Source organism: Staphylococcus caseorum (assembly GCF_049943195.1).
In the GTDB taxonomy this organism is placed as follows: Bacteria; Bacillota; Bacilli; order Staphylococcales; family Staphylococcaceae; genus Staphylococcus; species Staphylococcus equorum_A.
This window is the reverse complement of record NZ_JBNFUA010000001.1, coordinates 634,388-865,073: the sequence shown is the minus strand read 5'-3', so window position 1 is coordinate 865,073 and position 230,686 is coordinate 634,388. Positions and strand designations below refer to the sequence as shown.

Sequence of the window (230,686 nt, the reverse complement as noted above, 5' to 3'; positions counted from 1 at the left end):
TATCTTATATATCCGCTTCAGTATTGTTAGTCTGTCTATTGGTTTACTTACAGCCTTTATATACACTTACTTATTATTAACTCCCTTTAGGTTTACTGTAATCAGTATTAGGCTTATTGATACCAATGTTTTCTTTTAAATAAAGGCTTGGATCTTTAGCGATTTTAACAGCGACAGCTGCTACACTTTTTCTAGATACTTCTGTACCTTTGAAGGATTCATTTTTTTGAGTGATTTCATAATCAATCTCGTTCGTATGAGTTAACCACGCTGGTCTAAAAATAGTATAATCTAGCCCTGAATTTTCAATAATGTCAGCTGCTTCTTTATATACAGGTAGTCTATCACCTATTTGTTGTTGGACCCATTCCCCAAATTCTCCTGGTACTTCATTATATATACCTAAAGAAGTTACGAAGATTAAACGTTTCACATCATTTGTTTGCATTGCTTTTACAATAGTCGATGCTTCTTTATCAAGATCACCTGATAGACTAGCTATAACGATATCTACATCGTCCATTGCACTATTAACATCATCAAAGTTAGTAGCGTCACCTTCACGCACACGAATTCTATCTGATGCAAAGTCAGGTAATCTATTCGCATCTCTTAAAAATAATCTTAAGGTATAGGATGTGTTTTCTAAAAAAGAATTAATAGCTGCTTTAGAAACTGCACCATTTGCCCCTAGAATTAATACTCTTGTCATCCAATCACTCCAATATCATTTTATCGTTACAATAATTTTACTATATAATCAAAAATGTTTTAAGTCTCTTTTTATCTCCTAAATCTGAAGTACGTTTGTTACATATAATCTGTTTATACTCACAGTACTATAGTTAACCTCTTTACCCCCATATTAAACTTAAAACATACTTGATTACAATCTGATTGCTTAATTGATTACTATAATGTATTGAATTGAAAAATCCCTAGATATGTTAAACAGTTCTTAAGTATCAACTTAATACAGTTTTCAACATCTAGAGATCTAATTGTAATGATAAACTTAAATTACTAACGAATTACAGGGGTTTTATCTTTCTTAATTTTAAAGTACTGTGAAATGCTATAGACAATAATACCAATCCATATAAAAATGAACGTTACTAACTGGTCAATATTAAATGGTTCTTTAAATAAGAATATCCCTAATATAAACATCAACGTTGGAGCAATGTATTGTATGAAGCCAGTTAAAGACAATGGAATTCTACGTGCGCCTGCTGAAAACAGTATTAGCGGTATCGCTGTAATCGCCCCTGAGAATAATAGCCAAAATGATGAACTATTGACTCCTAGAGAAGAACTCCCTTGTTGCCATATATACCACAGATATATAAAGCCTGCTGGAGCAGTAGCAATACATTCTATAGTGATACTGCTAATGGCATCTATCGGCACTAGTTTTTTAATTAATCCGTACAAGCCAAACGAACTTGCTAATAATAAGGAAATACCTGGGAATACACCCATTTTCAATGTCATGTAGAGCACACCTATAACTGCTAATGCAATTGCGATCCACTCTAATTTATTAAAACGTTCTTTCAAGAAAATAAGCGCAAGTATTATACTTACGAGTGGATTAATATAATATCCTAAACTCGTTTGCAGTACATGACCATTTGCTACAGCCCATATGAATGTGCCCCAGTTAATTGTAATTACATAACCTGCTGCAATAATAGCAATGAGTTGAATTGGATTTGTAAAGAGTTGATGAACATCTCGTTTAAAGGGTCCAGTATTTTTAGTGAACACTACAACAAATAGCATAAATATCATCGAAAGCACAATTCTATATGCTAAAATTTCAAATGCGCCTAAATCTCTAATTAAATCCCAATATATGGGTAGAACGCCCCATAATATATAAGCAGCAAAAGCGAATACGATACCCTTTTTAAATTCAGTGTTCAAAAGATGCACCTCTTTCTACTTTTTCAATCTATTAAATTTTAATTTTGAGGTTTTCTTTTACCCCAATACTGATAATACGTACATTCAATATATCCATTAAATAACTTCCTACGCTTAGTTGCCTTTTGGTTAACTAAATGTTCAAATTCTGTACTACTTGTCAAAATATAAGTAGATAGATGAGGATGTTGTTGCATTAGTTCACCAATATAGCGATACATAACTTCTACTTCATCACGGTCACCGATACGTTCACCATATGGCGGGTTACCTATAAGTGCGAGTGGCTCCTCTGTATCTATTGTAAGTGTATTAACATCTTTCACGCTAAATTGAATAATATCAGCTAATCCAACTTCTTCAGCGTTTCTGCGTGCAATATCTATCATTTCTGGATCGATATCCGAAGCATAGATTTCAAGTTTTCTATCGTAATTAGCTTGTTGATCTGCCTCGTCTCTCATTTCGTCATATAAATTGTCAGGCATCATGTCCCATTTTTCAGAAACAAAATCACGATTAAATCCAGGGGCAATGTTTTGCGCGATTAAGCAAGCCTCTATTGCTATTGTGCCTGAACCACAGAATGGATCTATTAACGGCGTATCACCTGTCCAATTCGCTAAACGAATTAAACTTGCTGCAAGTGTTTCTTTAATTGGTGCTTCACCCTGAGCTAAACGATAACCACGTTTATTCAATCCTGAACCAGAAGTGTCTATTGTAAGAAGTGCATTATCTTTTAATATTGAAACTTCCACTGGGTATTTTGCACCTGTTTCATTTAACCAACCACGTTCTTGGTACGCGCGTCTTAAACGTTCAACAATTGCTTTTTTTACAATTGCTTGGCAATCAGGAACACTAAACAACGTCGATTTCACACTCCGACCTTGTACTGGGAAGTTACCATCTTGTTCAACAATTGCCTCCCATGGTAAAGCCTTTGTTTTTTCAAATAACTCATCAAATGTAGTGGCTTTAAATTGACCTACTACAATTTTAATTCTGTCGGCTGTACGTAACCATAAATTACACTTAACAATTGCAGATTCGTCACCTTCAAAAAATATTCTGCCATTTTCGACAGTTGTTTCATAACCTAATTCTTGAACTTCTTTTGCCACAACTGCTTCTAATCCCATAGGACATACGGCTAATAATTGATACATTAGTTTGCTCCTTCTTTAATAAAGATTTACTTATATTTTATCAAAAAAATTTTTAAATAGATATGACATTGTACTAAGTTCTAATGCAACTCAGTTTAATGAATATCTTCTATAACTTTAGAAATTAAAAAAGCTCTCCTATGTGGGAGAGCTTGGATCTAGTGATGATATTTCTGTAAGCCATGTTTTGTACCGTTGTACTGCTATCGTGTACTAGATACACTCGTACGCTGGTGGTAACCATCTGTCTACATGCTTTTAAAAGCATGTCCTATTTATACGTTGAATTCCGTTAAATAAGTGCTCCTACCTAATTTGGATTGCTCACTCGAGGGGTTTACCGCGTTCCACCTTTTATATTTCTATAAAAGCTACGTCACTGTGGCACTTTCAAACTATTTTAACCGTATCTATAAGACTTAGGTTATTTCATTGCCGTCAAATTAATGCCTTGACTTATTTTTTCATCAAGCACGAACACTACAATCATCTCAGATTGTGTGAGCATGGACTTTCCTCTATATTGCTATAGCGATCACCCAAAACACCATCTTTGAAAGTATACCATGCTTTAGACGGCTAAACAAACAAAATAAACCAAGTTTTGAATGAAATCAAAACTTGGTTTTATGTAGATGAAGCTATATCTACGATTTGCACACACTATAATCATTCATTAGCGTGTTATTTTCCAAATACCGCTTTTTCTAAGTTAGAAATTCTTTTTAGAATATCAACATTATTATTATTATTATTATTGTTGTTATTACTCTTAGTTGCAGCATTACTATTGGAAGAGAAATTCTTATTTTCTTGTGGTCTTGACGTTGCTACACGTAATCTAAGTTCTTCAAGTTCTTTTTTTAGTTTATTGTTTTCTTCGGAAAGCTTAACAACTTCACTATCTAAGTCTGACATTTTTTGATAATCCGCTATGATGTCGTCTAAGAAGGCATCGACTTCTTCCCTTCTATAACCACGTGTCATAGTTTTTTCAAAATCTTTTTCATAAATATCCTTTGCTGATAATTTCAATGAAATATCTGCCATTTTTTCCCACCTCATTCGAAACTTTGTTCTTGAGACCACTGTAAATCATTGATGAACTCAGTTAATTCATCGAACGTCACAATGTCACAAGTATAATTTGTTTTTTCCATAAAATCAACTAACATCTGCTTGAAGAATTTTGGACTTGCTTCTTGCTCCTCATCATATATTAATAATGTTTGATCTGTGTGATCTAACATGAACTGATCTGTCTGTTTAAATTGATGAGGTCCTTCGTATGGTGAATGAAACACACTATCTACAAAATCAGCCTTTTGTGTGATATTTTGATATTTAGCTTGATTTTGTTCGTTCCATCTATCGCTGTGACCATAAAACGGCGTTATAATACCCAATTTAAGTTCTGGATATGTTGCTTTCAAATCAAGTACTACTTCTGCTGTCCATAACTCTATACCCATCTGTCCTTGTATTAATACCCATTCTAAGCCTTCTTCAATCAATTGATTTAATTTATGAGCTATAAATTTTTTTAAATAGGAAACTTCTGGAGCATCATCTTTGAAAATATTAAGTTCATAAGATTTATAGCCTGTGACATAAACTGTTTTTATCATAGATACAACTCACTTCTTTGAATATAGCTTAAATCATATTGAACAGCCTTTATTTTTTCTGTGAATAACTTTCTACTTGAGCGCTTAAAGTGGCACTCCACAGATAATTCTTCGATATTAGAAACTAATAAATCAAATTTTTGTTTGTTCATATATTGCAATTGAAGTATTTGAGTTTCATATTGAATAAAGGATGTGAGCAATTCATCAATATTATTCGTGAATGGGACGACAACAGAATAAAAATCATAATCTTCGCCAGATGCTTTTACGGATTCATATTTATCTTGCATAAGCTGTACATCATCTAATAATTGCGTAATTAACTGTTGCATGAAGTTTCCTCCTACACAATAAATTTACCATAAAAGACAATGTGCGTCATTTCTAAAGCGTCGTCTTACAATTATGTTATAATAGCGCCTTATTTAGTTCCAAATATTGTTTAATTATGCAAAGCACGTTAAAATGTACTTGATGTATTTGTAAATACATTGATTCATATTTCAAGGTTTGGAAAAATTTGCCAAAGTCGGGTATAATGGAAAAAGTTTTTGATTTCCAAACTAAAGTGGTGAAAAACAATGAATTACCCTAATGGGAAACCATTTAATAGAAATAAGTCTCAAGTCGGACGAACTCATAAGGGTCAAACGGGTAAAATAGACTATGGTGGCAGAGGTATGTCGCTTGAAAACGATATCGAACTGTCGAACACTTACTATTTGAACCATGGAATGGCGGTTATACATAAAAAACCAACGCCTGTTCAAATCGTAAATGTTCATTACCCTATGCGAAGTAAGGCTGTAATTAATGAGGCTTATTTCCGAACGCCGTCTACAACTGATTATAATGGTATTTATAATGGACATTACCTTGACTTTGAAGCGAAAGAAACGAAAAATAAAACTTCTTTCCCATTGAGTAATATGCATGAACACCAAGTTTCACATATGGCGTCTTGTTTCAAACAAAATGGAATAGTATTTTTATTAATTCGATTTAAAACGCTTGATGAAGTATATCTACTTCCCTATTCTAAGTTTGAACACTTTTGGGAAAGACATACGAATAACATTAAAAAGTCGGTAACGGTTGAAGAAGTAAGAAAAAATGGTTACTATATTCCTTATCAGTATCAACCACGATTGAATTACCTCAAAGCTGTTGATAAGTTGATATTAGATGAAAGTGAGGACCGCGTATGACGGAGAAAAAAAGGACTTCCCAATCTAAAAAGAAAGGTAAGTCCGAGCAAAAAAAGAATAGGAATATTAAACGAACGATAATCAAGATAATTGGCTTTCTTATCATTGCCTTCATTGTCTTAGCGTTAATAGGTATCTTGTTATTTGCTTATTATGCTTGGAAAGCTCCAGCATTTACTGAGTCAAAATTACAAGATCCAATCCCAGCTAAGATTTATGATAAAGATGGAGAATTGGTGAAAACAATTGATAACGGACAACGACGTGAACATGTTGAATTAGATGAAGTACCTAAAGCAATGAAGGATGCTGTTTTGGCTACAGAAGATAATCGCTTCTACAGTCATGGTGCACTTGACTATAAACGTCTGTTCGGCGCTGTTGCCAAAAATATTACTGGTGGATTTGGTTCACAAGGTGCATCGACTTTAACACAACAAGTTGTTAAACGATCATTCTTGACAGATAAAAAATCTATCGCACGTAAGGCACAGGAAGCATACTTGTCATACAGATTAGAACAAGAGTACAGTAAAGATGAAATATTCGAAATGTACTTGAATAAGATTTATTATTCTGATGGTGTTTATGGTGTGAAAGCGGCAGCTAAATATTACTTTGATAAAGAATTGAAAGATTTAACTTTAACTGAGGAAGCATACCTTGCTGGGTTACCACAAGTACCAAATACGTATAATGTTTATGATAATCCTGAAGAAGCGGAATCACGTAAAAATACTGTGCTATATCTCATGGAATATCATGATAGGATTTCTAAAGAAGAGAAAGAAAAAGCACAAGATACTAAAATTCAAGATACACTTGTTCAACGAACTAATGAAGAACGACAAGTAAGCAATGATGATTCTAAAAAAGAATATGATTCATATATTAATTTTGTGAAATCAGAGCTTATGAATAATAAAGCGTTCAAAGGTGAAGATTTAGGATCTGTATTAAATAGTGGCATTAAGATTCATACGAATATGGACAAAGATGTTCAAGATACATTGCAAGAACGTATAGATAATGGTAGCTACTATAAAAATGATGATCAACAAGTTGGTTCATCTATCGTAGATAGTGAAACTGGTGAACTTGTTGCAATATCTGGTGGTAGAAATTATAAAGACGTCGTTGATAGAAACTTAGCAACAGATGCACACCCTACCGGATCGTCATTAAAACCATTCTTATCTTATGGTCCAGCAATTGAAAACATGTCTTGGGCAACAGACCATGCCATGAAAGATGAAGAAGAATATCAAGTTGATGGTGTTACATTTAGAAACTATGACTTGGAAAGCCACGGAACGGTTAAACTTTATGATGCATTACGTCAAAGTTTCAACATCCCTGCCTTAAAAGCTTGGCAATCAACAAAAGAAAATGCTGGAAACGATGCACCGAAGAAATTCGCTGAAAAAGTAGGATTAGAATACGAAGGAGAGATTGGACCTTCTGAAGTATTAGGTGGTTCTGCATCTGAGTTCTCTCCTACACAATTAGCATCAGCATTTGCTGCAATAGCAAATGGTGGCGAGTACAACAATGCACATTCAATTGAAAAAGTTGAAAAACAAGATGGCGAAGTCATTGAATATGACCATACAAGCAAAAAAGCTATGAAAGATTCTACTGCTTATATGCTAGCCGAAACACTTAAAGGTACATTTGAGGCTTATGGCTCTGCATATGGACATGGCATTTCTGGATTAAACATAGGTGCTAAGACAGGTACAGGTACTTATGGTCAACAAACTCAGCAACAGTATAATCTACCTGATGATGCTGCTAAAGATGTTTGGGTTAATGGTTTCACTCCTAAATACAGTATGTCTGTATGGATGGGATTCAATGAAGTTAAACAAGGCGGAACAAACTCATTTGTAGGAAGTGATGAACAAGAATATCCTCAATTCCTATTAGAAGATGTAATGTCTAATATTTCACCGCGCGATGGTGAAGACTTCACGAAACCAGACTCTGTTAGCGGAGACAGTAAAGATAATTTATCAGTTAAAGGTGAACCTGATGACAATACAACTGATAATGATCCTAAAGGTCAAGGCAGTAACAGTGATTCAGACAGTGACTCAAACAGTAATTCTGAGAGTGATTCAGACAGTAATAGTTCAAGTAGTAACAATACTGGTAGCACAAATACCAATAATACAAGTGGCACAAACACTACCAATGCAAATAGAAGTGGAACAGCTACTTCAAATAGTACACAATAATAAGACTTCAGTTTTAAAAGACTCGGTTTCCATATTAATTGGAATCGGGTCTTTGTTTTTAGTTAAAGTATATTTATACATATTAATTCATCAAACAGATACAAACATGAATAAAAAAACAGCGTAAGTCTCCTAATTTTGAGAGCTTACGCTGTTTTTATTGTTTAACGTTTGTTTTTTAGACGAATTTGATAAGATGCGTTCATTTTAATAAGTTCTGATTTTAATGTTTTCATTTGGCTGTAACCCATAAAATGATATTTACGTGCTATCATATAATGATATCTTTCTTCAAAGTTCATTGGAACGATAGCATATTCATCTAAGCATTTAAAATCAATCATTTCAATATCATTAATTTGTTGAAAGTAAAGTTGAATCAGATTAAAGTATTGATCTAACAATATTTTTGCTTCTGGTGATTTTAGTTTTTTTACTTTCGCGTATGAATCCAATTCCAGTTCTAACTTTGTAAAGTCTTCTTTTGTAATCATTTTATTCATGCCTCTTTCAAACTTGCTTTATAGCGCTTTTGACCTTCCCTACATTCTTCGAATAATGGACAAACATCGCATTTTGGTTTACGAGCTAAGCAATGATAGCGACCGAAAAATATGAGTTGATGATGTGTTTTGTTCCATCTTTCTCTAGGAACTACTTTACACAATTTATCCTCTACTTGACGTACATTATCTTTCCATCGGCATATCCCTAAACGTTTTGAGATACGTTCTACATGTGTATCTACAGCTAATGAAGGTTCTCCAAAAGCTACGCTCATAACGACGTTGGCCGTTTTTCTACCCACACCTGCTAAGCTTTCTAACTCATCATGTGTTTGAGGAATCTTACCATCAAATTTATCTAAAAGCGATTGACTTAATTTTTGAATATTTTTGGCTTTATTTCTATATAAACCAATAGTACGTATATCATTTTCTAATTCTGAAATATCCACACTTAAATAATCTTCGGGTGTTTTATATTTTTCAAATAAAGGTTTCGTGAGTTTATTTACAGAAATATCAGTTGTTTGTGCAGATAAGAGTACAGCAATTGTAAGTTCAAACGCATTGTCATGGACAAGTTCACATTCAGCATTTGGAAACATTTCAGCTATGACATCAACCATTTCAAGTGCTTTTTTATTACTTACCATTTGGATTCTCCCCATTCAGCCAATCAAATTTAGGGACCTTGCTAACTGTATGTTTCATTTTAGGTTGGTTAAATTGGCGGCTAATTTTTTTTGAGTCTTCAATCGTTTTCACATTATTCTTTTTCCAATTCAGTAAAATACGATCGATATATTTAAAGCTCATTTTATTTTGGCTCTCTGCTTCATTTAAAGCAGCTTGAATGACACTTAAATCATGTTTATCTATATCTAACCATTGATTTAATGTTTCTATCTCGTATGGAGATAAAGGCCTGCCAAACGCTTGTTCAATTTTTTGAAATAGTGTATTGAACTCTAGTTCAGATTCGTGTTCATCTTGTTTTACATTCATTTGTTGCATAATTTCACTTAATCGATCATAGAACTGATTAAGGTTCATATATTCAGTAAACTTGCCTTCTTCGTCTTTATTGACATTAAGCTCTAGTAAATCATGTTGTATTAGAGTTTGAATGATTGAAGTGATTTCTCTTGAATCTAATGCAGAGCCTTGCTGTAAAGATTCAATTGAAGGTTGTTTATTAGAGGTTTCTGATGCATGTAATAATTTGATTAAAATAACTAACTCTGTTTCATTTAAACCTAATTCATTGTAATGATCAAGTAGTTCTTTTCGAATTACGACTGGTCTCGTTTTTAATTGTTCTCTATCCAAAGTAGCCCCTCCCATCTTTGATATTGCTATAAAAACGTCCAGCCATTATTTGTGGACTGGACGCTTATTGTGAATCTTATTTTAAATATTATGGATATAATCGATTAAGTAAGCGTGGGAATGGTGCAGTTTCACGGACATGGTCTACACCCGATAACCAAGCTACAGTTCTTTCTAATCCTAAACCGAAACCACTATGAGGTACACTGCCATAACGACGTAAATCTAAATAATAACTATAACTCTCAGCGTCTAAGCCATATTCGTTAATACGTTGCTCTAGTAAGTCAAGGTCATTTATACGTTCAGACCCACCTATAATTTCGCCATAACCTTCAGGTGCAATGAGGTCTGCACACAGTACAGTATCTTCATTTTCTGGATTTGGTTGCATATAGAAAGGTTTGATTTTTGTTGGATAGTTAGTGATAAATACTGGTAAATCATAATGATTAGCGATAGCCGTTTCATGTGGAGAACCGAAATCTTCGCCCCATTCTATATCGTCAAAACCTTGTTCTTTTAAGAATACTACAGCATCATCGTATGTGATACGTGGGAATGGTGTAGTTACTTTTTCAAGTTTAGATGTATCACGCTCTAATATATTAAGTTCAAGTTTACAATTATTTAATACAGATTGAATCACATGTGTCACATATTGTTCTTGGATTTCTAAACTTTGTGCATGTTCACAAAAAGCCATTTCAGGTTCAATCATCCAGAATTCAATTAAATGACGACGTGTTTTAGATTTTTCAGCACGGAATGTTGGACCAAATGAGAACACTCTACCGTGAGCCATTGCAGCAGCTTCCATATAAAGCTGTCCACTTTGAGATAAGAATGCGTCTTCATCAAAGTATTTTGTATGGAATAGTTCGCTTGTGCCTTCAGGTGCACTTGCTGTTAAAATAGGTGGATCAATTTTTGTGAAACCATTGTCATTAAAGAAGGCATAAGTTGCACGAATAATCTCATTTCTAATTTTCATTACAGCATGTTGTTTTTTAGAACGTAACCATAAATGACGATGATCCATTAAAAATTCTGTACCATGGTCTTTAGGTGTAATTGGGTAATCATGAGCTTCTGAGATTACTTCTATAGATTTCACTTGCATTTCGTAACCAATATCTGAGCGATTATCTTCAGATATAATGCCAGTAATATAAATAGATGATTCTTGTGTTAATTCTTTAGCTAATTTAAATATTTCCTCAGTTACTTCTGCTTTTGCTACGACACCTTGCATAAAGCCCGTACCATCTCTTAATTGTAGGAATGCTATTTTCCCACTTGAACGTTTATTAGTTAACCAAGCGCCAATAGTCACTTCTTGGTTTAGATATTTTTTAGCTTCTTTAATTGTTGTCTTCATAGCCAGTCTCCTAATAATATTGTAGTCTTCTTTTCTTTATCCTTATATATTTTAACAAAATCGATGTATAAGTTCTAGTTGCGCGTGCTAAGTTTATTGATTGCGTTGGTCTTCTTTTTTTAATTTTTTGAGTATGCTTGAAAATTGTTTGATATCGCCTTTATTTTGACGATAACTTTCTAATGATTGTTCAAAAAATTGCTTGTAATTACTGCGAATTAAGCGATCATCAAAGGATACGATAATCCCTTTATCATTTTCGCTACGTATCAATCTACCAAGACCCTGTCTAAAACGCGTTACAGCATCAGGTAATACATAATCTTTGAATGTAGAAGTAAACTCAGACTCCATTAGCCAATATTTTGTATTGTTTTGATTCATAAAAGGCAACTTAGCAATCATTACACATTTGATACCATTAGATTGAAAGTCAAAGCCTTCAAAGAATGTACCTGTACCTAGTAAAATGGCTTTATTAAAACTATTAAATTGTTGAACAATCTTATAGTTTTGATTTTGCTGTTGTGTCAAAACGACATAGTCTTCAAATTCTGGCAATTCATTTAATAACTCTTGAACCATATGCATCATTTTATAACTTGTAAATAGTATTAAACATTTAGACTCTACAATGTTAATATACTCAATTACGTAATTAACGATAGAACTCACATAATCATCAATACTTTTATAATTATATGAAGCTACATCATTAGGTATGAATACAGTAGTTTGGTTTGGTGACATCACCTTCGAATCAATCTCATACGTGTTAAATACGATATCTTTATTAAACCAATGTTTGAAGTTTTCAAATGAATGGTTAAACGTTAATGTACCTGAAATAAATGTAAGTGATTTAAATTTATCTAATACTTGTGTGGTCAATATTTCTTTAACATCATAGTCTTTAACATTAAGTCTAATTGTTGATTTTTGATTTATATTTTTAATTGATAAATAACTTGTGTGATTATTTTTTAAACTGTGTTCAATTTCTTTAAAACGATCATTAATATAAAGGATTTGTTTACGCACCGACTTGATTGTTTTATGACTCATACCATTGAAGAATTCTAATGTCATATTGAGTTTATGAATAATTGAATGTAAATCGTTCAAAATTGGTGCAACGTCAAAATGATAGACAAAATGGAGCTTGTGAACTTCATCATCATGCACTTCAGAACTTTGAATGATGTCAAAAATAGTAGTGAATAATTGCTCATTTAAATCATGTATCTCATTGACTGTTGTTTTTAATCCGAAAACATCTATAGGCGGTATATCTAATTTTTCAAGAATTCTTTGTTGTTCTAAATGATCGATAGATTTAAGTAGCTTTTCATTTTCTGTCTTACCAATTAAGCCAAGTTGATATTTAATATCAGAATAACTCAATTCATTAGTCACTTGGCTTAAAGCATAGTCAGGCAAACGATGTGCTTCGTCGATAATACAATCATCAAATAATTGATATATAGAATTATCATGAGCAGCATGTATTAAATGAGCATGATTTGTAATACCAATTTGAATATTTTGAGCATTTCGTTTAATGAAATTGAAGTAATGTATATCGTTGCGAACAGGCACATAAGTCTCTAGCTTTTGTTCGAAATACATTTTTTGCCCGCCTTTTAAATCTAGTTCTTGAATATCACCTGTATCTGTTTCGGTAATCCAAATTAATAATTGCATTTTTAATATGCCGACTTCGTAATTACTGGCTTCTTCTTTCAAAATTTGGCTGATTAAACCTAATGAGATATAATCACGTTTACTTTTTATTAAAGTAGCATTTATTTTGAAATCTAAAGCTTGTTTAAGCGCAGGTATATCTTTTTCCAACAATTGGTTTTGTAATAATTTAGTATTAGTTGAAATCATTACGTGTTTACCAGTTTCAATATTATACATTAATGATGCGAGTAAATATGCAAATGACTTGCCACTACCAAGTGGTGCTTCAATCATTGCTTTTTCACTATTCATTAATTGTTCTAAAATAATCTCAGATAGATACAATTGTTGTGGTCGATAGGTCAAACTAAGTTCCTTAGTAATCAAGGTATATAAATCTTTCAAAGTACCATCAAAATCTACTGTAGGTGCCTTGAAATCTTTTTGTTTTTTATAAATAATTTGTTCGAATTGGTCATAAACATCTTCTAGTGGTTTATCTTCATGATTACGCACCATTTCAAATAAAATATCATGTAAGTCATATTTTAAATTCTTACTTAAATAATATAGTTGTTTCAAAGTATCTAAAGGTAACGTTTCGAATTTCTCAAATGCGAGTATCATAAGTTGCGCTGTTGTTGCGGCATCTTCGTCAGCGCGGTGTGCGTTGTTTAGAACAATACCATGTGCTTCTGCTAACTCACTTAACTGATAACTTTTATCTGTTGGAAAAGCGACTTTAAATAATTCTAACGTATCCATTACTTTTTTTGGACGATATTTGATATCACAATTTTTAAAAGATTTTTTTATGAAATTCAAATCGAAAGCAACGTTGTGTGCCACAAAGATACACCCATCTATTTGCTTATAAATATCTTCAGCTATTTCATGGAAATATGGTGCTTGATTTAACATTGCTTCTTCTATTGATGTTAATGCTTGTATAAAAGGAGGAATTTCTAAATCTGTTTTAATCATTGAATGGTACGTGCCGATTATTTTATTTTCTCGAACAAAAGTAATACCTATTTGAATAATTTCATCATAGTCTAATTGATTTCCTGTTGTTTCTAAATCCATAACGGCATAACACGGTTTTGTCATTCTCATTCCTCCTTTCAACGAGGTTAAAATTCTATATCTGCACTGATTAAACGATGTTGATTGTTTGCTTCATCCAAAACAAGTAAAAACCCATCTTCATCAATATCAACTGCTTCTCCGTGGAATTGTCTACCATTTTCTGTAAATCTTAATGTTTTGTTCCAAATATTCGAGGCTACTATGTATTCTTCTCGAATAGTTGAAAATGGTTCTGTAAGAAATTGTTTATATCGGTATTCAATATTACTTACAAGCGATTGTAAAAAATAGTAACGGTTAATTTTTTCGTCAGCATGAATGCGGACACTTGTGGCTTTTTGTTGCAGTTCTTCACTGAAATCTTCTTGTAAGTGATTCATATTAATACCAATGCCACAAATCACCGCTTCAATACCATCACTATTCGCAACCATTTCTGTCAAAAAGCCGCAAACTTTTTGTTTGTTTATATAAATATCATTTGGCCATTTAATGGTAACCGGATCGATACTGAACTGTTGTATCGCATCTCTTATCCCTAGAGCCATAAATAAATTGAATTTTGTTATCATTTCAAAAGGTACATCAGGGCGTAGCACAATCGACATCCACAAGCCTTTTCCTTTGGAGGATGACCAAGGTCTATTGAATCGACCTTTACCTTGTGTTTGTTCATCACTTAAAATAAGAAACGTATTTGTATTACCTACTAATTTTTGCTTAGCCAATAATTGAGTTGAATTAATACTTTCCAATATTTCAACTTGATCAAATACATTTTGTGCTTTTAGCATTGGTAGGACAATGCCACTATACCATTTATCAGGTAATTGGATTAAGCGATGCCCTTTATGATTCACTGAATCAATCTGACATCCTTCCAGCTTAAGTTGATCTATTACTTTCTTTACGGCTGTACGTGAAATGCTTAATTGTTCTGCTATAAACTGACCCGATATATAATCAGGTTGGTGTTGATACAATATTTGAACAACATCTTTACTATACTTGGACATGTGTTTTCACCCACTTTAGCAGTTCTGGTTTAAAGTTTTTGACCTCATCTGATATGATGGCACATTCAACCTGACGTAATATGGATTTAAGCCATGCGCCACTCGGTTTATCTAATGCTTGTAATATATCTTTGCCATTTATATCCATTTCTTTTCTTGAGGAAATCGGTAATTTTTGGCTAACTTCATTGATGGAAGCAGCGTTAAAAATAAATGGAGATACCTTCATAATATTGTTGTCATTGAGCATGCGTTCATAACTTAATACTTGTAGTATATCTTCTTTGCCATAATCATAAACAAATAACTTCAAACTTTGTTTACTTTGGATTTCTGGCATTTGTTGTAACATGCGTTCGAGTCTGGTGATATATTTCTTTTCATTGTTGCTAATTTTCAAATCCGAGAGCTGTGTGTCAACATCAGGTTGTTGTGCTTTTAAGAATGCAATTAACATTGATAATGATATTGGTTCTTCTAATATGAATTTTGATAAGTCAAAACGGTTAAAAAATGGTATATAATTAAATGCATTAAAATACTTTAAATTATTGAAACTTTGAGCAACATATTGACCTAATGTTAATTTTTTAAGTTCAATTACGATACGTTCAATAGATAAATGCGCAATATCTGCTATATGGGCATGCATACCATTAAATGTGGCTTTCTCTAACGTAAAGCCAAGTTGTGATTGAAAGCGCAATCCTCTAATAATACGTAACGCATCTTCGTTAAATCGTTCTGCAGGATTGCCAACTGTCTTGATTAATCGCTGTTCTATATCTTTTAGACCATCAAAGTAATCATGGATTTGATAATTCACATCCATAGCAATGGCATTCATTGTAAAATCTCTTCGTTTTACGTCTTCGTATAAGTCTCTTACGAAAAAGACTTCATTAGGTCTACGATGGTCATCATATTCTCCTTCTGCACGAAAGGTTGTCACTTCATATTGATCGCCATTATAGACGACATTAATCGTACCATGCTCCCTACCAATAGGAATGGTCTTATCAAATACTGCTTCAATTTCATCTGGTGTGGCACTAGTCGTAATATCGATATCATGAATTGGTTTTTGCATTAAGTAATCTCTAACTGCCCCACCAACATAAAATGCTTGGTACTGATGTTTTTGTAAAGTTTCTAAAATCGGCTTTGCCGCTTCGAATAATGTTTTAGTCATTGTTACCCTCTAACATTTTTTTGTAGTAATACTCATATTGATCTGCAATTAAGTCAGACGAAAAGCGTTCTGAGACATCTGCTAGCATTCGTGTTTGCATTGTTTTATAAAGCTTTGCATCTGTGAGTAATTTCAAGGCATACTGGCTTGCGCTTGTACTATCACCTACATCAACTAAAAAACCGGTATCTTCATGTTTAATGACTTCTTTAATTCCACCAGCCGTAGAACCAATGGGCACTACTCCGGATTTCATTGCTTCAAGTAGTGTTAGGCCAAAACTTTCTTTTTCACTTAGTAGTAAGACTAAGTCTGAAATTTGATAAAATTCACTAACCCAATTTTGTTTTCCTAAAAAAAGAACTTCATCTTCAATATTTAGATCACGTGCTTTTTGTTTCATATCCATTAATTCTGGACCATCGCCTAATAATAATAATTTTGATGGCATAGATTTATGTACTTTTGCAAATGTATCGATAATAGTATCGATACGTTTTACGCTTCTGAAGTTTGAAACATGAATTAAAACCTTCTCTTCTGGTTTAATACCATAACAAGCTTTTAATTGTTCATTTTCTTCAGTTTGTACATCAGGTTTTGTTGGGAATTCATTTTCTCGAACAAAATTATATATTGGAACAATTTCTTTATCTGTCTCAATGATATCATTAGTTTGTTTCGCAAGTGACTGGCTTACGCTCGTCACAATATCACTTTCTTCTATACCAAACTTAATTGCATTTTTTAAAGAATGATCATAACCTAGAACAGTTATATCAGTCCCGTGCAATGTAGTCATAATTTTAATGTCTTTTTTGGACATATGTTTTGCTAAGATACCACAAACTGCATGAGGCACTGCATAGTGCATATGTAACAAATCTAAATCATACTCATTGATAACCTCAGCAATTTTAGTACTTAAAGTTATGTCATAAGGAGCATACTGAAAAACAGCATACTGATTGACTTCAACTTGGTGAAATGTGATGTTTGGTAATGGTTTTCGTATTCTAAAAGGTATATTAGATGTAATAAAATGGATGTCATGCCCACGTTCAGCAAGCTTTATGCCTAATTCAGTGGCGATGATTCCAGAACCACCCATAGATGGGTAACAAGTAATGCCTATTTTCATAAGGTGGGACACCCTTTCTATTTCAAATTAATTTATTTGCGTTCAAAACGATCTTTATCACGTGTATTAAATTTATTCATTGTTTCATCAAAGCTTTCTGTCATATCAATATCTAAAGAATTGGCAATACATAATAAAACGAATAAATTATCGCCTAGTTCTGCTTTAATTGTATTTTCAGCTTCTGTCTCTTTTTTCTTTTTCTCACCGTGGTAGTGATTAATCTCTCTTGCCAGTTCTCCAACTTCTTCAGTTAATCGCGCAAGATTAGCTAAGGGAGAGAAATACCCTGTTTTAAATTGACCAATATAGTCGTCCACTTCAGTTTGCATACTTTTCATAGTCTTCATCATATACGCCTCACATTCTAACGGTTTCTTATATAGTATAGACTAATTTTAGGCTTCATGCATTATTCCTGCAATAGTTAACCGTTATATTATTTACTATTTGACTATGATCTTTTTAATTTGTTTATTTCATTATTACACGTAATTAAGTAGTGCATGCTTCTTTTTTTAAAATAGGTAAATTAATGTTTTTGCTTTGATGTGTTTTTAATATGAGATTTAACTTTGTAATGAGAGGAATGTCTTTTAAATAAAAAATGGGAGCGAGACAGAAATCTAATTTTTGTAATAAGATTTCACCGTCCGCTCCGGCAAAGGTGACTATAAAAAATGAGATTGAGACATGTAATTATGTCTCAATCTCATTTATATTATTATTCACTTGATCTAGCAATAAGAATAAATCTTGCAAGTTCTGCTAATGCAACTGCAGTTGATGCAACGTAAGTCATTGCTGCTGCTGTAAGTACTTTTTTAGCATGGCGGTGTTCTTTTTCATTAACAATGTCTAAGCTTTTTATTTGTTTCATCGCTCTACTACTTGCGTTAAATTCAACTGGTAGTGTAACGATTGAGAATAATACTGCAAGAGACATGAATGCAATACCAATCCATAATGCTGTAGAACCTAAAGTGCTTTGCATAGTAGTTAAAATAATACCCGCAAATACTGCTAAGTAACCAATTGAACTACCTACGTTAGCCAGTGGCACTAAAGATGTTCTGAATCTTAAGAAGAAATAACCTTCTGCGTGTTGTATCGCATGTCCAACTTCGTGAGCTGCGATTGCTGTACCAGCAACTGAAGGTCTACTGAAGTTAGCTGGTGATAACACAAGGACTTTCTTTTTAGGATCATAATGATCTGTTAAGAACCCTTTTCCTTCGACGACATCGACATCATAAATGCCATTTGCATGAAGTATTTCTATAGCAACTTCTTGACCAGTCTTACCACTTGTCGATCTTACTTGTGAATATTTTTCATAATTAGACTTAACTTTGTGTTGCGCCCATAAAGGCAATACCATTAGAATAACAAAGTATATAATCATATAGATAAAAGACAAAAATCCTCACTCCTTTATAAACATTTTACTGTGAACGTTAATGATGGTCAAATATTTTATCCTTTTTAAATCGAGTTAAATTTAAATATAGCACTAAAGGTATGACACTTAACCAAAACGCGAGATAAGCAACACCTTCAATATGGCTAGCAATAAAATCATAGTAAGGATATTGCATAAATACATAATCAATAATGTCATTATGGAATACCCATATCACAGCAATAGTAAAAGCAGGTATAGTGATTTTAAACCTTGGATAAAAGAAAAATGCCTCTATAGCCATTATACCGTGAGAAAGGATAAGCATACAGCCAATGATTGTAACCGAGTCATATTGGATAAACATAATAATGTTCATAATAACAGCCCATACACCGTATTTTATCAACGATACAAAAGCCAAAGCTTCTATAATTGGTAAGTTCTTACCTGCGATGAGTCCAATGAGTGCAATACATAAAAATAATGAAGCTGTTGGGCTATCTGGTACAAACGGTACGAACTGCCAACTGGACACGCTCAGTTGACTGCCATACCATATATAACCATATATCGTGCCTAATAAATTACAAATAAGCAGAAAGTAAAGTACACCTTTATTATAAATGAGTAAATGCCATAAATATTTTATATTCATAAGGTCAATCCTTCATTGTTTTATTTACATTTCTTAACTCAAAAGTGTTAAGAATTTGAGTTAATTGATAAAACAGTGCTTTATCATGCAATTGTAAACTTAAATCAATATTATCTTGTAAATGTGTGATTATAGAGGACTCGCTTTGTTTTGATAGTGGGATACTATAGATGTCTTGCATATACATAGCATAGTATGGTGAATGTAACAATTGCATTAATAATAATTCATCTAAACGAGATTCTCTTGATAGTGTTTTATTAAAATGCAGTTTGATATCAAAAGACACAGCATCGTTTGCTATATAATTGAAGATTTCGTCACTATTAATCAACTGTTGATTTTTAAGTGTAAATCTAATACCTTGTTGATCAGTATCTTCCATAGCAATTTCCAATATATGATGATCGGAAATGAGTTCATCCACAAAATGGATTTGTTGCAATAACTCAGGTGAAGACTTAATTAAGTTTAATACCCACACACTAATCCTAGATTTAAACTGATATTGAAAAAGCAGATATTCAATGAAATTAGCTTTCACTTGTTGTAGGGTATTGCTCATCTTAATCACCTTCCTTGACTAGAAAGATAATAATCTTTCTGCTTCATCATGCCATGTTTCATTGCTTGGATCTAATTCAAGTAATTGATTTAGCATTGCTTTTGCTTGTTCAATTTGTCCGATTTCAACTAGATAGAAATAATAATCACTTAGAAACGCAGACTGCGTGTGCAATGTTGGATATGCTAATTCAAAGAAATGTTGTGCTTCTTTGTCACGTTCCTCTTGTCCTAATGCAAATGCTAAATGCCACATAAAGACGGGATCTAAATCTTCTTCGTCAACATATTTCAATAATGCTATAAGTGCCTCGTAGTCTTCTTCTTGTCTATATAAATCACTTAGGATTAAAAGTGGTTCTTGGTAAGCATTATCAACTTCTAAGGCTTGCAGTAATAATTGTACACCTTCATTAGCATCGCCATGTTCAATTGCTATACTGCCTGTTGATACCATCAACTCTTTATAAAATTGACTTAATCTCAAGCCTTCTTTACCAATTTCAATGGCTTCTGCATGGTTATGTTCATTTTCATAAAGTTGTTGCAGATAAAAATAGCCTTGTAAGAAGTCTGGATCTTTAGATAATAGTGTTTGAACTAAATTAATCGCTTCTTGAGAGAGCTCATTTTTTTCATAAGCAATCGCTTTTTTAAAGTAATCTTCAGACACCATTTCTTCTTCATTAATTTCATCGAACATTTTAATCGCATCACTGTAGTTTCCACTTTGCAAACTACAATCTGCTAAGCGAGAAAATAAATTTGTGCCATTCACTTGATATTCGCCTGTTTCAAGCACAGTTTCGTATTCAGAAACTGCACGTAGGTATTGTCCGTCAAAATACAATAATTCAGCAAGTGCATAGTGTATGATTGGATCATTTGGTTCTATATCTATGGCGTCAACCAATTTATCTATCGCAACTTCTAACATATTTAATTGTTGATATAAATCAGCTTCTAACATTAAACGTTCAGTTGATAATTCAACTTGGTTTAAATATTCTAAAGCTTCATCAGTTTGATTCTCAGCCATTAAACCTTCGATGAAGTAAATAAGCAATTCACTTTCATCAGGATATTTATGGTATAACGTACGGAATACTTCAAGCCCTTGAGGCATTAAACCGTAATTATATAACGTTTCACCAAGTATAAAAAGTGCATCGTCCTTTGGAGAACTTAATGCTTCATTCACACGAGTGTCTAAGTTATCTAATTTTTGTAAGTTGATATCGTCTATGAGTTTATAGATATCTTCCATACTTTTATCCCTCTTTTTCTAATTGTTTTAACTTCGTTAAGAAACCTGGGAAAGAAACATTTACAGCATCAAATTGATTAATAGTTAACGATTCATCTGTTAATAATGATGCAATTGCAAGCATCATACCTATACGATGATCAGTAAAACTATCGACTGTTGCTGTTTGCTTTAAAGTAGAAGGATGAATAACCATACCATCACTTGTTGGTTGTAACATAAATCCTAATAAATTTAGCATATTCGCAGTTGTATCAATACGATTTGTTTCTTTAACTTTCAATTCTTCTGCATCTTTTACAATACTTGTACCTTCAGCTTGTGAACATAGTAATGCTACAATTGGGATTTCGTCAATTGCTCTTGGTACTAAATCGCCATCAATTTGAATCGGCTTCATATCAGGAGAATATTGTATGCGAATTGAAGCAGTTGGTTCTGGACCATCTGTTTGGTTGAATAGCGTAATGTTCCCTTCCATTTGTTTCACGATATCTATAATACCTGAACGTGTTGGGTTTATGCCAACATTGTGAATTGTAATATCACTGTCTTTTGTTATCAAGCCCGCCACTATAAAATATGCTGCTGAAGAAATATCGCCTGGCACATGGAAATCTACGGGTTGAATGTGTTCGATTCCTCGTTTTGGCATGTCTATCGTTTTCCCATCAGTAGTAACAGGAATATGGAAATGTTGGAACATTGTTTCTGTATGATTACGTGTCGTGCCTAATTCTTTAACAGTTGTCGCCTCTTCTGCAAATAAACTTGCGAATAAAATTGCACTTTTTACTTGTGCACTCGCAACTTCCATTTGATAAGACATGCCGTTAATTTGTGCAGGTTTAATGATTAGCGGTGTGTAATTATTATCCACGCCTGTTATATTAGCGTTCATTAAGCTTAAAGGTTTCATAATTCTGTCCATCGGTCTTTTACCAATAGATTCATCACCTGATATAACAGTTTCAATACCTAAACCACTTAACAGACCAGCGACCAAACGTGTCGTTGTACCAGAATTACCTGTATACAGTACTTGATGAGGCGTTTTGAAGTGTTTATAACCAGGCGAATTAATTTCTATTTTATCTTCGCCAACAGTAATTTCAACACCTAATTGTTGGAAAATTTCCACTGTATTCAGACAATCTTCACCAAGAAGCGGTTTATATATTGTAGAGGCGCCAGATGCAAGAGAACCTAACATAATGGCTCTATGTGTCATAGATTTATCTCCTGGCACTTCTATTTCACCAATCAATGGTCCGTTAATGTCAATTGTTTTACTGTTTGTCAAAAAATCCACCTACTTTTTAAAATATGTTAGGAAATCTGTGAATGCATGTAGAAGTGTTGGCTTATCTATGTGTTTTACCACAGGATTGCCAATGCCATCCAATAATACCATTTGGACGCCTTGTTGATCATTTTTCTTATCTTTTAACATGAGCTGATATAAGGCTTCAAACTCAAATTCATTAATGATATCTAATGGATAATTTAATGAAACTAAATAATTAATATAATGAGATATATCAAAATCTCTATTTAAGACTTTATTAGCAACCATAAATTGATAAATAATGCCTATCATCACTGCATGGCCATGAGGAATTTTAAAATTGTATTCAACTGCATGTCCAAATGTGTGACCTAAATTTAAAAATTTACGGACATTGGATTCTTTTTCATCTTTGACGATAATATTTAATTTCGTTTGGATACCTTTAAATAAATAATATTCAATTTCATTTAACGAAGCGAGTGCTGGCTGATCAGGGTATTGTGTTTCAATATTTTGCACAGCTTCCATGTCACTCAATAAGGCATGTTTATAAACTTCTGCATACCCACTTAAAATTTCTCTATAAGGTAAAGTTGTTAGAAAGTTCAAATCATAAATGACAGCATTAGGTCTATAAAAGGCACCTATTAAATTCTTACCATGTTTAGAATTAATACCTACCTTGCCTCCTACACTTGAATCATGTGCAAGAATTGTCGTTGGTACTTGAATAAAATCTACACCTCTTAATAAGGTTGCAGCAAGGAATCCTGTGAAATCACCGGTAGCGCCACCGCCAACTGCGATTAAACATGTATCACGCGTCAATTGTTTACTGAGTAATACTTCAATCGTTTCTTCATAAAAGGCTAACGATTTGGTCGCTTCACCAGAAGGGATGGTAAGTTTATGTGCGCCATATTCAGAAGTGATAAAATCTATCGTTTCATTCCAATTATTATTTACCGTTTCATCAACTACCAACACAACATCTTTATAATCATTAATATATTGATGTAATTGATCTAATGCATGGTGTTCTACAATAATTGGATAGTTATTGGATGTATAAGTAGTTTCTAATTTCATATGCTCACCTAGTTACTTCATAAATTTTAAATTGCTACTTAGTATTCTATATTTAATAAACGACGTTCGTCTATTTGTGATTTTAATTGCTCTATATGATTACTTTGGAATTCTTCAAGTAATGCTTTTGCAATTTCAAATGCTACGACATTCTCAACTACAACACTTGCTGCAGGTACAGCACAGCTGTCGGAACGCTCAATAGAAGCTTTAAATGATTCTTTTGTATTAATATCAACGGAGTTTAGCGGCTTGTAAAGTGTTGGGATGGGTTTCATTACACCATTAACCACAATAGGCATACCATTAGACATACCACCTTCAAAGCCACCTAAGTGATTGGAACCTCTGTAGTAACCATTCGAAGTATCATACAAGATTTCATCTTGAATTTCACTGCCTGGTTTTTCAGCTGCTTTAAAACCTTCACCAAAGCTTACACCTTTAAATGCATTAATACTTACAACGCCTTGAGCAATTCTACCATCAAGTTTACGATCGTAATGTACATAGCTACCAATACCCACTGGTAAGCCTTCAACAATTGTTTGGACTACACCGCCGATTGTATCACCTGCTTTTTTAGCTGAGTCAATTTTATCGCGAATTTCTTGAGCTATCTCATCATTTACAACGCGAACATCATTTTTATCGATATTAGCTTTAATTGTTTCAAGATCATATTCAATATCATCTTTGATGCCACCAATTTCAACCACTCTACTATAAAAATTAATATCTAATTGTTTTAACAAAATTTTAGAAACTGCACCAACTGCAACACGTGCAGCAGTTTCTCTTGCTGAAGAACGTTCTAACACGTTTCTTAAGTCTCTATGATTGTATTTCATACCACCAATTAAATCAGCGTGGCCAGGACGTGGTTTGGTAATTACACGTTTCATATTGTCTTGATCTTCTTCACTAATTGGATCAGCACCCATAATTTTCTTCCAATGTGTGAAGTCATCATTTGTAACAATCAATGTAATTGGACTACCTAAAGTATATCCATTACGCACTCCTGAAACAATTTCAACTGCATCCTTTTCAATTTGCATGCGACGACCTCTACCGTATCCACCTTGTCGTTTAAACATTTCTTCATTAATATCTGCTACGTTGATTTCTAGATTTGCTGGTACACCTTCAATAATTACAGTTAACTGTGGTCCATGTGATTCACCAGAAGTTAAATATCTCATACTTTTCCCACTCCGTTCCTTTAGTACTTTAAATTATAATATTCTCTATATCTTATCACATTCAATTGTTCAAATTAACAGAAAAATTTACAAATATTGAATCTTATGAAAACTTCCATGTTTTAAGTGTAACATTTGAATATTTTTTATAGTAAGAACTTTAGATTTTATATAGAAACATTATCATTTTCCAATATTATCTATTACTTAGGGTGGAAAAGAAAGTAAAGGTTAAAATTTGATTTCGTTCTTTCCATCTATAAGGCTATTTAGATATCAGAAGGTTATTTTATACTCTATACTCACTTTAGGGTTTCACTAAATGTTACACGTAAAATAAAAAAGCTAACTGAATTTTAAATTTCAGTTAGCTTTTTATATTTTAAAAATTCATCATCATAAAGCCTAATATTTATTGAAGTTAATATTATTCGTATAACCATGCTTCACGTGATCCAGTATAATCACTTAATTCTTCATCTTTAAACCAGAGATTAATTTCTTTTTTAGCTGAGTCTACTGAGTCTGAACCATGAATAATGTTTCTACCTACAGTTAAACCTAAGTCTCCTCTAATTGTGCCTGGTGTAGCTTCAGACGGATTAGTTTTACCTATAATATGACGCGAAATATTTACGGCATCTTCACCTTCAACTACCATAGCGAATACTGGTGCAGAAGTGATGAAGTCAATCAATTTGTTATAGAACGGTTTATCTGTGTGTTCTGCATAATGTTCTTCTGCAAGTGACTGTGGTACAGTCATAAATTTACCGCCTACAAGTTTTAGTCCTTTTCGTTCAATACGAGAAATGATTTCTCCTACCAAATTGCGTTGTACCGCATCTGGTTTAATCATTAGAAATGTTCTTTCCATAATGTGTGAATCCCCCTGTTTGTTATGTATCAATTGTACAGTAATAATGTACATGACTATGTATCAATAAAAGATTATGTTTTGAGATACATTAATATATTAACAGGTAATTAAAGCGCTTTCAATGCTTTTCATGTAACTTATAAATTTCTTTTTCCAACTTTTTTAATTAATTTCTTAAACAAGGGTTTAGCAGCTTCGCTTTCCAATTGATCAAGTAGGTTTAACGCTTTATCTAAATATTTATCACTAATTACTTGTGATTGTTGTATAACATCAGATGATTGAATGCGTTGAATACAGTAGTCAAACGTTTCTTGATCTGAGTCTGGAGTAAGTTGTTGTATCTGCGCTTTGAATTCTGGGTGCTTTCTCATTTCTAATAATACAGGTAAAGTGATATGACCATTCATCAAATCACTACCAACTGGTTTTCCTAATTTTTTTTCTGTACTTGTAAAATCGAGGATATCATCCACAATTTGAAAACTCATGCCAATATAATGGCCAATCATTTTTAAATTGTGAACTGTTTTCAAATCGGCACCAGAAGCAATCGCACCTGCTTCAGTAGATAATTGTATCAGTAATGCTGTTTTGCGATTAATTCTACGCAAATAACTCGTGATTGTTTGATAACCATTAAATTGATCTTGGAATTGAAATAGCTCCCCCATACATACTTCAACGATTGCATTTGAAATCACCGAATGAATACGATTATCTTCAATGTTTGAAATATGTTCAAGTGCTGACGCAAGTAAAAAGTTACCGGCAAGAATAGCAGTATTTTGATCCCACTTTTTAACTATAGTTAAGCTTCCTCGACGTTTATCACTCTTATCTACGACGTCATCGTGAACTAAAGTTGCCATATGGATTAATTCAAGCGCAACAGCTACACGATAAACATCCTCATTCATTTCTTTACCAAATTGGCTACTTAAAATTACAAAGGCAGGTCTAACGCGTTTACCACCTGAAGAAAACAAATGATAAGAAGCATCTTCTAGTACTTTATTATTGCTTATAAGAGATTGTTCTAATCGCTTTTCGATTTTCTTTATTTCACTATTCATGTTTAACTTTGACACGTTAATCACCTTTGGTTGATTCATTTTTATTTATAGCCAAGGTGCATCGCTGCAACGCCACCTGTAAAGCTACGTATTTTTATGTTACTGAAACCTGCTTGACCAAACAGACGTTTTAATTTTTCTTTATCTGGAAAATCAAAAGTAGATTGTTGCAACCATTCATACTCATCTTTAGATTTTGCAAAAACTTTACCGAAAATAGGCATTATAAATTTAAAATAAAGTTTATAACCTTGTTTGAATACTGGTGTTGTGGGTTGGCTAGTTTCTAAACAGACAACCATACCACCTGGTTTAAGCACTCTGTATAATTCTTTAAGTGTAGCTAGATAGTCAGGTACATTACGTAAACCAAACCCAATAGTTACATAATCAAATTCATTGTCTTCAAATGGTAGATTCATTGCATCGCCATGTACAAGTTGTATATTATGCATATCTTGTGTTTTACCTTTGCCCACTTCGAGCATGTTTTCACTGAAATCTACACCAATGACTTCACCTGTAGGTCCTACAGCCTTACTGAGTGAAATAGACCAATCAGCAGTACCACAACATACGTCTAAAGCTTTACTACCAGGTTTAACGTTCATTTCTTTCATAACACGTTTTCTCCAAGTCTTATGTTGCTCGAAGCTAATAATATTATTTAGGCGATCGTACTTGCCAGAAATATTTTGAAAAACGTCATGTACTTGTTCTTTTTTTGCTTTATTATCTGCCATATTTAATTACCTCTTTTTTGAATGTATTTCAGACTTTATTTCACCTAAAAATGTAATTAATTCATCTTTAGAAAATTTACTTAAATAAGAAGGATGCTTTTCAGCTAAGTTCGCTAATAATTTATCATTGATTGATTCAAGATTGGCATCAGGGGCAAAATGTTGAATTGTAATACGTGGAAATAGGTTTTCAACTTTTAATATATATTGACTGATGTTCTCTTTAGTAAGTGCATCGTGATGTATGGATGACTTCATTTCATTCACTTCAACGATTGCTGCACTTATTTCTTTTTGATAAGTTGGAGCGTTTAACTTTGCTAATAATGTATAAAAATGTGCGCTCAATAAGTCACCAATTAAAATAGACTTTTTAGACGATAACGTTGTAGAAACTTCGTCTAAATGACGCATCGCAGTATCTATTGTGAGGCAAGCTAATCTAGCTTCTTCAGGAATATCATATGAATCGAGAATTTGCGCTAAGTTTTCATCAATAGCTATAGATTCATAATAATGTATACCTTTAAGTCGATGTACAATTTGTTTTTCTAATATGCTTAATGTCGTTTCCATGTTCACACCTCACGTTATTATCCATATACATATTAACATTATATAGAGAAAAAAAAAATCAACGATAGCTAAAGCGGTAAATATTTATGTATGATGTATTTGTACAAATACATTTTTAGTGTAATGAAACGTTTAATTTTTCTGATTTATGTATGTATAATTTAATTTATATTAAGCGCTATGACAATTACAATATTTAATTTATATCATCGTTATATCGAATGATATCATATTAAGTATAAATAAATGCAAATTGTTTAACGTTCTTAGATTAAAAGTGTATAAAAAAAGAAAAAGCCCCTTATAAAAGGGCTTTAGTTTTAGTAAAGAATTATTTAACTGCGTCTTTTAATGCTTTACCAGCTTTGAATGCTGGAACTTTGCTTGCAGGGATATCAATTTCTTTACCTGTTTGTGGGTTACGGCCTTTACGAGCAGCGCGTTCGCGTACTTCGAAGTTACCGAATCCAATTAATTGTACTTTTTCACCTTTAGAAAGTGATGATTGAATTGATTCGAATACTGCATCTACAGCTAAACCAGCCTCTTTTTTAGTTAAATCAGCTTGTTCTGCAACAGCATTGATTAAATCTGTCTTGTTCATTATGAATTCACCTCCCCTAGGGTTTATAATGATACTTAATATCATTATGGTATGACTTTAACACAACGAATACTGCAACTGCAATGATTTATGCGCAGAAAACGTTGAAATAATAGGATTTTAACAACAAATTGCTATATATTTGTTAAAAAGTGTAATAATGCTTCTTTATTCAGATTTTTTTCCACGTTCCATAAGGTCTTTAACACTCTCATCTACAGGTCTGTTTTCAAATAAAACACTATAAAGTGCGTTAGTTATTGGCATGTCAACATTTTGCGATTTTGCTAAATGATAAACTGATTTTGTGGTATATACACCTTCGACAACCATATCCATCTCATCTAACGCTGTGTCTAATGATTTTCCTTCACCCAATTTAAAGCCTAATGTGTAGTTTCTAGAATGCGTAGATGTACATGTAACGATTAAGTCGCCAATGCCACCTAAACCTAAGAAAGTAATAGGATCAGCACCTAGTTTTTCACCTAATCGGCTAATTTCTGCTAAACCTCTAGTCATGAGTGCAGCTTTAGCGTTGTCTCCGAAGCCCATGCCTGAGATTACACCACTTGCTACAGCGATGATATTTTTTAACGCGCCACCTAATTCAACGCCTACAAGATCCTCATTTGTATAAACGCGTAAGTAATCATTCATGAATAAGTCTTGTGTTAATTTACTTACTTCAGGTGACTTAGAAGATGCAGCAACTGTCGTTGGTTGTTTGATGACAACTTCTTCTGCATGACTTGGACCTGATAATACACCGATACCTGCATTATGTTCTGCTGAAATAGAATCCTCTAACATTTCAGAAACACGTTTATAAGTATCGTTTTCTATTCCTTTTGCTACATGTATAAATGTTTTTGGAGTTGATAAAAGTGAATCAATTTCGCTTGCTACCGATCTCATAGCTTTTGTAGGCAATGCCATTAAAAAGACTTCAGAAAAATTTACAGCAGCTTTTATATCTAATGTTGCTTTGATTGAATCATTGATCTTAGCTGTTTTTAAATATTTACTATTGATGTGTTGTTCATTAATTTCATTGATTGTTTGTTCGTTTTTACCCCACATCAATACTTGGTGTCCATTTTCAGCTAAAACATTTGCTAAAGCTGTACCGAAACTTCCTGTACCAAAGACTGTTACTTTAGACATGAATATCTCCTCCGATAATTAATTTCTCTTTCTAGGTATAATATGCACAGGTGTACCTTCAAAACCGAATGCTGCTCTGATTTGATTTTCCAAATAACGTTTATAAGAAAAGTGCATTAATTCTACATCATTTACAAATACGATAAAGGTTGGTGGTTCAATCGCTACTTGCGTAGTATAGAATACGTTCAATCTACGACCTTTATCAGTCGGAGTTGGGTTCATAGAAATAGCGTCAGTGATTACTTCATTTAAAGTTGAACTCTTCACGCGTTTTTTATGGTTTTCACTAGCTAGTGTAATATATGGGAATAACGTTCTAAGTCTTTGACTTTCTTTTGCAGAAACAAATGCAACTTCAGCGTAATCTAAGAATTGGAATTCTTTGCGAACTTCATCTTTGAATTTTTTCATTGTATTCGTTTCTTTATCAACTGTATCCCATTTGTTTACCACGATTACAATAGCTTTACCTTCTTCATGAGCATATCCTGCCACGCGTTTATCTTGTTCGATGATGCCTTGGTCAGCATCAATAACAACTAAAATAACGTTTGAACGTTCGATAGCTTTTAGGGCACGTAATACAGAATATTTTTCTGTATTTTCATATACTTTCCCTTTTTTACGCATACCAGCTGTATCAATTAAGACATAGTCTTGGTCCTCATAAGTATATTGAGTATCGACCGCATCACGTGTTGTTCCTGCTACGTTAGAAACGATAACACGTTCTTCACCTAGTATTGCGTTAACTAAGCTAGATTTACCAACATTTGGACGTCCGATAATTGATAAGCGAATTGTATCGTCATCATATGGATCAGGTTCTTCTTCTTTAAAGTGTTTGACAACCTCATCTAAAAGATCACCTAGACCTAAGCCATGCGAACCAGAAATTGGATAAGGATCGCCAAAACCAAGCGCATAGAAATCATAGATTTCATTTCTCATTTCTGGATTATCTACTTTATTTACTGCTAAAACAACAGGTTTTTTTGATTTATACAACATTTGAGCAACAACTTGATCACTTTGTGTTAAACCCTCTCGTACGTTGACCATAAAAATAATGACATCAGATTCATCAATTGCAATTTCTGCTTGTGCTCTTATTTGTGTTTGGAATGGTGCGTCACCAATTTCAATACCACCTGTATCAATGACGTTAAAATCATGTGTTAACCATTCGCCTGATGAATAAATTCTGTCTCGAGTCACACCGGGTGTATCTTCTACTATAGATACACGTTCACCTACGACTCTATTGAAAATTGTAGATTTGCCTACATTGGGCCTGCCTACAATTGCTACTATAGGTTTAGTCATAACTAACTTCCTCTCTTTTTTAATCTCTATAATTCTATCATAAGGGGTAACCAAATCAAAAGAAATATTTAATCTGTACTAATATTATTAGGTTAGTTTTAAAAAATTTGTTTTTAGAGATTACATAAAAATAAATCTTGTCCTAAATAGATGTTAGGACAAGATTTAAAATTGGTGTTAAATTTATACGTTAAAACTTGAAGTCTTTTAATTTATCTCCGAAAACATCACCTAAAGTAGGATTGTCATCATCGTCAGAACCACTTTCTAAGTAAGATTTCGTAGTGGCACTATCACTTTCAACGACATTTTCCGATTCTAATGTTGCTTTAATAGATAATGAAATGCGTTCTTTTTCTACGTCAACACCTAGTACTTTAACACTTACGACTTCCCCAGGCTCTAATACTTCACTTGGTGAACCGATGTGAGTATGTCTTATTTCAGAAATGTGTACTAAACCTTGAACGCCTGGTTTAATTTCAACAAAGGCACCGAAGTTAGTTAGTCTAACAACTGTTCCTTCGATGAAATCACCTTCGTTAAACTCACCTTTTATTGATTCAAATGGACTTGGTAAAGTATCTTTAATTGATAATGAGATACGTTCTGAATCTCTATCAACTGATTTTACTTTTACATTAACTGTATCTCCAATAGATACTACATCTTCTGGAGATTTAACGTGTTCATGAGATAATTCAGAAACGTGAACAAGTCCGTCTACGCCACCAATATCTACAAAAGCGCCAAAGTTAGTTAAGCGTGCAACTTTACCTTCAATCACATCGCCTTCATTAAGTGAATTTAATAAATCGTCTTTTTTCTCTGCATTTTCTAATGCCTCTACAGCTTTACGACTAAGAATGACACGATTATTAGCAGGATCCAGTTCTTCCACTTTTAGTTTAAGAACTTGTCCTTCGAAATCAGAGAAATCTTCAATGAAGTCTGTTGAAATTAATGAAGCCGGAACAAACCCTCTTTGGCCAACATCGACTACTAAACCACCTTTTACTACTTCAGTGACTTTAGCTTCAATCGTTTTATTGTTGTCTAATTGTTCTTGTAAAAATTCATATGATTTTTCTGTTTCAAGTTGACGTTTAGAAAGTATATAAGCACCTGTCTCATTTTCTTCGTCATACTCTACTTTTGTAACATATGCACCAATTTCATCACCAACTTTGACAGCATCACTTGGATTGTCTATATGATGCGTAGAAAGTTGACTAATAGGGATGATACCATTAAATTTAGCACCATTAATGTTTACAATTACTTGTTTTTCATCAATTTCTTGAATCTCACCAGTAACTGTATCCCCTTCTTTAATCTCTTTGATCATTGATTCGTTGAATTCTTCAGTCATCTTGTCTGCCTCCTTATTACACTACATAATTATAACATCTTATAAACTGACAGAATTGTCAAGAAATTCCCCTTTATTATAGGAATTCAAATTCTATTTGTTAAAAAGTTGTAAAATCAGGGTTTCTAGCTAACAAAAGCTTTGAAATGTTCACCTAAAATTTACATTTATTTATATATATGCAGATCTAATTGATATAAAAATGTACCTTATTTATATACCCTATATTTGTTATTATATAACCTTTTTACACAATTTAAAAAGAAACGGCATTATAATACGCTGTATTTAAGAAAAAGATTAATATTTTATTTAATTTGAGTAACTAAGGATAAAATTTCTTCAGTTACTTTTTCAATACTTTTACCTGTAGTATCTACTGTAATTGCATCATCCGCTTTTTTCAAAGGTGAAATTTCACGTGTCATGTCATAATTATCTCGATCGGCAATTTCTTGTTTTAATTGTTCAACATTAGAGTCGATGCCTCTTTGTTCATTATCTTTTTGTCTACGCATTGCGCGTTCTTCAACAGAGGCAATCATATAAACTTTTAAATCTGCATCTGGCAATACAACTGTTCCAATGTCTCTACCATCCATAACAATACCCTTTTGAGCTGCTAATTCTTGTTGCTTTTTAACTGCAAAAGTGCGCACAGCTTCTTTAGATGCTACAAAGGAAACATTGTTTGTCACATCATTTTCTCTTAAAAAATCAGTAACATCATGGTTATCTAAAATGACTCTCTGACCCTTTTCTTCATCATACGTCAATGATAATTCAGATGAATCTATCAATTGCGAGAAGTCTTCAGTCTTATTTTGTTGTAAATATTTATAAGTTATAGCGCGATACATTGCGCCAGTATCTACATAAATCATTGATAATTGTGCAGCAACGCGTTTAGCTATTGTACTTTTCCCTGCAGCAGCAGGTCCATCAAGTGCGATATTAATTAATTTCATTTTAGTAAACCTTCCTTGTTGTTTTATGTATAATATTTTATCATAAATATGTAAGTTATAAATAGGAGGAATGCCCATATGAAAAAACTTCTTCTCATACATACTGGTGGGACGATTAGCATGTCACAAGATGAAACTGATAAAGTAGTAACAAATTCAGACAATCCAATATCCAACCATCAAGACATTATTGAACAATATGCTGATGTAACAGAAATTACGCCATTTAACGTTCCATCCCCACATATGAATATAAAATATGTAGAAACATTAAAGCGTATTATTGAGGATGCTAGTAGGAATGAAAATTATGATGGGTTTGTTATTACACATGGTACAGATACGTTAGAAGAAACAGCATACTTACTAGATCTTACTATAAATGTTTCAAAACCGATAACAATTACGGGTGCTATGCGTTCTTCAAATGAAATTGGTTCAGATGGGTTATATAATTTCATCTCAGCTATTAGAGTGGCTTCAAGTGATAATGCAGCAGATATGGGTGTTATGGTCGCATTTAATGATGAAATTCATACTGCACGAAACGTGACTAAAACACATACCTCCAATACAAATACATTTCAGAGTCCTAATCATGGCCCATTGGGTGTAGTGACAAAAAATAGTGTTCAATTTCACCATAAACCATACGAACATTTAGTTTTAAATGATATTAACCATGATTTAAATATTCCTTTAGTAAAAGCTTATATGGGAATGAATAATGATGTATTAAACTTTTATAGTAAGCATCAAGTTGATGGCATCATTATCGAAGGCCTAGGCCAAGGCAATTTGCCACCTACATGTTTAGAGGGTCTAGATAAGTGTTTGGATAAAGCAATACCTGTTGTACTTGTCTCACGATCGTTTAATGGTATTGTTGGTCCAATTTATGGCTATGAAGGTGGCGGTGCTACCTTAGCTGAAAAAGGCGTTGTTTTTTCAAACGGATTAAATGGACCTAAAGCAAGACTTAAACTTTTAGTAGGTTTAAGTAATCAATTAAGTGCTAATCAGTTAAAAAAATATTTCGAATCACAGTTATAATGATTTAAAAAACTGAGGCTGGGACATATCACATGTCTCAGCCTCAGTTTTTTATATTGGTAGTGACCGACGGAATTGAAAATACGCTTATATCAAGCTTGCATTCCATTTTATAGTCAGCCACTGCCGGGATGGAACGACGAAATCTCATTAGAAAAATTTCTGTCTCATGCCCTAGTTTATTATATTATTATGATTCAAGTGGTGTTTGTTTTTTAGATAATATACTTTGAGTGATAATACCGCCGTGGTATTTGCCGTTTTCAATAAAAATTGTATTTGCATCATTGCCTGCCGCAATGACACCAGCGATATAGCAGTTTTCGACATTTGTTTCATAAGTTTCTCTGTTATAAACTGGTGCAGTACCAAACTCATTACTGTTGATATCTATACCAATTGATTGTAGGAAATCATAGTCTGGATGATAACCAATCATAGCGAAGACATAATCATTAGGAATTTCAATTGTTTGATTTCCTTGCTCATAAAATACACTATCTTCTGTTATTTTAGTAACATTTGAGTTAAATGCCATGTTAATTTTTTCATGGCGTACTAGAGATTCAAAATTCGGTAGAATCCATGGTTTAATTGCCTTTGGATAATCTTCTCCACGATAAATAACTGTTACGTTAGCCCCAGCTTTTTCTAACTCTAAAGCTGCATCTACAGCTGAGTTTTTACCTCCGACAATTACAACATTTTGGTCAAAGTAAGGATGTGCTTCTTTAAAATAATGCATTACTTTCGGAAGCTCAGCTCCATCTACTTCAAGATGATTATGATGACCATAATAGCCAGTTGCTACAGTAAGGAATCTACATTGGTAGACATCTTTAGTTGTTGTAATCGTAAAACGGTTATTAATTTTTTTCACTGTGAGGACTTCTTCGAAAGCATTAACTCGCAATTGATGATGCTTAACCACTGCTCTGTAATATACTAGAGCTTGATTTCTATGTGGTTTGCTTTCTTCAACAATAAATGGAATATCCCCAATACTTAATTTATCACTTGATGAAAAGAAAGTTTGATGTGTAGGATAATTATAGATTGCATCTACAACATTTCCTTTTTCAATAACTAAAGTATCAATACCTTTTTTCTTTTGTTCAATAGCAGCACTTAATCCGCAAGGACCGCCACCAATAATTATACTTTCAACTGTTTGCATAGTTTATTTGTCCTCCTTATACCACCAATATATTATACCAGTAGTTTAGAAAAAACCAAATGATAGAAATCGAATATTTTTGCACAAATGATATTGACGCTTTATTAAACTTAAAAAATTAATAAAAAACGACCAAACTCACTAATTTAAGGAGTTTGGTCGTTTGATTGGTTTTTACTTATAAGGTGATGAACTATTGTGGAATAACAAGGCGTTGTCCATTATGGATTTCATTTCCTTGTAGATTATTTGCTTGTCTGATTTTTTCAACGTTTTCAGGAGAACCACTACCATAATATTGAATAGCAATTCTATATAGGTTTTGACCATTGACTACATGTGATTGTTGGCCAGAGTTACTATTTGCTTGTTCGCTATCTTGGTTGTTAGTTGCTTGTGATTGATCTGAAGATGAATTGCTTTGAGCGTTAGATTGATCACTTTGTTGATCTTGACCGCTCTGACTGTTTTGGTCGCTTTGACCTTGACTGTCTTGCGTACTATTTGTTGCATCTTGTGAACCATTGCTAGCTGAATCAGAATTAGCATCGTTACTTGATTGATCAGAATTTGCATCACTGTTTGCTTGGTCAGTGTTTTCGCTATCAGAATTGGCAGAATCTGAACCGCTATTGCTGTCTTCTGAGTTTGCAGATGAGTTATCTTTGTCTTCATCTTTATTGGCTTTATCATCTTCTGATTTTTTATCTTCATCTTCATCTTTTTCAGAATCAGACTTACTATCTTTATTATCAGCTACTTTTTTGTCATCGCTATTTTTGTCACCATCGTCATCGCCAGTTAAAGCCATGCCACCGAAAATAGCAATTGCAGCTAATATTAATATCGCAGCTAATATTGGTAATAATTTACCTAATAAACCGCCTTTTTTCTTTTTCTTATTATCGTCATCATTGTTATCACCATTATTACCATTGCCGCCATTACCATTACCGCCGTTGCCATTGCCGCCAGCTTTAGAATGTGCCGCTGCGGCAGCACCTGTTCCGGCAGCAGCGCCACCAGCTACAGCAGCGCCTTTTTTCTTAGAGTTATCTTTATCTTGCTCTTTTTTATCTTGATCTTCTATATCTTTTTCATTTTTATTCTGCTCGGTTGCTTTATTGTTATTATCTTGGTTGTTATCTTGCTTATGTTCATCTTTGTTATCACTATGCTTGCCAGCAGCATAAGCACCTGCACCGGTTGCGGCAGCGGCGCCTCCAGCTACAGCAGCACCTTTTTTCTTAGAACTATTATTATCATTTTCTGAATGCGAAGCATCATCTGATTTGTCTGCTTGTTCGTTATCAGAGTTGTTGATATTTTGTTCATTATCATTTAAGTCATTTTCTGAATCTTTATTATCATTGTGCTTTCCAGCAGCATAAGCACCTGCACCAGTTGCAGCAGTGCCACCAGTTACAGCAGCACCTTTCTTATTAGATTCATTATCTTTTTGTGATTCAATATTTTCATTGGAATCATTTTGGTTTTCTTTTGTATTTTGATTGTTTGTAGATCCAGGGCTTAAATCATTATTCTTCGAAGGATCTTTTGTTGAGTTATTATTATCTTGTGGTGATTGATTTTCGCCTTGAACTTCATCATTGTCATGTTCAGGCTGATTATCTGAATTTTGATTTGTTGCTGTGTCACGTCTGCGCTGTCTTCTTTGAGCGTTTCTAGGAGGGAATTGTTCGTCTGTCTTATCAGAAACTTCCTCTTTTACGTTGTCAACTGAACCGTTAACGGAATCCTTTGCATTGTCTTGATGTTCTTTTGGATCAATGGATTGACGATTTTTTTCAAAATCATCTTTAAAATTGTTGTTAGACAAATTCATCATCCTTCCTCGTTTTAATTTAAGTATATACTGTTATACCCTAAAAATAAGTAAATATGTATAACTTTTTATGCAAAAAATCACTATTAAACTAGTATATATGTAGTATTATAGCTTGTTTGAAAAAGTGAAGTAAAGTATTTGTCTATTATTTAAACAAATTTTGTATTTTTTCATTAAAATCCATTTTTCTTTTTACTTTTTTTCTATTAATTAAATTAATTACATTTAAATCAGAATCATTATCACAGCATTGATCAGGTCTTTTACTTAACGTTTCACCAAAGAATTCCATCATATAAGTACGTCGACATTGGTCTAGGTTTTTGTATCCTAGCATACGTATATAACCTTGGCGTTTTCGTTGATAGGTCCTGTCGAATATCGTACGCAACTCAGTAAATGAGTAATAGCTATTTAATATTTCTAATATTTCAAATTTATCCGGAGTTACAAAGGCACCTACTTCAAAGGCATCTACATCCTCAGTGGTCATCATATCCGTAAATAATAGTGTTTCTAGTAAAAAACTATCATCAGGTTGAAATAGACTAATTGCTTGACTGTCAGCCCCATCACGACCAGCACGACCAATTTCTTGCATGTAGTTTGATGGACTTGTTGATAAATGGTAATGAAAAATAGAACGTATATCTTTTTTATTAATGCCCATACCAAATGCACTGGTTGCCACGATGATAGGTATTTCATTATTCAAAAATTGATGCTGAACTGTGTGCCGTTCTTGATAAGATAAATCTCCATGATAAATCCCTGTTAAAAACCCATAGTTATATATTTCTTTTGCTAAGGTTAGGCACACTTTTTTGGAAGAAACATATATAATTGTAGGTCCTGAATTTTCTAATGCTGGAAGTAACCATTTTAATTTAGCTTCATCGTCTGCGAAATTTTTATGAGTTAAAGAAATATTGTCTCTATTCATACTCGTTTTAATGACATGAAAAGATTTTTTTAACATAGCATTTAAATCATAAGTTAAATAATTCGGTGCTGTGGCAGTCAGAGCAAGCACGGTTGCTGTCGGAAAACGTGCGATAATTTTACCTATAAGTGCATAGTGCGGTCTGAAATCATATCCCCATTCAGATAAGCAATGTGCTTCATCTAATACGACCATGCCGATATTCAAATTTTTAATGAGTTTGAAATTTTGCGGTTGGAGTATAAATTCTGGACTTAAATAGATAAATCGACTATTTGTTAGTGATTCAATGTTTCTTTTTCTCTCATTTTCATCCATGCCTGAATGAATACAACAGACATGATGTTCACCATGTAATTTGAGTTGCATGACTTGATCATCCATCAAAGAAATGAGTGGTGAAATGATGAGAGTCGGTTGTTGACGTATGTATGTTGGTAATTGATAACAAAGACTTTTACCACTTCCTGTAGGTAAAATACCTAATGTATCTTCATTGTTCAATACACTTTCTATAATCTCTTGTTGACCAGGTTTAAAAGTCTCAAACCCGAACCACTTTTTTAGCTCATGTTGTAACATTGATTTCACCTCTCTCAATTCCAACGATAATCAATTTCAATTCAAAATAGCTGAGATCAGAAAATATTTCTTTATAATTGCGTAACCTCTCACTACGATGTGAAATGTAATAAGTCATGAAATCAGTATAAGTTGAATGTGTTAAATAATCTTCATAATTCGATATGTAGCCTTTTATAAATAGCTCTAAAATATGATCATCTATCGTATTAGGTTTAACATTTTGTTGTGCAGCCAGTTGTTCGAAGTTTAATCCATTTTGTAAACCTACGTAAGTTTGCTCTGTTTTATTTAATAATGATGGTAGCACAATCAGTTTATTTAACAGTGGATAGTTAGATTCGTGCTCAATCTCGTACATTAATGTGACTAAATCTGTAAATTCTAATTCAAATAAGTGTTCTTGTGGTATGTCTTCTATTAAACTAATTTGTTGTCGTGTATACATACTTTCTTCAAAACCTTGTAGGTAATAGTGAATATATATTGTGTTGTTTTTATTCAACATAGATTGGAATAATGTCGTAAGTTCTGCAATGAATTGGTCCTGTAATTGATTGCTTATAATTTCTTTATATACAAATTTAACTTGTTGGTGTACAGTACTATGTTGAGTAATAGGTACGAATTGATAGACCTTATGTTTAGTATTAGATAGGGTCTGAGTTAATAATTGTATGGCTTTAAATGTGTTAGTTAAACTATCAAACGTATGTCTCGGATGATTAGCGATATTTTGATAGCTATTATCTTGAGCATTAAATTGATTGAAATATCGCTCAAACGACTGATATTTCAAGTTAGGCATGCTGTGATATAATGACAAGAGTTGTTGACTACAGGCATCAAAAAAGGTTTGATGTGACTTTTTCCCTGTGATAATATTAAATATACTTTTTTCAGTTTTGTAATTGTGTGCATGTGTTTGTGCAAATTGGATTATATTATACATGTTTACTCCCTCATTCTATAAAACGAAAACATTTGAAAAATCTTAAAACAGTGACTACAATAATAATTGTGCTATTAGTGTAGCATTTTTGTCAAAGGAGGCGAAGAAATTGGCTAAATATACAATTGTTGATATGGATACATGCATTGCATGTGGTGCTTGTGGTGCCGCTGCCCCTGATATATATGACTATGATGATGAAGGTATTGCTTATGTGATACTAGATGACAACAAAGGTACAGCAGAGGTGCCGGAAGAATTATATGAGGATATGGAAGATGCGTTAGATGGTTGTCCTACTGATTCAATTAAAATTGAAGAAGAATCATTTGATGGAGATGCGTTAAAGTTTGAATAAAAGCAAGTTTAGTACCATAAAAGTAAGTATGCGGTTTATACTTAATAATATATAATAAGCGTTTGTCTAAATATAGTGATTACTAATTATATTTACTAATGGCTACGTTTAAGGTTAGCGTGTTCACATTGCATGGAGCATGCTAATTTTTATGTCTAAAATGATTTTAAATTATGAATGGTTGATTTAAAATATAAAAACAGAGCGATTTCTGTATTACTTCAATAGAAATCACCCTGTTTTTCTTTATCTGAGTGTTAATCTCTCAGATGTTTTTATATTTATTTTGGTAATACATTTTTTAAACGTTTAAATAAAAGAATGAACACTATAGAAATAATAGCGCCTTTAATAATGTTGAATGGAATAACACCAGATACAATGACAATCTTAACGTTTTCTACAACATTAGATAAATTCATAATCATGCCATATAAAGGTAACAACACAAAGTAGTTCAAGATACTTAGAATAATTGTCATTACAATAGTTGCTACAGTAAAACCTATAATCTGTGATTTAAGGTTATATTTGTTTTTAGTAACATAATAAGCTGTTAGTAAAAAACTGGATGCTGCTAAAAAGTTAGCAACTGGACCTACTGGATCTCCAAGATTAAATAAAAATTTTAATAAATTTTTTATAAATTCTACAATGATACCAGCGAGCGGTCCGAGTGTGAATGTAGCTAATAATGCGGGCACATCACTAAAGTCTAAAGTTAAATAAGGCGGTAAAAATGGTATTGGAAATTTTATAAACATCAATATAAAAGAAACCGCACTTAACATACTTATCGTAATAAGTCGTTTTGTTTGTTGTTGCATATTAAATTATCTCCTTCCATTCATCATTCATCGAATAGGAGGATTTAATAGCACAACAAATAACCCTCCATCTTCTCCCATCCAGACTTTACTGTCGGCTCTAGATTTTCACTAGATCAGCCATTTATTTAAATGAAAATAAATGGGTCGCAGGCTTTAATTACTGCCGGTTGGGAATTACACCCTACCCCGAAGATGAATATCTTAAATTTTTATAAATATATCATAGCTTATTACTCAGGTAAAAACAATACTATTGCTCTAAATATGCTAAAAAGGGAGTAAAAGCGACTAAATTAAAGAAAACCTACACTTTTTAGTGAGTCTGCAAGCATAATTGATAATAAAGACCGGCGAAATCACAATAATGATTTCGCCGGTCTTTATATTAATGTTTGATTAGTTTAATTGAAGCAGTAACCACTCAACTATTTTCTATAACATCTCATTATTAGTTAACTTTGGTAATTTGACAATAAATGTTGTTCCTTTACCTAGTTTACTTTTAACGTCAATACTGCCACCATGTTCATCTATAATCATTCGACATATAAATAAACCTAGACCTGTACCTTGTTTACCACGTTTACGCGAGGAATCAACTTTATAAAAACGTTCAAATACTTGTTGTAGATGCTCTGGCGCAATACCAGAGCCCGTGTCTGTAATATATAATATATTTTCTGTCTCTGTTTCCCCATAACTGATAGTGATGGCATCTCCTGCTTCGGTATACCTTGTTGCATTGTCTATCAAATTAGTTAAGACTTGTTCAATTCGATCTAAATCATAATACCACAGCTGTTCGTGCGTATTTGGATTTAAATTGATGCTTAAACCTAAACTCTCTGCATGACTTTGATATTTTTGTTGCATTTTATTTAGCAATGTATCAATAGGCTGAACAGATTTTTCTACCGTTAGCCCCTCAGCATCCATACGTGCAACACTGAGAAGCTCATTTACAAGTCGATTTAAGCGTTTAGTTTCATCTAGTACAATAGATAGTGATTCATGTATTTCATCGGGCTCTGTGACGATGCCGTCCACTATAGACTCAGTATAGCCTTGTAGTAATGAAATAGGCGTACGTAATTCATGTGAAACATTAGCAATAAAATCTTTTTTCATTTGGTCTATGTTATGTTCGTTTGTCATATCACGAATAATAGCTACGATACCACTACGACCATCTGGTTGAATTTGATCAATATAACTCGTTATTATTACTAAATAACGCGTATTTATTTCATATTCTTCAAATTGTGTTTGCTTGTTTTTGAAAGTACGTTCATTTTGTTTATCAAGCTTTTTGAGTTCATGATCACCAAGTATTTGAAGTGTGTTTTGAGCCATTTTATTAGAAATTATAATTTCTTTTTTATCATTGTATCCCAATACACCTTCAATCATAGAATTGATTAAACTATCACGAATATTTTTTGAAGATGACAAGGCATCTATATGTTGTTGAATTTCAGAACTCATCGTATTAAACGTACGAGATAATTCACCAATTTCATCGCGCGTATTGACAGGTACGACTTGAGCATAATCTCCTTTAGAAACTTTCAAGGCCTGTGTCCGTAAATTTCGTAACGGTTTTGTTATACGAGATGATAAGAAAAAGGCAAAAACGGTTGTAATAGCTAAGAAGATAATAGCGATAATTAAAATAATAACTGTAATTACGTTATTGGTTTCTTCAATCGTTTTTAAATCTTGATAGATAAATACGCCACTGTAGTTATTATTTCGATTATTATCTTGCTCAGTCAAGTTTTTAGCAGGATAACCAATTAACACATAAGTCCGCTGTTGCCCATTGATTTTGACAGTAACGTGTTCTGAAATTTGTTTTCCTTTATCAAACACTTGGTTATAATCTTTATTGTTTTTAATTTCTTTAAACATCTTGTCTTTAATTTTATCTTTATGTTGGCTCACCATATGCTTATCATTCATAATAATAAGTCCATCTGGGTTTTCTATCAATTTACGACTGTATTCAATAGCTGTAGTTTTATCATCTGCACTTTCCACCAATTGACTGATACGCTGTGCATCTTTGAGTAATGAATCTTCGGTTTCTTGCGTAAAATAGGACTGAATAAATGTTATGAGTGCAGCACTTAGTAAAATTAAAACTGTCGTTACTATTAAAATAATAGTTAACCACAGTTTTATTACTACATTATTTAGCCGATTCATCATTGGACTTAACCTCGAATTTATAACCAACACCCCAAACAGTTTGAATCATTTGAGCTGCTGCGTCAGATACTCGATTTAATTTTTCTCTTAAACGTTTAACGTGAGTATCTACAGTACGCAAGTCGCCGTAGAATTCATAATGCCATACTTCTTTTAGAAGCTGTTCTCGATCAAAGACTTTGTTAGGTGTTTTAGCTAGAAATATTAACAACTCATATTCTTTTGGTGTTAAATTAACTTGGTTATTATCTGCTAATACTCTGTGTGCATCGTTGTCAATGACAAGGTGGTCAAATTCAATTAAATCACGCGCATGAGGTTCACTTTGTTCTGTATGCGCTACTTGTGTACGTCTTAACAACGCTTTGACGCGCAATACCACTTCACGAGGAGAAAATGGTTTCACGATATAATCATCTGCACCAGATTCGAATCCTTCTACCCTATTTGTTTCTTCACCTTTAGCAGTCAACATAATAATTGGTGTTTCTTTGTGTTCTCTGAGACGTGAAGCAACAGTGATACCATCCATTTCTGGAAGCATAAGGTCTAATAAAATACATGAATAATCATGTTCCATCGCCATTTTATACGCTTCATTACCATCACTTGCTTCATGTATCTCAAAAGATTCTCTTTCAAGGTATAATTTTAATAATCTTCTGATTCGATCTTCATCATCTACGATAAGTATTTCATTTGACATACATATGTACCTCCCACACTGCTAACTTTCAATTTAATCACATTATATCATACGTTTAATAGGAAAAGTGATTACGAAGAAAAAGATTGTGAAACTTTTCTCATGATTTAAATTAAATTAAACGTAATAACAATTAGTTACCATGTTCTGCAAGTTGACGCATCACTTTTACTTCATGAGGTGTTAAGACTCTACCTTCACCTGCATTAAGCCCTTTTAGGTTAAGTGGACCAACTTCAATGCGTTGTAATTTTGTAACTTCGTGACCAAAATGTTCAAACATGCGACGGACTTGTCTATTGCGTCCTTCTGTAATTGTAATTTCAACAAGTGTTGAATTTTTATCTTTATCTTGGTTCTTTACTTTTACAGTAGCTGGTTGTGTATGGCCATCTTCTAGTTCAACACCATGTTCTAAAGCTTTAACTTCTTCACGCATTAAATAGCCTTTTAATTTAACAACATATTTTTTCTTAATTTTATAACTCGGATGTGTCATTAAATTAGTGAATTCGCCGTCGTTAGTTAATAAAAGTAAACCTGAAGTATCATAATCTAAACGACCCACTGGATAAATTCTTGTTTTAATTTGTTTAAAGTAATCTGTAACCACTTTTCTACCTCTATCGTCCGATACGCTAGTGATAACTTGTGCTGGTTTATAAAATAAAATATATAGTTTATCTTGTTGTTCTAATTTAATGCCCTCAACTTCAATTGTATCCGAAGGTTTAACTTTCGTACCTAGCTCTGTTACTACTGAGCCATTAACTAAGACTTTGCCCTCTGTGATTAATGTTTCTGCTTTTCTACGTGACGTGTGACCACTGTTTGCAATACGTTTTTGTAATCTTTCTGTCTCTTTATTCATTATTTTCTCCTTTTTGATTTACTAAGTTACTGAAAAAAGCTTCTATTTCTTCATCTTCCTCATCAGTTGTTGGTAAATCATCTAAATGTTCAATGCCAAATACGTTTAAAAATAGTTCTGTGGTATAGAGTTGTTGACTTCTGGAATCCGCTTCGTCTTTCGCTTCTATTAGCCCACGAGCGATTAAAGTTTTAACAGCGCCGTCAGAATTTATACCTCTAATCATCTCAATATCGCTTCGTGATAAAGGTTGATTGTAGGCAATAATAGACAATGATTCCATTGCTGCTTGCGATAACTTCATTTTTGATTTTTGTTCTATTAATTTTTCAATATAATTTGCTGCATCTTTTTTTGTTGTAAGTACATAAGTTTGACCAAAATGTTGAATTTCTAAGCCATCTGATATGTATTCAGAAACGAGTAGCGACAATTGTGTTTGGTCAATGTCTAAAATTTCGAGTAATTGTTTTTCATCTAAACCCTCGTCACCTGCTGTATAAAGTAATGCTTCTAGTATACCCTTATCGTTCAATGCCATAGTTTACCCCTCTTATAATGTTAATATCGTCGAAATTTTTGAGTTGTTCTATATTTACAATGCCCGATTTAGACATTTCAAGTATTGCTAGAAAATGTGTAACTACCATTTCAACAGGTTCTGTAAAATTAAACAAACTAAAAAAATTAAACGAATCATGTTGTTGTAAACGCGCATTAACTTGAGAAGTTGCTTGTTGAATCGTAAATGTTTCTTTACGTATATCTACAGTTTTTGGCGTGTTGAATTCAACGCGATTTTTAACTTTTTGATAAGCGATGATTAATTCTGTTAAATCAATTGTATTACTTGAATCCCATGTTTCATTAGATTCTAGGTGTGTTAAATCAGTTGGATGCTTTGAAAAGTAAAAAGCACGTTCAGATTTCTTTTCATTTAATATCTCAGTATATTCTTTATAATTTTGATATTCAATTAATCGTCCTACTAAATCTTCACGTGGATCCTCTTCTAATTCGTCGACTTCTTCTGATTGTGGTAACAGCATTTTACTTTTAATCATAAGCAGTTCAGAAGCCATAACTAAATATTCACTAGCAACATTAATCTCTAATTGATTCATTGCATGTATATATTGCATATATTGTTCTGTTAATGATTTCATGGGAATATCATAAATATCAATTTCAATTTTTTGAATGAGATGCAATAATAAATCTAAAGGACCATTAAAAGCATCTAGTTTTACTTCATACATAGTATCTACCTCATATAGCAAGTTATGTGCGTATTTCACTAAAATATTATAGCATGTTTAATGAAAACATTTAAATTTGGAGCGGTTTTAATTATGGAAAATGCATTGCAAGATTTTTATTATCAATTTCATACGGAACAACATTACTTTTTGTGTCATGACATTTTAGAAGAAGCTTGGAAAGAAAATCCGCAATTTAGTAAAGATGATGCGATTGTAAGTTTGATTTTGTTAGCAACAGGTTGCTATCATTATCGCAGACATAACAATGTTGGTGCGTTACGATCATTTAAAAAAGCATTAAGTGTTATAGAACAAAGTGAACAATCCATTGATTTAGGCATCTATACAGATGAATATAAAAAAATCATTATAGAATTAATTCAGTCTGTGGCTAATGCTAAGCAATTTGTGCCAATTCAATTACCAATAACAAAAGAAATGGAACAGGATATTTTTAAAAAATACCCTAATTTTGTTAGAACACCACATATGATAGAAGATAGTTATATTGTAAATCATCATTTAGAAAGAGATCGTTCAGAAGTTGACAAAGCGCGACAACAAGCACTTGATATACGCCGTGCAAAAAAAGAATAAACTTAAGTTAAATGAAAAAACAAGTCATATTAAAATGGCGACGCAAACAAAAAAACACAAGCTAGCTATTCAACGAATAAACTGGTTTGTGTTTATGCACGTGGATGAAATTCATTATACATTTTGCGAATTTGTGATTTTGAGACATGTGTGTAAAGTTGTGTTGTCGAAATATCAGAATGTCCTAACATTTCTTGTACAGCACGTAAATCAGCACCATTTTCAAGTAAATGTGTAGCAAATGAATGTCTCAATGTATGTGGTGTCAACGTCTTATTGATATTCGCTTTTACACCATTTTGTTTAATCATTTTCCAAATAGCTTGTCTTGATAAAGGTTTACCATGCATATTTAAAAACAATACATTTGTCACAGTACGCTTCAATAATTGAGGGCGTGTTGTATCTAAATATGTATTTAAATATTCTATTACTGCATCACCTAATGGGATAATGCGTTCTTTGTTTCCTTTACCAAATACTTTGACGAAGCCCATGATTAAATTGATATCCTCAAGTTCAATGTGTATAAGTTCAGAAACGCGCATGCCTGTAGCATATAACAATTCTAACATTGTACGATCTCTATAGCCGTTAATTTTTGATAAGTTCGGAGTCTCAAGCAAAGCAAGTACTTCATCTACTTCTAAGACATCAGGTAATTTCCTATCATATTTCGGTGTTTCGATTAATACAGTTGGATCTTTTGCAGCATATTTTTCTCGTAATGCGAACTGATGAAAACTGCGTACTGTAGATATGAAACGCGCCAATGATTTTGCGGAAGCACCCTCGTCGTGTAAATAGCCGAGGCATTGATTGATTAATTGTCTATCTACAAAATCTATATGCCCTATTTTTTGTTCTTCTAAAAAAGTGGCATATTTTTTTAAGTCTCTTCTATATGCGCCAATTGTATTCGAACTCAACCCTTTTTCTAGTTGGATAAATCTCAAATACTCTTCAATTATCGTATCCAATGGTACCACCTCTATTTATAAAATAGTGTATGATGTTGAGCTTACTTACCTTGAGCTTGGCAATCTGAGCATACACCATGGAATGTTAAGCGATGGTCTGAAATTCTAAAGTTAAAATCTTGCTCTACTTTTTCTTCCACTTGAGGCAATAAATCTTCTTCGATTTCTTCTACTTTACCGCATTCCATACAAACAAGGTGATGGTGGAAATGCTTCGCGCCTTCTTTACGTAAATCAAAACGGGCAACACCATCACCAAAATTAATTTTATCCACAACTTTTAATTCTGCTAATAATTCTAACGTACGATAGACAGTCGCAAGTCCTATTTCAGGTGCTTTATCTTTAACTTTTAAATAAACGTCTTCAGCGCTTAAATGATCTTTCTCATTTTCAATTAAAACTCTTAACGTTGCTTCGCGCTGCGGAGTTAATTTATAAGATGATTGTTGTAATTGTTGCTTCACGCGATTTAATCGTTCTTCCACGGAAGCCTCACTCCCCTACTAATAATTATAATCATTTCAATTTACATAATGATTTATATATATAAAATACCAATAATTGATAAAATACGCAAGTCTGTAGGCAAGTTATTTGGAATGATTATAATTAAGTAATAGATATTGTAAAGCAATAATTGTTTTAGCATCCTCGATTTCTTGGTTTTGGAGCATGGATGTTATTTCATCAATATTATATGTTTCGATTTCAATAAATTCGTCATCATCTAAATTCATTTCACCTATTTTAAGGTCTTTGGCAAGATAAATTGAAATCTTTTCATTAGAGAAGCCAGGAGATCCGTACATTTCAGTAATCAATTCTAAATTTTCAGCAATATAGCCCGTTTCTTCTTCTAATTCTCTTTTGGCAGCTGATTCTCTTTCTTCATTTAATTCTAATTTTCCAGCTGGTATTTCTAATAATGTTTTTTCAGCGGGTTTACGATACTGTCTGACGAGAATAACTTGGTTATCTGGATTGATTGCACATACTGCAACTGCCCCGTTATGATAGACTAATTCACGTTTTGACGTTTGTCCATCGGGTAGTTCTATATCATGGACTTCTAAATCAATAATTGCACCTTTGTAGATGGACTCTTTATGTAATGTTTTCTCGAATAGATTCATTATAATCACGTTCCTTTTATTTGAATTAAGTTATTGTTAAGATTAACACGTTAGTATTTCAGGGAATAGCAAAAGCGATAAAAGCGATATTTGTAGAAATCTAAGTATTTCGATTTCATTTATATCAAAATTTTTGCGCAATGCATAAAAGTAATTCATAACGACTTATTTTGTTACGTCTATGCCCTATCATCAAGTGTATCGAAAGGAGAAACGACATGCAAAAAAATATTTTAAAAAGTGGTATTGAAATCTCAGAATTAGGTTTAGGCTGTATGAGTTTAGGCACTGACTATGAACAAGCAGAACCAATTATAGAACGTGCAATTGAACAAGGCATCACATATTTTGATACGGCTGATATTTATGATAAAGGTGTAAACGAAGATATTGTAGGTAAAGCCTTGAAAAAATATCAAAATCGAGATGATATTGTGATTGGCACAAAAGTAGGTAATCATTTAGCTGATGATGGTACTACATTTTGGGATCCTTCTAAAAAATATATCAAAGCTGCTGTGAAGGACTCTTTACAAAGACTAGGATTAGATCACTTAGATTTATATCAATTACATGGTGGTACGATTGATGATCCACTAGATGAAACAATTAGTGCATTTGATGAATTGAAAAAAGAAGGTGTTGTGCGCGCGTATGGCATATCTTCAATTCGACCTAATGTCATTGATTATTATTTAAAACACAGCGACATCGAAACTTTAATGTCTCAATTTAACTTAATTGATAATAGACCAGAAGTATTATTAGATGATGTGCATGCTAAGAAGGTTAAAGTACTTGCACGTGGCCCTGTTTTTAAAGGATTGTTAACTACCAATAGTAATCAAGCGTTAGATTCTAAATTTGCAGAAGGTATATTTGATTATACTTACCAAGAATTAGGAGAAACGATAGCCTCTATTAAAGAGGTTGAAAATAATTTAACTGGTTTAACATTTAACTATCTTACGTCACATGATGCTCTAGGTTCTATTATTATGGGGGCAAGCAGCGTTGACCAATTAGATGAAAATGTGAAGAATTACGAATTATCAAAAGAAATTAGTTTAGAAAAACTAAAAGTTGCACGTAATCGTGTTAAGAATCTGGAATATACACAGCATTTAAAATAATAAATCACAACACTAAAAAAGAGTTAGTTTGATACTTGTGAAAGTAGATGTCATGTTCCTCATCTATTATCTTTTAAGTTCAACTAACTCTTTTTATATTGCCATTTAAGTTCAATAATACATAAACAGAATAGTAGCAATTAAGCTTTATTTTTAAAAAATATCGTGAAATGTTTTTCAATAAAACGTGGTGCAAGTTGATAAATCTTTAATATAAAATGCATCCATTTAGGTTCATTGATTTCTGTTTTGTTCATAAGTATCCCTTTTACGACTTGCTGTGCTAATTTATCTGAATCTAACATAATACTTTTATATTTTTGTGCAAATGCTAACGATGGATCTGCTTTTTCATGAAATGGTGTAGCGATGGGGCCAGTATTTACAGTTAGGACATGATAGTTAGGTCTTTCAATGCGAAGTGCATTCAAGACTTGGTTAAAAGCAGCTTTGCTTGCCCCGTAATGTGCAGCATAAGCTTGTGTTAAAAAAGCAGACTGGCTACCAATACCAACGATAGATGGATTAGTACTTAAAAATGGTTGAATAGTAGTCAAAAGTATATTGAAGTTCACTATATTTAAAGTATAAGTTTCTAACATTTCATCAATACTATGTTGCTCTATTGCTTTAAAATAACCTAACCCAGATGAATAAATTAAACCATCGATTGATTGGTCTTGAAAATGATGCTTAAGCTTTAGAATTTGAGCTTGTGATTGTAAGTCGCATTGTATGATAGATAAATGCTCTGTACCATACTGCGCAATAATATCATCTAATTTTTGTGGATTACGTACGATTACTGTCACAAACACCCTTTTCTTTAATAGTATCTTTAATATTGCTTTACCTAAACCACTCGTTCCTCCAGTTAAAATATAATGTTTGCCAATCATAATTATCCCTACCCTTTGTCAATGTACAGTTAGTATAATTGAAATGGCTATGATATGTCATCTATATAATATAAATATTAGTTATATTATAAATCTATGTTAGTATAGAAACATAAAAACTAAGAGGAAGTGAAATATTCACATGAAACTAGTATTTTATGGTGCTGGTAACATGGCTCATGCCATTTTTACAGGTATCGTTAATTCAAAAGTGATTGATTCTAACAATATTTATTTAACAAATCGTTCTAACGAAGTTGCACTTAAAGATTATGCAGAAAAATTAGGTGTGAATTATAGTTATGATGATGAAGCATTATTAAAAGATGCTGATTATGTATTTTTAGGTACAAAACCTTATGATTTTGATGTATTATCTGAGCGTATTAGACCTAATGTAACAGAAAATAATAAATTCATTTCTATTATGGCTGGTTTACCAATAAGCTATATTCGCGAAAAAATTGGTGCTGATAATCCAATTGCTCGTATTATGCCAAATACAAATGCGCATGTAGGTCATTCTGTAACAGGTATCAGTTTTTCTAATAATTTTGGACCAAAATCTAAAGAAGAAGTTGATGATTTGATCAATGCATTTGGTTCAGCAATAGAAGTTTCTGAAGATAACTTGCATCAAGTTACTGCAATTACAGGAAGCGGTCCAGCCTTTTTATATCACGTATTCGAACAATATGTGACAGCGGGCACGCAACTAGGTTTAGAGAAATCTCAAGTTGAAGAATCTATCCGTAATTTAATTATAGGCACAAGTAAAATGATTGAACGATCTGAATTGAGTATGGAGCAATTGAGAAAAAATATAACTTCTAAAGGTGGCACTACCCAAGCAGGGTTAAATGCTTTATCAGAACATGATATAGAAGGCATATTTGAAGATTGTTTACGTGCCGCGGTTAATAGAAGTATTGAATTATCAAGTCGAGATGACGATTAGTTAATTTAAATTTAAGATACAAATGCTACTTTAACTAACTTATAAATATAAAATAATAACACTAATTCATTGCATGTTGCATTTGAATTAGTGTTATTTTAATTTCGAAATATTTCATCACTTTATATTACAACTAAACTCGCGGAAAGCGTGCACAAAATATGAAGTAACATATTGTCAATCTATATTAAAAGCACTGTTAATAGCTTGAAAGCGCAAGTTCCTAGATTAAGAACTTACGCTTTCGTTAGATATCTATATTACTATTTTGAATTAGCTGTAACTAAAATGACCACGAATCAAAATCGTTAACAAACATGAATGGTGGTGTTGTGTCTCGAGACTTTAATGATTCACTAATCGTTTCCACTTCTTCTTTTGTATAGCGATTACTTATGTGTGTAATTAAACTATATTCAACTTGAGCTTCATCAATTAACTCAAACACATCGTCAATATGACTGTGGTGATAATTGTTTGCTAACATTTTATCCCCTTCTATATAAGTACTTTCATGTACCATTACTGTTGCATCTTGAGCAATTAACAACTCATTTTTACAAGGCATCGTGTCGCCAAATATAGCGATAACAGGACCTTTAACAGCATCGCCTTTAAATTGATTAGAATCATAAATTAATCCATTATGTTCAAAAGTTTCATTAATTTTAATATCTTGATACTTAGGTCCCGGTTCCAAACCAATATCCTTTAAAGCTTGAACATCAATTTTCCCTGGGGTATAGGGCGCTTCAATTCTGTAGCCATAAGATGTAATACCATGGTTTAATAGATGTGCGTTCACATTAAAACCATTATGATGATAGTTTAATTGATCTTCAATTTCTATGTATGTGATTGGATAATTTAATCTGGATTCAGATAGTTGTAAGGCCGTTTCTATAAATTGTTGAATACCCTTTGGTCCAACTACTGTGAGTGGCTTACCTTCTCCACCCTGAAATGAACGACTCGTTAATAGTCCGGGCAAACCAAATATATGATCCCCGTGCATATGCGTAATAAAAATATGATCAACTTTACCCAATTTGATTGAATGATGCAGTATTTGATGTTGAGTCCCTTCACCCACATCAAATAACCAAACATTATTTGAGTATGGTTCTAAATTTAATGCAATTGCTTGGGTGTTTCTTTCTTTGGTTGGTAGACCTGCACTCGTGCCAAAAAATGTGATTTCCATGCATATGCCTCCTCTTCTTGTTCACATTTTATCACACAAAAGAATAAAAAATATATTAAAATTAAATACTTCCAAGCAAAATTGTAGGAATAATACTGAATGTTGGTCTATAATAAATAGAGATTTATAAAAAGAATTGAGGTTTTGATCTTGAATACTAGAAACAAAGATATTCCATGCTTAATAACAATTTTTGGAGCAACTGGTGATCTTAGTCACAGAAAATTATTTCCATCATTATTCCATTTGTATCAACAAGAAAACTTAAATGAACAAGTTGCAATCATTGGGATAGGTAGAAGAGACTTAACAAACGATGATTTCCGTAGTCAAGTGAAATCATCAATTCAAGAACATGTTAAAGATACAAAACATCTTGATAAATTTATGGAACACGTGTTTTATCATAAACATGATGTCAGTGATGAAGCAAGTTATCAATCACTACTAGAAGTGAGTAATAAATTAGATACTGAGTTCCAACTTCAGGGTAATAGATTATTCTACCTAGCTATGGCTCCTAATTTCTTCGGTGTGATTTCTGATTATTTGAAATCATCTGGATTAACCGAGACTACTGGTTTCAAACGTTTAGTTATTGAAAAACCATTCGGTACTGATTTAGAGTCAGCAGAGCAACTTAATGAACAATTACGTCGTTCATTTAAAGAAGAAGAAATTTATCGTATTGACCATTACTTAGGTAAAGACATGGTACAAAATATAGAAGTACTTCGTTTCGCTAATGCGATGTTCGAACCATTATGGAATAATAAATACATTTCTAACATTCAAGTAACATCTTCAGAAGTATTAGGTGTTGAAGATAGAGGTGGTTACTATGAATCAAGTGGTGCTTTAAAAGATATGGTTCAAAACCATATGTTACAAATGGTTGCATTATTAGCAATGGAAGCACCAATTAGTTTACACAGTGAAGATATACGAGCTGAGAAAGTTAAAGCACTTAAATCATTGCGTAAATTAGAATCAGAAGAAGTTCGTCAAAACTTTGTTCGCGGACAATATGATGAAGGTACAATTGATGGTCAAAAAGTAAGACGTTACAGAGATGAAGACCGTGTTGCTGAAGACTCAACAACCCCTACTTTCGTTTCAGGTAAATTGACTGTCGATAACTTTAGATGGGCTGGCGTGCCATTTTATATTAGAACAGGTAAACGAATGAAGAGTAAAACGATTCAAGTCGTTGTTGAATTTAAAGAAGTGCCTATGAATTTATATTATGAAACAGATAAGAAATTAGATTCAAATTTACTTGTCATCAACATCCAACCTAATGAAGGTGTATCATTACATTTAAATGCGAAGAAAAATGTTCAAGGTATTGAAACAGAACCTGTTCAATTATCTTATGCGATGAGCGCACAAGATAAAATGAATACTGTCGATGCTTATGAAAATTTATTATTTGATTGTTTAAATGGTGATGCTACTAACTTTACCCATTGGGAAGAGTTAAAATCTACTTGGAAATTTGTCGATGCAATACAAGAAGAATGGGACCAAAATGAACCTGAATTCCCTAACTATGAATCAGGATCAAATGGTCCATTAGAAAGTGAATTACTCTTAAGTAGAGATGGTTTCCATTGGTGGGACGATATTCATTAATATGTTTATCTTTCTATAACATAAGGCAACAACACAAGTGTAAAAAATCACTTGTGTTGTTGCTTTTTTCTTAACCTTTTTTTGTGTTATGATTTAATCTATTGAGCAAATTACATAAAGTTTATACCTTTACTTATTTACATTTTACTCTATTTAATATTTTTGAGATGTAAGTATAAGTAAAATGATGTAGAATATAATTAATTAGGTAAACGATGCTAACGTTTTCCAACAATAAATTTAAAAGCAATGATGGCGCATGAGTCATTTGAAAATTAGGAGTGAAAGTTTTGGACGTTATCAAGCAAATACAACAGGCAATTGTTTATATAGAAGATCATTTGCTAGAGCCTTTTCATTTGCAAGAACTCAGTGATTACGTTGGTCTTTCACCTTATCATCTTGATCAATCATTTAAAATGATTGTTAGTCAGTCTCCAAGTGAATATGCGAGGTCACGTAGAATGACTTTAGCAGCAAAAGAGATTATTAGTGGTTCAAGTCGTTTAATGGATGTAGCTAAAAAATACAATTATAGTGATACAAACGCGTTCGCAAATGATTTCAGTGATTTTCACGGGGTGTCACCCATCCAAGTGAATACCAAACGCGATGAACTTAAAATGCAGCCAAGACTTTATATAAAACTGACAACAACTGAAACTGCACCTTATAATTACAGATTAGAAGATACACAGGGCCTGTCATTAGTAGGTTACAATCGATTTTTAGATGCAGATGAATTAGAAAATCCATATAAAGTACCTGACTTTTTAGAAGATTTATTAGTCGATGGAAAAATTAAAGAGCTTCAACGTTATAATGATGTAAGTCCACATGAATTATTTGTAGTCAATTGTCCATTAGATCAAGGTATGGAAATATTTGTGGGTGTACCAAGTGAAAGATACCCTGCACACTTAGAAAGCCGTTTCCTACCTGAAAGACAATATGCTAAATTTAACTTACAAGGTGATTTAGACTATGTCATTAACGAAGCTTGGTATTACATCGAAACAAGCCTTCAAATGACCCTGCCATATGAGCATAACAGCCTGTATGTGGAAGTTTATCCCTTAGAATTATCTTTTGATGATGCTGTCACTAAAGTCCAGCTATGGATGCCTGTAGATCAAGAACAATATCATGACAACGAACTATAAAAAACCTCAGACATAATTTGAATTCAAAACAATTCAAATATCGTTAGAGGTTTTTTGTAGACTTAAATATATTAATTTTTTATAAAGCTATTACAAAAGCTTCAAATGGACGTAAGGCAGTTAAATTCAATTTGTTATCTTTGTAATTGTGCAGTTTAATATTATTTTCATTTATCGTTTCATTGAATTCCAACGAGGCAGACTTATCAGTTAAATTTCCTACTACAAGTACACGTTCTCCTTCTAATTCTCTAATATAAGCAAATACACGGTCATTTTCAGCATCTATCAGATTAAAAGTGCCATATGTAAAAATATCATGTGATTTTTTTACTTGAATCAGAGATTTGTAAAAATTTAAAATTGAATCAGAATCTTGTAGCTGTGATGATACATTAATCTCAGTGTAATTAGGATTAACTGGGAACCAAGGCTCATGTTCAGAAAATCCACCGTTTATAGCATTAGTCCATTGCATTGGTGTACGAGAGTTATCTCTATTTTCCATTTTGTGTTTGTTTAACAGTTCTGTTAAATCACCACCCTGAGCCTTAACGATATTATATTCGTTCACTACAGCAACATCATTAAATGTTTCCACACTTTCAAATGGATAATTGGTCATACCGATTTCTTGTCCTTGATATATGAATGGTGTGCCTTGTTGTAAGAAATATACAACCGCATGACTTGTAGCTGACTCATACCAAAATCTTTCATCATCACCCCATGTAGATACACGTCTAGGTTGATCATGATTTTCTATAAACAATGCATTCCATCCTACATCTTCAAGTTTCTTTTGCCATCTATTTAACACATCTTTATATGCTTTAACATCAAATTTAATATCGCCAGTATTCCATAAACCTAAGTGCTCAAATTGGAAAATCATATTAAACTTACCTTTGTCTTCACCGACCCATTCATCAGCATTATCAGGATTCACACCATTTGCTTCTCCTACTGTCATAATATCGTAATGACTTAAGGATTCATCCTTCATTTCTTGTAACCAATCATGTATGCCTGGTTGGTTCATATCTACATCAAATGCAGGCGCGTATGTTTTGCCTTCAGGAACTGGTAAATCTCCAGCTTCAAATGTTTTCTTAATATGGGTGATTGCATCCACTCTGAAGCCATCAATCCCTTTTTCAAACCACCAGTTCATCATGTTAAAGACAGCTGCTTTAACGTCTTTATTTTCCCAATTTAAATCAGGTTGTTTTTCACTAAATAAATGGAAATAATATTGACCTGTTGTTTTATCATACTCCCATGTAGAACCATTAAATATACTTTCCCAATTATTAGGTTCAGATCCATCAGCTTTTGGATCTTTCCAGATATACCAGTCTCGTTTTGGATTATCTTTACTCGATTTAGATTCTATAAACCATGGATGTTCATCTGATGTATGATTGACTACTAAATCTAAAATGAGTTTCATACCACGTTGGTGTACACCATCTAATAATTGATTGAAATCATCCATCGTTCCAAATTCATCCATGATATCTTGATAATCACTAATATCATAACCATTATCATCATTTGGTGATTTATACATCGGGCTTAACCAAATGATATCGATACCTAAATCTTGTATATAATCTAATTTTTCAATAACCCCTTGTAAATCTCCAATGCCATCGTTATTTGAATCGTTAAAGCTTCGAGGATAAACTTGATATGCTACTGCCTCTTTCCACCACTGTTTATTCATATTATTGCTCCTTTTTTAAATGTTGAGTTGAGACTCTTTTAATAATATCTGTTGGAATAACTTTATTAAAATCGACAATATGCTCTCCACTAATTAATTGAATGATAGCGTCGCCTGCTGCTTCACCTAATAAGTCAGGATGAATATTGACCGCAGTTTGTGGTGGCGCTGCAAATTCAGTTAAGTAAGAATCATTGAAGGTTGCTGTTTGTAAATCTGTTGGTACGCGAAGTTGTAGTTCATACAATACGCTAAGCACAATATGATTGAGCATCGTATCTGATGTAATAATGACTGAAGGTAGTTCGTTATGTGTGAGTAAATAATGAAAATAAGATTTTATGCTTTGGTAGTTCATATCAAAATATTCGATATGACCTACTTGTGCATGTTGTTTAAGGACATTAGTAAATCCTTTGATTCGATCTTTAACAACTTCATAATTTCCTCGTTCAGCTAAAAATAAAAACTTACTATGACCAAGACTTATGAGATAGCGTGTTAATTGCTCTGCTGCTTCAACATTATTATTATCTATATGAACGACTTGTTGATTAGATAAGGGCTTCCCAACGACGACGTACGGCATATTATGTTGAGCGAGTATTTGTTCTATCATATCGTTTTCTTTTGAGTATAATAAAATAAAGCCATCTACTGCATGATAAGAAATCATGTGACTTACTTCTAATTCTATATTTTCATATTGCTCATTTGTGGTAGATATTGTTGCATAACCATGTGCTTTGCATGATTTATATATACCTGAAAGGACATCTATGATAAATGGATTTTGCCTTGTTTCATTACGCCCGCTTTTTTGAATAACACCTATTGTTTTAGATTTTTTTGTAACTAATGTTCGAGCTGCATGATTTGGTTGGTAACCTAATGCTTCCATCACCGCTAATACTTTAACTCTAGTAGTATCGCTTATACGATTGTTACCGCTAATGACACGTGAAACTGTCGATGGTGCTACATTTGCTGCTTTTGCAACATCCTTTATAGTTACCAAGTTGAGTCATCCTTTGCTAATGTATATAATTAAAGCGTTTTCAAAACTATAATTATAATGATAATTAAGTATAAAGGGAAAGTCAAAGGATTTGTGCAAACGATTGCACAAAGTTTATATTTTTTTGTAACCATGGGTCAGTTTTTTTTGAAATGCCATTACTTGGTAATTTAATGTAATACTAAATCTGTTATTGAAAATTTACATAAAAAAACTACTAGCAAAGTCTGTAGACTTTGCTAGTAGTTTCAAACGCGAAGTAGTTTCACGTCTTTTATAATGTTATATAAAGATGATTATTAGTCTTCAATCCATTGTGTATGGAATACGCCTTCACGATCTTTACGTTCGTAAGTGTGTGCACCAAAATAATCACGTTGCGCTTGAATTAAGTTAGCTGGTAAGTTTTCTGAACGATAACTATCATAATAGTTAATACTTGCAGAGAAACCTGGCGTTGGAACACCATTTTGTACACCAGTAGCTACAACATCACGTAATGCATCTTGATAGTTTGTTACGATATCTTTGAAGTATGGGTCTAATAATAGATTTTGTAATTCTGTATCATTATCATATGCTTCTTTAATTTTTTGTAAGAATTGCGCACGGATAATACAACCTTCACGCCAAATCATAGCAAGCTCTCCAAGTTTTAAATTCCATTCATTGTCGTCACTAGCTTTTCTCATTTGAGCAAAGCCTTGTGCGTATGAACAAATCTTACTCATATACAGCGCTTTACGGATTTTTTCAAGGAATTCTTCTTTGTTACCTTCAAATTTAGTACTTGGTCCATTTAATTGTTTAGAAGCATTCACACGTTCTTCTTTGATTGAAGATATAAAGCGTGCAAATACTGATTCAGTAATAATTGTTAATGGAATACCTAATTCTAAAGCGTTAATAGAAGTCCATTTACCTGTACCTTTTTGGCCAGCTGTATCCATGATTTTTTCAACTAATGGACCATTACCATCATCATCTAATTTAGTGAAGATGTCACCAGTGATTTCAATCAAGTAACTTGAAAGTTCGCCAGCGTTCCAGTCTTTGAATGTTTGTGAAATTTCTTCATGAGACATACCAAGTAAGTCTTTCATCATTGCGTAACTTTCAGCAATTAACTGCATATCTGCATATTCAATACCATTGTGCACCATTTTAACGTAGTGACCGGCACCATTAGGTCCAATATAAGCTACACATGCAGCGCCATCTTCAGCTTTAGCAGAGATTGCTTCTACAATGTCTTTAACTTTATCAAATGCTTCTTGTTGTCCACCAGGCATTAATGAAGGACCAGTAAGCGCGCCAACTTCACCACCAGAAACGCCCATTCCGATGAAGTTAACACCACTTTCAGCTAGTGCTTTATTACGTCTGATTGTATCTTGATAATTAGTGTTACCACCATCGATTAAAATATCATCATTATCTAGTAATGGTAATAAGCTATCGATTGTTGCATCTGTTGCTGGTCCTGCCTTCACCATTAATAAAATCTTACGGGGTTTTTCTAGAGAATTCACAAACTCCTCTATAGAGTACGTCGGATGTATATTTTTACCTTCAGATTCTGTTACCATTTCATCTGTTTTAGAAGATGAACGGTTAAAAACTGAAACGCTATATCCTCGTGATTCAATATTCCAAGCAAGGTTTTTACCCATTACGGCTAAACCTACTACACCAATTTGTTGTGTCATTTAACTAACCTCTCTTATTAAAGTTTTCTCATATATTGTATCACAAAGCATCACTCATATTCACTTAATCAGTTTTCAGATTTTTGAGTAATTATTTCAACTATTTTTATAAGCTGTTCTGCTAGAAGATTTAAAGCATCAATTGACATACGTTCTTCAGTTGTATGGATGCGTTCGTAACCCACGCCTAAGATGACAGTAGGTATGCCTAATTGGTTAATTATATTACCATCAGAACCCCCGCCAGCCATAACTGTGTTCGGTGTTAACCCTAATGCAATTGCGCTGGCTTTAGCTACGTTAGTAACTGTGGCATCTTGTGCAATTTTAAAGCCGGGATAACTATTAATAATTTCAACTGTAGCTGAGCAACCATATTTTTCTGCTGTTTCTTCAAAAACAGATTTCATATGAGTTACTTGAGCATTTATACTTTCATCTGAGTGTGATCGGGCTTCAGCCATAAGTGTTACTTTGTCAGCTACAATGTTAGTTGCAGACCCGCCTTCAAAACGGCCTATATTTGCTGTGGTATATTCGTCTATCTGACCTAATTTCATCGCACTTATAGCTTTAGCGGCAATATTAATCGCACTTACACCTTTGTTAGGTACACTCGCGTGAGCTTTTTTACCATGAATTGTAGTATTAATTTTCATTTGTGTGGGTGCATTAATAACAGTTGTCCCAACGTCTACACTTGCATCGATAGCGTAGCCATATTTGGCATCGAGTAAAGATGTATCTAATGCTTTCGCACCTTCTAAACCAGATTCTTCCGAAACAGTAAGTACAAATTGAATCTTACCATGTGCTATGTCTTGTTCATTTAATATGTAAATTAATTCTAAAATAGTAGCTAATCCAGCTTTATCATCAGCACCTAAAATTGTAGTTCCATCTGAATAGATGTAACCATCATCTTTAACTATCGGCTTTACATTAACACCAGGCACAACTGTATCCATATGACTCGTGAAATAGATATTATCTATATTTTCATCATTTGTCGTCGCCTCTAATGTGCAAATTAAATTATTTGCTCCTAAATTTTCATGTTGACCAGCATTGTCTTCAACTACCTTTAATCCCAATTTTTCAAACTTAGATTTAAGTAACCGTTGAATTTCAATCTCATTGCCACTCTCAGAATCAATTTGCACTAATTCCAAAAAAGTATCTAGGAGTCGTTGTTTATTTATCATTTAAAAATCCCCATTCCATTATTTATATGCCATACGTTTAAGTGTAACGAAATGTGTACATAAGCAAAACTAATATGTTTCAATTCTAGAGGGTGCGTATGATATAATAAACTTATAAAGTAGTTTGAAATTGAATGTGTTGTAATTGAATTATATTGATATATACAGTGTATTTTATCTATGTTTTAATTCCATATTCTAGATTTGGAGGAATCATCTTTGGGTAACAACAAAGTTCTAAGAGTCATTATTATAGTCATGTTAGTAGCTATTATACTTGCATTGGTATTGACAAGTGTCGTTCCATTAGTGAATTAATTATAATGGTTTTTGAAAGTATCAATTTTTAATTAAAAGTTATTTTATTATTAAAAGCGATGAATCACTAATATATGTATAGTTAATAAGTACAGTAGAAATATGAATAAAGCCATACAAAATTCTTAAATCAAAAGAATTTTGTATGGCTTTATTATTTAGGATGTTGCGATTTTAGAATCATTATGTAATCTTAATGATCCAAATTGTGATTTTAGTAATAAATATGATTCAAGTTCATTTAAAAGTTGTAATAAGTTTGCACGTGTTCGAAAAGCTTCATGTGACGTAGGCAACTCTAATTCATTTAATTCTATTCGAATTTCATATAACGAATGCAATCGTAATGCAGTATAATCATTACTATTTACGTTTGTTCCTACTTCAGCAAATAAATTAGATATTTTGGATAATAAGCAATCTTTTGTTTCAATATTTTGAAGGATTAGAGCCATTCTTCGTAACAGTTCTAACTGTTCTTCCCGCATATCAAAATAATGATAATAAGAATTTTCATTTCTAACATAGTGATTCTTAACATCTCTAAATGCGATTGATTTAGCTTTGCGAATCGTAACTTTTAACTTCTCAAAGGATATATCTAAGCTTGGATTTGGACTTGTACAAGCCTTACTGAACATTTGAAAAATTTCAGTAAATTGATTTTCAATTTGTTGTTTATACTGTTTTAAATTACTATCTAAGCTTGGCATAATAACATTCATTAAGAATGCAATGCCGAGTCCAACAATTAATAAGATAATTTCATTGAAAAATAAATCCATATCAATCGTTTTAGCATTGAAAACATGAAGTAAGATAACACAACTTGTAACAACACCTTCTTGAACTTTAAATACAACAGTTAAAGGAATAAAAAGTAGCACAATGATACCTAAAACAATTGCGTTTTGTCCTAATAAATTAAAAACAATAGAACCAAGTGCGAGTATCATAAGACAAGATACAAAACGAGATACAATTGCTTGTAGTGAATGCACTTTTGTATGTTTAATACAAAGAACCACTAAAATGGCACTAGATGCAAAATTATCTAAACCAATTAATTTTGCAATAATAATACCTAGTGCCATTCCAATTGCAGTCTTTATCGTTCTAAATCCGATGCGGTATGGATTCAAACGTGTCATGTGTTAGTCCCTCTATTTTTCGTCACAATAAGTGTCGAATGTGTTTTGTAATTGAGTAATGACATCCATTACGTCATGACCTTCAATTTGGTGACGTTCTACCATTTGGGCAACTTTACCATCTTTGATTAATGCAAACGATGGACTTGATGGTGCATAACCTTCAAAATAATCTCTTGCTTGTTGTGTTGCTTCTTTATCTTGACCAGCAAATACAGTTACAAGGCGGTCAGGTGTTTTATCGTAATGTAAAGCATGCGTTGCTGCTGGTCTAGCAATACCGCCAGCACAACCACATACTGAGTTAACCATCACAAGTGTCGTCCCATCTTGTTGTAATACTTTATCGACTTCTTCTGGAGATGTTAATTGCTCATATCCAGCCTGTTCTATTTCATTTCTTGCTTGATTAACAACATCAGTCATATATAAATCAAAATTTAAATCCATAATAACGTCACCTTTCATTTCTGAATTATTACTTTTATTCTACTAATATATGCGCAATACTTCAACATGTGTGATTATAATATATAATAATATTGCTTAAATTCATAAAAATTATATCGCGGACGGTTGATAAAACACATGTTAAACCAAAAAATTAAATGAAAAATGAGTGTGAAACTTTTGTCTCACACTCATTTTTTAAACTTGAAAATTAATTAGTCTACAAAGTTAAATATATTAATATATACTTGTATGTTTAATTGAATATTGTTCAATACGTGTTTTTACAAAATTCATAAATCTACCTGCTTGAAGACCATCTAATATACGATGATCAATCGATAGACATAAATTAACCATATTGCGAATTGCAATCATATCATCAATAACGACAGGTTTTTTAATAATAGATTCAATCTGTAATATTGCTGCTTGAGGATGGTTGATGATACCCATAGATGAAACAGAACCAAATGTTCCTGTATTATTCACAGTAAACGTACCACCTTGCATATCCTCAGAACGTAATTTTTTGTTACGCGCTTTATTTGCAAGCTCATTAATTTCACGGGCAATACCTTTAATTGATTTTTCGTCTGCATTTTTAATTACAGGGACATATAATTTGTCTTCATCTGCGACAGCGATAGAAATATTAATATCCTTATGCATAACAATTTCTGAATCTGACCAGCTACTATTTAACAGTGGATACGCTTTTAGCCCTTCTGCAACAGCTTTTACGAAAAATGCAAAGAAAGTTAAATTATATCCTTCACTTTCTTTGAAGCTTTGCTTATGATAGTTACGTGTTTTTACTAGATTTGAAGCGTCCGATTCTACCATCATCCATGCATGAGGTATTTCATTGACACTATTTACCATGTTTTGAGCGATTTGCTTACGAACACCATTAACTGGAATTGCTGACCCTGGAGAAGGTTCATTGTAATACGCTTGTTTTGTAACTTTAGGTGAATCTTTAGGTGCTACAACTGTTGAAGGTGTTTTGTTCGTACCTTCTTTAATTACTTTTTCAATATCTTTTTTCGTAACTCGACCTTCAAAACCAGTACCAATCACTTCAGATAACTCGATTTGATTTTCTGAAGCAAGTTTAAATACCACTGGTGAAAAGCGACCATTGTTTTTGGGTTTATCTTCATGTGAAGCACTATTAACATTATCATCTATATCATTTGAAGCAACCTCTTGAGGTTCATTAGATTCTGTTGTTTGTTGTGTATTTGAATTGTTTGTTTCTTGCGATTCATCACCAATATCAACAAGGCATATGACTTCATTTACCGCTACTGTTGTGCCTTCTTCTACTATAATTTCTTTAATTGTTCCTGAAAATGAAGATGGCACTTCTGCTGTCACTTTATCAGTGATAACTTCGCATAATGGATCATATTCTTCAACAGTATCTCCTACAGATACAAGCCATTGTTCTATTGTACCTTCATGCACACTTTCACCGAGTTTAGGCATTTTGATTTCCATGATTGTGCCTCCTTAAAATTCTGCGAGTTCTCGCATTTTAATTTTTATCTTATCTGGATTGATCATAAACTCGTCTTCGAGAGTTGGTGCAAATGGCATTGATGGAACATCAGGTCCCGCAAGTCTCATTATAGGTGCATCTAAATCAAATAAACAGTTTTCAGATATAATCGCAGATACTTCAGAAATAATACTACCTTCTAAGTTATCTTCTGTAACTAATAATACTTTACCAGTCAATTTAGCACGTTCAATAATTGTTTCTTTATCTAAAGGATAAACTGTACGTAAATCAACAACTTCTACATTAATACCATCTTCAGATAACATATCTGCTGCTTGGATACAGTAATTCACACATAAACCATAAGTGAAAACAGTTATATCATCACCTTCACGTTTTACATCAGCTTTACCGATAGGCACAGTATAATAGTCTTCTGGTACTTCTTCTTTTAATAATCGATATGCTTTTTTATGTTCAAAGAAGAGCACTGGATCATTCGTCTCAATTGATGACAATAATAAACCTTTTGCATCATAAGGTGTAGACGGTATAACAATAGTCAATCCAGGTGTCGATGCAAATATCGCTTCAACACTTTGTGAATGATAAAGCGCACCATGAATTCCGCCACCAAACGGCGCACGAATTGTAATGGGACATTGCCAATCATTATTGGAACGGTACCTCATCTTAGCAGCTTCACTAATGATTTGGTTTGTAGCAGGTAAAATATAATCAGCGAACTGAATTTCAGCAACAGGACGTTTACCTAACATTGCAGCGCCTATACTTGTACCAACTATATTAGATTCTGCTAATGGCGTGTCTAATACACGTGCCTCACCATATTTTTCTTGTAATCCTAAAGTGACTCCAAATACGCCACCTTTTATACCGACATCTTCTCCTAATACGAAAACGTCATTATCTTTTTCCATTGATTGGTCTAGTCCTTGGTGGATAGCTTCTAAATAGGATAATTTAGCCATTGTTTGAGCCTCCTTCTTCGTAAACGTGTGTATAAGTTTCTTCTGCTGATGGATAAGGTGCTTGCTCAGCTTCCTTAGTTGCTTGGTTGACTATTTCTTTATGTTCTTTTTCTAAATCATCTAACCAGCCTTCATCAATAAAACCTTCTTCAAGTAAAAATGCTTTGAATTTAAGGTTACAATCTAAAGATTTAAGTTCATCGCGTTCTTCTTTTGAACGGTATTTATCATCATCATCAGATGAATGAGCAGTCATTCTCGTACACATAGCTTCTATTAGTGTTGATCCACCGCCATTTAAAGCACGTTCTCTAGCTTCTTTCATTACTTTATACATAGCTATTGGATCATTTCCATCCACATGCTCGCCATGTATTCCATAGCCAATAGCACGGTCAGAAAGTTTTTCAGCACCATATTGAAGTGAATCAGGAACTGAAATTGCATATTTATTGTTTTCAATTAAACAAATAAACGGTAATTTATGTACTCCTGCAAAGTTTAATCCTTCGTGAAAATCACCCTGGTTGGAACTACCTTCACCGACAGTTGTCATTGCTATGTTTGCTTTGTTATCCATTTTCAAAGCTAAAGCAGCACCAACAGCGTGTAAAATTTGAGTTCCTACCGGAGAACCTTGAGAAAGCATCCCTATGTCACTTTGACCAAAATGAGAAGGCATTTGTTTTCCACCTGAGTTGATATCATCACGTTTACCAAAAGCGGCTAACATAGAATTCAGAGGTGTCATACCTAAATAAGTTACAAGCGCTAAATCTCTATAATAAGGTGAAGAAATATCACCTTTTTGCATAGCATAAGCCATACCTATTTGTGTTGCTTCTTGTCCTTGGCAGCTAATGACAAAGGGGATTTTGCCTGCACGGTTTAATAGCCACATACGTTCATCTATTTTACGACCTAAGTCCATCCATTTGTACATTGCTTGTAGGTCTTCTTTTTCTAAGCCTACAGATTTATAATCAAACATTTTATTGCCTCCTTATTAAACGTGAATCGATCTATTCTCAACTTTTAATCCTAATTCCATTAACACTTCAGAAAGAGAAGGATGTGCATGGGTTGTTAAACCAAGTTCTAATGTTGAGCCATTCATAAATTGGAATAACGACACTTCATTAATCAGTTCTGTGACATGAGGTCCAATCATATTCAGCCCTAATACAGTATCATTTTCTTGATCGATTACGACTTCACAAAAACCACTTTGATTTTGTGTGTCTTCAATTACAGCTTTACCAATTGCTTTAAACGGCACTTTTACTGTGCGTGCTTTAATATTTTCTGCTTTGGCTTCTTCTATATTTTTGCCAATACTCGCTACTTCGGGTTGACTATAAACGCATCTTGGCATTTTTTGATAATCTATCGGTAATGGCGATGCATCAAACATATGATCAATCGCAATCATTCCTTCTTTTGAGCCTACGTGTGCAAGTTGCAATTTACCGATACAATCACCCGCAGCGTAAATATGCTTATCTTCAGTTTGTTGGTATTCATTGACGATGATGTGCTTTTTATCAGTCAACTTGATTTTAGTATTGTTTAGGCCGATATCATCAGTGTTCGGTTTACGACCTATCGAAACGAGTGCTTTGTCAAATGTAACCGACTTTTCATTTATTGTTATTGTTATCTTATTTTCATCAATTACAATATTTTCTTCACCTAGTTGCGTGTTTTCATAAAACGTTACACCACGCTTAGATAATTCTTGTTTTAATACTTTTGCTACTGATTTACTTTCAGTTGGTAGAATACGATCTCCAGCTTCAATCACTGATACCTCGACACCAAAATCTACTAGTAATGATGCAAATTCTAAACCAATTACACCGCCTCCAACAATTGCGATAGAATTTGGTAGTTGCTCAAGATTTAAAATGTCATCACTAGAAAGAACGATATTATGATCAAATGGCAAAAATGGTAGTTCCATTGGTTGAGAACCAGTACAAATTAGCACGTTATTATTCGGAATTAATTCTGACTCACCATCTTCAAATTCTACTGAAACTGTACCACTTTGCGGTGAAAAAATGGAAGGCCCTAATAAGCGACCAGTACCATTAAATACATCGATTTTATTATGGTCCATCAAATGTTTCACACCGTTAAACATCTGATTAACGACTTCATGTTTACGTTCTTGAACGCGCGAAAAGTTCAATTTAAAATCATTTATATCAACACCATATTCACTTGAGTTTTTAACTGTATGCATAACCTCAGCTGATTTTAAAAGTGCTTTTGTTGGGATACATCCTTTATGTAAACAAGTGCCTCCAAGTAAAGACTTTTCTACAAGTGCAACTTTTTTTCCTAGTTGAGATGCTCGGATTGCCGAGACATAACCGGCTGTACCTCCGCCTAATATTACTAAATCATATTTTTCTTCTGACATGCTTGCACTCCTAACTATAAACTTTAGCACTTTCTATACCTTCTAAAACAAGCGATGTGCGAGTCGCTAAAGCGTCCATTTCTTTTTCACCGGGGTAGATTGTCACCGGTGCTATCCAATCGACATAAGATTGGATTAAGGATGTTAATATTTTATTATAACTCAGTCCGCCAGTGAGGATAACTTGATCAACGTTTCCTTTAAAAACGATTGCGCGTTCACCAATCGCTTTCGCGACTTGATATGCTAATGCATCAAACGCTAGTTTTACATCACTATCTGATTCATATTTACGTGATAACATTTTTAAATCATTTGTTTTAAACATATTAACAAAACCACCTTCTTTGCTCAAAAAGTGATTCATTTCTTGTGGTGTAAAATTGCGTTTATAACCATATTCATATAACAAATCATTTGGTATAGAACCTGCCCGTTCAGGACTAAAAGGACCTTCGCCTAGCAAGCCTTCGTTCACATCAACGACAAGACCCTGTTTATGTGCGCCAACAGTTATACCGCCACCCATATGAGCAACAATAACGTTAACTTGTTTATATGTTTTACTGGATGAATTTGCAAATAAGCTTGCAACAGCTTTTTGGTTTAATGCATGAAAAATACACCTTCGCTTAATATCTTTGATACCTGTAACTCTAGCAATATCCATTAATTCATCTACAACTACAGGGTCAATTGTAAAAACAGGTATTTGAAGATCTTGACTTAATTCGTAACCGATAACCCCACTTAAATTAGATGCATGGTCACCGTATTTAAATGTTCGAAGTTCATTATACATCGTTTCGTTGATTGTATAAACGCCACCACGTATGGGTTTCAATAATCCCCCTCTACACGCAATGCCATCAAAGGCACTAAAATTCACACCAGCTATATTTTTTACAAAACGTTCAATTTCAAATCGTCGATGTTTGATTTGTTCTATCAAATTTAAGGAAGTAATTTCGAGGTCATGCCGTATTGTTTCGTTATAATTGCAATACGCATCTGTATAAATAGCAACCTTAGAAGATGTGCTTCCTAAATTAAGCACTAAAATTTGAGACATTGCCCCACCTTCTTTATTGAAAATAAAATAGAAAGTTATTAGCTTTAACTGCTCAAGGAACATAGCTTTTATTATTATGCAACGGCTAGATTACCAGCTTCAAAGTTGAAATAAATAGTCAACTTTGAAAAAGTCATCGCACATAAAAGGATTATATTAAACTATTTATAATATCCACTTATATTTTACATCAAATAGACAAAATATAAAATTAATAACCTATTTTATATGGCAACAAGTAAAATGAGCCTTTCATAGCAAGGTCAATTTAAAACTTTTAGGGCTAACAATAATGAATCAAGTTTGTTTTGTTTATTATCAGCTCTAGAAGTAAGTACAATTGGAAATTTTGCGCCTAAAACTAGGCTTGCTACACGTGCACCACCAAAGTATGTGAATGACTTGTATAACGCGTTGCCAACATCAATATGTGATACAAGCAAAGCATCGACATCACCAGCTACAGTAGACTTTATATTCTTTTTAATAACGCTTTCCATACTGATTGCATTATCAAAAGCTAGAGGACCGTCAACAATTAAATAATCATCCACATCTCTATTAAAAATATTTTTGATTTTTTCAGAATCCGTAGAAGATGGGATTTTCCTTGTAACTTTTTCGACAGATGATAATAAACCTACTTTAAATTGTTCATAACCTAATGTCTTACTAAATACTGACAAATTTTTAATAATTTGTCTTTTTTCCTCTACTGAAGGTGAAATGTTTAAAGCAACATCACTCATCATTAATGTTTTATGATAATTTGGTATATCGAAACATGCGACATGACTGAGAAAACCATGATTTTCTATAAAATTTTTATTACTTAAAACAAAAGATAGTAATGATGAAGACGTTAAATTACCTTTCATTAACATCGAAACTTTACCGCGTGATAAATCTTGTGCACATTGTTTAAATAATTCATTTTCATCATCAAATGTATAAATGTGAATTCTGTTTAATAATCGTGCATCTATATTAAAAGATCTAATGATTTCAGTAGGATCATGTGTATCATATAAAAACACTTCTATATCTGTTAAAGTAAGTGCTTCTATCACGACTGAAAGCATCTTTTCATCATTTGCATATAAAATGGCTATATTACCTTTTAAAGTTGTAGTCGGATCAATTAAATGTTGATATTGCATGAAAACCAACACCTTTCCCTATAAGTAAAGTAGTATTTATACGTTCGCATTATTAATCATTAAGGTGATTTTGTTCTATCATTTCTTTAGCATTCTGACGTGTAAGCTCAGTAACACTTGCTCCAGAAATCATTCTTGCTACTTCATCAATACGTTCTTCACCGGTTAATTCTTTAACATGAGTAGTTGTTCTGTCATCTTTAGAAGCTTTACTAATAAATAAATGTTGATCACTCATTGTCGCTACTTGTGGTAAATGAGAAATGCAGATTACTTGTATATGTTGTGCTAAGTCTTTCATTTTCTGAGCCATCTTCTGTGCTGCTTGACCTGAAACACCAGAATCTACTTCATCAAATAAAATCGCTGTTTGCCCTCTTGTTTTTACAAAGATTGTTTTGAGCGCCAACATAATTCTAGATAATTCTCCTCCAGAAGCGATTTTATTTAAGCTTTTAAGCGGTTCACCTTTATTAGGGCTTATTAGAAATTCTACAAATTCAATGCTTTCACGGTTAGGTGTATCTAATGGTTTAAAGGAAATTTCTAAGTTCGCGTCTTTCATTTGTAAGTTTTGAATTTCATCCACAATATTGTCTCGCAGTGATTGAGCTACAACACGACGTTCTTGAGATAATTTTTCACCTAACTTGAAAACTTTATCATAAAGTGATTCTATTTCTTCACGCAATTGTGACGTACTCTCTTCATAGTTCTCAATTTTGTTGATTTCATTATCCAATTTATCTTGGTAAACAATAAGCTCACTAATATCTTTGCCATATTTGCGTTTCAAGCTATTTAATACGTTCATTCTAGCTTCTAGTTCATTAAGATATTGTTCATCAAATTCAGTGTTTGTGAGTTCATCATATAGCTGATGTTTCGCATCGTCTAATGTGTAGTAAAATTGATCTACCTCTTCTTTAAGGCGATCATATTTATCAGGCAAAATATCACTAATTGACTGAAGTTGGTTACTTAATTCATACAAACGATCGGTAATTGCATGTTCATCAGTTAATGTTAGATGTGCATTGTTTAGTGCTAGGCTTAAATTTTCAGAGTTTTGAATGCGTTTAATATCTGTTTCAAGTTGTGAAACTTCTCCATCAGTTAATTGAGCTTCCTGTAATTCCTCATATTGAAATTTAAGTAAATCCAATCGCTGAAGCAGTGCTTGATCTGCAGTTTCCAAATCTTCAAGTTCTTTCTTTTTAGCTTTATATTGATCAAAAGTAGACACATAATCATCAAGCAAAGATTTATATGTATCCTCTGCATAATTATCTAATAATTGTAAATGATATTTTTGCTTTAATAATGATTGCGTTTCATGCTGGCCATGTATATCTAACAATTCTTGCATTATTTTTCGCAAGTCTTGTAATGTAACAATTTGATTATTAACTCTACACATACTTTTTCCAGAACTAAAGATTTCTCTTTTAACTAATAAAAAATCTTCGTCTATATCAATTGATAAATCACGTAATATGGAAATAGCTTCTTTACTCTCATCAATGTCGAAGATACCTTCAATAATTGATTTCTTTTCCCCATGTCTTACATAATTTGAAGAAGCACGCATGCCAATGAGTTGACCAATTGCATCAATGATAATTGATTTGCCTGCACCTGTTTCACCGCTTAATACTGTTAAGCCCTCACCAAAATGCACTTCTAATTCATCAATGATTGCAAATTGCTTAATAGATAAAGTTTGTAGCATCCTTATATCACTTCCTTATACTTATAATAAATTAAAGATGCGTGTCTTAATTTTTTCGCTCGCAGAATCATCTCTACAGATAATTAAACAAGTATCATCACCGCAAATAGTTCCTAAAACTTCTTCCCAATCAATTTGGTCTAAAATTGCACCGATTGATTGAGCATTACCAGGTAATGTTTTTAGAACTAATAAATTGCCTGTTCCATCAATGTTTACAAAAGAATCCATTAAATAGCGACCTAATTTTTCTAAAGGATGATATTTTCGATCATTTGGCAAACTATAGACATATTGTCCTGCAGGAGTCGGTACCTTTATAAGTTGCAACTCTTTAATGTCTCTTGAAACAGTTGCTTGAGTGACGTTCAATTCGTACTCATTTAAACGCTTTACTAATTCATCTTGTGTTTCTATCTTTTCATTTGAAATAATTTCTCGTATTTTTATATGTCTCACTGATTTTTTAGCCATGTATAGCACCTCTGTAAACGAATATTTATACATTTATTTTACCACAAGCATAAGAATTCTACTACTAAAGTTAATTTGAAATATCACTAAATATATCACGTTAATTATGCTATATATCAGTAAAATGTCACTATAAGGTATACAAATATGAATTGTAAAATTTCAGCAAATTATGTAAAGAATCATTAAATTGATGAATAATTATTGAATAATATATTTTCACTCAATAAAAAATCACACTACATATACGTAGCATGATTCTTTGAGCTATTAAGTATTTTATTAACTGAACATTATTTAAAGATGGAAAAAGTTATAAATAATGTTCTAAAGCATCGTATTATGATTCACGATTATTAAATAATTCAATAATACCTTCAAGGTCTTGAGTATTATATGATTCCGGTAATTCATTTAAGCACTGATAAGCGGCATCAGCGTGAAACTTCAACTTCTCTTCTGCACCAGTTTGGCCTAATAAAGATACGTAAGTACTTTTATCATTTTCGATATCACTACCTACTGCTTTTCCTAATTTTGCTTCATCGCCATAGATATCTAGCAAATCATCTTTAATTTGAAACATTAAACCTAAATGTTCACTGTATGTTTCTAACAGATCTGCCACAGATTGTTCTGGTTCAGCAATATCAACTGCAGCCATAACTGCAAATTTAAGTAGCGCACCCGTTTTAGCGTTATGAATTTTTTCAAGTGTATTTAAATCTATTGATGAGCCTTCACTTTGCATATCTAAAGCTTGGCCACCTACCATACCTAAGTGTCCGCTCGCATATGATAAACGTTTAACCAGCTTAATTTTAACAGTATCAGTTAGATCTGAGTCATTGGTAATGATTTCAAAAGCTTTGGTAAGTAGTGCATCTCCAGCAAGTATCGCTTTCCATTCACCAAAAACTTTATGATTTGTAAGTTTACCTCTACGATAATCATCATTGTCTAACGGTGGCAAATCATCGTGAATTAATGAATATGTGTGGACTATTTCTAATCCTAAGGCAGATGATAATCCGGATTTATATTCATTTGATAACATATCTAAAGTTAATAATAATAAGACAGGTCTTATTCGTTTACCGCCTGCTTCTAAAGAATAACGCATACTCTCTTCTATATTAGTGTTGAGTGAAGACTCTGGAACAGTTGTAGATAACTTTTGATTAATTTCTTCTATTAAATTATTCATCTTGTTATTCGCCATCGTTATCAATCGTCTCCTCATTTTCAACATTTTCATCAGTCATGAGCTCATTAACTTTCTTTTCAGCATCTTTCAATGTTTCATCACAAGTTGCAGATAATTTCATACCACGTTGATATAAATTTAAAGATTCTTCTAATGATACATTTTCATTATCAAGTTTTTGAACGATACCTTCGAGTTCTTTCATCATTTCTTCAAAACTTTGTGTATTACTATTACTCATCTTTACACCTTACTTTCTTAACTTGTGCATCAACAACGCCATCTTTCATTGTTAATACAATGTTATCATTTTCAGCTAAGTCATTCGTACTCGTTATTACATCATCATCTTTATTCACAATTGTATAGCCACGTAACATTGTGTTTGTTGGACTTAGATTATTTAAGCTTTCTAGTTTACTAGCAAGTTTATTTTGTTGATTGGTAATAAAATTATTCATGACTTTATTTAAATCTGTACGCTTTTGATTATTTGTTAATTGTTCTCTATTAATATTTTGTTTGAAATTTTTCAAGTTAAACTTATTAGTTAATAGTTGTAATTGTTGCTGTTCATTTTTAATTCTTAAATTCATTGATAGGCTTAACTGCTTTTCTAAATCATCACGTTTTTGAATTTGTTGGTCATATAACAAAGTTGGTGTTTGGAACTTGTAATATGAAGATACATGTTCCAAGTGTTTTCTTTGTTGTTGCATATGTTGTTTAATAAAACGAGTGAGTGAAAGGTTCGTTTGCTTTAAATATTGACGTAATTCATATTGATCGGGTGTTGCCATTACTGCTGCTTGTGTTGGTGTAGCAGCACGTACATCAGCTACGAAGTCACTTAATGTAAAATCAGTTTCATGTCCAACTGCGGATATGATTGGTGTTTCACAAAAATATATTGCTTTTACTACATCTTCTTCGTTAAAGTTCCATAAATCTTCTATAGAACCACCACCACGACCTATGATAATTGTATCAACATTTAATTGATCAGCCTGTTGTATCTTTTCGACGATATCATTTTTAGCTTGTTCACCCTGTACTAAAGTATTAATTTGAACTTGTTCAGCTAGTGGATATCGACTATTTATCGTCGTATGAATATCTCTAATTGCCGCTCCAGTACCTGCAGTTAACACTGCTATTTTTTTGGGGAATTTAGGAATTAACTTTTTATGATTTTGATCAAAAAAACCATCTTTAGTTAATTTCTTTTTCAATTGTTCTAATTTTTGGTATAAATTACCTACCCCATCAATATGCATTTTATTAACATAGATTTGATAATTCCCTCTACGCTCATAAACAGAAACGCGTGCTTCTAGTAATACTTCGTCACCTTCTTTAGGATCAAAATCAATTTTAGAAGCATTGCCTTTAAACATCATTGCACTAATGACACTGTTTTTATCTTTCACATTAAAATAAAGATGACCACTGCTATGCTTTTTAAAGTTAGACAGTTCCCCTTTAATCAATACAGATTGTAAATGGGGATCTTGGTCAAATTTGTATTTAATATATTTAGTTAATGCGGAAACACTTAAATAGTCTGCCATTTTATATCACTCTTTTATTCAATATTGCTCAATACACCATTGATGAATTTATAATGATCATCATCGCTGAATTGTTTCGCTAATTCAACAGCTTCATTTATAATTACTTTTTGTGGCGTTGAACTATGTAACAATTCAAAAGTAGACATTCTTAAAATAATGCGATCTGTTTTCAATAAACGGTCTAGTGTCCAATCTTTTAAATGTGGTCGGATTTTTTCATCTAAAATCGTTTCATGATCTTTTACTCCAGTTACTAACCAGTTGATAAAATCGAATTCTAAGTCTGGGTTTTCATCTGTAATAAAACTAATTGCTTCTTCAATTGTTAATTCGCTATTTTTCATTTCAAGTTGAAAAAGAGTTTGAAAGGCTTGTGTTCTGGATTCTTTTCGACTCATTATAAACTCCTTCAAGCATTGTATTTTTGTAAATCATTTGAGAAACGTAATAACAAATACATTGAAATATTCGTTATTACATATCTACAAAATGTATTTAAAAGTAAATTTGCTTATATAATTTTAATTGGTTGGTTCAATATGTGTAATATGAACATTGATTTGGCTAGGTTCAATTGTGGTCATCGTTGTTACAGAATTAAAAATAGTACTTTGGATTGTTTTCGCTGTTTCTGAAATATTGATACCGTAGGACAATGAACAATAGACATCAATATAGATACCATCTTCTCTTGTATCAACTTTAACACCTTTACTCAGTTGCTTTCTAGTAAACCTTTCAATACTACTATCCTTTAATTCTTTAAAATGACCTTGTATCCCTTTTATTTCAGCTGTTGCAATACTTGCTATAACTGTTAATACCTCAGGTGCAATTTCTATTTTTCCTAAATTGGAATGTGAGGTTTCTGATACTTTGACCATTTCACATACCTCCTATTTAGTTTGATCATCCATGATATTATATTTTTCAAGAAACTTAGTATTAAACTCTCCGCTTCTGAAAATCTCATTATTTAACAAACGAATATGGAATGGAATCGTAGTATCTATACCTAAAACGAGATACTCACTTAACGCGCGTATACCTGTCATAATCGTTTCTTCTCTAGTTGGCTCATGCACAATGAGCTTAGCAACCATAGAATCATAATATGGTGGAATCGTATAATTAGTATAACATGCTGATTCAATTCTTACGCCGAAGCCACCTGGTGCTAAATACTGGGTGATTTGACCTGGTGAAGGCATGAAGTTTTTATATGGATTTTCAGCATTGATACGGAATTCCATCGCATGACCTTCTATTTTGATATCTTTTTGTTTGAATGGCAATTTTTCGCCCATTGCAACTTTCAATTGTAATTTAACTAAATCTACACCTGTAACCATTTCTGTTACTGGGTGCTCAACTTGGATTCGTGTGTTCATTTCCATGAAGTAAAAATCATTAGAATCTAAATCATATATAAATTCAATTGTACCTGCGTTTTCATAATTAACAGCTTTTGCTGCTCTGACTGCAGCATTACCCATTTCTTGACGTTTCTCTTCAGATAAAATTGGAGATGGCACTTCTTCAACAAGTTTTTGCATTCTACGTTGTATTGTACAATCGCGTTCACCTAAATGGACAACGTTACCAAAACTATCACCCATGATTTGAATCTCTATATGTCTGAAATTCTCAATGAATTTTTCAAGATATAGACCACCATTACCGAACGCAGTTTCCGCTTCTTGTTGTGTCATTTTAAAGCCAGTTTCCAATTCTTTTTCATCACGAGCCACACGGATACCTTTACCGCCACCGCCAGCAGTTGCTTTAATAATAACTGGATAACCAATTTTATCGGCAATGCCTTTTGCATCGTCGATATCCTTTACAAGACCTTCGCTGCCTGGGACAACAGGCACTTCCGCGCGTTTCATTTCTTCTTTAGCAACGTCTTTAATACCCATCTTTTGGATAGATTCGTAACTTGGTCCAATGAATTTCAGTTGGCAGGCCTCGCATAGTTCAGCGAAATCACCATTTTCCGCTAAAAATCCGTAGCCAGGGTGTATACCGTCACAACCTGTTGATGTTGCGATAGATAAAATGTTTGGGATATTTAAATAAGAATCTTTAGATTGTGTTGGGCCAACGCAATATGCTTCATCAGCAATTTGAGTATGTAAAGCGTCTTTATCTCCTTCAGAGTATATAGCCACAGTTTGTAATCCTAAATCATGACATGCACGAATGATTCTTACCGCAATCTCTCCTCTATTTGCAATTAATATTTTATTCATTATTTCACCTTGAATAACGGTTGGCCATACTCTACCATTTGACCGTCTTCTACTAGAATTTCAGCAATTTCTCCAGTTACTTCAGCTTGTATTTCATTAAACAATTTCATTGCTTCTAATATACACACTGTTGATTCGTTTGTAACTGAATCTCCAACTTGTACATATGCACTTTCTTCAGGTGATGGTGATTTATAAAATGTCCCTACCATTGGTGCATTAATTGTTTGTAAGTTGTCTTCCACTGCGTTTGTATTTACTTCCTCTGAACTTTGCGTGTTTACAGGAGCTGACATTACACCTTGTTGCGGTGAAACTTGTTGCATTGGTTGTTGTGAAATTTGAGGTGTAATGATTTCAGTTTCTTTTTCTTTTTTTAAATTAACAACGTTGCCTTTATCTTCTATATTGATTTCAGTCAAGCTAGATTGATCAAGAATTTCTATTAATTCTTTAATTTCTTTAAAATTCATAAGTACTGACTCCTTCAGATTGTTTTCATTTACCTAGTTTATTTTACTTTAGTGAAATGTTCAATTCAAGCATATACATGCTTTCAATAATAAAGTGTTTATTCTTTATAAAGTTCTATATAGATATAATTTAATGATAATTCTATTTATTATAACGTTTTTTTAATGGAATGGGGCCATGTTATTGTAATTAATTGATATAAAGTTTAAATTCTTTTGAATAATACTACTATAACAGTCGTTTGTTTATTATAAAATGAAAAAATAAAATAACCTTTCCAACGTTTCGTGAATTGGAAAGGTTATTAATAAATATGGCTAAACTAAAAATAATAAATATGATTATTTTTATAAGTGTTAACCTCTTGAAATATAACTACCATCGCCTGTGTTAATTATAAGTGTGTCGCCTTCATTTACAAATAACGGCACATTTAGTGTATAACCAGTTTCTACTGTAGCTGATTTTGTTGCTCCGTTAGCAGTATCACCTTTTATACCAGGTTCTGTTTCTGTTACTGTAAGTTCAACAGTTTTTGGCAATTCAACGCCAAGTGTTTCACTTTCGTAAGTTTGAATTTGAACTTCCATATTAGCTTTTAAGAAATTCAATTCATTTTCTAAATAATCGGCTGCTAATTCTGTTTGCTCAAAAGTTTGATTATCCATGAAAACATGTGTATCACCATCTGCATATAAATATTGCATGCGGTGATTTTCAATCATAGCAGTTTCGACTTTTTCGCCGCCTCTGAATGTTTTCTCTTGAATAGCACCAGTTCTTAAATTACGTAATTTTGAACGCACAAATGCAGATCCTTTACCTGGTTTTACGTGTTGGAAATCTAATACTTTCCATATACCATTATCTACTGCAATTGTTAAGCCTGTCTTAAAATCATTAACCGAAATCATTCAGTTTCCTCCTCAATTATAAGGTCTTCTATAAAATAATAAGGTTTTTAGCGCATTTAGTAAAGCATTCACAACCATTTTCTGTAATTAAAACGTCATCTTCAATGCGAACGCCACCTAATCCGTCTAAATAAATACCAGGTTCAATTGTAACACAGTTATTTATCTCTAATTTAGCTTCAGATTTTCTAGATAGATTGGGTCCTTCGTGTACATCTAACCCTATCCCATGTCCAAGAGAATGGCCAAACGCTTCACCATATCCTTGTTCAGTAATATAATCCCTAGCGATAGCATCTAAAGCTTTGCCTGTAATACCTTGTTTAGCGGCTTCAATGCCTTTTATATTAGCTTCTAAGACAATATTGTATATTTCTTTGAGTTTAGCATCTGGTTCGCCTATAGCAAACGTACGTGTGATATCAGAAGAATAACCTTTATAATATGCACCGAAATCTAAAGTAATCAGTTCACCTTGATTAATAACTTTTTCACTTGCGACACCGTGTGGCAACGCACCTCTGACTCCTGAGGCAACAATTGTATCAAATGAAGTACCTTCTGAGCCTAGTTCTAACATTTTACTTTCTAATTTAGCTTTTAATTGCTGTTCAGTCATACCTGCTTTTGCAACAGTTAAGATATACTCATACGTCTCATCAACAATTTCAGCAGCTTTTTGAATAAGTTTAATTTCACTATCATCTTTTACTTCTCTGATTTTTTCAATTAAACCAGAAACACTGATTAAGCTAATGTAGGATTTGCTTAATTGTAAGTATATATCATAGCTGACTAAATCACCTTCAAAGCCTACATTCTGGACGTTTAACTTTTCCAATTGTGCTTTCACTTCTTCTATGAGACCGCCTTTTTGTTTAATGATCTCAAATTGAGTAGCTTGGGAAGTTGCTTGCTCTATGTACCTAAAGTCTGTAATCAATAAGTTTTTATCTTTTGTAATAACAAGCGCGCCACTTGTACCTGTAAATCCTGATAAATACCTTCTATTAAAATCGGTTAATACAACAATCGCTTCCAAATGTTTTGTTTCTAAGGCAGAATTCAGTTTTTCTATTCTAGTCATCTGTCTTCCTCCTATTCAATAAATTTGTACATTTTCTTTTTATACATTAAAATGATAGCATAATTATTATGTGAATATATAGTTTTTGAATTAGGAGAGAGTTATGAAGAAAAAAATTGTAGCTATATTAAGTGCTTCATGTTTACTAGTAGGTTGTGGTAGTCAAAATTTAGGCCCTTTGGAAGAAAAGACCACACAACTTCGTGATGAAAATCATAAATTAAAAAGTAATATTCAAGAATTAGAACAAACTATCGACAATGAAAAAACAAACGTTGCTTCACTAAAGAAAGACAAAGAAAACATTAAACAGGCTAAAAATAATAAAAAGAAAGTAACAAATTTAAAAGCATCATCCAAATATTATCAAAATATAGCAAAAGCAATTGATCAATATAATGATATTGAAAGTGATGTAACAAAAAATAAAAATGATAAAAAGATTCTTGGCAAGTTGACTGACATAACGAATAAAATCGATTCTGCGCACTCTACATATGATAATGATATTGATAAAGATAAAATGAGTGATGAAGATAAGAGTAAAAAGAAAAACATCACTAAATTAAATAAGGACCTTAGTTCGGCAATAAATGACATTAGAGATGGTTATAGCGAGAAAGATAAGAAGAAACTTAAAAAAGGACAAAAAGCCCTATCAACCATTAGTATCGATAATAAACAGAGTTAACAACTAAATAGGAGTGTTATAAATTGAAACGAGCAATATTTTATATAATAATCGCAATCGCAGCAATTGGGTTAATCCTCAATTTAGATTCGTTTATATTCAGTTTTGTTAGTATGGCAATTAGTTTTGCTGTATTTGCAGGGATTATATATGCGATATATTACTTCTTCTTTTTAACAGAAGATCAACGAAAGTATAAACGCGCACAAAGAAAATATAAAAGACGCAATAGAAAAAAATAATTTTATTGCGCTATCTTACTCTTAAAACTTTTATTTAAATCTATCTAACTTTATATGTAACAAAAAATGTGAGGATACAGTCATTAAAGACTGTATCCTCACATTTTTTGATTTCGATAATTTTATTTACGATAATTCCATTCGTCAGCTTTATATTTTTCAATAAGTTCATTCACTTCTTCTTGTTGTTTATGCGTTAAGTTTAGTGGTTTAAAATCAATATTCAACCCTTTCTTGAAACCTATTTCAAAAGCCTCTTCCATTTCAGGTATTGTAATATGTCGGTCTGAAATATCATTAATCGCCACTGCTTTTTCTACGAAAGATTGTTTCATTTTATCTTTTAAACGCTCGTTTTTAAAAATGAACATATCGAATAAATCATCAATGTCGACGTCTTGTAACAATGAACCATGTTGTAAAATAACGCCTTTTTGACGTATCTGCGCACTACCCGCTATTTTACGCCCTTCTACAACTAACTCATACCAACTAGGAGCATCAAAACATACAGCACTTCTTGGTTGTTTTAATTTCTCACGTTCTTCTTTTGAACGAGGGATTGAAAAGGATGCTTCAAAGCCTAAAGCTTGAAATCCTTCTAACAAACCTTCAGATATCACTCTGTATGCCTCTGTTACGGTCGAGGGCATCTCCGGATGAGATTCTGGTACAATAACACTATATGTAAGTTCTTTGTCATGTAGCACGCCTCTGCCACCTGTTTGACGTCTGACTAAACCATATCCCTTTTCTTGTACTTTTTCTATATCTATTTCTTTAGTCAGTCTTTGGAAATAACCAACAGATAATGTTGCTGGATTCCACGTGTAAAATCTAATAACTGGATCAATTTCTCCCCTAGAAACAAAATTAAGCAGCGCTTCGTCCATTGCCATATTGAAATATGGATCGTTACTTCCTGTATTTATAAAATTCCAAGATTCAGTCACACTAAAAACCCCAATCAATAAATTAAATTGTTTTAATATTCATTTTATGTTATCGTTTGCACTAATTGTCTAAGTTTGTCAGCATTATCCAATAAATTAAATAAAAAATTTTGATAAATTGTGCTAACAGTCTTATAATATATAATATCGGTTAATTAGGGAGGATGCAAGATGAGTAATTTTTGGTTTATAGCGTTAGCAGCATTAATAATAATCATCGCTTACATGCTAATCAATTATCTTCTTAACAAGAGAGCAGTCACAGAATTAAGCCAAAATGAATTTCATAATGGTCTGCGCAAAGCTCAAGTTATTGATGTAAGAGAAAAAGTGGATTATGATTACGGACACATAAACGGTGCACGTAACATTCCAATTACAACGTTTAAGCAAAGATATCAGGGATTGAGAACAGATCAACCTATATATCTATGTGATGCAAACGGCATTGCGGGTTATCGTGCTGCTAGAACATTAAAGAAGAATGGTTATAAAGATATCTACATGTTAAAAGGTGGATATAAAAAGTGGACTGGTAAGATTAAGTCAAAAAAATAAATGTATAAATAAGTATTGTGTTTATAAAACTTGATTTACATTAGCTTAACTCTACATACTCATTTTTATAGCGGATTATTGACCTTAATGGGTGAATAATTCGCTATTTTTTATATCTACAAATGTATCCAAATATTTAGTCACGGTTTCCTTACTGGATTTATTGCTTTTTAAAATGACTATGGTTATTTGATATAAGATACGTTGACATAATGAAACAATTTTGATTAATCATAAGAATTTAATATAAAAAAGTACTACTCCGATTATAATTTCAACGGAGTAGTACTTTTGTTATGAGAATGAGTATTCATTATTCAAATGTTTTATTCTTTTTCTGAACGTAGATTTTCAAATTTCAATACTGGATGACGTGCAGCTTTCGTTTCATCCAATCTATCTATAATTGTAGTATGAGGTGCTTCCAATACTTTGTCTGGATCTTCTTTAGCTTCATTAGCTATTTCAATCATTTTATCACAGAAATAATCTAAAGTTTCTTTTGACTCAGTTTCTGTCGGTTCAATCATCATACCTTCATCCACGTTAAGTGGGAAATAAATTGTAGGTGGATGAACACCAAAGTCTAGCAAACGTTTAGCCATATCTAATGTACGCACACCGTGTTCTTTTTGTTTAGAACCACTTAGCACAAATTCGTGTTTACAATATTGTTCATATGGTATTTCAAAGTGGTCTTTTAATCGAGCCTTAATATAGTTAGCATTTAACACAGCAGCTTCTGAAACTTCTTCAAGACCTTTATTACCCATTGTACGAATGTAAGTATATGCTCTTAAATAAATTCCAAAGTTACCGTAGAACGGTTTAACGCGACCGATTGAATTTTCAATATCATTATCATATTTATATTCGTTATCTTCTTTAATAACCATAGGTTTTGGTAAGAAACTAGCAAGTTCTTTCTTAACACCTACTGGACCTGAACCTGGTCCACCGCCACCGTGAGGACCTGTGAATGTTTTGTGTAAGTTTAAGTGTACAGCGTCAAATCCCATATCACCTGGTCTTACTTTATCCATAATTGCATTTAAATTTGCACCATCGTAGTATAATAGGCCGCCTGCTTCATGAACGATATTTCTGATGTCCATAATATTCTTTTCAAAAATCCCTAAAGTATTAGGATTAGTTAGCATAATTGCTGCCGTTTTTTCATTAACTAAACGTTTCAAATCATCAATATCAACTTCACCGCGCTCATTTGATTTAACAGTAACTGCTTTGAATCCTGCAAATGCAGCTGAAGCTGGATTGGTACCATGAGCCGAATCAGGAACAATAACTTCGTCACGGTGACCTTCGCCATTTTTTTGATGATAGGCTTTGAAAATCATTAGTGCAGTCCATTCACCATGTGCACCGGCGGCTGGTTGTAATGTAACTTCATCCATACCTGTAATTTCTTTTAACTCTTCTTGCAAGCTATGAATAATTTCTAATGAGCCTTGTACTTGTGATTCATCTTGTAATGGATGTGATTCTGCAAATCCTGGTATTCTTGCAATTTTCTCATTAATTTTAGGGTTATATTTCATCGTACATGAACCTAATGGATAAAATCCTGAATCAACGCCAAAGTTTTTGTTTGAGAGTTCGGTATAATGGCGAACCAAATCTAATTCTGCAACTTCTGGTAATTCTGCTTTGTTTTTTCTGATGAATTTATCATCTAGTAATTTATCTACATCACCATTATCAATTTCTTTCTGAGGTAACGAGTATGCATAACGATCCTTTTTAGAACGTTCAAAAATTAGTGGACTAGATTTACTTACTACCATTTAATTCACCCGCTTTCTTAACAAATGTGTCTATTTCATCTTTCATTCTTAATTCTGTTACCGCAATTAACATATGATTATTAAAGTCTTCAGAAGCTTCACTTAAATCAAATCCTCCAATAATTCCTTCTTCAATTAAAGCATCATTAACTTCTTTAACTGGTTTGTCGAATTTAACTACAAACTCATTAAAAGATGTGCCATTAGCAACTTCAAAACCAGCTTGTTTGAATTGATCTTTTGCATAGTTAGCATTTTCAAAGTTTCGTACCGCGATATCATAAATACCTTGTTTACCTAAAGCTGACATACAAATTGAGGAAGCCAAAGCATTTAATGCTTGGTTTGAACATATATTTGATGTCGCTTTATCACGACGAATATGTTGTTCACGTGCTTGTAAAGTTAATACAAAACCACGATTGCCATCTCCATCTTCGGTTTGTCCTACCAAACGGCCAGGTATTTTTCTCATTAATTTTTTAGTTGTTGCGAAGAACCCACAATGAGGCCCACCAAATTGGGAAGGTATACCAAATGGTTGTGTATCTCCGACAACTATGTCTGCTCCGAAACTACCTGGAGGTGTTAATAAACCTAATGCAAGTGGGTTTGCGTATACAATCATTAAAGCCTTTTTGTCTTCAATAAATGAATTGATTTTTTCTAAATCTTCAACAGAACCATAGAAGTTTGGATATTGTACAGCAACAGCTGCTGTATCATCATCAACCGCTGCTTCAAGCTTTTCTAAATCTGTAATCGTGCCATCTAAATCAACTTCAACGATTTCAAATTCTTCACGTGTTTTAACATAAGTTCTTAATACCTGTAAAGCTTGATAATGTAGTCCCTTTGATACAACAACTTTGTTTTTACGTGTTTGGTTGAAAGCTAAAATACATGCTTCTGCAAAACTTGTAATACCATCATACATTGACGAGTTTGCTATATCCATATCAGTTAATTCACAAATTAACGTTTGAAATTCGAAAATCGCTTGTAATTCACCTTGAGAAATTTCTGGTTGATAAGGTGTATAAGCAGTATAAAATTCTGAACGTGAAATCATTGAATCAACAACAGCTGGAGCATAGTGATCATATACCCCTGCACCTAAAAATGATGAATGCGTTTCTTTGGTGATATTTTTGTTTGCGATTCTGCTCAATCGCTTACTTAATGTTGTTTCTGATTCAGCATCAGGTATAGCTAATTCTCTTCCCAGTAAAATATCTTTTGGAACGTCTCCAAAAAGTTCTTTAATAGAATTAGCTCCAATAGTATCTAACATTTCCTTTTTATCTTGCTCTGTTAATGGAATATAACGATGACTCATAGTAACACCCCTTTGGATTATTTAGTAATTTGGTTTTTCTTAACAATTTTAGCCTTAAGTTGTCTTTTTCTAACTTGTACAATCACTTCTTTACCCATTTCAAAAGCATCGCGATTGATTAAAGCTAACCCAATTGATTTACCACTCAATGGCGACTGTGTACCAGAAGTGATTTCACCAATTTCATGGCCATCTAAATCATAGACTGTGTAACCAGTTCTTGGAATACCTTTGTCTATCATTTCTAAACCAACAGTTCTGCGTTTAGAACCATTTTCTTTTTGATCTTTTAGTACACTTTTACCAATAAAGTCAGCTTCAATCAATGGTTTTGCAGCAAATGCGATACCAGCTTCATATGGAGTTATAGACTCTGTTAAGTCTTGACCATGTAGCGGCAGTCCAGCTTCAAGTCTTAATGTATCTCTTGCACCTAGTCCACAAGGTTGTACATCGAATTCAAGAATTTTTTCCCACAAGTCAGGTGTATCTTCTGCATTACAATAAATTTCGAAGCCATCTTCACCTGTATAACCTGACTGTGAAAGAATTACATTCTTTCCAAAGAATTCAACGTTTTGTTTAAAATCAAAAGGTTTCATTTCTGTGACGTCAACGTTAACATGTTGTTTAACCAAATCACGTGCTTTTGGGCCTTGAATTGCTAATTGACCATAGTCATTTGATGCATTAATTACTTCTGCATCAAAATTTATAGCATTTTCTTTCATCCATTCAAAATCTTTATCTGTATTTCCAGCATTTACTACTAATAGATAAACTTTTTCATCTAATTTATAAGTAATTAAATCATCAATAATCCCACCATTTTCATTACATAGCGCGGTATATTGAGCTTTAGTAGTAGTTAAGTTTTCAATATCATTTGAAAGAAGATATTGTACTAATTTATCTGCTTCAGAACCTTTAATAATAATTTCTCCCATATGACTTACATCAAACAAGCCAATTTCAGTTCTTACTGCATTATGTTCTTCTTTTATACTTGAAAACTGAACTGGCATTGCCCAGCCACCAAATTCCACAATTTTAGCCCCGCTATCAACAAAATTTTGGTAAAGCGGTGTATGTTTAAGTTCGTTAGACATGAAGAAACCTCCTAAAAATTTTATAAAAAAAACAGAGTAGACTAATCTACCCTGTTTATGACACTCCAGGAATGCGTCACAGTATTATCCTTTTGCCTGAGAGTTTCGTTAAACTTGCACCTTCGGCGATGGTCTAATGTTATAAATAATATAACCTGCCATTCTCTCTAATACTGGTCATTCGCATGTTAACTCTTTCTTGATTTCTTTGTGTAAATCTGAAAGAGAATTACTACTATTCACTTTTATGAATGCGATTTCATTATATCTTGAAACCCTAGATGAATACAAGCTTTTTAAATCAAAAAGTGATTTATTATTAGCATTTGGTCTATTGCTATAATTCTTGATTCTATTGTAAACAATTGTCAAATCACAATCTAACCAAATAATTTTGGTTTGTTGTTTTAAAAAGTCAAATGACTTATCACTTTCTATAATGCCACCACCAGTAGAAATGATATCAAAACGATCCATACACTGTTTTAAATACTTATATTCTAGTGCTCGAAAACCACTTTCACCTAGTTGGTTAAAAATATTAGGAATTGTTTTGTTCTCTTGTTGAACGATATAGGCATCTAAATCGACATAAGTGAGGTGTTCAGCTTTAGCAAGATATTTACCTAAAGTTGTTTTGCCAGTACCCATAAATCCTATAAGGATTATTGGCTCTAAATTGTTATTTTTCAAAAATATCTTCCTTTTTTATAAATAAGTTAATTTGCTTTTCATAATAAGCTTCAATATTATCTAACGTTTTTAGCTGAACGCTAAATTGGAACGTGTAGTTTGTTATTAAAGATAAATATAGCATAAATATGACCATCACAAAAGGATATATATAGCCCGATATATTAAAAAAGTATTTGTTTTTCAAATGTCTTATCCTTATCAAATATTTTCAAGTTAACAAGTAAAGATTTATTTTTTAGTATTCGAAATTTTATCGCCTTTACGTTATTAAGTATTGTGATATTTCCCTTTCCATTAATAGACTTAATAATTTTATTATTTTTAAAGTTATAAGATATAAGTTTATTTTCCTCTTTAATCAAAAGTTGAGTCTCTTTTGATTTATCTATGATTATATTTGCCTTTTTATTCATTAAGTCTTGAGTTAAATCTCTCGCAAAAAATTCACTTTCTATATTTAGATGATCATTTGCTAGAAAACCCAAGGCTGTAGTCGATTTAAATATTCCAGGAATTATAGTTAGTAACAATACAGTTATCATTAATGCAAAAAGCATCTCGATATAAGTGAAAGCACTAATCTTTTTTATAATAGCAAATTTCATTTTTTGTTTCCTTTTTTATTATACAAATTTTATTCGCTTTGAGAGTTAAACTATAGCCATCCAAAATCAAACCTTTTTCAATTCAGATTTACTGTAGTTATGCATTGAAAGAAGTAGGATTCTTTTCATTTCTATTTCTGACAGTTTTTCTTTTGTAGATTGATTTAATTGTAATAACATTGGTAAAAACAATACACAGACCGTAGTGATAATTGAGAAAGAAATAATAGCATCTAAAAATAAAGAAGCAGTGACATTATATTTTTTCAAATCTCATCCTTCCTTTTTCAATATGGAAAACAATTTTATATAAACGGTTATTTCTTGATAGGTAAAGTGTTCCAAATTTATTAGTATCACCATTTTTATCAAAGGTTAAATAATTCACATTTGTTCTAGGATGAATATAAGTATTATGAGTTAACTTTACAGGAGGATTTTCATGTTGGGGTTCTCTAACAATAATTTTTGATGAAAAAGTGTTGAATATTAAAGTAATTGGTTTATTATCTTTAATTGCTTTCGATTTTAAATAGTTAAATTGCATAATAAGATTCGTCATAGAATGATTATTTGATTGGAATGAGGAATCATTTAAAGAGATGTGTCTTACTTGCAAAAATAATAACAAACTTGCTATACCTAAAACCAATAGCATTTCTATATAAGTAAATGCCTTACTAGTTAGCAACTGCTTCACCATTATTTATTGAAATCGTGGAACCAGTTTTACAATGCTTTTGACTTTCATTAATATATCCTTCTGATACAAGATCATCAATTGATGTTGGCTTTTTATTGTATTTTAATGAATAAGCTTCAATTTGGCTGTCTACCATTTTTAGTTGAGCTTCACAACCAGTAGCTTGTATATGTGATGACTGTTTTGCAATGTTAGGCAGGATTAAGATAAGCAATAAACTTATGATTAATAAAACAAGCAACATTTCAATAAGTGTAAACGCTTCTTTATTAAACTGTTTTTTTAAGGTTTTTCAAAAAGTGTATATACCCCTTTCCTTTTCATTTTATTGTTTGCATTAAATCAAACATTGGTAACATAATAACGAGATATAAAGATACGATGAGAAAAGCTAATAATGTGAATATACAAGGTTGAATGAATTTTATGAGTTGTTGCAAATAACGTTCTATTTGTGCAATGACTATCTCGCTATATAATTTTAATTCTATTTCAACTCTACCTTTTTTCTCACCTTCTTCTATAAATTCTGTTAATCCTTTTTCAAAACAAGCGATGCTAGTTAAAATTTCACTGAGTGTTAATCCATTTTGTGTTCCGCGTGTTATTTGATCAGCTAAAAATTTTAAATATTTATCATTCTGTTGTTGAGCATAAATCCCCACTATTTTTTGTAAGTTCACACCATTTTTATAAAACAATGAGAATTCAGAGGCAATTCGATACGTTTTATAAAGTTTGAAAAATTTACGTATGATAGGTACTACTAAAACAAACTTATGTTTATGCTGTATTGATAAAGTATTGTAATAAAGGATAAAGGCTATTGAAGTAATAAATAGAAATATAATGAGGTAAGTAATGAAGGTAGGAAAATAAATAATAAATGTCGATAAAAATAGTTGTAAAGTCGATATTTGGACATCCATATTGTTATATAAATTTTGAAATTCTGGAATAATAGTGTGATTTAGAACGATTAACATTGTTATAAAGATTGTTAATAATAGTAAAGGATATTGAAGTGTTTTAAATAACGCTTTTTTAGCATTATAATTTCTCGATAAATAATCATGTGCATGCGCTAAACTCATAGGTAAATCACTAAATAGCTCTGAGAAATAAATAAGCATCACAACTGGTTGCGGGTATTTTAATATGTGAAGTATTTGATGGCAGTTTGCACCATTTTTTAATTCTTCTTCAATTAATGCGGTTACTCTAGGTGAGTTAACTTTAATATGTTTTAATAAAAAGCTAAAGGCTTCAGAAAGTGTGAATCCATGTTCTAGTAAATCTTTTAATCTTATTAAAAGTTCTATTTGATTTTTCTCGGTTATTATCTTATATTTAGGTGTTTTAAATATAGCGATCAACTGTTTCTTCACATATCACACCTTCTTTAGACATTTGGTTTAAATGAAAGGATAAATTATGAAAATGCTTCGGTAATGTGTAATCATTATTAAAAAAATAACTTATATCATGTTGTAGTAACTGTTCATAAATCAATTTTCTTTCACTGTTATACGTTGTAATCAATCTTTGGTTTAATACACTCAAAATAGATTGATTAATTTCTTGTTTGGTTATGCCCATTTCTAATAATCTTAATAACGCGCCCTTACAATTGTTAGCATGTATTGTAGTAAGTACCAAATGGCCACTTAAACTTGCTTGTATTACATATTTTGCTATTGTAGCATCTCTAACTTCACCAATAAGTATGATGTCTGGATCACACCTTAGTATCGCTTTAAAAGAACTCTCATAATTAATACCTGCTTTTTCATTGATAGAAACTTGAGTAATACCCTCAACTAACTGTTCTACGGGATCTTCCACTGTTATGATATTTAAGCCTAACTTTTCTTTTGCATACATAACCATATGATACATTAACGTGCTTTTACCAGATCCAGTTGGACCACTAAACAATATTAAACCTTGCTTTTTATTCATTAATGTATACAATTTTTCAATATTATGGGAGATACTTTGCTTTTGAAAGTATTGAGGAATGATTCTAACGACACAACTTTCATTACCGAGAGACAATGGTAACGTTGAGATTCTTAAATAAAATATTTGTTTTAGTTTATATATGTATCTTCCACTTTGTGCCGAATTATGTTTTGATACATCTAATCCAGCTTGATATTTCATATAAGTAAGCAGTTTTCTATAAACATGTATCTGAATCGACTCAATAAAAGTTAGATCATCCTGAATTCTAAATTTGATATGCACTTCCTTTTCAGAAGGTATAAAGTGTATATCAGTAGTATTGCTCTGAATTGCTTTCTCAAGTATGTTATTAAATAATAACTTCAAAAAATCACCTCCTACTTATAAACACGTAGGAGGTGATAGAATTACTTTACTTATTTTATTTTTCAATCTTTTTTATAATCTTAATTGATATGACGATATATTAACCGTGTAGATATGGGTTTAATTGCTCATCCTCTACTGTAGTGTGCGGCCCATGACCTGGGAATAATGGTAAATCATCATCTAGTTTGAACAATTTATCTAATATTGAATTAACTAAAGTTTCATAATCACCTTTATATAAATCAGTTCTGCCTATACCTTGATTGAATAATGTATCACCAACAACTGCAAATTCATTAAAGACGAATGACAAACTACCTGGAGAATGTCCTGGTGTGTGAAGGACTTCGAAATTAAAGTCAGCGATTTGCATTTTACCTTCTTTAAGTTCTATTGGTGTTGCTTTGCTTTTTATAATTGGCATGCCATATTGTTTGAACTTTTCAGAACCATTTTTTTCTGTATTTGTTAAAAAATCAAATTCTGATTTATGCATATAAACTGGCACATCATATTTTTTTACAATATCATCTAAAGCACCAATATGATCAAAATGTGCATGTGTTAACAATACTGCTTTTAGTGATTTATTAATTTGATTTAGTTTTTTAATAATTAACTCGCTATCACTAGCAGGATCTACTAAAATGACTTGCTTATCATTTTCAATAAAATATGCATTTGTATCTACTAAACCTAAACTTAAACTCGAAATCCTCACCCTAGTTGCCTCCATTTTCCAAATGATTTTGGACAGCTTTCACTTTATCATTCATTTTGCGAGACTTATCACGACGATCATCAATCCTTATATTCGTACAGACACGGTCTAAGCCTTTATCAAAAGGTAATTCATGAATTGCTTGAACAACCTCAAATAAATCTTTTAAGTCACCTTCGATTAAAGTGTTCATAGGAGTCAATTGATAATCTATTTTGCCTTGCGCTTTAAATTCTTTTAATTTTGTTTGTATTTCTGCAATATATTTACTAACACTCGGACCATCTGTACCAACTGGTATAACAACTACATCAACAATAGCCATTATTTAACACCATCCTTTTCAATTATATAAGTATAAATTAACCCGGCTGCTCCGGTAATACCAGCATCATTTCCAAGTTGTGCTTGAACGATTTCTGTACCTTGTTGTGCGGGTGTAAATGTTAAATTATGATACTCTGTTTTAATATTTTCAATTAATATCAAACCAGCTGTGGACATGCCGCCACCTAAAACAATATATTTAGGATTACTTGTAACGCTAATAATACTACATAGGTAGGCAATATAATTTGCTACACGTTCAGTAATGAAAATACAGAATTGATCTCCAGCCTTAGCCGCATCGAATACTGCTTTTGCACTTACTTCATTATCTTTAATTAACTGCAAGATTGATGATTTAAACGTTAATTTAGGATAATAAAAATTGACTAAATTAACTACACCGGTTGCAGAGGCTACGGTTTCAATACAACCTGACTTGCCGCAATTACAACGGAAACGCTGATCATGATCTACTCTAAAGTGTCCAATCTCTGCACCAGAACCGTTATGACCGTGTACTATCTCTCCATTAGAAATAATACCGCCACCTAATCCGGTTCCTAGTGTTATAGCCACAACATCATCTGAGCCATTTCCAGCGCCTTTATGTTTTTCACCTAAGGCTGCAACGTTCGCATCATTATCAACGTAAACTGGACAATCTACAAATTGTTGGAATATATGTCGTACATTAACACTTTCAGTCCAATATAAATTAACTGCTCCATTTACTTCGCCCGTTTCGAAATTCACTGGACCAGGGACACCTATGCCGACACCAATGACGTTTGAAAAAGCATATTCAGATTCATCTATGTAATTTACGAAAGAATCATAAACTTTTTTTAGTAGTAAATAGCCAGTAGCATCAGACGTATCAGTATCAATTGACCATTTTGCTAAGCGATCAAGATTTTCGTCAAAAGCACCTAATTTACATGTTGTTCCACCAATATCTGCTGCTAATATGATTTTATTCATTAATTTATTCATCCTTCTCTATTTTTTTGAAAGGGTTTGCTGTCTTTCACTGTAGTTCAAAAATGCTTATATATCAAGGGTTTTGGAGATTTTACACCAATATATAATTTATGTTTTTTTACCGTTTTTAAAATAACCCGCCCTTTTTGCCCTTAAAATATTACAAGATATTTCCTTATATACATTTTAATCTTAATCAATTCTCAATTGCAATTATAACGAACAAAACCTATCTCTCTAAATAAGACTTCCTAATATATATCATTCCTTATAAACAAAATAGTTGCTGATATGCATTTCCATTCGTATATAACCTTTTACAAAATAACTATCTTCTATTGCTCAATATGAGTCTCTCTTTCATATTCTAATACTGTATTTGTTAAATCTCATACGTTGATTTAGCATTGTAGTAAATCTATGCAAGAACTTTAACATAAAAAAGATAGACACTTAAAGTGCCTACCTCTTTGTTAAATGTATGACAAGTACAATTCATATTAATCAAAAATTATTTTTTGAATTTATCAACGATATCATTAACTTTATCTTTTGCATTTTCTGCGACTTCTTTGACCTTACCAGAAGCTTTATCTTCTTTACCTTCTTTTTCTAACTCATCATTTCCAATTGCGTTTCCAGCCGTTTCTTTCACATTTCCTTTAAATTGATCAAACTTACTTTCGTCTGCCATGAGACGCACCTCCATTAAATAATTTAACCAAACATCACTACTATTATAATATTATTTTATCTTATTTTCTGCAACTAATTTAAATAAAAATAGTAGACACAATGTACTGTACTACTTTATAAATTATAACAAGGGCAACACACATAGGTGCACCACTAATATGTCTGAAGTATTTGTCATATTATAAGTTACAATCCATGGTACGCCTACCACTTACTATTAATAAAATAGCTCATTAACGGTTGAGCCGCGAAGAACTTATATTGAATCATCTGGTTTTTTAAGGAGAAAATAGGAATGTCGACAGAAAAAATCCAAGTATAAACAAGACGATATAAAATATCGCTATTACGAGAAACTTAAAGCCCCATACGTAGACAAATGGCAACATATGAGTATTGTTTTAAATAAAAATACTAAAGCCTCTCAAAAAGAGGATGTGTTGAAATTAGGAATACGTAAGAAGTTACATTATCTACATTCAACCCACTTATATTAATTCACTTGTAGAAACGCACATTTCACTTTAAACATTATGGAACGTGTTGGGTTTGCAGACGAAATACAACGTCATAAATATATACTTCTATTTCATGAAAAATAGACAAACCTTTGATTAACAAACATATCTCGTTAGAAAATCCGCACTTTTCTATCCTTTTTAATACTTAAAACAAAATATCCCCCTGTAAACACAATAGTTACAGGGGGATATTTTGTTTTATTTATTTATTCATTCTTCTTTGATTAATAATTAATATGCATTTCAAATATTCATCATTTGTTAATAATTTATAATCGTACAATGATTTTATTTCTTGTTCCATCATTTCATACATATCATTTTTGTCTTTAAAATATATAATAAAGCCAAACTTTTTTAAAAGCTGAAGTACATCATAAAAATTATTAATCTTTTGATTCACTATTATCGCTCAATTCTTTATTTAAATTAATATAATCATTATTGCTTGGATCTGCCTTTAGTGCAGCTTTTATATATTCTTTTGCTTTATCTTCATCTTCAAGAGACCTACTTGCAATCGCTAATTGATAATTTAATAGACCGGAATCAGGAAAATACCTTAAGCCTCTTTTCCAACTTGCGACACCTTCAGATTTTGAGTTTAGAGTTGCATTGATGAGTCCATGCAGATAATACGTTTCATCATCTGCATAGTTCTTATCTATCGTATCTTCAACCATATCTTTGGCTTCATTATATTGTCCTTGCTTCATTTCATTCGAAATAATTGTATTATATATGTTATCTTCATTAATCGTAAAAATACGAATTTGTGCTGCAATAAATAATACAAGCATAAGAATTAATAAAAACCAAAAACGATTTTGATTTGTTTTATAATAGTAGCCAATTAATGTAATTAATAGACCACCTGCAAAGCCCCCTATGTGTGCGACAATGTTAATATTTTGCATAAATAAGGATAACCCTATCATTATTACAAGAACAATAAGCAACTGACCGATAAGCTTACGATTAAACTGTTTACCTACATACATAAATCCAAATATAGCACCAATCAATCCGAATATTGCACCACTTGCACCTGCAGAAACAGTGTCAATATTGAATGACAATGATGCAAAGTTACCAAATAGTCCAGCAACAATGTAGATGACAAACATTCGCCAATGACCTACGATTGATTCTACAATTTTACCAAAAATGAACAAACTTAGCATATTCATTAAAATATGTTCAAAATCGTAATGTAAAAATATAGATGAAATCAATCTATACCATTCACCATGCACAACATTAAAGTGCACAAGTCCACCTACATCTAACATTTTCAAATCTGAAAAACGATTTAAAAACAGTACCATTGCAAGCCAGATAATAATATTGATTGCAATTAATGTGTAGGTCACAGGAGAAAACTTCAACATATGTTTTTCAATGGGATTATTATTTAACGCTCGTTGTTTATATTGATATTTTGTAAGTTTAGTATCTCTATTATAAATTTTCTTCATTATGAAATTCGGCATAATTCTTTCAGCGTGACTTGCTTCTCTAATAATTTTCACTTTAAATTTAAGTGGTTGTAATTCATTTAAATTTTCATCAGTAAAAGCTTTATCCGTGAATATGTATAATTCATAATTTTTAGGTGAAAAATCTAAAAATGAAACGATATTCTCTTCGTTTTCTTGAATCCTACTTTTAGCAAACCTAACTTCTTGAGTGGAATTAGCACCAAATTCAAAGATAGCAACAGACTTTTTTTTCTTGTTTGCTAACCAAATTTCACTATCATCTTGATTACGATGAACAACATGATAATTAAAATATTTAATCCAAGTGTAGATACACTTCCAATAATGTTTTTCTGTAATCATTTCTGCCTCCATAATTAAGTTGTTGCTATTATTAATTTTTCAACGGGCTGATCATGTGATTCAACCTCAAAGTCACCAAGTTGGAAGTCATAAAGCAAACTTATCGTTGGTTGTGTATTTTGACTTAAAAACTTATCAAAATATCCACCACCGTATCCAATGCGATATCCACTATGATTAAATACCACGCCAGGTACAATTAATAAATCTAATTGATTTGAAATTTCCGTATCAGCTTCCACATGATTAATACCTTTATCATCTGGTCCGATATGGTCAAGTTTATCTACATGTTTAAATGTCATTTCTTTACTTTGATAATTTGTTTCAGGTACAAAAACAGTCTTACCTTCAGTAAGCATTTGCTCAATGATAGCATATGTATTTACTTCATGTGGCATAGATAATACAATGCCTACACGCTTAGCTGATTTATATTCACTCGTATCAAATAAATGGTGAGCAAGATATTCATCTGAAACTTGTTTATGGTCATTAGACATAAAAGATTTCATTAATTCAATTTTATCTTGGCGTAATACTTTTTTACTCATAACATACACCTTCCCGTTAATTATACTTCTGTTATTATAACGTTAATGAATTACAATGTCATTAAACTGCAATTTTTTTAAAATAATTAATGTAGTCTTCCAAAAAAAATAACCAGATTCTATTAATAGAATCTGGTTCAAAATATAAATTATTTTGTTTCACGGTGCATAGTGTGTTTGTTGTCACGAGCACAATGTTTTTTCATTTCTATACGTTCAGGATTAGTACGTTTATTTTTTGTAGTAATGTAGTTTCTTTCTCCACATTCAGTACAAGCTAGAGTTACGTTTACGCGCATGCTAATTCCTCCTTACCTTTTCAAAATACGACCTACTAATCATACCATTTAGTTATAAAATTGAAAAGTATTAATTTTTCAATAAACACCACTATGTCGGTATTTTTAATAAATTGTGTCTTAAAATGATTTAATTTTTGTCTTTTTCTTTAAAATAATAGTTTATAACATCTCTACCTAAATCTCCGCCATTTAACCAAGGTTCAGGTACGGGTTGATTGGTATATACGATTGAAAATGCTAATTGTGGATTTTCAATTGGTGCATAGCCAACATATGTTGCGTTTACTTTAGGATCGCCATCTTGGAATACTTCGGCTGTTCCTGTTTTACCTGCAGAAGGCACTTCAGTATCATTAAAGCTTTCATATCCTGTTCCTTCTTCTTCATTAAAGGCCATTTCAAATCCTTCTTGCACTTGGTTAACTTCCTCTTCAGTGTTATTAACCTTGTTAAGTACATCGCCTTTGAATTTCTCTTTTACTGGACCAAGTGTGTCTTTATTAGTAGCATCTCTTACTTCTAATCCGATATGTGGTTGTACTCTATAACCATCGTTAGCAATGGTAGAAACGTATTGTGATAATTGTAACGGTGTATATGTGTCGTACTGACCAATTGCTAAATCTAAGAAGTTACCTGGATTATCAGTTAAAGGTTCAATTTGTCCACTTGTCTCATTAGGTAAATCAATACCTGTTTTAACTCCTAAACCAACTTGGTTTAAACCTTTACGCAATTTTTGACCCGCTTCTGAAATATCTGAAGGCAATGTCATGTTTGGTGTATATGCAGATCCAGCGATTTTCAATGCTGTTTTAAACATATAAACGTTTGAAGAATGCATCAATGCTTCTTTATCATTAATAGTCACTTTACCATCTTGGTTAAAGTAAGAACTTTTCTTAAGTCCGCCAGCAAATTCTAATGGTTGGTCGACCATCTCATCGCCTACATCAATTGCATTGTTTTGGTATCCGGCTAACAGTGTACCACCTTTTATAGAAGAACCTACTGCATATTGTGAAGTGAATGTTCCGATATCATAATCTGTTAAATCGCCATTCTTATCAATTTGTTTACCTGCCATTGCTAAGACATCGCCATTGTTTGGATTTTGGACTACAATCATTGCATTATCCATATCTTTAGCACCTTCACTGCGCAATTTGTCAATTTGTTTTTCTAAATACTCTTCAGTTTTTTTCTGGAGTTCTATATCGATACTAAGAACTAAATCATCACCACGTGAGCCTGGATTTATAACTTTCGAGTCAATAACATCTCCAGATTTATCTGTAGTATATTTCATTTCTTTCTTCTTACCTTTTAGAATGTCATCATATTGATATTCTAAATAAGATTTACCTACTCGATCATTACGTGAATACCCTTTAGATAAATACTTTTCTGTTAATTCTTTTGGTATACCTTCTTCACTTGTAGAAACATCACCAAATATACCTCTCAACGTATCATCATATGGGTATTTTCTATCCCAATCCATCGTAGTATTAACTCCTGGTAATTCTGATAATTTTTGAGATACTGCTGCATATTCTTCGTCACTAACGTCTTCATTTTTAATCATTTGTGGATCTAAAGCCGATCCAGACATCATTTCTCGATAAATAGATAGTATCTGCAAATCTTCATCAGTTAATGTATCGGTTTGTTTAGCACCAATCTTTTTATACAATGATTCATCATAATCATCTTGAGAAATACTGCCATCTTCTAATAATGCTTGTTCTTCTTTCATCAAATCTTCAGCTTTATTAGGGTGAATTTGAATCCAATAATCTTGCTTATCTCTGTCTGTAATTTTATCTGTATCCATTTCTATTAAGCGAGACAAGTCTTTAGCAATTTTTAAAACTTCTGATTGGGATGTTTTTCTGCCTCTTGCATATGTAATCGCCTTTTTAGATGCATTATCAACGAGAACTTTACCGTTTCTATCTAAAATTCGGCCTCTTGGCACAGCTTCATTAACAGTTAAATTTTCACTGTTTTTAATAAGCTGTTCATAATGAGATCCTTCAGCAATTTGTAAATAACCCAATCTTAAAACAATTACTGCGAAAATGAATACAATAACACCAAAAATAAAACTAATTCTTTTATTCATTGTATTTCTAATCTTTTCATCATTTGATTTTTCTTTTAGTCTTTTTAGCAAAACAACATACCTCTATTCAAAAGTTCTCACTACAAATGATATATGAAATCAGACAATATTTCTATTATTTTAGTTAAAAAAAATGACGACCTTTGAAAAGGCCGTCATAATCGCCTGCTTAATTATTTAGCAGCGTTATATAATTCGTCAACTTTTTCCCAATTTACAACGTTCCAGAATGCACTAATATAGTCTGGACGTTTGTTTTGGTATTTAAGGTAATAAGCATGTTCCCAAACATCTAAGCCTAGGATAGGTGTTTTACCTTCAGTTAATGGGTTGTCTTGGTTAGGCGTAGTAACGATTTCTAATTTGCCATCGTTTACAACTAGCCATGCCCAACCTGAACCGAAACGTGCTGCAGCTTGGTTAGCAAACTCTTCTTTGAATGCATCTAAAGAACCCCATTGTTCTTTAATTTTATCAACAACAGTACCTTTTTCTTCAGAGTTTGGAGTTAATAATTCCCAGAATAATGAATGGTTTAAGTGTCCTCCACCATTATTACGAACAGCTGTTTGAATGTTTTCTGGTACACTGTCTAAGTTTGCAACAATTTCTTCGATTGATTTAGATTCTAAATCAGTTCCTTCAACTGCAGCGTTTAATTTAGTTACATAAGTGTTATGGTGTTTGTCATGGTGAATCTCCATTGTTTGTTGATCAATGTGTGGTTCCAATGCATCAAAACCATAAGGTAAGTTTGGTAATTCAAAAGCCATAAATAATCATCCTCCTAATTAATCTTAAATAAAGCATAACAAGTTATATTAATGACAACAATTAATATGCTTGTGAAAGCAATACATATAGTCATAAAATACTATTTGTCATCTTTAGTTCCTTTATTAGTATATCTCAAATCAGACCTATTTAAACATCTTTGACGAACTATTTTAAAAATTCAATTTAATTCATACTAACGGCCTATGTTTAATCAACTCATTTTTAGTAGAAAGAATTATTTTGTGATTTTTTACAAGTTATAGAATAATGTTTTTTTGTATGCTGTTCTATTATGCTCGTTTACCTAGTACATAAATGATGTTAATTCAATATAGAGACCGTTACGGCCGTTATAAATCAACTTATCATATTTATTTAAAACTTAAAAAATAAGCCAAACGTCTTTATTAACGTCGGCTCATTTTTTATATTCTGCGCTTAGTTTAAACAACTTAAGCTTTTTGACAAAGTTCACAAACACCGTAAACTTCTAATTTATGTGTATGAATATTAACTTGTGGTAGAAAAGCTTTAATTTGTTCAATTGGGCAAAAATCTATCACTTTAGTGTCACCACATGATTCGCAAATAAAATGGTGATGGTGATGATCTGTACAAGCAATTCTAAATTTCATCTCTCCATCAAGTTCTGTACCTTCTACAATATCTAAATCTTTAAAAAGATGTAAGTTTCGATATATGGTATCAAAAGAAATGCCAGGATAATTTTCATCCATTTTTTGTTGAATATGCTTTGCATTAATATATTTATCTTCTGCAACGAAGATATCTACCATTTCTCGTCTTTTATTTGTATATTTATGACCGTTTGCTTTGATTATATCAATGGCTTCCTCAGTTTTCATTTTTAACAGCCCCTTTTACCATTCTTATTTTAAATTTTTGGTACATCATCGTTATTGCAAGGATAAGTACAAGTAATACTACAATCACACCACCAGGAGAAATGTTCATATAAAACGCTAAAACTAATCCACCGATAACTGACAGTTCTCCAATAACAACACTTAGGATTATTAACTGCTTGAAACCTTTCGTCGTGCGCATAGCAATAGCTACAGGTAGTGTGATTAATGCACTTACCAATAAGATGCCTACAACACGCATAGAAGCTGATATGACCATAGCTACAATAATAATAAATAGGTATTGTATCCAATTAGGAATGCCGATGACTTTACTGTATTCCTCATCAAATGACAATATAAATAATTCTTTATAAAAGGATAATATAAAGACAATTACAATAATTACAATAGCAATAATAGTAATTAAATCACTTTCAGTTACTGCACTAATTGAACCAAAGAGTAAACCAACAATCTCTTGATTAAAACCATCCGCAAGAGAAATAAAAATCGCACTCAGTGCTATACCTGCACTCATAATAATAGGAATCGCAATCTCTTGATAATTACTGTAAGAAGTTCTAAGATTTTCAATTAATAGTGCTCCTATAATAGCAAAAAGAATACCAAACCACATAGAATTTATAAATGCTAAAGTTGGCATAATAGTAACGACAAACATGCCAAATGAAATACCACCTAAAGTGACGTGACTTAATGCATCAGCAATAAGTGATAACCTGCGTACAACAATAAAAGCACCGATTAATGGTGCAATAAGACCAATAAGCACACCGCTAATTAAGGAGTACCGCATGAAATCAAAATTAAGTAATGCTTCTATCATGATGAACAACACTCCCTACTATGCTGGTGATCTACAAATTGAATAGGGTGTCCATATATTTTCGATATTTCAACTTCATCCAACGATTTGAAATCTTCAGTAGAACCGTGAAAATGTAAATGTTTATTCAGACACGCTACTTCGGTAGCTGTATCAGCAACAACACCAATATCATGGGTTACTAAAATGATTGTTACACCTTCATGTTTAAGGGTCTCTAGTGTTTCATAAAACTCACTTACATGTTTGGCATCGATACCACTTGTAGGTTCATCTAAAATCAATACCGATGGCTCGCTAATTAAGGCTCTAGCTATTAATACACGTTGCTGTTGTCCTCCTGAGAGTTCAGCTATGTTTTTATCTATCAAGTGTTCTATATTCAGCCTTTTCAATACTTCTTTCACTTTGCTTTCATCAGTTTTATTAAACCATTGCAGCAATTTTTTACGTTTAGTCAGACCACTAATTACGACTTCTTTAACGCTCGCTGGGAACCCGGCTTTAAAAGCTTGTGCTTTCTGGGAAACATAACTGATTTTAAGCATAGACTGTTTACCATTGTAATTTTTACCATCAACATAAATTTGTCCCTTTTGTATAGGTAATAACCCGAGTATAATTTTTAGCAAAGTTGATTTCCCTGCTCCATTTGGGCCGACAATTGCTAGAAACTCTCCACGATTAATTTTAATATTTATATTTTCTAGTACTTGTTTATTGTCAAAATAATAATCAATATTTTTTAATTCGAATACTGGCGTAGACATGTTTTCACCTCGTTTTATACTATACAACGTAGATGTCATTATGTAAATAGTAATCTTTACGACTTATCAAAAAACACGAACACTTTTGTTAAATGAAAGTGTTCGTGTTTTATATTTATTTTATTGATTTAAAAGTTTGTTTTGTAATTCAGGATCAAATTGTTGTTGTTTCAACATTTCAATTTCTAGTTTGTAGGGTGGCTTTTTACTTTTTTTGTCTTCACCTACGAAAGGCGTTTCTAAAATCTTAGGTACATCTTTAAAGGCATCATGATGAACGATATAATTTAAAGCGTCAAAGCCGATATAACCAAAGCCAATGTTTTCGTGTCTATCTTTATGAGCACCAATATCGTTTTTACTATCATTCACATGTACAACTTTAATTCTATCCACACCAACGATTTTATCAAATTCGTTTAATACGCCATCAAAATCTTCTTTAACATTGTAACCTGCATCGTGCGTATGGCACGTGTCAAAACACACTGATAATCTTTCATTATGATTAACACCATCGATAATTCGAGCTATTTCTTCAAAATTTCTTCCAACTTCTGAACCCTTACCAGCCATTGTTTCCAAAGCAATTCTTACATTATTGTCATTAGTTAGCACTTCGTTAAGGCCTTCAATGATTTTTTTAATACCTACATCAGCGCCTTCACCTACATGTGATCCAGGGTGAAGTACGATATCTTTTGCACCTAGCGCTTGTGTACGTTCAATTTCACTTTGTAAGAATTCCACACCTAAGTCAAAAACATGTGGTTTTATAGTATTAGCAATATTAATAATATATGGTGCATGAACAACAATATTTGAAAGACCATGTTGCTCCATAATTTCATGCCCTTTTTCAATATTTAATTCTTCGATGGGTTTTCTTCTAGTATTTTGAGGCGCACCTGTGTAAATCATAAAAGTTGATTCGCCCAATTTATGTGCTTCTTCTGCTGAACCTTCTAACATTTTTTTACCATTCATAGATACATGAGATCCCAATAACATAGTAGTCACCTATCCTTTTTTATTTTTCCTCTGTTGTCGACTTTGTTGTTTACTAAATTGTTTACGTTCTTTAAGTTTTAAATCATCTAAATCACGTTTGAATTTCTTTTTATAACCAGGTTTAACTTTTTTCTTATTACTTTTTACTTTATGTTTTAATTCGTTTGTTAAGTGATCATCTTTATTTTTGCGTTTTCGACGGGTATTATGGGCTTTTACTGCTTTTAATTCACCATCTTTGATGTCAACATTTTCAAATTCATAGCCACGTTGTTCAATCAAAGTAACATTTTCTTCTTCATCTGGGCTATATAATGTAATTGCGACACCTTTATATTGGCCACGTCCAGTACGTCCAACACGGTGAGTAAAGAAATCAATATCTCTTGGTACATCAAAGTTAATTACATGGCTCACGCCGTCAATGTCTATACCACGTGAAGCTAAGTCACTCGCAATAACAAATTGGAATTCTAAGTTTCTAACACGTTTCATTTGTTGTTTACGTTCTCTCGGTGTTAATCCACCGTGAATCATACCTAATTTCAAACCAGACGCAGCTAATTGTTTTGCTAATTCGTCCGCACTATCACGACTATTACAAAAAATAATACATAGATAAGGATTTAAAATATCAATTAGCTTTAAAGTTTTTTCAACTTTCGCTTCACCTTTTGTTGGAATTAAATAGAATTCTATATTCTTTTTATTTTTCTGAGTATTTTCGATTTCGACATACTCGGGATTTTCTAGGTATTTGTTTAAAAATGGGTGCAGTGATTTTGGTATAGTGGCACTGAAAACTGCAATATGCGCATTTTCATCTAATCTTGTAGCCACATAATCTACTTCTTCAATTAAACCTAAATCAATCATTAAATCTGCTTCATCAATAACCAAATAAGAAGCTAAATGAACATGTAAATCCCCATTTTTAGCTAAATCATTTATACGTGTTGGCGTACCAATAATAAGTTGTGGTTGGTTTTTTGCTCGATTACGGTCTTTTTCTATATCTGTACCACCAATAAATAGCTTTACAGAGACTTCATTTTTAAATTTGGCTAAGTGACTAGCTACATCAAATAATTGTTGTGCTAGCTCTCTTGTAGGGGCTACGATAATTGCTTGTGGTTCTTTATATTCTGTATTGATTGAATTCATTAATGGTAATAAAAATGCATGTGATTTTCCTGTACCAGTCTGTGATTGACCTATTAAATTTACCTGTTTCATTATTTTTGGTATTACTCGACTTTGTATTTCAGTTGGTTGAGTAAAATTCAAATCCTTCACAGCGTCTAATAGACTTGGTTCTAAATTAAATTTCTCAAATGGGTGATTCGCCATGTCTTGGCCTCCTTAAATCTTCATCTTATCTATTATAAAGCATTAGCTTATAATTTTGAACTAAATTATTTAATCATATTGCATATGTTATTCACTCATTGTACATAATAATAACTCGAACCTACCTGTCATAAGTAAATTCGAGTTATTCACGTATTATATATATTCAAATGGATCTGTATTTAATTGGGATGCGTTTATATTAAAATCAAATTCTTCGTCGTTTAACCATGTTATTAAAAGTTGACGCAATCCATCTTTCATCACATATTCACTATAATGGTTAATATCTAATAAATTAACACCTGCAATTTTAGCGTCTAAAGCATCATGATGTTTAATATCTCCAGTCACAAATATATCTGCACCTTTTTTAGCTGCAGTATACTCAAAACCAATACCAGAACCACCAATAACAGCAACTGTTTTGATCTGTGCGTTTTTGTCACCAGTAAATCGGACACTAGGCATTTGCAATTGTGTTTTAACGTGCTTCACAAATGATTCTGCTGACATAGATGCTTTAAGTTCACCGATCATACCTAAACCATAATTTGCTTCTTTTTCCATTTTTATAAAATCATAAACAGGTGTTTCATATGGATGATGTTGTGTGATTAATTGTTGTGCTAAAGCGCGTTGATTGGCTTCAATCATAAATTCTAATTTATACTCTTCCACATGTTCTACAGAACCTAATTCACCAATATGTGGATTTGCATGACCTACAGGTTTAAATTGTCCGTTACCAGGGCTTTCAAAGAAGCAATATTCATATTCGCCTTCTTGTGCTAAACCTGCTTCACTCAGATGTTTTTTGAAAGTTTCTAAATTTACTTTTGGAATAAACACTTGGACTTTAAAATATGGAATTGTTTCTGGATTTAGAATATGTTGATTGTGTAATTCGATTTTATTAGCCAGCATCGCATTAACACCTTTTGGATAAACGTCTAAATTTGTATGCAAGGCGATAAGGTTAATACTATTTTGAATTAGCTTCCGTATGATAGCACCATAGCCATCTTGCTGTGTAATGTTTTTAACCCCTTTAAATATTAGCGGGTGATGACAAACTATTGTATTACATTGATTCGTCATTGCTTCCTCAACTACATCATCAGTACAGTCAAGCGCAGTCAGAACCCCTGTAACTGTAGAAGATGTATCGCCAATAAGTAAGCCTACGTTATCCCATGATTCAGCCGTATTCAATGGTACATGCTGATTAATAATGCGAAGAAATTGTTCAACGTTCATTTATATCACCTCATTGATTAAATTAATTTCATTATTGATTTCATTTAAGCGTTCGGCGTGCTGTTGTGGATTTAAATTCTGTTGTATTTTATATAATGCATCTCGTTCGCGTTCCCATTTTTTGAAAAACAAATTGTTTTTATTTTTCAATAATTCAGGGCCAAATTTTAATGCTTGTGATGATAAAGGTTCAACACTTTCTAAATAATCTGCAACAATAATTTCATATATATGACCTTTTTCTTCTAATATATCCTCAGCTATAATACTGTAATTCATCTTCACAAGTTGTTTTCGTATGGCACTAGATTGGATGTTGCTTTGCAAAATCAATCTCGGTTGATTTGTTAATTTTTCAGAACCTTCATCTAGTATTTTAGCAATTAAAGGCCCACCCATACCACAAATCGTAATCGATGAAATATCGTCACTCTTTTGTATGACAGATAAACCGTCACCGAGTCTAACATCAATAACTGAATGTAGTTGTTGTTCAATGACATTGCGCTTTGATGCTTCAAACGGTCCTTTGATCACTTCACCAGCAATTGCCTTTTGCGTTAAGTTGTTTTCAATTGCAAAAATTGGTAAATATGCATGGTCCGAACCGATGTCCGCTAGACAATCGCCTTGTATATAAGTACTTACTTTTTTTAATCTTTGATTTAATGGAATCATAAAAAGTTCTCCTCTATGTATATGTAAAAAGCTCTTTTGTACATCGTTGTACAAAAGAGCTAAAAAGTTAGTCCATAAAGTCTTTTAGACGTTTACTTCTGCTTGGGTGTCTTAATTTTCTAAGTGCCTTAGCTTCGATTTGACGAATTCGTTCTCTAGTTACACCAAACACTTTACCAACTTCTTCTAATGTACGAGTTCTACCGTCATCTAATCCAAAACGTAAGCGTAATACATTTTCTTCACGGTCAGTTAGTGTATCTAATACATCTTCTAACTGTTCTTTTAACAACTCATAAGCTGCATGATCCGAAGGGCTTTGGGCTTCTTGGTCTTCTATGAAGTCACCTAAATGACTGTCATCTTCTTCACCTATTGGTGTTTCTAAAGAAACTGGCTCTTGAGCTATTTTCAGTATTTCTCTTACTTTTTCAGGTGGTAAATCCATTTCTTCACCAATTTCTTCTGGTGCTGGATCACGGCCTAAATCTTGTAATAATTGTCTTTGTACACGGATTAATTTATTAATTGTTTCAACCATGTGAACCGGTATACGAATCGTACGTGCTTGGTCAGCAATCGCACGCGTGATAGCTTGACGTATCCACCATGTTGCATATGTGGAGAATTTGAAACCTTTATTGAAATCGAATTTTTCCACGGCTTTAATAAGTCCCATATTACCTTCTTGTATCAGGTCAAGGAACAGCATACCGCGTCCTACGTATCTTTTGGCTATACTTACTACAAGACGTAAATTCGCTTCAGCTAAACGTGATTTAGCAATTTCATCGCCTTTTTCAATTCTTTTAGCCAATTCAACTTCTTCTTGTGCGTTTAATAAATTTACGCGTCCGATTTCTTTTAAATACATACGGACTGGATCATTTATTTTCACACCTGGAGGCGCACTTAAATCATTTGGATTTAATTTTGAATCTTTGTCTGAACTATCTTTTTCATTAACTAAACTTATGTCGTTATCTGTTAATTGGTCAAAAAGTTCGTCCATTTGATCAGAATCCATTTCGAAGTTTTGCATTTTTTCAGCAATTTCTTCATGACTCAAGTGTCCTTGCTTTTTACCTTTTTCAATCAATTGTTTTTTTACATCTTCTAAAGTTAGAGATGGGTCGATGGTTTGTTTTTTAACTTTAACTTTATTTCCAGACATGAAAAGGCCTCCCGAATATATAATATCAACTTGATACCAAAATATTTTATAGTCAAAATTTATAAAACTGAATTAAAATAACATTCTAGTATACAGGCTGTTAATCCTATTAATATACACATACATTCATTATTGAATTAATTCATCCTATTTTTATTATGATTTACAATTTTTTCTAAATAATATTTTTGCAATTCTAAATCACCTAACCTCGAAGCCTCCCGTAGCTTATGATTAAGCGATTCTATCGTTTCTTCATTTCTATTAGATGTTAGTGTATTTACATAGTCATCAATTTCATATTCAAATGGTTCTTCATTTATCATATAGTTATCTAATGATATAAATGCTTCCTTGATTTCATTGGAATCAATGTACTGTAAAACGTCACTAATATTAAATGTATCATGCTCAGAGTAAAACTGGTGTAAAACATTAAATATACGCTTAAAATACTCATTTGTAAAGTCTTCTACTTGAAGTAATTTGTGATAATTCAAGAAAGTGTCTTTATCATTCATAAAATGTTTCAATAAAGCGCGTTCTGCTTTTTCGTTTTTGTTTAAGTTATTAAATTGTGGGACTGTTGGTAATTGATACGCTTGAGGTTGATAATAATCTTGTTGGTGTCCTACTTCATTATTTAGACTATCCAAGCTAACTTTAAACAATTCCGATACTTCTTGCAATATCTTTTTACGAAGTATTGATGACTTCATGAATGATATATCATTTGTTATCTCTTTTAAATATCTTTCATATGATAAATCGTTATTGTCTATTTCATCTTGATGTATATGCACTTTATATAAAATATATGATTTCTTTTCATGTTCTACATAATAGTTAAATGCATCAGCGCCGTGTTTTCCAATATATTCATCTGGATCCATATCTTTTGGAAGTTGTACCACAAATACATTAAATCCTTGTTCCAATAACGCTTGACCTGATTTCAATGTTGCTTCACTACCTGCAAAGTCACCATCAAACATTAACGTTACATTAGATGTGAGTTTCTTGATGAAAGCAATATGTTCTTGTGAAATTTGTGTACCCATGCTAGCAACGACTTGTTTGATTCCAGCTTGGTCAACTTTAATGACATCCATAAATCCTTCTAATAAGATAATTTCATCATTTTTGCGTATCGATTTTCGCGCCTTATCAACATTATATAACAATCTTCGTTTCTGGAAGATGGGCGTTTCAGGACTATTAAGGTACTTAGGCTCTTGATTCGTATATGTTCTACCAGAATAACCTACTGTTCTACCTTGAGCGTTCATCAGCGGAAACATCACTCGATCTCGAAAGCGATCATAATAACTAAAATTCTCTTCATTTCTAGACAATAAACCCGCTTCATAGGCTAATTGAATATCGTAACCTTTTTTTTGTAAAAAATCATGACAAAAATGAGAATTCTTTGGTGCATAGCCAATTTTTCTTGCATCAATTAATGCATCTGTAAATCCACGTTCTTTTAAATAAGTTAAAGCTGCTTCACCTTCAACTGTTTTCTTTAATGCATAGTGATAATATTCTTGCATCAGTTCATGCATTTCAATCATTTGCAAATCTTCTGATGCAACCTGATGTTTATCATCTTGCCCTGAAGCACTTTGGTCAGTTTCAACTTCAATATTTACACGTTCACCTAATTCTTTTACTGCTTCTGTAAAAGAAATATCTTTTATTTCTTGAGTAAATTGAAAAACATTGCCACCTTTTTTACAACCAAAGCAATGACAAATTTGTTTGTCTTCTGACACTGTAAATGACGGTGTTTTTTCATCATGAAAAGGACACAAACCAATATAATTGCGTCCCCTTTTTTCTAATTTGACATACTCGCTTACTAAGTCGAGTATGTCAGTCTTATCTTTTATTTCATTTATTGTTGATTGTTCTATTCGCAACTTAATCACCTATTAGACATTAATTACAATATTATAGCTTTTTTCATTGGTTTTTGAAACTATTTTGCTCAATAATGCTAATAATATCATTTGCAGTTTCTTCTATCGCTTTATCAGAAACATCAATAACTGGACAACCTATCTTATCCACGAGTTCATGAAAGTAATTTAATTCTTCTTCAATACGCTGCTCAGTCGCATATCTTGCACTGTCACCTAAACCGAGTTGTTTTAAACGTTCTTTACGAATACGGTTTAGTTTTTCTTCACTTATTTTTAAAGCAATGCATTTTGATGGATCAACGTTAAACAAATCATCCGGTGGTGTTACTTCTGGGACAATAGGTATATTCATCACCTTGTAACTTTTGTGTGCAAGATATTGTGATAGTGGGGTTTTTGAAGTTCTAGAGATTCCTAATAGCACGATATCTGCTTTTGTTAGTCCCTTAGGATCTTTGCCATCATCGTATTTTACAGCAAATTCAATTGCATCAATTTTTTTGAAATAGGCCTCATCTAATTGATGTACTAGCCCTGGTTCAAAATAAGGCTGTTCATCAATTTTGTCTAAGAGGATATTCATGAGCGGACCCATAATATCTACGGATTTTATTGCATCCTCTTTGATTTTTGATTCCATATATTTTCTTATTTCCGGTTTAACTAGTGTATAGACAACAATAGCTTCTGTATCTTTAGCTACTTGGATAACTTCATCTACATTTTCTAAAGTTTCAATATACGGATATCTATTAATTTCACTATCGCATTGATTTGGATTAAATTGTGAAATACATGCTCTTGCCACAAGTTCAGCTGTTTCTCCTACCGAGTCCGATGCGACTATAATTTTTATATTTTCCATAAGTTAAATACCACCTATTCGTTTAATAATGATACAAAGATTTTTGTAATTGTAGTTTTTGATATACGTCCTTTGACTTCATATTTGCCATTTTCTTTTTTGATTACGATGGGTAGTGAATCAATTTCTTTTTCAATCATTAAATTGGCTGCAAAAACGACTCTTTCATCTTCAAGAATAAAGCTTAAGTTCGGCATGCGTGTCATAATAATATTTACAGGCATTGTGTGTATATCTTCACCAATCATAGATGCTCGTAGTAAATCCTTACGCGAACAAACACCAATAAAATCTCCATTACTATTGATTACGAATAACGTACTGACATCTTCTAAAAATATTGTACATATTGCATCATAAACTGACATCTCATTTTTAACCACAACAGGATGTGATGCATAATCTTTCACTATATATTGTTTTAATTGATCAGCTAGTAATTTATTCTTTGGCTTACCAGAATAATAATAACCTACACGTGGTCTAGCTTCTAAAATACCGGACATTGTTAAAATGGCTAAGTCAGGTCTTAATGTTGCACGTGTCAAACTAAGTCTTTCTGCTATATGCTCACCAGTTATAGGACCGTTGTTTTTGACAATTTCAACTATTTGCTGTTGTCTTTTACTTAGTTCTATTGTACTTCACCCCTTCACTCATTCTTCTTAATTATACATGGAATTTTTAATTGCTACAAATACATATAATTACTTGCTAATAAACGCACAATACATTAATATTAAAATTAAAGCGAGTTGGGGACAGTGAAAGCCTAACAAGACTCATTGGCCACAATTAAATGATAGATAAAAGCGAGTGTACACACTAAGTTGGGTGGAACCGCGGGTTATCAAGAATAATTTAAATAAACATGTATATTTTATATGTGATTAAAAATGATTAACTCGTCCCAAGACAATGATTAAGTTTTTTTGGCTTTTTCTTTGTCTTGGGGCGTTTTTATGTTAAAAAGGAGTGTTTTTTATGACAAAAGATATGGAAACAATTGTCTCATTAGCAAAACATAGAGGTTTTGTATTCCCTGGTAGTGATATTTATGGTGGTTTATCAAATACATGGGATTACGGTCCACTAGGAGTAGAATTAAAAAATAATATTAAAAAAGCTTGGTGGCAAAAATTCATCACTCAATCACCATATAACGTTGGTATTGATGCAGCTATTTTAATGAACCCAAAAACTTGGGAAGCTTCAGGTCACTTAGGTAACTTTAACGATCCTATGATCGATAACAAAGACAGCAAGATTCGTTATCGTGCTGACAAAATTATCGAAGATCATATGGCAAATGTTAAAGGTGATGAAAACTTTGTAGCTGATGGCTTAAGTTTCGACGAAATGAAACGTATTATCGATGAAGAAGGTATTGTTTGTTCTGTAAGTGGTACAGCCAATTGGACTGATATTCGTCAATTCAACTTAATGTTTAAAACGTTCCAAGGCGTAACTGAAAGTTCAACAAATGAAATTTTCTTACGTCCAGAAACTGCACAAGGTATTTTCGTAAACTATAAAAATGTACAACGTACAATGCGTAAAAAATTACCATTTGGTATTGGCCAAGTTGGTAAATCATTCCGTAATGAAATTACACCTGGTAACTTCATATTCAGAACACGTGAATTCGAACAAATGGAATTAGAATTCTTCTGTAAACCTGGTGAAGAAATTGAATGGTATAACTACTGGAAAACATTTGCAAGTCAATGGTTAAAAGACTTAAATTTAAGCGAAGAAGCTACACGTTTACGTGATCATGACGCTGATGAATTATCTCACTATTCTAATGCTACAACAGATATTGAATATCGTTTCCCATTCGGTTGGGGTGAATTATGGGGGATCGCAAGTCGTACAGACTTCGACTTGAAACAACACAGTGAACATTCAGGTGAAGATTTCCAATATCACGATCAAGAATCAGGCGAAAAATATATTCCATATTGTATCGAACCTTCATTAGGTGCTGATCGTGTTACATTAGCTTTCTTATGTGATGCATATAGTGAGGAAGGCGTTGAAGGAAGTAAAGATTCTAGAACTGTATTACACTTCCACCCTGCTCTAGCACCATATAAAGCCGCTATCTTACCATTAAGCAAGAAATTATCTGGCGACGCTATCAAAATATTTGAAGAGCTAAGTGCTAACTTTGCAATAGATTTCGATGAATCACAATCTATTGGTAAACGTTACCGTCGTCAAGATGAAATCGGCACACCTTACTGTATAACTTTTGACTTTGATTCATTAGAAGATCAACAAGTTACAGTACGTGACCGTGATTCAATGGAACAAGTACGTATGCCAATTTCAGAATTAGAAGCTTTCTTAACTGAAAAAGTAAAATTCTAATTTTTTAATAAAATACACAGCTGTGATTTAGCAGATTGCTAATAACGTGATGAGGCTGAGACATAATACATGTCTCAGCCTCAATTTTTATATTGGCAGTGGCTGAATGAATTGAAGATGTGCTTATATCTAGATCTTAAAGAACTACAACTTCATTTATGAAGAAAATTGGTTCCTATGAAAAAGTTTCAGCACTTGTATTCCAATTTCCAAGCTACTTTGCCAAGCTGGGCTCATGACGAAATCTTGCTACAACAATTTAATTTTGTCGGCTGACTCCATCATTTTTCATCTATTCAAACAGCTGAAAACATATATTATTAATATAAAAAGAGTACACCTTGAAATTTATTTTCAAGGTGTACTCTTTTTTAAATTTACGTTCTTCTCGTACATAGATAATTACAGATTACTATCTAATCTATGTAGTTGGTTAATTAACTTTTGACTTTTAAAAAACATACCTGCATATTCGCTATAGAGCATAATCATTAACTCTGACATTTCATCTACTACATCATCATGAATACTCAAAGAACTCATTTGACTAATCGGCAATTTTTGCAATATATCCAATAGATAAAGTGTTTTATTCATTAAAATGAGTGCATGTGGATCTTGATGTCGTACATTCACAGAAATAGCACCATCAAATTTAAAACTATAACCAATTAAACGAGATTGATCATTACTATCAGTAACTACACACTTGTCAAAAATAGCATTGAAGCCAAATTTTGTCATACATTTTAATAAAACAACGACTGACATGAGTTGGGCAGATACACCATCTTTAATTTTCGACAATACAAAATGTAATAAATCATAGCTATATTGAGAAATTTCATCACTTTCAATCGAGCGGTCAATTGTTTCTGCACTTAAACTCGCAAAGCTACTTTCATAAATATCTAAACGAAGGTTGTAATTTTGTTCTATCACATCGACAGAACTCAGTGTTCCCATACCCTTCCATTTAGAATAAATAAATAAGCCATACACAAATAATTGTGTATTAGCTTGTAAACCACTTTTGCTTTTTTTAGCTCTTCGAACCATTAGTGGTACTTTTGCACCATGCTCATTTAAAATTGTGATAATTTTATCGGATTCGCCATAATCAACCGTTTTAATAATAATACCTTTTTGCTTGATTAACACATTAGCTCACCGACTCCCAAATTAATCTCGATCTTCTAAATAACCCATTTGACGGATGAAGTTAACTTTATTTCGCCAATCTTTTTGGACTTTTACCCAAAGTTCTAAATAAACTTTAGATCCTAGTAACATTTCGATATCTTGGCGTGCACGTTTACCAACTTCTTTAAGTTTTTTACCGCCTTTACCAATAACAATACCTTTTTGTGAATCTCGTTCAACAAATATTGTTGCTTCAATTCGAACTCTGTCTTCATCTTCTTTAACCATGCGATCTACGTTTACACCAATGGCATGAGGGATTTCTTCACTTGTTAAATGTAAAATCTTTTCACGAATTAACTCGCCTACAACAAATTGTTCTGGATGATCAGAGATTTGATCATCTGGATAGTACTTAGGTCCTTCTGGTAAATAAGATTTTATTACATTTATAAAATGATCTACATTTAAGCCTTCCAGTGCTGAAATTGGTACAATTTCAGTGAAATCCATATATTTTTTGTATTTTTCAATTCTTGGCATAAGTTCATCTGGGTGTACTAAATCAATTTTATTTAATACTAAAAAGACAGGTGTTTTAATCGTTTTAAGCATATCCATAATATACTCATCACCACGACCTATATCTTCATTTACATTTACCATGAACATAATAGCATCTATTTCAGATAACGTGTTTGTAGCGACGCGCATCATGTAGTCGCCTAATTTATGTTTCGGTTTATGAATACCAGGTGTATCTAAGAAAATGATTTGAGCATCTTCTTGTGTCATAACGCCTTGAATTTTGTTTCTTGTAGTTTGTGCTTTATCAGACATAATAGCTATCTTATGTCCGATCACACGGTTAACAAACGTAGATTTCCCAACATTGGGTCTACCTATAATTGATATAAATCCTGATTTATGTCCTGTCATTAATTTAAATCCTTTCCAGAAAATCCTAATGGTAATAAGTCATTTACGGTTGATTCTATCATATCGCCTTTATGATTAGTCATATATACTGGCATATCGTCATCGCATAATTCTTTTAACACCTGACGACATTCACCACATGGTGAAGATGGCGCATCTGCATCAACAGTAACTGTAATTGATTCAAAACCACCTGGTCTATAACCATCTGATATTGCAGCAACCAAACTTGATCTCTCTGCACAAATTGCCATTGAGTATGCTGCGTTTTCAACATTTGCTCCATGATAAACTTTACCGTCTTTCGTTCTTAAATATGCACCAACTTTAAAATTACTATATGGTGAATATGAATTGGCTTGAGCATTTCTTACTTCTGTAAAATAGTGTGATTGATAAGCCATAGCTAACACGCTCCTATTCAATATTAAGGGTTATTAAAAAAATCCACTTAATTATCGATTTAATGTTTAATTACTCTGTTCTTTAAGTATAAACAAATTCTATAAAATTGCACTACAATTTAGAACACATATGGTAAAAAAACAGCGAGACCAATAGCAAGTGCAGTAATAGAAGCTAGCACAACACTAAAAGCAGCGATATCTTTAGCCTTTTTTGCTAATATATGATAATCACCTGTAACTAAATCAACCACATATTCTACTGCTGTATTGATAGCTTCGAAAGCAAGTACAACACCTATCGCTATAATAATAAAAAGCCATTCTAATTGACTAATACCAAAAACAATACCACAAATAACAGTGGCAAGCCCTAATAAAAGATGCATTAAAAATTTTCTGTCTTTATTTAATAGTACTAACATACCTTGAAAAGCGTATTTAAAACGTTTCATGTCTACCTCTAATCTCTTGTTAAACCATAAGCATTTAGAATTTGATCTTGTCGCCCAAACATTTCTTTTTCGTCCTCTTCATCTATATGATCATAACCTAATAGATGTAAGAAACCATGGAGTGCAAGAAAGCCTAATTCTCTTTCAAAAGAATGACCGTAAGAATCAGCTTGTTCCTGAGCTACGTCAGTACAAATAATAATGTCGCCTAATACTCTTGGCATATCAAGTCCAATAATTTCTGGTTCATCTTCTTCTAAAGCAAATGATATAACATCTGTTACTTTATCTTTATCACGATACATTTTATTAATTTCTTGAATTTCGGTTTTATCTACAAAAGTTACAGATAACTCGGCATCGCTATCAATTTGTTCTTGCTCTTTTGCAAAAGTGAGGAGTTTATCAATCTGAGTTAACCATTCACTTTTAACTATTTCAGTGTGATCACTAAAGTCTATTGTAAACATTTACTCTTCTCCTTCGTAACGGTCAATAATTTTACTTACTAATGGGTGACGTACAACATCACTTTGATCAAGATAATGTACGCTTAAGCCTTTAACTTCTTTTAATTTTTTAACTGCTTCTTTTAGACCACTTTTAACTCCTTTAGGTAAGTCTACTTGAGTTTGGTCTCCAGTAACTACCATTTTCGAATCAAAACCTAGTCGAGTTAAGAACATTTTCATTTGTGCTTGTGTTGTATTTTGTGCCTCATCTAAAATAACAAAAGCATCATCTAATGTTCTACCGCGCATATAAGCTAGGGGCGCAATTTCTATGATGCCTCTTTCTATAAAGCGCGCCGTTTGTTCTCTTCCTAAAACAGTATTTAAACCGTCATATAGAGGTCTTAAGTATGGATCAACCTTTTCCTTTAGGTCTCCTGGCAAGAAGCCTAGTGACTCTCCTGCTTCCACTGCAGGTCTTGTTAGCACAATTCGTTTAACATTTCCTTTTCTTAACTGTTTCGCAGCGTACACAACAGCTAAGAAGGTTTTTCCTGTACCAGCTGGTCCTACACCAAATACTAAATCATTATGATACATAGCATTTACATACATACGTTGACCCATGGTTTTTGCACGGATGGTCTTTCCGTATGCATCTTTAGTTATTTCTTCTTCATATAAATCTAATAAGTATTGAATCGTACCATTATTTGCCATTTTCACTGCTGCTTCAACATCTTTTGAAGAGATTGAAATACCTTGTTGAATGACTTTCAAAAGGTTAATGAGTACTGATTCTGCTTTTTTAACATGCTCTACTTGCTCTCCTTTTACAGAGATTTCTTGACCTCGAGCATGTACAATGACATCAAACCCTTCCTCAATTAATTTAAGGTGTTCATCGTTATTACCAATGAGCGCTTGAGCTTCATTGATGTCATCTATTTGAATAATTCCAGGCATATAGGTGCTCCTTTACAAATATATTCTTTTCATCTTATTTTATCCTATTAGATTTTAACTTACAAAAATTATTATCGTTCATTAAATTATTTTAAGCATTTAACAATTCAATCATATAATGATGATTACACCATCATTATATCACGAATTAACTATATATTATTTCAAAGAGTATTAAATAGAGGCTCATTTATCAAATTTTACATGATGTTTACATTCTTATTAGTCGTGAGCTATTAGTTTAATTTATTATGGTTATTTTTTCATTGAAATTATTGCAAATACACAAAAACGCCTTACAAAGTCATCATATATCGACTCCATAAGGCGTTTAATTTATAGATTATACTGCGCTATAATCTTTTGGGTCTTTCTAATATTTCCGACCAAATAATACCATTTACAACTTCATCTTCTGCAAACCTATATTTTTCATTAGTAACTGGACTCTGAATTGCCTGTGCATCCATTAACTGTTTTAAACGGAAACGTTTTGTTCTCTCAGATAAATATTTATCTGAAATAATAGCACGTGCTCTTCTTTCAGTTCTCTTCAGTTTTTTCTCGTTTTCACGATCAATTTCTGTACGCACATCTTGTAATTCGCCCATTAAATCTGCTTCAAGTTCTTTTTGCAGTTTATCCTCTTTTTGCTCTTGCGAACGTTTTAACTTTTCTGCTTCAGTCTCGTTGTCTGTACGCATTGTTCGAGTCGTTTGTTGAGGATTTGGCGTTTCCATTTTTTCAGCTCTAGTTTCAACTGGTCTTGCAGGTTCTGCACGCTTTTGCGGTTGTTGTTCAATATCTTTCCTCGTTGGTCCTTCATTCATTTGTTGTTCGATTTCTTTGAATGCTTTACCAATTTCATCAAGGAAACCGCCTCTTTTAGGTGGCTGATCATTTCGATTAGGTTGATTGTTTATTGGTGGTTTTTGGTTTTTTCTATCTTTATGGCTATTATCGCTAATAGCACTGACTATTGTAACAATCACAGATATTACAAAGATAATAATAGCTATATTCATTTAATCACCCCTAATTAATTTTCCGGTGATTCATCATCTTTTGGGTTCGTACGTTCGTTGATTGAGTTTCTCATGCCAGTATCAGCTTCAACATTTTTAAGGTTATAATAATCCTTAACGCCTAAGTTGCCAGAACGTAACGCTTCTGCCATAGCAAGTGGTACTTCTGCTTCTGCTTCAACAACTTTAGAACGCATTTCTTGAACTTTAGCTTTCATTTCTTGCTCTTGAGCTACAGCCATTGCTCTACGTTCTTCTGCTTTAGCTTGTGCAATGTTTTTGTCAGCAAGTGCTTGTTCAGTTTGTAAGTCTGCACCAATGTTTTTGCTGATATCAACGTCAGCAATATCGATTGATAAGATTTCAAATGCTGTACCAGAATCTAACCCTTTACTAAGTACTGTTTTAGAAATATTGTCTGGGTTTTCTAAAACTTGTGTATGGTGCTCACTAGAACCAATTGTTGATACGATACCTTCACCGACACGTGCAATAATTGTTTCTTCACCAGCACCACCTACTAAACGAGCGATGTTAGCACGAACAGTAATACGCGCTTTAGCTTTTACTTCGATACCGTTCATCGCTACACCTGCGATAAATGGTGTTTCTATTACTTTAGGGTTAACTGACATTTGAACAGCTTCTAATACGTCACGGCCAGCTAAATCAATAGCTGCTCCACGTTCAAATGGTAAGTTGATGTCCGCTCTTTGTGCTGCAATGTTAGCATCAACAACACGGTCGACGTTTCCTCCTGCTAAGTAATGTGATTCAAGTTGGTTTGTTGTTAAATTCAAACCAGCTTTGTGTGCCTTAATTAATGGTGAAATAACTTTTCGTGGTGAAACTCTACGAAGTCTCATACCAACTAATGTTCCAATACCTACTTTAACGCCTGCAGCTGTTGCTGAAATCCATAATCCGACTGGAACAAATGAAAATAGTAATAATAAAGCTATTACTACTATGACGACGATAACAACTAATCCGATCATACTTTCTCTCCTTTATGATTCGTTTTCTCTAACAACAACTCTCGTGCCTTCAACTTCTAAAATGGTTACTGCTTTATTTCGCAAAATAAATGATCCATCAGAAACTGCGTCGATACGTTCATTGTTGAGTGTAATGATTCCTGCTGGTCTTAAATCTGTTAATGTAGTAGCAGTAAGCCCAACTAAATGAGAGCGATCTTCATGTGAAGTGTAGCCTGCCTCTGCATTTGTAGAATCCTTCAAAACTACTTTATCTAAAAACGGTATCTTACGTTTGAAAATTTTCACTAGTACCACCCACTCTATGATTGATAATATCAATGCTACAACTACACTAGCAATCATATAAATTAAATTGTCACCTAAAGTAATAATACTAAAAGTTATTAGCCCCATACCGATAATACCGATAATCGCACCAACAACAAAAAGTTCTATTATTACCAATATGACACCGATTCCAAATAAGATGATTGAGTACAAGTTGACATCGCCTTTTACAAAAAACCCTAAAAAGAGTATCAATAAAGCTAATGTGGCAACGATACCCACAATATTTATCTTATTAGAGTATAATTGATATAAAAATCCTAGGAAGATAATACAAGTTAAAATTAAAGCTCCAAACGGACTGACGATAACGCTTGCAACATTATCAATCCAATTTCCTTGTTCAACAAAGTTGACTGAAAATATTGTATGTATACTACTCGAAGGAATCACTCTATCACCTCGCTCTCAACTTGATTATACATGAAATGAATGTATGATTATAGCGTTTATAGCATAAATGTTAATTATATTAATTTTTTCAAATCATGAACCTGAATTTATAAAAAAATAATAGTCTTAGCTGTTGAACAACTAAGACTATTACTATTTATAATTAATGTTGGTGTTGAGGGAGTCAACGACACAATTAATTATTAGAATATTCGTTTACGTGCAAGCTACCGTTAGTAAATACTATTTACGTTTACGCGCAGCTTCTGATTTTTTCTTACGTTTAACACTAGGTTTTTCGTAATATTCACGCTTACGAACTTCTTGAATTGTACCGCTTTTAGAAACTGTACGTTTGAAACGACGTAACGCATCTTCAAGTGATTCATTACTCTTAACTGTTGTTTTAGACATGTGTATTTCCCTCCCTCCAAATATCAACGAAACTTTATTATCATTTCATGGTTATGACCATGTATTAATCAGTATAATATATCTGATTAAAGCGGTCAATTAGTAAAATTTACAATTTTTTAATTTAAAGCAAAAATTTGTACTAAAATGTATACATTGTATTACTTAACACATGATTATTTTAACGTTAATCTAATAAATCTTTTTCAAAACTTACAGCACTTAATACGTAAAGTGGTGCAGTTTCTGCTCTTAAAATCCTAGGACCTAGACCAATTTGATACGCCTTACCATCGAATAATGCTACTTCTTCTTCTGATAAGCCACCTTCTGGCCCAAATATAACTAACACACGAGCACCAGATTTCATTTCACGAACTACAGACTTAAAATTGTGCGTTTCACCTGTTTTAGCAGCATCTTCATAAGCGATGAGTACATAATCGTATTCATCGATATGATTATAAACTACTTTTAAACTTGGTTCATAAGTTATGGACGGTATAGCTAAACGGTAGCTTTGCTCAGCTGCTTCTTTAATAATCTTTTGCCAGCGCTCTAATTTTTTATCAATCTTACTATCATTTAATTTAACCACTGAACGTTTCATACCAGCAGCTATGAAATGATTAGCACCTAATTCTGTCGATTTTTGGAGCATCCATTCATATTTATCAGCTTTAATTAAACCACTACAAATCGTAATATGTTGAGGTAATTCAGTATCAATATCAATTTTTTCTACTAACGAAAGTTCAATACCTTCAGTAGCTATATCGATAATCTGGCACTTATATACGTTCTGATCCACAAATGTAATAATTATTTTATCGCCAGTCTGATGACGCATCACATTGGATATATGGTGTATGTCACCTTTATCAGTAATGAAAAAACGCTGATTTACATCAGCGTTTTGGTCAATAAAGTATCTTTGCATCGTTATTCGCTCACTTTCTGTCCAACGATACAAACCCAACTGTTATCGTGATTAATAGAAACAATTTCAAAACCACTACGCTTCATATGATTTATAATAGATTCATGTTTTTCTTCTATAATACCAGAAGTTATAAAATAACCATCTTTATTTAAAACGTTATAAGCATCTTCGATCATTTCTTCAATAATATGAGCTAAAATATTGGCGACAACAACATCAAATTTTTCAGTTTCTTCTGTTAGTAAATTACCAGGAACAGCTTCAATTGCCTTAGCACAATTATTTTTTATGAAATTTTCTTTAGCAACTTTCACTGCCATTTCATCAACGTCTAATGCTTTAATACGTTTTACACCTAAAAGATGTGCAGCAATACTTAATATTCCTGAACCTGTACCAACATCTATAACTGAATCACTTGGCTTCACATAAGTTTCAATTGCTTTTAAACACATGCTCGTTGTAGGATGGTCGCCTGTACCGAATGCCATACCTGGATCCAATTCTATGCACAATTCACTATCATCTTCTTTTTGATATGTTTCCCAACTAGGGACTATCGTAAATTGTTTTGATGCACGAAATGGATGAAAATAATTTTTCCATTCATTTTCCCAATCTTGTTCTTGAAGCATTTGTTCTTCGTAGTTAAAAATAGAGTTATCTAGAGATTCAACTTGCGAAATTTCATTTAAAAGCGCTTTTCTAAACGTTTCAGTATATTTCAGTTCATTGAAATACGCTTTTAGCCTGACCCCTTGTTTAGGGTAATCATTAGCATTAAGCGCATATAGCTCGCCATATTTATCCTCAAAGTCGTGATTTAAGTCATGAGAGTCCTCTATAACAACACCATTTGAACCAAAATTTTCCAATATATTAGTAATTATAGGCGTTACTTCATGATTAGCAATGATTGATATCTCGGTCCAATTCATATTCTAATCTCCTTTAAAGAATCTTTTAGCTTTATCTCTAAAATTTGATGCTTGTTCAGAAATTTCTTCGCCATCAATTTCGGCAAATTCTCTTAATAATTCTTTTTGTCGATCACTCATTTTACTTGGTGTTACGACATTTATATTGATAAATAAGTCGCCATAGCCGTAGCCATGAACATTCTTAATTCCTTTTTCTTTTAGACGGAATTGTTTTCCAGTTTGCGTACCTGCTGGAATTGTTAACATCACGCTGCTGTTAAGCGTCGGCACTTTAACCTCGTCACCTAGTGATGCTTGAGCGATACTGATATCAAGTGAATAATAAATATCATCGCCATCTCTTTCAAATTTTTCTGAAGGTTTAACTCTAAATACAATATACAAATCACCTTGAGGTCCGCCATTTTCTCCAGGAGCACCTTCACCAGCTAATCTAATTTGTTGTTCATTATCTACACCTTCAGGTATTGTGACACTGATTTTAACATTTTTGTTCTCAGTACCTTTACCCTTACATGTTGGACATGGTTCTTCAAACTCTTGTCCAGAACCACTACATACTGGACAAACTTTTTCAGTTCTAACTCTGCCAAGTATTGTATTTTGTTCTACAGACACATGTCCAGCACCACTACAGTATTCGCAAGTTTTCTTTTTAGTACCTGGCTTAGCGCCTGCACCATCACAAGTGTGACAAGACACATCTTTACGAATTGAAATTTCTTTTTCACTACCGAAAACAGCTTCATCAAACGTAACTGTCATTGTATATTGTAAGTCATCACCTTTTCTTGGGGCGTTAGGATCACGTTGTTGACGGCCGCCACCAAAGAATGAACTGAATATATCTTCGAAACCGCCGCCACCAAATCCACTAAAGTCTTGGCCACCGAATCCTTGGCCGCCAAAGCCACCTTGAGGACCATCATGTCCAAATTGGTCATAATTTGCGCGTTTATTTTCATCGCTTAATGTTTCATAGGCTTCAGAGATTTCTTTAAACTTCTCATCAGAACCTTCTTCTTGATTAATATCCGGGTGATACTTCTTTGATAATTTACGATAAGCCTTTTTAATTTCATCTTTAGAAGCGCCTTTGCTGACACCTAAGACTTCATAATAATCTTTTTTGGCCACTAATATCTCTCCTTTTACTGTTTTATTAAATCATTTTTAAAAAAGGAAAAAGTCAAAGCCAATGTTCAATTGACTTTGACTTAATTTGGCTAAGCAATTGTGTCATATTTTTCTATTAATAACAATTAATTAGTCAATGACTATACTTATTTTTGGTTGTCTTGGTTGTCGTCATCTTTTACTTCTTTAAAATCAGCATCTTCAACATCACTATCTTGAGAAGCATTTGCTTCTTCACCTTGTGCTTGTTGTTGAGCTTGAGCAGCTTGTTCGTATACTTTTGTTGATAAGTCTTGAACTACTTTTTCTAATTCTTCTTTTTTAGCTTTGATATCTTCAATATCTTCGCCTTCAAGTGCTGATTTTAATGCTTCTTTTTTATCTTCAGCATTTTGTTTATCTTCTTCGCTGATGTTTTCACCTAAATCAGTGATCGTTTTTTCAACTTGGAATACTAAGCTGTCTGCTTCGTTTCTTGTATCACTTTCTTCGCGACGTTTTTGGTCAGCGTCAGCATTTTCTTCAGCGTCTTTAACCATACGATCGATTTCATCATCTGATAGTGAAGAGCTAGATTGGATTGTGATATTTTGCTCTTTATTTGTTCCCAAGTCTTTAGCAGTAACGTTTACAATACCATTTTTATCGATGTCGAAAGTAACTTCGATTTGAGGTACGCCACGTGGAGCTGCTGGAATATCAGTTAATTGGAATCTACCAAGTGTTTTATTGTCTGATGCCATTGGACGTTCACCTTGTAACACGTGAATATCAACTGCTGGTTGGTTGTCTGCTGCTGTTGAGTAGACTTGTGATTTAGATGTTGGGATTGTCGTATTTCTTTCGATAAGTGTATTCATACGTCCGCCCATGATTTCAATACCTAATGATAATGGTGTAACGTCTAATAATACTACGTCTTTAACATCACCAGTGATTACGCCACCTTGGATTGCTGCACCCATAGCAACAACTTCATCAGGGTTAACGCCTTTATTAGGTTCTTTACCTACTTCTTTTTTAACAGCTTCTTGAACTGCTGGGATTCTTGTTGAACCACCAACTAAGATAACTTCATCAATTTCTGAACTTGATAAGCCTGCATCGCTCATTGCTTGGCGAGTTGGTACCATTGTTCTTCTGATTAAATCGTCAGCCAATTCTTCAAATTTAGCACGAGTTAAATTAATTTCTAAGTGTAATGGGCCATTTTCTCCAGCTGAAATAAATGGTAGTGAAATTTGAGTTTGAGAAACGCCAGATAAATCTTTTTTAGCTTTTTCAGCAGCGTCTTTAAGACGTTGTAAAGCCATTTTATCTTTTGATAAATCTACGCCGTTTTCTTTTTTGAATTCAGAAACTAAATAGTTAATGATTACTTCATCAAAGTCATCTCCGCCTAGTTTGTTGTCACCTGCAGTAGAAAGTACTTCGAATACGCCGTCACCTAATTCAAGGATTGAAACGTCAAAAGTACCGCCACCTAAGTCAAAAACTAATACTTTTTCTTCTTTTTCTGTTTTGTCTAAACCATATGCTAAAGCTGCTGCAGTTGGTTCGTTAATAATACGTTCTACTTCTAAACCAGCGATTTTACCAGCATCTTTAGTTGCTTGACGTTCACTGTCGTTGAAATATGCAGGAACAGTAATAACTGCTTTTTCTACTTTTTCACCAAGGTAATCTTCAGCTGTACCTTTAAGGTTTTGTAATACCATTGCTGAGATTTCTTGAGGTGTGTATGATTTACCTTCAACATCAACTTTGTAATTCGTACCCATATGACGTTTGATTGATTGGATTGTATTAGGGTTTGTGATTGCTTGACGTTTAGCAACTTCACCTACTTGAGTTTCATCATTTTTAAATGCAACTACTGATGGTGTAGTTCTTGCACCTTCAGGGTTTTGGATTACTTTTGGCTCATCGCCTTCTAAAATTGAAACACATGAATTTGTTGTACCTAAGTCAATACCTATTACTTTACTCATAAATAAATTCCTCCTGTTTGTTTATATAAATTGGTGTTTTCATCAATACTAAAACCTATTGATTTACTTTAACCATTGAAGGTCTTAATACACGTTCTTTTAGTTTATAACCTTTTTGTAGCTCCTGAGTGATTTCGCCTGATTCAAAATCAGGATTGTCATCTTGAACTACAGCTTGATGAATGTTCGGGTCAAATTGATGACCTTCTGTTTCAATTAATTCTAAACCATTTTCTTTTAATGCATTAATTAAGCTTTCATGAATCATTTCTACACCTTTTTTAAGTGATTGGAATTGTTCATTTTCGCCTTCAATTTGTAGCGCACGCTCAATGTTATCTATTGTTGGTAGAATATCATTAAGTACATCTTGCGCTTTATATGCTTTCATTGTTTGATTTTCTTTTTGGATTCTACGCTTATAATTTTCAAACTCTGCGTATAATCTTAAGTATTTTTCTTCATTTTCTTGAACATCTTGTTTTAATTGTTGAATTTCTTCATCTTTAGGATCTACATTTTCTGTAGTTTCTTGTGAATCATCCTCCTGCAGATTATCTTGTGATGCTTCTGTAGTTTCATCAGTATTTACAGAAGATGTATTTTGCTCGTTATCAGTTACATCTTCATTTGCTTCTTGATCAAATACTGATTCATTTTTTTCTGTCATTTTCCGCCCTCCAATACAATACTTAATTACCAAATCGTATTTAGTAATCGTATTACGTTCTGATAATTCATTGCTGTTGGTCCGATAACCGCAATTTGGCCTTTTAATCTATCGTCAATGTGATATTGACTTGTGACAATAGAAATGCCACTCAAACTTGATTCTATTTCGTGTCCAATTTTGACGTTTATTGTCGAATTAGACATATCATCAAGTAATTGTGTGATTTTATTCGATTCTATATATTGCAAAATAGGTTGAATCGATGACACGTTCGTTTCATTCAACGCATCAATTAGTTTAACCTTTCCGCCCATAAAAATGCCATTACTTTGATTATCAAAATGAATCTCGATTGTGCTTAGCATATCTTTGATAAAATGCTTCTCTAATTCAGAATTAACAAAAGCATCTAACTCATTTTCAAAACGATGATGATTCCATTCATCATATTTAGCAGTAACAAAATTCGAAATTTTTGTCAGTTCGTCATTAGATAACGGAACTTCGGATGCTAAATGCAGATGTTCTACATGACCGGATGTGAACACGACTACCATTATAACCAAATAGGCATTTGCTCGAATCAAATGAATGTTATTAATTATATCTTTTTTGTGATTTGGACGCATTACCAACGTTGTATACTGAGATGCAATTGAAAGTTCATTTGCAAATTCGCTCAGTGCTGAGGAAATGTCATAATGATTATCAACTAATAAATCACTCAAACGTTGAATTTTTGTTTGCTGTTGATGAGATGTTTGTTGCAATAATTGATTCACATAATATCTGATGCCTGACTGTGATGGTGATCGCCCTGATGAAGTATGTGTCTTCTCAATCAATTCAAGATCTTCGAGATGTTTCATCTCGTTTCGAATAGTTGCAGGACTAAAATTCAATTTGTGTCGTTCAATCAGTGTTTTTGAACCAATTGGATGACCTAAATCAACATAATCTTCAACAATTGCATTAAGTATGCTCAATTGTCTATCGCTAATCATGTTTTCACCTCATTAGCACTCTTTTGTTCCAAGTGCTAATTATAATTTATCAAATTGGTCAAAGTAAGTCAATGTTAAAGCATTCAATTTTAAATTTTTTTATACATTTAATAAAAATGCTTCAAAGACAATATTTCCAATCACTTTTCCACGTTCAGTCATCGTGATATGACCGTTTTGATCAATTAAAAGTTCACGTTGAATTAGGTCTTCTATAGTTTGACCATAGACTTCTTCTAAGGTTTTTCCGAATTTCTGTGAAAACTTGTCTTTATCCACACCTATATTCATCCGTAATCCTAAAAACATTTCTTCTTCCATTTGTTCTGTTTCAGTAGGAAATGTTGAATCTAATATGGGTCTTTCATTGTTTTGTACTTTTTTAATGTAATGGTTTACTGGATTTACATTATTATAACGCTCTCCATTTACATAACCACTTGCACCAGCACCAAAGCCATAATAGCCTTCATTTTTCCAATACACTTTATTGTGTTCGGATTCATGTCCAACTTTACCGAAATTGGATATTTCATATTGATGCATCTCTGATTGTTCCATTCTTTCTAATAGATATTCGTACATTTCTTCACCAATATCTTCATTAGGAACTTTCAATTGTCCTTTTCTATACATATTATAAAATTTTGTTTTGGGTTCTAATATCAAACCATAACTAGATATATGATCAATATCCATCGACAAAGCCTTTTCTAGACTATCTTGAAAATCTTCTAGAGTCTGGTTTGGTAAATGATACATTAAATCTAAACTAATAGATGGAATGCCAACTTGACGAGCATTAGCAACAGATTGATAAATATCTTCTGTTTTGTGTGTTCTACCAAGTATGTCTAATAATTCTGGTTTAAATGTTTGAACACCCATAGACAACCTATTGACACCGTAATTTTTAAGTAATTGAACTTTTTCAATTGTTAATTCATCGGGATTTGCTTCAAAGCTAAATTCGCCTTTTATTTCAAAAGTATCTGTAATAGCTACTAATAATTTTTCGAGTTGTTGATAATCAAGTGCTGTGGGCGTACCGCCGCCAACAAAAACTGTTTCTAATTTTCTTATTTCACTTTGTTGCATTTCAGTGATTAAACAATCTAAATACGTATCAACTGGTTGGTTTTGTATAAAGTACTTGTTGAAATCACAATACGTACAAATCCTCACGCAAAAAGGAATATGGATATAAGCACTTTTCACTTCCATATTGCGTTCACCTACTTTCATTTTTTGAAGATGTGAGCACACAACAAAAAACTGGGGCATAAATCGAATGGATTTAAGGCCCCAATGTTTAATTTATATTAATCTTCATCCATCTTAAGAACTGCTAGGAATGCATCTTGAGGAATCTCAACGTTACCTACAGATTTCATTTTAGCTTTTCCGGCTTTTTGTTTTTCTAGTAATTTTTTCTTACGGCTAATATCTCCGCCGTAACATTTAGACAATACGTTTTTACCCATCGATTTAATATTTGTACGGGCAACAATCTTTTGGCCAACTGCTGCTTGAACAGGAACTTCAAATTGTTGTCTTGGAATAAGTGTTTTTAATTTTTCAACTAACATTTTGCCACGGTCATATGCGAATTCTTTATGTACTATAAAGCTTAAAGCATCTACTTTTTCGCCATTTAGCAATATGTCCATTTTTACTAAGTCACTTTCTTTGTTATCAATAAATTCATAATCAAAAGAAGCATAACCTTTTGTATTAGATTTAAGTTGATCGAAGAAATCAAAAACTACTTCTGATAATGGAATTTCGTAAATAATATTTACACGAATATCATCCATGTACTCCATATTTACAAATTGTCCACGTTTACGCTGACATAATTCCATTACAGCACCAACATAATCATTAGGTACCATCATAGTAGCTCTAACAAATGGTTCGTAGATCGTATCAATTTTATCTCTTTCAGGCATATTAGCTGGATTATCAACAGTAACTTCTTCACCTGTTTTCATAATACATTGATAGATTACTGACGGTGCTGTTGCAATAAGTGCAATACCGAATTCACGTTCAATACGTTCTTGAATAATTTCCATATGAAGCATACCTAAGAAACCGGTACGATAACCAAAACCTAATGCTTGTGATGATTCAGGTTCGAATTCTAATGAGGCATCATTTAATTGTAATTTTTCTAATGCATCACGCAAGTCATTGTAATCTTTGTTATCTATAGGGAATAAACCACAGAATACCATCGGGTTCATTTTTTTATAACCTTGTAGTGCTTGTTCTGCAGGACGTTTTACATGCGTGATTGTATCACCAACACGTGAGTCGTCAACATTTTTAATACTAGCTATAATGTATCCTACATCACCGACAGTAAGTTCTTCTACAGCTAATTGTTTTGGCGTATTAATACCAACTTCAGTAACTTCGAAATCCTTACCTGTAGCCATCATTTTAATGCGGTCTCCAGGTTTAACCGTACCTTCCACAACTCTTATAGATGAAATAACGCCTCTATAAGGATCATACTCAGAATCAAAGATAAGTGCTTTCAACGGTGCTTCAGGGTCGCCTTGCGGTGGAGGAACAACTTCAACAATTTTTTCGAGTATATCTTCTATGCCAATATTAGATTTTGCACTTGCTAGCACAACATCCTCTTTATCGATACCGATGACATCTTCTAATTCCTGCTTCACACGTTCTGGCTCTGCTGCAGGTAAATCTATCTTGTTAATTACAGGCAGTAACTCCAATTCGTTATCTAGAGCTAAGTAAACGTTAGCTAAAGTTTGTGCTTCAATCCCTTGCGCTGCATCAACTACTAAGATTGCTCCTTCACAAGCGGCTAATGATCTAGACACTTCGTATGTAAAATCTACGTGTCCAGGTGTGTCAATAAGATGGAATGTGTATATTTCACCATCTTTAGCTTCATACTTTAAGCGAACAGCATTTAATTTAATTGTTATACCACGTTCTTGTTCTAAATCCATGGAATCTAGCAATTGTGCGTGCATATCTCTCGATTCAACTGATTTCGTGTTTTCTAAAATCCTATCAGCTAACGTAGATTTACCATGGTCTATATGTGCGATAATAGAAAAGTTTCTAATATTTTCGCGTTTATTGAAACGGTCTTGTTTATCCATGTATTATCCTTCTCACTTTCATAATTCTAGCCCGTAAATATGTATGACATTCTTTGATATAATAACGTTTTTAGTAGGTAATTGCAAACTTACTACGATTTTTTACTATTTTCCGTAAATAATTGATATACTTGATATTGTATTCTACTTTGCATTATAGAGTGAATGTTCTTCTTTTCCAAATAGTATTGTACCATTTTCATCGATTCTATGCGCCTGCGATAAATAAATGATTGCAGAAAGGCGCTCGTTTTGATAAAATATTTCTTGTTGTAATCAAATTCATTTTGATAGCGAAATCATTATTAGGAGGTGACACACATGCCAAACATCAAATCTGCAATTAAACGTGTTAATACAAACCGTACTGCTGAAGAGCGTAACATTTCACAAAAAAATGAAATGCGTACAGCAGTTAAAAGAGCACACACAGCAATTGAATCAAATGCTGACAACAAAGCTGACTTAGTAAACTTCGCTTTGAAAAAAGTAGATAAAGCTGCTCAACGCAACTTAATCCACTCAAACAAAGCTGATCGTATCAAATCTTCACTTATGACAGCTGCTAAATAATAAAAAAGTTCAAGCTAAGGCTTGAACTTTTTTTATTTGCGTAAACAAATGAATATACGAATAACAAAGAAGTCTGAGCCACTGTGGTTTCAGGCTTTTTTGTATTATTATGGGTTTTCAAACTTGTATTAACTTTCAAATAATATTAGCACAAGCATTTAAAATTAAAGTGATAGAATAAATAATTCCAATATTAGATGTTTATCCATATAAGAAGATTTTAATTTATAGTCTGTCTCCGCACAATTATCAATAATATTCAATAAACTTTCCAATTGATAATGTCTTGCCTGATTCAATGCTAATTTCACTCTATAAGGATGTACACTTATTGTTTTTGCAATTTGTTGTCCACTATAACCCTTTTGACTCAATATTTTACTTTGATAAAATAAACGATAATTACTCGTAATAAGTGCTAATAATTTAATAGGTTCTTCCTTCATTGCAATCAAATCTTTTACTAATCGTATTGCTTTAGCCTTATTATTTTTTTGGATGTATTCTGTCAGTAAAAACACATTCTGTTCAAGACTCCTGTTTACAATTTGTTGGACATCTTGTTTGTTTATCGTTGGTCTATCTCCTAGAAAAAGAATCAATTTTTCAATTTCTTGCTTTACTATATTGAAATTAATACCTGTTAATTCTATAAATAAATCTAAAGCATCTTGTTTTATATCTTTATAATTTCCATGTAATTCATTTTTAACCCAATTTTTAATTTCATCTTCAGACATTTGTTCAATTTTTTTCAATTGAGCATGCTTCTTCAGAGTCTTTACTAATTTTTTTCGTTCATCAAGTTTAGAATGATAAACTTCGAATACAATCATACTCTCGCCATCGTATTTTTCTATAAATTCCATGAGTTGATCTATATTATGATTTACATCTTTAGGCGCTTTTTCACCAGTGAATACATATGCATTTTGTACTAATACTGCTTTTTTATCTGAGAAAAATGGCATCGTTAAAGCTTCTTCTATAATTGGAGCTAAATCGCTTTCATATAGGTTGTATTTAACAAAATTGAAATCATCTTTTGGAGTATCTAAATATTTCTCTATTACTTCTGTAGATTTCTTTTCAATTAATTCAGGCACTTCTCCGTATATTGTAATTATATTATTGCTCATATGTAGCACCCTTTCATCACTATTACACATTTAATCATTATATCATGCAGTGCTTTATCTCTCTACATAAAATCATTGATTTAGATTAGCACTAAGCCCAAAATTCGAATTTAATGTAATAGAAATTTCTCCGTTTTCACTTGTTTGTAAAACTTGAGAATTAATATTTTTTAAGCGTTCCACTATTTCTTCATTGGGTAATTTATATCTATTATTTTGACCAACAGAAATCAAACTTATTTTCGGGTGAAGTGTATTTATAAAAGATGCACTAGAACTCGTTTTACTACCATGGTGTCCTACTTTTAAGTTATCAATATTTTCAATGTGATACTTATTTAACAATAACTGCTCGTTATTTTTTGAAGCATCTCCCATAAGTAAAATCTTGAATTTATCATATTCAATTAATGTAATAATTGATTGTTCATTTAAATCATTTGATGTTGTAATTGTGGCATCTAATAATTTAATTTTCGCTTTGTTAAGTGAAAAACTTTGTATTGATTTAAAGTCTAATAGCTTTATGTTAAAACTTTTGCATATATTAACTAATGATTTCAGTTCTTTCAAATGGTAACTACTTTTATTAATTATTATATTTTTGATAGGATATTTTTCAATCAAAAAATTAAGTTCTCCCATATGATCTATATGTGGATGAGTAACAATTAAATAATCTATTTTCTTAATACCATGTTTTTTCAAAGTCGGTAGTATATGAAATTTTGATATATTATGTTGGCTTGACTCTCCTTCTTGTAATAACTTGCCCCCCGTATCAATCAATAAACTCTCTTGCTTATTTGTCTCAAATAAAATGGCATCTCCCTGCCCAACATCAAGCATTGTCAATTTATAATCATTAGATAGTGGCAACACCGTAACGACTATATACAATAAAACAAATGAACAAATAAATAAACTATAAAATTTATGTGCAAATAATATTAAACACGCTAATAAGAGGGCAAATCCTAAAGTGATATGTAAGTCATTTAACTCTGGTACATACCATTTGTATGAACTTAAATAAATAAACATTTCCAAAATAAAATCATGTAGCTTTAAAATTAAATTAAGCAAATAAGTTAAAGGCGTTATTTCAAATGGAAAGTGGCTTATAATAAAAAAGAAAATTACTAGCGGAAATAGTACGATGGTGTAAAAAGGAACAAAAATAAGATTTGCTAAAAAACCAAGCCATTGAATCTGGTTGAAATTAATAGCACTAATCATAAATGAGCCTAACTGAGCTATTATAGTAATAATTAGAAGCGATTTTATCGGTGAGGATTGAGCTATTGAGGGTAATGAAAAAAGTATGAAGAATGTAATTAAAAAAGAAAATTGGAAGCCTATATTATAGGCATAAGCAGGATATATAATCGTTAATATTATAAATAAAAGTGCGAGAATGTTCATTGAATTCTTTATAATAGTTTTAGGAATTAAAATGATTATTAATGCTGCTAAAATTGATCTCACAGCACTAGGAGCTAAATCAGTATAAATAGCATATATCGGTAGAAAGATAAATAATACCATTTTGATATAGGCTAACGGACACTTAAAAATATTTAATACGTATATTAAAATACCTATAATTGCTGCAATATGTGTGCCACTTACTGCTAATAAATGATAGATACCAATTTCTTTGAATTTATCTAATTCATTATTATCAATTTTCGAGGTATCTCCACTAATTAATGCAATAACTTTCTCCGGATACTTGATATTGGTGTGACTTAAACGTTCGAAAATATATTGTTTATGCTTATCTAAGATAGCGTTATATCTCGAATTATTTAGTTTGCAACTTTCGAAGTCAATTGTATTAATAAAAAGTGAAACGGGGCTATATGGGGACTGATTTAATGGTTTAAATATTGCTTTCACATGACATGTCTTTTGATAGAGCTGTATGTATTTATAACTGTTAATGTTTTTATTAACAAAAAAGTAATAGTTATATTTTTTATTATTTATTTTAGCTTTACCATGTAGCTTTTGATGTTTCAGAATAGGTTTTGTCACAAATTGTGCATCTACTTCAATATTTTGATTTAAGTACACTGCACGTGCTTTATTCTCACTTACGAAATTACTCTGAAACATCATATAACTAATGAATGGTATGATTAAAACAAATAAAATTTGAAACCACTTTAACCTTTTGCGTATCACTAAAAAAATTAAGATACCACATAAAAATATCGATAATAACTTAACATGTAGCCATAGTAGACCGACTAAATAAGCAATTGCATAGTAAATCAGTGATTATTTATTGGTAAGGTATTGTGCTACATGTTCTTGATTAAATGGTATTTTTTTATAATCGATACCTGATTGGTGTAAAAGCTTTAACGCATATGAATGGTTGTGATAGTCTTCAGCGTAATAAATTGTTTGAATACCAGCTTGGATAATTGATTTCGTACAATTTAAGCAAGGGAAATGTGTGACATATATCGTTGCTCCGTCTGTTGACACCCCTTGTTTGGCACATTGTAGTAATGCATTCATTTCAGCATGAATTGTACGTATACAATGGCCATCCTCTAATAAACAATCCTCATCTATACAATGAACTTCTCCTGAAACTGAGCCATTGTACCCACCAGCGATGATTCTATTATCTTTAACAATTGTTGCGCCAACAGATAATCGTTGACAAGTGGAACGTAACGCCAATAAATGACTTTGTGCCATAAAGTATTCTTCCCATTTAATGCGATCCATGATGTTATACCTCCATTAATAGTAATTATTTATTTTATAAGTAACTATAGGTTAATTTGTATTGAGTTATATTGCAATAAAAAATCTATATTGTAAAATATGAACCTAATTTTTCAAGCGTTTTTGCTCCAATGCCTTTAACTTCTGTTAATTGTTCGATAGATTCAAAAGCACCATTTTGTTCTCTATATTCTATAATAGATTTAGCTTTTGAAGGTCCTATGCCTGGAACTGTTAACAGTTCCTCTTCTGTAGCACTGTTAATATTTATTTTTTCTTTATTAGTGCTATTGTCAATGACTTTTGTTGAGTTTGAGTTTGTGCTTCTATTAATACTATTATTAATATTTTCAGTCGTTTGTTGATTTGAATTTATCGTTTCCTCTTTCTTTGGTATATAAACCAACTTTTGATCTACTAACTTTTCAGCTAAATTTATTTTCGACAAATCAGCATCATCAGTCACGATTGCTCGATCTAAAAGTTGTTTAATTCTATCAGAAGATTTCATTTTATAAATATCAGGATGCTTCACTGCACCTTTGACGTCCACAAAAATATCTTCTGTTTTAATTTGCTTTGGTTGTTCATTACTATTTTTCATATGCTTTGCATTGGAGTCTAGTTGTGTTTGTGTAGCTTTGGTAATATCATCATTCGAATTTACTATATTATGATTATCTTCGTTTGTAAAAGTACTTTGCAGCAACCAAGTGATTAAAATGACCACGAAAATTAAAATTGCTATAGCAACTGCTTTGTACTTACAAATGATTTCTTTTATATTGTTCCACTGATCTAACAAGAAAAAATCACTCCTTTATACTATACACGTATAAAGGAGTGATTTTACTTTTATTTTTTGACAATGAAAAACAGTCGATGACCTTCATTGCTATTATTCTTAATATCAAAATCGACAAACGTAGTGATTTGGCTAAACCCTACATTATTAAGCATTTCAATATATTCTACTTCTGTGTAAGTCCGTTGATAGTGTGATTCATCGAACCTTGCATATTGATTATCATCTTGTTTAATAAAGAATGACATATCATGCCAAACGCTCAGTGGTTCTTCGCCTTGCACAGCTTCCCAACCAAGAAAAACTTTTTCAGATTCATCGATATAACTTTGATTATTAAATAATGTATTCATTTTAAAAGGTGTATGAACATCAAACATAAATACACCATCTGTTTCTAAATGGTTAAAAACATGACTAAATGTGGTGAAGACATGATCTTTTTCAGGTAAATAATTTAATGAATCACAGAAAATCGTAATTACATCAAATTTTTGATTTAACTCAAATTCAGTCATATCACCTTCTATCCAATTCACTTTGTTAGATTTCTGAGTTGCTATCGAAAGCATATCAACACTCAAATCCATACCTGTAATTTGGTCAAAGTCTGTTAGCAATGATGTTAAACTTCCTGTACCACAACCAATATCTAATATAGACGTCCTATTTTCTGCAAAATGGTTTACAATTTCTAACCATGATTCATAGGGTTGATCTAATGTTAATTGATCATAGAACAAGCTCATTTCTTCATATTGCACCATAATTAATAAACAACCTGTCTATAACTCTCAAGAGGCGCATCACGATATAATTTCTCAATATTATAGTAATCACGTTCATCTTTATGGAATACGTGAACCACCACATTAGATAGATCAATAAGGACCCATCTGGCATCATTAAAACCTTCCATTCGTTTTACTTCGATATCAGCTTCACCTGCTGCATCTTTTACCGAACGTGCTATAGCTTGGACTTGTTTTTCGTTATTACCATGACAAACTACAAAATAATCAGTCATGTCACTAATGCCTTTCATTTTCAAAGAAATAATATCTTCTGCTTTTTTATTCTCTGTTGCTTCGACAGCAATGTTTAATAATTGATCTGAATTCATTTAATCATCCTTTACTCTTTCGTCACTGTAATTGTAATAATTCAAGCATGCAATCGTGGCATCATAAACATTAATATCTTTATTAATCAAGTATAAAACTGTTCGCTTAGAAATTTCATAAATGGTTTTATCTAAGCTACCTTGATTGTATGCTAAATCTCTAATTTCTTCAACGCCTGGGGTCTGACGACCTGGTTCTATATAATCAGCTATGAATATTAATTTCTCAGTTTTCGTCATTTGAGCGCGTCCAGTTGTATGATTTTTAATCGCTAGCAAGACTTCTTCATCAGTGACATTAAACTGTTGATTCATTATTATAGCTGCTACTGGCCCATGTAAAATTTCAGAGCCATAACTCAGTAAATTACTATCTAATTCATTCTGTGTAACAATTTGATACATTGATCCTAAATCATCATATTTACAGTAATCATGTAGTATACCTGCAAGTTCAGCCTTATCTTTGTCACCATCATAGATTTCTGCTAATTTCACAGCTGTTTCAGCAACTCTCAGTGAATGGTTAAACCTTTTCTCAGGTAATTTATCTTTAACTAAAGTAACTGCTTGATCAATTTTCATATAATCCTTCCTCTCGGATATATTGTTCTACACTAGGAGGAACTAAAACTTGAATATTTTCATCGTTTTTAATTCTATCTCTGATTAATGTTGAACTAATATCAATACGCGGTATATTGATTGCTAACATACCAGGCTCTACTTCTTGAGCTGATTTATCTCTGTTAACAATTACAAAAGTAATTAATGATTTTAACTCATCAATTTTATACCACTTTTCAAGTTGATTGTATTGGTCAGTACCTATAACAAAGTATAGCTTAGATCGAGGATGCTGCTTTAAAATATGCTCTACTGTATCATAAGTGTAGCTTTGCCCTTTACGTTCAATTTCATCAAGAAAAATTGTTCCAAATCCAAGTTCATTAATCGCACACTGAATCATATCTATTCTATACTGTGCGTCTAAAAAATCATTATGCTCTTTTAATGGAGACATATAGCTCGGTATAAAATAGAACTTCTCAGGTTTTATTACGTTATTCACTTCACTTGCAACAACCATGTGAGCTGTATGAATCGGGTTAAACTGCCCACCATATAATACAATTGATTCAGTCATTATGGTAATTGAATTTGTTTGTTGTCTTGAGATTCTTTGTACAATACAATCATAGACCCGATTACTTGTACGACATCACTTCTTGTCGCATCACTTAAGCTTTGTGCTAAATCATTTTTATCTTCATAGTTATTTTGTAAAACATGTACTTTAATTAATTCTCTGTTTTCTAAAATATCGTTAATTTGACTAACCATATTATCATTAATACCTGATTTCCCAATTTGGAAAGTTGGATCTACGTTATTTGCTTTACTTCTTAAAAATCTTTTTTGTTTACCTGTTAGCATAATATGCTCCTTTTATAAATGTTTTAGTACTGCTTCTTTCATTACTTGAATGTCTGGTGTTTGTTCGGTCCAAATCTCAAAACTTTCTGCGCCTTGGTAAACAAACATGTCCAATCCATTGTGTATAGGATTGCCTTTTTCTTCTGCTATTTCTAAAATCGGCGTTTTAAAAGGAATATAAACAATATCACTTACTAATGTATGTGAAGCTAATTGATCGAGACTTATAGCTACATCTTTGTTTTTATTCATACCTGCAGGTGTAGTATTAATAATAATGTCGAATTCAGACAATGACTTTTCTGCGTCTGATAAATTAATCTTATTTATATCCAAATCCCAGTTATCAAAGCGACTCATAGTTCTGTTAGCAACGGTTAATTTAGGTCGAACGTGTTTATTCAGTTCATTTGCAATACCTTTACTGGCACCGCCTGCGCCTAAAATGAGTATATAAGCATTTTGTAAATCCGGATAAGCCTGTTTAAGACCTGTAACATAGCCTATGCCATCTGTATTGTAGCCTATCCATTTTCCGCCTTCAATTTTCACTGTATTAACAGCACCAACCGTTTTAGATTGGTCATCAATTTCATCTAAATAAGGTAGAATACGTTCTTTATGAGGTATTGTAACATTAAATCCAGAAAGCGCTTTGTCTTCTATGATTTCCTTAATAAGATGAAAATGTGCTTCAGGAATATTAATCGCTTCATATGTTGAATCATCATTTAAAGTCTCAAAGTTAGCGTTATGCATAACGGGTGACAAAGAATGATCTATAGGATTGCCTATTACTGCGTATTTCATATTAAACACACCTTACATTATTGAATTTCTTAATACAACATCTACATTTTTCGGTACTCGAACTATAACTTTGGCACCTTCATCAATCGTGATAAAACCTAATCCTGAAATCATCACATCTCGCTTCTCTTTACCTGTTTCTAATCGTACTGCTTTAACATTTTGTAAATCAAAATTATCAGGGTTATGAGGTGGTGACAATAGTGCACCTAACTGATTTTTCCACAATTCATTGGCATTTTCAGTTTTAGTTCTATGGATATTGAGTTCGTTTGAAAAATGACACACTAACGAACGTCTGCCACCACTAACATAGTCAATACGCGCTATTCCACCAAAGAATAAAGTTTGACCTTCATTCAATTGATATACGCGCTGTTTAACTTCTTTTTTAGGCATAATCGTTTTAAGCTCATCATCCGTTACCACATGTGTCATTTGATGTGCTTGAATCACGCCTGGAGTATCAAACATAAATGATGTATCATCTAACGGTATGTCAATCATGTCTAGCGTTGTGCCTGGGAATCTAGAAGTAGTAACGACATCTTTTTCACCAACACTGCGTTCGATCAATTTATTTATAAGCGTAGATTTACCAACATTTGTAGTTCCTACAATATAAACATTATCGTTATTACGTAATGTGTTAATAGATGCTAACAAATCATCTATACCTTCATTTTTTTCTGCAGATATCAATACAACATCTTCAGTTTCCAAACCATATTTTCTAGCTGTTTTCTTCAGCCATTCTTTAACACGGCGTTTATTAATCTGTTTAGGCAATAAATCTAACTTATTGGCTACTAAAATGATTTTTTTATTACCCACGATACGTTTGATTGCATTAATGAAAGACCCTTCAAAATCAAAGACATCTACAACATTTACTACAATCCCTTTTTCATCTGCTAAACCATTCAACAAATTTAAAAAGTCTTCACTATCTAAACCAACATCTTGAACTTCATTGTAATTTTTTAGTCTAAAGCATCTTTTACATATGACATCTTCACGATGTAAATTATGTTCTGGCACATAGCCTGCCGCATCTGGATCTTCAGATTGAAGTGGTGCGCCGCATCCGATACATTTTAAAATTTCAGTCAATCAATTTTCCTCCCATTTGATATAGCCTTTTTTTCTAAAGTGTTGTAGTAATCTTCGTTCTATCATTCGGTTGAATTTCGTAATAAACCCATCCGTTTGTTTCACGGGAACCACCATAATTGTGAAGAGTCCACGTCTATTACCTCCAAATACATCTGTAAGCATTTGGTCACCAATCACTACAATTTCAGCAGGTTTTAGGTTCATTAATTGTGCAGCTTGATTAAAAGCGCGACCTCTTGGTTTTTTGGCTTTGAAAATATAATCAACATTCAATGATTTTGAAAAACTACCAACACGTTTTTCATTATTATTAGAAACAATCGTAATTGTAATGCCTAATGCATTTGCTTTCTCAAACCATTGTTTCACTGCTGTAGTAGGGTCTGCTTCGTCCCATCCTACAAGTGTGTTATCTAAATCTGTAATAATTCCTTTCACGCCAGATGCTGCAAGTTTATCAATATCTATTTGAAAAACGGACTGCACATATTCGTTTGGCATAAAATAGTTTTTTATTATACCCATTATTTATTTTCACCTTTTTATATAGTTTTAATTAAACGCTCAACAATTTCACTAGAAGATATTGCTGCTTTTTCTAAAAATGCATCAAACGTAATACCAGCATCGCCGTCAGCTAAATCTGAAATTGCGCGCGTAATTATGAATGGTAAATTAAATTGATAGCAGGTTTGTGCAATTGCAGTAGCTTCCATTTCTGCAGCCATTGCTTGTGGAAAATTCGTTTTAATCGTTGTACGTTGCTCAGTTGTACCAATAAAGCTATCTCCACTCACAATTAAGCCAGTTTTAGCTACTAGTTGTTGTTCATTAATTGCATCTGTTGCCTTTTGAATTAAATGCTCATCAGCAACAAATTGTGCTGGCATTTGTGGTATTTGTCCTAATTGATAACCAAATGCTCTTGCATCTGCATCATGATAAGTAACCATATCACTGACTACAACATCACCAACATTTAATGATTTATCTAACGCTCCTGCAGAGCCCGTATTAATAATTACATCAGGTCTGAATTTTTCAATTAATAATGTTGTAGAGATTGCTACGTTCACTTTACCTATACCACTTTGTGACAGTACTACTTCTTTATCATGTAGACGACCTTTATAAAATATTACATGCGCAATTTTTATTTCTTCTAATGTTACAAGTTTATCTTTTAAGATTGCTACTTCTTCTTCCATAGCACCTATAATACCTATCATTATAATTCACCTCATATTAAAATCCTAGCCTTAGTTATTCTACCACATTTATGTTCATAGCTCGATCATTGTTCAACTTTTTATTATTAAATTCTCTATGCTATTTTCCCTATTTTTAAGTAATTAATAATAATTTTTTTATACATTTGAATTCCTTATTTTTTCCATATAAAAACTCTGAACAACACATGAGCAGTATGTATCGTTCAGAGTATTAAAATATTTATATATTAACTACCAAATAAGCCTGATAAGCTTTGTAGAGAGAATAACGCTGCAGCAATTGTAACTATTACTGCCAATATACCAAAGAGTAACATCCATGTTGGATGATGATAATCTCCGACAATCGATTTTCGTTTACTCGCTATTAAAATTGTACCTAAAGTGATTGGTAGAATAAATCCGTTAAGTGCTCCAGCAACGATTAATAAAGTAACTGGTTGACCTATGAATAAAAATACTAGCGTAGAAACTACAATAAAACTAATTACAATTATATTGGTTTTATTGTATATCGATTTATGTAGTGTTTTTAAAAATGTCGCACTCGTATAAGCAGAACCAATTACAGATGACATTGCAGCTGCGAATAATACGACACCAAAGATACTACGTCCAACTGGTCCAAGTACATGTTCAAAGACTGAAGCTGGTGGGTTTTCTGAACTTAAAGTAACACCTGTAACAACTACACCCAATACCGCTAAGAATAATAAAACTCTTAAAACGCCGGTAGTCAATATGCCTGAGATCGCGGCTTTGTTAATAAATGGTAAATATTCTTTGCCTTTAATTCCAGAATCTAAAATTCTATGTGCCCCTGCAAAAGTAATATAACCACCAACTGTACCACCTACCAAAGTAATAATCGGTAATACAAGCGCCAATGGTTGTTCTGGCATGACTAAATGCTTAGCCGCTTCTGCATATGGCGGGTTGGCCTTAAACATTACAAACGCTATGACTACGATCATAAGCATTCCTAAAAACATTGTAACAACGTCCATAATTTTTTGGCCACTTTTACTAATAAAGATACCGATAGCTAGAACTGCTGTAATTGCAGCGCCAATCTTCACATCTAAACCGAAAATGGCATTTAAACCAAGTCCAGCTCCTGCTATATTACCGATATTGAAAGCTAATCCTCCAATGGCTATCAGTATCGAAATAATTGTACCTAGCCCACTGAAAATCTCATTTGCTACTTCTTGACCACGTTTACCTGTAACTACTAATACTCTCCAAATATTTATTTGTGCACCAATATCTATAATAATAGATAATAGGATAGCAAATGCAAAACTTGCAGTAAATTGTGCAGTAAATACTGCGGTTTGAGTTAAAAATGCTGGTCCAATAGCAGATGTTGCCATGAAAAATACCGAACCTAATAGTAACCTTTTATGGTTTTTTGTGAACTCAAAATCTTTTTCTTCAGAACTTAATCTTTCTTTCATAGGTTAGCCCCCTAGACTTTTTATAGAAACGCCTTCTTTCGTTAATCTTTCTCTAATTTGTGTTACAAACTCGAGAGCATGTGCACCATCTCCATGCACACAAATTGTATCAGCCTCTATGCTGATGGTCTTTTGGCTTTTTGCGACAACGGTTTGTGATTTCACCATGTTAACTACTTGCTCAATTGCTTCATTTGTATCCGTAATTAATGCATCGTGTTCTTTTCTACTTACGAGTTGGCCATCATCTTCGTATCGTCTATCTGCAAAGACTTCTGAGGCTGTTGTTAAACCAACTGATTTAGCTTCAGAAATTAATGACGTGTTAGATAATCCCACATATATTAGGGTGTTGTCAATATCAAATACTGCTTGTGCAATTGCACGCGCTATATCTTTGTTTCTAGCTCCCATTTGATAAAGGGCGCCATGCGGTTTTACGTGATTAATCTTCACGTTATGAATTTTACAAAATCCACTTAACGCACCAATTTGATAAACAACAACATCATAAATTTCACTTGGTGATAAATCCATATTTCTACGTCCAAATCCTTGTAAGTCTGGTAGTCCTGGATGAGCACCGATGCCTACATCATGTGCTTTGGCTAATTTTATCGTTTCATTCATTACATGTTGGTCCCCGGCATGGAAACCACAAGCAATATTTGCTGAAGTAATAAGTGGGATGATATGTTCATCCCCTCCAAATGAGTAATTACCGAATGCTTCACCGAGATCACAATTTAAGTCTACTTGCATTAAGATACCCCCTTGATAATTTGGTGCCTATCTAAAAATTTTATATCTACTTCTTTTGCATCTCCATCTGCATACAATGGATAAGATAATACTGCGTATAAAAAGTCAGCAGTTGTTGTAAAACCGTCTATCACCATTTCATCTAAAGTGACTTTTAATTTATTAATTGCACGTTGTCTGTCGGGTGCTTTGACAATCACTTTTGCTACTAAAGAATCATAGTAAGGAGAGACAGTATAACCTTGATAAAGTAAGCTATCTACACGTACGTTAAATCCTTGTGGTAAGTGTAATGCTTCTACTTTGCCTGGTGAAGGCTGGAATTGTCGTTCTGGGTTCTCTGCATTAATTCGTGCTTCGATTACATGTCCATCAAAAACTATATCTTCCTGTGTGAAAGGCAATTTGCCATTTATCATCAAGTATAGTTGAGCTTGTAGTAAATCCCTATTCGCTCTCATTTCAGTCACAGTATGTTCTACTTGAATACGCGCATTCATTTCAATGAAATAATATGCTTCGTCTGTTACTAAAAATTCGATTGTACCTGCACTTCTATAATTTGAAGCCTTTGCTACTTTGACAGCATCAGTACACATTGCATTTCTAGTTTCTTCTGATATTGCTGCACATGGTGATTCTTCAATTAATTTTTGGTTTTTTCTTTGTACAGAACAATCTCTTTCTCCTAAATGTATGTAATTATTCTTACCATCACCAATGACTTGAACTTCTACATGCTTCGCTACAGGAATGAACGATTCAACATAAATACGATCATCACCAAAATACTTCTCGCCTTCACTCTTGGCCTCTTTAAAAGCTTTAGGCAATTCTTCAACTGTTTTAACAATTCTAATGCCTTTACCACCGCCACCGCTAGCTGCTTTTAAAACTAGGGGGAAGCCAACATCTTTTGATATTTGTTTCACTTCTTCAATTGACTCCACAGCATTCGTAGAACCTGGAATAATTGGCACACCCGCATCATCAACCGTTTGACGTGCAGTGATTTTATCACCCATCATTTCCATCGTCAATTGTGTTGGACCAATGAAATCAATATTATTTTCTTCTACTTTTTGTGCAAAAGAAGTACTCTCTGATAAAAAGCCATAGCCTGGATGTATTGCAGTAGCACCACTGATTTTGGCGGCGCTAATAATTCTGTCTTGATTCAAATAACTCTCTAGTGGATTTGCTTCACCTATACAAATAGCTTGATCTGCTAAACTCACATGTAAACTCGTTTCATCCCCTAATGCATATATAGCTACTGTTTCAATATCCATCTCTCTACATGCTCGGATAATTCTAACAGCTATCTCTCCTCTGTTTGCTATTAAACAACGATACACAGCAAACGCCCCTTTCTTTCACTTATTTTATTTTAATAATCGTCTGATTATATTCGACATTCGCACCATGTTCTACTACGATTTCCTTCACTACACCATCTACGTCACTTTTCACTTCATTCATTACTTTCATCGCTTCAATAAAACCAATCGTATCACCTTTATTTATTTCATCACCAACATGAATGATGGGCTCAGTAAGCTCTTTTTCATCTTGTTGGAAGAACGTACCTACCATTGGTGATTTAACTTCCTTAAAGTTGTCATGGTCCTCTGCTTGACCGTCTGCTACACTTTGATTTTGATTGAACGCTTGGTTTGCTACAGTTTGTGAACTATTATCGGAAGAAAATGAATGCACTTTATTATCATTAAAATCTATCGCTATTTCACTTTTACTATCTTTGTATTCAAATTTCTTAACTTCATTTTCTTTTACTAATTTTATTAATTGCTCGATTTTTTCAAGATTCATTTTAATTCCCCTTTTAGTAATTTTTTGATACGTGAAGCCGTTGGTCTGAATTGAGCCGTATTATAAATAGGTGTATCGATTGTATTTTCTAATACTTTCTTGAAATCTAATTCTTGTTGTTTTAATTTTTTTGTTGCTGCTTCAATCGTTGTCCATTCAAAATGTAGCACGTCCCCTGGTTGTTTCTGTGCTAAAATATGTAAATCTGAAGCACATACAGTAGCAATTTTTGTATAACCACCAACTGTTTGTTTATCATTCAATAAAATAATTGGATTGCCATCGTTTGGAACTTGAATGCTACCTAAAGCTACTGGTTCAGAAATGATATCCGCTGAATCTGTTGGTGAAATTATCTCACCTTGTAAGCGATATCCCATGCGGTCTGATTTTTCAGAAATTTTAAAATCAACTGTTGTTAATTTATCTTGCGCATCTTGAGTGAAACGATTTATTTGTGGTCCTTCGATAATTTGAATTGTATCTTTATTAAATGGTTCAGTATTTAATTCTAAACTGTAGCCTACTTTAGAATGGTATGTATCATCTTGTTTACACAAAATTACATCGTCTCGTTTTAAGGCGCGTCCTTTATATCCTCCGATATGACTACGTGTATGAGTAGCATAACTACCAGCTACAATTGGAACCTCCAGGGGTTTACCTAACAAAATATAACCTCTCGCACCATTAACTACGGCACCTAGTTCCAATATATCGCCTTTTTTTACTGAAGTTACTGTTTGAACATCAATCACTTTATCATTTATCTTGGCATTAAATTGTGCACCAGTGATAATAAAAGAATTATCTTCTAAAAATTGAAGTGTTGGCCCAATGATTGTGCATTCAATTGCAGGCCCCTCATTTCCAATAAGTGTTTGACCTAATCTATATGCATATTGATCTAACACGCCTGCATTTGAAAATCCTTGGTTTTGATAACCAATTCTACCTTGATCTTGTATTGTGCTAAATAGTCCAGGATTCAAAATTTTTATAGACATATTAAATTTTCACCCACTTTTCTATATCAAAATCGTCATGTTGTTGTTCATCTAATATACGATGGTATGTTTCTTCTTCAATAGCATAAAATTTTATATAGTCTCCTGCGCCATATAAACACATAGGTTCTCTATGAATATCAAACACTTTAATTGGCGTGCGTCCTATAATTTGCCAACCACCAGGCGATTGTTTTGGATATAGTCCTGTTTGATTATTAGCAATACCTACAGAGCCTGCATGAATGCTTGTCCTTGGTTCTTGCCGTCTTGGCGTATGTAATTGTGTATCTAATCCTCCTAAAAAAGGAAAACCAGGCATAAAACCTAGCATATAAATTAAATAAGCATTTTCAGTATGTATTCGTATAACCTCTTTAGTAGTTAAATTGTTATGTGATGCTACCTCTTGAATATCTTGTCCATAACTTCCACCATATAACACTGGTATATTAATCGTTTGTGTTGGTGTAGCTGTATCATTAAATTTTGTTATCTCCATTTGATTTAAATTAAGCGCTTTAATTATATGGGTTAAATCACTTTTACTGATATCAATAGTTAACATAATTGCACGATACGAAGCAACTACTTCAATAATAGCTGGATTGTTTTGTGCTTTAATATATTGTTCAACGCGTTGTACCTTTTGAAACGTATCAGGATCAATACGTTCTTCAAAATAAATCATAATCGTTTGTTCATTAATTAATTTATAATTCAAAGATTATGCCCCCTTTATTACATTTACAATATAGTTTATCTGAAGATAAACTATATTGCGCACATGCTATTGATAGTATAACATTTATTTTAAAATTGTGTTTAATAGAAAAAGTTATTACTAATAATAACTAAACGTTTATTAAACAAAGTATATTAGTAAATAAAATAGCAATATTATTCTAAAATTTCATTCTTATCATTAAGTTAACAAAATGTTACCATCAAGTATATAAATACTTTTGCATAGTGTAAAATCCCCCTAAACATCCTTGAAGATATTTAGGGGGATTAATTTTATTTAATATTTTTAATAATAACGTTTATTTCGCCACCATTTGGTAACGGCACACGTACTTCATCTTCTAATTTTTTACCAATTAAACTTTTAGCCATTGGCGATTCATTAGAAATTTTACCATTGAATGCATCAGATTCAGCCGAACCAACAATTTGGTATTCTTCTTCTTCTTCACCTGGTAATTCTACAATTGTTACTGTTTTACCAATTTTAACTTCATTGTTATCACCAGTATCTTCGATAATCTGTGCATTACGTAACATATGTTCTACACGTTGAATATCTTGTTCGATAAATCCTTGTTCGTCTTTTGCAGCATCGTACTCTGAGTTCTCAGATAAGTCACCAAAAGAACGTGCTACCTTAATTTTTTCAACGACTTCTGGTCGTTTAACTGTTTTTAATTCTTCTAACTCATGTTCTAGTTTCTCAAAACCCTCTTGAGTCATTGGATATTGTTTTTGATTTTCCATTATGTCATCTTCCTTTACATATACATACTATTGTTTACTTACTAAAGTTTGAATCTTTGTCGTCATTATATCGATTGCTACTTTATTACTGCCACCTTCTGGAATAATAATATCTGCATATCTTTTAGTAGGTTCTATAAATTGATTATGCATTGGTCGCACCACATTTAAATACTGATTTATAACAGAATCCATAGTACGGCCTCTTTCTTCAGTATCTCGAAGTAACCGTCTTAAGATACGCAAATCAGCATCAGTATCAACATAAATTTTGACATCCATTAAATCTCTTAATGTTTTGTTTTCAAGCGCAAATATACCTTCCACGATAATAACATCTTTTGGCTCAAATGCAATCGTTTTATCACTTCTCGTATGATTTGAATAATCATACGTTGGAACTTCAATTTTTTTCCCATTTCTCAAATCATTTAAATTCTCGATTAACAAATCATTATCAAATGCAAATGGATGGTCATAATTGGTTTCCAAGCGTTCATCAAAAGTTAAATGCGATTGGTCTTTATAATAATAGTCTTGAGCCAATAGTGCAACACTATGACCTTCTAAATTCTTCATAATTTCATTTGTTACTGATGTTTTCCCTGATCCAGAACCGCCTGCAATTCCTATAATTGTCGTACTATTCATTATCCAATTTCCTTTCTCATCATGTTGTTGGCATAAATTGGATGATCGACTTTGATTTGCACGATTTGCAATGGGTGGCGTGCAGCATCAAGTTCATTACCTTCTTCATCATAAATTGTATCCACAACTTGTCTAAATGTTTCAATTTCAGGGCCAAAAAATTCGATTTCTTGTCCAGGTTCAAATTTATTACGTTGTTGCACTGTAGCTATATGGGTAGAACTATCATAATCTAATACTAAACCACAGAAGTCAAATGAAGCATTCTTTTTATTTTGTTGCCCAAACATTTGTTCTTCATAACCTGGCGTACCTTCAATAAACGCTGAAGCCGTATCTCTATTGGCACATTTATCTAATTCGATTAACCATTCTGGCTTGATTTTAAAATGTTCTGGATCCTCCGCATAAGCATCGATGACTTTGCGATACACAGAAACAACTGTTGCAATATAGTGAATAGATTTCATACGTCCTTCAATTTTTAAAGAATCAACACCAATATCCATCATTTTTGGTATAGCTTCGATTAGTTTTAAATCTTTAGGACTCATTGCAAATGGCGCAACTTCATCATCGCCATAGAATAAATCTAAATCGCCGTCTTGATCTATATGTAACAAGTCATAATCCCAACGACAACTTTGACAACAGCCACCTCTATTGGAATCGCGCGCTGTCATATGATTGCTTAAAGTACATCTTCCTGAATAAGCAATACACATCGCACCATGTATAAAAGACTCAATTTCAATATCTACTTTTTCTTTCATCTCTTTCATTTCCATTGCTCCAGTTTCACGAGCTAATACCACTCGATCTAAGCCTTCTTCTTTCCAAAATTCAACGGCTTTATAATTTGAAAGAGATTGCTGTGTAGATAAATGTATCTCTAATTTAGGTGCCACTCGTTTACATGTTTCAATAATCAGAGGGTCAGCAACGATAATGCCTCTTGCACCAGTTAAGGCTAAATCACGCAAATAATCATCTAATCCATCTATATTTTCGTCATGCGCAATGATATTTGTAGTGACATAAATTTTAGCACCATAGCGTTGAGCAAATTCAACGCCTTCTTTAATTTCATCCATTGTAAAATTATCTGCATTTGATCTTAAACCGTATTCTTGTCCACCGAGGAACACAGCATCTGCCCCATAGTGTACTGCAATTTTTAATTTTTCTAAATTACCAGCGGGTGCCAGAAGTTCAGGTTTATTCATTTTAGGTTTATTATGTAATTTAACTTCTTCTAAAACTTTCACTGTTAAACCTCCATCAATATACTGTTTGTTTAAATAAAAAGCCTTCGTCAAACGGACGATGTTCTGGTTGTATAGCTTCAATTGGATCGACAAGCATAAATTTTTCATCTTCATAAACTTCAGGATCTTCATTATATAAATCAATGGCTTCTCTATATTGTTCTGTACATACGTTAATATACGTTTCTGACTGTAATACACCATCTATTTTCAATGCATCTATACCTGCTGCTAAAAGTGGTTCTAGCTCTTCAATTAGACATATATCATTAGGTGACATGATATGTGTGCCATTATAATCCTCATACACGGGATATTTATTATCACGTTCTTCATCGTATAATAATAATTCATTTGCTTCTTTATTTCTTTCAATTTTCATTTGTCGTTCTTGAAATGTATAATAATTACCTAATAGCATTCGTTTAGATTGGAACATGCAAGTCATACCATGCACTTGAACTTCAATCTCAACATCAGCGTTTTCTTTAATGTTAATAATCTCTTCTAAACTAAGTTCTCTAGCTAATTGAGCACGTTGTGCACCTTTTTTACCCCAATAATTACATTGAAAGTAATTGGTAACTAGTGCTTCAGCATCCCAATTTAATGGAATTGGATGGGCTTGCTGTTTTACAAACATAACCACTGCTGGGTCACCAAATATAATACGGTCTACTTTAATTTCATGCAAAAAATTAATATAAGACGCCAATGCGTTCAGATGATAATTATGAAAAATGCCATTAACTGCAGCATAAGCTTTTTTACCTTGACTGTGTATTAAATCCACAGCTTTTATCATGTCATCTTTATTAAATTCACCTGCGAGCCTTAAGCCGAATTTTTGTTCGCCAATTACAAAAGCATCAGCACCTTTTTCAATTAATATTTCAATATGTTCAACAGATTTTGGTGTTACTAATAATTCTGTCATTTTGATTCCCCTTTAATTGAAATTGCCAAACCATCATCCATGTTTAAAAAATTAGTAGTATAATCTGTGTGATTCATTAGCCATTCATTGTAATCTTGTACTTTCTTTACCATTTGTCGGACATTTCTATTACGAACGACAGAGATATCAGATACAAAGCCGTGATAAAGTACATTGTCAGTAACAACGACGCCCCCTACTTTTAATAAAGGCGTATAAAGTTCAAAAAACTTTTTAGATTGTGCCTTCGCTGCATCAATAAATATCATATCATAGCTGCGATCACTCACATTTTCAACTTGCTCTAATGCATCGCCTTCAATTAATCTGATTTGGTTATAATATTGAAATAATTCAATATTTTCTTTCGCTTTATCTTGCATTTCTATATTACGTTCAATTGTAGTCACATTAATTTTTTCAGAAATAGAAGCAAATTGCATTGCGCTATAACCAATTGCAGTTCCAATTTCTAAAATATTAATAGGTTTATGTAATCTAATAATTTGTTTTATCATTTCTAAAGTGAGCTTATCAACGATGGGCACTTGATTTTCCTCTGCATAGGTTCTTAATGATTCAATATTTTTATCAGTTTGCTTATGCAAATTTAACAAATATAACTGATTATTATCCATTTTCATAACTTCCTTTGTTGTAAAATGATACTTTTTTGTTTAAATAATAAAATAAATCAGTCAGAATAAATTGACTGATTGTCTGTAATAAAAGTAATTGGTAACTCGCTTTTTATAAGGGTACGCGTTCAATTATTGATATTTAGATATATCATCAATATACATAACGTACGATTGAAATTAACTTTATATATTTTACCATAAACTAGCATAAAATATAAGTGTAAATTGTGTTTCAAAGCTGTGCTGAGCTTTATATAGTTGTTTTCCAAAACGGAAACCTTTGTTTAAAATATGAGCTGAACAGGCACTTATGCCAACAATATAAAAAACTGCCAACAAAACCTCACACGTTTGTTGACAGCAAGAAAGGATGATTTCTAGTGAAATCATCCTTTAGTTATTTATTCGTCGCTATAAGAGGCTATATGTGGCCTCTACAGTGATTTTATTCGTGGTCGTGATCGTGGTCATGATCATCCATTTCAGTATTAACTACTTCTTCAATCATGTCCCATTCTTCATCTGTTTCAACTGGTAAGAATTTACCACCTTCACCATTTTCGTCTGGTTCATTGATCATTGGTACTAATTCAACTAAATCTTCATCATCAGATTCAGCGCCTTCTTCAGCAAGAATAACATATTCTTTCTTGAATTCTGGGTGGAAAAATTCTAAAACTTTACGGTATAAAACTTCATTACCTTCTTCATCGTATAGTGTTAATAATTCCTCTTCGTTGTTGATTTCTAATTCTGCATCTTTATTATGTTCTGTCATTATTAAACGCTCCTTTTTATTGAATAGAGTCTAAATAGCCTTGCAATATAAAAACTGCCGCCATTTTGTCTATTACTTTTTTTCGTTTCTGTCTAGAAACATCTGCTTCCAGTAAAGAACGTTCTGCAGCCATGGTACTTAATCGTTCATCCCACATAATTATCTCTACAGATGGCAGTGCTTCTTGAAGTTGCTCCTTGTATTGTAACGAAGCCTCGCCTCGAAATCCAATAGAATTGTTCATGTTTTTCGGTAAACCTATAACAACAGAGCCAACATTCTCTTTTTTTATAATTTTTACTAATTGTTCAATACCTAGTTCATTGTTTTCTTCGTCTATACGGAGTGTGTCTAATCCTTGGGCTGTCCAACCCATTAAATCACTTACTGCAATGCCTACAGTCTTACTTCCAACGTCTAAACCTAATATTTTATGCTTTAACATATATTATTTTGAATTCTCTTGTAAATAATTCGAAACAAGTTCTTCCATAATATCGTCACGATCTATGCGGCGTATTTGGTTTCTAGCCTCGTTATTACGAGGTATATAAGCTGGATCACCTGATAGTAAATAACCTACGATTTGATTTACAGGATTGTATCCTCTTTCTTCCAACGTATTATAGACATTTTGCAATACTGTTTTGACATCTTCTTTTGGAATTTCATCGTAATTAAACTTCATTGTTTTATCAAAATTTTCCATTCTTTTAGCACTCCTTCGTATCAAGTAAAAAAGTTCTTATTTACATTCTACATTACTATGCACTGAAGTTATAGAGATTTAATGTAATCTTTAATGAAACGTAATGATTCTGTGATATTTTCAGGTTGAGTACCTCCACCCTGAGCCATGTCAGGACGGCCTCCGCCTTTTCCACCTACAATAGGTGCCATGTTTTTAATAATATCTCCTGCTTTCACTTTAGCAGTTAATTCTTTTGGTACAGTGGCAACTAATGATACTTTTCCATCCACGTTACTTACTAATACGATTACTGTATCTTGTAATTTCGATTTAAAGTCATCCATCGTTTCACGAATTGCTTTGGCATTTGCAACTTCAACTTCTGTTGCTAAAACTTTCAAGCCATTTATATCTTCAACTTGGTTAGTGATATCACCCATTTTCAAGGCTGTAACTTCTTTGTTTTTTTGCTCTAATTGTTTTGTAAGTTCTTTTTCATCAGATTGCATTTGCACTATTTTTTCTAACACTTGCTCATCTGTTTTAACTTTAACTTGAGTCTTAACAGCATTAAATTTCTCTTGTACAGATTCTAAATATAGAAATGCTGATTTACTTGTAAATGCTTCGATACGACGCACGCCTGCACCTGTACCTGATTCACTAACAATTTTAAACAATCCAATTTCAGAAGTATTATTCACATGGATACCACCACATAATTCAATAGAGTATGGTGCCATGTTTACAACTCTTACTACATCACCATATTTTTCACCAAATAGTGCCATAGCACCTATTTGCTTAGCCTCATCAATTGGCATTTCTTGGATATTAACATCGATGCTATTCCAAATTTCTTCGTTAACACGTTGTTCAACACGATCAATTTCTGCTTGACTCATAGGACCGAAATGTGAGAAATCAAATCTTAAACGGTCTGCTTCAACCAATGAGCCAGCTTGATTAACATGATCGCCTAACACTTCTTTTAAAGCAGCATGTAATAAGTGCGTGGCACTGTGGTTTTTCTTGATTGCACGGCGGTCTTCGTGATTCACGCTTGCAGAAACTTCAGCATCTTTTCTAACTGTTCCAAACTGAACTTCACCTGTATGTAAGTTCTGCCCGTTTGGTGCTTTCGTTACTTCAGTCACGGCAATTTCAAATTGTTCGTTACTGATTATACCTTGGTCTGCAACTTGTCCACCACTTACAGCGTAGAAAGGTGTTTCACTTAATACAAAATGAATTGTTTCTCCAGCTTCAACTGTATCTACTAATTCTCCGTTATAGATAATATCAGTAATCGTTGTTGCTTTATCCATGATGTCATAACCTACAAACTGACTTTCAGTAGTTATTTTTTTTAATACTTCACTTTGAACCTGCATAGATTGAGAACTTTGACGTGCTTGTCTTGCTCTATTTCTTTGTTGTTCCATTTCAATTTCAAAAGTCTGCATATCAACAGAAAGGTTTTCTTGTGTTGCGATCTCTTCAGTTAATTCAACTGGGAAGCCATAAGTATCATATAATTTAAACGCATCTTTACCATTGATTTCCTGAGTTGAATCTTTAGCTTTTGCAACTAAATTATTTAATATCGCAAGTCCTTCTTCTAAAGTTTCGTGGAAACGTTCTTCCTCAGATTTAATAACACGTTTAATAAAATCTGATTTTTCTTTTACGTTTGGATAATAAGGTTCCATAATATCCGCAACAATATCAACCAACTGGTACATAAATGGTTCATTAATTTCTAGAGATTGACTGAATCTTACAGCACGGCGTAACAATCTACGCAATACATAACCTCTGCCTTCATTAGCAGGTAATGCACCGTCAGCAATTGCGAATGCAATTGTACGTATATGATCAGAAATCACTTTAAAGGCAACATCATAGGCATCTTTTTCTAAGTACTTTTTGCCAGAAACTGCTTCAACTTCATGAATAATAGGCATAAATAAATCAGTTTCATAATTTGTACGTACATTTTGGGCGATAGAAGCCATTCTTTCTAGACCCATGCCAGTATCAATGTTTTGATTTGGTAATGGTGTATAAGTGTGATCTTTATTATGATTAAACTCGCTAAACACTAGATTCCACACTTCTAAAAAGCGTTCATTTTCTCCACCAGGATACATTTCTTCTTCAGGATCATCATGACCAAATTGATCGCCACGATCATAGAATATTTCAGTGTTGGGACCAGATGGACCTTCACCTATATCCCAGAAATTACCTTCAATACGGATGATTCTACTTTCTTCTAATCCCATTTCTTCATTCCAGATTCTATATGCTTCCACATCTTCAGGATGAACTGTGACATAAAGTAATTTCGGATCCATTGCCATCCATTTCTCACTTGTTAAAAATTCCCATGCAAATTGGATTGCTTCTTTTTTAAAATAATCACCAATTGAGAAGTTTCCTAACATTTCAAAGAACGTATGGTGTCGTGCAGTAAAGCCTACGTTTTCAATGTCATTAGTACGAATTGCTTTTTGTGAATTCACTATACGAGGTTTTCTCGGTGTTTCTCTACCATCAAAATATTTTTTCAATGTAGCAACACCAGAGTTAATCCATAGTAAAGAATCATCATCAATAGGCACTAACGGCGCTGAAGGTTCAACCATGTGTCCCTGTTCAACGAAATAATCAATAAAACTTTGTCTAATTTCACTAGCTTTTAAGTTTTTCATCCTTAAAATTCCTCCATCTCAAATCAAGTTATAACAGTTATAAGAAAAAATTGAAAATAAAAAACGCCCATCCTCATAAAAGGGACGAACGTTTCGCGGTACCACCCTGGTTATAAGCATTAGTAAATCTATTTCTATCTAAACTTTAAAGATTTACATATCAGACGATAGTTATTCTTAAAATTTACTAACTCACACTTATCACTTAATTAGTTAATATTTATACTGACATAAAGCAGCGTTCAACTGTATTATCTGTACTTTCCACCAAACAGTACATCTCTTGTTGTCTAACACAGTCTACTCACCTTTATGCTAAGTTAATTATATTGTATTTACTTTCGTTACTAATGTCAATCTTCTACAAAGTCGTATGGTGAAATGTCTCCCATGTTGATCATAGGGTTGATTTTAAAGATATTATCTTCAGTCAAAATGATGTCTGCATCAATTGTTTTACTGATTGCAATACTATCTTCAGTATCTTCAGTTACTTCGTTGTTGAAATAAGTTTTCAGAAATGTGCATAATTGTGTCATTCTCACTTGACCGTGTGTTTTCAATCCAATATCAAATGCTTGTGGGTCACCTAAAAATATAAGCGACTGCTTAGCTCGGGTAAGCCCTGTGTATAAAATAGGTTTTTGTAACATTCTAAAATATTGTTTGACCATTGGCATAATGACTATAGGAAATTCAGAACCCTGAGACTTATGAATAGATGTGCAATATGCGTGTGTTAATTCTAATAAATCTTTTCGAACAAACGTTATTTCATTGCCATCAAAATCAACGACAAGTATGTCTTTATTTAATGCATTTTCTTTCGCCCAAAATATACCTACGATTACACCGATATCACCATTGAAAATATTATCACTTGGTCGGTTCACAAGTTGTAAAACCTTATCACCTTTTCTAAAAACAACATCACCAAACTCAATTTCTCGAGTATCTTTGTCTTTAGGGTTCAATATATCTTGCAAGACTGTATTAAGTTTTTTAATACCTGCGGAACCTTTATACATAGGTGCTAACACCTGAATATCACTCATGTCATATCCTTTATTTACTGCACTTGTCACTACTTTTTCAACTACTATGGGTATTTGTTCAGTCGTACATTTGATAAAGTTACGATCATGGAAACGCTGTGTGATATCAATTGCTTCGTCCAATTTCATTCTATGTGCCAACTCAATAATGCTAGAACCGTCTTGTTGTCGGTATACTTCAGTTAAATTAACACGAGGAATGACTTTTGAATCGATTAAATCTTTAAACACTTGTCCAGGACCAACAGATGGTAATTGATCTTCATCACCTACTAATATAACTTGTGCATCTATAGGTACTGCACTCAAAAATTGATGGAATAGCCATGTATCAACCATCGACATCTCATCAATAATAATAAGTTTTGCAGATATTTCATTTTCTAATATGTCTTCAGGTTGTGTATCTTGATTCCAACCAATTAGGCGATGTATCGTCATTGCTTCTAAGCCTGTAGATTCTGCAAGCCGCTTCGATGCCCTGCCGGTAGGTGCGGCAAGCACAACTGGGTAATCGTCATTCTGGTAATCATCATAGTCTAACGATAATCCATGGATTTCTGCATATAACTCTACGATACCTTTGATTACTGTCGTTTTACCAGTACCTGGACCCCCAGTGAGTAGCATGATTTTAGTATTGATTGCAGTTTGCAGCGCGTCTCTTTGTGAGTCGGCATATGTTACTTCATTACGGTTCTCTATTTCACCAATTTCAAGTAATAATTCTGATTGCTCAATTTCTTTTAATTTATTTGTATGCGTAAAATTGCGATATAAGTTTTGAACGCTTTTCAACTCTGAATAATACAAACTTGGTATAGCAACTTCATTTTCTTGTTGGATTAATTTCGTATCATTTACTAAATCTTGCAATACATTGATAAGTTGTTGTGCATCAATCATTTCTGCTGGTGGTTGAGACAACATATCTTGTGTCATTTCCAGAACATTATTTGTAGGTAAATATGTATGACCTTGTTTTATACATTCTTCTTCTAAAACATATAACAAACCCGCTTTTAAACGTTCATCATCATTAAATTGAATACCCACGTTGCGCGCTAAAGTATCTGCTTTATTAAAACCGATTCCTTTTACATCATAAACCAATTGGTAAGGTGTATTTTCAACAACTTTAAGTGTCTCACCTAAATAGGCTTGGTATATTGCCATAGCGAGCTTCGGACCAAAACCTAAATCGTGAAGGCGTATAATGATTTGTTCTGTTTCTTGATTACTGGCGATTTGTTCTGCAATTTGCTTTTGTTTCTTTTTCGGTAGACTCGGTACTTTTTCTAAAACGGCAGGGTCATTGAGTATATCGCTTATGGCATTCTCGCCTAACTTATTTACAATGCTTTGCGCCGTTTTCTTACCAATACCTTTAAAAAGGTCACTGGATAAATAACTAATGATTGCTTCTTTTGTTTGTGGTAATTCTTTTTCAAACGTTTCAGCTTTGAGTTGCTTACCATATTTAGAATGTGTTACAACTTGACCTTTAAACGTATAGACATCACCTTCAGCAATTTCCGGAAAAAACCCTACAATTGTAGGCATTGAATCGAAATCTTCATTTGTTTCAATTGTATCTACCTTTAAAACCGTATAAAAGTTTTCTTTATTTTGAAATAAAATGGCATCTACGGTTCCTTTAATCATTGAATTATTAAATAATGTAGGGTCTTCCATTAGTTATTCCTCCTCTGCTATAGATTTAAAAGTTTTAATTGCGTGTTGGCTCATCACGTGTTCTGGATTAGCCTCTACTGCACGTTCAAAAATTTGAATTGCTTGTGTTGTATCTTCAGTTTGCATATAAGTAGCTAAGCCTAGATTATATAAAGCATCTGAATGCTTTTCATCTAAAGTTAATACATGGTTCAATTGAGTCATTGCTTGTTCAAACATTTCTAAATGACATAATACAAGACCATATTGAAATTGAACTTCCACGTCTTTACGGTCATCTTTTTCAGCAGCAGTCATTAGGAACGGTAATGCCTCTTTAAATGCCTCTAGTTGATTAAATGACATACCAATCATATAATTCGTATCCACTAAATCTACTTTGTATTTTAGCGCTTGCTGATATAGTTTGATTGCTTCACTAAAACGTCCTTCATTATAATATACATTACCTAAATTATAATAAATCGCACCATTCTCTGGGTCGAGTGTTATTGCTTTTTGAAAAAACTTTTCAGCCTTTTCAACTTCACCCGCTTCAGCGATTAGAATACCCGCATTTATGTAATTTTCAACTTCTTTAGGATTTTCTTCAATATTTGCAAATAATGCTGTTAATGCTTCTTCAATATTACCTTGTTTAATTAATTTATATATTTGTTCTTGATCCAATTTAAACCCTCATTTCTGACTATTCATTATAACATTTGCTCATCTTTTTTAAATCATATTTTAGAAAAAGAAATCGTTAGTTACTATAATATATAGCTTACTAACGATTTCTAAGTAAAATGTATTAAACGACGTAACTTAACTGACCTGATTCTTTGAATACATCATCAATTGTAGCGCCACCTAAACATACATCACCATCGTAAAGTACGACAGATTGACCCGGTGTGATTGCACGAACTGGTTCAGCAAATGAAACGCGAATTGCATTGTCATTTTCTTTTTTAACAAATACTTTAGTATCTTTTTGGCGATATCTAAATTTAGCAGTACATTCAAAGCCTTCTTCTAAATCAACCGTATTCACAAATGAAATGTCAGAAGCGATTAAATAGTCACTGTATAGTGCCTCATGATGAAAACCTTGTTCTACATATAACACGTTGTCGTCTAGATTTTTACCTACTACAAACCATGGATCTCCATCTCCGCCAATACCAAGACCGTGACGTTGACCAATTGTATAGTACATTAGTCCTGCGTGTGTACCAATTTTATCCCCTGCTAATGTAACCATATCACCAGATTGAGCTGGTAGATATTGTGATAGAAATTCTTTGAAATTACGTTCTCCTATAAAACAAATACCTGTAGAATCTTTCTTTTTCGCAGTAGCTAAATCTTGTTCTTCAGCAATACGACGTACTTCTTTCTTCTCAATATCACCTATTGGGAACATAACGCGAGATAATTGATCTTGCGATAATTGATTTAAGAAATAAGTTTGGTCTTTGTTATTATCGACACCACGTAACATTTCAACATGACCATCTTCATGGCGTAGTATGCGAGCGTAATGACCTGTTGCAACATAATCTGCACCTAATTTTAATGCATGTTCTAAGAATGCTTTAAATTTAATTTCTTTATTACACATTACATCTGGATTAGGCGTGCGCCCTTTTTTATATTCATCTAGGAAATAAGTAAAAACTTTATCCCAATATTCTTGTTCGAAATTAACAGCATAATAAGGTATCCCAATTTGATTACATACGGCGATTACATCGTTATAATCTTCTGTAGCCGTACAAAACCCACTCTCATCAGTATCATCCCAGTTTTTCATAAAAATGCCTATGACATCGTAACCTTGTTCTTTTAATATGTGTGCCGTTACAGAACTGTCTACGCCACCTGACATACCGACTACCACACGTGTATCTTGATTTGACAACTATATTTCCTCCTTAAATTTGTGATAAATTTTGTGTATTTCTGCAGTTATATATTTAATTTCTTGTTCAGTCGTTTGTTCATTAAAGCTAAATCTTACAGAGTGTTTTGCGCGTTCTTCATTGCCATACATTGCTATTAATACGTGCGATGGTGTTGTTGTTCCTGCTGTACATGCAGAGCCTGACGAGACATATATATTAGATAAATCCAATAAGGTAAGCATCGTTTCTACATCAACGAAAGGCAAATATAAATTAACGATATGTCCTGTTGAATCTGTCATAGAACCATTCAATTCAAATGGAACCGATCGCTCTTGTAATGTCACGAGAAATTGGTTTTTCAAATTCATTAAATGAACGTTATTATCGTTTATATGGTTATTGGCTAAAGCCAAAGCCTCAGCTAATCCTACAATTTGTGGAAGATTTTCTGTACCTGCTCTTCGTTTTGCTTCTTGTTCTCCGCCTAATTGTGGGAATTGCAATATTGTTTCATCTTTGACTAATAACGCGCCCACACCTTTAGGGCCTCCAAATTTATGTGCAGTAATACTCATCACATCTATGTTGAATTCATGAAAATCTATTTCAAGATGGCCTATTGCTTGAACTGCATCAACATGAAACAAAGCGTTAGATTCAGCGATGATGTCGTCAATGTCATACATAGGTTCGACTGTGCCAATTTCGTTATTAACAAACATGATTGACACTAAAATTGTTTCATCCGTAAGTGCTGCTTTTAATTGGTCTAGTTGTATTAAGCCTTCGTGATCCACATCTAAATAAGTGACTTCAAAGCCTTCTTTTTCAAGTTGTTCAAATACATGGAGTACAGAGTGATGTTCAATTTTAGATGTGATGATGTGTTTACCTTTATGTTGATGTTCGTACGCAATACCCTTTATTGCAGTATTATTAGATTCAGTAGCGCCACTTGTAAATATAACTTCACTTGGCTTAGCATTAAATATCTTCGCTACAGTTCTACGCGACTCATCGAGATATTTTCTTGCATCTCTTCCCATACTATGAATAGAAGAGGGATTACCATAATGAACGCTATAAACATCCATCATCTTATCTATAACTGCTTGTTTGACTGGTGTTGTTGCAGCATAATCTGCATATACTTCCATGTTTGACACTCCTAACAATTTTATCAATGTTCCAATGATAGCACCATCTAATTAAATTTTCTAGTTGTCTGTTTCAAAATGTCCACTTTCATCAATTGTTTTGTAATCATCTATTAATTTCAATGTATCGTCTGTATTTGACCTGCGATATTGAGTAAGCGTTAAATTATGAAGTTGTTTATTGGATACTTCCCAATGTGTTGCTGTAAATCGTGATTGTAAGTACTGGTCATGTGTGACGATAAGCACTTGACCAGTGAAACTATGAATCATGTCCATAATCAAGTCCTGTGTTGCGATATCAAAATAGTTTGTCGGTTCATCTAATATCAATAAATTGGGTCTCGAGAAAAATAATAATACAAACTGTAGCCTGCTTTTTTCTCCCATTGATAAATAAGTAATGGGTTCCTTAATTTTATCTTGGTCAAAACCAAATGAAGCTAAAATCGTTTGAGCGTGACTAAGTGTCATACCTTCTAAATCTAACAAAGTATTTAAAGGGGTCTCACAGTATGTTAAATTATCATTTTGTTGGTCAAAATAACCTATTTTGAGTGAAGGTGTAATATAAATATGACCTTGATCAGGTTTTAATGTTTGTCTAATCAAGCTGATTAATAGTGATTTCCCACTACCATTGCGTCCTGTAAGCAAAATGTTTTCATTATTCTTAATTTCGAAATTCGCTTGATCATAAATACAAAGGTTATTTATTGAAATACTGAAATTTTCTAGCCTTAATAAGTAGCGTTTGCGCATGTTTTCATGTTGGTCAAAATAAAACCTTCTGCCATCTTTTTCAGGTTCTTCTAGTTTATTTTCGTTTAATTTTTGATTTAATTGTGATGCTTTTACTTTTGATTTTTGCGCTAATTTACTTAATCGCTTTTGCTCAGATGGATCGCGAACACTTGTTGTTTGCTTAGAAGCAGCATGCCATTCTTTAACTCTCTTGATAGTATCCTCAAGCTGCTTAACTTCTTTCTGCTGTTTTTCATAAGCATTCACTTGTGTTTGAAACTCTAAATCTATAATTTCTTTGTACTGGTTATAATTACCCGTAAATTTCCTTGTCTGCGTTCGATTTATCTCTATGATATGACTAGCATTTGCATTGATAAATCCACGGTGATGCGATACATAAATGATTGTACGTTTTGATTTATTCATGTGAGTTATTAAATCATTTAGTATCGTTTGATCAAGATGATTAGTTGGTTCATCTAATAGGATTAAATCTTTTTCTGAAATAATTGAACGTAATAATGCGACGCGTGTTTGTTGACCTCCGCTTAAAAGGTTGATTTCCTTGTCTAAATCAGTTTCGCTTAAATTAAATAAATTCGCTTGTGTTATAATTTTTTGTTCTAATTCATAGCCATTATATGCTATGAAATCAGCTATTTTTTCATAATTATAAGGTATTTCTTTTTTTAATTTTAATATTTCTGGAAATAAAGATAAAATGAATTCCATTCCAGTTTCATAATAATAATCTGTCATATCTTGTTTCATAAGATACGCATTGTCTCTATACTTTAAGTATAGTTCATTTAGTAAGGTTGTTTTTCCAACACCATTATCACCCACGAAAGCTATGTGTTCTCCTGTTTCAACACTCATATTCACGTGATTTATCAGCGTTTTACCATATTTTTCAAATGGTTTTTGAACATAATAAAAAGACATATCAATTTCCTCGCTTCCGAGGACATGACATGCCATAAATATTATACTGCAATCAATCTATGCGGTTGCTTAATAATAGCTTATATTATTTACGACATGGTCATATCCTGTAACTTTTTCATTTAAATGTAGTTTTGTTAATTTATTCTCTTGATATTTATCCAATGTCTTCATCGCCTTAATTAAGCCACCTAACGTTTTTAATTTCACTCATTATAACAGTGAGCAGTTTCTTACGCAAGTTTTATAGCGACTGTTATACTTCAAGGTAATAACAATCACTAAGGAGGACAACGATAAACATGTACAATTTAAAACTATCAGCGCTTAATCTTGTACCTATTCGAGAAGGAGAAGATGATCAAGCTGCAATTAAAGATATGGTCAAATTAGCTCAAAATTTAGAAACGTTAGATTATAATCGCTATTGGATTGCAGAACATCACAATGCCCCAAACTTAGTAAGTTCTGCTACTGCTTTGTTAATCCAACATACATTAGAGCACACATCTAAAATCCGAGTGGGTTCAGGTGGTATTATGTTACCAAATCATGCACCATTAGTAGTTGCCGAACAGTTTGGTACGATGGAAACAATATTTCCAGAACGTGTAGATTTAGGTTTAGGACGTGCTCCTGGCACTGATATGATGACAGCTAGTGCTTTACGTAGAGATCAACATAATGGTGTTTATGAATTCCCAGAAGAAGTTGAGCAACTCGCTACATATTTTGGTCCTGGTAATCAACAAGCATATGTGCGAGCTTATCCCGCTGTAGATAAACATGTACCACTTTATATCCTAGGTTCATCTACTGACTCTGCCCATTTAGCAGCACGAAAAGGACTTCCTTATGTATTTGCTGGTCATTTTGCACCACAACAAATGAAAGATGCAATTGAAATATATAAAGATTTATTTGAACCTTCTGATGCACTTAGCAAACCTTATGTCATCGTTTGTTTAAATGCCATTGTTGCTGATACGGATGAACAAGCTGAATACTTATCAACAACTCAAGCACAAGTAATGGTTAGTATAACTAGAGGTAGAATGCAACCACTTCAACCACCTACTGATGATTTAAAAGGTATTTTAACACCGACTGAATTTGAAGTTGCGCAACAACGTATGGGCTCTTCACTTATCGGTTCAGAAGAAACTGTAAAAAATAAAATCCAAACCTTTATAGATGAGCATGGCGATATTGATGAATTAATGGCTATCAGCTATATTTATGATCAAGAAGCTCAACTTGATTCTTATCGTAAACTAAAAAATGTAATAGATACGCTGTAAAATTCAAGTTAATGAAACGTTAAAATCCCAATCTACAAATTTGTAGATTGGGATTTTAGTTATTTTACAAAATAAATTTAGCGAAGACTATTTTTCGTCTTTTTTGTCTTCATCTTTTTTATCGTCACTACCACCAGTGAATTTATCAATTTGTTCTGAAGCTTGTTGTGCTTTTTCGTTATCAGAACCTTTTAATTTTTCAGATACAGTTTTTGCAGTGTCTTTTGCTTTATCTAAGAAATTTTCAGCCATAATAATTACTCCTTTGAAAGTTAATTAAAACTTAATTATTTTTTGAATTTATCAATAGCGTCATTCGCTTTATCTTTTGCATTTTCTACGAATTCTTTAGCTTTACCGGAAGTTTTATCTTCCTTGCCTTCATTTTCTAAATCTTGATTGTCAGTTACATTACCGACTGTTTCTTTCACATTACCTTTTGCTTGTTCGAATTTATTTTCATCTGCCATGTAAATTACCTCCTTAGCAATGTATATAAGTTAAATACCACTAATCATTGTGTCTAAACATGATAAATAAAATAAATCCAATATTTTCTTTAAAAGAAATCATTGTGAACTATAAATTTATAAATTATAGTTCAATTTAAATATAAAACATATAACCGTCTAAATCATCAGTTTCTTTAAAATCAGCTAGATATTGTAAAGTTGTATTATCAAGTACCTCTCTTACAGCATCTCTCATTCTAATCCAAAGTTCTTTTTGTGCAGGTGGCTCTGATTCAATACTTTCTACAAATGTAATCGGACCTTCTAATAAACGTATAATATCACCAGCTGTTATTTCTTCCGCTGGTACTCTTAATTGGTAACCGCCTTTTGCACCACGAACACTTCGAATTAACCCAGCATTCCGTAAAGGACCAACTAATTGCTCTAGATATAGATCACTTAAATTATTTTCTTCTGCTATAGATTTTAATGATACGCACCCTTGTCCTTGTTTTTTAGCTAGGGAAATCATTAATGTTAACCCATATCTTCCTTTTGTTGAAATTTTCATTATATTACCTCACTTAATTCGAATACTCTATATTAACATTCTATCATTTTTTACGTTAATATAGAATTAGAAAGGTGTGACAGATTGTGACGAACGAACCACTTGCATCGAGAATGCGTCCGAATAACATAGATGAAATTATTTCTCAAAAACATTTAGTAGGTCCAAAAGGGATTATTAGAAGAATGGTTGAAACGAAAAGATTATCTTCAATGATATTTTTTGGCCCTCCCGGTATAGGTAAAACAAGTATTGCAAAAGCGATATCTGGTAGTACACAATTCAAGTTTCGACAACTCAATGCCGTAACCAATACCAAAAAAGATATGCAGTTGATTGTTGAAGAAGCAAAAATGTCTGGACAAGTAATTCTACTATTAGATGAAATACACCGTTTAGATAAAGCCAAACAAGACTTTTTACTGCCACACTTAGAAAATGGAAAAATTGTATTAATTGGCGCGACAACATCTAATCCTTACCATGCAATTAATCCTGCTATACGTTCGAGAGCTCAAATTTTCGAATTATACCCATTAGATGACGATGATGTCAGAGTCTCATTAGAGAGAGCAATCAATGATGCTGAACGTGGGCTCGCTACTTACAACCCTATTGTTGATGATGAAGCAATGACTTACTTTACTACACAAAGTCAAGGCGATGTAAGAAGTGCGCTCAATGCTTTAGAATTGGCTGTATTAAGTTCTAAAGTGACTGATGACAATAGATATATCACACTAGAAGATGCAAAAGATTGTTTGCAAAAAGGGGCTTTTGTAAGTGATAAAGATGGAGACATGCACTACGATGTGATGAGTGCGTTTCAAAAATCAATTAGAGGTAGCGATGTCAATGCTGCATTACATTACCTAGCACGTTTAATCGAAGCTGGAGATTTACCAACAATCGTTCGACGTTTGTTAGTGATTAGTTTTGAAGATGTTGGATTAGCGTCACCAGCAGCTGGTCAACGTACATTAGCAGCAATAGAGTCAGCTGAGCGTTTAGGTTTCCCAGAGGCTAGAATTCCTTTGAGCCAAGCTGTAATAGAACTTTGTTTATCACCAAAATCTAACTCAGGTATTTCAGCTATTGATGCTGCTTTATCAGATATACGTAAGGGGCATGTTGGTCAGATTCCTGACCACTTAAAAGATGGTCATTATGCAGGTGCTAAAGAATTAGGTCGTGCAATCGGTTATAAATATCCGCATAGTTATGAGAGCGGATTCGTTTCACAACAATATTTACCCGATAAACTTAAAAATAGAATTTATTATGAGCCCAAAACAACTTCTAAAAGCGAACAACAATTTAAGTCTGTTTATGACAATATTAACCATTCACAAAAAAAGAAATAAAATGTAATTTAAATCACTATAATCAATAAAAGGTAGCTCTCCAAAACGGAAAGCTACCTTTTAAAATAGTTATTGATAAATGAGCATTTTTTATTTTTTGTCTTTAATACGCGTAACAGGAATGTCTTTTAGAATATCATTAATTACATAACCCGCACTGATTAATCCAACTACACTAGGTACAAAAGCATTTGAAGATGGTGGCATTTGTCCTTTTCTCGTTGGTGCGTTAGCATCCCCCACTGTATCTTTAACATCTTCTCTAATTACAATTGGACTTTCATCTGAAAAAACAACAGGTATGCCTTTATGAATGCCTAATTTTTTTAATTTACGTCTTATAATTTTAGCCATAGGATCAGTATGTGTTTTAGAAATATCTGCTACTTCAAAACGTGTTGGATCTATTTTATTGGCAGCACCCATGCTTGAAATTACGGAAATTCCTCTATCTAAACACTCTTTCATTAAGTGTACTTTATAAATGATTGTATCACTTGCATCTACAAAATAATCGATATCATACTCACTGAATAATGCTTCATAAGTCTCTTCCGTATAAAACATATGCAATGAAGTCACTTTACAATCAGGGTTAATTAATTTAATGCGTTCCTCCATCAAAGTCACTTTACTCTGTCCGATTGTAGTAGTAAGCGCATGTAATTGACGATTGACGTTAGTGATATCAACATCATCTTTATCAATAAGAATGATATGACCAATATTTGTACGTGCCAAAGCTTCAGCAGCAAATGAACCAACACCACCTACGCCTAGCACAACAACTGTCTTTTCTTTTAATAATTCCAAGCCTTCTTGACCATAGGCTAATTCATTTCTAGAAAATTGATGTCTCATCTAAATACTCCTTATTATTATTAATATGCTATAACAAAACTATTATAACATTATCATATATTTATATTTACAAAATGCATTATTTATCTTACATTATTTGAAATCGTAGTATTCACATTTTAAATTTTAGCAAAAAAAATACGCAAGACCGAAGTCTTGCGTACGATAGAGTCCGTTAGTGCCGTAGTTATAAAGTGCTTGATCATTCGGCCTGCTTATAACAGGTGGGTGCCCTGTTTCTTGTTTTGCAAGTCCTCCTTTGAGGCGTGTGCGCTGCAAGAAAACCCATTGGGCTCCCGGATCAAAGAGTGTTAGGCCCAAATATGAAGCAAACTTACGAACACTTCAGATGACTATCTTATGTGAACATCATAACACATAATCTCAAATTAGCAAGAATTAAAACTTCTTGCGCTAATTAATGACGAATACGTAATGAAAGTTCTTCTAATTGATTTTCTGATACTTCACTTGGTGCATCTGTTAATAGACATGTCGCAGATGCAGTTTTAGGAAAGGCAATTGTATCACGTAAGTTTGTGCGATTCGTTAATAACATAACTAAACGGTCCAATCCTAATGCGATGCCGCCATGGGGTGGTGCACCATATTTAAAGGCATCTAGTAAGAAACCAAATTGTTCTCTTGCTTGTTCGTCTGTGAAACCTAAAACTTCGAACATTTTAGCTTGTAAATCAGCATCATGAATTCTGATAGAACCTCCGCCTAATTCATAACCATTCAAAACAACATCATATGCATTAGCTTGAACATTCTCAGGCTCAGTGTTTAATTTTTCAATATCTTCTTGTTTTGGTGAAGTGAATGGATGATGCGCTGCAGTATAGCGTTTAACTTCTTCATCATATTCAAGTAATGGCCAATCTGTAACCCATAAGAAATTCAATTTCGTTTCATCAATCAGGTTTAATTCTTTTGCAAGTTTAAGACGTAAAGCGCCTAAACTTTGTGCAACAACACTTGGTTTATCTGCTACGAATAATACCAAGTCACCTGCTTGCGCTCCAGTTAGTGATTGTAACTTTTCAACATGATCATTTTCAAAGAATTTAGCGATTGGTCCATTTAAACCATCATCTACAACTTTTACCCATGCCAAGCCTTTAGCACCGTAGATGTTTACAAATTCTGTTAAAGCATCTATGTCTTTTCTTGTATATTTATCAGAAGCGCCTTCAGCTACAATTGCCTTAACTTGACCATCTTTATTGATAGCATCTTTGAATACTTTAAAGTCCATAATTTCACCAAGTTCTGAAACATCGATTAATTCCATGCCAAAACGTGTATCTGGTTTATCTGAACCATAACGACTCATAGCGTCGTTATATGTCATTCTTGGGAATGGACGTGGTACTTCAACGTCTTTCACATCTTTAACAACATTTTGTAACATTTCTTCGCCCATATCCATCACATCTTCTTGATCTACGAAGCTCATTTCAATATCCACTTGAGTGAATTCTGGTTGACGATCAGCACGTAAATCTTCATCACGGAAACATTTAACAATTTGATAATATTTGTCAAAACCACTAATCATTAATAATTGTTTGAATATTTGGGGTGATTGAGGTAATGCATAAAATTCGCCACCATGCACACGTGATGGTACTAAATAGTCACGGGCACCCTCTGGCGTTGATTTATTTAATACAGGTGTTTCTATATCATAAAAACCTTCTTGGTCTAAGTATTGTCTAATAGATCGTGTTGTTTGGTGTCTCATTTTAAATGTTTGTGCTAACTCTTGGCGTCGTAAATCAAGATATCTATATTTTAATCTGATATTTTCATCAACATTTTGATTTTCTTCATTTAATGCAAATGGAGGTGTCTCAGATTTATTGATAATTTGGATATCTGAAACTTGTACTTCAACCTGGCCAGTTTCAATTTTTGGGTTTACCGTTTGAGGATCACGTTGCTTAACTATCCCTTTAACTTCTACCACGTATTCTGATCTAACAGTTTCTGCAATTTGTAATGCTTCTGCTGAAAAATCTGGGTTAAATACGATTTGAACATAACCTTCACGGTCACGTAAATCAACAAAAATCAAGCCACCTAAATCTCTACGGTTGTGTACCCAACCTTTTAATGTTACTTCTTGGTCTAATAACGACTCTGTTACTAAACCACAGTATGTTGTACGTTTACTCATGATATCTCTCCTTAATTTTTGAAATAATTAACCATTTCATCTAATTTAATAGTTTCAGTTTCACCTGACTCCATATTTTTTACATTTATTTTATTTTCTTCTAGCTCTTGTTCGCCTACGACTATCGTATATCGCGCATTTAATCTATCTGCTTGCTTCATTTGGCCTTTAACTTTACGTTGTAAATAATCTTTATCTGCTTTCACACCATTTTTACGTAAATCATTTAATAGTTTCACAGCATAACGGTCCGCTTTATCGCCCATTGTTACAATAAATAAATCAAATTCATGATTGGCATTAAGTTCAATTTGTTCTTCCTCTAGTGCAAGTAACAATCTTTCAATACTTAACGCAAACCCTATACCAGTCTGGCTTGGTCCATCTAATAATTCTAATAAACCATTATATCGTCCGCCACCACACAGTGTAGTAATCGCACCATCATAATTAGGGTTATCCATCATTAACTCGAAAGCAGTATGTGTATAATAATCCAATCCTCTAACTAAATTCGGATCTTCTACGTACGGAATACCTAAATCATCTAAATGTTGTTTTACTTCTGCATAATAAGCTTTTGATGATTCATTTAAAAATTCTGTAATGCTTGGAGCTGTTTTTATTTCTTCTTTGTCTTTATCGATTTTACAATCTAAAATTCTCATTGGATTTGTGTGTAATCGTGATTGACAATCACTACAAAAATGTTCGATTACAGGTTCAAAATGATTCACAAGTGCATCATTATATTCTTTACGAGAATTTATATCACCTATACTATTAATAACAAGTTTTAAGTGCTTCAATCCAAATGACTGATAAATATGCATTGCCATTGCTAGTACTTCTGCATCTACACCTGGATTTTCAGCACCAATAGCTTCTACACCAAACTGAGTGAATTGGCGATATCTACCTTTTTGTTTTCGTTCATAACGAAACATTGGTCCGTTATAATATAATTTAATAGGTTGGTTCGGAATACCTTGCATTTTATTTTCTATATATGAACGCACAACTGCAGCTGTACCCTCTGGACGTAATGTGATACTTCGGTCACCTTTATCTTTAAAGGTATACATTTCTTTTTGAACAACATCCGTTGAACCACCTACACCACGTGCAAATAATTCAGTACTTTCAAAAATTGGTGTACGAATTTCTTCGTAATTATACAATTCCATGAGTTGATCTAACTTTGCTTCAATATAACGCCATTTCTTTGTTTCCTCTGGTAAAATATCTTGAGTCCCTCTAGGTATATTTATCATAGAACCTCTCCTTTTAAGCAATAAAAAAACCCTTGCATGACTAATAGTCATACAAGGGACGAATTTCCGTGTTGCCACCCTAATTGGTTATAAATATTTAAATTTATAACCCACTTCATACGAATAACGTTCGTTACACGGCTTTACTTTTAAAGCACCTCTTCTTGTGTTAAATTTCTAAATTACTAAGCATAATTTTTCAGCCAGGAATTATGTCTCTTCGCATTGTTTAAATGCTACCATTTCGTTTAGAACTTTCAAGAATTATAGCGGTTTTAATATAGAATTCATATTTAATAATAACGAGTTTACGACTAATATGCAACCTTTTTATTCTGAGAAGTATGCACGTAGTCCATCAACAACTGCTTTTTCTACAATTTGTCGATGTAATTGATCTCTAATCATATCTTCATCTGTAGGATTACTAATATAACCTAATTCTAATAATACTGCTGGTACATCTGTTTGTCTCAATACTTGGAAGTTTTCTTGTCGTGCGCCTTTATTTGTTAATAATGCTTTCTTTTGTAGGCTCGCACTCAATGTCTCTGCTAATGCTTTTTGATTTTTCTTAAACCAATAAACGGTACTACCATTTGCTTTAGCTGATTTTAATGAATCATTATGTATACTAATATAAGCATCACCTTTAATATTTCTATCGCTAAGACTGACATATTCATCTGAACTACGTGTCATATTCACTGTTGCACCTTCTTTTTCTAAAAGTGCTTTAAGCTCTTGAGCGGTTTTCAAAGTGTATACTTTCTCTTTACTATGTTTATTTGTATTACTTGATGCCCCCTGATCACGTCCACCGTGACCAGGATCAAGTACAATTATTTTATCTTTTAAAGGTTTAGCATTTTTGTTAGCGTCAGCTTGAATATTTAAATTCGTATGCCAACCTGCTACCCAACCTTTTTCATTATTACCGGATTCTACTTCAATCCACTTACCAGATTCACCAATTTTATGGAAGTTTTGTCCTTTGTCGATAGAATTAATTTCTGGATAAACAGCGTTAGGACCTGTTCTTAATTCTGCATCTTCAGTAATATAAATCGTACTACTGTTTTCATCACTATGATTTAAGAAAGCAATAATCATAATGATGAAAATAATAAATGCTACTATGACAATAAATGTGGGGATATTTCTGAGATTATGTTTTTCTAACCAAGTATCGAGTTTTTTCATACTATTTTGCCATCCTGACTTTCATAAATCACTGTTACGGGTCCATCATTAGCAATATTCACTAACATATCAGTACCAAATTCGCCTGTTAACACGTTTATTCCGTAAGAACGTAATGCATCGTTAAATATTTCATAATATTCATTTGCCTGTTCTGGAGGCATAGAATGAGAAAATCCTGGTCTGTTCCCTTTTCTAACATCTGCATACAATGTAAATTGTGATATAGATAAGATTTCACCTTCTACTTGTTGAATATTTAAGTTAAGCTTGCCATTATTATCTTCAAATAACCGTGCATTCACAATTTTTTTTGCTAATGCTAAAATATCGGCCTCTGTAGATGTTTTACCAACACCAACAAATAGGCAATATCCTCTTTTTATTTTATTTTCTATATTTTCATTAGAAACCGAAGCTTCCTTTACTCTTTGTACGACTATTTTCATGTATGATGCACCTCTAATTCCAAACTCTTGTGACAGTATATACATCGCCGAGTTGTTTAATCTTGTCTACAACTTGGTAAACTTCATTAACATTTTTTACCATAACACTAATATTAATCACAGCATTTTTATCTATATCTGACTTGCCAGATACTTTCACTAAATTACTTTTAGTTGAATTTACAGCTTGTAATACTTCATTTAATAGCCCATTTCTATCATAAGCAGAAACTTCTAAATCTACTTGATAACGTTGAGTGGCATCTTTAGAACGTACCCATTCTACGTAAATCAAACGGTCTTTTTCACTTTTAATATTAGGACAATCTGTTCTATGTACTTTAATGCCATGCCCTTTAGTGATATAACCAACAATATCATCACCTGGGATTGGGTTACAACATTTTGATAATTTGATTAAGACATTTTCAATACCTTCAACATAAACGCCACTATCCGTTGTGACGTCATCTTTAATAGGTACTGATTTAGAAATTTCTTGTGCCGAATTCAATGCTTTTTGCTTATCTTGAATACGTTGCTTTTCAGTTAATTTATTCACTATTTGTAAGGCTGTTACTCCTCCAAAACCAACTGCAGCAAATAAATCATCATCGTTAGCAAAATTATATTTATTATTTACTACGGCGATATTTTCCTCATTTAATACCGTGTCTACTCTAAAACCTTGATCTTTGATTTCCGCTTCAATCATAAATTTACCCTTTTCAATGTTTGAAGAACGGTCTTGTTTTTTAAAGAAACTGCGAATTTTACTTTTAGCACTTGATGATTTAACAATTTTCAACCAATCTCTACTTGGACCATAAGAATGCTTACTTGTTCTAATTTCAACAATATCTCCAGTCTGCAAGACATAATCTATAGGTTCAATTTTACCATTTACTTTTGAACCTATCATTTTATTACCTACTTCACTATGAACTGCATATGCAAAATCAATAGGGACTGCACCGTAAGGTAATTCTACAACGTCACTTTCTGGCGTAAACGCATATACTTTGTCACTTTGTAAATCAAATTTAAGTGTTTCCATAAACTCTTCAGCATCTGACGTAGTATTGTCTGTTTCTGCAAACTCTTTAATCCAATTTAACTTTTTATTAAAGTTTTGTGCTTTCTCTGTTACTTTCTTACCTTCTTTATATGCCCAGTGCGCTGCTACACCATGTTCAGCGATTTCATGCATTTCAGAAGTTCTAATTTGTATTTCAAGTGGATCGCCGTTTGGACCAACAACCGTTGTATGTAATGACTGATACATATTTTGTTTTGGCATCGCAATGTAATCCTTAAATCTACCAGGCATCGGTTTCCAAAGCGTGTGTACTAAGCCCAGTACAGCGTAACAATCATTGATAGAATTCACGATAATTCTAACAGCTAACAAATCGAAAATTTGATCAAACTGTTTCTTTTGTTTAACCATTTTTCTATATATACTATATATGTGTTTAGGTCGACCATTGATTTCCCCAACAATATTCATGCTAGACATATCTGCTTGTATACGATTTATAGCATTTTGAATGTAGTCTTCTCTTTCACTACGTTTTTTCTTCATTAAATTAACAATTCTAAAATATTGAACGCTATCAATGTATCTAAGCGCTGTATCTTCCAATTCCCATTTAATGGTATTAATACCTAATCTATGAGCCAAAGGTGCATAAATTTCGAGCGTCTCTTTAGAAATTCTAATTTGTTTTTCTCTTGGCATCGGTTTGATTGTTCTCATATTATGTAAACGATCTGCCAATTTAACTAAAATCACACGTACATCTTTAGCAATTGCGATAAATAGTTTTCGATGATTCTCCGCTTGTTGTTCTTCTTTTGAGCGATATTTCACTTTTTTTAATTTTGTTACACCTTCTACAATAACTGCAATTTCTTCATTGAACATACCTTGAACATCATCAAATGTATATGGCGTGTCCTCGATTACGTCATGTAAAAACCCTGCAACAATTGTTGGTCCATCTAAATGCATTTCAGTTAATATGCCAGCAACTTGAATTGGATGCATTATGTATGGTAAACCATTTTTTCGAAATTGACCTTCATGTGCCTCATAAGCAATATGATAACTTTTTAACACATATTCATAGTCTTCTTTTGACAAATATGATTTGGCTTTGGATAGTACTTCATCAGCACTATATGGATATTCATTGTTCACTTAAGACACCCCTATACTAAATATTAATCGCTATTAGATACCCAGTATTATATTTCGTTAGTTTTATCTAATCTTATTTAACTACGATTGTAACGTATTTTCATTTTATTAGGTCAAATTTTGTATAATAGTTATATGATACTACATGTTATTAAATAAATAAATGAGTTCATGTGTGTATTGGGAAAATAAAGTTTATTTTTAAATATTATATAGTGTGTTCAAGTGTATGACATTCATAACAAAGAGACAAATGTTTTGAAAATTCAATAAAAAAATAAAGTAGATAGGATCAAGGGTCTCAGATAACTAACCAACAATACGCCCTATTGTAATAAATTGGATCTATTTTAAATTAAAAAAGAAGCCAGGACATAAATATATGTCTGAGCTTCTTTTGTTATATTACTTTTATATTTTATTCGTCGTATGAGATTAAACTCATTACGTCGTAATCTTCTATTTTTTCAATACCGTTAAGATATTTAAGTTCAATGATAAATGCAATACCTACAACGATGCCACCTAATTGTTCAACAAGTTTAATTGCCGCTTCAATTGTTCCACCTGTAGCTAACAAGTCATCCGTAATCAACACACGTTGACCTGGTTTAAGCGCATCTTTATGCATTGTTAACACGTTTGTACCATATTCTAAGTCGTATTCATAGCGAATCACTTCTCTTGGCAATTTACCTTCTTTTCTAACTGGCGCAAAACCAATACCCATTGAATACGCTACTGGACACCCTATGATAAAGCCACGTGCTTCAGGTCCGACTATAACATCTACATCACGGTCTTTAGCATAATGAACAATTTGATCTGTAGCATAACCAAATGCTTCACCGTTATCCATAATTGTTGTAATATCTTTAAAGTTAACCCCAGGCTTTGGCCAATCTTCTACTTCCGACACATACTGTTTTAAATCCATTCAAACTTCCTCCTATTTATCTACCAGTTCAGACTTAATCCATTGCTTTAAATTATTAAAATCTTCATAAAGCAACATTTTTTCAACTTCAATTCTTTCTAAACGACCTTGATAATACTTACTCGATTCAATTGCTTTCTTAGTAGAGTCGCTATTTATCTTGATTATACCATTTTCATCTTTGATAAACTCTAAATCAAGGAAAACTTTCAAGATGAATTTAAGCATACTAGACTGTATATTTAAATATTGGCAAAGTTGCATACCATCTTTAGCTAAATTAGTTTCCTTTTTCGTAGCTAATGCTTTAAAGCATTGTTTGAACGTTTCCATTTTTGGCATGCCTTCAAAATAAATCGAGCGTTCATGATTTAAAACAAGGTAAATTTGTGAAACTTCTACGGTTTTCAAAGTATCTTTGATTTCTTGTATAGAAGCAGGCAAATCACGAAAAACATATTTGTCATAATTTTGCTGAATTTCATCACCATAAAAGTAATAATTTTCGCCTAGTTTTTCACTTTTTTTATGAATAAGATAAGCTACATCCGTTGAATTCTGCTCAAAGCCACTCACTTTACTTTTACTTCGATAATCAAGAATTTGTAAATTATTACTTGATAAGTCTTGTATCATGAATTGAGGTGATTGAAAACCATTCCATTCATTAATCTGCAACGTCCCAATACAATTAATTGGTTGTTGTTCCCCTAATTCCTTAACAAGGTGCCCGTTTTGCCAAAAGATAGCCTGTAATTGACTTTCACCCATTACGAGTTTGAGATGTTTCTGTTCTTGGCCAATCCCTTTTGCTTGATTGACAATGACATCTTGTAATTCAAAGCATGGACTAGAAAAGTCTGTGCCAAAAGGACGTAATCTTTGAATATCTTGAATGTTTTTTATTGTAATATCAGCTTCTGATATTTTAACGTCTACTTTTTTACGTGGCTCAAGTGATGTTGTTTCAGCAAGTTGAGTCATCCAATCATTTAATCCTTGTCTCAGTGTTTCAATGTGTTCTATTGGCATCGTCACACCTGCAGCCATATGATGACCGCCAAATTTTGATATTAAATCACCATGTGCATTCAAAACTTCGAACATTGAAACTTGCGCTATACTACGAGCTGAGCCTTTTGCATGGCCTTGCGCCTCATCGATATTTAATATAAGCGTTGGTAAACTATACGTTTCTACAACTTTAGACGCCACGATGCCTAAAACACCTTCATGCCAATCGGGTTCAGCTAATAATAAGAATTTAGCGCCTTGTTGTACTTGTGCTTCAGCTACTTGTAATGCTTCTTCAGAAATTTGTGCAACGATATCTTTACGTTCTTGATTAAAGAATTCGACCTGTTCAGCTAGAAAATCTGCTTCTTCATCTGTTTCAGCCATTAATAATTCTGCAGCAAGCGCAGCATCTTCTAGTCTACCTACTGCGTTTAAACGAGGGCCGATGATAAAACCGATTGTTTCTTCATTAATTTCATCACTGTAACCAGCTTGTTTTAAAATCGCCCTTATAGATGGTGGACAATGATTGTTAAGAACTTCTAATCCTTTTTGAACTAAAGTTCGATTTTCATCCGTTAAAGAGACTAAATCAGCAATTGTTCCTATAGCAACTAAGCCAAGGAAATATGCAGGTGGTTCATCCAATAAATTCTGTGCTAATTTATAAGCTACACCAGCACCACATAAGTATTTGAATGGGTAATCAAATTCCGGATGCATTGGATGTACAATTGCATAGGCATTAGGCATCGTTCTACCAATTTCATGATGGTCTGTCACAATCACATCAACGCCTAAATCTTGTACCATTTGTATTTCTTCATGGCCTTGTATGCCATTATCTACAGTAATAATGAGTGAAATCTCTTCTTCATAAGCATTTTTAAACGCCATTTCATTTGGGCCGTAACCTTCAGAGAAACGATTCGGTATATACCAACCTACGTGTGCGCCTAACTCTTTTAACGTATTTACGAGTATAGTTGTAGACGTTACACCATCTGCATCATAATCACCATATACTAAAATCTTTTGATTTTGATCTATCGCCAAATTAATGCGTTCGACAGCTTTAGTCATATCGCTCATTAACAATGGATCATGTGTGACTTGAGTGCCTTTTAACAAAGCATCAATTGATGGTTTATCAGTTAAACCTTTACTTTCTAAGATTTTCTTTACAATAGGAGTTAGCTTTAATTCTGATGAAACTTCCTCTGTAATCTCAGTTTCTGGTGCGTTAACATCCCAAGTATACTTGGATTTAATCATACTATTCTCCCTCATTTCCACAAGCAATTATACAAAAGATATTCGAAAATAAAAAGTACTTACATTTAAACAAGACTTTCTATTATATTTATAAAGCGAATACCATGTTTTTTAAAAAATTCACAAATACATCTTAACATGAAAAGCAATATACTTTAGCTTAATAACCATAATTCGTATTTAAAATTACTTTATTCGTTAATACCTTTTTAAACTCATAAAAAACAGCCCGAATTTTTAATTCGAGCTGTTTCACTTTATTTGAAATGTTTTAGCTATAATTGACACTAGAATTCAAAGTACATACATCCTGTGCAAGTTATACTAAGATTTTTTCATCATTTGATTTTTTCTCTTTATAAACGACAATCTTATGATCGTCTGATTTTTTAAGTTGACGTTTCTTCATTATGCCCCATAACGGTACTGCGATAAATACAGATGAGAACACACCTGAAATCAGACCGACAAGTAATGCTAATGAAAAGTTAAAGATACTTGGTGAACCCAATACTAGTAACGAAATAACTACGATAACTACTGTTAAAACTGTATTAATAGAACGTGTCATTGTCTGACGAATCGATCTATTAACAATATCGTCTATTTGAGATTTCTTCGTAATCACTTTTACTTTGTGTAAGTTCTCCCGGACCCTATCGAATGTAACAATCGTATCATTGATAGAGTAACCAATAATCGTTAATACTGCTGCGATAAAGGTAATATCTACCTCTAATCTAAATAAACTAAATACAGCAACAATGATAAACGCATCATGTAGTAGTGCCAGTACTGATGATAGTCCCATACGCCATTCAAATCTAAATGTAGTATAGATAATAATACCAATAGCAGCATATATAAGTGCAAACATGGCGTTTTTAGCAAGTTCTTGACCAATCACTGGTGAAACTGTATTGACTGTTGGATCATTACCAAACTCATTATCTATAGTGCTCTTAATTTTAGCAACTTCATCTTTAGATAAATCATTTTTAAATTGTACAGTAGCATTTTGACCATTTTCACCAAGTGAAACCTGAGTCGGTTTGAAATCTTTATCTTCAAGTGTTTGAGTCACTTTTTCCTCTGACACTTTATTTTCAGATTCAAAATCAACTCTCGTACCACTTGTGAAATCAATACCTAAATTTAATTTGAAAATGAAGAGAATGATAGCACCGATAATAATAATAAGGACACTTAATGATAACAATGGCTTAGCCAATTTCATAAAGTCCCAACGTTCATATGGCGTTTTCAAATCATGGACGTCTTTTTCTTCATTGATATTATAGATTTCTTTCTTATTTACACCAAATAACCAATATGATTTTTTGAAGTAATTAGATGACACTAGTAATGATAATAGCCATCTTGATAAGAACACTGCTGTTACAAAGATCATTAAGATACCGATGAGTAACATAGTTGCGAAACCTTTAACTGAACTTTCACCAAAGAAGAACAACACTGCGGCTGCAATCACAGTTGTTAACTGTGCATCGACAATGGTTAAGAAAGAACTCTTATTCGCTTTTTTATAAGCTTGTTTGAGTGTCCGTCCAATTTTGAGCTCGTCTTTAATCCGCTCATACATTATAATGTTCGCATCGACAGCCATACCGACACCTAACACTAAGGCTGCTAAACCTGGTAATGTAAGTACACCAGATATAAAGTTAAATGCTAGCATTGTTAAATATATATACGCCGTTAGCGCAATAATTGCTACTAAACCTGGCAAACGGTAGAAACCTAACATGAATAGATAAATTACTGCAATACCAATTATAGCAGCAAACACTGTTTTATCTAATGCGTCTTGACCAAACTGGGCACCGACTGAATTAGAATAAATCTCATTTAAATCTACTGGTAAGGAACCTGCATTCAATAAATCAGCAATTTGTTTTGCTTCTTTGATGCCTTCTTCACCATTAAATCCACCTGAAATTTCAACACTATCAGAATTAATCGGTTTATCTACTGAAGCAGCTGAAACGAATTTCGGATCTTTTTTAGTCACTTCTTTATGGTAAGAATCACCTTTTTCGTGATCTAACCAAACAACCATGACGTTTTCATCTTTTTTCGAAATTTCTTCAGTTACTTTTTTGAATTTATCACTATCTTTTAATTTGAAAGTAACTGCTGGTTGATTCGTATTCTCTTTAAATTCTTGTTTTGCTGAACCTTGCTGGATATCTTTACCAGTCAATTTGATATTGTCATCGGCATCACGAATTGTTAAATTTGCTTGTGATGATAATACCTCTCGAGCTTCAGATTGGTTTTTAACACCCGCAAGTTGAACACGAATTCTATTTTTATCTTCGACTTGAATTTTTGGTTCAGAAACACCTAAGACGTTGACACGGTTTTCAAGCGTTTTCGCTGTTGATTTAACCGCTTTATCGTCAATTTTATCATCTTTTTGTAAAGGATCTACTTGATATAAGACCTCAAATCCACCTTGCAAGTCCAAACCAAGGCTAACGTCTTTAACTACACTCTTATAAGTAAATGCCATAGCTCCCAACAACAGACCTACGAGCACTATGAATGCAACTATTCTACTACTCTTCTTCACTTGAACACCTCATTGTAAGCTTATGTTATAAGAATACTTGATTAAATCATTTTAATGCAATTTTATACAATCTATACTTTCTTCTAAACGACCTTATTATCTTAACATATTACAACGTGTGTAAAAACTAACTCAACTATTTTGTATTCATAACTTAATTGTAAGCGTTATTAACTTTTTAAATTGTTACAAAAATATTACTCGTTTATACGTTAAGTTATGATTATATACTAGGTCATTTTAAATTATAACACTATATCAACATATTGTTTAAGAAAGTATATATGATTTCTATTAATGTTTCAGTAGAATATGTTAATAAAAAAACGAACTGATATTTTCATATCAGTTCGTTACTTTATTATGAAGGATCAACTTGTTTTATAGCAGGTTTTTCTAAAGTGATTTCAGTACCATTGTTATTTAAAGTTAATACTACTGTAGTTTCATCTACTGCACGAACAGTACCTTTGATACCACCGATTGTAGTTACATGTTGGCCAGAACTTACTTGGCTAATCATTTGACGATGCTCTTTCGCTCTTTTTTGTTGTGGTCTGATTAAGAAAAACCACATTAATGCTAATAATAAAATTGGTAATATTAATGAAGTAAATTGCATTATTTTATTTCTCCCTTGTTAAAAGTTTTTTGGGTTGTCTACATTAAGTCCATACTGTTCAAAGAATTCTTCTTTAAAATCAAGAAGACGATCTTCACGAATAGCTTGTCGTACATTTTCCATTAATTTTAGCAAGAAATGTAAATTATGATAAGTAGTAAGACGGATACCAAAAGTTTCTTCTGCTTTAATTAAATGTCTTATGTAAGCTCTACTATAATTTTTACAAGTATAGCAGTCACAATCTTCATCAAGTGGTCCTAAATCTTCTGCATATTTAGCATTTTTAATAGTCACTCTTCCATGTGAAGTCATACAAGTACCGTTACGCGCGATACGTGTTGGTAGTACACAGTCAAACATGTCTATACCTCGAATACTACATTCAATTAATGCATCTGGTGAACCCACACCCATTAAATAACGTGGTTTGTCCTTCGGCATAAATTGTTCTGTGTGTGTCACCATATCGTACATCACTGGCTTAGGCTCTCCTACAGACAAGCCACCTATTGCATATCCTGGAAAATCTAAAGCAACTAATTCCTCAGCACTTTGTTTTCTAAGATCTTTATATTCTCCGCCTTGTATAATCCCAAACAAAGCTTGATCATCAGGTCTCTTATGTGCTTTCAAACATCTTTCAGCCCATCTAGTGGTTCTTTCAATAGAATCTTTCACATATTTATATTCGGCAGGCATAGGAGGACATTCGTCAAATGCCATCATAATATCTGAGCCTAAATCATTTTGAATCTCTGTAGCTTTCTCAGGACTCAAAAATAACTTCGATCCATTCTTGTGATGGCGAAACTCTACGCCTTTTTCAGTAATATTTCTCAAATTACTTAAGCTAAATACTTGGAAACCGCCAGAATCAGTCAGTATAGGACCATTCCAGTTCATGAACTGATGTAAGCCCCCACTCTTTTTGATAATATCATTTCCTGGCTGTAACCACAAATGATAAGTGTTCCCTAAAATGATTTTCGCTTCCATTTGATGTAATTCTTCTGGACTCATTGTTTTTACAGTTGCTTTTGTACCTACTGGCATAAACATCGGCGTTTCAAATGATCCATGCGGTGTGTGTACAATACCTAATCGAGCACCCGATTGCTTACAAGTTTTAATATGCTCATACGTTACTGCTGGCATATAAAATCTCCTTTCATTCCCTAAATAATTAACATTGCATCTCCGAAACTAAAGAATCTGTATTCTGATTTTACCGCTTGCTGATATGCATTTAAAATATAATCTCTACTACTAAAAGCAGATACTAGCATAACAAGCGTTGATTTTGGTAAATGAAAGTTGGTAATTAAACCATCAATTGCCTTAAATGTATAGCCTGGGAAGATAAAGATATCTGTCCAGCCACTTTGAGCTTTAAATACCTCATTCGTTTGCATAATCGTTTCAAGTGTTCTAGTTGATGTTGTACCTACAGAAATCACACGATGTCCTTTAGACTTGGTTTCATTTAACAACTCTGCTGTTTCTTGATCCATTTGATAATATTCACTATGCATTTCATGATCGTCAATATTATCTACACTTACAGGTCTAAATGTACCTAAACCAACATGTAACGTAATGAATGCGATGTTAATACCTTTTGCTTTTATACGATTTAATAATTCATCAGTGAAATGTAACCCTGCTGTTGGTGCGGCTGCAGAACCAGATGCTTTGGCATAAACAGTTTGATAACGATCTTGATCGTCTAAGCGTTCTTTTATATAAGGAGGTAACGGCATCTCACCAAGCTCATCTAAGCGCTCTTGTAATATGCCCTCGTAATGTAGTCTCATGATACGACCACCTTGGTTTAACTCCTCAATACATTCAGCAACTATCTTACCGTCACCAAACGTTAATTTATTACCAACCTTAATTCTTTTTGCAGGCTTTAATAATACTTCCCAATCATTACCAGAGATTTGTGTCAGCATTAGCATTTCTACTTTTGCACCGGTTTCTTTTTTCAAACCAAACAAACGAGCTGGCATTACTCTTGTATCGTTTAATACAAGCGTGTCACCTTTATTTAAGTAATCAATGACATTTTTAAAATGTTTATGTTCAATATCACCAGTTTGTCTGCCAAGAACTAATAATCTACTCTCATCTCTGTTTTTCAGAGGTGTTTGTGCTATCAATGCTTCAGGCAAATGATAATCAAATGCTTCAATATCCAAACTTATTCCCTCTTTCCATTCTTGCTAAAATGTTCAAATGCATAAGGTGTCGCTTTCCGCCCTCTTGGCGTACGCTCAATAAATCCTTTTTGTATTAAAAAGGGTTCATATACATCTTCAATTGTAATGCGTTCCTCACCAATAGAAACAGCAATCGTATCTAAACCAACAGGTCCACCTTTATACTGCTGCAATATACAATTCATCATTTTATGATCAATGTAATCTAGCCCTTCATCATCTACTTGTAATAACTGCAGAGATTGCTTTGTAGTATCTATGCTGATTGATTCATCTTCTTTCACTTGTTGAAAATCACGTACACGTTTTAACAAACGGTTGGCTACCCTTGGCGTGCCGCGACTACGTTTAGCTAATTCTGTTGCACTTTCTTCATCGATGGACGTACCTAATACTTCTGCGGTACGCACAATGATTTCTTCCAATTCAGGTTCTTCGTAATACTCTAATCTGAGATGAACACCGAATCTATCGCGTAAAGGAGCTGTTAAACTACCCGCTCTTGTAGTAGCACCTATTAAAGTAAAAGGTGGCAAGTCTATACGAATACTTCTCGCTTCTTCTCCTTTACCAATAACGATATCCAAGAAGAAATCTTCCATTGCAGGATATAATACTTCTTCAACAACACTACTTAACCTGTGAATTTCATCAATAAATAAAACATCTCCTGGTTGTAAACTAGAAAGAATCGCAGCTAAATCACCTGGTCGTTCTACAGATGGTCCAGAAATCGTTCTAATATTTACTTCCATTTCATTAGCAATGATGTTAGACAAAGTCGTTTTACCTAATCCAGGGGGACCAAATAATAGGACATGATCTAACGGTTCTTGTCTCATTTTAGCTGCTTTAATAAACACTTCTAAATTCGATTTAATCGCTGATTGTCCAATATATTGACGTAACCTTGCTGGTCGTAAAGAAAGTTCAAATGAAGTTTCCTCTTCATGTACTGATTGGTCTACCATTCTATCATCCATTACATCCCCCCCTTTTTAAATATAGTAATATTTATGATATAAGTAATTGTAATCCTCTTTTAACTGCATCATCGACAGATTCAAATGATTCTTTAGTTAATGTTTTTTCGACTTTAGTCAATTCACGTTTAGAATAACCTAATGCTTCTAATGCTAGCATTGCTTCTTTAACAATTGCAGTTGCACCATTACTATCAATTCCCATGTTTAATAGCTGACTGCTATCTACTTCGTTGATCTGTACTTTACCTTTAAGATCCAATACAATTTGGCGCGCAGTTTTTTTACCTATTCCAGGGAATTGTGTTAAGTAAGCATCATTTTCGTTCTCGATGGCAATTTTGACGTCATTCGGAGAACTACTTGCTAAAATTGCTAATGCAGATTTCGGACCAATGCCAGTTACTTTTATCAAACTTAAAAACATATCTTTTTCTTCTTGATTTATAAAACCATAGAGCAACTGTGCATCTTCTCTTACGATAAGTGAAGTGTGAATCACGACTTCTTGATCCATTTGTTTTTGAAAACGATAAGAATTAGGTGTTTGAATCTCGTATCCTACACCTGATGCTTCAACTACTACATGCGTAGGATTCAATACTGTTAATGTGCCTTTAATATATGCGTACACGTTTACACTTCCTTATATAGTCATACTAATTAATTCTACTTTAGAAATATGATCAATAATTTTTAAAGCTTCCATTACATCATCAATTTCCAAATCCGTGCCTTTGGCATCTAATGAAAGTGTGATTGTTGCTCTACCATCCATTGGAATACTTTGGTGAATTGTTAACACAGATAACCGTAAACTAGATAATGTATTTAATACTTGTGCCAACATGCCTACAATATCATTGACATACAATATTAACGTAAACTCTCTCGTTGATTCCATCTTTTCATCAATCGGAAATATAGTATCTCGATATTTATAAAATGCACTTCTAGATAAATCGAACTGTTTGACTGCTTCAAATATGGACAATGACGGATCGTTTTTTAATACATCTTTAATTTTTAAAGTTTTTACAACTGATTCTGGTAAAACATCTTCTCTAATTAAATAAAACTTTTTATAGTCTTTTTTGTCCAAATTAAGCACTCCTATTCAACAAATTCAAATTCTCCACCAAGTATTCTTACAATATCACCATTTTCACAGCCACGTGCTCTCAAGGCCTCATCAATGCCCATAGAACGCATTTGACGTGCGAATCTACGTACTGCAGGGTCGCTATTGAAGTCAGTCATCTTGAACATTCTTTCAATTGCTTTACCACTTACAACGTATGCAGCATCATCATCTCTAGTAATTGTGAAGTTATCTTGACTCGGCGTATGTTTGTACAACACTCTGTTAACACCCAAGTCTTCCTCTTCTTCTTTACTAAAGTCAATGTCTTTTACTTCTTCTAATTTATCTGCAATTGCATATAAAAGTTCATCAATATGATCATGCATTACTGTAGATAAAGGAATAATATGAATACTATCATCATTCAATTCTTCTTTGAAAATTTCTAAATTATCTTCAGCGTTTGGCATATCCATCTTATTTGCTACAACGATTTGAGGTCTCTCTTCTAAACGATGTTCATAAGCACTTAATTCTTCATTAATTACTTTATAATCTTCGAATGGATCGCGACCTTCAGAGCCACTCATATCAATCATATGAACAATAACTTTTGTTCTCTCAACGTGTTTTAAAAATTGATGGCCTAATCCTACACCTTCAGATGCACCTTCAATAAGACCAGGTAAATCTGCCATTACAAAACTTCTTTGATCTTTTGTAGAAACAACACCTAAGTTAGGCTTAATTGTAGTGAAATGATAAGCACCAATTTTCGGTTTGGCTTTAGATACTATTGAGAGCAAAGTAGATTTACCTACACTAGGAAAACCTACTAATCCTACATCGGCTAGTAATTTTAATTCTAACGTAACTTCTATTTCTTCACCTGGTTCACCATTTTCACTAAAATCAGGTGCAGGGTTTCTTGGAGAAGCGAAACGAGAATTACCTCGGCCACCACGACCACCCTTAGCTACAGTTGCACGTTGACCATCTTCAACTAAATCTGCAACAACTTCTTCTGTCTCAACATTTTTCACAATTGTGCCTGGCGGTACTTTTAGAACTAAGTGGTCTGCATTTTTACCATGCATATTACTCGTTTGACCAGCGCCACCTCTATTAGCCTTGAAATGTGTTTGATATCTAAAGTCTAATAAAGTTCTTAATCCTTCATCAACTTCAAATATAATTGACGCACCATTACCACCGTCGCCACCAGCTGGACCACCAAATGGAATATATTTCTCTCTACGGTAGGCTGTTATACCATTACCGCCATCACCTGCTTTAAGTGATATTTTAACTTGATCGACAAACATGATTTCACCTCTTTTTCTAAAAACTTAATTTCCATATCTTTTATATTATATCATTATCTTGCCTACTAGAAAATAAAGACAAAAAAATTAACACCAGAAGTCATAACTTCTGGTGTTAATGGTGACAAAAACTACTCAGCTGCTGCGTAAACAGAAACTTGTTTTTTGTCGCGACCTTTACGTTCAAATTTAACAACGCCGTCGATTTTAGCGAATAATGTATCGTCGCCACCACGACCAACATTTTCACCAGGATAGATTTTAGTACCACGTTGGCGGAATAAAATTGATCCACCTGTAACGTATTGACCATCAGCACGTTTAGCTCCTAAACGTTTTGATTCAGAGTCACGGCCGTTTCTTGTAGAACTTACCCCTTTTTTAGATGCGAAGAATTGTAAGTTTAATTTTAACATTGGGTTGCACCTCACTTATAATTTAGTCTGATATTTTCTTTATATTCTTCTTCAATTGTTTGCAATGATACTAACATTGCCTGAAGAATTAATTGCGCTTTTTCATTTGTAGCATCGACACTTCTTACGTGGAAATGTCCACCGTCATCATTGTAATCAATGTCTGGTTTTTCGCTTGTTAATCCCATGATAGCATTAACGCTTCCGAAAATAACTGCGGATGCACCAGCACAAACTATATCATGCCCGTATTCGCCATGTTCTGCATGACCATCCATAATAACATCAGTTACTTGACCAGCTTCGTTCAATGTAACATTAACAGTAATCATAATTAAGCGTTGATTTTGTCGATAGTTAATTTAGTAAAAGGTTGACGATGACCTTTTTTACGTTTTGAGTCTTTACGACGTCTGTAAGTGAATACAGTGATTTTTTTACCGCGTCCTTCTTTATTAGCAGTAGCAGTAACAGTAGCACCCTCAACTGTTGGCGCACCAACTTTAACTGAGTCTCCACCTACAAATAATACTTTGTCAAAAGTGAATGATTCACCTTCGTTTAAATTTAATTTTTCAACGAAGATTTCTTGTCCTTCTTCAACTTTTAATTGTTTTCCACCTGTTTCGATAATAGCAAACATACTTTGCACCTCCTATAATTTTAAGTCACGCCAAATGCAGGTGACATAAATGTACTTGAACCTGAATCTGAGCGGTTGTATGTAGCTATGAACTACTCAACTACTGCATTTTAGCATTAGGATTTCTTACTGTCAATCTTCAATTGCACTTTTCTTAGGAATTTCATAATAATTGGGAATAAAATTGTAAGTAAAATTAAATTTAATATAAATGTAGGTATTAATCTAAATATAATAAAATCTATAAACTCAAAATTAATAAGCCCTAAAATACTATACATAATTGCTACATAAATTTCTAAGAAAACTGTACTCAGTAAAATAATGATAAACAGCATTGTATGATCTCTATAAAATGTTTTGAAGAAAAAGTCCGTGATGACTACAAATAAAATATAGCCAAATAGGTATAGACCATAAAAACTGCCGAAATATAAATCTGTAATTAGACCTAATACTACTGATAAAACCAGCGCTACACCAAAACTTCTATACACACTTAGCATCAATATGTACATGATCGTTAAATGTGGCACGAAAATAATATCTTTATCTCCTATTTGCATTGGTATAACAAGCCCAATTGCAGTATCAATATAAAACAATACAATACCAATAACAAAGTAGTATAATGCGCGCATTAATTATCCCCGCTTTCATTATCTGGCATTGTTTTTGGGTCTCTTTTAGCAACATAGACGTTGTTTAAGTCTGCTAAACTTGCAGCTGTTTTCACTCTTACTTCTTTAGATAGACCGTACTCATCATTTTCAACCTTAGATACTTCACCTATGTAAATACTGCTAGGAAGTTGATCTGCTAAGCCACTCGTAACAACTTTATCTCCTTTTTTAATACTATCTTTATTATTTATATCTGTAATTACAAGTTCTTCATTCTTAGCATCATAATGATCTATTAAACCAAAAACGTTTTCTCCATCATGTTGAATGTTTACAGACAATCGATTAGCACGTGTGTTCGTTGAGATTAAATCCACTTGAGACGAGAATTGATTCACTTTAGAGATGCGGCCAACTAACCCTTCTGAAGTCATCACAGCCATATTGTTTTCTATTCCATCTTTAGAACCTTGGTTTATAACCAATGTATTCATCCATTGATCAGGATTTCTAGATAATACTGTGCTAGAAATCGGTTCATATTTTGAAATATCTTCAACATCTAATTCTTTTTTGTAAGTTTTATTTTCAGCTTTTAGTCTTTCGTTTTCAGCTTCTAATTGTTTTACCTTACTACTTTGTTCTTCTGAACTATCTTTTGCAAAGAGATTACCGATAGATCCTGTTATAAAATGTACAGGATAGCTAACTGCTTTTTGACCAAAAGCAACAGTATCTCCAACATACTGTTCTACTGGTGATTGCGTTTGTGAACGCAAAGATACACCAATTAAGGCTATAAACACAATGATTGCACACAGTATAACAATCAGTTTGTTGTTTTTAAAAAACTTTGACAACCTGAACACCTCTATTAATCAACTATTTTATATTCTTATTACCATTTTATATCACTAGTGTTACGAAATAAAGCACGAACCCTGATATTCCATAACAAAATTTATCCTATATTAAATCAACAGTTTAACTAGATTAAACGGATACGTTTCAAGATTTGATTAAAATGTAATAAATTAAACGATACATTGTATTATAACAATACTTATAGTCAATAGTGTATTAAAAAGTTTTGATTTTGCGAATAGTAATTCAATATATTATTTTTGTTTAAAAATTAATATTAAATACTTTTTGAGGCAAACACATTTATTTATATCTTATATGTTTAATCTTTTTATATACGCTCATATAAGAATTCCAAATGTCTTCAAGTTTCAAACTATAAAAAAAAACGCCTCTACTATAAGAGACGTGAACTTACTTTAGTCATTTTCTTTTTCATCTGATTTGTTGTCGTCAGTTGATTTTTTAGCTTTTTTCTCATCTTCTTCATATAATGTTTCTTTTTTACGCCAACGTGCAAATAAATTTTGTGCTTTTGCTTGCTCAGCCATTTTCTTATCTTTAGACTGTTCACTCATAATTGGACACCAACCTTTAACGTTTTTACTTATTTAAGGCTAACGCATTTCACCCTATAATTCAAACGCATTACTCGTAGCTAGATTGTGGTTGTAGTTCAATATGCACTCCTAATTGATTTAAATCTTGTTCCATTTCAATTTCCGTCTTATAAACACGAAGTGAATCTGAGCCAAATTTATAGATAATAAACTCATCGCCACGTTGACCAGCCAAGTATTCATCAGTATAACCCATTCTTTCTAAACCTGAGACTGACATAAACTCTTTTTTATTAATCCAATCAAACACATTTTTCGTTTGACTAAACGGTACATTATTAAGGATGTCATTATCTTCTACTGAATACCGTTTGCCACCAGTCAAATTTTGTTGAGGTGCTTCATTATTCATAGATGGCTTATCATCATGTACTGGGTTCCATTCTTGATCTTTTAAAAAAGGTGCATATTTTAATGCGAAAAGTACAATTGCTACTATCGCTATGACAGCTATAATGTTTTTTACAATACTGAAAATAAACCGCATGAACCATCCTCCTATTAAGTCACTCTATATTATAATTTTTCACAGTCGAATTATCATCAGTCTCTAGAAGTATTTAAAACTTATCTATAGACTGATGCATATGCCCTATTTTCATAGTACAATGTTTTTAAAGGGAGTGAATACAGAATGAGTATTTTATCAATAATCCTGCTTGCACTCTTAGTCATACTACTATTTAGAGTAGGTTTATCAATTTTAAGATTTATAATATATATTGGAATTATTGTGTTATGTATATATTTGGGTTACCAAGGTATTCTTTGGTTAATGGAGAATTTCAACACTTATTTCAATTTCATAAATTAAAATTTTAGCGCTTAAGGATTAAATTATCCATTAAGCGCATTTTTGTGTTATTAGATTTAAAACATTTAATACTTTTACTTAAAATATGTAAAAACTATAAAGTACTACTAGCAAAACTTAACATATACTATAGAAACTTGTCATTTACTTACTTTCCTACACCATTACTTAACACCTGATAAACATAATAACAGCCACTTAATAATAGTGCCCATATTATCGCTACCGCTATAGCACTCAATAAATAAATCCAAATTGAAGTTGATGTATGATTAAATACAACGAATAATATAGTTGTAATAACAACTCCGATAACTGAAACAGCTATGGCAATACCTGTTTTTTTCAAATTAATTGCTTGGCGCTTTTTTGTGAGTTGCATAAGATACACTACAGGTAACAATAACCCGATTAATAAGATACTTCCCAATATATAATCCTCCTTATATAACAACTTGATTATACATTACCTTGACGCATACCGGAAGATTAATGTGTCTCATAAAACAAATCAATCATATGTAAAAAGACACCCTTTCAATATCAGGATGTCTTTAATGTATAATGTTACTTTAAATGCTTAAACAAATTCTTCATATTCACGTGGGTTTTGATTTTCAACACGACCGCTTTCACCTTGATCTAAGTCATCAATCTTATCCAAGTCTTCTTGTTCTAATTCAAAATCAAGATAATTATAGTTTTCTTGTTGATGTACGTCATCACTTGATTTAACAATTGGAAATACATGGTTTTGATTAACCCAGTTAATAATTACTTGAGCAGGTGTACGATTATATTTATCAGCAATAGCCTTAATCGTATCGTTCGTAAGAACATCATTAATTTCACGACCTAAAGGGCTCCAAGCTTCTGATAAAACACCTCTTTTATCATTTTCTGCTATTAAATCTTTATTATTGAAATACGGGTGAATTTCTATTTGATTAGTAGCTGGAGTCACTCCTGTTGCTTCAATAATTTCATCTAAATGTTCAGGCATAAAATTAGAAACACCAATTGTTTTAATTAAACCATATTTCTGTGCATCGACTAATGCTTTCCAGGCCTCAACGTATTTACCTTGTTTGGGATTCGGCCAATGTATTAAATATTTATCAAAATAGTCTAAGCCTGTACGATAAAGTGACTCTTGAATAAGATTAATAGCTTTATCATATTCATGTGCAGCGCCAGGTAATTTAGCACTTACATAAATTTGTTCTCGAGGTATTGACGAACGACGAATTGCCTCGCCTACCATACCTTCATTGTTATAATTAGTTGAAGTATCTATTAAGCTGTAGCCTATATCAATTGCATTCATTACTTGATTAACGCCTTTTCCGCCTTGAATATTAACCGTTCCTAATCCTATATGAGGTAAAGTTGATCCATCATTTAAACGAAACTCATCATACATCGTCATTAATAATCCTACCCTTCTTCCATATATTTAAAAATCAGCCTAAATAAACTGATTATATATAATCGTTACTTTCTATTTCTACCCGTTTTAATACTTTAATAATCTGGGGAAATATTATTATTCTGAGTAAGTTTATAAAAGTTAAGTTTAATACCAATCTTGATAATAAATTCACTTAACAATAATCTTCAGTCAAAATATCATCATAAAAAAGCATGCTAATAGCATACTTTTTTATGATGATATTTACTTATTCTAGTAATTGGTATTTCTAATTGCTATTACTTATTTGTTCTTTTGAATTATTTAAATTAGATAATGGTTTATCACTCTTCATTAAAAATGCTCCAATACTAACTAAAACGATTATAATAACTGACATAATTAAATATGTATTTTGGAAACCTATCTCCACATATAATTTGCCCATTATTACCGAAAAGAATGCTACTCCAAGTTGCTTGGCAACATTGAAAGCAAGCATATAAACTGTTGCTGAAAGTCTTATATCAAATATACTCACTATATATTTCATTATTGATATGAGTAATAATGGCATTTCTATAGCTGCTAATAACCTAAAAAATGATAGCAGCCAAACCTCATCTGTATAAGCGGTCCCTATAACCCTTACAAATAATACTAAACCATATAAAAACAACCCATTTTTTGCACCGATTTTATTTATAACCCATGGCATAAAAATCATTACACCCGCTTCAATAAAAATCTGTGTTGAAGTCAGTCTACTAAACAAGGATTCACCAGTGCTGCTGTCAGGGAAAAATTGTACAAAATAATTAGGGAATTGTTGGTCAAATACGTCGTATAAACTTGCACTACCAATAATCAATAAACAAAGTCCCCAAAAACTTTTATTTTTGAATAGTTTAAAAATACTATCTTTATTTACATATTCTTTTTCATTTTTGATATTATCGTTTTTTTGATAATTTAGTTTTTTAACCTTAATACTCCAAAGTATTATACCTAGTAATATAGCTGATATAGAACATATCCAAAAAATACTATTAGTATTATGCACAAACATAATACCACCAATAAAAGCAAAAGCACCACCTGCTAAAGAACCAAATAGTCTAGTATGTCCATATTCAAATCCATTAGCTCTACTCGACTTTTCACAATAAGATTCTACAACTCCAACTCCGCTATACAAACATAAGCTTATAAAAGAGCCTCCTATTACACTACCTAAAAACACATTTGTTTCAAGTAATGGTATAAATGCATATTCGAAAAAAGGTCCAATAAAAAGTAAGCATAAAATGACAAAAGCAAACAAGTATTTCTTCAAACCTAATTTATCTTGGATAACGCCATAAATTGGCTCTAATATTATCGCAACTATAGACATCGTAGCAAAAACAATACCAGCTTCAGCTGTGTCTAAGTTTGCTACCCTATTTAACCATAGTGGTAAAAAAGTAATTATTAATGTCCAAATTGCAAAATAAAAAAAGTTTATACCACCAAAACGCCAAAACACACTACCTTTAATATTAATCATAGTCCTCATCCTCCAATATTCGTGGTGAATTTGGAGTCCATCGTTCATCTGGCATCGGTTCATCTAGTATTAGCATGCCATCATTATCCCATTTTATAATTTGGGCTCTTGCATGACGATTAGGATCATATAAAGGATCACCATCAATATTTTGGTAATTTCTCGCATGATAAACAATAATATCTTGCTGCTCATCTTCTGAAACTGTAAAAGAATTGTGCCCAGGCCCATATTGTCCATTAATATTACTACTACTAAAAATAGGCTTTTTAACTTTCTTCCATGATTTAGTGTCTAACACATCACTAGTAATATCAGCATATAATAGTCCAACACAGTATTCTATACCTGTTGCACTTGCTGAATATGTTAAATAAATATAATTTTCTTTTATAAGTATTGATGGTCCTTCATTCACTAAAAACCCTTGTTTTTCCCATTCATATTCAGGATAAGTTATCATAGATATTTTTCCTTCCAAAGTCCAAGGATTTTTCATTTTTGAAATATAAATATTTGAATGACCCGGAATATTTATATCTTGCTGCGCCCAAACATAATATACAACATCATTTAAGGTAAAAACCGTAGCATCTAAAGCAAATGACTCCCAACCTGTATCTATCTGTCCTTTATCTATCCAGTTATCAGATAAAGGATCATCAGAATTATTTTCTAATACAAACATTCTGTGATTAAATGTATCATCTTCAATTTTTTCATTAGGAGAGGCTGCATAATATATATACCATTTATCATCTATTTTATGAATTTCAGGTGCCCAAATTAGATGACTTTGACCCCCCTTTTCATGTTTCTCCCAAATCACATGCTCTTTTGCATCGTTTAGCCCATTTATATTATCTGAAATTCTCAATATAATTCGATCATAATTAGGGTGCGAACCAGTAAAAATATATTTTTCTTTTTCTTTGTGAATAAAAGGATCCGCTCTTTGCAATACAATAGGATTATTTATTTTAACCATAACATTCTACCTCCAAAAATATATTGAAAACGTTTTCAATATAACTATAGAATATATGTCCGTACATGTCATTTTTATTTAAAATGTGTCCGTATATGTATCGATGGTATAACGCTTAAATAGAACTGCTTATTTTACATAATGACTCATAAAACTTCATTCTTGGATTCGGACGTTTCTATAAATTTAATTTTCTACTATGTATCAGTCAAAATACCCTTCTTCAACCATGCTTAAATAAGTATGGTCACCTATAATAATGTGGTCTAATAAGTCAATTCCTAGCACTTGACCACATTTTTTTAACCTTTCAGTCGTTTTAATATCCTCGGTTGAAGGCGTAACATCACCTGAAGGATGGTTGTGTAATACAATAATGGCGTTACTCGCACATTTAACAGCTTCACTAAATATTTCTCGTGGATGTACAATTGAGCTATTTAAAGTGCCAATAAATATGGTCTTTTGCTTAATAATTACGTTTTTAGAATTTAAAAACAACGCTATAAATTTTTCTTGTGTCAAATGCTCCATTTTGCCCATCATGAAATCTGCGACATCTTTAGGGCTTGAAATTTGAATCTTATCGTCTACGCTACCTGAATGCATGCGTTCTCCTAACTCAAATGCTGCTTTCAAAATAAGCGCTTTATATAAACCTACACCTTTGATTTTATTTAAGTCACTGATAGATAACCTTTTTAATTCTTTTAAGTTGTCAACTGTCTTCAACAATTCGTTTGCAATATCTAAATTGGAACTCCCTTTTCGACCAGTATTAATGAGTATAGCTAATAACTCAGCATGCGATAAATGCGAGGCACCATAGCTTAACAAACGTTCTCTCGGTTTTTGATTATCTGCAAGTTCATTTATTCTCAAATTAGACCCTCTCCTAAAGTTAAATATTGATGAGACACCATCGCTAAATTAAAAGCAACAAAAATAAAAGGTATAAGTGGTATTCTTTGCTTTAAATTACGAAAAAGTATCATACTAACTAAAGCAAAAACCCCACCACAAATAAACGTAAAAAACATTGTTAACACAAAGTCTGGATATGGTAGTAAATAAGATAGCAATGAAAAAAGGAGTATGTCACCGTAACCAATGCCGTGACGTATTAGAAAATAAAAAAGGTGTAATATCGTAGTCATGATTAAGAAATGGTATACATTTCCTTGTGCAATAAAATAGGCACATAACGAAAATATAATGTACAGATGGAGTGGCAGCGCAAAAGTTTTGATGTCATACATAGTAAATACAAGTAGGAATATATATATAAGTATAAAGGTGGTGTGATCTAAAGGAAATGATAAGTAAGAAAGTAGAAATACAGGAACAATAGATAATAATTCTCCAATTAAATATAAAGAACTCAACTTACTTTGACAGCAACTGCTTCTTCCTTTTAAACACAAAAAGCTTATAATTGGTATCATTTCGGTAAATTTAAGCACGCTATGACAATAATCACAACGAGAACGTAAGGTAAAGTAATTTAACCTTAATTGATTTACATGGCTCAACTGGTACAAATAACTAAATAGAACTGGACATAATAAAAGTTGTTTAATCAATGATGTGCCTCCTTATAAAAATTATAGCACGTCCGTTTTAATTTAATAACAAAATTATCACTTAGTTAAAAATTATAATTGTAAGTTTGTTAAAATAAATTTTCAGTACACAAAAAGCGCTGTAATCTCTAAAATTTAAAGGGAAAAGCATTTAAATAAAATAGAAATTACGCGCTTATGTATGTGTAATAATTATATGCACATTTAACTAGGGAATACAGAAAGACACAATCAGCCACTTTGTATTCATTAATTAATATGTTATTTGTTATTATTACTTTTAAAAATAAAGTAAATCATTATTTTTCGATACTATTTTTTCTTAACTTCTTCTACTGTTTCTTCGACTTCTTTACGTGTTATTTTTTCACGGCCATTTTTCATAGCTTTTAAAGATTTATGTGCAAGCGCTAAAGGTAAACGTGCGAATAATATAATCGTTCTCTTATGGATTGAATCGATATATGCATCTGCTTTTGCCAAGTTTTCATCTGCATAATCAAACAGGTCTGCACGAGTCCAACCATCCGGTACAAAACTCACACCACGTTCATCTAAATCTTCTTTTTCATTTCGTAAAATGTTAACAGCTTGAAGTCCACGTCCATAACCAATGGCTAAATCGCGGTCTGTTTTTTCACCAGCACACAATTCCCATAGTTCTGACAGCATGACACCGACACGCCCTGCAACGTAATATGTATATTCATCTAAATCTTCGCGTGTATGAACATCCCAGTTTGCTTTCGCCCATTTAGCCATACCGAACGCCATCTCGCTCGAACAATCTAAGACGATTGGCAAAGTTCTGTCGGGACATGCGTCTATCCACTCACTTAAACGGAGTGTAACTTCAGGCATAATATCTTTCACAGGGCCAAGAATCTCTAGATATTTTTCTTCATCAAAAGGTTCTTTAAACAATTCACTCACTTGCATTAAAATTGTATATTTTAAATCATTATCTACTTCTTCATGATCCTCAATTTCATCAATTGCTCGTAGTATTAAATATGCAGATGCTACTGAATGTTTTAATTCTTTTTCTAAAAAGGTAATCGGAATATAAAACGTACGGCTTGTTTCTTTCAGTACGCGCATTGCATCCTTTGGAAATTTCTTTTCTGTCATGTTAATCTTTCCCTCCCTTTTTTAAATACTATCATATTATTACAAATTAAAATAGGAATTGCTAAATAGCTAAAAAAGCAACAATAATTATTCGCGTTAAACGACACATTACTTACAATTCACACAAATAATCAAACAAGTCTTCACTTTTCAAAAACTTTCATAAAACTATTATATAAAAAAGCCAGTTACTTTTACATTAAAGTCAGAATAAATCATTAATCCTGACTCAATAACGCTAAATAATAACCAGCTTTCTTATTGAATAACTCTTTATTTAATTAAAATCAGCACAGATTCACTGTTGTTTAATAAAATCTAAAAATTAACTTTCGCTTTAACTTCACTAATGAAATATAAACTTCCAGTTATAATTAATCCATCACCTTCATATGTTTCAATAAACTTCACATAATCATCAACAAGTTCTTTTTGATCAAATCGTATTTCTTCAAAAATAGCGTCTTTAGTTAATGCTCGAGGAAAATCAAAATCAGTAACATAAAACGTTGAAGCAATTGTTTTAAGTTGGTCTACCATCGTATTAATTGGCTTCCCTTTCACTGCAGAAAACAAGATATCTAGACTATCAATGTGATAATAATCCTTCATTGTACTAATCAAAGCTTCAACACTTTCAACATTATGTGCGCCATCAACAATCATCAAAGGCTTTTCTTTAACTTGCTCAATTCTCCCAGTCCAGCTTACTGATTCAATACCATCTATCATCTTATTGAAATCTAAATCAACAATGCCTGATTCGTTTAGTTCAATAAGTGCAGTTATTGCTAAAGCTGCATTTTCTTTTTGATGCTCACCCAACATATTTAATAGTAAGGTTTCTAATTCATAGTCTTTATAACGATAAGTAAATTCTTCTTCTTGTGAAACGATACTAATATCGCGATCAAATTCTATACCTTCAGTATTCTGTTGCTCAACACAACCACGAATTACTTTAAGCGCATCTTCATTTTTCACTGCATAGATAATTGGTGTATTAGGTTTGACGATTGCGCCTTTATCTTTTGCTATATCAGTATAAGTATCTCCTAGAATTTCAATGTGGTCTAGTCCTATACTTGTGAGAATTGTTAATATCGGTTTAAAAACGTTCGTTGAATCATTTTTAATCCCTAATCCCGCTTCAACTATTACAAAGTCAACTGGGTGTAATTCACCAAAGTATAAAAACATCATCGTAGTAATGATTTCAAATTCAGTGGCTGTTCCAAGCTCTGTTTCAACTTCTAATGCTTCGCTTACTGGCTTTACTTTTTGAACTAATTCAACAATATTATCATCACTAATCGGTATCCCATTTAAACTTATACGCTCATTAAAGGTTTCAATAAATGGCGAAGTGAAAGTACCCACTTCATATCCATTATCAACAAGCGCTGATCTTAAATATGCAACTGTGGATCCTTTTCCATTCGTGCCACCTACATGAATACCATTTATATTAAATTGAGGATTGTTTAATCGTTCCAACATCCATTCCATACGCTTAATGCCTGGTTTAATGCCAAATTTAGTTCTTTCATGTATCCAATATAAGCTATCTAGGTAATTCATGTTTAGGACTCCTATGCTTTTAATTGATTAATTCGTAATTTAACACCCTCGTATTTTTCTTGATACGTTTGTTTTTTCTCACGTTCTTCATTGATTACTTTTTCAGGTGCTTTATTAACGAAATTATCGTTTGCTAATTTTTTATTAACACGATCCAATTCTTTTTCCCATTTCCCAAGTTCATTTTCTAATCTCTCAATCTCTTTATCCATGTCGATTAAACCTTCAAGTGGTAAAACAACTTCACCAGCTGTAGTAATAGATGTCATCGCTTTTTCAGGTATTTCAACTGCTGTATCGATTGTAAGTTCGCTAGGATGACAGAATCTATCTATATAATTCGAATTATTTACTAGCGTATCTTTAACATTTTCATCTTTTGCTTTAATGAAAATAGGTATTGCTTTAGATAATGGTGTGTTTACTTCCAAGCGTGATTGTCTAACAGATTTAATTATTTCAACAAGTTGTTGCATCGTTTCTTTACTTTCATTAAAAATCAATGCATCGTTCACTTTAGGCCAAGGTGCATTAACAATTGTTTCACCTTCATTTGGCAGATTTTGCCAAATTTGTTCAGTAACAAACGGCATGAATGGGTGTAACATTCTCATTGTATTATCTAACACATAAGTTAGTACAGAACGCGTTACTTGTTTCTGTGCTTCATCATCGCTATTCATTGGTATTTTACTCATTTCAATATACCAATCACAGAAATCATCCCAAATAAAGTTATAAAGCGTACGACCAACTTCACCAAACTCATACTTGTCACTTAAATCTGTAACGTTAGCAATCGTTTCATTTAAGCGCGTTAAAATCCACTTATCTGCTAATGATAGATTACCTGATAAGTCTACATCTTCAACTTTAAAGTCATCCCCAATATTCATTAAACTGAATCGAGCTGCATTCCAAATTTTATTGATAAAATTCCATACAGATTCAACTTTTTCAGTAGAGTAACGTAAATCATGACCTGGTGAAGAACCAGTTGCTAAGAAATATCTTAGGCTATCTGCACCATACTCATCGATAACATCCATTGGATCAACACCGTTACCTAGAGATTTACTCATTTTACGTCCATCTTCTGCACGGACCAATCCATGTAATAATACATCATCGAAAGGACGTTTTCCAGTAAATTCTAATCCTTGAAAGATCATTCTTGCCACCCAGAAGAAGATGATGTCATAACCAGTTACTAATGCATTCGTTGGGAAGTAGCGCTGGAAGTCTTCAGCTTCAACGTCTGGCCAACCTAACGTTGAGAATGGCCATAATGCACTAGAGAACCATGTGTCTAATACATCTTCATCTTGTGTCCAATTTTCAATATCTTCTGGTGCTGCTTCACCGACGTAAATTTCACCAGTTTCATTGTGATACCATGCAGGAATTTGATGTCCCCACCATAATTGACGTGAAATTGTCCAATCTCTAATTTCTTCCATCCAACGATTAAATGTTTTTTCAAATCTTGCAGGTACAAAATCGATTCTATCATCTGTTTTTTGATTATCTAATGCTTGCTCTGCTAAAGGTTTCATTTTTACAAACCATTGTGTAGATAAATAAGGTTCTACAACTGCACCAGAACGTTCAGAATGACCAACAGAATGTTCATGCTCTTCTATTTTAATAACTAAACCTTCAGATTCTAAATCTTTTACAAGCTGTTCACGACAGTCAAATCTATCTAAACCTTCGTATTTACCAGCTTTGTCATTCATTTTACCAGATTCATCCATAACAATAATGCGTTCTAAGTCATGACGGTTACCTATTTCAAAGTCATTTGGATCATGCGCAGGTGTTACTTTCATAGCACCACTACCGAAATCAATATCTACATAATCATCTGCTAAGATAGGCAATTCTCTACCTAGGATTGGTAATATAACTTTTTTGCCAATGATATCTTTATAACGATCATCATTAGGATTCACAACAATCGCAGTATCACCTAACATTGTTTCAGGACGTGTTGTAGCGATTTCTATATAGCCTTCGCCATCTGCATAAGGATATTTAAAATGATAAAATTTACCTTGTACGTCTTCATGAATAACTTCAATATCTGATAACGCAGTACGAGCGATAGGATCCCAGTTAATAATATATTCTCCGCGATAGATTAAATCTTTCTTATACATATCAACGAATACTTTATTAACTGCTTTACTCAATCCTTCATCTAATGTAAATCTTTCCCTACTGTAATCTAAACCTAATCCTAGTTTAGCCCATTGTTTTCTAATAAATGTAGCGTATTCTTCTTTCCAATCCCAAGCTTGTTCAAGGAATTTTTCACGACCTAAATCATGACGAGATAATCCTTGCTCATTTAATTTAGCTTCTACTTTGGCTTGTGTTGCTATACCAGCATGGTCCATACCAGGTAAATACAAAGTATCGTAACCTTGCATACGTTTCATACGTGTCAATATATCTTGCAACGTTGTATCCCATGCATGTCCTAGGTGTAATTTACCCGTTACATTTGGTGGTGGGATAACAATTGTGTATGTTTCTTTTGTATTATCTTCAGACGCTTTAAAATAGCCTTTATCAAGCCATTCTTCATAGCGCCCTGACTCAACTTCGTTCGGATTATATTTTGGTTTCATTTCCATTCGTTAAAATCCTCCTTAAAATAAAAAATCCGCCCTATAAATATATAGGACGGATTTCCCGTGGTACCACCTAAATTCAAGAAATTAGTTCACTAATTTCAAGCACTTAAAATTATGATTAACGCTCAAACACGCTTTAACCTATTTTACATACAATTACATTGTAGTATTTCAGCTAAAGTTCAATGTGGGCTACCTTCAATAAGTTAAACTGTACATTCTCAGCATACATGTACTCTCTGTTAAATCTAAGCCTATTTACTCTTCCCAGTAGACAATATTTCTTTACTTAATTATAGTATAATGGATGTTAAGATAAGTCAATGGAATGGAGTGAAAATATATGAATGAATGCGCATTTGGCACAAAAGATCCAACCTATCTGGAATATCATAATGAAGTGTGGGGCCAACCACTTTATGATAGTTTGAAATTATTTAAACTGATGGCTTTAGAATCACAACATGCTGGTCTTTCCTGGTTAACAATTTTAAAGAAAAAAGCATCTTACGAAGAAGCTTTTTATGACTTTGATCCAGTGCTTATCTCCAAAATGACACCAGATGATATAGACCGCTTGATGACCTTTCCTAATATCGTTCATAATAGAAAAAAGATAGAAGCTATTGTAGGACAAGCAAAAGGATATTTTGAAATAGAAAAAGACTTCGGAAGTTTCAGTGATTTTCTATGGTCATATGTAGATCACCAACCTATCGATTGTGGCTATAAACATCCAAGTGATCGTATTACTGTAGACACACGCGCAACAGAATTATCGAAAACATTAAAGCGTTATGGTTTTAAATTTTTAGGGCCAGTGACAGTTTATTCATTTTTAGAAGCTGCCGGTTTGTATAATGCACATATGCAATCATGTCCTAATAATCCAAAGCATTATCGAGGCAAAGGCTTTAATTAGCCATAGATCATTCCCTTTTGAGAAAATTTCATTTTTCGATATCTTTCAGCATGAATCAACAAAATGCCCCCGCTCAAAACTCAAAATATTTCAATAGAATATATAAAAAATAAGGCTGAGACATGTATTTTGTCTCGGCCTTATTTTTTATATTGGCAATGCACAGAGTAGCGATTCTACATTTTTAATTTTAAATAAATAGAAAAGTGTTGTAAAATTTAAAACTTTTATAAATATCGTTTTTTGTGACTATTTTTAACAATCTTTTTATTTTTATACAATCTGATTATAAGTAAAGTCAATAGTACTGCAACGATACCCTTTACAATATCGTAGGTCAGTATGACATTAATCCATAGAAGAATGATGACCATGATATAAATAATTTTCATAATATATGTTAGAAACACTTTGTTAATTGTGACTTTTGGTTCACCTTATTCACTCAAAAAGTAGTGTCACTTTAACTGAAAAGTGATTTGATATGCCTATATCACATTTTCTAACACGGTCTCACCCTCTCTATATCATAATATTGTGTATAAAAGTCGTAATATATAATTGTGATGTAATTGTTCAATTTTCTAATTAAAAATATCATCAGTTTAATTAAGTTTTTTTTCACGATGTTTCAAGAACACGTTTATCGCTGGCGCAATTAAGAATAAAATAAAGAATATTCTAAAGATATGGTAACTAGAAATCAATGCGACATCCGCACCTGTTTCTAACGCCACAATAACAATTTGGCTCATACCACCTGGAGCAGCGCCTAAGAACAATTCATTTACTGAATGCGTCGAAAATGTAGAAATGATTAGCACCATTACGAAAGCTAACAATATGAGTAATGTATTCTGAAAAGCAATTGCGACGGCAATTCGCCCTTTCATCTGATCTAATAAGAGCGCAATTTGAATGCCAATTCTAATCATATATATGACTTGTGCAGCTGCAATAATATAATTATCTAATGTAAAGTTAGCACCTGTTAACAAATTCCAACATATTAATACAAGAATCGGTGCAAGTATCTGTTTTGTCGGAAAATTAATTTTACCCATTACGATATATACAGCGATTACAGCTAATGTCAAAAAGATAATACTAGGAATCGATAAAGCTTCAGTCAACGTTGCTGTTACTCCAGTTCCACCGGTCGCTAATTCTTGTGAGTCTTTAAAAAAGTAAGAAATAAAAGGCACAAGAATAACCACAAATATAATTCTCGAAGTTTGAGTCAAACTCACTACCATAATATCCGCTTTTTTATTTTCTTCGGCCATAATCAGCATTTGGCTCAATGCACCTGGAATGACACTAAGTATTGCTGTTTCAGTATTTACTTTTGCTATTTTTTTGAAAAAATAAGCAATGATTAACGCGAGCCCTAGTAATAACACTGTAATTATTACAATAGTAAACCAATCATCTTTAATATCTAAAATAACCTCTTTAGTGAAAGTAGATCCAATTTGAACACCTAGTAACACTAAACCAATTTGACTTAGCCAAAATGGCCAATTTATTTCTAAATGCAAATATCTCACACAAATTATACTGGCAATAATAGGACCAAACATAAATGGCAATAATATATTGGCTGCATTAAGTATAAAACTTAAAAATAAAGCTAACGCTAAAACGATGATATTGTTTCTTAATTGCTTACTCATGTACTCACAACTTTCATAGGTATCATTATACTTCATAGTACTTTACATATAAAAGAACCCGATCAACACCATGGTTGTTCGGGCTAAAAATAAACTTTATACAATTCGACTTAGAGCGGTATCAAATGCTTGTATTGTTTGTTCAATATCAGCTTCTGTATGCGCTGTTGAAAGAAATGTTCCTTCAAATTGGGAAGGCGGTAAAAATACGCCTTCTTTTGCCATTTCTCTATACATTTGACTAAACATTTCTAAATCGCTTTTATTTGCTTGTTCAAAGTTTGTCACCGGCCCTGCATTTAAGAAATATCCTATCATAGAACCAGCACGATTTACAGTGATTGGCACATGATGTTTTGCAAAGACCGCTTTCAATCCTTCTTCTAATTTGTCACCTAATTTATTAAAATAATCATATGACTCAGGAGTTAATTGACTTAGTGTTTCATAACCACTTGTCATAGCTAATGGATTACCTGATAACGTACCAGCTTGATAAATATCACCAGCTGGCGCAATTTGATCCATAATTTCTTTCTTACCACCAATAGCACCAACTGGCAAGCCACCACCGATTACTTTACCTAAACAAGTTAAATCTGGTGTTACATTAAAGTAACCTTGCGCACAGTTGTATCCCACTCTAAACCCTGTCATCACTTCATCGAAAATAAGTAATGAACCATATTCTGTAGTGATGTCTCTTAAGCCTTGTAAAAATCCTTCAACTGGAGGCACGACGCCCATATTACCAGCTACAGGTTCTACTATAACGCCAGCAATATCGTCACCAAATTCTTCAAAAGCAACTTTTAGTGCGTCTAAGTCATTATATGGAACTGTGATTGTATTTTTCGCAATACCTTCAGGTACTCCTGGTGAATCAGGTAAACCAAGCGTTGCGACACCAGATCCTGCTTTGATTAATAGTGAGTCACTATGACCATGATAACAACCGATAAATTTAATAATTTTATTACGACCAGTATAACCACGTGCTAAGCGTAATGTATCAAGGGTTGCTTCAGTACCTGATGAGACCATACGTATTTTTTCAATAGATGGCACACGATCAATAACGAGTTCAGCTAATTTATTTTCTTGTAGTGTGGAAGCACCGAAACTTGTACCATTATCCACTGCTTCATGAATTTTATCAATTACTTGTTTGTTTTTATGTCCTAAAATTAATGGCCCCCAACTTAGAACGTAATCGATGTATTCATTACCATCAATATCATATATTCTTGAACCTTCACCATGGTCCATAAATATTGCTGGTGTATCTACTGATTTGAAAGCTCTTACTGGACTATTGACACCACCGGGCATCAATTGTTCAGCTTTTACCATCGCTTTTTCAGAATTAGTATAACGCATTCTAAATAACCTCCTTATTGTTCATCAATATATCTACAAATATCTTTTGAAAAATACGTAATAATTAAATCTGCGCCTGCACGCTTCATTGAAATCATTTGTTCTATAACTACCGCTTTTTCATCAATCCAGCCATTAAGTGCGGCTGCTTTTGTCATGCTATATTCTCCACTTACATTATAAGCGACTACAGGTACGTTTGTAGTATTTCGAACATCTCTAATGATATCTAAGAAGCTTAGAGCAGGTTTAACAATCATCATGTCTGCGCCTTCGTTTAAATCACTATCAAGTTCTCTAAGTGCTTCTCTTCTATTTGCAGGATCCATTTGATATGTTTTGCGATCACCAAACTGTGGTGCAGATTCTGCTGCATCACGGAATGGACCGAAGAAACTAGAAGAATATTTAATACCATAACTCATAATTGGCACATTATAATAACCAGCTTCATCTAGACCCGCTCTAATTTCTGCAACGAATCCGTCCATCATGTTACTTGGCGCAATAATGTCAGCACCAGCTTCAACTTGAGAAATAGCAGTCTTAACGAGTAATGGTAGTGATTTATCATTATCAACATCTTTCGTCTCATGATTAATCACACCACAGTGACCATGGTCTGTATATTCACATAAACACGTATCCGCAACGATTAATAAGTCACTGTACATAGACTTCGCTTTTCTTGTTGCTTCTTGGATGATGCCATTATGATCATATGCACCTGTACCAACTTCATCTTTTTCATTTGGCACACCAAAAAACATGATGCCTCTTATACCTAAATCATACGCTTCTTTAATTTCTTCACCTAATAAATTTAAACTGATTTGGTAAATGCCAGGCATAGATTTAATTTCTGTTTTCACATTATCACGTTCAACTACAAATATTGGATAAATCAAATCTTCTTTGCGAACGTGCGTTTCACTCACCATGTTTCTCAGTGATTTACTACTACGTAATCTTCTGTGTCTATCAAATTGCATTATCTTCCCAACTTTCTAAAGTTTTTTGAACTAATGATTCTAAGGTTTGGATTTCTGACATCGTGCCCTGAACATTAAATGTATTTAATGTGTCCAATGTTTGTTGGCCAATGACAAAATAATTATTAAAAGGTATATGTTGATGACTTTCAAAAAAATATCGCACAGCTGATGAACTCGCAAAAGTAATAGCATCTACTTTATTTTCAGCTATGAGACTTAAGACTTCATTTATATTCTCAGTATGTGGAACAGGTTTATATAAGTCAATTTTTCTAACTAAATACCCTTGTTGTTTTAAACCATTTTGTAATAACGTTCTTGCTGCTGCGCTTGATGGTAATAAAATGCGACTGCCTTTTATCGCTTCAAACTCCTCAAGAAAGCCTTCTTGTGAATAATCTGTGGGACAAAACGAAACATCTAGACCTAAAGTTTTGCAATAATCAGCTGTTTTTTCACCTATTACTGCAATTTTTTGTATATTTAACTTAGGTAAATATGGTTGGAAATGTTTCACAGCTTTTTTAGACGAAAAAATAAGCCAGTCATAGTTAACATCCAGCAAATTCAAATCAAAGAATAACGGCTCTACATCTATGAAGGGCTTGTGTAGAATACATGTATCTTCTTTGTTAAATTCACTAGTCTGTGTCATTACTATCACTGGTCTCATTATTTTCACCTCAAACGATTATTGTTCTTCGTTTAGTGCCTTTATTATTTCATATGCACCTTGTGCATTTAAAACTTCAGTTACTTTTTCACCGATTTCAATTGGATTCTCTCCACGCTCAGTATGCTCATAACGTTCTTTACCATCAGGAGACATAATTAAGCCTGTGAATTCGATTGTACCATCACTACTTTTCGTAGCGTAGCCACCGATTGGAACTTGGCAACTGCCGTTCATACGCTCTAAGAATGTTCTTTCAGCAGTAACACAATCCGCTACATCTTCATTGTGAACTTGCTTAAGTAATGCTAACAGCTCTTCATCATCCGCACGACACTCAATACCTAAAGCGCCTTGTCCGATGGCTGGTATTAAAGTCTCTTTATCTAAATAAGTTGTCACGATATCATCTGACCAACCCATACGTTTCAAACCAGCAGCTGCAAGTAAAATTGCATCGAAATCTTCAGTTTCTAACTTACTTAAACGTGTATCAATGTTGCCTCGTATCCATTTTATTTGTAATTTAGGATATTTCGCAAGTATTTGAGCACCACGGCGTAAAGAACTTGTACCTACGATACTATTGTCAGGAAGTTCATGTAAAGGAACATGATTCTTAGCAATATACGCATCATATGGATTTTCACGATCTGGTATGCAACCTAGAGTTAATCCTTCTGGTATGACACTAGGGACATCTTTTAAAGAATGTATCGCCATATCTATGCCATGATCAAATAATTCATTTTGAATTTCTTTAACAAAAAGCCCTTTACCGCCTACTTTAGATAATTGTTTATCTACAATACGGTCACCTTTTGTTACTATTTCTTTAATTTCAATATCTAATTCTGGATCAACAGCTTTTAATTTTTCAATAAATTGTTGGCTTTGAGTTATAGCTAACTTACTTCTACGTGAACCAACGATTAACTTACGCATTAGGCGCAACCTCCTAGAAATGACTATATTTAACAATTAACCTTTTCTATCTGTAATCATATTCCTGTCCATTGATGAAAATCAGATATATGAGAAGCAAAAATCAAATTAATCATACTTAAGCAAAATAAGCTGAGATTAAAATAAATCAAATTATGTTTACTTAACGTATGTCTTACTCTAAAGATGATATATATACCATACAGCAATGCAATAATTATAGACATCACTACTTTAGGATCATTCAATATGTGTAAACCTAAAGTATTTATACCCCATTGTGTACCTAAAATGATACTTAATATGATAAATATAAAACCGATTAAGCTACTATAAAACACAACTTGCTCTAGTGTAGCTACACTACCGATTCTAAAATATTTTTGATTAAAACGTTTCTGCTTTAAATTTTTATACTGTATTAAATATAATATACAATTAACAAATGCAAAAGCAAACAGGGCATAACTTATAATTGCAAAGGCAATATGTACTATTAACAATTCGTTTATAATACTTAATTTATCTCCTGCACTCTGATAATGCATAGGTTGAAATGTATTTATAGCAATTAGTACAAAACCAATTAAATTAAATAAAAATATCGAAAAATTTATTTGCTTGATGACACTAATCACTATAGAAATAGAAATAATCAACCAAGCTAATGCAAAAAACACATCAAAAACATTACCTAACGGAATTTGTTTCGTTACATTAGCATAAATAGATAAAGAGATTGTTTGTAACACCCAAACAATCCCTAATGTAACAAAACCAATTTTTCTAACTTTATAATGCTTTTTCACAAAATCAAAAAAGTAACAAGCAATACTAAATAAATAAATTAATAATATAAGTTCATTTAATCTTATAAATGAAAATTCTTGCATATTATCACCATTTGCATGTGCTTATTCAAAACTTAAGATTTGACTAGTTGGCACTTCACTTCTTCTTTTTTTAGGTTCATAAGCCTGTTCAGCTTCAATGTCAAAAATGTTTTGAAACAGCTCTAATTTTTCGTTACTATTTCTATCATTACTCAATTCTTTTGCTTGTTTGATTGGATCTTTCAACATTTGATTTATAATACTTTTAGTATGTTTTGAAATGATTTTACGTTCTCTCTCACTTAAGGCAGGCAATTTTCTATCAATACTATCCATAGTATCTTCCTGAATATTCATTGCTTTTTCTCTTAAGGCACGAATAACAGGTACAACGCCTAACATACTTACCCATTCATTATGTGCTACAATTTCTCCTGGAATTCGTTGCATAATATCATTTGCTGCTATTTGACGTTCTCTGAGATTAGCATCCACTAAACCTTTCAAGTCATCTACATCATAATTAAATACGTCTTGAATTGTATTAATATTAGGCTCAATGTCTCTTGGAACCGCAATGTCTATTAAAACAAGTGAATCACTTTTACGTTCTGTTGAAATAGAACGCATCATATCGTTTGTCACAATATATTCGTCTGAACTTGTCGAACTGATAACAATATCCACATTAGCTAAAAGTTTTGGTAATGATTCCATTGATTCAAATTTCACATGATGTTTCATTGCTAATTTTTGAGCTTTACTCAATGTTCTATTAACAACTGTTATATCTGTGACACCAGAACCAATTAAATTTAAGAGTGATAATTCACTCATATCCCCTGCACCAATAATCAAAGCTTGCTTGTTGTCAATTTTGCCAAATACTTTTTTACCTAGTTCAACAGCCGCATAAGAAACACTTACTGCATTGTCTGCAATATCAGTTTCACTATGAGCTTTTTTCGCAAATGTAATTGCTTGTTTGAAAAGATGATTAAATATAGTACCTGTTGTGTCCTCTTCTTGAGCTAATAAGAATGCATCTCTAATTTGTCCAAGAATTTGAGTTTCCCCAAGAACAACAGAATCTAAGCCTGAAGTAACATGCAATAAATGATTTACTGCGTCGTCCCCCACTTTTACTTCAGTCATTTCTTTAATATCTTCAACATCAAACCCAAATGATCTCGCTAAAAATCGTTGGATATAATAACGACCAGTATGAATTTGATCCGCAACTGCATATACTTCTGTGCGATTACAAGTTGATAATATAACATTTTCTAAAATAGATTTTGTTTCAAATAAATCAACATTGGCTGAACGTATGGCATCATCTTTAAAAGCAACTTTTTCTCTCAATGCTACATCTGCTGTACGATGATTTATGCTAACCGCAATTAAATGCATTTATAACGCCCTCCATACATATTACAATAAGTAAATTATAACACAATTACATCATGAGTTAACCATCTTGCTCGAGTAAATTATAATTCTTCTAATTTACATTCAAAATGTTGTCATAATTGTACTAAATTCAACCTATTTAAAGCAAAACATATTACTTCAATGTAATCATTACAAATAACTTTCAATCATATTCCATATTTTTTGTTGTTTGTCTTTTTTAATTGAAGAATAGCTTATAATCTCGTCCTCAGCTTCCATTTCTAATTTTTGCTGAATCTTCGCTAAATGCTTCTGTACTTTACCCTTAGCAATTTTATCTTCTTTCGTCGCTACAATAAGGGTTGGAATTTCATAGTATTTAAGATAATTGTACATAATGATATCGTCTTCGGTTGGGTTATGTCGTAAATCAACAAGTTGAATGACAAGCTTCAAGGATTCTCTTTGTGAAATATATCTTTCAATCATTTTACCAAATGCTTCACGTTGTGATTTACTTACTTTCGCATAGCCATAACCAGGTACATCAACAAATACAAGTTGATTATCTATATTATAAAAATTAAGTGTTTGTGTCTTACCAGGTCGTTGAGATGTTCTTGCCATATTCTTTCGACCAATCATACTATTGATAAACGTTGACTTACCTACGTTAGATCTGCCACTTAGGCCAACTTCACTTAAACCGGTTTCTGGATATTGTTCCGGTTTTACTGCACTAATTAATAATTCTATTTCATTAGGATTAACTTTCATTATCGTCCCTCTTTTCTTCTGAACTCATTGTTTATTATATTACACTATGGCTTATATGAATATGTATTTTTATTTTATCTATGCTTTCTTTTTTAAAAAATGGGACTAAGACAGAAATCTAATTTTTCTAATAAATTTTTGTCGTCCCACCCCGACAAGGATGACTATAAAATGGAATACAAGAGCTGAAGCTCTTTAAAAGTTTGATATAAGCGCATTTTCAATTTAGTCAGCCACTGCCCAATATAAAAAATGAGGCTGAGACATGTGATATGTCCCAGCCTCATTTGATTCACCTAATTTAAGCAGAAGTTTGTTCCTTGTTTACAAGGTTACCTTCTTTATCGTATAGTTCAGGATCTTTTTCATCATTAATTGTTTCTTCTGTAATCACGACTTTTACAACACCTTCAGAAGAAGGCACGTCATACATAATATCAATTAAAGCTTCTTCTATAATTGAACGAAGGCCACGTGCGCCTGTTTTACGTTCAATCGCTTTATCACTGATTGCAGATAATGCTTCATCAGTAAATACCAATTCTACATCATCAAGTTCTAACATTTTAGTATATTGTTTCACTAAAGCATTTTTAGGTTGAGTTAGAATATTTTTCAGTGCATCTACATCTAATGTTTCTAAATTAGCAACAATAGGTACACGACCGATAAATTCTGGAATCAAACCATATGATTGTAAATCTTCAGGTCTGATTTGTTCAAGTATTGCATCTTCATCATATTTTGAAGCTTCACTACTTGCAAATCCGATTACTTTCTCACCTAATCTACGTTTAATTACTTCATCTATACCATCAAAGGCACCACCAAGAACAAATAAAATGTTTGTTGTGTCAATTTGAATTAACTCTTGGTTAGGATGCTTACGACCGCCTTGAGGTGGCACGCTTGCAGTTGTGCCTTCTAAGATTTTAAGCAATGCTTGTTGTACACCTTCACCAGATACATCACGTGTAATTGATGTATTTTCTGATTTTCTAGCTATTTTGTCAATTTCATCGACATAAATAATACCCTTTTCAGCTTTATCAATATCAAAATCAGCTGCTTGCATTAAGCGTAGTAAGATGTTTTCAACATCGTCACCTACGTAACCAGCTTCAGTTAAACTTGTAGCATCAGCAATTGCAAAAGGTACATCTAATGTTCTAGCTAATGTTTGTGCTAAAAGTGTTTTACCACTACCAGTAGGTCCAATTAAAGCGATATTACTTTTTTGTAATTCAACTTCATCTTCATTTGGGCCTAAATTCTGTACACGTTTATAATGATTGTAAACAGCTACAGCTAATGATTTCTTAGCTTTTTCTTGACCGATTACATAATCATTCAATTGGTTCATAATTTCTTTTGGAGTCGGTAATTCAGTTAACCCTTCAGGTTCCGATTGAGCTAATTCTTCTTCTACAATTTCTGAACATAACTCAATACACTCATTACAAATATAAACGCCACTTCCTGCAACTAGCTTTTTAACTTGATCTTGGTCTTTGCCACAGAAAGAACATTTTAAATTTTCTTCATCTTCGTTGAATTTGAACATTCTATTTACACCCCTATTCCCTAAAGACTATACTAAATAGCATTTTAATATGCAACTTACAACTTTCACAAGTTATTTGCTTTAAAAATAGTGTAGCAGATACATTATTTGAATGCATCTGCTACTGGTTTACTATATTAAACGACCAACATATAATTCACAAAATAATTTGCTCTTTTTATATTTAGTTACGCTTCAGAGTCATCTTTAGATGGTTCTACTAATTTTGCTTCTTTAACTAATAAATCGATAACATTTTGGATACGAACATCATTTTTAACGATATCAGTATTACCAAGCGTTTGTTTAATATCTTCTACTGACATATTAAATTGTCCGCTCATTTTTTCTAATTCTTTATCGATATCAGCCTCAGTTACTTCAATTTCTTCAGCATCAGCAATAGCAGTTAATGTTAAGTTTGTTTTAACACGTTCTTCTGCATCATCTTTCATTTGTTCTCTTAATTGCGACTCATCTTGACCAGAAATTTGGTAATATGTTTCTAAATTAAGACCTTGTTGTTGCATACGTTGCCCAAATTCTTGAACCATACGATCTAACTCAGTGTTAATCATAGCGTCTGGAATTTCAACTGAAGCATTATTTGATGCTTTGCTAATTGCTTCTTCTTTTTGATTATTCTCAGCGTCAGTTTCTTTTTGCTCAGTTAGTTTTTTACGTAAGTTTTCTTTGTATTCATCAACAGTGTTTGCTTCAGCGTCTAATTCATTCGCAATCTCATCTGTTAATTCTGGAACGTCTTTATATTTAATTTCATTTACTTTAGCTTTGAAAGTAGCTTCTTTTCCAGCTAATTCTTCAGCATGGTATTCTTCTGGGAAAATTACAGTAACGTCTTTTTCTTCTCCAATTTTAACACCAACTAATTGTTCTTCGAATCCTGGAATAAATGAACCTGAACCAATTTCAAGGTCATAGCCTTCAGCTTGTCCACCTTCAAATTGTTCGCCATCAACGTAACCATCAAAGTCGATGTTAACTGTATCACCGTCTTCAACAGCGCCATCTTCTTTAACTACCATTTCAGCTAAGTGGCCTAATTGGTGGTCAATTGATTCTTGTAATTCTTCTTCAGTTAATTCAACATTTTGTTTTTCAATTTCAAGACCTTTATAGTCTCCTAACTCAATTTCAGGTTCAACTACTACACTCGCTTCGAATGTCATATCGCTACCTTTTTCCATTGTAGTTACATTGATTTCTGGTTGATCAACTGGTTTAATTCCAGTTTCGTCAATAGCTTCACCATAAGCTTCTGGTAATAAGATATCAACGGCATCTTGATATAGTGCTTCTACGCCAAAGCGTTGTTCAAAAATTTGGCGAGGTACTTTCCCTTTACGGAAACCTGGCACGTTTATTTGTTTAACTACTTTTTTGAAAGCTTGATCAATTGCTTTGTCTACTTTTTCTGCTGGAACTGTAACGGTTAAAACGCCTTCGTTACCTTCCTTTTTTTCCCAAGTTGCTGTCATGTATAAAAACCTCCATGAATATCCTATTTTATTTTTTCAACTTCATTATTATATCATACGTCAATGCTCTACACAAACACTGAGTTTACAAATCATATTGAATGAATAATTGAAATTAATTTACTTATTATTTTACTACTATTATTAATTACCCAAAAATTTAAAAATTAATTATTCCTGCATATCAATTGAAGTAATTAAGTTAACAATAGTATTTGTTGTGTCTAAACTTTCTAAGCCTAACATTGATTTGAAATAGTTTGTGTAAGCTTCAATCCATTCATCTTCAGATGCTATGCTTTCTATATCTAATGGATAAAGTAAAATAGCATGATTGTTCATCAGGTGAAGTGCTTCCTCTACAATTTGTGCCGCATCATCTTCTATTTGCTTAATAACTTCTGGAATAATTTTAATCTTAAACAGTGTTTGTTCAAGACCAGATAGATGATTTGGATTTACTTCAACTGTATAATCAAATTTCTGAACACGAATGTTTTGATTGTATCCGGCAAAACGTAAATATTCAAGCATTATACTCACAACATTCGGTGCAAGTTCAATTTCATTAATAATATTTACCACAGTTTCTTGATATCGATACTGATTATGATCTATTAAAGTTAAGATTGTACTAATTTGTTCACGTAGTGACAACGACTCAAAATCACGAAGCATTTCTGCTGCATGCGCATTATGTTTATCAATTTGACTTAAGGCATATTCTTTTAATGGAAATAGTTCCATTCTTGTTTTATGATCATTGACTTCATCAATAATTTGATTAATGACATCAACGACTTCGAAATATTGTCCTAATCCGTTTAAACTTTTCACGTAATAAACCATAAGATCGTCATACTTAGTAATGCCTTGTTTTAGTAATATGATAGCTTCTTCACGCAACTCAAGATAATGCCCCATCTTATATAACATGGCACATTTCAATAGAGACATTTGCTCATCTAATTCAAATTGCTTTTCAAAATCTTCAAACAGTTCATACATTTGATCTAATTCATTATTGTTAAAAGATTGTTTGATTTCTCTTATTAACTTATCTTTTGAACGTGGAAATGGAATGATATCAGACATTTTTATGCACCTCTATTGTATCGACTGTAATATTAATGTACTCCATGTTTCAAAGTCATCATAGTTATCTATTTTACTTTGATTCACCCATTTTATTTTTAATGTATCTGTTTCTTTAGCTTCAACCTCATTACTATTCACTTTAATTTTAAACACTACGCCTAAATGAACTTCGCCAACTTCATTAGTATCATCATTAATAAAACCTATGTATGCTAAATTTTGTGATTTACTATCTGACAGACCTACTTCTTCTTCAAGTTCTCTTTGTGCATTAATACGCAAGACTTCATTGATAGATTCAGCACCTTTAACATCGTTCATGTGTCCACCAACACCGATTGAAGATTGACCGTGCAAACGTGATTCTCCACCACCTGCTAATCGCTCATACACTAAAATTTCATCATTCTCATTTTCTAAAATACAATAAGATACCAATTGTTTATATGTCGGATCTTCCTCCATATCTCCACGACGCTTAATTTCATACTTTGAAAGTGCGTCAAAGATGTCTTGACCCTTTTCAGAATTTTTATCAAGAAAACCGTTGAATTGATTCTTTTCACTATTAAATAAAATTGTTCTCGGTACTACTGTAATCATTTCATCAAATTTAGACATAAGTTTCTCCTTCATATATGACTTCTTAGCCATTTTATCAAATGATAGTTATTTATCAAAATGTTAATCGATACAAAAATAAAGAGATGTACGAATTTGTACATCTCTTTATTTGAGAATTATTTTAAAGCGTCTTTAGCTTTAGCAACTAATTCACCGAAAGCTTTTTCGTCTGAAATAGCAATTTCAGAAAGCATTTTACGGTTAACATCGATTCCAGCTTTTTTCAAACCGTTCATTAATCTTGAATAGCTCATGTCATGTTGACGTGCAGCTCCGTTAATACGTGTAATCCATAATCTACGGAAATCACGTTTTCTTTGACGACGGTCGCGGAATGCGTACTGTCCTGATTTCATTACTTGTTGTTTTGCTACTTTATATAAAGTTCTTTTTGAACCAAAGTAACCTTTAGCTAATTTAATCGTCTTTTTACGACGAGCTCTTGTTACCGTTCCACCTTTAACACGTGGCATAATAAATTCCTCCTCAAAATATCTTCAATCTTTATTTTATCTGTCGTTACTTATTTTTTATAAGCTAATAATTGTTTAACGCGTTTCATATCTGATTTGCTCACTAATGAAGCTTTACGTAATTTACGTTTTTGTTTAGTTGTTTTGTTTGCAAACATATGTGATGTGAAAGCTCTAGAACGTTTTAATTTACCTGAACCAGTTCTTTTAACACGTTTTGCTGCTCCACGGTGTGTTTTCATTTTAGGCATGATTCAATTCCTCCTGTAGTATCTTTTTATTTTTCGTTGAGTGGGTTAAGCATAATGAACATTTGGCGTCCATCCATTTTAGGTCTTTGCCCAATCGTAGCGATATCTTTACATTCTTCTGCAAATTTCTCTAATACGCGTTGACCTATTTCTTTATGCGTAATAGCACGCCCTCTGAAACGAATTGAAACTTTACATTTGTCGCCTTTTTCTAAGAATTTACGTCCGTTCTTCAATTTAGTTTGGAAATCATGTTCCTCAATTGTAGGACTTAAACGAATTTCTTTAAGGTTAATAACTTTTTGTTTCTTCTTCATTTCTTTTTCTTTTTTCTGTTGTTCGAATTTGTACTTACCATAATCCATGATTTTCGCAACAGGTGGTTTAGCATTAGGCGACATAATAACTACATCGAGTTCTACGCGCTCTGCCATTTCTAAAGCTTCTGCTTTAGATTTAATACCAATCTGTTCTCCGTCATGTCCGATTAAACGTAATTCTTTTGCACGAATCTTCTCGTTAACTTGAGTCTGATCTTTTGCTATGGTTGACACCTCCAAGATTTTTACGAAATTATCCCAAGAAAAAGAGCGGGTATATAATATACCCGCTCTTCTTTACACACAACAATGTCGTGTATATATAGACCTGCCAACTACTATCAGTGTCGCAACAGGTGAGAAGCGGGAGCTTCTACTTGGTTCGTTTCGTATTCAACATTACCTATCTTAGCAACAATTCATTAGCAAGTCAATAGCTTTTCTTATTATTTATCGTCCATTTTAACATTTTGTCTTAAATCCACTTGTTCTAATGGTACAATTTTTGTTTTATAACGTAGTTTATGATAAATGAAGAATGCTAAGAATACCGGAATACCCATATATGTGATAACAAATCTATTGAGATCAAATTCTCCTGATTGGATGAAATCAACATCTTGTCCAATAATTACAAGTACACACAAGACACCTGCAAAAATAGGCCCAAATGGGAATAATTTAGCTTTATATTTTAATTTCGATTTATCATAGTTTTGTTTATCAAAAGCTTTTCTAAATCTGTAATGACTGACTGCAATACCAACCCATGCAATAAAACCAGTCAGACCACTTGCAGCAACGATATACTCATAAGCGTCACCGCTCAAATGTTGTAGTACAAAGATAATTACTACGACTACTGCTGTAGCAAGTAATGATACGTATGGCACACCACTTCTATTTGTTTTACCAAATATAGGATATGCAAGCTTATCTTTACTCATTGAATATAGCATACGTGTTGAAGCGTACATGCCTGAGTTACCGGCTGATAATACTGAAGTCAATATAACAGCATTCATGAATGATGCTGCAAATGCTAGTCCTGCATTTTGGAATACAAGTGTAAATGGTGAAGTTGAAATATCATCTCCGCCACCCATAAGTGATGGGCTATCATATGGTATCAACATACCGATTACAAAAATTGCAAGAATATAGAATATTAATATTCTCCAGAATACTTGTTTAATTGCTTTAGGAACTGCGCGCTCTGGATTTTCAGACTCTCCTGCTGTAATACCAATGAGTTCAGTACCTTGGAATGAAAAGCCTGCTACTAAAAACACACCTAAAATTGCTAAGATACTTCCTCCAAAACCATCACCTAAAATAGGACCATTACCTTGAGTAAACGTGTCAAAACCAACAAACTCGCCACCCATGATACCGACTATTGTTAATAAACCGATAGCAATAAAGATAATTACGGTAACTACTTTAATTAAAGCAAACCAATATTCACTTTCGCCAAATACTCTAACGGACAATGCATTCAGTCCAAATATGATAATTAAGAATAGACAGCTCCAACTCCAAGCTGGAATACCTGACATTGGTGTCCAATACTGTATTACTTGTGCTGCAATCGTTACATCGGCTGCAACTGTAATTACCCAGTTAAACCAATAGTTCCAACCTAATGCGAATCCTAGAGATGGATCAACAAAACGTGTAGCATATGTACTAAATGAGCCTGACACAGGTAAATATGTTGCCATTTCTCCTAGAGAAGTCATAAGGAAGAATACCATCGCTCCAATGATTGCAAAGGCTAAAAGCGCTCCTAAACCACCTGCATCATGGATTGCACCACCAGAAGTCATAAATAAACCAGTCCCAATACAACCTCCAATTGCAATCATGGATATATGGCGATCTTTCAGACCCCTTTGAACTCCATCATTTTGATTCACTTGTTTTGCCATAGACGCTTCCCTTCCTTAAATATAGAGGTTAACTTACTATATGATTAAGATTCATACTATTTATAGTTTGAGCAGTACTTCATTGTAATTAGGTATATAAATTACACAACAATTATAAATTTCGCTCTTTCCCGTTAACGTATTTATGATAATCATTCGACTAAAAATAAAATGGTTGCATACCTATTAGATATGCAACCATTTTAATAATAGCATTTATATAGGTAGCACATCACGTATGTGACAGTCCAGTTTCTTTCGATAACTGGCCCAACCTGTATAGTTAATGGACAATACAAGTTTCGGCATCTTCACCTTTCTATTATTCAACATATGCCCCATTTGGCTTCTGAATAATTACTGATTGAATATGCAACCTCTAACTCAAATTTAATTTTTATATGAATGTGAACTTACTTCACTATTCTGTAATATACATGATTTCCTCAAGAGTTTCAAGACTATCTTTGTTTTTTCAATCTAATCTCATCAAGTAAATTCCAAATGAATTCTTCTTTTTCTAATGTTTCTTGATCTTGGGAACCATATTTACGTACATTTACTTCATTATTTTCTACTTCTTTGTCCCCTACAACGAGTTGGTAAGGGATTTTTTGCATTTGCGCTTCTCTGATTTTATAACCCATTTTTTCATTACGGTCATCAATTTCAACTCTAACACCTTGAGATTTAAGCTCGTCTTGAATGTGTCTAGCGTAATCATAATGTAAATCAACATTAACAGGTATGATTTCTACTTGTTTTGGTGCTAACCAAGCAGGGAATGCGCCTTTTGTTTCTTCAGTTAAGAATGCAACGAAACGCTCCATAGTAGATACTACGCCACGGTGAATGACTACTGGTCTATGTTGTTCCCCATCATTACCAATATAAGTTAAATCAAATTTTTCTGGTAATAAGAAGTCTAATTGGGCAGTAGATAATGTTTCTTCTTTACCCATAGCAGTTTGAACCTGTACGTCAAGTTTCGGGCCATAGAATGCTGCTTCGCCTACTGCTTCTTCATAATCTAAGCCAAGTTCATCTACCGCTTCTTTCAACATACTTTCTGCTTTGTTCCACATGTCATCGTCATCGAAGTATTTTTCTTTATCTTCGGGATCTCTGTAACTTACACGGAATTTATAATTCTCAAAGTTGAAATCCTTGTATACATCAACAATTAAATTTACAACACGTTTGAATTCTTCTTTAATTTGGTCCGGACGTACAAAAATATGCGCATCATTTAATGTCATTCCGCGGACACGTTGTAAACCAGAAACCGCGCCACTCGCTTCATAACGGTGCATAGTACCTAATTCAGCAATTCTAATAGGCAATTCACGATATGAATGTGGTTTGTTTGCATAAATCATCATATGGTGTGGACAGTTCATTGGTCTTAAGACCATTTCTTCGTGTTCATCTAATTTCATTGTTGGGAACATGTCTTCTTGATAATGATCCCAATGGCCTGATGTTTTATACAAATCAACGTTAGCCATCACTGGAGTATAAACATGGTCATAACCCATACTTACTTCTTTATCTACAATATAACGTTCAATTTCACGACGTATTGTAGCACCATTAGGCAACCAAAGTGGCAAACCTGCACCTACTAAAGGATTGTTAGCGAACAGTTCTAAATCTTTACCAATTTTACGGTGATCACGTTCTTTGCGTTCTTCCAACATTTTCAAATGCGCTTTCAGTTCTTTTTTATCGAAAAATGCTGTGCCGTATATACGTTGTAACATTTTATTATCACTGTTTCCACGCCAATATGCACCAGCTGTTGATAATAATTTAAATTCTTTTATTTTAGAAGTAGATGGCACATGAACACCACGACATAAATCAGTGAACTCTCCTTGTGAATATAGCGTCACATTTTCATCTTCTGGAATAGCATCAATTAATTCTTGCTTATACGGGTCGTCTGAGAAAAATGTTTTAGCTTCATCTCTCGAAACGACTTTACGTTCAATTGGATAGTTTTCATTAACAATTTGCTTCATTGTTTTTTCTATTTTTTCAAAATCATCTGATGAAATACTTTCTTCCATGTCAAAGTCATAATAAAACCCACCATCAATTACCGGACCAACGCCAAAATGAACATTACCATATAGACGTTTTAAAGCTTGAGCCATAAGATGTGCAGTAGAATGACGTAACACTTCTAGCGCTTCATCAGAACCAGGTGTAACGATTTCAATTGATCCATCTTCGTCAATTGATCTAGTTAAATCTATGAGTTGTCCATTTAATTTACCAGCTACAGCTTTTTTTCTTAATCCTGGACTTATAGAATGTGCAATATCTTCTGTAGTTGTACCTTTATCAAACACTTTTGAATTGCCATCTGGAAATTTAATATTTATTTGCTCCATAAAAAACCCTCCTATTTATTCAAGCACTTAAATCAAAATGAAATGACGTTTATACTGAATCAGACTCAAAAAAACAAAAAGACCCCATCCCTAAAAAGGGACGAGGTCTTCGCGGTACCACCCTAAATTAAAGTTATGATGTATTTGATATACATAACTTTACTCTACGTAAGATAACGGTCTTGAGCCGGATGTTCATTACAACATCAATTATAAAGTAGTAACGAATTAACTTACTTACCAGCATCTCATCTTTTACTGGTTCTCTGTGAAGTAGTGGTTTATTCATCTCGTCTTCATTTCATTTTTTATGATTTAGATTTAAGTTTATTATACAACATTTATTTTAGATTTCAATCGTTCCTGTAATTTTTTCCTTCTAAGAAATAAGGTGTCGATAATGTTTTGATTCTTTCCATTATTCTTGCGGACTTTGTTTTTTCTGTACCGTCTCGTGTAACAGAGAGGTGATATTCTAATTCTTCAAAACTTAAATTAGAACTGAAAAATGTAGGTAACTCTTGAACCATACGATAATGTAGCAATGGTCCAATCACTTCATCTCGTGCCCATGGTGTGATGTCTTCAGCGCCTATATCATCTAACATTAATATATTTGCTTCTCTCACTCTAGAGAGTTTCGTTTCAAAAGTACCATCTTTAAACCCGCCTTTAAGCGAACGGATAAATTCTGGTAAATAAACAATTGTAGATGGTATCTTTTCAGTTTTTAATTGATTTGCAATTGCGCCAAGGATAAATGATTTACCAGTACCAAATGGACCATGTAAATATAAACCTTTAATTTGGGTCTCTTTATTTGTTATTTTTTCACAAATTTGGTTAGCAGCCATTGCGACATCTAATCTATCTCTTCTATCCATATATATATCTTCAAGTTTTGCATCTAGTGTGTCACGTTGCATATGGTGCGACGTAATTAAATGTTTATTAAACCGTTCTTCATCATGTTTAATTTTACAAGGACAAGGTAAGTAGCGAATTTTTATATGATTATGTTCGATATATAATTCAGGAATATGACCTGTAACAAAATTGGGACAGTCTTTTAATTTATGACCATCATAACGCTTTTCTTGATCTTTATATTCTTGTAAAATATTCAAATCTTCATCTATCATTGCATTCGTCAATTCAGCTTTATGTGACTCTAGAAACTGTTTAACGTCTGGATCATTGACGACATCTTTTTTTATTTTGGCAATTTTTTTTGATAAATCGTTTGAATCGCCCATAATTTGATTAAAAGGTTTCATTTATTTGTCCTCCTTCCATCTATCTTTAAGTTGATTTAAAAACTGTTCTCTATCATTCTTCAATTTTTCATCATCTTCATTATTATTTGAAGTGTCAGTTTCTGCTTTGTTATCTCGCTCTTCTAACCATTTAGGCGTCATCTCTCTCGATGCCAGTTGTTTTTGTTTATAATAAGGTTTAGATGACTTGTTTTCAGTCTTAGGTTGATTCACTTTTATCGCGTAATGATATGCTTGTTCCGCTGTTTTGATGCCTTTTTTCTTCCAATTGGATGCTATTTCAAAAATATAAGACTTAGGTAGCTTCATGTCTTCTTTCAGCATCACAAATTGTAACAGTATATTAATGACACCGAATGACAATTGTTCACGTTCTACTAACTCTTCAATCATATATTTTTGTTGTGTTGTCGGTTCAGATTCTGACCAAGATGCTAACATATCTATTGGACTTGTTTCTTCTAACTGTTTTAACCATGTAGCAGAGTTATCCTCATTTGGTGTTTGGTTTTGAGTTTGGTTATCATTCTGCGTTTGATCAACTTGGGTTGTGTTATCTGCATAATTGTTAGTTTTTATATTTAAAGATGGCATTTGTTGTTCATGCTCCATCAAATAATAAGTTCTTGCATGTTTTCTTAATTCTTCAAACGAAAGTTCTTGTGCGCTTGTTATAGATTTTAAAATGATGCGCTTCATCGGCTCAGGCGTTAAACCATATAGGGTCGCGATTTGTGTGATTAAAGCTTTTGCTTCTTTATCTATAATTTTTGTGCTAATAAAGTGATTTTGTAATAAATCATATAGTGTTTCAAAATCAAAGTGCACTTGTGACAAGTTTAAACCTTCATATGCCGTTTCACTTTGGATTTCATTTATATCGTTATCTAAGGACTTATTAGGTACCTTAAACACATCAGTGAAATTACGTGTCACATCTTGATATTTATTAAAGTCAATTTGCTTTTTATGTTCAAAATGGCGTTTCAATTGTTGATAACGTTGTTTGCTTACTTCACTAAACAAATACACTGATAACATTGGATCACTGAAAAATTGTTTTGCTGAGGGTGGTTGAACAAGCTGATAAACAAAAGACGAATGCTGTGCATCATGATTCACTAATGTTTTAACTAAACCAATACCCTCTAATAAGTCCATATCTTTTCTAAATTCTAATAAATTAATCTTTAACTCACTCATAATTATATAGTGCGTCAATACAGAATTCGCTTCATATTCTACAAACTGATTCAAATAATGATATAAACCAATTGCATTTGCACCAATCATTGGTGTGAACAATCTATTTAAAATTTCTAGATGCTTACTGTTCAAATAGAAATTTCGCACAACAGTAAAATTATCATGTGGTCTCAAACCATAATCATATGATTGTAACCCCATTTAAGAATCACTCCGTTTATTTCCAGCTAAAATACCTTGCATAGATTGTAATAGTTGATCTACATCCTTAAACTCTTTATATACAGATGCAAATCTAACATATGATACTTGATCTACGTGCATAAGCAAATTCATCACATGTTCTCCAATTTCTCTTGAAGAAATTTCTGCATGTCCTTCATCACGTAACTTCCATTCAACATTATTCGTAATATCTTCTAATTGTTGATAACGTACTGGTCTTTTTTCACATGAGCGTACCAATCCATTTAAAATCTTTTCACGTGAAAATTGTTCCCGCGTACCATCTTTTTTCACCACAATAAGTGGTCTTTTTTCTATATGTTCAAAAGTTGTGAATCTCGTACTACACTTTTCACATTCTCTTCTACGTCGAATCGCATTAACTTCATCTGCATGTCTAGAGTCTACAACACGAGAATGAGTCGAATTACATTTCGGGCATTTCATCGAATTATCACCCTCTCGTTTTGATTACTTATCATTATACTATAAATATGTATGTCACAAAAGAATCACTATGATACATGTAAAATACTTAATGCATTATGTAATTTTTATCACGAACATTCCAAATATTGTTAGAAATTAAAATACTTATTACGTCTCCCTGACAGTAAGTTTAACATGCTCAGTAAATTCATCATTGTCTATTTCTACAATCATCTATTATATAGGTTTAAACGACAAAATGAAAACTCCTTTCAAAGTAGGCACTATCAATGTGCATCACTTCAAAAGGAGTATACATAATACTTTCTATTATAATGTCGTATAGTCTAAACATGGTAGTTTCTTAAAATTTAATCAAATAGATTATTATTAACTGTTATAAATGTGTACTTTAATTTGTGACAGCACCAACATCATTTTTGAGTAATTGACCTATTTGTTCAGCTACATCTACTACTCTATTTGAATAACCCCATTCATTATCATACCACGCGATTACTTTAACTTTATTATCACCCATAATCATTGTACTTTGTGTATCAATAATTGCTGAATGTGGGTTTGTATTAAAGTCCATAGATACTAAAGGTGCATCTTCAGTTGCAATCACACCGTCTAAGTCATTATCTTTAAATGCTTGATTGACTTGTTCAGCCGTTACATTCGTGTCTAAATCAACGACTAAATCCACTAATGAAACATTCTTCGTCGGTACTCTTAATGCCATACCGTGCAATTTACCATCTAATTCAGGTAGAACTTCTGTTAGTGCTTTTGCAGCACCTGTTGAAGTTGGAATAATACTTTCATTGCAAGAACGCGCACGTCTTAAATCTTTATGCGGATTATCTATATTATTTTGATCATTCGTAATGGCATGAACCGTTGTCATTAAACCGTTTTGTATACCAAATTGGTCATTTAATACTTTTGCAACTGGACCAATACAGTTTGTAGTACATGAAGCATTGCTAAATATGTCATACTCTTCAATGTTTAATTGCTCATTATTAACACCTTTGACAATCATTTGGACTTCTCCACCTTTAGATGGGCCAGTAAGCAATACTTTTTTAGCGCCTGCATTAATATGTGCAACAGCTTTATCTCCATGATTGAATTTTCCAGTAGCTTCAATAACGATATCGATGTTCAGCGTTTCCCAAGGTAAGTGCTCAGGATTTCTTTCAGCTACAAGCTTAATCTCATGATTATCAACTTTGACGCCATTTTCTATAGGCTCTACTTTTAAATCATAAGCACCATGAGTTGTATCATAATTAATTAGGTGGGCAATCGTTTCAGGAGGGTAGCTCGCATTAATTGCTACTACATTTAAATCCTTATTTTTCAAAGCGATTCTTAATACCATTCTTCCTATTCTACCCATTCCATTAATTGCAATATTTGTCGTCATTCAAAGCACCCCTTGTTTTTGTGTTATACTTTATGGAAATAGTATAACATAAATAAAAGTACAAGAAAGCGTTTTCTAAAATAAATTTAAAAAAATTTAAATTCCGCATACCTATGAACTTAAAGAGCCCTTTTCATAATAAGTTTATCCAAATAATTTAACTTCATATTGAAAAAGTACCACTCAAACTTAAATTATAAGTTGAGTAGTACTTCAGAATATACTTATTAAACCATACTAATGTATATTAAATCAAGCTTACGATAATCATCATTTAAAGACTCATGATTTATTGTGCTTCTTCTTCAGTATTGTTGTGAATATAACCTTCCTCTACGAGCAATTGTTCTAAGTTCTGTTTCAATTCTAATTTCGTATCACGGTTATCAATTTCACGATCCGCCATTCTACGTTTTTTATCAATTGAAATTTGGCTATAAACACGTGCCTTCGCATCTTCCATTGATAAATCATTACGTTCCATCAATCTATCAATTTGTATACTTTCAGAAGTGTATACTAACCAAACTTCATCCACAGTATCTTGTAAGTCATTTTCAAATAATAACGGAATATCCATAATTACGTTATAGCCTTGCTCAAGATAAGCTTCTTTTTCTTGTTCCATGATATCTCTAACAATAGGATGAACAATTTCATTTAATTCCAATCTTTTCTCTGGATGATTAAATATGACATCTCCTACATATGATCTATTCATATTGCCATCTTCATCTATTGCTTCTTCTCCAAATGCTTCTTTAACTTGTTCTAGTCCTTTGGTACCTTTTTCTACTGCTTGGCGTGATGCAACATCTGCATCTACGACTTTAAAACCATGTACGGTTAATAATTCCGAAACACTAGATTTACCTGATGCGATACCACCTGTTAGTCCTATAACTTTTGGCATAATATCACTCTTCCTTTATTTTTGACATGTAGCGCAGAAATGACTATTTCGCGTTGCAATAACTTGAGTTTCAATATCACTTCCACACACTTTACATATCTTTTGTTTATAAACATTAAGATGTAATTGCATCGTACCTGTACTACCGTCTGCATGACGATAATCAGATATGCTCGTTCCACCATATTTTATACCCGCTTCTAATACATCTCGAACATAATAAAATAATATTTCTCGTTCTTGATTATTTAACTCTTTTGATAGACGCGCTGGATGGATACCTGCTCTAAAAAGCGCTTCACACGCATAAATGTTACCACAGCCCGAAATGACCCGATGATCTAAAATCATTTGTTTAATTGGCTTGTTCTGGTAAAGTTTTTTATTAAACCATGATAAGTAATGTGGCATTGCTTCTTCATCAAATGGTTCTGGAGCGATTTCTAAAAATGATGGATACGCTTCAAATGATGGCACATTTCTAATTTCACCGAAGCGGCGAATATCAGAATAGACAAGCAACTTATCATTATTTAATTTAAATATAACATGCCAATGTTTACGATAATTTGGAACACTAATATCTTCTATTTTATCGACTACAAAGAAACCACCAGCCATACCCAGATGGCTAATGAGTATTCTTTCTTCACCGTCTTTCTCTAAATAGAAAACGATATACTTACTTCGTCTTTCTATATCATTTATTGTAAAATGCTCAGTAAAGCGTTTAAACGTATCTAATTCTAAACCTTTAATTATTGTTTCACGTTTGTTTGCTTTACCTTCATGCACTTTGTCAGAAAAAGTAACTGATTCAATTGTTTGTCCTTTAACAAAAGGTTTAATACCTCTTTTTACATGTTCTACTTCTGGTAATTCAGGCAATATAATACCCTCTTTCTATTTTGCGTCGTACCATGTTTGACCATAGCTAGATTCAACTTTTAATGGTACATCTAACTCTATCGCATTGTCCATAATCTTTTCAATAAATTTTTCAAATGCTTCTACTTCTTCTTTAGGTACTTCAAAAATCAATTCATCATGCACTTGTAATAAAAGTTGCGCATGGAAATCCGTATCTTTAACTTCATTTGCAAAATTAACCATGGCTAATTTAATAATATCTGCAGCTGTACCTTGAATTGGCGTATTCATTGCGGTTCTTTCTGCAAAACCTCTTAAATTAAAGTTTCTATTTGTGATATCAGGTATATATCTACGGCGATGTAATAATGTTTCAACATAGCCCTGAGCTTTACAGTCTTTAACAATATCTTTCATATATTGTTTAACACCAGGGAAACTATCTAAATAATCATCAATAAATTGTTTGGCTTGTTTTCTTGTTATGCCTAAACTTTGGCTTAGACCATAATCACTTATACCATAAACAATTCCGAAATTCACTGCCTTCGCTTGTCTACGCATCGTGCCATCAACTTCATCTGGTTGCACATTGAATACTTTCATAGCTGTAGCTGTGTGAATGTCTTCATCATTAATAAATGCTTGTTTCATACTTTCATCTTGCGTGATGTGCGCCAATACCCTTAATTCAATTTGCGAGTAATCGGCTGCAAATATGACATTATTTTCATCTGTAGATTTAAACGCTTTTCTAATTTTTCTACCCTCTTCTAAACGAACAGGTATATTTTGTAGGTTAGGATCAATAGATGACAATCTACCAGTTTGTGCTAGCGTTTGGTTAAAACGTGTATGAATACGATTATCCTCAGCAATTACTTTTTGTAATCCTTCTACATACGTAGATTGTAATTTAGCAAGTTGTCTATATTCAAGGATATGTTCAATAATTGGATGTTCACCTTGTAATTGTTCTAACACATCTACTGCTGTGGAATAACCAGTCTTCGTTTTTTTAATTACAGGTAACTCTAACGTTTCAAATAATACAACACCTAACTGTTTTGGTGAATTGATATTAAATGGCTCTCCTGCAGCTTCATGTATATTTTTTATTAACACATCTAATTTACTTTGAATCTCTTTTTCCATTTCTTTTAAATCATCGGCAACTGTATAAATACCTGTTTCTTCCATTTCACTTAAAATTCGTGCCAATGGTAACTCTAAATCATATAGTAAATCTGTTTGGTTATATTCATCTAGTTGTTCTGCCATTTTAGGTTTAGTCGCACTAATTGCTTCTATAATAGTTGCTACATGATGATTCAGAACTTCATCTTCAGGCAACTGTCTTTTTTTACCTTTACCATAAATAGCGATGGTTTGTTGTACGTAATACTGACCATAATTCGTAACAACTGAATTGACGTCATCTATTGTACGGGATGGATCAATAATATAACTTGCTAACATCACATCAAACACAATGTGCTTAATCGCGATATCTAATCTATGTGCGACGACATATGATTTTTTAGCATCATATACATTCTTTTCTGTAGTACTATCTTCTAACCATGCAATAAGTTCTGGATAATCATGCATCTTATGTGCATCAATAACAACATGGTGTGTGCCATCATATAAAGCAAATTTTAATATGTCATCTTTTAAATAATTAGAACCATCTAACTCAAAATGTATAGCTGCGGCAGCCAAGTTGTTAAAATCAACCTGTGCAAAATCACTCACTGTATTGATTTCCATTTCTTCAACACTTGAGCTACTACCATCAACATCTATTTGGTCCAACAATTGTTTGAACTCCAATTTTTTAAATAATTCAATTTTATCATTTGTATCTGGATTTTCTTGTAACTTAGTCTCGTTTAAGGATACTTCAATTGGACTTTCACAATTAATTGTCGCAAGTTCCTTACTCATTAAAGCATCATCTTTACTATTTTCAAGTTTCTCTTTTAATTTCTTACCTGATACTTCATCTAGGTGTTCATA

The 230,686-nt window shown here is 32.8% G+C and carries 228 protein-coding genes, 2 other RNA genes, 1 pseudogene, 3 riboswitches and 3 other annotated features (1 of these 237 only partly in view); of the genes and pseudogenes, 19 read left to right on the top strand and 212 right to left on the bottom strand.

The window, feature by feature from the left end:
• Positions 1-76 precede the first annotated feature (76 nt).
• From ACP3TL_RS04505 to ACP3TL_RS04475, 7 genes are all read right to left on the bottom strand, one after another.
• Positions 77-712, bottom strand: a complete 636-nt coding sequence (locus ACP3TL_RS04505; protein WP_046465348.1) for an SDR family oxidoreductase — start codon at positions 710-712, stop codon at positions 77-79.
• Positions 713-1,023: 311 nt separating this feature from the next.
• Positions 1,024-1,929, bottom strand: a complete 906-nt coding sequence (rarD, locus tag ACP3TL_RS04500; protein ID WP_046465349.1) for an EamA family transporter RarD — start codon at positions 1,927-1,929, stop codon at positions 1,024-1,026.
• A gap of 38 nt (positions 1,930-1,967) precedes the next feature.
• Positions 1,968-3,101, bottom strand: coding sequence for a THUMP domain-containing class I SAM-dependent RNA methyltransferase (locus ACP3TL_RS04495; RefSeq protein WP_277579898.1), 1,134 nt, complete (start codon positions 3,099-3,101; stop codon positions 1,968-1,970).
• 171 nt (positions 3,102-3,272) lie between these two features.
• An RNA gene (gene rnpB, locus ACP3TL_RS04490) (RNase P RNA component class B) lies at positions 3,273-3,648 on the bottom strand.
• Between the two features lie 137 nt (positions 3,649-3,785).
• Positions 3,786-4,151 carry a DivIVA domain-containing protein gene (locus tag ACP3TL_RS04485; RefSeq protein WP_046465351.1) on the bottom strand — a complete coding sequence of 122 codons (366 nt, stop codon included), beginning with the start codon at positions 4,149-4,151 and terminating at the stop codon, positions 3,786-3,788.
• 11 nt (positions 4,152-4,162) lie between these two features.
• On the bottom strand, positions 4,163-4,729 hold the full coding sequence (locus ACP3TL_RS04480) for an SLOG family protein (RefSeq protein WP_021339200.1): 567 nt from the start codon (positions 4,727-4,729) through the stop codon (positions 4,163-4,165).
• On the bottom strand, positions 4,726-5,064 hold the full coding sequence (locus ACP3TL_RS04475) for a DUF1798 family protein (protein WP_046465352.1): 339 nt from the start codon (positions 5,062-5,064) through the stop codon (positions 4,726-4,728). The genes ACP3TL_RS04480 and ACP3TL_RS04475 overlap by 4 nt, the downstream gene beginning before the upstream one ends.
• Before the next feature lie 249 nt (positions 5,065-5,313).
• On the opposite strand from ACP3TL_RS04475, the gene recU reads away from it, so the two are divergent.
• The gene (gene recU / locus ACP3TL_RS04470; protein ID WP_046465353.1) at positions 5,314-5,940 is read left to right on the top strand and encodes a Holliday junction resolvase RecU; all 627 of its coding nucleotides are present in this window, start codon (positions 5,314-5,316) and stop codon (positions 5,938-5,940) included.
• Positions 5,937-8,180, top strand: a complete 2,244-nt coding sequence (locus ACP3TL_RS04465) for a transglycosylase domain-containing protein (protein WP_046465354.1) — start codon at positions 5,937-5,939, stop codon at positions 8,178-8,180. The genes recU and ACP3TL_RS04465 overlap by 4 nt, the downstream gene beginning before the upstream one ends.
• A 164-nt stretch (positions 8,181-8,344) precedes the next feature.
• On the opposite strand, the gene ACP3TL_RS04460 is transcribed toward ACP3TL_RS04465, so the two are convergent.
• From ACP3TL_RS04460 to cmk, 25 genes are all read right to left on the bottom strand, one after another.
• Complete coding sequence (locus ACP3TL_RS04460; RefSeq protein WP_046465355.1) at positions 8,345-8,674, bottom strand: YpoC family protein; 330 nt, start codon at positions 8,672-8,674, stop codon at positions 8,345-8,347.
• 5 nt (positions 8,675-8,679) lie between these two features.
• Positions 8,680-9,339 carry an endonuclease III gene (gene nth / locus ACP3TL_RS04455; RefSeq protein WP_046465356.1) on the bottom strand — a complete coding sequence of 220 codons (660 nt, stop codon included), beginning with the start codon at positions 9,337-9,339 and terminating at the stop codon, positions 8,680-8,682.
• On the bottom strand, positions 9,329-10,015 hold the full coding sequence (locus ACP3TL_RS04450; protein ID WP_046465357.1) for a DnaD domain-containing protein: 687 nt from the start codon (positions 10,013-10,015) through the stop codon (positions 9,329-9,331). The genes nth and ACP3TL_RS04450 overlap by 11 nt, the downstream gene beginning before the upstream one ends.
• Before the next feature lie 88 nt (positions 10,016-10,103).
• Positions 10,104-11,396 (bottom strand): asparagine--tRNA ligase, encoded by a 1,293-nt coding sequence (gene asnS, locus ACP3TL_RS04445; protein ID WP_046465358.1) that lies wholly within the window; start codon positions 11,394-11,396, stop codon positions 10,104-10,106.
• Positions 11,397-11,489: 93 nt separating this feature from the next.
• Complete coding sequence (locus tag ACP3TL_RS04440) at positions 11,490-14,192, bottom strand: helicase C-terminal domain-containing protein (RefSeq protein WP_046465359.1); 2,703 nt, start codon at positions 14,190-14,192, stop codon at positions 11,490-11,492.
• Positions 14,193-14,215: 23 nt separating this feature from the next.
• Positions 14,216-15,187, bottom strand: a complete 972-nt coding sequence (locus ACP3TL_RS04435; RefSeq protein WP_046465360.1) for a biotin--[acetyl-CoA-carboxylase] ligase — start codon at positions 15,185-15,187, stop codon at positions 14,216-14,218.
• On the bottom strand, positions 15,174-16,379 hold the full coding sequence (locus ACP3TL_RS04430) for a CCA tRNA nucleotidyltransferase (protein ID WP_277575837.1): 1,206 nt from the start codon (positions 16,377-16,379) through the stop codon (positions 15,174-15,176). Before ACP3TL_RS04430 ends, ACP3TL_RS04435 begins: the two co-directional genes overlap by 14 nt.
• On the bottom strand, positions 16,372-17,520 hold the full coding sequence (gene bshA, locus ACP3TL_RS04425) for an N-acetyl-alpha-D-glucosaminyl L-malate synthase BshA (RefSeq protein WP_046465362.1): 1,149 nt from the start codon (positions 17,518-17,520) through the stop codon (positions 16,372-16,374). The genes ACP3TL_RS04430 and bshA overlap by 8 nt, the downstream gene beginning before the upstream one ends.
• A gap of 32 nt (positions 17,521-17,552) precedes the next feature.
• On the bottom strand, positions 17,553-17,870 hold the full coding sequence (locus ACP3TL_RS04420; RefSeq protein ID WP_046465363.1) for a nucleotide pyrophosphohydrolase: 318 nt from the start codon (positions 17,868-17,870) through the stop codon (positions 17,553-17,555).
• A 374-nt stretch (positions 17,871-18,244) separates the two neighbouring features.
• A complete protein-coding gene (locus ACP3TL_RS04415; protein WP_046465364.1) occupies positions 18,245-18,940 on the bottom strand; it encodes a zinc metallopeptidase in 696 nt (231 codons plus the stop codon).
• 37 nt (positions 18,941-18,977) lie between these two features.
• Complete coding sequence (locus tag ACP3TL_RS04410) at positions 18,978-19,580, bottom strand: DUF1405 domain-containing protein (RefSeq protein ID WP_046465365.1); 603 nt, start codon at positions 19,578-19,580, stop codon at positions 18,978-18,980.
• A gap of 4 nt (positions 19,581-19,584) precedes the next feature.
• A complete protein-coding gene (locus tag ACP3TL_RS04405; protein ID WP_046465366.1) occupies positions 19,585-20,145 on the bottom strand; it encodes a YpiB family protein in 561 nt (186 codons plus the stop codon).
• Positions 20,146-20,163: 18 nt separating this feature from the next.
• The gene (locus ACP3TL_RS04400) at positions 20,164-21,411 is read right to left on the bottom strand and encodes a tetratricopeptide repeat protein (protein ID WP_046465367.1); all 1,248 of its coding nucleotides are present in this window, start codon (positions 21,409-21,411) and stop codon (positions 20,164-20,166) included.
• Between the two features lie 4 nt (positions 21,412-21,415).
• Positions 21,416-22,714, bottom strand: a complete 1,299-nt coding sequence (aroA, locus tag ACP3TL_RS04395) for a 3-phosphoshikimate 1-carboxyvinyltransferase (RefSeq protein WP_046465368.1) — start codon at positions 22,712-22,714, stop codon at positions 21,416-21,418.
• A gap of 9 nt (positions 22,715-22,723) precedes the next feature.
• Positions 22,724-23,791, bottom strand: a complete 1,068-nt coding sequence (gene aroB, locus ACP3TL_RS04390; RefSeq protein WP_046465369.1) for a 3-dehydroquinate synthase — start codon at positions 23,789-23,791, stop codon at positions 22,724-22,726.
• A gap of 38 nt (positions 23,792-23,829) precedes the next feature.
• Positions 23,830-24,996 (bottom strand): chorismate synthase, encoded by a 1,167-nt coding sequence (aroC, locus tag ACP3TL_RS04385; RefSeq protein ID WP_046465370.1) that lies wholly within the window; start codon positions 24,994-24,996, stop codon positions 23,830-23,832.
• A 427-nt stretch (positions 24,997-25,423) separates the two neighbouring features.
• Positions 25,424-25,873 (bottom strand): nucleoside-diphosphate kinase, encoded by a 450-nt coding sequence (gene ndk, locus ACP3TL_RS04380; RefSeq protein WP_046465371.1) that lies wholly within the window; start codon positions 25,871-25,873, stop codon positions 25,424-25,426.
• A 140-nt stretch (positions 25,874-26,013) separates the two neighbouring features.
• Entirely contained in the window at positions 26,014-26,967 is a 954-nt protein-coding gene (locus ACP3TL_RS04375) for a polyprenyl synthetase family protein (RefSeq protein WP_176722971.1), read from the bottom strand.
• A gap of 26 nt (positions 26,968-26,993) precedes the next feature.
• Positions 26,994-27,695 (bottom strand): demethylmenaquinone methyltransferase, encoded by a 702-nt coding sequence (locus tag ACP3TL_RS04370; protein ID WP_046465373.1) that lies wholly within the window; start codon positions 27,693-27,695, stop codon positions 26,994-26,996.
• Positions 27,696-27,701: 6 nt separating this feature from the next.
• A complete protein-coding gene (locus ACP3TL_RS04365) occupies positions 27,702-28,271 on the bottom strand; it encodes a hypothetical protein (RefSeq protein ID WP_046465374.1) in 570 nt (189 codons plus the stop codon).
• Positions 28,272-28,602: 331 nt separating this feature from the next.
• Positions 28,603-28,875 carry an HU family DNA-binding protein gene (locus ACP3TL_RS04360; protein WP_002483248.1) on the bottom strand — a complete coding sequence of 91 codons (273 nt, stop codon included), beginning with the start codon at positions 28,873-28,875 and terminating at the stop codon, positions 28,603-28,605.
• Positions 28,876-29,043: 168 nt separating this feature from the next.
• On the bottom strand, positions 29,044-30,042 hold the full coding sequence (locus tag ACP3TL_RS04355) for an NAD(P)H-dependent glycerol-3-phosphate dehydrogenase (protein ID WP_046465375.1): 999 nt from the start codon (positions 30,040-30,042) through the stop codon (positions 29,044-29,046).
• A gap of 18 nt (positions 30,043-30,060) precedes the next feature.
• Positions 30,061-31,371 carry a ribosome biogenesis GTPase Der gene (gene der, locus ACP3TL_RS04350; protein ID WP_046465376.1) on the bottom strand — a complete coding sequence of 437 codons (1,311 nt, stop codon included), beginning with the start codon at positions 31,369-31,371 and terminating at the stop codon, positions 30,061-30,063.
• Between the two features lie 190 nt (positions 31,372-31,561).
• Positions 31,562-32,743: a 30S ribosomal protein S1 gene (gene rpsA, locus ACP3TL_RS04345; protein ID WP_046465377.1), complete on the bottom strand. Its 1,182-nt coding sequence runs from the start codon at positions 32,741-32,743 to the stop codon at positions 31,562-31,564.
• A gap of 308 nt (positions 32,744-33,051) precedes the next feature.
• Positions 33,052-33,711: a (d)CMP kinase gene (gene cmk / locus ACP3TL_RS04340; RefSeq protein WP_046465636.1), complete on the bottom strand. Its 660-nt coding sequence runs from the start codon at positions 33,709-33,711 to the stop codon at positions 33,052-33,054.
• A gap of 78 nt (positions 33,712-33,789) precedes the next feature.
• Here cmk and ACP3TL_RS04335 point away from each other — a divergent pair, with 78 nt between their 5' ends.
• Complete coding sequence (locus ACP3TL_RS04335; RefSeq protein WP_285325675.1) at positions 33,790-34,764, top strand: asparaginase; 975 nt, start codon at positions 33,790-33,792, stop codon at positions 34,762-34,764.
• Between the two features lie 190 nt (positions 34,765-34,954).
• On the opposite strand, the gene ypdA is transcribed toward ACP3TL_RS04335, so the two are convergent.
• The 4 genes from ypdA to ACP3TL_RS04315 form a co-directional block, all read right to left on the bottom strand.
• On the bottom strand, positions 34,955-35,941 hold the full coding sequence (ypdA, locus tag ACP3TL_RS04330; protein WP_002507560.1) for a bacillithiol disulfide reductase YpdA: 987 nt from the start codon (positions 35,939-35,941) through the stop codon (positions 34,955-34,957).
• A gap of 193 nt (positions 35,942-36,134) precedes the next feature.
• Positions 36,135-37,787 (bottom strand): elastin-binding protein EbpS, encoded by a 1,653-nt coding sequence (gene ebpS, locus ACP3TL_RS04325; protein ID WP_285336718.1) that lies wholly within the window; start codon positions 37,785-37,787, stop codon positions 36,135-36,137.
• Positions 37,788-37,935: 148 nt separating this feature from the next.
• Positions 37,936-39,315, bottom strand: a complete 1,380-nt coding sequence (locus tag ACP3TL_RS04320; RefSeq protein ID WP_046465380.1) for a RecQ family ATP-dependent DNA helicase — start codon at positions 39,313-39,315, stop codon at positions 37,936-37,938.
• Positions 39,302-40,267 carry a helix-turn-helix domain-containing protein gene (locus ACP3TL_RS04315; protein ID WP_046465381.1) on the bottom strand — a complete coding sequence of 322 codons (966 nt, stop codon included), beginning with the start codon at positions 40,265-40,267 and terminating at the stop codon, positions 39,302-39,304. Before ACP3TL_RS04315 ends, ACP3TL_RS04320 begins: the two co-directional genes overlap by 14 nt.
• Before the next feature lie 109 nt (positions 40,268-40,376).
• Here ACP3TL_RS04315 and ACP3TL_RS04310 point away from each other — a divergent pair, with 109 nt between their 5' ends.
• The gene (locus tag ACP3TL_RS04310; protein WP_002507556.1) at positions 40,377-40,625 is read left to right on the top strand and encodes a ferredoxin; all 249 of its coding nucleotides are present in this window, start codon (positions 40,377-40,379) and stop codon (positions 40,623-40,625) included.
• A 281-nt stretch (positions 40,626-40,906) separates the two neighbouring features.
• Here the strand turns inward: ACP3TL_RS04310 and ACP3TL_RS04305 are convergent, their stop codons facing one another.
• The 6 genes from ACP3TL_RS04305 to ACP3TL_RS04280 all read right to left on the bottom strand — a co-directional run bounded on the left by ACP3TL_RS04305 (position 40,907) and on the right by ACP3TL_RS04280 (position 46,502).
• The gene (locus ACP3TL_RS04305) at positions 40,907-41,452 is read right to left on the bottom strand and encodes an ECF transporter S component (protein ID WP_285336719.1); all 546 of its coding nucleotides are present in this window, start codon (positions 41,450-41,452) and stop codon (positions 40,907-40,909) included.
• Positions 41,453-41,517: 65 nt separating this feature from the next.
• Positions 41,518-41,653, bottom strand: a riboswitch (FMN riboswitch).
• A gap of 234 nt (positions 41,654-41,887) precedes the next feature.
• A complete protein-coding gene (locus tag ACP3TL_RS04300; protein ID WP_046465637.1) occupies positions 41,888-43,663 on the bottom strand; it encodes an ATP-binding protein in 1,776 nt (591 codons plus the stop codon).
• Positions 43,647-44,372: a response regulator transcription factor gene (locus ACP3TL_RS04295; protein WP_002507553.1), complete on the bottom strand. Its 726-nt coding sequence runs from the start codon at positions 44,370-44,372 to the stop codon at positions 43,647-43,649. The genes ACP3TL_RS04300 and ACP3TL_RS04295 overlap by 17 nt, the downstream gene beginning before the upstream one ends.
• Positions 44,373-44,505: 133 nt before the next feature.
• Positions 44,506-45,243: a pseudouridine synthase gene (locus ACP3TL_RS04290; protein ID WP_046465383.1), complete on the bottom strand. Its 738-nt coding sequence runs from the start codon at positions 45,241-45,243 to the stop codon at positions 44,506-44,508.
• Complete coding sequence (gene scpB / locus ACP3TL_RS04285) at positions 45,236-45,778, bottom strand: SMC-Scp complex subunit ScpB (RefSeq protein WP_046465638.1); 543 nt, start codon at positions 45,776-45,778, stop codon at positions 45,236-45,238. Before scpB ends, ACP3TL_RS04290 begins: the two co-directional genes overlap by 8 nt.
• Positions 45,768-46,502 carry a segregation and condensation protein A gene (locus ACP3TL_RS04280; protein WP_046465384.1) on the bottom strand — a complete coding sequence of 245 codons (735 nt, stop codon included), beginning with the start codon at positions 46,500-46,502 and terminating at the stop codon, positions 45,768-45,770. The genes scpB and ACP3TL_RS04280 overlap by 11 nt, the downstream gene beginning before the upstream one ends.
• A 93-nt stretch (positions 46,503-46,595) precedes the next feature.
• On the opposite strand from ACP3TL_RS04280, the gene ACP3TL_RS04275 reads away from it, so the two are divergent.
• Positions 46,596-47,102, top strand: a complete 507-nt coding sequence (locus ACP3TL_RS04275; RefSeq protein WP_285336720.1) for a DUF309 domain-containing protein — start codon at positions 46,596-46,598, stop codon at positions 47,100-47,102.
• Between the two features lie 92 nt (positions 47,103-47,194).
• On the opposite strand, the gene xerD is transcribed toward ACP3TL_RS04275, so the two are convergent.
• The 3 genes from xerD to ACP3TL_RS04260 form a co-directional block, all read right to left on the bottom strand.
• Positions 47,195-48,082, bottom strand: a complete 888-nt coding sequence (gene xerD / locus ACP3TL_RS04270) for a site-specific tyrosine recombinase XerD (protein WP_046465386.1) — start codon at positions 48,080-48,082, stop codon at positions 47,195-47,197.
• A gap of 41 nt (positions 48,083-48,123) precedes the next feature.
• Positions 48,124-48,570: a ferric iron uptake transcriptional regulator gene (gene fur, locus ACP3TL_RS04265; protein WP_046465387.1), complete on the bottom strand. Its 447-nt coding sequence runs from the start codon at positions 48,568-48,570 to the stop codon at positions 48,124-48,126.
• A gap of 105 nt (positions 48,571-48,675) precedes the next feature.
• Positions 48,676-49,218: an NUDIX hydrolase gene (locus ACP3TL_RS04260; RefSeq protein ID WP_046465388.1), complete on the bottom strand. Its 543-nt coding sequence runs from the start codon at positions 49,216-49,218 to the stop codon at positions 48,676-48,678.
• 218 nt (positions 49,219-49,436) lie between these two features.
• Here ACP3TL_RS04260 and ACP3TL_RS04255 point away from each other — a divergent pair, with 218 nt between their 5' ends.
• A complete protein-coding gene (locus ACP3TL_RS04255; protein ID WP_046465389.1) occupies positions 49,437-50,351 on the top strand; it encodes an aldo/keto reductase in 915 nt (304 codons plus the stop codon).
• 140 nt (positions 50,352-50,491) lie between these two features.
• On the opposite strand, the gene ACP3TL_RS04250 is transcribed toward ACP3TL_RS04255, so the two are convergent.
• Entirely contained in the window at positions 50,492-51,250 is a 759-nt protein-coding gene (locus tag ACP3TL_RS04250) for an SDR family NAD(P)-dependent oxidoreductase (protein ID WP_046465390.1), read from the bottom strand.
• Between the two features lie 142 nt (positions 51,251-51,392).
• Here ACP3TL_RS04250 and proC point away from each other — a divergent pair, with 142 nt between their 5' ends.
• On the top strand, positions 51,393-52,208 hold the full coding sequence (proC, locus tag ACP3TL_RS04245) for a pyrroline-5-carboxylate reductase (protein ID WP_046465391.1): 816 nt from the start codon (positions 51,393-51,395) through the stop codon (positions 52,206-52,208).
• A gap of 283 nt (positions 52,209-52,491) precedes the next feature.
• Here the strand turns inward: proC and rnz are convergent, their stop codons facing one another.
• Entirely contained in the window at positions 52,492-53,412 is a 921-nt protein-coding gene (gene rnz, locus ACP3TL_RS04240) for a ribonuclease Z (RefSeq protein ID WP_046465392.1), read from the bottom strand.
• A 150-nt stretch (positions 53,413-53,562) separates the two neighbouring features.
• Here rnz and zwf point away from each other — a divergent pair, with 150 nt between their 5' ends.
• Positions 53,563-55,047, top strand: a complete 1,485-nt coding sequence (zwf, locus tag ACP3TL_RS04235; RefSeq protein ID WP_046465393.1) for a glucose-6-phosphate dehydrogenase — start codon at positions 53,563-53,565, stop codon at positions 55,045-55,047.
• Positions 55,048-55,337: 290 nt separating this feature from the next.
• Entirely contained in the window at positions 55,338-56,210 is an 873-nt protein-coding gene (locus ACP3TL_RS04230; RefSeq protein WP_277575840.1) for an AraC family transcriptional regulator, read from the top strand.
• A gap of 79 nt (positions 56,211-56,289) precedes the next feature.
• Here the strand turns inward: ACP3TL_RS04230 and ACP3TL_RS04225 are convergent, their stop codons facing one another.
• The 4 genes from ACP3TL_RS04225 to ACP3TL_RS04210 form a co-directional block, all read right to left on the bottom strand.
• On the bottom strand, positions 56,290-57,939 hold the full coding sequence (locus ACP3TL_RS04225) for a glycoside hydrolase family 13 protein (protein ID WP_046465395.1): 1,650 nt from the start codon (positions 57,937-57,939) through the stop codon (positions 56,290-56,292).
• Between the two features lies 1 nt (position 57,940).
• On the bottom strand, positions 57,941-58,957 hold the full coding sequence (locus ACP3TL_RS04220; protein ID WP_046465396.1) for a LacI family DNA-binding transcriptional regulator: 1,017 nt from the start codon (positions 58,955-58,957) through the stop codon (positions 57,941-57,943).
• Positions 58,958-59,256: 299 nt separating this feature from the next.
• Entirely contained in the window at positions 59,257-60,666 is a 1,410-nt protein-coding gene (gene gndA, locus ACP3TL_RS04215) for an NADP-dependent phosphogluconate dehydrogenase (RefSeq protein ID WP_021339229.1), read from the bottom strand.
• 68 nt (positions 60,667-60,734) lie between these two features.
• Positions 60,735-61,871 (bottom strand): M20/M25/M40 family metallo-hydrolase, encoded by a 1,137-nt coding sequence (locus ACP3TL_RS04210; RefSeq protein WP_046465397.1) that lies wholly within the window; start codon positions 61,869-61,871, stop codon positions 60,735-60,737.
• A 219-nt stretch (positions 61,872-62,090) separates the two neighbouring features.
• Between ACP3TL_RS04210 and prli42 the strand changes: the two genes are divergently transcribed.
• Positions 62,091-62,189, top strand: coding sequence for a stressosome-associated protein Prli42 (prli42, locus tag ACP3TL_RS04205; protein ID WP_155398016.1), 99 nt, complete (start codon positions 62,091-62,093; stop codon positions 62,187-62,189).
• A 158-nt stretch (positions 62,190-62,347) separates the two neighbouring features.
• On the opposite strand, the gene ACP3TL_RS04200 is transcribed toward prli42, so the two are convergent.
• The 19 genes from ACP3TL_RS04200 to ACP3TL_RS04110 all read right to left on the bottom strand — a co-directional run bounded on the left by ACP3TL_RS04200 (position 62,348) and on the right by ACP3TL_RS04110 (position 80,669).
• Complete coding sequence (locus ACP3TL_RS04200; protein ID WP_046465398.1) at positions 62,348-63,340, bottom strand: aromatic acid exporter family protein; 993 nt, start codon at positions 63,338-63,340, stop codon at positions 62,348-62,350.
• A gap of 12 nt (positions 63,341-63,352) precedes the next feature.
• Positions 63,353-63,790, bottom strand: a complete 438-nt coding sequence (gene brxB / locus ACP3TL_RS04195) for a bacilliredoxin BrxB (RefSeq protein WP_046465399.1) — start codon at positions 63,788-63,790, stop codon at positions 63,353-63,355.
• 237 nt (positions 63,791-64,027) lie between these two features.
• A complete protein-coding gene (locus ACP3TL_RS04190) occupies positions 64,028-65,296 on the bottom strand; it encodes a dihydrolipoamide acetyltransferase family protein (RefSeq protein ID WP_046465400.1) in 1,269 nt (422 codons plus the stop codon).
• Positions 65,297-65,308: 12 nt separating this feature from the next.
• Positions 65,309-66,292, bottom strand: coding sequence for an alpha-ketoacid dehydrogenase subunit beta (locus ACP3TL_RS04185; RefSeq protein ID WP_046465401.1), 984 nt, complete (start codon positions 66,290-66,292; stop codon positions 65,309-65,311).
• On the bottom strand, positions 66,285-67,283 hold the full coding sequence (locus tag ACP3TL_RS04180; protein ID WP_046465402.1) for a thiamine pyrophosphate-dependent dehydrogenase E1 component subunit alpha: 999 nt from the start codon (positions 67,281-67,283) through the stop codon (positions 66,285-66,287). Before ACP3TL_RS04180 ends, ACP3TL_RS04185 begins: the two co-directional genes overlap by 8 nt.
• A gap of 15 nt (positions 67,284-67,298) precedes the next feature.
• The gene (gene lpdA / locus ACP3TL_RS04175; RefSeq protein ID WP_046465403.1) at positions 67,299-68,720 is read right to left on the bottom strand and encodes a dihydrolipoyl dehydrogenase; all 1,422 of its coding nucleotides are present in this window, start codon (positions 68,718-68,720) and stop codon (positions 67,299-67,301) included.
• 10 nt (positions 68,721-68,730) lie between these two features.
• Positions 68,731-69,792, bottom strand: coding sequence for a butyrate kinase (gene buk / locus ACP3TL_RS04170; protein WP_046465404.1), 1,062 nt, complete (start codon positions 69,790-69,792; stop codon positions 68,731-68,733).
• Between the two features lie 263 nt (positions 69,793-70,055).
• Positions 70,056-70,952, bottom strand: a complete 897-nt coding sequence (locus tag ACP3TL_RS04165) for a phosphate acyltransferase (RefSeq protein ID WP_046465405.1) — start codon at positions 70,950-70,952, stop codon at positions 70,056-70,058.
• 52 nt (positions 70,953-71,004) lie between these two features.
• Positions 71,005-72,684 (bottom strand): DNA repair protein RecN, encoded by a 1,680-nt coding sequence (recN, locus tag ACP3TL_RS04160; protein ID WP_046465406.1) that lies wholly within the window; start codon positions 72,682-72,684, stop codon positions 71,005-71,007.
• A gap of 21 nt (positions 72,685-72,705) precedes the next feature.
• Positions 72,706-73,158: a transcriptional regulator AhrC/ArgR gene (gene ahrC / locus ACP3TL_RS04155; RefSeq protein WP_002507526.1), complete on the bottom strand. Its 453-nt coding sequence runs from the start codon at positions 73,156-73,158 to the stop codon at positions 72,706-72,708.
• A gap of 340 nt (positions 73,159-73,498) precedes the next feature.
• Positions 73,499-74,380: a polyprenyl synthetase family protein gene (locus tag ACP3TL_RS04150; protein ID WP_046465407.1), complete on the bottom strand. Its 882-nt coding sequence runs from the start codon at positions 74,378-74,380 to the stop codon at positions 73,499-73,501.
• Entirely contained in the window at positions 74,370-74,606 is a 237-nt protein-coding gene (locus ACP3TL_RS04145) for an exodeoxyribonuclease VII small subunit (protein WP_046465408.1), read from the bottom strand. The genes ACP3TL_RS04150 and ACP3TL_RS04145 overlap by 11 nt, the downstream gene beginning before the upstream one ends.
• Entirely contained in the window at positions 74,599-75,936 is a 1,338-nt protein-coding gene (xseA, locus tag ACP3TL_RS04140; protein ID WP_046465409.1) for an exodeoxyribonuclease VII large subunit, read from the bottom strand. The genes ACP3TL_RS04145 and xseA overlap by 8 nt, the downstream gene beginning before the upstream one ends.
• A 14-nt stretch (positions 75,937-75,950) precedes the next feature.
• Positions 75,951-76,337: a transcription antitermination factor NusB gene (nusB, locus tag ACP3TL_RS04135; protein WP_046465410.1), complete on the bottom strand. Its 387-nt coding sequence runs from the start codon at positions 76,335-76,337 to the stop codon at positions 75,951-75,953.
• Positions 76,338-76,460: 123 nt separating this feature from the next.
• A complete protein-coding gene (locus ACP3TL_RS04130; protein WP_046465411.1) occupies positions 76,461-76,823 on the bottom strand; it encodes an Asp23/Gls24 family envelope stress response protein in 363 nt (120 codons plus the stop codon).
• A 12-nt stretch (positions 76,824-76,835) separates the two neighbouring features.
• A complete protein-coding gene (gene accC, locus ACP3TL_RS04125) occupies positions 76,836-78,194 on the bottom strand; it encodes an acetyl-CoA carboxylase biotin carboxylase subunit (RefSeq protein ID WP_046465412.1) in 1,359 nt (452 codons plus the stop codon).
• Positions 78,194-78,667 carry an acetyl-CoA carboxylase biotin carboxyl carrier protein gene (gene accB, locus ACP3TL_RS04120; protein ID WP_046465413.1) on the bottom strand — a complete coding sequence of 158 codons (474 nt, stop codon included), beginning with the start codon at positions 78,665-78,667 and terminating at the stop codon, positions 78,194-78,196. The genes accC and accB overlap by 1 nt, the downstream gene beginning before the upstream one ends.
• A 357-nt stretch (positions 78,668-79,024) precedes the next feature.
• Complete coding sequence (efp, locus tag ACP3TL_RS04115; protein ID WP_002507518.1) at positions 79,025-79,582, bottom strand: elongation factor P; 558 nt, start codon at positions 79,580-79,582, stop codon at positions 79,025-79,027.
• A 28-nt stretch (positions 79,583-79,610) separates the two neighbouring features.
• Positions 79,611-80,669, bottom strand: a complete 1,059-nt coding sequence (locus tag ACP3TL_RS04110) for a M24 family metallopeptidase (protein WP_046465414.1) — start codon at positions 80,667-80,669, stop codon at positions 79,611-79,613.
• 103 nt (positions 80,670-80,772) lie between these two features.
• Here ACP3TL_RS04110 and ACP3TL_RS04105 point away from each other — a divergent pair, with 103 nt between their 5' ends.
• Together ACP3TL_RS04105 and ACP3TL_RS04100 are read left to right on the top strand one after the other, a co-directional pair.
• On the top strand, positions 80,773-81,360 hold the full coding sequence (locus ACP3TL_RS04105; RefSeq protein WP_046465415.1) for a lipoprotein: 588 nt from the start codon (positions 80,773-80,775) through the stop codon (positions 81,358-81,360).
• A 23-nt stretch (positions 81,361-81,383) separates the two neighbouring features.
• Complete coding sequence (locus ACP3TL_RS04100) at positions 81,384-81,602, top strand: SA1362 family protein (protein ID WP_046465416.1); 219 nt, start codon at positions 81,384-81,386, stop codon at positions 81,600-81,602.
• 122 nt (positions 81,603-81,724) lie between these two features.
• Here ACP3TL_RS04100 and ACP3TL_RS04095 read toward each other — a convergent pair whose 3' ends face one another.
• Entirely contained in the window at positions 81,725-82,555 is an 831-nt protein-coding gene (locus ACP3TL_RS04095) for a lipoate--protein ligase family protein (protein WP_046465417.1), read from the bottom strand.
• Positions 82,556-82,726: 171 nt separating this feature from the next.
• Between ACP3TL_RS04095 and ACP3TL_RS04090 the strand changes: the two genes are divergently transcribed.
• On the top strand, positions 82,727-83,113 hold the full coding sequence (locus ACP3TL_RS04090) for a rhodanese-like domain-containing protein (protein WP_046465418.1): 387 nt from the start codon (positions 82,727-82,729) through the stop codon (positions 83,111-83,113).
• 326 nt (positions 83,114-83,439) lie between these two features.
• Here the strand turns inward: ACP3TL_RS04090 and gcvPB are convergent, their stop codons facing one another.
• The 30 genes and pseudogenes from gcvPB to ccpN form a co-directional block, all read right to left on the bottom strand.
• Entirely contained in the window at positions 83,440-84,918 is a 1,479-nt protein-coding gene (gene gcvPB, locus ACP3TL_RS04085; RefSeq protein ID WP_285325679.1) for an aminomethyl-transferring glycine dehydrogenase subunit GcvPB, read from the bottom strand.
• Positions 84,905-86,257 (bottom strand): aminomethyl-transferring glycine dehydrogenase subunit GcvPA, encoded by a 1,353-nt coding sequence (gene gcvPA / locus ACP3TL_RS04080; RefSeq protein WP_046465419.1) that lies wholly within the window; start codon positions 86,255-86,257, stop codon positions 84,905-84,907. The genes gcvPB and gcvPA overlap by 14 nt, the downstream gene beginning before the upstream one ends.
• 17 nt (positions 86,258-86,274) lie before the next feature.
• Positions 86,275-87,366, bottom strand: coding sequence for a glycine cleavage system aminomethyltransferase GcvT (gcvT, locus tag ACP3TL_RS04075; RefSeq protein ID WP_046465420.1), 1,092 nt, complete (start codon positions 87,364-87,366; stop codon positions 86,275-86,277).
• 74 nt (positions 87,367-87,440) lie between these two features.
• Positions 87,441-87,547, bottom strand: a riboswitch (glycine riboswitch).
• Positions 87,544-88,059, bottom strand: coding sequence for a shikimate kinase (locus tag ACP3TL_RS04070; RefSeq protein WP_285325680.1), 516 nt, complete (start codon positions 88,057-88,059; stop codon positions 87,544-87,546). It overlaps the preceding riboswitch by 4 nt.
• Positions 88,060-88,223: 164 nt before the next feature.
• Positions 88,224-88,667 (bottom strand): competence type IV pilus minor pilin ComGF, encoded by a 444-nt coding sequence (gene comGF, locus ACP3TL_RS04065; protein ID WP_069815522.1) that lies wholly within the window; start codon positions 88,665-88,667, stop codon positions 88,224-88,226.
• A 256-nt stretch (positions 88,668-88,923) separates the two neighbouring features.
• Complete coding sequence (gene comGD, locus ACP3TL_RS04060) at positions 88,924-89,370, bottom strand: competence type IV pilus minor pilin ComGD (protein ID WP_046465425.1); 447 nt, start codon at positions 89,368-89,370, stop codon at positions 88,924-88,926.
• A pseudogene (gene comGC / locus ACP3TL_RS04055) lies at positions 89,348-89,662 on the bottom strand (competence type IV pilus major pilin ComGC); the annotation flags it as partial. The gene comGD and the pseudogene comGC, both read right to left, overlap by 23 nt.
• Positions 89,663-89,690: 28 nt before the next feature.
• A complete protein-coding gene (comGB, locus tag ACP3TL_RS04050) occupies positions 89,691-90,758 on the bottom strand; it encodes a competence type IV pilus assembly protein ComGB (protein ID WP_046465426.1) in 1,068 nt (355 codons plus the stop codon).
• Positions 90,730-91,704: a competence type IV pilus ATPase ComGA gene (comGA, locus tag ACP3TL_RS04045; RefSeq protein ID WP_046465427.1), complete on the bottom strand. Its 975-nt coding sequence runs from the start codon at positions 91,702-91,704 to the stop codon at positions 90,730-90,732. Before comGA ends, comGB begins: the two co-directional genes overlap by 29 nt.
• Before the next feature lie 100 nt (positions 91,705-91,804).
• The gene (locus tag ACP3TL_RS04040) at positions 91,805-92,428 is read right to left on the bottom strand and encodes an MBL fold metallo-hydrolase (protein ID WP_046465428.1); all 624 of its coding nucleotides are present in this window, start codon (positions 92,426-92,428) and stop codon (positions 91,805-91,807) included.
• Position 92,429: 1 nt separating this feature from the next.
• A complete protein-coding gene (locus ACP3TL_RS04035) occupies positions 92,430-92,753 on the bottom strand; it encodes an MTH1187 family thiamine-binding protein (RefSeq protein WP_046465429.1) in 324 nt (107 codons plus the stop codon).
• Positions 92,753-93,739 carry a glucokinase gene (locus ACP3TL_RS04030; RefSeq protein ID WP_046465430.1) on the bottom strand — a complete coding sequence of 329 codons (987 nt, stop codon included), beginning with the start codon at positions 93,737-93,739 and terminating at the stop codon, positions 92,753-92,755. The genes ACP3TL_RS04035 and ACP3TL_RS04030 overlap by 1 nt, the downstream gene beginning before the upstream one ends.
• A 511-nt stretch (positions 93,740-94,250) precedes the next feature.
• A complete protein-coding gene (locus ACP3TL_RS04025; protein ID WP_046465431.1) occupies positions 94,251-94,433 on the bottom strand; it encodes a CsbD family protein in 183 nt (60 codons plus the stop codon).
• A gap of 725 nt (positions 94,434-95,158) precedes the next feature.
• Complete coding sequence (locus ACP3TL_RS04020; protein ID WP_002512453.1) at positions 95,159-95,359, bottom strand: YqgQ family protein; 201 nt, start codon at positions 95,357-95,359, stop codon at positions 95,159-95,161.
• Positions 95,343-96,800, bottom strand: a complete 1,458-nt coding sequence (locus ACP3TL_RS04015; protein WP_046465432.1) for a rhomboid family protein — start codon at positions 96,798-96,800, stop codon at positions 95,343-95,345. Before ACP3TL_RS04015 ends, ACP3TL_RS04020 begins: the two co-directional genes overlap by 17 nt.
• A gap of 14 nt (positions 96,801-96,814) precedes the next feature.
• Positions 96,815-97,354, bottom strand: coding sequence for a 5-formyltetrahydrofolate cyclo-ligase (locus ACP3TL_RS04010; protein ID WP_046465433.1), 540 nt, complete (start codon positions 97,352-97,354; stop codon positions 96,815-96,817).
• Between the two features lie 149 nt (positions 97,355-97,503).
• Complete coding sequence (gene rpmG / locus ACP3TL_RS04005; protein WP_002483181.1) at positions 97,504-97,653, bottom strand: 50S ribosomal protein L33; 150 nt, start codon at positions 97,651-97,653, stop codon at positions 97,504-97,506.
• Between the two features lie 130 nt (positions 97,654-97,783).
• Positions 97,784-99,835 carry a peptidoglycan D,D-transpeptidase FtsI family protein gene (locus ACP3TL_RS04000; RefSeq protein ID WP_046465434.1) on the bottom strand — a complete coding sequence of 684 codons (2,052 nt, stop codon included), beginning with the start codon at positions 99,833-99,835 and terminating at the stop codon, positions 97,784-97,786.
• Between the two features lie 122 nt (positions 99,836-99,957).
• A complete protein-coding gene (locus ACP3TL_RS03995) occupies positions 99,958-100,557 on the bottom strand; it encodes a superoxide dismutase (protein ID WP_046465435.1) in 600 nt (199 codons plus the stop codon).
• A gap of 456 nt (positions 100,558-101,013) precedes the next feature.
• Complete coding sequence (locus ACP3TL_RS03990; protein WP_285325682.1) at positions 101,014-101,427, bottom strand: Fur family transcriptional regulator; 414 nt, start codon at positions 101,425-101,427, stop codon at positions 101,014-101,016.
• Positions 101,417-102,277 (bottom strand): metal ABC transporter permease, encoded by an 861-nt coding sequence (locus ACP3TL_RS03985; RefSeq protein ID WP_046465437.1) that lies wholly within the window; start codon positions 102,275-102,277, stop codon positions 101,417-101,419. Before ACP3TL_RS03985 ends, ACP3TL_RS03990 begins: the two co-directional genes overlap by 11 nt.
• Complete coding sequence (locus ACP3TL_RS03980) at positions 102,274-103,047, bottom strand: metal ABC transporter ATP-binding protein (RefSeq protein WP_046465438.1); 774 nt, start codon at positions 103,045-103,047, stop codon at positions 102,274-102,276. Before ACP3TL_RS03980 ends, ACP3TL_RS03985 begins: the two co-directional genes overlap by 4 nt.
• Positions 103,048-103,167: 120 nt before the next feature.
• A complete protein-coding gene (locus ACP3TL_RS03975; protein ID WP_046465439.1) occupies positions 103,168-104,058 on the bottom strand; it encodes a deoxyribonuclease IV in 891 nt (296 codons plus the stop codon).
• A 9-nt stretch (positions 104,059-104,067) separates the two neighbouring features.
• On the bottom strand, positions 104,068-105,408 hold the full coding sequence (locus ACP3TL_RS03970) for a DEAD/DEAH box helicase (protein WP_046465440.1): 1,341 nt from the start codon (positions 105,406-105,408) through the stop codon (positions 104,068-104,070).
• Between the two features lie 156 nt (positions 105,409-105,564).
• Positions 105,565-106,668: a Nif3-like dinuclear metal center hexameric protein gene (locus ACP3TL_RS03965; RefSeq protein ID WP_046465441.1), complete on the bottom strand. Its 1,104-nt coding sequence runs from the start codon at positions 106,666-106,668 to the stop codon at positions 105,565-105,567.
• A complete protein-coding gene (locus ACP3TL_RS03960; RefSeq protein WP_046465442.1) occupies positions 106,669-107,346 on the bottom strand; it encodes a tRNA (adenine(22)-N(1))-methyltransferase in 678 nt (225 codons plus the stop codon).
• Positions 107,347-107,413: 67 nt separating this feature from the next.
• Complete coding sequence (rpoD, locus tag ACP3TL_RS03955; RefSeq protein ID WP_046465443.1) at positions 107,414-108,520, bottom strand: RNA polymerase sigma factor RpoD; 1,107 nt, start codon at positions 108,518-108,520, stop codon at positions 107,414-107,416.
• Positions 108,521-108,657: 137 nt separating this feature from the next.
• Complete coding sequence (dnaG, locus tag ACP3TL_RS03950) at positions 108,658-110,442, bottom strand: DNA primase (RefSeq protein ID WP_046465444.1); 1,785 nt, start codon at positions 110,440-110,442, stop codon at positions 108,658-108,660.
• A 43-nt stretch (positions 110,443-110,485) separates the two neighbouring features.
• Complete coding sequence (locus ACP3TL_RS03945) at positions 110,486-111,310, bottom strand: pyruvate, water dikinase regulatory protein (protein ID WP_046465445.1); 825 nt, start codon at positions 111,308-111,310, stop codon at positions 110,486-110,488.
• Positions 111,311-111,324: 14 nt separating this feature from the next.
• On the bottom strand, positions 111,325-111,948 hold the full coding sequence (ccpN, locus tag ACP3TL_RS03940; RefSeq protein ID WP_080947906.1) for a transcriptional regulator CcpN: 624 nt from the start codon (positions 111,946-111,948) through the stop codon (positions 111,325-111,327).
• 346 nt (positions 111,949-112,294) lie between these two features.
• On the opposite strand from ccpN, the gene ACP3TL_RS03935 reads away from it, so the two are divergent.
• Positions 112,295-113,686, top strand: a complete 1,392-nt coding sequence (locus ACP3TL_RS03935; RefSeq protein WP_046465446.1) for a glycine--tRNA ligase — start codon at positions 112,295-112,297, stop codon at positions 113,684-113,686.
• Positions 113,687-114,088: 402 nt separating this feature from the next.
• Here ACP3TL_RS03935 and recO read toward each other — a convergent pair whose 3' ends face one another.
• The 18 genes from recO to lepA all read right to left on the bottom strand — a co-directional run bounded on the left by recO (position 114,089) and on the right by lepA (position 131,040).
• Positions 114,089-114,847: a DNA repair protein RecO gene (recO, locus tag ACP3TL_RS03930; RefSeq protein WP_285325683.1), complete on the bottom strand. Its 759-nt coding sequence runs from the start codon at positions 114,845-114,847 to the stop codon at positions 114,089-114,091.
• Positions 114,848-114,868: 21 nt separating this feature from the next.
• Positions 114,869-115,768: a GTPase Era gene (gene era / locus ACP3TL_RS03925; RefSeq protein WP_002507481.1), complete on the bottom strand. Its 900-nt coding sequence runs from the start codon at positions 115,766-115,768 to the stop codon at positions 114,869-114,871.
• Complete coding sequence (gene cdd, locus ACP3TL_RS03920) at positions 115,768-116,172, bottom strand: cytidine deaminase (RefSeq protein ID WP_046465448.1); 405 nt, start codon at positions 116,170-116,172, stop codon at positions 115,768-115,770. The genes era and cdd overlap by 1 nt, the downstream gene beginning before the upstream one ends.
• A 119-nt stretch (positions 116,173-116,291) precedes the next feature.
• Positions 116,292-116,627 (bottom strand): diacylglycerol kinase family protein, encoded by a 336-nt coding sequence (locus tag ACP3TL_RS03915; protein ID WP_046465449.1) that lies wholly within the window; start codon positions 116,625-116,627, stop codon positions 116,292-116,294.
• A gap of 8 nt (positions 116,628-116,635) precedes the next feature.
• Positions 116,636-117,097, bottom strand: a complete 462-nt coding sequence (ybeY, locus tag ACP3TL_RS03910) for an rRNA maturation RNase YbeY (RefSeq protein WP_046465450.1) — start codon at positions 117,095-117,097, stop codon at positions 116,636-116,638.
• Entirely contained in the window at positions 117,098-118,045 is a 948-nt protein-coding gene (locus ACP3TL_RS03905) for a PhoH family protein (protein ID WP_046465451.1), read from the bottom strand.
• A 353-nt stretch (positions 118,046-118,398) separates the two neighbouring features.
• The gene (locus ACP3TL_RS03900) at positions 118,399-119,070 is read right to left on the bottom strand and encodes a hypothetical protein (protein WP_046465452.1); all 672 of its coding nucleotides are present in this window, start codon (positions 119,068-119,070) and stop codon (positions 118,399-118,401) included.
• A gap of 14 nt (positions 119,071-119,084) precedes the next feature.
• Positions 119,085-120,068: a flotillin-like protein FloA gene (gene floA, locus ACP3TL_RS03895; RefSeq protein WP_285325684.1), complete on the bottom strand. Its 984-nt coding sequence runs from the start codon at positions 120,066-120,068 to the stop codon at positions 119,085-119,087.
• 12 nt (positions 120,069-120,080) lie between these two features.
• Complete coding sequence (locus ACP3TL_RS03890) at positions 120,081-120,773, bottom strand: NfeD family protein (protein WP_370736894.1); 693 nt, start codon at positions 120,771-120,773, stop codon at positions 120,081-120,083.
• A gap of 261 nt (positions 120,774-121,034) precedes the next feature.
• Positions 121,035-121,205 (bottom strand): 30S ribosomal protein S21, encoded by a 171-nt coding sequence (rpsU, locus tag ACP3TL_RS03885; RefSeq protein ID WP_002507473.1) that lies wholly within the window; start codon positions 121,203-121,205, stop codon positions 121,035-121,037.
• A gap of 187 nt (positions 121,206-121,392) precedes the next feature.
• Positions 121,393-122,145, bottom strand: coding sequence for a 16S rRNA (uracil(1498)-N(3))-methyltransferase (locus tag ACP3TL_RS03880; protein ID WP_046465455.1), 753 nt, complete (start codon positions 122,143-122,145; stop codon positions 121,393-121,395).
• Positions 122,146-122,147: 2 nt separating this feature from the next.
• Entirely contained in the window at positions 122,148-123,086 is a 939-nt protein-coding gene (gene prmA / locus ACP3TL_RS03875) for a 50S ribosomal protein L11 methyltransferase (RefSeq protein WP_046465456.1), read from the bottom strand.
• A 3-nt stretch (positions 123,087-123,089) separates the two neighbouring features.
• Complete coding sequence (gene dnaJ / locus ACP3TL_RS03870) at positions 123,090-124,226, bottom strand: molecular chaperone DnaJ (protein ID WP_046465457.1); 1,137 nt, start codon at positions 124,224-124,226, stop codon at positions 123,090-123,092.
• Between the two features lie 146 nt (positions 124,227-124,372).
• Positions 124,373-126,217, bottom strand: coding sequence for a molecular chaperone DnaK (gene dnaK, locus ACP3TL_RS03865; protein ID WP_046465458.1), 1,845 nt, complete (start codon positions 126,215-126,217; stop codon positions 124,373-124,375).
• A gap of 55 nt (positions 126,218-126,272) precedes the next feature.
• Positions 126,273-126,887 (bottom strand): nucleotide exchange factor GrpE, encoded by a 615-nt coding sequence (gene grpE / locus ACP3TL_RS03860; RefSeq protein WP_046465459.1) that lies wholly within the window; start codon positions 126,885-126,887, stop codon positions 126,273-126,275.
• Positions 126,888-126,913: 26 nt separating this feature from the next.
• On the bottom strand, positions 126,914-127,894 hold the full coding sequence (hrcA, locus tag ACP3TL_RS03855) for a heat-inducible transcriptional repressor HrcA (protein ID WP_046465460.1): 981 nt from the start codon (positions 127,892-127,894) through the stop codon (positions 126,914-126,916).
• Between the two features lie 99 nt (positions 127,895-127,993).
• The gene (hemW, locus tag ACP3TL_RS03850; RefSeq protein ID WP_046465461.1) at positions 127,994-129,118 is read right to left on the bottom strand and encodes a radical SAM family heme chaperone HemW; all 1,125 of its coding nucleotides are present in this window, start codon (positions 129,116-129,118) and stop codon (positions 127,994-127,996) included.
• Between the two features lie 98 nt (positions 129,119-129,216).
• Complete coding sequence (lepA, locus tag ACP3TL_RS03845; protein WP_046465462.1) at positions 129,217-131,040, bottom strand: translation elongation factor 4; 1,824 nt, start codon at positions 131,038-131,040, stop codon at positions 129,217-129,219.
• A 321-nt stretch (positions 131,041-131,361) separates the two neighbouring features.
• Here lepA and rpsT point away from each other — a divergent pair, with 321 nt between their 5' ends.
• Positions 131,362-131,613: a 30S ribosomal protein S20 gene (gene rpsT, locus ACP3TL_RS03840; RefSeq protein ID WP_002507464.1), complete on the top strand. Its 252-nt coding sequence runs from the start codon at positions 131,362-131,364 to the stop codon at positions 131,611-131,613.
• Positions 131,614-131,777: 164 nt separating this feature from the next.
• Here the strand turns inward: rpsT and holA are convergent, their stop codons facing one another.
• From holA to sal, 33 genes are all read right to left on the bottom strand, one after another.
• Complete coding sequence (gene holA, locus ACP3TL_RS03835) at positions 131,778-132,752, bottom strand: DNA polymerase III subunit delta (RefSeq protein WP_046465463.1); 975 nt, start codon at positions 132,750-132,752, stop codon at positions 131,778-131,780.
• Between the two features lie 72 nt (positions 132,753-132,824).
• A complete protein-coding gene (locus ACP3TL_RS03830; RefSeq protein WP_230622001.1) occupies positions 132,825-134,792 on the bottom strand; it encodes a DNA internalization-related competence protein ComEC/Rec2 in 1,968 nt (655 codons plus the stop codon).
• A gap of 246 nt (positions 134,793-135,038) precedes the next feature.
• A complete protein-coding gene (locus tag ACP3TL_RS03825; protein WP_046465464.1) occupies positions 135,039-135,500 on the bottom strand; it encodes a ComE operon protein 2 in 462 nt (153 codons plus the stop codon).
• 85 nt (positions 135,501-135,585) lie between these two features.
• Positions 135,586-136,305, bottom strand: coding sequence for a helix-hairpin-helix domain-containing protein (locus ACP3TL_RS03820; RefSeq protein ID WP_046465465.1), 720 nt, complete (start codon positions 136,303-136,305; stop codon positions 135,586-135,588).
• Between the two features lie 50 nt (positions 136,306-136,355).
• Complete coding sequence (locus ACP3TL_RS03815; RefSeq protein WP_046465466.1) at positions 136,356-137,072, bottom strand: class I SAM-dependent DNA methyltransferase; 717 nt, start codon at positions 137,070-137,072, stop codon at positions 136,356-136,358.
• A 2-nt stretch (positions 137,073-137,074) separates the two neighbouring features.
• Entirely contained in the window at positions 137,075-137,428 is a 354-nt protein-coding gene (gene rsfS / locus ACP3TL_RS03810) for a ribosome silencing factor (RefSeq protein ID WP_046465467.1), read from the bottom strand.
• On the bottom strand, positions 137,429-138,013 hold the full coding sequence (gene yqeK, locus ACP3TL_RS03805) for a bis(5'-nucleosyl)-tetraphosphatase (symmetrical) YqeK (protein ID WP_046465468.1): 585 nt from the start codon (positions 138,011-138,013) through the stop codon (positions 137,429-137,431).
• Positions 138,003-138,575, bottom strand: coding sequence for a nicotinate (nicotinamide) nucleotide adenylyltransferase (gene nadD / locus ACP3TL_RS03800; protein ID WP_046465469.1), 573 nt, complete (start codon positions 138,573-138,575; stop codon positions 138,003-138,005). Before nadD ends, yqeK begins: the two co-directional genes overlap by 11 nt.
• Positions 138,575-138,865, bottom strand: coding sequence for a ribosome assembly RNA-binding protein YhbY (yhbY, locus tag ACP3TL_RS03795; RefSeq protein ID WP_002507455.1), 291 nt, complete (start codon positions 138,863-138,865; stop codon positions 138,575-138,577). The genes nadD and yhbY overlap by 1 nt, the downstream gene beginning before the upstream one ends.
• Positions 138,866-138,877: 12 nt before the next feature.
• On the bottom strand, positions 138,878-139,675 hold the full coding sequence (aroE, locus tag ACP3TL_RS03790) for a shikimate dehydrogenase (protein ID WP_046465470.1): 798 nt from the start codon (positions 139,673-139,675) through the stop codon (positions 138,878-138,880).
• A gap of 12 nt (positions 139,676-139,687) precedes the next feature.
• Positions 139,688-140,788 carry a ribosome biogenesis GTPase YqeH gene (gene yqeH, locus ACP3TL_RS03785; RefSeq protein WP_046465471.1) on the bottom strand — a complete coding sequence of 367 codons (1,101 nt, stop codon included), beginning with the start codon at positions 140,786-140,788 and terminating at the stop codon, positions 139,688-139,690.
• Positions 140,789-141,316 carry a YqeG family HAD IIIA-type phosphatase gene (locus ACP3TL_RS03780; protein WP_046465472.1) on the bottom strand — a complete coding sequence of 176 codons (528 nt, stop codon included), beginning with the start codon at positions 141,314-141,316 and terminating at the stop codon, positions 140,789-140,791.
• 17 nt (positions 141,317-141,333) lie between these two features.
• Positions 141,334-142,020 carry a 5'-methylthioadenosine/S-adenosylhomocysteine nucleosidase gene (mtnN, locus tag ACP3TL_RS03775; RefSeq protein WP_046465473.1) on the bottom strand — a complete coding sequence of 229 codons (687 nt, stop codon included), beginning with the start codon at positions 142,018-142,020 and terminating at the stop codon, positions 141,334-141,336.
• A 230-nt stretch (positions 142,021-142,250) separates the two neighbouring features.
• On the bottom strand, positions 142,251-143,483 hold the full coding sequence (locus ACP3TL_RS03770; RefSeq protein WP_285325685.1) for an NRAMP family divalent metal transporter: 1,233 nt from the start codon (positions 143,481-143,483) through the stop codon (positions 142,251-142,253).
• Between the two features lie 3 nt (positions 143,484-143,486).
• Positions 143,487-144,245 (bottom strand): 5-oxoprolinase subunit PxpA, encoded by a 759-nt coding sequence (pxpA, locus tag ACP3TL_RS03765; RefSeq protein ID WP_046465475.1) that lies wholly within the window; start codon positions 144,243-144,245, stop codon positions 143,487-143,489.
• Positions 144,245-145,603 (bottom strand): acetyl-CoA carboxylase biotin carboxylase subunit, encoded by a 1,359-nt coding sequence (locus tag ACP3TL_RS03760; protein ID WP_046465476.1) that lies wholly within the window; start codon positions 145,601-145,603, stop codon positions 144,245-144,247. The genes pxpA and ACP3TL_RS03760 overlap by 1 nt, the downstream gene beginning before the upstream one ends.
• Positions 145,604-145,625: 22 nt before the next feature.
• Positions 145,626-146,078, bottom strand: coding sequence for an acetyl-CoA carboxylase biotin carboxyl carrier protein (locus ACP3TL_RS03755; RefSeq protein ID WP_046465477.1), 453 nt, complete (start codon positions 146,076-146,078; stop codon positions 145,626-145,628).
• Complete coding sequence (locus tag ACP3TL_RS03750) at positions 146,075-147,085, bottom strand: 5-oxoprolinase subunit C family protein (RefSeq protein WP_046465478.1); 1,011 nt, start codon at positions 147,083-147,085, stop codon at positions 146,075-146,077. Before ACP3TL_RS03750 ends, ACP3TL_RS03755 begins: the two co-directional genes overlap by 4 nt.
• Position 147,086: 1 nt before the next feature.
• The gene (gene pxpB / locus ACP3TL_RS03745) at positions 147,087-147,809 is read right to left on the bottom strand and encodes a 5-oxoprolinase subunit PxpB (RefSeq protein ID WP_080947907.1); all 723 of its coding nucleotides are present in this window, start codon (positions 147,807-147,809) and stop codon (positions 147,087-147,089) included.
• Positions 147,810-148,105: 296 nt separating this feature from the next.
• Positions 148,106-148,582 (bottom strand): transcription elongation factor GreA, encoded by a 477-nt coding sequence (gene greA / locus ACP3TL_RS03740; protein WP_046465479.1) that lies wholly within the window; start codon positions 148,580-148,582, stop codon positions 148,106-148,108.
• 27 nt (positions 148,583-148,609) lie between these two features.
• Positions 148,610-149,233, bottom strand: coding sequence for a uridine kinase (udk, locus tag ACP3TL_RS03735; RefSeq protein ID WP_046465480.1), 624 nt, complete (start codon positions 149,231-149,233; stop codon positions 148,610-148,612).
• Complete coding sequence (locus ACP3TL_RS03730) at positions 149,233-150,501, bottom strand: peptidase U32 family protein (protein ID WP_046465481.1); 1,269 nt, start codon at positions 150,499-150,501, stop codon at positions 149,233-149,235. The genes udk and ACP3TL_RS03730 overlap by 1 nt, the downstream gene beginning before the upstream one ends.
• Before the next feature lie 13 nt (positions 150,502-150,514).
• Positions 150,515-151,438, bottom strand: coding sequence for a peptidase U32 family protein (locus tag ACP3TL_RS03725; protein WP_046465482.1), 924 nt, complete (start codon positions 151,436-151,438; stop codon positions 150,515-150,517).
• A complete protein-coding gene (locus tag ACP3TL_RS03720; RefSeq protein WP_046465483.1) occupies positions 151,435-152,076 on the bottom strand; it encodes an O-methyltransferase in 642 nt (213 codons plus the stop codon). The genes ACP3TL_RS03725 and ACP3TL_RS03720 overlap by 4 nt, the downstream gene beginning before the upstream one ends.
• A 448-nt stretch (positions 152,077-152,524) precedes the next feature.
• Positions 152,525-152,857 (bottom strand): DUF1292 domain-containing protein, encoded by a 333-nt coding sequence (locus ACP3TL_RS03715; protein WP_046465484.1) that lies wholly within the window; start codon positions 152,855-152,857, stop codon positions 152,525-152,527.
• A gap of 16 nt (positions 152,858-152,873) precedes the next feature.
• The gene (gene ruvX, locus ACP3TL_RS03710; protein ID WP_002507439.1) at positions 152,874-153,302 is read right to left on the bottom strand and encodes a Holliday junction resolvase RuvX; all 429 of its coding nucleotides are present in this window, start codon (positions 153,300-153,302) and stop codon (positions 152,874-152,876) included.
• Positions 153,303-153,305: 3 nt separating this feature from the next.
• A complete protein-coding gene (locus ACP3TL_RS03705; RefSeq protein WP_046465485.1) occupies positions 153,306-153,566 on the bottom strand; it encodes an IreB family regulatory phosphoprotein in 261 nt (86 codons plus the stop codon).
• Between the two features lie 68 nt (positions 153,567-153,634).
• A complete protein-coding gene (alaS, locus tag ACP3TL_RS03700; RefSeq protein ID WP_046465486.1) occupies positions 153,635-156,265 on the bottom strand; it encodes an alanine--tRNA ligase in 2,631 nt (876 codons plus the stop codon).
• A gap of 353 nt (positions 156,266-156,618) precedes the next feature.
• Positions 156,619-159,015, bottom strand: a complete 2,397-nt coding sequence (gene recD2, locus ACP3TL_RS03695) for an SF1B family DNA helicase RecD2 (protein ID WP_046465487.1) — start codon at positions 159,013-159,015, stop codon at positions 156,619-156,621.
• 3 nt (positions 159,016-159,018) lie between these two features.
• Positions 159,019-159,684, bottom strand: coding sequence for a tetratricopeptide repeat protein (locus ACP3TL_RS03690; protein WP_046465488.1), 666 nt, complete (start codon positions 159,682-159,684; stop codon positions 159,019-159,021).
• Positions 159,685-159,808: 124 nt separating this feature from the next.
• A complete protein-coding gene (gene mnmA / locus ACP3TL_RS03685) occupies positions 159,809-160,921 on the bottom strand; it encodes a tRNA 2-thiouridine(34) synthase MnmA (protein ID WP_046465489.1) in 1,113 nt (370 codons plus the stop codon).
• A complete protein-coding gene (locus ACP3TL_RS03680; RefSeq protein WP_046465490.1) occupies positions 160,922-162,064 on the bottom strand; it encodes a cysteine desulfurase family protein in 1,143 nt (380 codons plus the stop codon). It lies immediately after the preceding gene.
• Positions 162,065-162,124: 60 nt separating this feature from the next.
• Positions 162,125-163,756, bottom strand: a complete 1,632-nt coding sequence (gene sal / locus ACP3TL_RS03675) for a Sal family ABC-F type ribosomal protection protein (RefSeq protein ID WP_285325687.1) — start codon at positions 163,754-163,756, stop codon at positions 162,125-162,127.
• 302 nt (positions 163,757-164,058) lie between these two features.
• On the opposite strand from sal, the gene ACP3TL_RS03670 reads away from it, so the two are divergent.
• Positions 164,059-165,057 carry an LLM class flavin-dependent oxidoreductase gene (locus ACP3TL_RS03670; RefSeq protein WP_046465491.1) on the top strand — a complete coding sequence of 333 codons (999 nt, stop codon included), beginning with the start codon at positions 164,059-164,061 and terminating at the stop codon, positions 165,055-165,057.
• Between the two features lie 87 nt (positions 165,058-165,144).
• Here the strand turns inward: ACP3TL_RS03670 and ACP3TL_RS03665 are convergent, their stop codons facing one another.
• The 3 genes from ACP3TL_RS03665 to cymR form a co-directional block, all read right to left on the bottom strand.
• The gene (locus ACP3TL_RS03665) at positions 165,145-165,309 is read right to left on the bottom strand and encodes a hypothetical protein (RefSeq protein ID WP_176721511.1); all 165 of its coding nucleotides are present in this window, start codon (positions 165,307-165,309) and stop codon (positions 165,145-165,147) included.
• A gap of 35 nt (positions 165,310-165,344) precedes the next feature.
• The gene (locus tag ACP3TL_RS03660; protein WP_046465492.1) at positions 165,345-165,527 is read right to left on the bottom strand and encodes a CsbD family protein; all 183 of its coding nucleotides are present in this window, start codon (positions 165,525-165,527) and stop codon (positions 165,345-165,347) included.
• Between the two features lie 136 nt (positions 165,528-165,663).
• Positions 165,664-166,083, bottom strand: a complete 420-nt coding sequence (gene cymR, locus ACP3TL_RS03655) for a cysteine metabolism transcriptional regulator CymR (protein ID WP_002507427.1) — start codon at positions 166,081-166,083, stop codon at positions 165,664-165,666.
• 86 nt (positions 166,084-166,169) lie between these two features.
• Here cymR and ACP3TL_RS03650 point away from each other — a divergent pair, with 86 nt between their 5' ends.
• Entirely contained in the window at positions 166,170-167,447 is a 1,278-nt protein-coding gene (locus tag ACP3TL_RS03650; protein WP_046465493.1) for a replication-associated recombination protein A, read from the top strand.
• A 90-nt stretch (positions 167,448-167,537) separates the two neighbouring features.
• Here ACP3TL_RS03650 and ACP3TL_RS03645 read toward each other — a convergent pair whose 3' ends face one another.
• The 24 genes from ACP3TL_RS03645 to ACP3TL_RS03530 form a co-directional block, all read right to left on the bottom strand.
• Entirely contained in the window at positions 167,538-168,308 is a 771-nt protein-coding gene (locus ACP3TL_RS03645; protein WP_046465494.1) for a tRNA threonylcarbamoyladenosine dehydratase, read from the bottom strand.
• A gap of 165 nt (positions 168,309-168,473) precedes the next feature.
• Positions 168,474-168,663: non-coding RNA, 6S RNA (ssrS, locus tag ACP3TL_RS03640), on the bottom strand.
• Between the two features lie 63 nt (positions 168,664-168,726).
• Complete coding sequence (gene aspS, locus ACP3TL_RS03635; protein ID WP_046465495.1) at positions 168,727-170,493, bottom strand: aspartate--tRNA ligase; 1,767 nt, start codon at positions 170,491-170,493, stop codon at positions 168,727-168,729.
• Between the two features lie 11 nt (positions 170,494-170,504).
• Positions 170,505-171,767, bottom strand: a complete 1,263-nt coding sequence (gene hisS, locus ACP3TL_RS03630) for a histidine--tRNA ligase (protein ID WP_046465496.1) — start codon at positions 171,765-171,767, stop codon at positions 170,505-170,507.
• A 330-nt stretch (positions 171,768-172,097) separates the two neighbouring features.
• Positions 172,098-172,970 (bottom strand): N-acetylmuramoyl-L-alanine amidase family protein, encoded by an 873-nt coding sequence (locus tag ACP3TL_RS03625; protein ID WP_046465497.1) that lies wholly within the window; start codon positions 172,968-172,970, stop codon positions 172,098-172,100.
• Positions 172,967-173,419: a D-aminoacyl-tRNA deacylase gene (dtd, locus tag ACP3TL_RS03620; RefSeq protein ID WP_046465498.1), complete on the bottom strand. Its 453-nt coding sequence runs from the start codon at positions 173,417-173,419 to the stop codon at positions 172,967-172,969. Before dtd ends, ACP3TL_RS03625 begins: the two co-directional genes overlap by 4 nt.
• 13 nt (positions 173,420-173,432) lie before the next feature.
• Positions 173,433-175,622 carry a RelA/SpoT family protein gene (locus ACP3TL_RS03615; RefSeq protein WP_285325688.1) on the bottom strand — a complete coding sequence of 730 codons (2,190 nt, stop codon included), beginning with the start codon at positions 175,620-175,622 and terminating at the stop codon, positions 173,433-173,435.
• A gap of 418 nt (positions 175,623-176,040) precedes the next feature.
• A complete protein-coding gene (locus ACP3TL_RS03610; protein WP_021339119.1) occupies positions 176,041-176,559 on the bottom strand; it encodes an adenine phosphoribosyltransferase in 519 nt (172 codons plus the stop codon).
• 12 nt (positions 176,560-176,571) lie between these two features.
• A complete protein-coding gene (gene recJ, locus ACP3TL_RS03605; RefSeq protein WP_277575850.1) occupies positions 176,572-178,851 on the bottom strand; it encodes a single-stranded-DNA-specific exonuclease RecJ in 2,280 nt (759 codons plus the stop codon).
• A 319-nt stretch (positions 178,852-179,170) separates the two neighbouring features.
• Positions 179,171-181,447, bottom strand: coding sequence for a protein translocase subunit SecDF (gene secDF / locus ACP3TL_RS03600; protein WP_277575851.1), 2,277 nt, complete (start codon positions 181,445-181,447; stop codon positions 179,171-179,173).
• Positions 181,448-181,808: 361 nt separating this feature from the next.
• Positions 181,809-182,069, bottom strand: coding sequence for a preprotein translocase subunit YajC (gene yajC / locus ACP3TL_RS03595; protein WP_285325689.1), 261 nt, complete (start codon positions 182,067-182,069; stop codon positions 181,809-181,811).
• An 18-nt stretch (positions 182,070-182,087) separates the two neighbouring features.
• On the bottom strand, positions 182,088-183,227 hold the full coding sequence (gene tgt / locus ACP3TL_RS03590; protein ID WP_046465503.1) for a tRNA guanosine(34) transglycosylase Tgt: 1,140 nt from the start codon (positions 183,225-183,227) through the stop codon (positions 182,088-182,090).
• A gap of 20 nt (positions 183,228-183,247) precedes the next feature.
• Positions 183,248-184,273, bottom strand: coding sequence for a tRNA preQ1(34) S-adenosylmethionine ribosyltransferase-isomerase QueA (queA, locus tag ACP3TL_RS03585; protein WP_046465504.1), 1,026 nt, complete (start codon positions 184,271-184,273; stop codon positions 183,248-183,250).
• A gap of 2 nt (positions 184,274-184,275) precedes the next feature.
• Positions 184,276-185,277, bottom strand: a complete 1,002-nt coding sequence (gene ruvB / locus ACP3TL_RS03580; RefSeq protein WP_046465505.1) for a Holliday junction branch migration DNA helicase RuvB — start codon at positions 185,275-185,277, stop codon at positions 184,276-184,278.
• A 31-nt stretch (positions 185,278-185,308) separates the two neighbouring features.
• Entirely contained in the window at positions 185,309-185,911 is a 603-nt protein-coding gene (gene ruvA, locus ACP3TL_RS03575; RefSeq protein WP_002507412.1) for a Holliday junction branch migration protein RuvA, read from the bottom strand.
• A gap of 12 nt (positions 185,912-185,923) precedes the next feature.
• Positions 185,924-186,379 carry an ACT domain-containing protein gene (locus tag ACP3TL_RS03570; RefSeq protein ID WP_046465506.1) on the bottom strand — a complete coding sequence of 152 codons (456 nt, stop codon included), beginning with the start codon at positions 186,377-186,379 and terminating at the stop codon, positions 185,924-185,926.
• Positions 186,380-186,390: 11 nt separating this feature from the next.
• Positions 186,391-187,686, bottom strand: coding sequence for a GTPase ObgE (gene obgE, locus ACP3TL_RS03565; protein ID WP_021339114.1), 1,296 nt, complete (start codon positions 187,684-187,686; stop codon positions 186,391-186,393).
• Positions 187,687-187,817: 131 nt separating this feature from the next.
• Entirely contained in the window at positions 187,818-188,102 is a 285-nt protein-coding gene (rpmA, locus tag ACP3TL_RS03560) for a 50S ribosomal protein L27 (protein ID WP_002507409.1), read from the bottom strand.
• An 11-nt stretch (positions 188,103-188,113) separates the two neighbouring features.
• The gene (locus tag ACP3TL_RS03555; RefSeq protein ID WP_046465507.1) at positions 188,114-188,434 is read right to left on the bottom strand and encodes a ribosomal-processing cysteine protease Prp; all 321 of its coding nucleotides are present in this window, start codon (positions 188,432-188,434) and stop codon (positions 188,114-188,116) included.
• Between the two features lie 2 nt (positions 188,435-188,436).
• Complete coding sequence (gene rplU, locus ACP3TL_RS03550) at positions 188,437-188,745, bottom strand: 50S ribosomal protein L21 (protein WP_285325690.1); 309 nt, start codon at positions 188,743-188,745, stop codon at positions 188,437-188,439.
• A 13-nt stretch (positions 188,746-188,758) separates the two neighbouring features.
• Positions 188,759-188,832, bottom strand: a sequence feature (ribosomal protein L21 leader region).
• 29 nt (positions 188,833-188,861) lie between these two features.
• A complete protein-coding gene (gene mreD, locus ACP3TL_RS03545; RefSeq protein WP_046465509.1) occupies positions 188,862-189,386 on the bottom strand; it encodes a rod shape-determining protein MreD in 525 nt (174 codons plus the stop codon).
• The gene (gene mreC / locus ACP3TL_RS03540; RefSeq protein WP_285325691.1) at positions 189,386-190,228 is read right to left on the bottom strand and encodes a rod shape-determining protein MreC; all 843 of its coding nucleotides are present in this window, start codon (positions 190,226-190,228) and stop codon (positions 189,386-189,388) included. Before mreC ends, mreD begins: the two co-directional genes overlap by 1 nt.
• Positions 190,229-190,651: 423 nt before the next feature.
• On the bottom strand, positions 190,652-190,810 hold the full coding sequence (locus ACP3TL_RS03535) for a hypothetical protein (protein ID WP_141714362.1): 159 nt from the start codon (positions 190,808-190,810) through the stop codon (positions 190,652-190,654).
• A 70-nt stretch (positions 190,811-190,880) separates the two neighbouring features.
• Entirely contained in the window at positions 190,881-191,339 is a 459-nt protein-coding gene (locus ACP3TL_RS03530; RefSeq protein WP_046465511.1) for a DUF4930 family protein, read from the bottom strand.
• Between the two features lie 147 nt (positions 191,340-191,486).
• Between ACP3TL_RS03530 and ACP3TL_RS03525 the strand changes: the two genes are divergently transcribed.
• Complete coding sequence (locus ACP3TL_RS03525; protein WP_071561853.1) at positions 191,487-191,666, top strand: hypothetical protein; 180 nt, start codon at positions 191,487-191,489, stop codon at positions 191,664-191,666.
• 148 nt (positions 191,667-191,814) lie between these two features.
• Here ACP3TL_RS03525 and ACP3TL_RS03520 read toward each other — a convergent pair whose 3' ends face one another.
• The 9 genes from ACP3TL_RS03520 to ACP3TL_RS03480 form a co-directional block, all read right to left on the bottom strand.
• On the bottom strand, positions 191,815-192,096 hold the full coding sequence (locus tag ACP3TL_RS03520) for a hypothetical protein (RefSeq protein WP_046465512.1): 282 nt from the start codon (positions 192,094-192,096) through the stop codon (positions 191,815-191,817).
• 150 nt (positions 192,097-192,246) lie between these two features.
• On the bottom strand, positions 192,247-193,095 hold the full coding sequence (locus ACP3TL_RS03515; protein ID WP_046465513.1) for an aldo/keto reductase: 849 nt from the start codon (positions 193,093-193,095) through the stop codon (positions 192,247-192,249).
• A gap of 271 nt (positions 193,096-193,366) precedes the next feature.
• Positions 193,367-194,626: an oligosaccharide MFS transporter gene (locus ACP3TL_RS03510; RefSeq protein WP_046465514.1), complete on the bottom strand. Its 1,260-nt coding sequence runs from the start codon at positions 194,624-194,626 to the stop codon at positions 193,367-193,369.
• Entirely contained in the window at positions 194,619-195,614 is a 996-nt protein-coding gene (locus tag ACP3TL_RS03505; RefSeq protein ID WP_285325692.1) for a glycoside hydrolase family 43 protein, read from the bottom strand. Before ACP3TL_RS03505 ends, ACP3TL_RS03510 begins: the two co-directional genes overlap by 8 nt.
• A gap of 204 nt (positions 195,615-195,818) precedes the next feature.
• Complete coding sequence (gene radC / locus ACP3TL_RS03500; protein ID WP_285336721.1) at positions 195,819-196,496, bottom strand: RadC family protein; 678 nt, start codon at positions 196,494-196,496, stop codon at positions 195,819-195,821.
• Positions 196,493-197,197: a prepilin peptidase gene (locus tag ACP3TL_RS03495; protein WP_046465517.1), complete on the bottom strand. Its 705-nt coding sequence runs from the start codon at positions 197,195-197,197 to the stop codon at positions 196,493-196,495. The genes radC and ACP3TL_RS03495 overlap by 4 nt, the downstream gene beginning before the upstream one ends.
• A gap of 312 nt (positions 197,198-197,509) precedes the next feature.
• Positions 197,510-198,328, bottom strand: coding sequence for a squalene/phytoene synthase family protein (locus ACP3TL_RS03490; protein ID WP_046465518.1), 819 nt, complete (start codon positions 198,326-198,328; stop codon positions 197,510-197,512).
• A gap of 318 nt (positions 198,329-198,646) precedes the next feature.
• Positions 198,647-199,909 (bottom strand): bifunctional folylpolyglutamate synthase/dihydrofolate synthase, encoded by a 1,263-nt coding sequence (locus tag ACP3TL_RS03485; protein ID WP_046465519.1) that lies wholly within the window; start codon positions 199,907-199,909, stop codon positions 198,647-198,649.
• A gap of 11 nt (positions 199,910-199,920) precedes the next feature.
• A complete protein-coding gene (locus tag ACP3TL_RS03480) occupies positions 199,921-202,551 on the bottom strand; it encodes a valine--tRNA ligase (RefSeq protein ID WP_046465520.1) in 2,631 nt (876 codons plus the stop codon).
• Positions 202,552-202,593: 42 nt separating this feature from the next.
• Positions 202,594-202,835: a binding site (T-box leader), on the bottom strand.
• Between the two features lie 59 nt (positions 202,836-202,894).
• Here ACP3TL_RS03480 and ACP3TL_RS03475 point away from each other — a divergent pair.
• The gene (locus tag ACP3TL_RS03475; protein WP_046465521.1) at positions 202,895-203,473 is read left to right on the top strand and encodes a DNA-3-methyladenine glycosylase I; all 579 of its coding nucleotides are present in this window, start codon (positions 202,895-202,897) and stop codon (positions 203,471-203,473) included.
• 605 nt (positions 203,474-204,078) lie between these two features.
• Here ACP3TL_RS03475 and ACP3TL_RS03470 read toward each other — a convergent pair.
• The 24 genes from ACP3TL_RS03470 to polA form a co-directional block, all read right to left on the bottom strand.
• The gene (locus tag ACP3TL_RS03470; protein WP_046465522.1) at positions 204,079-205,149 is read right to left on the bottom strand and encodes an AbrB family transcriptional regulator; all 1,071 of its coding nucleotides are present in this window, start codon (positions 205,147-205,149) and stop codon (positions 204,079-204,081) included.
• Between the two features lie 96 nt (positions 205,150-205,245).
• Positions 205,246-206,529: a glutamate-1-semialdehyde 2,1-aminomutase gene (hemL, locus tag ACP3TL_RS03465; RefSeq protein WP_046465523.1), complete on the bottom strand. Its 1,284-nt coding sequence runs from the start codon at positions 206,527-206,529 to the stop codon at positions 205,246-205,248.
• Between the two features lie 14 nt (positions 206,530-206,543).
• Positions 206,544-207,521 carry a porphobilinogen synthase gene (gene hemB / locus ACP3TL_RS03460; RefSeq protein WP_046465524.1) on the bottom strand — a complete coding sequence of 326 codons (978 nt, stop codon included), beginning with the start codon at positions 207,519-207,521 and terminating at the stop codon, positions 206,544-206,546.
• A complete protein-coding gene (locus ACP3TL_RS03455) occupies positions 207,511-208,197 on the bottom strand; it encodes a uroporphyrinogen-III synthase (RefSeq protein WP_046465525.1) in 687 nt (228 codons plus the stop codon). Before ACP3TL_RS03455 ends, hemB begins: the two co-directional genes overlap by 11 nt.
• Before the next feature lie 18 nt (positions 208,198-208,215).
• Positions 208,216-209,142 carry a hydroxymethylbilane synthase gene (gene hemC / locus ACP3TL_RS03450; protein WP_046465526.1) on the bottom strand — a complete coding sequence of 309 codons (927 nt, stop codon included), beginning with the start codon at positions 209,140-209,142 and terminating at the stop codon, positions 208,216-208,218.
• A 56-nt stretch (positions 209,143-209,198) separates the two neighbouring features.
• The gene (gene ccsA / locus ACP3TL_RS03445; RefSeq protein WP_002507386.1) at positions 209,199-210,035 is read right to left on the bottom strand and encodes a cytochrome c biogenesis protein; all 837 of its coding nucleotides are present in this window, start codon (positions 210,033-210,035) and stop codon (positions 209,199-209,201) included.
• 21 nt (positions 210,036-210,056) lie between these two features.
• Positions 210,057-211,388: a glutamyl-tRNA reductase gene (gene hemA, locus ACP3TL_RS03440; RefSeq protein ID WP_046465527.1), complete on the bottom strand. Its 1,332-nt coding sequence runs from the start codon at positions 211,386-211,388 to the stop codon at positions 210,057-210,059.
• A gap of 171 nt (positions 211,389-211,559) precedes the next feature.
• Positions 211,560-212,147 carry a ribosome biogenesis GTP-binding protein YihA/YsxC gene (gene yihA, locus ACP3TL_RS03435; RefSeq protein ID WP_046465528.1) on the bottom strand — a complete coding sequence of 196 codons (588 nt, stop codon included), beginning with the start codon at positions 212,145-212,147 and terminating at the stop codon, positions 211,560-211,562.
• A gap of 301 nt (positions 212,148-212,448) precedes the next feature.
• A complete protein-coding gene (clpX, locus tag ACP3TL_RS03430; RefSeq protein ID WP_046465529.1) occupies positions 212,449-213,711 on the bottom strand; it encodes an ATP-dependent Clp protease ATP-binding subunit ClpX in 1,263 nt (420 codons plus the stop codon).
• A 188-nt stretch (positions 213,712-213,899) separates the two neighbouring features.
• Positions 213,900-215,210 (bottom strand): trigger factor, encoded by a 1,311-nt coding sequence (gene tig / locus ACP3TL_RS03425; protein ID WP_285325693.1) that lies wholly within the window; start codon positions 215,208-215,210, stop codon positions 213,900-213,902.
• Between the two features lie 171 nt (positions 215,211-215,381).
• Entirely contained in the window at positions 215,382-216,305 is a 924-nt protein-coding gene (locus ACP3TL_RS03420) for a hypothetical protein (RefSeq protein WP_046465531.1), read from the bottom strand.
• Between the two features lie 12 nt (positions 216,306-216,317).
• Positions 216,318-216,929 carry an NUDIX domain-containing protein gene (locus tag ACP3TL_RS03415; RefSeq protein WP_046465532.1) on the bottom strand — a complete coding sequence of 204 codons (612 nt, stop codon included), beginning with the start codon at positions 216,927-216,929 and terminating at the stop codon, positions 216,318-216,320.
• 119 nt (positions 216,930-217,048) lie between these two features.
• Positions 217,049-217,405 carry a 50S ribosomal protein L20 gene (rplT, locus tag ACP3TL_RS03410; RefSeq protein WP_002507379.1) on the bottom strand — a complete coding sequence of 119 codons (357 nt, stop codon included), beginning with the start codon at positions 217,403-217,405 and terminating at the stop codon, positions 217,049-217,051.
• A gap of 50 nt (positions 217,406-217,455) precedes the next feature.
• Positions 217,456-217,656, bottom strand: a complete 201-nt coding sequence (rpmI, locus tag ACP3TL_RS03405) for a 50S ribosomal protein L35 (protein WP_002507378.1) — start codon at positions 217,654-217,656, stop codon at positions 217,456-217,458.
• Positions 217,657-217,682: 26 nt separating this feature from the next.
• Complete coding sequence (gene infC, locus ACP3TL_RS03400; RefSeq protein ID WP_002507377.1) at positions 217,683-218,210, bottom strand: translation initiation factor IF-3; 528 nt, start codon at positions 218,208-218,210, stop codon at positions 217,683-217,685.
• Positions 218,211-218,232: 22 nt separating this feature from the next.
• Positions 218,233-218,361: a sequence feature (ribosomal protein L20 leader region), on the bottom strand.
• Between the two features lie 61 nt (positions 218,362-218,422).
• Complete coding sequence (locus tag ACP3TL_RS03395; protein ID WP_046465533.1) at positions 218,423-219,907, bottom strand: amino acid permease; 1,485 nt, start codon at positions 219,905-219,907, stop codon at positions 218,423-218,425.
• A gap of 217 nt (positions 219,908-220,124) precedes the next feature.
• Positions 220,125-220,297: riboswitch (Lysine riboswitch) on the bottom strand.
• A 71-nt stretch (positions 220,298-220,368) separates the two neighbouring features.
• The gene (gene thrS / locus ACP3TL_RS03390) at positions 220,369-222,306 is read right to left on the bottom strand and encodes a threonine--tRNA ligase (protein WP_277575855.1); all 1,938 of its coding nucleotides are present in this window, start codon (positions 222,304-222,306) and stop codon (positions 220,369-220,371) included.
• A gap of 353 nt (positions 222,307-222,659) precedes the next feature.
• Complete coding sequence (gene dnaI, locus ACP3TL_RS03385) at positions 222,660-223,583, bottom strand: primosomal protein DnaI (RefSeq protein ID WP_046465535.1); 924 nt, start codon at positions 223,581-223,583, stop codon at positions 222,660-222,662.
• Positions 223,584-224,990: a replicative helicase loading/DNA remodeling protein DnaB gene (gene dnaB, locus ACP3TL_RS03380; RefSeq protein WP_046465536.1), complete on the bottom strand. Its 1,407-nt coding sequence runs from the start codon at positions 224,988-224,990 to the stop codon at positions 223,584-223,586.
• Positions 224,991-225,461, bottom strand: a complete 471-nt coding sequence (gene nrdR / locus ACP3TL_RS03375; protein ID WP_002507372.1) for a transcriptional regulator NrdR — start codon at positions 225,459-225,461, stop codon at positions 224,991-224,993.
• Positions 225,462-225,855: 394 nt separating this feature from the next.
• Positions 225,856-226,881 (bottom strand): type I glyceraldehyde-3-phosphate dehydrogenase, encoded by a 1,026-nt coding sequence (gene gap, locus ACP3TL_RS03370; RefSeq protein ID WP_046465537.1) that lies wholly within the window; start codon positions 226,879-226,881, stop codon positions 225,856-225,858.
• A gap of 289 nt (positions 226,882-227,170) precedes the next feature.
• Positions 227,171-227,794: a dephospho-CoA kinase gene (gene coaE, locus ACP3TL_RS03365; RefSeq protein ID WP_046465538.1), complete on the bottom strand. Its 624-nt coding sequence runs from the start codon at positions 227,792-227,794 to the stop codon at positions 227,171-227,173.
• A 15-nt stretch (positions 227,795-227,809) separates the two neighbouring features.
• Positions 227,810-228,682: a bifunctional DNA-formamidopyrimidine glycosylase/DNA-(apurinic or apyrimidinic site) lyase gene (gene mutM, locus ACP3TL_RS03360; protein ID WP_046465539.1), complete on the bottom strand. Its 873-nt coding sequence runs from the start codon at positions 228,680-228,682 to the stop codon at positions 227,810-227,812.
• Positions 228,683-228,697: 15 nt separating this feature from the next.
• Positions 228,698-230,686, bottom strand: partial view of a DNA polymerase I gene (gene polA / locus ACP3TL_RS03355; RefSeq protein WP_046465540.1) — the 3' portion only. It continues 642 nt past the right edge of the window; only the last 1,989 of its 2,631 coding nucleotides appear in the window; its start codon lies beyond the right edge, outside the window; the stop codon is at positions 228,698-228,700.

Bases quoted from the DNA above. Each gene is read 5' to 3' on its own strand.
- ACP3TL_RS04505 (WP_046465348.1), bottom strand. From the start codon at position 712: ATGACAAGAGTATTAATTCTAGGGGCAAATGGTGCAGTTTCTAAAGCA.
- ACP3TL_RS04495 (WP_277579898.1), bottom strand. From the start codon at position 3,101: ATGTATCAATTATTAGCCGTATGTCCTATGGGATTAGAAGCAGTTGTG.
- ACP3TL_RS04485 (WP_046465351.1), bottom strand. From the start codon at position 4,151: ATGGCAGATATTTCATTGAAATTATCAGCAAAGGATATTTATGAAAAA.
- ACP3TL_RS04480 (WP_021339200.1), bottom strand. From the start codon at position 4,729: ATGATAAAAACAGTTTATGTCACAGGCTATAAATCTTATGAACTTAAT.
- ACP3TL_RS04475 (WP_046465352.1), bottom strand. From the start codon at position 5,064: ATGCAACAGTTAATTACGCAATTATTAGATGATGTACAGCTTATGCAA.
- recU (WP_046465353.1), top strand. From the start codon at position 5,314: ATGAATTACCCTAATGGGAAACCATTTAATAGAAATAAGTCTCAAGTC.
- ACP3TL_RS04465 (WP_046465354.1), top strand. From the start codon at position 5,937: ATGACGGAGAAAAAAAGGACTTCCCAATCTAAAAAGAAAGGTAAGTCC.
- ACP3TL_RS04460 (WP_046465355.1), bottom strand. From the start codon at position 8,674: ATGATTACAAAAGAAGACTTTACAAAGTTAGAACTGGAATTGGATTCA.
- nth (WP_046465356.1), bottom strand. From the start codon at position 9,339: ATGGTAAGTAATAAAAAAGCACTTGAAATGGTTGATGTCATAGCTGAA.
- asnS (WP_046465358.1), bottom strand. From the start codon at position 11,396: ATGAAGACAACAATTAAAGAAGCTAAAAAATATCTAAACCAAGAAGTG.
- ACP3TL_RS04440 (WP_046465359.1), bottom strand. From the start codon at position 14,192: ATGACAAAACCGTGTTATGCCGTTATGGATTTAGAAACAACAGGAAAT.
- ACP3TL_RS04435 (WP_046465360.1), bottom strand. From the start codon at position 15,187: ATGTCCAAGTATAGTAAAGATGTTGTTCAAATATTGTATCAACACCAA.
- ACP3TL_RS04430 (WP_277575837.1), bottom strand. From the start codon at position 16,379: ATGACTAAAACATTATTCGAAGCGGCAAAGCCGATTTTAGAAACTTTA.
- bshA (WP_046465362.1), bottom strand. From the start codon at position 17,520: ATGAAAATAGGCATTACTTGTTACCCATCTATGGGTGGTTCTGGAATC.
- ACP3TL_RS04420 (WP_046465363.1), bottom strand. From the start codon at position 17,870: ATGAAGACTATGAAAAGTATGCAAACTGAAGTGGACGACTATATTGGT.
- ACP3TL_RS04410 (WP_046465365.1), bottom strand. From the start codon at position 19,580: ATGAATATAAAATATTTATGGCATTTACTCATTTATAATAAAGGTGTA.
- ACP3TL_RS04405 (WP_046465366.1), bottom strand. From the start codon at position 20,145: ATGAGCAATACCCTACAACAAGTGAAAGCTAATTTCATTGAATATCTG.
- ACP3TL_RS04400 (WP_046465367.1), bottom strand. From the start codon at position 21,411: ATGGAAGATATCTATAAACTCATAGACGATATCAACTTACAAAAATTA.
- aroB (WP_046465369.1), bottom strand. From the start codon at position 23,791: ATGAAATTAGAAACTACTTATACATCCAATAACTATCCAATTATTGTA.
- aroC (WP_046465370.1), bottom strand. From the start codon at position 24,996: ATGAGATATTTAACTTCTGGTGAATCACATGGACCACAGTTAACTGTA.
- ndk (WP_046465371.1), bottom strand. From the start codon at position 25,873: ATGGAAAGAACATTTCTAATGATTAAACCAGATGCGGTACAACGCAAT.
- ACP3TL_RS04370 (WP_046465373.1), bottom strand. From the start codon at position 27,695: ATGGCAGATAATAAAGCAAAAAAAGAACAAGTACATGACGTTTTTCAA.
- ACP3TL_RS04365 (WP_046465374.1), bottom strand. From the start codon at position 28,271: ATGGAAACGACATTAAGCATATTAGAAAAACAAATTGTACATCGACTT.
- ACP3TL_RS04360 (WP_002483248.1), bottom strand. From the start codon at position 28,875: ATGAACAAGACAGATTTAATCAATGCTGTTGCAGAACAAGCTGATTTA.
- ACP3TL_RS04355 (WP_046465375.1), bottom strand. From the start codon at position 30,042: ATGTCTAAAGTAACAGTCTTTGGTACAGGAAGTTTCGGTACAGCTTTA.
- der (WP_046465376.1), bottom strand. From the start codon at position 31,371: ATGACTAAACCTATAGTAGCAATTGTAGGCAGGCCCAATGTAGGCAAA.
- rpsA (WP_046465377.1), bottom strand. From the start codon at position 32,743: ATGACTGAAGAATTCAACGAATCAATGATCAAAGAGATTAAAGAAGGG.
- cmk (WP_046465636.1), bottom strand. From the start codon at position 33,711: ATGAAATTAATTAATATCGCACTTGATGGACCTGCTGCTGCAGGGAAA.
- ACP3TL_RS04335 (WP_285325675.1), top strand. From the start codon at position 33,790: ATGAAAAAACTTCTTCTCATACATACTGGTGGGACGATTAGCATGTCA.
- ypdA (WP_002507560.1), bottom strand. From the start codon at position 35,941: ATGCAAACAGTTGAAAGTATAATTATTGGTGGCGGTCCTTGCGGATTA.
- ebpS (WP_285336718.1), bottom strand. From the start codon at position 37,787: ATGAATTTGTCTAACAACAATTTTAAAGATGATTTTGAAAAAAATCGT.
- ACP3TL_RS04320 (WP_046465380.1), bottom strand. From the start codon at position 39,315: ATGTTACAACATGAGCTAAAAAAGTGGTTCGGGTTTGAGACTTTTAAA.
- ACP3TL_RS04315 (WP_046465381.1), bottom strand. From the start codon at position 40,267: ATGTATAATATAATCCAATTTGCACAAACACATGCACACAATTACAAA.
- ACP3TL_RS04305 (WP_285336719.1), bottom strand. From the start codon at position 41,452: ATGCAACAACAAACAAAACGACTTATTACGATAAGTATGTTAAGTGCG.
- ACP3TL_RS04300 (WP_046465637.1), bottom strand. From the start codon at position 43,663: ATGAATCGGCTAAATAATGTAGTAATAAAACTGTGGTTAACTATTATT.
- ACP3TL_RS04295 (WP_002507553.1), bottom strand. From the start codon at position 44,372: ATGTCAAATGAAATACTTATCGTAGATGATGAAGATCGAATCAGAAGA.
- ACP3TL_RS04290 (WP_046465383.1), bottom strand. From the start codon at position 45,243: ATGAATAAAGAGACAGAAAGATTACAAAAACGTATTGCAAACAGTGGT.
- ACP3TL_RS04280 (WP_046465384.1), bottom strand. From the start codon at position 46,502: ATGTATGAAGTAAAACTAGATGCTTTTAATGGTCCTTTAGATTTATTA.
- ACP3TL_RS04275 (WP_285336720.1), top strand. From the start codon at position 46,596: ATGGAAAATGCATTGCAAGATTTTTATTATCAATTTCATACGGAACAA.
- ACP3TL_RS04260 (WP_046465388.1), bottom strand. From the start codon at position 49,218: ATGAATCTATTCGAGAAAACATTACATAAAGAGTCCATCTACAAAGGT.
- ACP3TL_RS04255 (WP_046465389.1), top strand. From the start codon at position 49,437: ATGCAAAAAAATATTTTAAAAAGTGGTATTGAAATCTCAGAATTAGGT.
- ACP3TL_RS04250 (WP_046465390.1), bottom strand. From the start codon at position 51,250: ATGATTGGCAAACATTATATTTTAACTGGAGGAACGAGTGGTTTAGGT.
- proC (WP_046465391.1), top strand. From the start codon at position 51,393: ATGAAACTAGTATTTTATGGTGCTGGTAACATGGCTCATGCCATTTTT.
- rnz (WP_046465392.1), bottom strand. From the start codon at position 53,412: ATGGAAATCACATTTTTTGGCACGAGTGCAGGTCTACCAACCAAAGAA.
- ACP3TL_RS04225 (WP_046465395.1), bottom strand. From the start codon at position 57,939: ATGAATAAACAGTGGTGGAAAGAGGCAGTAGCATATCAAGTTTATCCT.
- gndA (WP_021339229.1), bottom strand. From the start codon at position 60,666: ATGACACAACAAATTGGTGTAGTAGGTTTAGCCGTAATGGGTAAAAAC.
- ACP3TL_RS04210 (WP_046465397.1), bottom strand. From the start codon at position 61,871: ATGATAAATAAACAACGACTCCTAGATACTTTTTTGGAATTAGTGCAA.
- ACP3TL_RS04200 (WP_046465398.1), bottom strand. From the start codon at position 63,340: ATGACACGTTTGAATCCATACCGCATCGGATTTAGAACGATAAAGACT.
- brxB (WP_046465399.1), bottom strand. From the start codon at position 63,790: ATGGATTTAAATTTTGATTTATATATGACTGATGTTGTTAATCAAGCA.
- ACP3TL_RS04190 (WP_046465400.1), bottom strand. From the start codon at position 65,296: ATGGAAATCAAAATGCCTAAACTCGGTGAAAGTGTGCATGAAGGTACA.
- ACP3TL_RS04185 (WP_046465401.1), bottom strand. From the start codon at position 66,292: ATGGCTAAATTATCCTATTTAGAAGCTATCCACCAAGGACTAGACCAA.
- ACP3TL_RS04180 (WP_046465402.1), bottom strand. From the start codon at position 67,283: ATGTTTGATTATAAATCTGTAGGCTTAGAAAAAGAAGACCTACAAGCA.
- lpdA (WP_046465403.1), bottom strand. From the start codon at position 68,720: ATGTCAGAAGAAAAATATGATTTAGTAATATTAGGCGGAGGTACAGCC.
- buk (WP_046465404.1), bottom strand. From the start codon at position 69,792: ATGTCTCAAATTTTAGTGCTTAATTTAGGAAGCACATCTTCTAAGGTT.
- ACP3TL_RS04165 (WP_046465405.1), bottom strand. From the start codon at position 70,952: ATGCAATATCAACATTTAATTGATCCGACTACAACTTTAAAAGGTAAT.
- recN (WP_046465406.1), bottom strand. From the start codon at position 72,684: ATGCTACAAACTTTATCTATTAAGCAATTTGCAATCATTGATGAATTA.
- ahrC (WP_002507526.1), bottom strand. From the start codon at position 73,158: ATGGCTAAAAAATCAGTGAGACATATAAAAATACGAGAAATTATTTCA.
- ACP3TL_RS04150 (WP_046465407.1), bottom strand. From the start codon at position 74,380: ATGGCGAATAACAAGATGAATAATTTAATAGAAGAAATTAATCAAAAG.
- ACP3TL_RS04145 (WP_046465408.1), bottom strand. From the start codon at position 74,606: ATGAGTAATAGTAATACACAAAGTTTTGAAGAAATGATGAAAGAACTC.
- xseA (WP_046465409.1), bottom strand. From the start codon at position 75,936: ATGGCAGACTATTTAAGTGTTTCCGCATTAACTAAATATATTAAATAC.
- nusB (WP_046465410.1), bottom strand. From the start codon at position 76,337: ATGAGTCGAAAAGAATCCAGAACACAAGCCTTTCAAACTCTTTTTCAA.
- ACP3TL_RS04130 (WP_046465411.1), bottom strand. From the start codon at position 76,823: ATGGTCAAAGTATCAGAAACCTCACATTCCAATTTAGGAAAAATAGAA.
- accC (WP_046465412.1), bottom strand. From the start codon at position 78,194: ATGAATAAAATATTAATTGCAAATAGAGGAGAGATTGCGGTAAGAATC.
- accB (WP_046465413.1), bottom strand. From the start codon at position 78,667: ATGAATTTTAAAGAAATTAAAGAATTAATAGAAATTCTTGATCAATCT.
- efp (WP_002507518.1), bottom strand. From the start codon at position 79,582: ATGATTTCGGTTAATGATTTTAAGACAGGCTTAACAATTGCAGTAGAT.
- ACP3TL_RS04110 (WP_046465414.1), bottom strand. From the start codon at position 80,669: ATGACTAGAATAGAAAAACTGAATTCTGCCTTAGAAACAAAACATTTG.
- ACP3TL_RS04105 (WP_046465415.1), top strand. From the start codon at position 80,773: ATGAAGAAAAAAATTGTAGCTATATTAAGTGCTTCATGTTTACTAGTA.
- ACP3TL_RS04090 (WP_046465418.1), top strand. From the start codon at position 82,727: ATGAGTAATTTTTGGTTTATAGCGTTAGCAGCATTAATAATAATCATC.
- gcvPB (WP_285325679.1), bottom strand. From the start codon at position 84,918: ATGGTAGTAAGTAAATCTAGTCCACTAATTTTTGAACGTTCTAAAAAG.
- gcvPA (WP_046465419.1), bottom strand. From the start codon at position 86,257: ATGAGTCATCGTTATATTCCATTAACAGAGCAAGATAAAAAGGAAATG.
- gcvT (WP_046465420.1), bottom strand. From the start codon at position 87,366: ATGTCTAACGAACTTAAACATACACCGCTTTACCAAAATTTTGTTGAT.
- comGF (WP_069815522.1), bottom strand. From the start codon at position 88,667: ATGAAATTTGCTATTATAAAAAAGATTAGTGCTTTCACTTATATCGAG.
- comGD (WP_046465425.1), bottom strand. From the start codon at position 89,370: ATGGTGAAGCAGTTGCTAACTAGTAAGGCATTTACTTATATAGAAATG.
- ACP3TL_RS04035 (WP_046465429.1), bottom strand. From the start codon at position 92,753: ATGGCTATTGTTGATGTAGTTGTTATACCAGTTGGTACAGATGGTCCG.
- ACP3TL_RS04030 (WP_046465430.1), bottom strand. From the start codon at position 93,739: ATGAATAAAATCATATTAGCAGCAGATATTGGTGGAACAACATGTAAA.
- ACP3TL_RS04025 (WP_046465431.1), bottom strand. From the start codon at position 94,433: ATGGCAGACGAAAGTAAGTTTGATCAATTTAAAGGAAATGTGAAAGAA.
- ACP3TL_RS04015 (WP_046465432.1), bottom strand. From the start codon at position 96,800: ATGATTACAGAAAAACATTATTGGAAGTGTATCTACACTTGGATTAAA.
- ACP3TL_RS04010 (WP_046465433.1), bottom strand. From the start codon at position 97,354: ATGAGTAAAAAAGTATTACGCCAAGATAAAATTGAATTAATGAAATCT.
- rpmG (WP_002483181.1), bottom strand. From the start codon at position 97,653: ATGCGCGTAAACGTAACTCTAGCTTGTACTGAATGTGGAGAAAGAAAC.
- ACP3TL_RS03995 (WP_046465435.1), bottom strand. From the start codon at position 100,557: ATGGCTTTTGAATTACCAAACTTACCTTATGGTTTTGATGCATTGGAA.
- ACP3TL_RS03990 (WP_285325682.1), bottom strand. From the start codon at position 101,427: ATGAAAACTGAGGAAGCCATTGATATAATCAAAGCAAACGGTCATAAA.
- ACP3TL_RS03985 (WP_046465437.1), bottom strand. From the start codon at position 102,277: ATGATAGAAGCATTACTTAATTTTGATTTCATGCGGTACTCCTTAATT.
- ACP3TL_RS03980 (WP_046465438.1), bottom strand. From the start codon at position 103,047: ATGTCTACGCCAGTATTCGAATTAAAAAATATTGATTATTATTTTGAC.
- ACP3TL_RS03975 (WP_046465439.1), bottom strand. From the start codon at position 104,058: ATGTTATTGGGATCTCATGTATCTATGAATGGTAAAAAAATGTTAGAA.
- ACP3TL_RS03970 (WP_046465440.1), bottom strand. From the start codon at position 105,408: ATGGCGAATCACCCATTTGAGAAATTTAATTTAGAACCAAGTCTATTA.
- ACP3TL_RS03965 (WP_046465441.1), bottom strand. From the start codon at position 106,668: ATGAACGTTGAACAATTTCTTCGCATTATTAATCAGCATGTACCATTG.
- ACP3TL_RS03960 (WP_046465442.1), bottom strand. From the start codon at position 107,346: ATGATTCCATTAAATCAAAGATTAAAAAAAGTAAGTACTTATATACAA.
- rpoD (WP_046465443.1), bottom strand. From the start codon at position 108,520: ATGTCTGGAAATAAAGTTAAAGTTAAAAAACAAACCATCGACCCATCT.
- ACP3TL_RS03945 (WP_046465445.1), bottom strand. From the start codon at position 111,310: ATGGAAAATATAAAAATTATAGTCGCATCGGACTCGGTAGGAGAAACA.
- ACP3TL_RS03935 (WP_046465446.1), top strand. From the start codon at position 112,295: ATGACAAAAGATATGGAAACAATTGTCTCATTAGCAAAACATAGAGGT.
- era (WP_002507481.1), bottom strand. From the start codon at position 115,768: ATGACAGGACATAAATCAGGATTTATATCAATTATAGGTAGACCCAAT.
- cdd (WP_046465448.1), bottom strand. From the start codon at position 116,172: ATGGCTTATCAATCACACTATTTTACAGAAGTAAGAAATGCTCAAGCC.
- ACP3TL_RS03915 (WP_046465449.1), bottom strand. From the start codon at position 116,627: ATGAAACGTTTTAAATACGCTTTTCAAGGTATGTTAGTACTATTAAAT.
- ybeY (WP_046465450.1), bottom strand. From the start codon at position 117,097: ATGTTTACAATAGACTTTAGTGATCACACTGAAATAGTTAAAAGTGAA.
- ACP3TL_RS03905 (WP_046465451.1), bottom strand. From the start codon at position 118,045: ATGCCTGGAATTATTCAAATAGATGACATCAATGAAGCTCAAGCGCTC.
- ACP3TL_RS03900 (WP_046465452.1), bottom strand. From the start codon at position 119,070: ATGAATATAGCTATTATTATCTTTGTAATATCTGTGATTGTTACAATA.
- floA (WP_285325684.1), bottom strand. From the start codon at position 120,068: ATGATCGGATTAGTTGTTATCGTCGTCATAGTAGTAATAGCTTTATTA.
- rpsU (WP_002507473.1), bottom strand. From the start codon at position 121,205: ATGTCTAAAACAACAGTTAAGAGTAATGAATCACTTGAAGATGCGTTA.
- ACP3TL_RS03880 (WP_046465455.1), bottom strand. From the start codon at position 122,145: ATGCAAAGATACTTTATTGACCAAAACGCTGATGTAAATCAGCGTTTT.
- prmA (WP_046465456.1), bottom strand. From the start codon at position 123,086: ATGAATTGGACCGAGATATCAATCATTGCTAATCATGAAGTAACGCCT.
- dnaK (WP_046465458.1), bottom strand. From the start codon at position 126,217: ATGAGTAAAGTAATAGGTATTGACTTAGGTACAACAAATTCATGTGTT.
- grpE (WP_046465459.1), bottom strand. From the start codon at position 126,887: ATGACAGAAAAAAATGAATCAGTATTTGATCAAGAAGCAAATGAAGAT.
- hrcA (WP_046465460.1), bottom strand. From the start codon at position 127,894: ATGATTAGCGATAGACAATTGAGCATACTTAATGCAATTGTTGAAGAT.
- hemW (WP_046465461.1), bottom strand. From the start codon at position 129,118: ATGGAAGTGAAAAGTGCTTATATCCATATTCCTTTTTGCGTGAGGATT.
- lepA (WP_046465462.1), bottom strand. From the start codon at position 131,040: ATGGATAAACAAGACCGTTTCAATAAACGCGAAAATATTAGAAACTTT.
- rpsT (WP_002507464.1), top strand. From the start codon at position 131,362: ATGCCAAACATCAAATCTGCAATTAAACGTGTTAATACAAACCGTACT.
- holA (WP_046465463.1), bottom strand. From the start codon at position 132,752: ATGAGCAATAATATAATTACAATATACGGAGAAGTGCCTGAATTAATT.
- ACP3TL_RS03825 (WP_046465464.1), bottom strand. From the start codon at position 135,500: ATGGATCGCATTAAATGGGAAGAATACTTTATGGCACAAAGTCATTTA.
- ACP3TL_RS03815 (WP_046465466.1), bottom strand. From the start codon at position 137,072: ATGGTGCAATATGAAGAAATGAGCTTGTTCTATGATCAATTAACATTA.
- rsfS (WP_046465467.1), bottom strand. From the start codon at position 137,428: ATGAATTCAGATCAATTATTAAACATTGCTGTCGAAGCAACAGAGAAT.
- yqeK (WP_046465468.1), bottom strand. From the start codon at position 138,013: ATGAAAATTGATCAAGCAGTTACTTTAGTTAAAGATAAATTACCTGAG.
- nadD (WP_046465469.1), bottom strand. From the start codon at position 138,575: ATGACTGAATCAATTGTATTATATGGTGGGCAGTTTAACCCGATTCAT.
- yhbY (WP_002507455.1), bottom strand. From the start codon at position 138,865: ATGCTAACAGGTAAACAAAAAAGATTTTTAAGAAGTAAAGCAAATAAC.
- aroE (WP_046465470.1), bottom strand. From the start codon at position 139,675: ATGAAATACGCAGTAATAGGCAATCCTATAGATCATTCTTTGTCACCC.
- ACP3TL_RS03780 (WP_046465472.1), bottom strand. From the start codon at position 141,316: ATGGGTATAATAAAAAACTATTTTATGCCAAACGAATATGTGCAGTCC.
- mtnN (WP_046465473.1), bottom strand. From the start codon at position 142,020: ATGATAGGTATTATAGGTGCTATGGAAGAAGAAGTAGCAATCTTAAAA.
- ACP3TL_RS03770 (WP_285325685.1), bottom strand. From the start codon at position 143,483: ATGAAAGAAAGATTAAGTTCTGAAGAAAAAGATTTTGAGTTCACAAAA.
- pxpA (WP_046465475.1), bottom strand. From the start codon at position 144,245: ATGCAAGTAGACTTAAATTGTGATCTCGGTGAAGCATTCGGTAATTAC.
- ACP3TL_RS03755 (WP_046465477.1), bottom strand. From the start codon at position 146,078: ATGAATCTTGAAAAAATCGAGCAATTAATAAAATTAGTAAAAGAAAAT.
- ACP3TL_RS03750 (WP_046465478.1), bottom strand. From the start codon at position 147,085: ATGTCTATAAAAATTTTGAATCCTGGACTATTTAGCACAATACAAGAT.
- greA (WP_046465479.1), bottom strand. From the start codon at position 148,582: ATGGAAAATCAAAAACAATATCCAATGACTCAAGAGGGTTTTGAGAAA.
- udk (WP_046465480.1), bottom strand. From the start codon at position 149,233: ATGAATAGTACGACAATTATAGGAATTGCAGGCGGTTCTGGATCAGGG.
- ACP3TL_RS03725 (WP_046465482.1), bottom strand. From the start codon at position 151,438: ATGACAGAATTATTAGTAACACCAAAATCTGTTGAACATATTGAAATA.
- ACP3TL_RS03720 (WP_046465483.1), bottom strand. From the start codon at position 152,076: ATGGATAATAATCAGTTATATTTGTTAAATTTGCATAAGCAAACTGAT.
- ACP3TL_RS03715 (WP_046465484.1), bottom strand. From the start codon at position 152,857: ATGACAGAACATAATAAAGATGCAGAATTAGAAATCAACAACGAAGAG.
- ruvX (WP_002507439.1), bottom strand. From the start codon at position 153,302: ATGTTAAAGCATAAAATATTAGGTTTAGACGTTGGAAGTAAGACTGTA.
- ACP3TL_RS03705 (WP_046465485.1), bottom strand. From the start codon at position 153,566: ATGGAAAATTTTGATAAAACAATGAAGTTTAATTACGATGAAATTCCA.
- alaS (WP_046465486.1), bottom strand. From the start codon at position 156,265: ATGAAAAACTTAAAAGCTAGTGAAATTAGACAAAGTTTTATTGATTAT.
- recD2 (WP_046465487.1), bottom strand. From the start codon at position 159,015: ATGGAAGACCCTACATTATTTAATAATTCAATGATTAAAGGAACCGTA.
- ACP3TL_RS03680 (WP_046465490.1), bottom strand. From the start codon at position 162,064: ATGGAAGTATATGCAGATTATGCTGCAACAACACCAGTCAAACAAGCA.
- sal (WP_285325687.1), bottom strand. From the start codon at position 163,756: ATGTCTTTTTATTATGTTCAAAAACCATTTGAAAAATATGGTAAAACG.
- ACP3TL_RS03670 (WP_046465491.1), top strand. From the start codon at position 164,059: ATGTACAATTTAAAACTATCAGCGCTTAATCTTGTACCTATTCGAGAA.
- ACP3TL_RS03665 (WP_176721511.1), bottom strand. From the start codon at position 165,309: ATGGCTGAAAATTTCTTAGATAAAGCAAAAGACACTGCAAAAACTGTA.
- ACP3TL_RS03660 (WP_046465492.1), bottom strand. From the start codon at position 165,527: ATGGCAGATGAAAATAAATTCGAACAAGCAAAAGGTAATGTGAAAGAA.
- cymR (WP_002507427.1), bottom strand. From the start codon at position 166,083: ATGAAAATTTCAACAAAAGGAAGATATGGGTTAACATTAATGATTTCC.
- ACP3TL_RS03645 (WP_046465494.1), bottom strand. From the start codon at position 168,308: ATGAGACATCAATTTTCTAGAAATGAATTAGCCTATGGTCAAGAAGGC.
- aspS (WP_046465495.1), bottom strand. From the start codon at position 170,493: ATGAGTAAACGTACAACATACTGTGGTTTAGTAACAGAGTCGTTATTA.
- hisS (WP_046465496.1), bottom strand. From the start codon at position 171,767: ATGATAAATATACCTAGAGGGACTCAAGATATTTTACCAGAGGAAACA.
- ACP3TL_RS03625 (WP_046465497.1), bottom strand. From the start codon at position 172,970: ATGAAAAAACTCGATACTTGGTTAGAAAAACATAATCTCAGAAATATC.
- dtd (WP_046465498.1), bottom strand. From the start codon at position 173,419: ATGAAAATAGTCGTACAAAGAGTAAAGGAAGCTTCGGTTTCTAATGAA.
- ACP3TL_RS03610 (WP_021339119.1), bottom strand. From the start codon at position 176,559: ATGGATTTAAAACAGTATGTGTCGGAAGTAGAAGATTGGCCAAAGCCT.
- recJ (WP_277575850.1), bottom strand. From the start codon at position 178,851: ATGATTAAATCCAAGTATACTTGGGATGTTAACGCACCAGAAACTGAG.
- yajC (WP_285325689.1), bottom strand. From the start codon at position 182,069: ATGCAATTTACTTCATTAATATTACCAATTTTATTATTAGCATTAATG.
- tgt (WP_046465503.1), bottom strand. From the start codon at position 183,227: ATGCCAGCAGTAACGTATGAGCATATTAAAACTTGTAAGCAATCGGGT.
- ruvB (WP_046465505.1), bottom strand. From the start codon at position 185,277: ATGGATGATAGAATGGTAGACCAATCAGTACATGAAGAGGAAACTTCA.
- obgE (WP_021339114.1), bottom strand. From the start codon at position 187,686: ATGTTTGTCGATCAAGTTAAAATATCACTTAAAGCAGGTGATGGCGGT.
- rpmA (WP_002507409.1), bottom strand. From the start codon at position 188,102: ATGTTAAAATTAAACTTACAATTCTTCGCATCTAAAAAAGGGGTAAGT.
- ACP3TL_RS03555 (WP_046465507.1), bottom strand. From the start codon at position 188,434: ATGATTACTGTTAATGTTACATTGAACGAAGCTGGTCAAGTAACTGAT.
- rplU (WP_285325690.1), bottom strand. From the start codon at position 188,745: ATGTTTGCTATTATCGAAACAGGTGGAAAACAATTAAAAGTTGAAGAA.
- mreD (WP_046465509.1), bottom strand. From the start codon at position 189,386: ATGCGCGCATTATACTACTTTGTTATTGGTATTGTATTGTTTTATATT.
- ACP3TL_RS03535 (WP_141714362.1), bottom strand. From the start codon at position 190,810: ATGAGTGAACAGTCTAAAGATAAGAAAATGGCTGAGCAAGCAAAAGCA.
- ACP3TL_RS03530 (WP_046465511.1), bottom strand. From the start codon at position 191,339: ATGCGGTTTATTTTCAGTATTGTAAAAAACATTATAGCTGTCATAGCG.
- ACP3TL_RS03525 (WP_071561853.1), top strand. From the start codon at position 191,487: ATGAGTATTTTATCAATAATCCTGCTTGCACTCTTAGTCATACTACTA.
- ACP3TL_RS03515 (WP_046465513.1), bottom strand. From the start codon at position 193,095: ATGACGATGTATGATGAGTTTCGTTTAAATGATGGATCAACTTTACCT.
- ACP3TL_RS03510 (WP_046465514.1), bottom strand. From the start codon at position 194,626: ATGATTAATATTAAAGGTAGTGTGTTTTGGCGTTTTGGTGGTATAAAC.
- ACP3TL_RS03505 (WP_285325692.1), bottom strand. From the start codon at position 195,614: ATGGTTAAAATAAATAATCCTATTGTATTGCAAAGAGCGGATCCTTTT.
- ACP3TL_RS03490 (WP_046465518.1), bottom strand. From the start codon at position 198,328: ATGACAGAAAAGAAATTTCCAAAGGATGCAATGCGCGTACTGAAAGAA.
- ACP3TL_RS03485 (WP_046465519.1), bottom strand. From the start codon at position 199,909: ATGAATTACCTAGATAGCTTATATTGGATACATGAAAGAACTAAATTT.
- ACP3TL_RS03480 (WP_046465520.1), bottom strand. From the start codon at position 202,551: ATGGAAATGAAACCAAAATATAATCCGAACGAAGTTGAGTCAGGGCGC.
- ACP3TL_RS03475 (WP_046465521.1), top strand. From the start codon at position 202,895: ATGAATGAATGCGCATTTGGCACAAAAGATCCAACCTATCTGGAATAT.
- ACP3TL_RS03470 (WP_046465522.1), bottom strand. From the start codon at position 205,149: ATGAGTAAGCAATTAAGAAACAATATCATCGTTTTAGCGTTAGCTTTA.
- hemL (WP_046465523.1), bottom strand. From the start codon at position 206,529: ATGCGTTATACTAATTCTGAAAAAGCGATGGTAAAAGCTGAACAATTG.
- hemB (WP_046465524.1), bottom strand. From the start codon at position 207,521: ATGCAATTTGATAGACACAGAAGATTACGTAGTAGTAAATCACTGAGA.
- ACP3TL_RS03455 (WP_046465525.1), bottom strand. From the start codon at position 208,197: ATGAGACCAGTGATAGTAATGACACAGACTAGTGAATTTAACAAAGAA.
- hemC (WP_046465526.1), bottom strand. From the start codon at position 209,142: ATGCGTAAGTTAATCGTTGGTTCACGTAGAAGTAAGTTAGCTATAACT.
- ccsA (WP_002507386.1), bottom strand. From the start codon at position 210,035: ATGCAAGAATTTTCATTTATAAGATTAAATGAACTTATATTATTAATT.
- hemA (WP_046465527.1), bottom strand. From the start codon at position 211,388: ATGCATTTAATTGCGGTTAGCATAAATCATCGTACAGCAGATGTAGCA.
- yihA (WP_046465528.1), bottom strand. From the start codon at position 212,147: ATGAAAGTTAATCCTAATGAAATAGAATTATTAATTAGTGCAGTAAAA.
- clpX (WP_046465529.1), bottom strand. From the start codon at position 213,711: ATGTTCAAATTCAACGAAGATGAAGAAAATTTAAAATGTTCTTTCTGT.
- tig (WP_285325693.1), bottom strand. From the start codon at position 215,210: ATGACAGCAACTTGGGAAAAAAAGGAAGGTAACGAAGGCGTTTTAACC.
- ACP3TL_RS03420 (WP_046465531.1), bottom strand. From the start codon at position 216,305: ATGTCTGATATCATTCCATTTCCACGTTCAAAAGATAAGTTAATAAGA.
- ACP3TL_RS03415 (WP_046465532.1), bottom strand. From the start codon at position 216,929: ATGTCTAAATTTGATGAAATGATTACAGTAGTACCGAGAACAATTTTA.
- rplT (WP_002507379.1), bottom strand. From the start codon at position 217,405: ATGCCACGTGTTAAAGGTGGAACGGTAACAAGAGCTCGTCGTAAAAAG.
- rpmI (WP_002507378.1), bottom strand. From the start codon at position 217,656: ATGCCTAAAATGAAAACACACCGTGGAGCAGCAAAACGTGTTAAAAGA.
- ACP3TL_RS03395 (WP_046465533.1), bottom strand. From the start codon at position 219,907: ATGGCAAAACAAGTGAATCAAAATGATGGAGTTCAAAGGGGTCTGAAA.
- thrS (WP_277575855.1), bottom strand. From the start codon at position 222,306: ATGGAGCAAATAAATATTAAATTTCCAGATGGCAATTCAAAAGTGTTT.
- dnaI (WP_046465535.1), bottom strand. From the start codon at position 223,583: ATGAAACCTTTTAATCAAATTATGGGCGATTCAAACGATTTATCAAAA.
- dnaB (WP_046465536.1), bottom strand. From the start codon at position 224,990: ATGGGGTTACAATCATATGATTATGGTTTGAGACCACATGATAATTTT.
- nrdR (WP_002507372.1), bottom strand. From the start codon at position 225,461: ATGAAATGCCCGAAATGTAATTCGACTCATTCTCGTGTTGTAGACTCT.
- gap (WP_046465537.1), bottom strand. From the start codon at position 226,881: ATGACGACAAATATTGCAATTAATGGAATGGGTAGAATAGGAAGAATG.
- coaE (WP_046465538.1), bottom strand. From the start codon at position 227,794: ATGCCAAAAGTTATAGGACTAACAGGTGGTATCGCATCAGGTAAATCT.